We start from the raw sequence: 170,271 nt of genomic DNA on the forward strand, positions 1-170,271 counted from the left end.
GGAGCGAGCCATGAACAACCTGACTTCCCCGACGACCGTCCTGTCCGGCATCGTATTGGCGATGCTGGTGGCCTGTGCATCCGTCGACGTGTCGCCTCCAGCCAGCGTGGAGATGAGCGACAGCGCGCTGACCACCAACGTGCGGGCCGGCCTGGCCAGCCAGCCGGGCCTGAATCCCGCCGACATCATGGTGGAAGCGTATGACGGCGAAGTTCGCCTGTCCGGCTTTGCCGCCAGCGCCGACGAGGCCGAAAAGGCGGTGGCGGCGGCACGCAGCATCAGCGGCGTGAAAGTCGTCCGGAACGACCTGAAAGTAAAGTAAGGGCAAGCAGGGTCGAACAGGCAAGTCAGGGTGAAGTCACGGCGATGCCGGCACGACCGGAACGCTCCATCAACTTCGCTGGGCAATTTATGAAGGAGTGCATCATGAACATCAAACAGATCGCAATGCGCCTCACCGTCGCGGGCGCCGTACTGGGCCTGTCGGCATGCGCCAACATGTCGGCACAGGACCGCAACACCGCCATCGGCGCCGGCGTGGGTGCCGTGGCCGGCTCCGCCCTGTCCGGCGGCTCGGCGCTGGGCACCGTGGGCGGGGCTGCCGTCGGCGGCGTGATCGGCAACCAGGTCAGCAAGCCGACCCGCTGACCGCAGCGGTCCACCATGAAAAAACGGAGCCTCGGGCTCCGTTTTTCGTTGTGCTCCAGACGCCGCTTCAAACGATGCACCTCGGACGATGCGCTTCAGACGACGTGCTTCCGGCGATGTGCTTCCGGCGATGTGCTTCCGGCGATGTGCTTCCGGCGATGTGCTTCCGGCGATGCGCTTGATATGAATGCGCCGCCCATGGCTTGCGCTTACACGAAGACCTTGCCCATGCCGATCGCGCCGTTTTCCTTGACCAGTTCATAGCACCGGCAGGACACCGCTTCCAGCCCCGCCGAATCGAGGATCTCGATGTTGCCGCGGCTGTAGGTAATCAGCTTCTGGTTCTGCAGCGCGCTGGCCGCCTTCGTGACGCCGACGCGCCGCACGCCGAGCGCGTGGGCGAGGAACTCGTGCGTCAGATGGAATTTTTCGGACTGCAGGCGGTCGCGCGTGATCAGCAGCGAGCGCGCCAGCCGTGCCTCCAGCACATGGAAGCGGCTGCATACGGCGATCTGGATCGCCTGCGCCAGCAGCGTGTCGGTATAGCGGTGCAGCAGGTGCTGCAGCGATTCCATGCGCGCGAAGCCGTCACGGAAATCCTCGGCGCCCATGCGCAGCACAGTACCGGCGCGCTGCACCACGGCGCGTACCTGCGCCTGGCGGTGGCCGAGCGCGACGGAGGCGCCGAGCATGCCTTCGCGGCCTATCGAGCCCACTTCGAGCGTCATGCGCCCTTCCGCCACGGCCAGCAGCGAGACCAGTGCATCGACGGGAAAGTAAATGAAGGCGATCGGGTGGCCGGGTTCATATAACACCTCGCCCACTTCGGCTTGCACCGGCTCGCACAGGGCCTCGATCTGGACGAGGTCCTCTTCCGGGAGGCTGGCCAGCAAGCGATTACTCACTTGCGGCAACAGGGCCGGATTACTGTGCGCGGTGTCAAAATTCAGGTTCATATTGGTCTGATCGGTTGGCATGTGCACATCTTGTAACGAGGTTAACGTTTCCTTACCGAGGTGTATGTACGGTGACGCACGGAACACCCGCCGGTGCGGCAGGACAATCGTTTCATCGTGCCGGCAACGGCCCATACATACAACGAGGAGTCCAGATGAACCAGCCGAACAACCACCCAAGCACGCCACCCACAAAGCACAACGTACCCGCCATCTTCATCATCGCGGCCGTCATACTGATCCTGTTTTGCGGCGTCGGCATCGCTGCGCTGATGGGCTGGCTGCCCTCCGCAAAACACGCCGGCAGGCCGGGCGAACTGATGACGCCGCCGGCGGAGCAGCTGGCCACGGCGCCCGTGGCACCGGCCACTCCGGCAACGCAGTCGAGCCAGTACGCGGCCGGCGCCGGCACCATCAATGGCACGCCGACCCGCGACCTGACGACGTCCGGCGGTTCGGCAGCCGGCAGCACCGGCGGCTCGGCCGCCGTGAGCGCACCGGTGGTGCCGGCCCAGGAAGAACGCGTGCCGGCCCCGGTACGCGACAAGGCGCTGCAGCGTGAACGCGAACGCGAGCGCGCCGCCGACAAGGCCGCGGAATCGAAACGCGCGGCATCCGTATGCAACGAGTGCGGCATCGTCGAATCGGTCAAGGACGGGAAGACGCGCGGCGACGCCAGCGGCGTGGGCGCCGCCGGCGGCGCCGTGGTCGGCGGACTGCTGGGCCGCCAGGTCGGCGATGGCCGTGGCCGCGACCTTGCCACGATCGCCGGTGCCGTGGGTGGCGCCGTGGTCGGCAACCAGGTCGAGGGCAGCCTGAAGGGCAAGCGCAACTACGAAGTGGTGGTGCGCATGCACGATGGCGAACTGCGCACCTTCTATACCGACTCGCCGGTCTGGCGTGGCGGCGACCAGGTCAAGGTGGTCGAGGGCATTCTCCAGTCACGCTGAACCGTTGTGCTTGTGTCACAGCCCCGCCATCGTGCGGGGCTTTTTTTTGCTTTGTCTGGCAGCGAACAGAAGTTCCTGCTGAGAGAACCCGACAATAAAAGTGCACGCTAAATCACGCGCCTCAGGCGCACGGGGAGAACGGGATGAACAAGGCATTGTGGGGCTGGCTGATCGCCACGGGCTTGCTGCTGGCGCGGATCGCCTACCTGGAACTGCAGGAAGGAAGAATCGATGTGGTAGACGGCGCCGCCGAAGTGATGTCGCTGGTGTTGCTGACGGGCGGCCTGCTGGCCGGCCTGCTCGGCATTACAGGCATGCTGGGGATGCTGGGCTGGGTACCGCGGCCGGGAAAAAAATGAAGAAATGACAAACTTCGTACGGCACCGTACAGAAGCCGGCGGCGCTTCCTCGCATACTGAAATCCATGACGGCGCCAAGCCGGACATATTAAACCCGAGAAGAGAGGACGATCATGCTTTATACAATTGCCGTAGTACTTATCATCCTTTGGCTGCTGGGCCTGGTGACCTCCTACACCATCGGCGGCTTCATCCACATCCTGCTGGTTGTCGCCGTCATCATGATCCTGCTGCGCCTGATCAGCGGACGAGGCCTGTAGCGTTGACGGCACCGTGGCGGCGCTGCATGCATGCAGCGCCGCCCTGTTTTTTGCAGGGTCTACAATGCGAATACTAGGAGGAGAAAAATCATGAACATTCCATATGCAATGCGCAAGGCCGTTGTCGTTTCCGTGGCCGCAGCGATGACCCTCGGCGCCACGGGTTGCGCCAACATGGATACGACGCAGCGCGGCACCGCCACGGGTGCCGGCGTGGGCGCCGGACTGGGCGCCATCCTCGGTGCCACGACCGGTGGCGGCGGCGGCGGCCGCGCGGCCGGCGGCGCCGTACTGGGTGCGGCAGCCGGTGCCGTGGTGGGCAACATCTGGTCGAAACGGATGGAAAGCCAGAAGCAGGCCATGGAACAGGCAACCGCGGGTACCGGCGTGCAGGTCTCGCAGACCGCCGACAACCGGCTGCGGATGGAAATCCCGAGCGACATCTCGTTCGACACCAACCGTGCTGACATCAAGGACAATTTCCGCCCGATCCTGGACCGCTTCGCCACCACGCTGAAGGAAAATCCTGCCACCACGGTGACGATCATCGGCCACACGGACAGCACGGGTTCCGATTCGGTCAACCAGCCGCTGTCGGTGGAGCGCGCCTCGCACACGCGTGACTACCTGGCTTCGCGCGGCGTGTCGCCTGCCCGCGTGGTGGTCGAAGGCCGCGGCGCCCGCGAACCGATCGCGTCGAACGACGACAACAGCGGCCGCGCCCGCAACCGCCGCGTGGAGATCTACGTGGCCGAACCGGCACCGCGTTCCTGACCCGCGGAGGCCGACATGAAACCGTCACGCCTGCTCGCCATGGCCCTTGCCGCCGCCTGCGCGCAGGCGGCGCACGGCGCCGCGCTGAAACCGGGGCTGTGGGAAATGACCAGCAAGGTCGCCGCCGCCAGTCCCGAGACGATGCAGGCGCTGGCCCTGGCCCAGCAGCAGATGGCTTCGTTGCCGGCCGAGCAGCGCCGCGCCGTCGACCAGATGCTGGCCCGGCATGGCGTGACGATGCAGCTGGCCGACGGCGGCGGCGTTAAGGTGAACTTCTGCCTGTCGAAGGAACAGGCGGAAAACCCGCGCCTGCCGTCCGGCCAGCCGGGCCAGTGCACGACGACCCAGTCGCCGGTGCCCGGCGGCCTGAACATCGCATTCAAATGCAGCCGGCCGCCATCGTCCGGAAACGGCCAGGTGATCTTCGAAGGCGACAGCGGCTATTCGATGCGGATGAACGTGGACAGCACCATGCAGGGCCAGGCCCAGCAGATGACGGTGGAAAGCGCCGGACGCTGGGTGTCCGCCGATTGCGGCAGCACGCCGCCGGTGCAGTGACGCCGGGCTTGCAAAGCGCAGGTGGTGCCTGATTCAACCGTGGCCGCCACTGGTGCCTGACACTATTCCCGGACGCTTCATCCGGGAATGGTGTCAGGCACCGGTTTTAGTATCCGAAACCACGTAAACCAATCCCTGCCAAAGACCGGTGTCCGACACCCCGAGGGTGTCCGACACCAGTCCGCGGCACCGGTCCGCATCAGCCGTCATCCCCTGCCCTCAGAACGCGTGCCGCAAGCCCAGGTTGATGGCGCTGCGCCCCTTGCCCTGCTCGCTGAAGTTGCCGACCGTGTACGGCGCGTTGTTCTCGTCCTTGATCTTCGCGTAGGCGGCATAGAACGCCGTGCGCTTCGACATCATGTAGGTCACGCCGGCGGCGATCTGGTTGGCGTCCTGGTTGGCCAGCGTGCGGTCGTCCTTGCGGATATACGACACCATGAACGTGGCCGGGCCCGTCGAGTACGACACGCCGGCCAGCGCATCGTTGCTGCGCGTGGACGGCGATGCCAGCACCAGCGCACCATACGGATTGTCCTGGTCCCACGGCGAGCTGCCGACCCCCTTGTTGACGGCATAGGCAGCATAGACGGTGGCAGCCTTCGACACGTGCATGTTGGCCGCGATAAGCGAATTACGGGACGACAGGTCGACCGGCGTGGTGGCGCCGGCGCCTTGCAGGAAGTTGTTCTTGCGCTGGTGCGCGGCGCGCAGCGTGAACAGGCCGCCCTGGTAGCCGATCGTCGCGCCATACGCGCGATTGCGCGTGGTGCTGAACGCCGATTCGCCGAAGCTGTAGATCGCGCTGGCCGAAAAGCCGCGGAAGGTGTTCGAACGGTACTTGATGGCGTTGTCCGACCGCTTCGTGCCGTTGCCGATCAGGTTGGTCGCGGTGCCGGCGGTGCCGCCGTGGAACGGGTCGGCCACTTCGGACAGCGTTTCATAGCCGACATCGTATTGCCGCCCCACCGTCAGTGCGCCCCAGCGGTTCGCCAGGCCCACGTAGGCCTGGCTGCCGAACAGGCGGCCGCCCTGGTCCGACTGGCCGGTGTCGTTGCGCACGCCCGCTTCCAGCGTGAAAATGGCACGGGTATCGTTGCCGAGGTCTTCCTGGCCGGAGAAACCCAGGACGGAGCCGGTGGACACACCGGGCGAGATCTTCGTGCTGGGGCAGTCGCCGCTCGGGCAATCGTGCTCGGACACGGCACCGGCATCGAGCACGCCATACACGCGGATCGAGGAAGATTCCTGCGCCAGCGTCGCCATCGGGAACAGGCAGGCCAATGCAATCAACTTGGTGTTCATGATTCGTCTCTAGGTCAAGTCCAACGACCGATTGGCTCGGTCCCGCCACCTTGCGTGCTTTCCCGAGGTTTGTTACCTGGGGGTTGCTTACCTAAAGCTTCAAATCCAAAGCTTGAAACAAAATTGCTGGATACGAGGATAATGCCGGCCCGCATCGTCTCTCTGTGCGGAGACTCACAAACTAGGATGCATAGTTCAACCATATACCTGTGCGCGGTCAAAGGGAATCAAAAACTGCAGAGCGATGAAGTTTATGCACGGAAATGACTCATGCACGCGACGCCCGGAATACAGGCGCCAAAGCCTGGGTTCGCTAGCGTACAGACGCGGTACTGTCGAGCGGTATACTGCGGACTTTCTTCACGAAGTGCCCCATGCTTGCCATCCTCGACAGCATCGATGAACAGACGACGGGGGTGGCCGCACTGGTCGATCTCGTCGCCCAGCTACGCCCGCGCCGCCGCGGCAATTACATTCGCGCCGCCGCCAACGTCCGTACCCTCACCCAGCTGCTGCGTGGCAACCCGGAGCATGCACGCCAGTTGCGCGCCTACGTGCTGCGCCTGCTGCAGGCGCGCCGCCACGCCAGCCTGTACACGGAAGTGGGCGTGCTGTCGAACGACGGTTTTTTCACCGAACTGAAGCGCCGCATCGCCTACCGCATTCTGCCGCCCGCGCTGGGCGACGAATACCTCGCCGATTTGCTCGACCAGGTGTTCTACAAGCAAAGCGACTGGCAGTGGATCAGTGCGGTGCCGGCACTCGACTGGCTCGACCTGTTCGACACGATTTTCCACCGGCGCGACCGCACGGTGATGCTGCCGGGGATGCTCGAAGCGATCCGCACCCTCTCCTACCGCGTCGCGGCGGTGGGCCTGGAACCGAAGCTGACCAACTTCCATACCGAGATGGAGGAGTTCGAATCGCCGTTCCTCGTGCAGAACCGCGAGGTGCTGCATTACCTCGACGGCTATGCGCGCCTGATGGCGGGCGAGGACATCACGCTCGACGACCCGAAGCACCTGCTGGTGATGCTCGACCAGTGCGACAGCGTGATCGCCCGCATCCGCCGCAAGGCCCTGGCGCAGGGCACCACCATCGCCCTCACCTATCTGCTGGTCACGCTCACCCAGAGCATCGACCGCATGCGCAAGCTGCTGTTCCTGGTCGACGTATCGGGAGAACTGCGCGCCGCGCCATCGGTCAACCTCGTCACCAACACGGTCGGCACGCAGCCGCAGCGCGTCCCCGTCACCCGGCAGGCCCAGCGCCGCGCCGCCACGCTGGCGATGTCGCTGGAACTGATCGAGGCGCACAACAACAAGTACACGGTACGCGACCTGTTCCGCGACAACATCCACCTGCTGGCCCGCAACGTGACGGAGAACGCCAGCCGCACCGGCGAGCACTACATCGCCGAGAACCGGCGCGAGCTGGGCGGCATGTTCCTGTCCGCGGCCGGCGCCGGCTTGATCGTGGGCTTCATGGCCCTGTTCAAGATCCTGCTGGGCACGCTGCGCGCGGCGCCGCTGGTCGAAGCGTTCCTGTTCTCGATGAATTATTCGCTGGGCTTCGTGCTGATCCACCTGCTGCACTTCACCGTGGCGACGAAGCAGCCGGCGATGACGGCGTCGCACATCGCCGCCAGCCTGCAGAGCCGCGACGGGCGCCATATCGACCCGGACAGCCTGGCCGAACTGATCAACAAGGTATTCCGCACCCAGGTCACGGCCGTGCTCGGCAACATCGCCACCGCCCTGCCGACGGCCTGGCTAATTGCATGGGGATGGCTGCAGCTGACCGGCGAACACCTCGTCACGCAGGGCAAGGCGATGCACTTGTTGCACGACATCGATCCGATCCACACGCCGGCGCTGTTCTATGCGGCGATTGCCGGCGTGTGCCTGTTCCTGGCCGGCCTGATCTCGGGGTATTACGACAACCAGGCGCTGTACACGCGCTGGGGCCGCCGCATTGCCCAGCTGCGCGGCCTGAACGCCCTGCTCGGCGCGGAGCGGACCGTGCGCCTGGGCCGCTACCTGGAGAACAACCTGGGCAGCCTGATGGGTAATTTCTTCTTCGGCATCATGCTGGGCATGGCCAGCGCGCTGGGCTTGCTGCTGGGGCTGCCTATTGATATCCGCCACGTTACTTTCTCGTCGGCCAACTTTGCGACAGCATTGGTCGCGTTGGATCACAATGTGAGCTGGCAACTGGTGGTGACTTCCGTCACCGGTTTCCTGGCAATCGGGGCCGTGAACCTGCTGGTCAGTTTCGGCCTCGCGCTATGGGTGGCGCTGCGCGCGCGCCGCATTCCGTTCGAGCACGGCTTCCTGCTGCTGCGGGCGCTGGGCAGCCGGCTGCGCAAGTCGCCGGTGGACTTTTTCTTCGGGTCGGGGGACATGAAATGAAACATTGGAATCCACGCCGCGCCCTGGCGGTGGTCCTTGCCGGATGGTGCCTGGTGGCCTGCGCGTCGCTGCCGGCCGTCGATCCGGACAAGGCCAGGGAAGCGGCCGCGCCGGTACCGGTCGTCAAGTCGGTCAATGGCGAACTGTCGCCGGCCCGCGCCAAGGCGCTGCTGGCCAAGCGCTGGTCGAAGAACACGCTCGACCTGAAGGCCCAGGCCGCCCTCGAGGAAGCCGCCACCGGCGTGCCGCTCATTGCCGGCAACCAGGTCAAGCTGCTGTTCGACGGCCCTGTGACGATGGCCGAGATGATGAAGGCCATCGAGGGCGCGAAAAACCACGTCAACTTCGAGACCTACATCTTCGACCAGGACGAGATGGGCGACAAGTTCGCCGACCTGCTGATCGCCAAGCAGAAGGCTGGCGTGACGGTCAACATCATCTACGACAGCGTGGGCACGCTGATGGTGCCCCAGGCGTTCTTCGACCGCATGCGCACGGCCGGCATCCACCTGGTCGCCTACAACCCCGTGAACCCGGCCAAGGTCCGCGGCAACGGCTGGAAGGTGAACAACCGCGACCACCGCAAGATGCTGATCGTCGACGGCAAGATCGGTTTCACGGGCGGCATCAACATCAGCGACACCTATTCGAAGAGCTCGCCATTCCGCTCGAAGAGCAGGCCGCGCAGCGAGAAGGACGTGGGCTGGCGCGATACCCACGTGCGCATCGAGGGCCCCGCCGTGCAGGCGATGCAGTGGCTGTTCATCCAGCACTGGACCGGGCAGGACTCGGACGACCTGCGCGAAGCCGATTACTTCCCCACCCCCGTCATCGCCGGCGACAAGCTGATGCGCGTGCTGGGCAGCGAGCCGGGCGGGCAGTACGAGATCTACAAGGCGATGCTGCTGGCGATCCAGGAATCGAAGAAATCGATCCACATCACCTGCGCCTATTTCGTGCCCGACGAGCAGACGGTACAGGCGCTGATCGACGCCGCGAAACGCGGCGTGGAGGTGCGCATCGTGCTGCCCAGCGTATCGGACAGCGGCATGGTGTTCCACGCCGGCCGCGCGTTCTATGACCGGCTGCTGGAAGCCGGCGTGCAGATCTACGAACTGAAACTGGCGGTGCTGCACGCCAAGACCATGGTCATCGACGGCGTGTGGTCCACCGTGGGCTCGGCCAACATCGACCGCCGCAGCTTCCAGCACAACGCCGAAGTCAACGTGATCGTGCTGGGCGACGCCTTTGGCAAGGAAATGGAAAGCGCGTTCCGCGACGACGTGAAAAATTCGAAGGAAGTCACGCTGGCGGCCTGGCGCGACCGGCCGGTGGTGACGCGCGTGAAGGAATGGGCGTCGAAGGTGTGGGATTACTGGCTGTAGGCGGCGGCGGGAAGGGACTGGTGTCTGACATTTTTTCTGGGGCTTTTACCAGAAAATGTGTCAGACACCGGTTTTCTTCAGCCATTCGGCACATCAAGGAACAACCGGTGTCCGACACATTTTCCGGATGAAGCTCCCGGAAAAAATGTCCGACACCAGCCCCGCCCGTCTTCCCTCAACTGCTGGCGATCTGCGGCGCCACGGTTTCGGCGCTGGTGATCGCTTCGGGCATGTCCGGCGTGGTGCCCAGCGGCTGCCACAGGTTGCCGTCGCGGCGGAAGATTTCGATCGTGGCCACCTCGAACGCGGCCGATTCGTCCTTCCAGCCATAGCGCTCGACCTGGATCTCGTCGCCATCGATGCGCAGCACGTTGAACGAATTGGTTTCCCCCCTGCCGCGCGTCGACGTGGCCGTGCCGGCCTGCACGATCAGGGCGGCATAGCCGGCGATCTTGTAGCGGGTGGCGCTGTTGCCGGAATGGCTGGCGTGCAGGTGCCCGGCCAGCAGCAGGTCCACGCCGCATTTCGAGAACGCCTCCATCGCCATCGGCGCGCGGTCCACGAGATCGTCTTCTTCGAACGCCTCGGGCAGGTCGAAGGGGTGATGCGTGACGACGATGCGCGTCAGCTTCGGATCCACCTTCGCCATGCGGTCATGCAGCCGGTCGATCTGCTCGCGGTTGACGCGGCCATCCTTGATGGTCAGCGAGCGCGCGGTGTTCAGGCCCATCACGGCGATTTCCTCGTCGACATATTCGGGGGCCAGGTTTGCCGTGATGTAGCGCCGGTATTTCGTCAGCGGCGCCAGGAAGCGCGCCGCCACGTTGTACAGCGGGATGTCATGGTTGCCCGGCACGACGATCTGCGGTTGCGGCAGCGTGTCGAGCCAGGCCCGCGCCGCCTTGAACTGTTCGCTGCGGGCGCGCTGCGTGAGGTCGCCCGACACGACCACGACGTGCGGCTGTACCGCCTCGACCGTGGCGCGCAGTGGCGCGAGGAGCCGCTCGTCGACGCGGCCAAAGTGAATGTCGGACAGGTGCACGATGGTTCGCATGCTTTCTCCTGGTTAGCTTGGGACCATGACGGTCAGTGCGCCGGGGCGCGAACGGTAGTCGAGCGGCGGCACCATCAGCGTCACTTCGCCATCGGTGGCGACGCGCACCATCCTGCGCCGGGTGTCGATGGTGAGCTCGTCGGCCAGCAGCACGTCGAAATCGCGGGCCTCGGCCAGCCGCCCGACCAGCGCATGGCAGGCCAGCCGCGCCAGCCCGAACCGCGTGGGCCGCTGCGCCACGTACAGGCTGAGGTGCCCGCCATCGAGCCGCGTGCGTTCGCCGATACTGAGCCCCTGCATCGTATAGGCATTATTGCCGATGAAGACGAAAGGGGTGCGCCGCGCATGCTCTTCGCCGTGCACGTGCAGCCGCAAACTGAGAAACGGGTAGCGGTGCAATGCCGCCAGGCTGGCCCAGCAAAATGCCAGCCACTTGCCGCGGCCGAGGCGGCGCTGCTGCTTTTCGCGGTCGCGCACGATGTCCGGATACAGCCCCAGGCTGGAGTTGTTCAGGAAGATCCTGCCGTTGACCTCGCCGACGTCGACCGCCACCGGCCGGCCGTGGGCGACCGTGGCGATGGCGTCGTCCAGCGCCAGCGGAATGCCCAGGTCCTTGGCAAAATGATTCAGCGTACCCAGCGGCAGCACGCCGAAGCGTGCCGGGCTGCCGGCCAGCACCGAGGCCACGGCGTTCATCGTGCCGTCGCCGCCGCCGGCCACCACGAGGCCGATGCCGTCCTCTAGCGCCTCGCGGGCCACGCCGATCATTTCCTCGCCGTTGCCGGCCAGCGTCACGTCGGCGTCGACGCCCACGGCCGCGAACTTGTCGCGCAGCGCCGTCGCCTGGCCGCCATCATGCCCCTGCCCCGCCGCCGCATTGACGATCACCGCTGCCTGCGTCATTACTCGTCCCGGCGTGCCAGGCGGCGGCGGCGCAGCGTGGACACGGAGGCGATGCAGACTGCCAGCCAGCCTGCGCTGTAGGCCATCGCGGCCAGCACGTCGGACACGTAGTGCGCACCCAGGTAGACGCGGCTGAACGCCACCAGCAGCACCATCATGGCCGCCAGCACCATCGCCGTGCAGCGCCGCCGCCAGCTGGGCGACGTGGTGAAGACATAGCAGGCAATAAGGCCATAGAACAGCGTGGAGGCCGACGTGTGCCCGCTGGGGAAGCTGTAGGTGGAAAGTGTAAGCAGCGGTTCGTCGAACATCGGCCGCGGCCGCGCGTACACGTTCTTCAGCAGTACGTTGATCAGCATGCCGCAGGGGACCGTGATGGCGACCGACAGCAGCCAGTACTGCGCCTTCCTGCGCCAGAACCATACCGCCAGCAGGGTCGACGCGATCGACATGCCGACGATGCCATGCAGGTGCGTAATGCCCAGCATGAAGGTCGTCAGCGGCTCGAACGCATGGGTGTTGAACCACTGCGCCACGTGCACGTCGAAACGGGCGATGTCGTCCTGCTCGCCGACCTCCTCGGCAATGTCGCGGAATATCGCGACGGCTGCGACCAGCATCGCCAGCCCGGCCGTCATGTGCAGGCCGAACTCGCCGCCCGGCGTGATGCGGGCTTCCAGGAAGCGCAGCAATTTCGAATAGGCAATCCGGCTCATCGGTTTAGCGCATTTGCAATGGGTAGACAAAAAACCTGTTTTTTCATACAGCCCTGTGTTTTTGTACAGTAGTTATGTTAAGCTTCTATCCAGTAGGCAGCGCTCGGAAAGCACCAGGAAACAAGTCGGAACTTATTCCACGGGCATACGACTGACACTGCAACTCTTTGTTTATTTGATCCTTTTTCGATAAGGAACTGTCATGGCAACCATCGACTACGACCCTCGCCGTCTCCCTTCGCGTTTTGAATCGCGTTTCGGGCTCGAGTACGCTCCAACGTCCTTCCTGGTGCGCTTCGGCAAGCGCGAGATGCTGGTATGCCGCGACTTCCGCAAGCGCTTTTACGCGGTCAATCCGGTCATCGAATGCGATACCGGCGTACAGCCGGGCCATATCGAAATCCTGCTGTTCGGCCGCTGGCTGTTGATCTTGTCGAAAGCACAGTAATCGATCTGTGCAGTGTCGCACAATGGTCGCCACTGTGCGGCCGTAACCGGTCACGGCGGACGTGACCAGCGCGCTGGGGCATGGCGGTCCCTCTTCACCCGCCATGATCGAACATACCGCAGCGCGCGGCCGGCAGACGTGCCGGTGGCCACGTCCGGGCGTGACTTGAGATGGTGGGATGAGACGGGCAAGCCGGTGCAATGCTGGTGTCCGATACCTGCGTTGCACCTTGAAGGGTATGCACCTTCAAGCAACTGCACCTTCAAGCAACTGCACCTTCAAGCAACTGCATCTTAAGCAACTGCACCTTCAAGCAACTGCACCTTCAGCATTTTTCAGGCCTTGGCGGCTACGCCCAAGCTGTTTGTCGCAATCTTGCCGACATCGCGAGATGGCGCCGCTTCCGGCGGCACACTGGCGGCATTCGCTTCTTCCAGGCCGCCCTGGCATTCCGCCTCGTGCATCTCGCGCAGCAGCACCAGGGCGCGCATGTCGTGCATTTCCAGTGCGCGCTGCAGCGTGGTGGCAGTGATGCTGGCGTCGTCCACGACGTCCAGGAAGCTCTCCTGCATGCTGTCGAGGAGCCTGGAAGCAACCCCGATGCTGTCGAACATGCCACCGACATCCACGCACAGTTCGCGCAACAGCCGCAGGGTGCGCTTGGTGGATTCGAGGTCGTTGCGCATGCCGCCATCCATGTCGAGCAATTCGGTGCGCGCATTCTCATGCTGGGACAACTCGGTAATCGTTTCGAGCCATTGAGTGATACGCCCGGCAACGCGGGAGATGCGCACCGTTTTGCCACGCATCATCAGGCAGTATTGCAGGCATAGCAGCCACACTGGCACGCGTGCCAGGAACACGGGCAGGCCGGCGCTGCGCAGCCACGCTTCGGCGCGCTTGAACCGGCGCAGCATGCCGCCAATGCTGGCTAAAAGCGGATCCTGATGCATGGAAAGTCCCCTTGTTATACGGCAACACACGTTGCGTTGCCAATACTTCGCAGTATAGGCAGAGGACATCGGGGAATGCTCAGCAGGAGATTTGATGCACCTTAAAAGTCGCGCCAAAAAATGTGCTTGTTATCTTTTTCGCAATACGCTCACTGGAAAGCTCCCGGTGAGGTGCCGGCCGGTCCGAGTTCGCACGGCCGGCCGTCCTGCGCGGGCCGGACGCCGCTCACCCGTCCGGCCCGCGAAGACCATGGGTCAAGGCTTGCCGCCATCCTTGCCCAGCGTGCCCGCCACCGCATCGGACAGCTTGTCGCCATGCGGCCCTTTCGCCGCGTCTTCCATGCTGCCTACCTGGCGCGCCTGGTCGGACTGCAGGTCGAAACTGACTTCCTCGGCGACTTCGAAGCGTCCATCCGCTTCGTCGCCACCGGGCAGCAGGCCTTCCGAGCGCGCTCCGCCGGACTGCTCCGTTGCGCGCTGGGCATTGCCGGGCACGCCCTCCGAACTGGAACCCGTGCCGCTGCCCTGCTGCTGGTTACCCTGCTGCTGGTTACCCTGCTGCTGGTTACCCTGCTGCTGGTTACCCTCCTGCTGCTGGTCGCCCTGCTGCTCGCTGCCCTGCTGCTGATTGCCCTGCTGCTGGTTACCCTGCTGTTCGCTGCCCTGCTGTTGATTGCCCTGCTGCAGGTTCCCCATGTGCTGGTCCACGGCGCGGCTGTCCTGGTCGCGTACGGTGGCTGCCTGGCCGCGCGGTACCGGATCGGCGCCCATCGTGGGGCCGCCGACCGAATCGTCGAGGCCGCTGCCCATCGACTTGCCGGCGCCCGGTGGCGGCGGCAAGTTGTAATCGGCCCCATGCGGCACTGCGTCGCCCACGATTTTCTTCACATCCTCGGGCGGCACCGTATCCGGCAGGTGCGTATGGATCGGTGGCTGCTGGAGCCGGTCTTTGTCGTCGTTCTGCATGATGCCTCCTTGTTATCCGAAAGGTCATCTTAGCCCAACGCGTTTTTTCGCCGCACAGCATTGCCGCGCTCCAAAACGTGTGGGCGGTGGGGCGCGATCGGCGTTACAGTCGGCTCATGAGTTTGATTTCCGCGCTGCCTGCCGTGCCAGGGGCGATCGACCCTGTCACGGACTGGCCTTATCTCGAGATGCTGACCCGCTTCGCGCTGGCGCTGGCGCTCGGCCTGCTGATCGGACTCGAGCGCGAACGGCGCAAGAAGGAAGCGGGCCTGCGCACCTTCGGCTTCATCGCGGTACTGGGCGCCGTGGGCGCGTCGCTCGGCGACACTTACGCGTATATCGTGCTGATTCTCACCGGCCTGCTGACGATCTTCCTGAACCTGCAGGACATGCGCACCCACGAGGGCACTGAGCTGACGACGTCCGCCGCCATGCTGGTCACCTGCATCGCCGGCATCATGTGCGGCAAGGGCCACACGCTGACGCCCGCTGCGATCATGGTCTCGTCCACCGCGCTGCTGGCATGGAAGGACATCCTGCAAGGCTTCTCGATCGGCCTGACCGAGCGCGAACTGCGTTCCGCACTGCTGCTGGCGATCCTGGCGATCGTCATCTATCCGGCACTGCCTACCGGCAGCATCGGGCCCATGGGCCTGATCCAGCCGCGCGCCGCCTGGGCCACGGTGATCCTGATCGCCGGCATCGGCTTCGTCAATTACGTGCTGTGGAAAGCGTTCGGTGCGCGCGGCGTGACGATCGCCGGCTTCCTGGGCGGCCTGGTGAACAGCAGCGTGACCGTCAACGAACTGGCCTCGCGCGTTACCGGCAGCGCGGTGGGTGCCGTGGCGGCGGCCGCGTATCGCGGGATCCTGCTCGCCACCGTGGCGATGGTGATGCGCAACGCCGTGATCCTCGCGCTGCTGGCGCCGGCGGTAGCGGTAGCGGGCATCGGCGCCTTCGCCGCGATGCTGGCGGCCACGGCATTTTTCGTGTTCGTGCGGCGCCACCCGGCCGCACCGGAAATCAAGCCAGCCGAGGAAGCGCAGGAAAACCAGATCGTGCTGCCGTTCTCGCTGTGGAGCGCACTGAAGTACGGCCTGATCTTCCTGCTGCTGCACATCGTGGGCGTGCTGACGCAGAAGTACTTCGGCAACGTCGGCTTCTACGTCGTCAGCGCGCTTGGCGGTACCGTGTCCAGCGCCAGCGCGGTGGCGGCAGCGGCGAGCCTGGCCGCCGAAGGCAAGCTCGAACTGGACGTGGCCGCCACCGGCGCGATCCTCGCATCGCTGGCCAGCGTGGCGATCAACCTGCCTTTCGTGCTGCGGGTACCGAACCGCCGCTTCGTGGCGTCGATCGCCGTGGCGATGAGCGTCATCGCCGCGGTCGGGCTGGCCGGCCTGCTGCTTGGCGAGCCGCTGGCACGTTTCGTGACGGATCACTGGCCGCAACTGACGCAATTGCGGTCGGGGCCGCTGGGTCCGGCACCAGGCACCGCCAGCCTCTTGCAGCCATGATGCAACCCGCTTGAGTTTTTTCAATTCCGCCGTACTGCCGCGCCCATTGCGGGCCGCTCCATCCTAGACTGGAAGCCTTCTGCGCTATTTCCGGAGGCCGTCATGTCGAGAACATTCCTGTGTGCTTTATTGGCCGCCTGCGCGATGCCGGCCCATGGCGAAACGTGGCACTTCGCGTACCAGGGCTTTCATGATTCGATCGCCGGTGCATTCCTGCCCGATCGCAAGCTGACCGGCAGTTTTGTCGGGCAGGACGCCGATGGCGACGGTGCGCTGGTGCGCGCGGAAATCACGTCGCTGGTCGTGGAAGGCGTCGATTTCATCGCGTGCGAAAGCCACAGCAACGAGTACTACCACTGCAGCACGGAAGCCTTCGCGTACCAGGACGGCACGCTGTCCTTCGCCGTTGGCCAGCACGGCGGCGATCCCGAGGGATGGATCGGCGGCGGCCATTTCTACACGTCCGGCGAACGCGAGTGGCGCTACGCATACCGGCTCGATCATTACGAGGAATGGGAATATCACTGGACACCCCAGACAACCTTCGTCATCAGTTCCGCGCCCGAACCCGGGACCTGGGCGCTATTGCTGGCAGGGCTGCCACTGATACTGCATGCGGTCGGGCGCAAGCGGAAATCGCCGTGAATCGATTGTCGGGCCGCGCCGGAGGCGTGTAAGCTTCCAGCCGGAGGTGACCATGCAGAAGACCATGCAGAATGAACGCCGAACCCGGCCGAATGAACCGGTGGCCGAAGCCGTCGACGCCACCGTGGAACTGATGCCGAACATCAGCCGCTACCAGGCCGCGCTGGTCATGGCGCGCGACGGCGTGCCGAAACCGGTGATCCGGCGCGTGCTGGACGAACCTGCGCAGCGGCGGGCCAGGGACAGGCAGCACAAGCAGCAGGAATGCGATGGGCAGGACCAGCAGGGTGATCAGGCCGGCCAGGACAGGCAGCACGGAAAGGACGCGTAGATCCAGTAGCGGGCTTCCTTGCCGGCCCCTGTCGGGCCGGTCTTTGTAACGTCAGTTCCGATCGCCCAGCGCACGTTCCGCCGCGGCCAGTCCGTGCAGCGCCGTGGTATCGAACAGCGGCACCGCCGCGTCTTCCGCGCTGACCAGCAACGATATTTCCGTGCAACCCAGGATGATGGCTTGCGCCCCGCGCGCCGCCAGGCCCGCCATCACGCAGCGGTAGGCTTCGCGCGACGCGGGCTCGATGCGGCCCTGGCACAGTTCGTCGTAGATGATCCGGTGCACCAGCTCGCGTTCTTCCGCCGGCGGCACCAGCACCTCCAGGCCACGGCCGGCCAGCCGCTCCCGGTAGAACGGCTGTTCCATCGTGAAGCGCGTACCCAGCAGGCCGACGGTCCCGGCGCTGGCGCGCACGACCGCCTCCGCCGTGGGATCGGCAATGTGCAGCAGCGGGATCCCGACCGCGGCCGTGATCGCATCGCTCACGGTATGCATGGTGTTCGTGCACAGCACAAGGAAATCCGCCCCGGCGCGCTCGAGCGCAGTGGCGGCGTGCGCCAGCGCTGCCCCGGCCGCCACCCAGTCGCCGGCGTGCTGCAAGGTCGCGATCTCGTGGAAGTCCACGCTGTACAGCACGATCTTCGCCGAGTGCAGGCCACCGGCACGCTGCTGGACGGTTTCGTTGATCAGCCGGTAGTACGGTACCGTGGATTGCCAGCTCATTCCACCGATCAGGCCGATTGTTTTCACGTACGCTCCTCACAAAATGCCATCGTAAGGCAAGCGCGGGCGCAGGAGCAGTACAGCGCACGGCATTACTGTACCGGTGCGCGGGCCGGTACATGTTCGCCCGGATAAGGCCACGGATTGCCACCGCTACTTACATAAGCATATCCACAATCGGTACTTGGCTGTCCGTTACCCAGGCAATAAGATTGCAGTCTGCCAAGACCATGCAAGGATTCCGATGCTCCGCCCCGTTACCCCGAACCCGCCGCCGCGCCGCGGCGCCCTGCCCTGCGCCGTCATGCTGGCACTGCTGGCAATGTCGTCGCCGGCAGCGCACGCGCAAACAGAACCGGCCAGTGCCGGCGCGCCAGGCGCCAGCGCGGCCGCCATCGACCAGGTCACGATCGTCGGCTCGCGCGCCCGCAACCGTACGGTGTTCGACAGCGCCGTGCCGATCGACCGCTTTGGCACGCGCGAAGTGGAAAACGCGCTGTCCGGCGGCGACCTTGGCGCAGCCTTGCAGGACCTGGCGCCATCGATCAACTTCCCGCGTATCGAATCGAGCGGCGCCGCCGACTCCGTACGCGGCATCCAGCTGCGCGGCCTGGCGCCCGACCAGGTACTGGTACTGATCAACGGCAAGCGCCGCCATGCCGGCGCGGTGCTGGACACCGAGAGCAGCTTCGCCGGCATCGTGCCGGTCGACGTCAACGCCATTCCGCCCGGCGCGATCGATCACATCGAGATCCTGCGCGACGGCGCCGGTGCCCAGTACGGCAGCGATGCCGTGGCGGGCGTGATCAACATCGTGCTGAAGAAGGCGCGTACAGGCGGCTCCGCCTCCATCGGCTACGGTGCCAACCGCACCGACTTCAAGCCGACCGGCGACACCAAGACGGATGGCCACACGACCATCGTCAGCGCCGACTACGGCGTACCGGTCGGCGATGCGGGCTACTTCCGCTTCGGCGCCGAATACCGCGGCCGCAACCCGACCAACCGGGCCGGCCCCAGCGATGCCGGCTGGACCTCGTGGAACGCCACGCCGGCCGACCTGGCGCTCGACGGCCAGGTGGTTTTCAAGTCGGGCGATTCGGAACAGCGCAACCGCTACGCGTTCTACAACGCGCTGGTGCCGCTCGCGGACGGCATCGACGCCTACTCGTTCGCCACCATCAACCAGCGCAAATCCGACGGCAGCGCGTACTTCCGCTATCCGGGCGATCCTTCGAACGTGCCGGAGGTCTACCCGAACGGCTTCCGCCCGTCGACCAAGGGCGACATGACGGACGTGAGCGTGGTGGCCGGCCTGCGCGCCGCTGTCGGCGGCTGGAACTTGGACCTGAGCGCGCGCCACGGCGGCAACGAATTCGATTACGGGCTGGCCGATTCGGTCAATGCCTCGCTGGGCGCAGCCAGCCCGACGCGCTTCCACCTGGCCACGTTCGATTTCGACCAGGACGCCATCAACGCCGACCTCACGCGCCAGTTCGATCCCGGCATCGGCGCACCGGTCCATGTGGCGATCGGCGCCGAGTACATGCACGAGACCTATACCAGCTCGCCAGGCGATCCCGCGTCGTACGCCGCCGGTCCTGTCGCCGGCGCACCGCCGGGCGCCCAGGCCGGGCCGGGCCTGCGCCCCCAGGACACGTTCGACGGCAGCCGCTCGGTACGCTCGCTCTATGCCGACATCGAAAGCGATCTCACGGCGCGCCTGCTGGTCGGCGCCGCCGCCCGTTATTCGGATTACAGCGACTTCGGCAACGCACGTACCGGCAAGCTTTCCGCGCGCTACAAGGTCACGGACACTTTCCTGCTGCGCGGCTCGCTGTCGAACAGTTTCCGCGCGCCGGCGCTGGTGCAGACGGGCTTCCGCTTTTCCACCCTCAACTTCAACAGCGACGGCACCGCCTTGCAGACGGCCGCCCTGCTGCCGGCCAGCGACGCCCTGGCGCGCGCGTTCGGGGCCGAAAACCTGAAGCCGGAAAAGTCCACCAACCTGTCGCTGGGCGCGGCGTGGCGCCCGCAGCGCAACACCAGCATCACGGTCGATGCCTACCGCATCAAGCTGCGCGACCGCATCACCCGCACCAGCGACCTGCAAAGCGATGCCGCCACTGCCTGGCTCGCGGGAATCGGCCGCAGCGATATCCAGTCCGTGGCCTACCTGGCCAACCTGCTCGACACGGTTACGACCGGCCTCGACGTGGTGATCAACCACGACCTGCCGCTCGCCGGCGGCAAGCTGGACCTGAACGCCGCCCTGAACCTGAACAGGACGCGCATCGACAGCGTGCACCAGGCACCGGCCGCGCTGGCACGGATCGATCCCGGCCTGACGCTGCTGACCGAGAACAGCCTGTTCCGGATCCGCCACGCATCGCCGACATCGAAACTGGTGCTGGGCGCCGACTGGCAGGCCGCGCGCTGGGGCGTGCAGGCACGCGCCACCCGCTTCGGTTCGCTGAAGGATTTCTCGTACGACGACGAAGCGGAACTCATCGACGGCGTGCATGCGCAGCGCTTCGGCGCCGTGTGGGCCGTGGACGTGGAAGCGCAGTACCGGCTGACGAAGCAGCTGACGCTGGCCGCGGGTGCCGACAACCTGTTCGACCGCTACCCCCAGCGCGTGCGCGAAACGAACAACGCGACCTATGGCGGCGCCCTGCCCTATAACTTCATCAACCCGATCGGCCTGAACGGCGCCTATTTTTATGGCCGCGTGCGCTACACCTTTTAATGAGATCCCATGAAACTGCATAAACTGTTGACCGCCTTCTGCTTCAGCGCGCTGGTCGCTTCGTCGTCGTACGCCTTCGACCGGAACGCACTGGTGCTGATGACCGACTTCGGCACGTCCGACGGTGCCGTGTCCGCAATGCGTGGCGTGGCTTTCGGCGTCGATCCGGCGCTGAACGTGTCCGACCTGACGCACGACATTCCCGACTACGACATCTGGCTGGGCGCCTACCGCCTGTACCAGACCGCCAATTACTGGCCGAAAGGCACGGTGTTCGTCAACGTGGTCGATCCCGGCGTGGGCACGCAGCGCAAGTCGGTCGTCCTGAAGACCACCGCGGGCCGCTACTTCGTCGGCCCCGACAATGGCCTGTTCACGCTGATCGCCGAACGCGACGGCGTCGCCGAGCTGCGCGAGATCGACGAGAACGTCAACCGCCTGGCCGGTTCGGCCGAGTCGTACACCTTCCACGGCCGCGACGTGTATGCCTTCGTGGGTGCGCGGCTGGCATCGGGCGCCATCACGTTCGAACAGGTGGGCCCCGTGCTGCCGAGCGCATCGGTAGTGAAGCTGGCTTACCAGAAAGCCGTGCGCAATGGCGACGTCATCCGCGGCATCGTTCCCGTGCTCGACGTTAAGTACGGCAATGTGTGGACCAACATCCCCAAGGCGCTGTTCGAGGAACTGAAGATCGGCGTGCACGATCCGGTACAGGTGCGCTTCCTGCACAAGGGCAAGCAGGTGGCCAAGGTAGTGGCGCCGTTCGAGCACACCTTCGGCGGCGTAGCCAAGGGCAAGCCGCTGGTTTATCTGAACAGCCTGCTGGAAGTGGCCGTGGCGATCAGCCAGGGGAAGCTCGCGGATCAATACAAAATCGAATCGGGCGTTGATTGGGAAGTGGAAATTAGTAAGGCACCGGTGAAATAACGCGGGCTTGCACGGCGAATCAAAACACGCCACGCCTGCACTCGCCATGCAGGCGTTTTATCGAGCGAATATCATCACGCTAGTTAATATTATTATTTTGACATTAAAAATAGAGAATGCTAGCGTAGCTTTCCATTTTCCCTTACTGGAGAGTTATATGTCGCTAAAAGATCTTTCAGGAAAAATAAATACACGAAATTCAATATTTTGCATAGTCTTGGCAATGTTTGGCATTCACCAGAATGCCCTGGCGAATGCCACCGCCAACGCATCGGCTTCCAATTTCCGCTATACGCTGACGGACCTGACTCCCGATGACGGTATCGCGCCCAGCCTTTCCTGGATCGCTTCGCCGGATTATGGCTACGCACACCTTTACGGCATCTACAGGGGTTCGGTTTTATTTCCCACGCGACCGGAAGACGATGCGCCGGTAACGGGAGAGTGGGCGGATGGCGGGGATGCCATGTCAGCGCGAATCGAAGGTGCGACCCGGTTGGACCGTACCGCACTCAACGCCTCCGCGACGAGCGCCGGGAACCAGTACATTGGCTTTAATACAGAGGCCCTGGCCCAGTCTCAAATCGGTGCTTTCGTGCTTTCTCCCGGGTCGGCGGTGTCGTTCATGGTCGACTACGAGGTCAATGGGCTGATCACTGACAGCCTTCTCGACTACAGCTTCGCTGGAGCGGAAGCGCGCATGTTAGGGGAGCTTTACGATGCCGGCGGCATCGACGGGGGAATCGAGCAGGAAGAGGCCAACACATTCGCGCTCAATCTCACGACAGATGGCCAGGTACGAAGCGGCACGCTGTCCATCACGTTGTCCAACGCTGCCGATCTCTACAGCGAGGGAACGGTACGCTTCGATGCGAACGCCTACGCACAGGCGGTCATCAATCCTCCACCCATCCCTGAACCGTCCACTTACGGGATGTTCCTCGCCGGCCTGGCGTTGATTCCCGTGCTGCGCAGGCGGATGCGGTAACGGACAGGCGGGCTGCGTGGCAGCCGGTGCGGGAGATGCGACAGCCGCCGTGCGGTGCTGTATCATCCCCGCCCTGCTCAACGAAAGCCCCACATGCTCATCATCACCATCAAACAGGGTAAGGAAAAAGGCCTGCTGGCCGGCGACCCGTACATTTATGCGTCCGCCATCGACAAGGTGGACGGCAAGCCGCAGGAGCGCAACAAGCCGGGCGCCACGGCGATCGTGCAGTCGTCGTCGCGCCAGTTCCTGGCCCGCGCCGCGTACAACGCCAAATCGCAGATCGCCGCCCGCGTGTGGACCCTGCGCGAGGATGAACCCGTCGACCATGCCATGATGAAGCGGCGCGTGCAGGCCGCCGTGGCTCGCCGCGCCAACGCGCTGCGCACGGCCGATCCGCAGGCGCTGGTACAGCTGGTCGATGGCGAGAAAGATGGCCTGTCGGGCCTCGTGGTGCAAAGCTATGGCGGCACAGCCGGCTATCTGGTCTGCCAGTTCAACTCCGGCGGCGTCGAGCTGTGGAAGGTGGCAGTGGTGCAAGCGCTGCTGGCGGCCACCGGCTGCCCGAATGTCTATGAGCGCTGCGATATGCTGCTGCGCAAGGGTGAAGGCCTGCACGTTGCACCGCGCGCACTGGCAGGGGATGAGCCGCCGCAGCGATTGATGGTGCGCGATGGCGCGAAGCTGCTGCCGATGGACATACGGACGGGGTTTGTCTATCCAAGGTGAGACAGGACAGCGACTGGCGCATATAAAACAGTCGTATCGCTGGCTGCATTTTATGGTGAAAGAAAGTGCGAATGAAGTACCTGAAATGGCTTTGGATGCTGTTGCCGGCCGGCGCGTGTTCGCTGGCCATTGCCGCCGCTCCGGTCACGGAGCTGAAGCCCTACGAGCTGGCCGATTTCGTTCGCCGGCATGATCTGGTGGCGGTGCAGTTCACGTCGCCCGACAGGTACTGCACCTACTGCTACACCGCCGACGAGACCTTCGACCAGGCGGCAGCCGCCAGTACCGTTCCGGGCCTGACGTTCGCACGCGTGCAGTGGCCGGCATGGAGCGCCATTCCGGATTTCAAACCCCTGTTCGAGAACCTGTTCGGCCTGCCGGCGCAACTGGTGTTCAAGAACGGCAGCCTGCACGGCCGCGCCAACGGCCATCCCGTCACGGCCGAGCTGCTGCTCGCGCAGTTCGCGGACCTCATTCGCGGCCCGGCAACACCCCACCGCGCCGACATGGCCTACCTGCCCAAGCCATCGGCGCAGCCGCTGACGGATGACGAGCGGCGACTCGTGGACCTGGAGTTCCGGCGCGTCTACCTGGGCAAGGTGCTGGCCAACTGCAGCAATCGTTTTCCGGCCCAGGCTTCCGCCTATGCGGCCGCATTCGACGTCTGGCATGTCCGTCGCAAGCCGGAGCTGGAAAGAGCAAGGCTGCTCATCGCCCAGCACACCAGCCCCGCCGATACCGCCACGGTCAAGGCGCTGTTCGCCAGCGGGCACAAGGCGATGGGTGTCCTGCAGGTCGAGACACTGGGCGTGCCGGGCAATCGGGACCCGTTGCCGGAGGAATGTGCCAAGGTGATCGACGGGATCGTCGCCCTGCCCTGACATGTCCGCCCTCCCCGGCAGGCGTCAGGGATTTTTCTGGAACTCGATGCGGTTGTTCAGGTAGGCGCGTTTGCTGTAATGCCCGAACACGCGCACGCTTTCCTTGTGCTCGGCGCTCCCCTGCTCGCGCTTCATGCGGCGGACGAGGGCACGGTCTTCCAGCGGCGCCGAGGTTGGCGTAAAGATGTCGCGGCGCACGCTTTCCTTATTGTCCGCGCCACGCGACACGATGGCCAGGCTGCGGTTGGCGGGATCGAAATAAAACCGCAGCCAGTCGCTGTTCATGTCTTGCAGATACACGCTGCCATCGCGCTGCTGGGCGAAATAATGGTCGCCGCAGACCGACTTCGGATCGCGCTTCCACTCGCAGGCCAGCAGGATCAGCACGTGGCGGTCGTCCAGCTTCCTGATCGAGATGCGGGCTTTGGAGTAGCCCCAGTTGCTGGCCGGGACTGTGGTGGAGGATTGCAGTGTGTAGTCGCCTGTGAGGTCGTCGATTGAGTTGGCGGATGCGGGTGCGCAGAAAGCGAAGGCGGCAAGTGTGGCGGCGAGATGCGGGCGGAAGTATCTGGTCATGATCGGACAGCGAGAATTGTATTATCGTTATCATAATAAACCTGCGGAACGTTTCGATGTCGAATCCAGTCCATCAGCTCCTTGGTAATCCGTCATGACAGGCCTGGACACCACGCAAATCGGCAGCATCGAACTCTTCTGCAAAGCAGCGGAACTCGGCAGCTTTTCGGCGGCCGCCGAAGTCCTGGGATTGACGCCGGCGTCGGTGAGCCGGTCGATCAAGCGGCTCGAGGAACGGCTCGGCGTCCGGCTGTTCGCCAGGACGACCAGGAGCGTCCGGCTGACGGATGAAGGCGAGCTGTATTGGCACGAGTGCCGGGAAGCCCTGGAACAGATTGCCGAGGCGGAGAGAACGATTACCGGGCACCAGAAAGTGCCGGCCGGGCTATTGCGTATCAGCGTGGGAAACCTGTATGCCAACTACCGCCTGCTGCCGATGCTCCGCCGTTTTACCGACGCGTACCCACAGGTCGAACTCGAATTGAGCCTTTCCAACCGGGTCGCGGATATCGTCGAGGAAGGCATCGATCTCGCCGTCCGCATCGGCATGCCGCAGGACTCGCGGCTGGTCGCCCACAAACTGGAGGATGCCACGGTCGGCATTTTTGCAACCCCGGACTACCTCGCCCGGCGTGGCGTTCCGCAATGGCCCGACGACCTCTCCCGGCACGACTGCCTGCAGTTCATCCAGCCCACGACCGGCCGGCCGATGCCATGGCTGCTGAAGATGCCGGACGGTGAAGAGATCGATCATGTGTTCCGCAGCCGTTTCCGCGTGTTTGACGATGCGTTGGGCTGCGTCAGCTTAGGGCTCGGCGGCGGCGGCCTGTTCCAGACCTACCACTTCATTGCCGCGGCCGCGGTTGCCCGGGGCGAGCTTGTTGAGGTGCTGCGGGAATACGGCGGGAGGTCACGGCGATTTTCGGTGATTCATCCGCGGAACCGGCATATGTCGGCACGCGTCCGGGCGTTTGTCGAGTTTATGCTGGGAGAGCTTCGCTCGCCGGCATCGCCGCGCCGTTGACTGTACTGCCGGGTGCCTGTCGTGTTGCCGTCGTATCGTCTTGTTCATCGGTGTAACAAGCAATGTGACCCCGCGGCGATTTATTCATTTGCTGCTGGCACGTAGAGTTCGCTCATCGCCTGAACACATTTTTGAAAGGAATACGATGAGCGACATCCTGTGGCCGCAAGGCTTCGTGCCCGGTTTTACCGACAACTACTGCTCCAACGAGGTTATCGTCACCGGCCTGACGGTGGAAGATCTCTGGCCGTTGCTGAATACCCCTCACCTTTGGCCGACGTATTACAGCAACTCGGCTAACACGCGCTTTCATGACGGCAAAGGACCGGACCTGGAAAACGGTGTGCGCTTCTATTTCGAGACGTTTGGCTTTCCTGTCGAGGCAAAGGTTGTCGAGCATGTAGCACCAGTTCGCGGGCAGCCGGCTCGCATTGCGTGGCATGGGTGGGCGGGCAGTACTGCGGAGGACCGGCTGGATGTGCATCATGCCTGGCTGATCGAGGAACTGTCGGGTGGGCGGGTGCGCGTTCTTACTCAGGAGACCCAGGTGGGGAAGCCTGCTCGGGCGCTGGCAAAGGCAAAGCCGAATCCGATGATCAATGGGCACCAGGACTGGCTGGATGGGTTGGTGGGTGCTGCGCGTTGAGCAGCTACCGATACCTTGCCAACCAGCTTGCCAGCCCCTCTTGCTCGACCTCGCGGAAGAAATCCTCTGCCCAGGATGGCGCGGGAGAGCTTTGCTTGATCCAGCTGGCTGGAATCCCGCCATCTCGAGGCGGGGATGTCTCATCCTGTCTGTTATTTTCCGAAGGCCACCATGCCCCCGTCATTTTTTCCATCGAATCCATACGCAAGAAAGAAAAGCCACAAATATCCTGGTGTATCCATTGGTAGCGCGCATACCAATACTCGCCGATGCGCCGCCACCCAAAATAAACACCCACCAGCTTGCGGTTCCCACCAAAGCAGTATGGGGCTACAAGTTCGCCACGAATGTTGCGAGCATAAACGTTACTGCTGCTTTCGGAATTGTACCAATGCCCCACCAATGCGGAGTTCTCTGCCTGCGGTACTCCATTCGGCTCTCCGTCAACATTTTTCCATGCAACAAATTCAGCAATAATAGTTTTCAGTTGGGAAATTTCTGCCAGCATCGTCCCCAACGTTGAGGCAGTAGCATCCATCGATGTAACTTCCTGCTGTAACAGGGAACCACACGTGTCGAATACCGTTCGTTTAAGAGGAGCAACCAGAGTAGCGTCAAGTTGAAGCCGCCTATAGACGATCTTTTGCATATCGTGCACATCGAACGGCAGAGACTCATTTTGAGTGAGAATGACGGTCGGTTTTCCCAGCGCCATTGCGAAACCAAGTTCCCACATGACGTTTGGGCGCTCCTCGGTCAAATCGGCGATACAGATCGTTGCTGAGTGTAACTCGGTGATTAAACGGTCAGTTATCCGCCCTGCCGGTCGGCTTTCATCCAAGCGAAAACAGCGTCCTGCAAAAGCGCTGGTAGTCGACTCCACGGCTATCTTGATTGCAGCATAGACGTCATCAAACTCCGGGCTGAACGGCATGATCACAAAGCAGTTCATCGAATCCCTTTCAGGTAACGGGAGACATCTATAAAGAGGCGCGAGATGTGATGCAAGCGCCGCTGTAAGATTAATAAGCAGAAACGCTGGAGTCGCCAAGACGAGCTTCGAAGTACCATCAGGCTGGCTCGCCACTGCGGCAGGCAGCACAGTAGCGCTCGTCGTTTCGGGTCTGCCCATGGGTAGACCCGAACGATTTCAGTCCCTAGTTTGCATTATCTTAGCCAGGAGGTAAGCAGCCGTCTGCCAGTTTGTTCGAAAACGACATCAGCCCTACCTTAAGCGAGGCGCTTCGCGGCTTCGCCGCGGCGCTTTCCGGCGGACCTCCGCCGGAAAGCCGGCGTCAGCCGGCGCATTGAACGGTATGAACGAGCGCGCGCCTTCGGCGCGCGAGGCCGTTGAGCCAAAATTTCCGCCAGGTGGAAATTCTGCCTCAACGACAAATAGGCGATTCGGACAGGGCTGCGCTTGCAAGCGTGCGCCCTTCGAATCTCAACGGGGAGCACGCAGGTGCTCTCCTCGCTTGCACCGCGAAAATGCCCTCCTTGCTGATGTCTTTCGTTGGTCCCCAGGTGTACCGCTCAAGCAGAATCGGTACGATTGCCTGACATTGCCTTGCTTGATCAGCCATCGCTTGTCAGCCGGACCGGTAGTTGATTGATGCGCTTGCCGGTCAGTACTCTCAGGGCATTCGTCACTGCAGGCAGAACAGGTGGCAAAGCCGGTTCTCCCATCCCGCCGGGCGGAGCTTCGCTAGGGACGATATGGACATCAATGGCTGGCATCTCTTGCATACGCAGCACTTGATAGTCGTGAAAGTTCGACTGTTGTACGGCGCCGCCTTCGATCGTCACATCACCGTATAACAGCGCGCCAAGGCCAAATACGATAGAGCTTTCCGCTTGCGCCCGTATTTGTTGCGGGTTGATCGCCGTGCCGCAATCGATCGCGCAGGTAACACGGACAACGCGCACAGACCCGTCGACAATTTTGACTTCGGCGACCTCGGCTACGATACTGCCGAAAATTTCCACGATTGCGATTCCCCGCGCACTACCGCTGGGTGCAGGGCGATTCCACCCTGCGTGCTTGGCCGCCAAGTCGAGCACGGCTATGTGGCGGGGACGTGACGTCAACATGCTGCGCCGGAAGGTGTACGGATCACGCCCCGCGAGCAGAGCCAACTCATCGACCATGGATTCAACAGCGAAACAGTTTTGACTGCCGCCGGGCGTTCGCCAGAACCAGATAGGAATTCCCGGGTCGGTTTCGACCCACCGCACTTCCACATGTTCGATGTCATAGAAGGGGGCCAGCGTTTCGGTGGCGTAGTGATCGACGCCATTGGGCTTCTTCAGGGCACTGAAGCCTGTCCACTTGCTGATTGCCGCAACGGCTGTCTTGGCGGTGAACGAGGCAATACGCCCGTCATGGCCCAGCGTTGCCGAGATACGGATCCGGTTAAACGGGCGGTAGTAGCCAGCACGCATGTCATCTGCGCGGGTGTAAAGCATCTTGACCGGCTTGCCCGCAGCTTTCGCTATTTCAGCGGCGTGCCGCACAAAATCGTTTACCCCGCGACGTCCAAAGCTGCCACCGAGGAATGTCGTGTGAACACGTATCTGTTCCGGCTTCAGACCGGTCACACCAGCAGCGTAGCGCTGGGCAAGCGACTGTCCTTGTGTACCGGTCCATACGTCCGCTCCATCGGCGCGTATCTCGACCGTACAGTTCATCGGTTCCATGGGCGCCTGGACAAGATACGGCTGTTCAAAATCCATCGTCAGCGATGATTTTGTTTTTACCGTGGACATACCGCTTTCCTTGTCGACCAGTCCCGGATGGTCCAGGGCCGCGCGATATTGCTGCCGTAGTGCGTCCATCGACAGGTCGGCGAAGGGACTTTTGCTCCACCTGACAGACAGGGCTTCCCGTCCCTTCATTGCAGCCCAGGTAGTGTCTGCGACAACCGCGATACCTCCCGTGACCTGGAAGACTCCCCGGACACCAGCAATTGCAAGGGCAGGTTTAGGATCGAATTCGATCACGGTCGCGCCGAAAGCCGGCGGGAATGCCATGACTGCAAGCAGCATGCCCGGCAGCTGGACATCAATACCGAATTGCGCCTGTCCGGTGACCTTCGGCGGAGTATCTACCCGAAGAAGGGGACGTCCAATGACAGTGTATTCACTTGGCGATTTCAAAGGTGGGGCCTGGGGTAACTCGATGCCAGCGCATGCCTTCAGAAAATCTGCGAAACGTGCCTTGCGTCCGTCCGGACCGTGAATCCATCCTGCACGCGCGTGCAACTGGCTTTTATCGACGCGCCAGCTCCGCGCCGCCGCCTCGAGCAGGACGAATCGCGCCCCCGCGCCGGCGCGGCGCAGGCGGTCCCAGTTCATTCGGACCGATGTCGACCCACCGGTGGCCATCAGTGGTGTACCGGGGTTTGCGTGATCCAGGTGCACTGGCGCCTGCTCTACCACGATAGTGGACCAGTCCGCATCCAGCTCCTCCGCGACAATTTGTGCGTAAGCGGTGTGGACCCCTTGTCCCATTTCTGACTTTCCGCAGATCACCGTCACCGAGTTGTCTGGCGCTATTCGCACATAAGCGTTGGGGGAAAAGGCGGAATCCTCAGGTGTGGCGTGGGCTGTTCCATAATAGCCAACGCCGACAACGATGCTGCCGCCTACAGTGATGCTTAACTTCAGGAATTCCCGTCGAGAGGTGACCTGCCCATCGTTAGCCTTGTTCATTCGGCTTTCCCCGCTGCGAGCTTGATAGCCGTACGAATCCGGGCATAGGTCCCACAGCGGCAGATATTGCCATTCATGGCCTCAGTAATTTGCGCTTCGCTCGGCTTGCGCACACGTTGCAAAAGCGCAGTAGCGCTCATGATTTGGCCCGACTGACAATACCCGCACTGCGGCACGTCCACCTTTATCCAGGCGTCTTGAACAGACCGCCCCTCGGCTGTCGCGCCGATTCCTTCAATCGTCGTGACACTGCGATCAGCGACAGAACGTAAAGGCGTTACGCAAGCGCGTGTCGGTTCACCATCCACATGAACTGTGCACGCTCCGCAAAGCGCCATGCCACAGCCAAACTTCGTCCCGGTCAGATGAGCGATATCGCGCAACGCCCACAATAATGGCATTTCTCCGTCGGCATCAAAACGAGCGGCCTGACCGTTGAGCAGTACTTCAATCATGTTTGCTTCCCTTCGAATAAAAAAACGCCCGGTTGTCGTCTGTATGTCGTCGCTACCCTGGGCTCAGAAGCTGCCAATACTGAATGGCTGCGTATTACTGAACACTTACTGCGGCGACCTCTCGTATGCCTGTTATCGTGTAGCTGCCCTGGGTCCGCGGTAGCAGGAATGAGATTCCTGAAGATGGCGGTTTCCTGTTCCCCAGGTAATGGCGAGCTGGCGGTTCGCGAATCTCTTTCAGCAGGGCGCAGCTCAATGCCGGCCAAAGGATGCGTACATCAGATAGCTGCGCATTGTCACCACACCTGTACGCTGGCGCGTGCGTCCTGCAGCCCGTAGCGCGCGCCGGTCAAGCGTTCCGACTCCGTCCATAGCAGGGCCGCGGCATCCCGTTCGAGCGCCTGCGCAGGCAGCCTGGCGGGCCCCGGGTAGCCGCGCGATTCGCCCAGCTGGTTGGGACCGTAGTAGCCGCCACCCTCGGCCTCCGGCGCGGTGGCGGCAAACAGGGTCGGCAAGGCGCCCTGTGCGGCAGGCTGGAACAGGAACCACAGGAAGCGGCGCGCCAGGCCGGCGCCGCTGCGGGGCCCTGCGCCGTTCGGCAGCAGGTCGGTGCGCGCGATGCCGGGATGGGCGGCGATACTGCTGATGCCCCAGCCTTCGCTGTCGCTGCGGCGCTGCAGCTCGAGGGCGAACATCAGGCAGGCCAGCTTCGACTGGGCATAGGCGGCCATTGGCTGGTAGGCGTTCTCGGACTGCAGGTCCTGAAAATTCAACGCGCCGTTGCGCGCGGCAATGCTGGAGAGGCTGACCACACGCGCCTTGTCGCTCCGACGCAGCAGCGGCAGCAAGGCGGCCGTGAGCGCGAAATGCCCGAGGTGGTTCGTACCCAGCTGGAGCTCGAAGCCGTCCTGCGTGATCTGGCGCCGCGGAGGCGTCATCACGGCCGCGTTGTTGATTAGGACATCGATGCTGTCCGCCAGGCTGTACAGGCGATCGGCGAAGGCCTGGACGGAAACCAGGCTGGCCAGATCGAGCTCCTCGAAGCGCACGTTGGCATGGGGCAGGTCGTGGCGGATACGCTGAACCGCGGCACGGCCCCGCTCGGGGTTGCGCCCGGCAATGATCACCGAGGCACCCGCCGCGGCCAGCGCGTACGCGTCCTCGAAGCCGAGGCCGCCGGTGCCGGTGACCACTGCCGTGCGGCCCGGTTGCAGGGGAATATTGGAGCTGGTCCAGTTTGTCATATTGTGTGGCTTTCGAAAGTACAGAGCAAAAAAGGCGGTGGCTGGTTTCAGCCCTCGAAGATGGCCGACGCCAGCAGGCCATCGACGCCATACAGGGCGGCGAGTTCCAGCAGGCCCCGCGGCAGACCCAGGAACTCTGCTGTCCGGCCCTGCCCATGCGCCAGGCGGCACGCCTGCAACAGCAGGGCGACGGCGGAACTGTCGAAGCGGCGCACCCTGGACGCATCGAGGCGCAGGCTGCCCGGATTGGCGGCGAGGTGGCGCTGCACGTCCTGGGCCAGGGCGCCAAAGGTATCGAAGGTGACGGCGGCGGGCAGCCGCATTGCCGGGGCGCTCATTGCCTTCTACCGGGCTGGTTGCGCAGCACCAGGGCCGCCAGCAGGCCGTCAGGCCCGCCCTTGGCCAGCAGGGGCGCGAACTGCGAGCGGTAGCTCTGCACCAGCCACAGCCCGGCGATGCCGACATCGATGATCTTCCAGTCCGGCAAGCCGTTCGCGCGGCCGAGGCGGTAGTCCAGCCTGACCGGATCGCCGTTGCCCCGAACCTCGGTGTGCACGACCTGCTGCTCGCCATCGGCAGCCGGCACCGATTTCAGGATCGTGACGCTGTGCTCGCGTACCTGTGACAGGGCGCCGGCATAGACACGCATCAGCAGGGTCCTGAACTCCGCCTGCAGGCGGCTGCGCTGCTCCGGCGATGCGTCGCGCCAGCCCGGCCCTACCGCCGAGCGGGTAACGGCCTCGAAGTCGACGTAGGGCATCAGATTGTCTTCCACCAGCGCGAGGATCGCTTTCCGGTCGCCCTGGCGGATCGCGTTGTCGCTCCGGGCGGCCTCGATGACCTCGGACGATACCTGGCGCACCACCGCATCCGGCCCGCCCGGCGCCGCTGCTCCGTCGGCCGAGCCCATGGTGTGAAAGCCGATGACGGCGCTCAACAGCATCCTTGCCAGGTGTTTCAACATGATCGTCCTCCTGTGTGTGGTGTTTGCCCGCATCATTGCTGTCCGCCGATGCCGGCCGCATCGGCCGGCACTGCGCCGTCGTGTACCGAGTCGCGCCGCCGCGCCAGCCAGGCGTCGCGCAACAGGATGTACTTGTCGAGCGCGATCTCGTCCAGCAGGTCGCTTGCCTGGAGCAGGCCGGCGCGCTGGCTGACCGCTTCGACCGCGGTAAGCGCTGCGACGCCGGCGTCACCGGAGGCCAGCCGCGCCGGCGCCAGGGCACTGTCCAGCGGCAGCGCCACGCCGTCGCGCAGGGTCGATGGACCGACCAGGGGCACTACCAGGTACGGCCCCGGCGCCACGCCCCAGCGGCCCAGGGTCTGGCCAAAGTCTTCCGGGCGGCGCGGCAAGCCCATGCCCGTGGCCGGATCGCGCAGGCCGAGCACGCCGACGCTGGTGTTGACCAGCACCCGCGCTCCCGTCGCCAGGCCGTCCCGCCCCTTCCCCTGCAGGAAGTGGTTGACGCCAGACCAGAGGTCGCGGATGTTGCTCAGCACGTTCGCCACGCCGATGCGCGCCGGTTCCGGTACCACCCTGACCCAGGCGCTGGCCGCGGGCTCGAGCACCGCGGCGTCGACCCGCTCGTTGAAATTGAACATGCGGCGGTTGAACCCCTCCCAGGGGTCGGCAGCCGACTGCGCCGCCGGATTCGCCGTGGCGCAGCCGCTGGCCATGGCCGCGACCAGCAGGACATGTGCCGCGCGCGTCATATATCGTTTGCTCATTCGACTGCCTCCGCGCCGGCAGGCGCTGCTGCGCCGGCGGCCTGGCCCGACATGAACTGGCTGATCAGGTTTTCCAGCACCACCGCCGACTGGGTCTGGGCGATCGCGTCGCCGGCGGCCAGGTCGCGGTCCTCGCCGCCCGCTTCCAGGCCGACGAACTGGTCACCCAGCAGCCCGGCACTCAGGATCTTGGCCGCGGTATCCCTGGGAAAGCGGTAGTCCGCGCCGATGTCCAGCGTAACCAGTCCCTGGAAGCTGGCCGGGTCGAAGGCGATGGTCCTGACCCTCCCGACCGTGACGCCGGCGGCGCGCACTGGGGCACGCGGCTTGAGCCCGCCGATATTGTCGAAGCGTGCCGTCAATGCGTAGGTCTCGCCGCCGCGCAGGCTCCCCAGGTCGGCGGCGTGCACCGCCAGGACGCCCAGCGCCGTCATCCCCGACAGCACAAAGCCGCCGACGAGTATTTCGATTCGTTTTCCATTCATTTTTTTCTCCAAAATGGGCGCCGCTCAGGGCACCGAAAACATCAATGCGGTTAACACGAAGTCCACGCCGAGGATCCACAGCGAGGACAGCACCACTGTGCGGGTCGTCGCCAGCGCCACGCCCTCCGGCGTCGGAGCGCTCCCGGAGCCCTGGTACAGGGCCACCAGCGCACAGATCGCGCCAAACACCGCCGACTTCAGCGCGCCACTGCCGATATCGCGCAGCGGATCCACCCCTGCCTCCATGAGCGACCAGAAGCTGCCTGCGTCGATACCGAGCAGCGGCACCGCAACCAGGTAGGCACCCCAGACGCCGATCGCGGAAAACATGAAGGCCAGCAGGGGCATGGCGAACATGCCGCCGATCAGGCGCGGAGCCAGCAGGCGCCGTTTCGGATCGATCGCCATCAGTTCCATCGCGGCGAGCTGTTCGCCAGCCTTCATCAGGCCGATTTCGGCCGTCAGCGAGGTGCCCGCGCGGCCGGCGAACAGCAGGCCGCTGATCACCGGTCCCAGCTCGCGCACCAGCGCCAGGTTGACGACCAGGCCAAGGCTGTCCACGGCACCGAACGGCGCCAGTGCGTGGTACATCTGCAGCGCGAGCACGCAGCCGACCGCCAGGCCGGAGGCGGCGATGATGGTGATGGAACGGTTGCCGATGACGTGGACCTGCACCAGCACCAGGCGCGGCCGGGCCAGAGCCGCCGGCAGCACACGCAGCATCGCCACGCAGAACAGGGCGGCGTTGCCGCAGCGGCGCAGGCGCTCAAGCGCGCAGCTGCCCAGCCCCTGCAGCATTCCCTGGATGGCGGCCGTCATTCCGGCACCCCGAAGTCGGCCGCCAGCGTGGGCGCCGGGTAATGGAAGCGCAGCGGACCGTCGGCGCCGCCATGCAGAAACTGGCGGGTCTCCGGATCGGCGCTGGCAAGCAGTTCGTCCGGCGTGCCCTGGGCCAGCACGCGCCCCTGTGTGCCCAGCAGCACCACGTGGTCGCTGATGCCCAGGGATTCGGGGACGTCGTGGCTGACCAGCAGCGAGGTGGCGCCGGTCGCGTCGTTCAGGGTGCGGATCAGGCGCGCCGTCACCGCCATGCTGACGCCATCCAGCCCGGCGAACGGCTCGTCGTACATGATCAGTTCAGGATCGAGGGCGATCGCCCGCGCCAGCGCGACGCGGCGCGCCATGCCGCCCGATATCTCGCCGATGCGCAGGCCGGCGGCGCCGCGCAGGCCGACCGCATTGAGCTTCATGAGCACCAGGTCGCGTACCACGGCGGCCGGCAGGAGTGTATGTTCGCGGATGGGAAAGGCGACGTTCTCGAACACGTCCAGGTCGGTGAACAGCGCGCCGAACTGGAACAGCACGCCCATGCGCCGGCGCAGCCGCTGGAGCCGGGACGCATCGCGCGCGTCGACCGTCTCGCCGTCGACCAGCACGCGTCCGGAAAGCGGCGCATGGACGCCGCCGATCAGGCGCAGCAAAGTGGTCTTGCCGCAGCCCGATCCTCCCAGGATGGTGGTGACTTTACCGCGCGGGAAGCGCAGCGTGAGGTCGGCGAGGACGGGGCGCCCAGGCTGGTAGGCGAAGCCGACGCCGTCGAGTTCGACGAAGGCATCCCGCCGCGCTGACTGCGCGGTTAAGCGCCGCCTGCTTGCGGGATGAAGGATGTCCGGGTAAGCGAGACCAGGACTGGCGAGTGAGAAGGTTGGCATGCAGACATCATGCTGCCTCCTCCATTACTGGCGACTTACCGGCCACCGCGCTTTTCGGAAACCTGATCGTGAAGCGTGCGCCGGGCCAGGCGTTGCCGGCTTCGATAGTCCAGCCATGGGTTGCGACGATCTCGTGGCAGATGGCCAGCCCAAGGCCGGCGCCGTCGTCGCGCCGGTCGGCGCCGCGCCAGAAGCGCACGTACAGCTTGTCCAGATCCTGCTCCGCGATGCCTGGGCCATCATCCTGCACGTACAGGATGCCTTGTTCGATCGCGACCAGCACGGTGCCGGCGGCGCTGGCGTGCCGGATCGCATTCTCCACGAGGTTCTTCAGCAGGATGAAGACAGCGGAACGGTCGGCCAGCACGGGCTCCCCGTCCTGCTTGTGCGCCGACATGCGCAGGGTGACCCCGCGCCGGTCGGCCAGGCGGCCGAGGTAGGCGATCACTTCGGCCGCCACTGCCGGCAGGCTGGTCCGTTCGAACACGTAGTTGTGTGACTCGCTGACATCCGCCAGGTGCAGCAGCTGGTGGACCTGGCGCGCCATCATGTCGACGTCCGCCAGCAGCGCGGCGCGGTCGCTGGTGCCACCGAGTTCGATCTGGCCGCGGATCAGCGCCAACGGCGTCTTCAGTTCATGGGCAGCGCCGGCCAGGAATTCCTGCTGCACGCGGTAACCGTGCTCCAGCCTGTCGAGCGCTTTGTTGAAGGCTTCCACCAGCGGCGTCAGCTCGCTCGGCAGTCCGTGTGTGTCGAGACGGCTGGACAGGTTCGACGGTTCGATTTGCGCCGCCGCCCTCGAGGCCTGCTGCAATTGACGCAGCGAGCGGCGCAGGGTCAGGTGCACCACGCCGAACAGCACCAGCAGGGATACGCCGCTCACCCAGGCCACGGCTTTGTAGATCGGCCGGACGATGGAACGACGGAACAGCGTGTTGATCCGGTCGCTGCCGGCCACCTGGAGGTAGTAGTGTGCGCCCTTGCCGGGCAGCCGCTTGGTCAGCACGGTGAAGGGAACGCCGTCGATCGTCAGGTGGGCAATCGACGGCAGGTGTGCAAATTCCAGCCCCGGCGGCATCAGTACCTCCCGCGGCGCAGAGCCGAACAGCGGCTTGCCCCTCCCGTCGAGGACCGCATACTTGACATCGTTGGCAATGTGGGTATAGATCCAGGCCGCTTCGGCCTCGGGGTCGAGGCGCACCGGGTGCCCGGCCGCATCGTACTGGATGGATTCCTCGATCCAGCCTGCCTGCAGGGTCAGGCCCTTTTTGGCGGTCGTGTCGGGCGAATCCCAGTCGAACACATACAGGACCATGACCGTGGCCACGGCCAGGACCAGTCCCAGCCCCGCCACGTAGGCCAGCATCAGCTGCAGGCGAATGCTACCGGGTCTCGCCAAGGTCGCTAAGCGCATAGCCGAGGCCCCGCAGGTTGACGATCTGCACGGACGAACCTATCGCATACAGTTTCTTGCGTAGCCGGTGCATGGCCACGTCCATGGCGTTCGGTGTGACTGCCTCGCTCAGGCCCCAAGCCGCCGACTCGAGCGCGTTGCGACGCACCGTCTTGCCGCCGGCCTGTACCAGGCCGAGCATGATCTGCAGCTCGGCCGGCGCAAGGCTGGCCGATTCGCCGCCACAGTGCATCGTGGCGGCTTCCGGCACGATGCGCAGATCCACGTACGACGGCGTCAGGCTCTGCATGGCCGCGGGCCGGCGCATCAGCGCCCTCACCCGCGCCACCAGCTCTTCCATGGAAAACGGCTTGACCAGGTAGTCGTCGGCGCCCGACTCGAGGCCTTCGACGCGGTCATGCAGGGCATTGCGCGCGGTGAGCATGAGGCAGGGAACCAGGTGGCCGGCGTCGCGCAGGCGCCGCACCAGCGACAGCCCGTCACCATCGGGCAGGCCCCGGTCGACCACGATCAGGGCATAGGGCGTGTTCTTGAGCGCCAGCCAGGCCGAATCGATGCGGGCGAACAGGTCGGCTTCGATACCGGCGGCCGACAGCGCCTTGCCGACCATCAGCGACAGGCGTTCGTGGTCTTCTATGACGGCGATCCGGTTCATGCGGCCTCGCAAGCGGTATGTGGTGGATGGATGGCGGTCATGCTACACCACCTCAGGCGCTACCACTGAAAAGCGCGCCAGGATGGCGGCATGGCGGCGCTGCCATTCGGCCAGCCCAGGTGCTTCCTCCTCCAGTGCGTGCCTGACGAAGGCCAGCGACAGGTCACGGGCTGCCGCCTTGACCCGGCCGTTCAGCACCCGGCCGCCGGCGGCACCGCGGTCGGTGAACATGCTGTGCGAGCCGCCCTGGAACACGCTCAGCCACTTGCGCGCGCTGCCGGTGGCGTCGAACACGGCCACCCGGTCCTCGGCCGCACTGTAGTAGCCAGGGATGCGTATGACGTCATCGGTGCAGGTGATGTGCAGGCTGGGCACGGTGACTCCCTGCAGGATCCTGCGCAGCTCGCCTTCGCGATAGAACGGCGGCGCGGAAATGACGATCGCCGCGCGCACCCGCTCGTCGCGCAGGTCGAGGGGGCGGCCATGGCGCAGTACCTGCGCTCCGCTGGCCAGCAAGGTGGTGTTGGCCCCGTAGCTGTGCCCGGCCGCGACGATGCGGCCGGCGTCGATGCGCTTGCCCAGTTCGCCGCCCAGCAAAATGTCGAGCGCGAAGCGCAGGTCCTGCGTGCGCGCGATCGCTTCGCTCTCCCTGGCCGCAGCGCGCAGGCGTTCGACCACGTTGAAGACGTTGCCGCTCCAGAGCTGGCTGTCGCTGCCGACGTGTTGCATGTGCAGGCTGGCGATCCCGTTGCCGGCGAAATGCTGGCCGAGCCAGCTGTAACCGTGGCGCGAGCCGCCGATCCCGTGCGAGAACACCACCAGCGGCACCGGGCGCACGCCCTGCGGCAGGTAGAGCCGCACCGGTACGCCACGCCGGCGCGGCACGTCGATCCAGTCCATGTCGAGCGTCGTGAAGATCGCGCCTTGCGCGGGGCTGGCGATAGCGAGCGGCTGCACAGCGCCGGCGAGCACTGCCGCTCCTGCACAACGCAGGAGCTTTCGGCGGCCCAGGTCCGTACCTGACAACTTGGTCATACGAATCCGTGAAATAGAGAAACCGCCATAGTGCGGGGCGGAACATTACCGAATACTTACTGGGCTGGCATCGCAGCCGTGCTCTTGCGGGAAGGCCACATGCTCGCTGGTCTCGAGCTCCGCGGCTTCGCCGCGTCGCTTTGCGGCGGACCGCCGCCGGCAAGCCGGCATCAGCCGGCGCTTTGAACGGTATGAACGAGCGCGCGCCCGCGGCGCGCGAGGCCGTTGAGGCAGAATTTCCGCTGGGCGGGAATTCTGCCTCAACGACAAATGGGCGATTCGGATAGGGCTGCGCTTGCAAGCGTGCGCCCTTCGAATCTCACACGGAGAGCGCGCAGGCGCTCTCCTCGCTTGCGCCCCGAAAATGAAAAAACCGCCTTGCGGCGGTTCTTCATTTTTCTGGCGGAAGCGGTGAGATTCGAACTCACGAACGGCTCACACCGTCGGCAGTTTTCAAGACTGCTGCCTTCAACCACTCGGCCACGCTTCCTTCTGACTTGACGGCAACAAAGTACATGCCGAAGTGCCCCGCATTATACAGAAATCATTCCCCACCGCCAGAGCAAGCAGCCGAAACCACCCACCCCAGTTCAAGAAGAGACCGCGAAAACTCCGCCGGTGGCAAAGGCCGCGAGTACAGGAAGCCCTGCACCTCGTTGCATCCCGAGCACCGCAGGAACTCCAGCTGTTCCGCGGTCTCCACGCCCTCGGCAATCACGCGCAGCGACAGTTGCCGTGAAATGCTGATGATCGAACTGGCGATCGCGCAGTCGTTGGCGTCGGCGGGAATGCCGGTGGTGAACGAGCGGTCGATCTTCAGCGTGTCGATCGGGAAGCGCTTCAGGTACGAGAGGCTGGAGTAGCCGGTGCCGAAATCGTCCAGCGAGAGGGTGACGCCCAGCGCGGAGATGCGGTCCATGATGGCGATCACCCGGTCGATGTTGTGCATCAGAGTGCTCTCGGTGATTTCCAGCTCCAGCCATTCGGGCTCCAGGCCGTGGCGCTGCAGCGTTTCGTGCACCCGGTCCGGCAGGGTTGGCGTGAACTCGCGGGCCGAGACGTTGACGGCCAGCCGGATCGGCCGCATGCCGGCGCGCTTCCACGCCTGCGCCTGCGCGCACACGGCTTCCAGCACCCACTCGCCGACCTGCACCACCAGGCCGGTGGCTTCGGCCAGCGGGATGAAGTCGCCGGGCGGTATCATGCCGCGCTCGGGATGCAGCCAGCGCACCAGCGCTTCGGCGCCGATGATGCCGCCATCCTCCATCGAGAACTTGGGCTGGTAGTGCAGCAGCAGCTGGCCGCTGCCGAGGGCCTGCCGCAAGCCGGATTCGATGCGCATGCGTTCGTGCATGCCCTGGTTCATGTCGGAGCTGTAGAACGCCACGCCATCCACTTCGGCGCCCTGCTTGGCGCGGTACATGGCGATGTCGGCCTGGCGCAGCAGCGTTTCGGCGTCGAGGCCGTCCTGCGGGTAGACACTGATGCCGATCGCGGCGCCCACGCGCAGGTCGTGGCCGTCGATCAGGAACGGCTGCGACAGCGCGGCCAGCAGCTTTTGCGCCACCATGCCCGCTTCGTAATGCTGGGAGATCTCGAACAGGCCGACGGCGAATTCGTCGCCGTTCAGGCGCGCCACCACGTCCTGCTCGCGCAGCGTCATGCGGAAGCGTTGCGCCACTTCGCGCAGCAGCTGGTCGCCGGCCTGGCGGCCCAGCGCGTCGTTGATCAGCTTGAAGCGGTTCAGGTCGATGAACAGCACGCAGCCGTGCGACTTGGTGCGGTGCGCAACCGTGAGTGCCTGGTCCACCAGCTTGGTCAGCAGCGTGCGGTTCGGCAGGCCCGTCAGCGCATCGTAATAGGCCAGGTGGTGGATGCGTTCCTCGGCCTGCTTGCGCTCGGTGATATCGGTGATATAGGCGATCAGGCCGGTCGAGCGGTCGTCGGCGTCGAACAGCGGCGACAGCGACAGGCTGGCCCAGAACACTTCGCCGGATTTTTTCTTGCGCCGCACTTCCATCAGGCGCCCACCCTGCATCAGGAACGGGTCGTGGAACGTGGCGTCTTCGTCGTCGTACAGGAACAGGATGTTGCGGCCGACCGCTTCCACGGACGTGTAGCCGAACAGGCGCTCGGCGCCCTTGTTCCAGCTGGTGATGAAGCCGTGCTGGTCCATCGTGATGACCGATTCGTGGATCTGGTCGAGGATCTGCGCCTGGTGCTGCAGCATCGCTTCCATCTGCGCATAGGCGTGGGTGGAGCGCTGTGCCAGCGAGTGCACGTGCAGCACGCCGGCCGCCAGCCGGGCCAGGCTTTCCAGGCTGCGGCGCTCGGCCGCACCGCCAATGCCGCCGGCCACTTCGAAACGGCCCAGGTGGCAGCCGTCGTACGCGATCTCCTGCACCAGCGCATCCGGCGGCGGCGTGCTTGGGGGCGCGGTGTCGGCCGGCACGTAGCGGGCCCACGGGCTATGCGTCACGTCGCCGGCGATGCGCCCCAGTTCAGCGGCCAGCGCCGGGCCGCGCAGGCGCAGTACGGCGTCGCACAGCGCCGCGCTGCTGTCGAGGTGATCCGTGACGGGGAACGCGGGAGCCGGACGCAACGACATCAAATGGTCCTGCTCACCTGGATTGCCCAGTGCCAGCCGTGCAGCTGGCTGTGCCAGAACTGTTCGGGGGTCAGGCCCAGCGCCGAGATCGCGGCGGGGTCGGGTACCGGCTGTTCCACCAGCGCCAGCATGGCGCCGAAGAGTCCGGCGCGGTCGAGCAGCGCGCCGACGACGTCCAGGTCCAGCGTCAGGGCGGCAACGATTTCCGTCATCGGCATCGCCAGCAGTTCGTCGAGCAGCGCGAACACGCCCACCACGAACGCCATGTCTTGCCGGTCGCGGTCGCCGCCCAGCATCTTGCACAGTGCCTCCATCTGCGCCGCGCGGCGGGCGGCCTCGGGCAGCAGCAGGTTCGGCAGGCCGTCCTGCTGGGGACGGGCATACAGCAGCAGTTGCAGCCAGCGCTGCAGCTGGCGCCGGCCCAGCACGTTGATCGCCTGGGTGAAGTTGTGGATCGGGTTGGTGAAGCCGAACGCGGCCGAGTTGACCAGCTTGAGCAGGTGATACGACAGTGCCGGGTCCTGCTTCAGCACCGATTCCAGCTCGCGCGAGTCGGCATCCTGCGCCAGCAGGCCGAGCAGCGACAGCAGGCGCTTGCGCGAGGTGCCGTCGCCGCTGTCGGCCGTGCGGCGGCGTGCGTAGGGGCCGCTGAACCAGCCCATGCCGGCATCGCGGCAAGTGGCGAAACGGGCGGCGTCCTCGACGTCATGGGCCCAGTGCGGTCCCGGCAGGCTCAGCAAAGACAGCGTGGACGGCAGTCCTTTGCCGCCATGCGCAATGCCGCGGATGCCCGCCTGCGCGGCATGGAAGCCCGCCTCCCCTTCCACCAGCAGCCGGTAGCCCTGGTCGGCCAGCACGGTGCAATGCTTGCGCGCGGCCGCATCCTGCAGCGCGGCGGCGGGCACCTGCAGCAGGATGCGGTCGGCCGGCAGCAGCGCCGCCTGCGCCGCATCGAGGGACAGCGGGTTGGCCAGCGAAACGATGCAGTCGAGGGGCGCGAGGGCGGCTTGCGCGTCGGGCTGGCACAGCAGCGCCAGCAACGAGGCGCACGGCATGGCAGCATCATGCGGCTGGACGGCCAAGGCGGTCCACTGGTGTCGGCTGTCGGCTACGGCTTCCAGTCCCAGCACGGGGAACAGGTCGGATTGGAACATCGTCGTCTCGGTGCGGTTGGCGCTTTGTGATGCAAGCTAAACGGACAGCAAGCCCTTTGCGCGGGGCAAACCTACCAAATGTTGCGTTCTGAATATTTCAATAAAGCAAAAAGATGCATTCAGGAATATATCAGAAAACCACCAATCCACGTACCTGCACAACTGAGAGCAACAAAATGCCCAAGCACGTGTTCATTTCGAACAACAAAATTCAAGTTTCCCTTGTCTGGCGGCACTACAGGTCGCGGGCCCGCTGGACGGCAAACTTGATCAGCTCGGCCTGCCCTTCGATGCCCAGCTTGCGCTTGATGTTCAGGCGGTGCGTTTCCACGGTGCGCACGGAAAGGTCGAGCTCGCGGGCGATCTGCTTGTTCGATTCGCCGTTGGCGATGTGCCGCAGCACTTCCTGCTCGCGGCTCGTCAGCTCGTCCTGCGCGGGCGCGCGCACCAGCTGGCCGGCCAGCGCCGCGCTGTAATAGATCCCGCCGGACATCACGGTTTCGATCGCCACCACGATATCCTTGCCGGGCGCATCCTTCAACACGTAGCCGCGGGCGCCTGCCGCCATCGCCTGCGACACGTATTCCTGCTTGTCGTGCATCGACAGGACCAGCACGGCGATCTCCGGGAATTGCGCGCGAAAGGCGCCCGTTGCCTCGATGCCGTTGGTACCACGCATATTAATATCCATCAGCACGAGGCCGGGCGCATGCAGGCGCGCCGCCTCCAGCGCTTCGGCGGCGCTGCCCGCCTCGGCCACCACGTCGAATCCGGGCACGGCTTCGAGCCGGGCCCGCAAACCGTCCCGCACCAGCGGGTGGTCGTCCACCAGCAGTATCCTGATCGTCATCTTACGTTCCGTAATCAATGTGGGCCCGCACCGTGGTGCCGGACGGGGAAGAATCCAGCTCCAGCCGGCCGCCGATCGCCTCCATCCGCTCCATCATGTTGCGCAAGCCAATGCCACGCTGCGGGTGCCGGGCGATGTCGGCCGGGTCGAAACCCACGCCGTCATCGCCCACCGACAGCGTCACGCCGTGCGTGCTGCCGGTCAGCGCGACCGCGATGCGGCCCGCGTGCGCGTGGCGTTCGATGTTCGTCAGCGCTTCCTGGGCGATGCGGAACAGCACCGTGTTCGCCGTTTCCGGCAGCCGTTCCGTGCTGCCCTCGGCCGCGAACTGCACCGGCATGCCGCTGTTGTGCTGGAATTCCTCGGCCAGGTGGGCCAGCGCCGGGGCCAGCCCGATATCGTCCAGCACCGCCGGGCGCAGGTTGTGGGAAATGCGGCGCACTTCGCCCAGCACCTTGTTCAGCTGCCCGGCCGTGTGTTCGAACACGGCCAGCGCCTTCTCCGTTTGCGCCGGCTGGCCGGACAGCCGCTCGATGCCCGCCTCGATCTGCAGCTTGATCGAGACCAGCCACTGGCTGATGCCGTCGTGCAGGTCGCGCGACAGGCGCGCGCGCTCCTCTTCCTGCGATTCGACCACGCGCTGGGCCAGCGCCTTGAGCTTCGCGTCGGCCACGCGCGATTCGGAAACGTTCAGCGCCAGTCCGGAAAAGCCCACGGCCAGCGCCGACAGGATGGCGATGGCCGCGATCCACAGCATCGTGTTCTGGATATTGCCGCGCTGCTGCGTGTCGATCCTGGCCAGTGCGCGATCCACGTCGTCCAGGTAAAGGCCGGTGCCCATCATCCAGCCCCAACGCTCCATCGGGATCACGTAACCCAGTTTCGCCACCTCCTGCCGCGTCGAGGGCTTGACCCACTGGTAGCGTTCCAGTCCGCCGCCGGCGCCGGCCCGCGCCAGCAGGCGCTGGAGCGTGAGGTTGCCGGCGCTGTCGCGCATCGCGTACAGGTTGCGGCCAACCAGGTCCGGCTGGCGCGGGTGCATCAGGCTGTTGCCCTGCATGTCATAGACGAAGAAATAGCCGTCGTTGCCGAAGGAGAGCGAGGCCAGGATGCGCTTCGCCTCGTCCTGGGTGGCAGCGTCGGTGCGGCCGGATTCGTACAGGCGCTTTACGGAGTGCGCGGCCAGCGCCACGTAGTGCTTCAGCTCCGCCTCCTTGCTGGCCAGGTAGGCCTGTTCGATCGCCGCCTTCTGCTGCGTGGCCAACAAGGCCGATTGGTGCCACACTGCCAGCGCGATGGCGCACAGCGCCAGGATCAGCGGCGTGATCGCGAGGAAGATGACTTTTTGCCGGAGTTTCATGGCGCGATTGTACGTTGCGTGTGCGCGCCACCTTCTACGTAGTACTACGCAGTGGCGCTGCGTAGAAGTGCGCTTGTGGGAGATATGCAATTGATGAATACTTAATATATAACTGCGATAAGCTTAACGCGGAATCAACAGTGCGCCCCAGGCGCCAACTTGGAGGAAACATGAACCCCGTAATGAAGAAATTCGGCTGGGCAGCGCTATCGCTGGCCGGCGCGAGCGCGTTGGGCGTCGTCGCCCTGAAGCGCGGCGAACCGATCAGCGCTATCTGGATCGTCATCGCCGCCGTCTGTGTGTACCTGATCGCCTACCGCTTCTACAGCCTGTTCATCGCGCGCGACGTGATGCAGCTCGATGCGAAGCGCATGACCCCGGCCTACAAGCACAACGACGGCCTCGATTACGTCCCCACCAACAAGAACGTGCTGTTCGGGCACCACTTCGCCGCCATCGCCGGCGCCGGCCCGCTGGTCGGCCCGGTGCTGGCCGCGCAGATGGGCTACCTGCCCGGCATGCTGTGGATCCTGGCCGGTGTGGTATTCGCCGGCGCCGTGCAGGATTTCATGGTGCTGTTCCTGTCGATGCGCCGCGACGGCCGCTCGCTGGGTGACCTGATCAAGTCCGAGCTGGGGCCGATCCCCGGCAATATCGCGCTGCTGGGCACCTTCATGATCATGGTGATCATCCTGGCCGTGCTGGCGCTGATCGTCGTGAAGGCCCTGACCGGCTCGCCGTGGGGGTCGTTCACCGTGATGGCCACGATCCCGATCGCCATCTTCATGGGCGTCTATTCGCGCTACTTCCGCGTGGGGCGCATCGGAGAAGTGTCCATCATCGGCTTCGTGCTGCTGATGCTGGCCATCGTCGGCGGCCAGTACGTGCAGGAACACGAGGCGCTGGCGCCGATGTTCATGTTTACCGGCACCGAGCTGACGTGGATGCTGATCGGCTACGGCTTCATCGCCTCCGTGCTGCCCGTGTGGCTGCTGCTGGCGCCGCGCGACTACCTGTCGACGTTCCTGAAGATCGGCACCATCGTCGCACTGGCGCTGGGCATCATCATCGTGGCGCCCACGCTGCAGATGCCGTCGATCACGCGCTTCATCGACGGCACCGGCCCGGTCTGGTCCGGCAACCTGTTCCCGTTCCTGTTCATCACGATCGCCTGCGGCGCCGTGTCCGGCTTCCACGCGCTGATCTCTTCCGGCACCACGCCGAAGATGATCGAGAACGAAACGCACGCCCGCTTCATCGGCTACGGCGCGATGCTGATGGAATCGTTCGTCGCCATCATGGCGCTGATCGCCGCTTCCACCATCGAGCCGGGCATCTACTTCGCGATGAACAGCCCGGCCGCGCTGATCGGCACCACGCCGGAATCGGCCGCCGCGGCGATCTCGCAGTGGGGCTTCTACGTGACGCCGGAAATGCTGACGCAGATGGCCAAGGACGTGGGCGAGCACACCATCATCTCGCGCGCCGGCGGCGCACCGACGCTGGCGGTGGGCATGGCGCACATCCTCTCCAACGTGATCGGCGGCCAGGCCATGATGGCCTTCTGGTACCACTTCGCGATCCTGTTCGAGGCGCTGTTCATCCTGACCGCCGTCGACGCGGGCACGCGCGCCGGCCGCTTCATGCTCCAGGATCTGCTGGGCGCCTTCGCCCCGGCCATGAAAGAGACCGACAACCTGTTCGCCAGCCTGGTGGCGACCGCACTGTGCGTGGCGGCGTGGGGCTACTTCCTGTACCAGGGCGTGGTCGATCCGCTGGGCGGCATCAACACGCTGTGGCCGCTGTTCGGCATCGCCAACCAGATGCTGGCCGGTATCGCGCTGATCCTCGCCACCGTGGTGCTGTTCAAGATGAAGCGTGCCCGCTATGCATGGGTGACGATCGTGCCGACGATCTGGCTGCTGATCTGCACGCTGTATGCGGGCTGGCTGAAGGTGTTCGACGCGAATCCGAAGATCGGCTTCCTGTCCCATGCCGACAAGTACTCGGCGGCGCTGGACAAGGGTGAAGTACTGGCCCCGGCCAAGTCGCTCGACCAGATGAGCCAGGTGATCTTCAACGACTACATCAATGCCGGCCTGGCCGCCTTCTTCATGGTGGTGGTGCTGTCGGTGCTGGTGTTCGGCGTACGCATGGCGCTGCGTGCCAATGCCGCGGCCCATCCAAGCCACAAGGAAACGCCGCCACAGATGATGCCGGCGCAGTAAAGCGAGCGAGAACGCCATGTTCGATGAAATCGTCAAGGCCGGGCGCTACCTCGGCCAGAGCATGCGGCTGATGGTGGGCCTGCCGGAGTACGACACCTACGTGGCGCACTGCGAGGCCACGCACCCGGACCAGCCGGTCATGAGCTACGAGGAGTTCTTCAAGGAACGCCAGGAAGCCCGATACGGCGGTGCAGGCAAGCGGGGTGGCTGCTGCTGACGCGGCGCGCCAGCCCATGACGACGGACGGCCCGGTCGCGCAAGCGGCCGGGCCGTTTTTCCATCCGCGCCCGGAGCACGGGGCCGGCGTTCACGAACCGGAATACGAGGTATCGCGAGAAAAGACTTCATCGACCGGCGCCCTCTTGCTAAGGTCCTGTCACGAAAAACATGACGCCAGGGCGGCGCGGCCGAAGCCCCCATGGCAAACGGAGACAGGATGCGTGACACGCGACAACGAGCGGGTGCTGGCCGGCGGATCGCCCTGGCCGGTGCGGCGGCAGCACTTGTGACGGGCTGCGCCCACAGCCCTCCCCCCTCTGCCCAGCCCGAACTCGGCGTGCGCAGCAAGGGCATCGTCGACACCGGCGGCTTGCGTTTCCGGGATGCCAACGGCAACGGGCGGCTGGACCGCTACGAGGACTGGCGCCTGTCGCCGCAGGCGCGGACAGCCGCCCTGCTGGACAGGATGACCCTCGCCCAGAAGGCCGGCCTGATGCTGATCGATACCCTGAACGCCGGGTGTGCGGGGGATGCCGGCACCACGCAAGCGGCCCGGTTCGTCCACGAGGCACGCATGGTCCGCTTCATCCTGCGCAACATGGCGAGCGCCAGTCCGGACTCGTGTGACGTCAAGCCCGGGCGCAATGGCCATACGGTCACCCCTGCGCAACTGGCCGCCTTCCACAACGCCGTGCAGGCCATGGCCGAAGCGGAGCCGCTCGGCATTCCCGTGCTCTTCAAGGACAACCAGCGCAACCACTACAACAACGATCCGCGCTTCGGCATCTCGAGCGGCGCCGGCGCATTCACCGAGTTCCCGCGCGAAGCCGGCATCGCCGCCGCGGCACTGGGCAGCGGCAGCATGGCGCCCGTGGAGGCGTTGACCGCGGTGATGGGCGAGGAATACCGGTCCGTCGGGCTGCGCGGGGTGTACGCCTACATGGCCGACCTGGCGACGGAACCGCGCTGGTACCGCGTGTCCGAGACGTTCACGGAAAATGCCGATCTCAATGCCGGCATCATGCGCTCCCTGGTCATGGGCCTGCAAGGCGGGCCGCTGAATCCGCGCTCCGCGGTGGCGCTGACGATGAAGCATTTCCCGGGAGGCGGCCCGCAGGAGCAAGGCCTGGATCCACACTACACGTTCGGCAAACGGCAGGTCTACCCTGGCAATAATTTTGCCTACCACCTGAAGCCCTTCCAGGCCGCGATCGACGCCGGTGTCTCGTCCATCATGCCTTACTACGGCGTCCCCATCGGCGTTGTCCATGAAGGCGTCAGGTATGACGACACGGGCTTCGCCTTCAATCGCCAGATCGTGACCGACCTGCTGCGCGGGAAGCTCGGCTTCAAGGGCTACGTCAATTCCGATACCGGGATCGTCACCGACCGCGCCTGGGGGCTGGAAGACAGGACGGTGCCGGAACGCGTCGCTGCCGCCGTCAACGCCGGTGTCGATCTGCTGTCCGGCTTCAGCGATCCCGGCGTCATTACCGCGCTGGTTGCCGAGGGGCTGGTGTCGGCCGAACGTGTCGACGAGGCGGCCGGCAGGCTCCTACTCGAGCAATTCCAGCTCGGGTTGTTCGAAAACCCCTATGTGGATGTCTCGCGGGTCGCAACGGTCATCGGCAGCGAAGCCCATCGTGCCAAGGGCATGGAAGTACAGAAGCAGTCCATCGTCCTGCTCCAGAATGGCATGCAGACGCATGGCAGGCTGCTTCCGCTGGCGGCGGGCAAGCGGATCTATACGATGGGCATGGGCCGGGCCGACGTCGAAAAGTACGGTTACCAGGTGACCGATGGCAGCGGCACCGGGTCCGGCAAGCGCCCGGCCGCGGCGGGCCACGATGCCGCGATCATCCGGGTCCAGGTGACCAACCCGGCCAAAGTCACGCTCGGCTACCGCACGAAGGAGCTGGGCGCCGATCCGGCCAGGCCCAATCCGCGCACCGGGAAACCGTGGGGCGCGGAGGATTCCTGCAATCTGTTCCCGGCCAGGAATCCACGTTGTGCCGACGACCTGGGGCTGCTGTTCGGCGGTGCCTTCCCCTGGGAAGTGAACAATCTCTCGTTCACCACCATGGCGGCTTCGCAATCGTGGCAGGTGACGCCGGCACTGGCAGACATCCAGGCCGTCATGAACGAGATAGGGCCGGAACGCACGGTCCTCGTCATTTATTTCCGGCAGCCGTATGTCCTCGACGAAGCGAGCGGCCTGAGGTCGGCGGCAGCGATCCTGGGGACCTTCGGTGTGAGCGATACGGCGGTCATGGAAGTCGTCAGCGGAAAATTCAAACCGATCGGCAAGATGCCGTTTGCCCTGGCCGACAAGCTCGAGGCCATCGTCGACAAGCAATCCGACGTACCCGGATATGCGCCGGCCGATACGCTGTATCCCTACGGCTTCGGCATGACTTACTGAACGCAGGGGATTCCGGTGAATTAAACCAGCCGGTAGCTGCAGTGGTGACAATGTGAGAGATTTTCCACGGGCAGCTCTTCTATACTGGGGCTTTCCCTCCCCTGTCCCCATGCGCCTCTTCCTGCTTGCCCTGACCTTCTGCGCCGCGACCGCCGCGCAGGCCGCCGACACATTCGCCTTTCCGCTGCAGCCCGGCCCCCATGCCGTAGGCCTGCAGGTCAAGCAGCAGTACGACCGCTCCCGGGTGTACAAGACGCGCGTGTCGCTCGTCACCGGCAAGCCGGCCAGTGGCGAACGGGCGCGGCCGATGCAGATGCTGGTGTGGTATCCGGCCGCGCGCGGCGGCAAGCCGGTGACGTTCCGCGATTACTACGCCACCGGGGCCACCGAGGCGGACCTCACGCTCGATGCCGCCGAGGTCGGGCGCATCACGGACGCACAGCTTGCAGAACAGATCTCGGGCTGGCCCGCCGGCGCCGAGGCAGTGGCGCGCCCGATGTGGGCGGTGCGCGATGCGCCGGCAAAGCCGGGCAAGTTCCCTGTCGTGATCTATGCGCCGAGCTTCAGTGCCGGGGCGGCGGAAAACGCCGACCTGTGCGAATACCTCGCCAGCCACGGCTACATCGTGCTCGCCAGTGTCTCGCAGGGAGCGCACCAGCGGTCCATGACACTGGACGTGGAAGGCGTGGAAACGCAAGCCGCCGACATCGCCTGGCTGATCTCCCAGGCCGGCACCATGGCCAATGCCGACACCGACCGGCTGGCGGTGGCCGGCTTCAGCTGGGGCGGATTGGCCAACGTGGTGGCGGCCGCCAGGGACGATCGCATCAAGGCGCTCGTCAGCCTGGATGGCTCGGTGCGCTATTTCCCCGACATGGTCGACGGCGGCAAGGCCGCGATTCCTTACGTGACGCCGGCACGGGTGGCGGTGCCGATGCTGTACGTCGCCCAGCGCCCCGCAACGATCGAGGAGCTGAACCGGAACGAAAAGAGCACCGGCTTCAGCCTGCTGAACCGCATGACCTACGCCGATGTGTACGTGGTGACGATGCACCCCATGCAGCACCGGCATTTTTCCGCACAGGGCCTGCACCTGGCGCGCGACGGCGAATTCGACGGCGACTACACGCGCGACGACGTCACGGCGGCCTATGGCTGGATGGCGCGCTACGTGCATCGCTTCCTCGACGGCTACCTGAAGGACGACGCGGCGGCGCGCACCTTCATGGCCAACAAACCGGTGGCGAACGGCGTGCCACGGCACATGGTGTCGCTCGATGCCCGGCCCGGCAGCGGCGTGCCGCCCACGCTGGAAAATTTCGCCGCGCAACTGGCGGCGCGCGGCTTCGACAACGCGGCGGCGATCCACGACGAGCTGAAAGCGCAAGGCGCCACCTTCAAGCTCGAGCCGCATGACATCAACAGCTGGGGCTACGAGCTGCTGCGCGGCGGGATGGCGCGCGAATCGGTGGCGATCTTCCGCTTCGGCACGCAGCTGCATCCAAAGGACGCCAACCTGTACGACAGCCTCGGCGAAGCGCAGGCCAAGGCCGGCCAGCGCGAAGCGGCGATCGACAACTACCGGCGCTCGCTGGCGCTGAACCCGAAAAATGCCAACGCCGTCGAACGGCTGAAGGCGCTGGGGGCCCCCGCCGCGCCGTGAACCCTGTGGCAGCACCGGAATATTTTCCGAAAACCGGTGGCGTAGCAGGGGTTTCGAGGAGCATCGCTCCTCGCCTGCGCAGCGGAGATAGCCTGCAGGCTATCTCTCCTTCCAGGCCCCCCAAAAATCGAAGTGTTGCAAAAAAACCGGTGGCGTAGCAGGGGTTTCGAGGCGCCGCGCGCCTCGCCTGCGCAGCGGAGATAGCCTGCAGGCTATCTCTCCTTCCAGACACCGGTTTTTTTGCAACACGCTGCCAGCGGTGTCGCACGACATCCCCGTCCAATATTAACAACAGGAAATTTAACGCAGGGAAATTAGACAGACATCAAGGCGCCGCCTTTCCGTACGGATAAAGTTTTCCTGATGGAATCCTTGAGCGGCGGCGGACATGTTTAATTTCGAACGTTCGGGCTTGAGCAGGAAACTGACCCTCACCTCCGTGCTGTCTACCTGCAGCGCGCTGCTGCTGGTCTTTGCCGCGTTCGCCCTGACTTGTGTGATCAACCACACGGAAAACCAGACCAGGCAGGTCACCTCGCTGGCCGATGTCATCGCCATCAACAGCGTGGCGCCCTTGCTGTATGTCGACCGCGTGACGGCGGAACAGGCGCTCGGCGCGCTCGTGGTGCAGGACGAGATCACGCAGGCGGTGCTGTACGACCGCAACGGCAAGCCCTTTGCCAGGTTCCCGGCCGGCGGCACGGCACCCGTGCAGGGACTGGCGCCGGAGACGCTGGCGGCGCTGAAGAAGATGGAACTGGTGGAGCCGCCCACGCACCTTTTTTCGCGCGCGGCACTGGGCACGATAGGGGAATCGATACAAAGCACGATCAGGGACACGATCCGCGGCTCGATCCGGATCGTGCGCCCGGTACGCGTGGCAGGCCACCTGGTGGGCGCGGTCATGATCGAAGCCGGCGCCACGCGCATGTGGCTCGGCATGCTGGAAAGCATGGGCATCACGGCGGTGGCAACCGGCATCGCGCTCGCGATGGCGCTGGCGCTGGCGGCCCGCTTCAAGGGCAGCATCGCCGAGCCGATCGGCGAACTGATCGCAGCGGCGCAGCGCGTGTCGTCCACCCAGACCTACGCGCAGGTGCAGCACCAGCGCAGCGACGAGCTGGGCACGCTGATCGACAGCTTCAACGAAATGATGGCGCAGATCGAGTACCGCGACACCAAGCTGGCGCAGTACCGCGACCAGCTGGAACGCCAGGTCAGCGTGCGCACCGAGCAGCTGGAAAAGGCCAAGAACGCGGCGGAGGCGGCCAGCCGGGCCAAGAGCGCCTTCCTGGCCACCATGAGCCACGAGATCCGTACGCCGATGAACGGCGTGCTGGGCATGACGGAACTGCTGCTGGCCACCGGCCTCACCGAACAGCAGCGGCACTACACCAGCATGGTCCAGCGCTCCGGCGAACACCTGCTGGTGATCATCAACGACATACTCGATTTCTCGAAGGTGGAAGCGGGCAAGCTGACGGTCGAATACATCCACTTCAATTTCCGTGAGCTGCTGGACGACATCGACTACGTGTTCTCGCCGCAGGCGCAGGCCAAGGGCCTGGAGCTCGAACTGGCGATCGCACCCGATATCCCGGTGGCCGTCATCGGCGATCCGAACCGGCTGCGGCAGGTGATCGTCAACCTGCTCGGCAATGCGATCAAGTTCACCGACGCCGGCCGCATCACGGTGCGCATCGCCGTCATCGCCGAGGATGCCCAATCGGTCGGGCTGCGCGTGGAAGTGCACGATACCGGTGTGGGCGTGTCGCGCGATGCGCGCACGCGCATCTTCGATTCGTTTTCGCAGGCCGACGGTTCCACCACCCGCAAGCACGGCGGCACCGGCCTGGGGCTGGCGATTTCCAAGCAGCTGGTGGAACTGATGGGGGGCACGATCGGTGTCGACAACGCGCTGATCCGCGGTTCGATCTTCTGGTTCACCGTGCGCTTCGACAAGCGCCGCGTGGACGCCGACGAAGCGTCGTTCAACCAGAAGACGACGAAGGGCTTGCGCGCCCTGCTCGTCGATGCCGGCGTGGAGACGCGTGCCGCGCTGGAAGCCCTGCTGGCACGCTGGCACCTGAAATGCGACTGCGCCGACAGTGCCGGCGAAGCGCTGCGACTGCTGCGCGCGGCGGTCGACTGCGGCCAGCCGTACGACGTGGCGCTGCTGGACATGGAGCTGCCGGAGGCCGGCGGGCTCGTGCTGGCGGCGGACATCAAGGCCGATCCGGCACTGGCGGCGGTGCGGCTGCTGCTGCTGTCGACCGAGCGCAACGCCGCCGACACGGTGCAGCGGCGCGAAGCCGGCGTGGCCTTCCAGCTGATCAAACCGGCGCGCGAGAGCGACTTGTACGACTGCATCGTGACACCACTGCGCGCCAGCGAAGGCGTCCGCATGGCGTCGCCGCAGCAGGCGGACCGCCTGCCGCAGCCGCTACACCGGCCTGTGGTAACGCAGGCATGGGCCGGACAGGCCGGACAGGCAGGACTACCAGGACAGCTGGAACAGCGGCATCCGGCAGTGCAGGCCGCGCCGCAGCCCGGCGCACGGCGGCGCCACACGGTGCTGCTGGCCGAGGACAACCCCGTCAACGTGGAAGTGGCCTGTGCGATGCTGGAAGCCCTCGGCCTGGCAGTGCACCGCACCTGCAATGGCGAGGAGGCCCTGGCGGCCGTGAAGGCGCGCGACTTCGACCTGGTGCTGATGGATTGCCAGATGCCGGTGATGGACGGCATGGCGGCCACCGCCGAGATCCGCCGCCTCGAGCAGCAGCAGGGCCGCGCGCGCCGGCTGCCCATCATCGCGATCACCGCGAATGCGCTGCAGGGCGACCGTGAAACCTGCCTGGCGGCGGGCATGGACGATTACCTGTCGAAGCCGTTTTCGCAGGCCATGCTGCGCGATACGCTGGCGCGCTGGGTCGCGCTGCCGCGGGCGGCGCTGCTGCATCACGGCGACGCGCGCCGGCCGGTGCGCCGGGACGCGGCACCGTGTGTCGCCTCCTTCGCCTCCTTCCCCGCCTTCCCTCCCCCTGTGCCGGCGCCGGCGCCGAGGCCGGCGGAAGGCGCCATCAACCGTCATGCACTGGACGCGATTCGCACGCTCAGCGCGGACAAGGGCGAGATCCTGCTGCAGCGCGTGCTGCACGCGTTCATCGACGACACGCCCAGGCGTCTGGCGTCGCTGCGCGAAGCCATCGACACCGGCAATGCCGGGTCGGTTCGCAAGGTGGCCCACAGCCTGAAGTCCTCCAGCGCCAATGTCGGCGCCGACACGCTGGCCCAGCTGAGCAAGGACATGGAACAGCTGGGACGCAACGACATCAACAGCGGCGCCGCCGCCCTGCTCTCGACGATGGAGCGGGAATACGCGGCGGTGCGGGACACGCTTACTTCCATGTTCGTCAAGGAGACCTAGAATGGCAGCACCCTTCCCCCCTCAACGCGGTACCGTGCTGGTCGCCGACGATGACCCCGTCATGCGTCTCCTGATGCTGGAGATGCTGGCCCAGGTCGGGCTGGACACGATCGAGGCCGAAGACGGCGAGCAGGCGGTGGCCTGCTTCGACCGGCTCGCGCCCGACCTGGTACTGCTCGACGTGGAAATGCCGCGGATGGACGGCTTCGACGTGTGCCGCGCGATCCGGGCCCGCGAGCTGGGACGCGGCCATACCACCTCGGTGCCGATCGTGATGGTGACCGGCGACGACGACCTGAAAGCCGTGACCCAGGCTTACGAAGCCGGTGCCACCGACTTCGTGTCGAAGCCGATCAACTGGCCGATCCTGGGACACCGGGTGCTGTACGTGCTGCGCGCCAGCGACGCGATCGCCCGCCTGCGCATCGCCGATGCGCACAACCGCGCCGTGCTGGCGGCGATCCCGGATACGTTCTTCCGCATGAGCCCGGACGGCTACTATCTCGACTACGAACAGGGCCACGATCCGGGCGCCGCGTTCACCGAGCAGCAGTGCGTGGGCCGGCACGTGCGCGACGTGCTGCCGCGCGCCATCGCCGAGCGGCTGCTGGACCAGTTGAAGACGGTGCTCGACACCCACTCGATCCGCTCGGTCGACTACGCGCTGGAACGCGACGATACGGTGCACCACTTCGAGGCCCGCCTCGTCAGCACCGGTGCCGGCGAAGTCCTGGGGCTGGTGCGCGACATCAGCGAACGCAAGCGCACCGAGGAACAGATCCGCCGGCTGGCTTATTGCGACAGCCTGACCGGCATTCCGAACCGGCAGGCGTTCCTGGAAATGCTGGAGCGCGAACTGGAACGCTCGCGCCAGCACGGCCGCAAGTTCGCGATCCTGTTCATGGACCTGGATTCGTTCAAGCGCATCAACGACACGCTGGGCCACGACGTGGGCGACCTGCTGCTGAAGGTCGTGTCCGAGCGGCTGCACGAAACGATCCGCCCGGGCGACGTGGTGGCGCACCAGGGGCTCGGCGAGGCAGCGTCGCGCGGTATCCCGGAACGGCGCGGCAACAACCTGGCACGGCTGGGCGGGGACGAGTTCACGATCCTGATTCCCGACCTGGACCGCGTGGATGATGCGCTGAACGTGGCCCACCGCGTCAAGGATGCGATGCGGCGGCCGTTCCACCTGGACGGGCACGAGATCTTCGTCACGGCCAGCATCGGCATTTCTCTGTACCCGGAAGACGGCGACGATTCGACATCGTTGCTGAAATACGCCGACACGGCGATGTACCACGCGAAGAACTGCGGCAAGAACAACGCGAAGCTGTACAGCTCGGCGCTGACGACGCAGATGATGAGCCATGTGAAGCTGGAGATCGGACTGCGCCGCGCGCTGCAGAACAACGAGCTGTACCTGCAATACCAGCCGCAGATCGACGTGCGCAGTGCCCGGATGGTCGGTGTCGAGGCGCTGGTGCGCTGGCGCCATCCGGAACACGGCATCGTCGGGCCGAACGAGTTCATTCCGCTTGCCGAGGAAACCGGCCTGATCGTGCCGATCGGCGCCTGGGTGCTGCGCACCGCATGCGGCCAGGCGCGCGCGTGGCAGGAGCAGGCCGGCCGCCCGGTGCGGGTCGCCGTGAACCTGTCGGCACGCCAGTTCAAGGACGAGAACCTGGCGCAGACGGTGCTGTCGGTGCTGAACGACACGGGCCTCGACCCGTGCCTGCTGGAGCTGGAACTGACCGAAGGCACGCTGATGGACGATGCGGTGGCCACGCTGGCCACGCTGGAACAGCTGCGGGCCATCGGCGTGTACCTGTCGATCGACGATTTCGGCACCGGCTACTCGTCGATGAACTACCTGAAGCGCTTCGACGTGCGCGCGCTGAAGATCGACCGCAGCTTCATCAGCGGGCTACCGGAAGATTCCGAAAACGCTGCGATCACGCGCGCCATCATCGCCATGGCGCATGGGCTGAAGCTGGCCGTGGTGGCCGAAGGCGTGGAAACGGGCGAGCAGCTGCAGTTGCTGGAGCAGTACGGCTGCGACATGGCGCAGGGCTACCTGCTGGGGCGGCCGTCGTCGGGAGAAGCGATCGGCGAGATGCTGATGGGAGAAGCGTTGACTCGTTGAGCCGGGGTGCAGCCTGCGGCCGCCGGGTTCTGGTGTCGGACACCGGCTCCATGGTGTCGGACACCGGTGTTTGGTGAAAAAATGGGGACGGACCCTGTTTTTAAGGAAATTTCCTATAAAACAGGGTCCGTCCCCATTATTTAAGCAACTTTCCTAGGTGCTGCGCCGGTCCAGCATGGCGCGGGCGATCGTGCCGGCGTCCACGTATTCCAGTTCGCCGCCGACCGGCACGCCGCGGGCCAGGCGGCTGACCTGCAGGCCGCGCGCCTTCAGCATCTCGCTGATGTAGTGCGCGGTGGCTTCGCCCTCGTTCGTGAAGTTGGTGGCCAGCACGACTTCACCGACGACGCCGTCGGCGGCACGAGCCAGCAGCTTTTCCAGGTGGATGTCCTTCGGACCGATGCCGTCCAGCGGCGACAGCCGGCCCATCAGGACGAAGTACAGCCCCTTGTAGGTCAGCGTCTGCTCGATCATCGCCTGGTCGGCCGGCGTCTCGACGACGCACAGCAGGCGCCGGTCGCGCGCTTCGTCGGCGCACATGTCGCACACGTCGGCCTCGGTGAAGGTATTGCAGAGCGCGCAGTGATTGACCGATTCGACGGCCTGGTACAAGGCGCGCGACAGCATGGCCGCACCCTCGCGGTCGTGCTGCAGCAGGTGGAAGGCCATCCGCTGCGCCGACTTCGGCCCGACGCCGGGCAGCCGGCGCAGCGCCTCGGTAAGGTACTCCAGCGCTTTCGCCATTTACCGTTTCACCAAATGGATCGCCGGCTCAGGTGCCGGCTCAGTTGCCAGCTCAGTTGCCAACTCGATCGTCAGATTCGCCGCCATGCGTCAGGCCTGGTGCTCGGGCAGCAAGGCTTCCAGACCGTCCGCCGCCATTGTCGGCACGAATTCGGTGATCGCGTAGCTGGCCGCGCCAGCCTGCTTGAACGGGTCCAGTTCGATCACCGCTTCCACGTCCTCGCGGCTGTCGGCATCGGCGATGATGATGCCGCCGGTGCGCGGCACCATCCGGCCCGAAAGCACGAACATGCCGTTCGCATACTGTTCGCGCAGGAAGGCGCGGTGGGCGGCGAGGAGCGCGTCGATCTCCTCGTTGGGCTTCAGGTAGGTCAGCGTGACGATGAACATGGCGCGCCCCTTGCGACGGTCAGAACGGCATCTTGAAGCCGGCCGGCAGGTTCATGCCGGCGGTCAGGCCGCTCATCTTCTCGGCGGCGGTGGCTTCGGCCTTGCGCACGGCGTCGTTGAAGGCGGCGGCGACCAGGTCTTCCAGCATGTCCTTGTCGTCGGCCAGCAGCGACGGGTCGATCGACACGCGCTTGACGTCGTTCTTGCAGGTCATGACGACCTTGACCAGGCCGGCGCCGGACTGGCCTTCCACCTCGATGGAACCCAGCGATTCCTGCGCCTTCTTCATATTGTCCTGCATTGCCTGGGCTTGCTTCATCAGGCCAGCGAGCTGGTTCTTCATCATGATGTGTTTCTCCGTATAAGTTGAGGGATTGGGGGCGGCCTTCAGTGGGCCGGCGTGATGGGAGCCACGATCGAGCCGGGCACCACGAAGGCGCCGAATTCGCGCACCATCGCCTGCACGAACGGGTCGTTGTGCACCGTGTCCTCGGCCTGGCGCTGGCATGCTTCGCGGTGCGCCTGCTGCTCGGCGGCGGTGGTGAACCACACCGGGCCGAGTTCCGTCTCGACCCGCGCGGGGCGGTTGAACCGCTCGGCCAGCGCCGCCGTCAGTTTTTCCACGTTCGGCGGCGTGCGCCAGGTATCGATCGGGCAGCGCAGGTGGAACACGGCGGCGTTGCCGTCGATCTTGCATTCGATCAGTTCGGCCTGCGTGGCCAGTTGCTGGGCGACGCCCCGCAGCGGCAGGTGCGCGGCCAGCAGCGGCCAGTTGCCGTCCCAGTCCAGTTCGGGGACGGGCGTGACCACGTAAGCATAAGGCGCCTGGGCCGGCGCTGTCTGCCGCACGGGCGCGGCCGGAACTGCCGGTGCCGCCGGCGCTTCGCGGGCATCGGCCCGGTGCTGCGCGGGGGCTTCGGCGCGGACATCGGCCCGGTGCTGGGCCGGGGCTTCGGCGCGATTCTGCACGCGCTGTGCCGGCGCGGCCACCGCGCTGTCGTCCGAGAATTCGGTGACCCATGGCGGCAGGTCGTCATCTTCCTGGGACGCCGGGCGGGCTTGCGGCTGCACCGCGGGCGGCGCCTCGAGCACGGCGGCATCGCCCTGCGGCCGGGCGTCTTCCCATGGCAACGGCTTGGCCGGCGCGGCTGCCTGCGGTGCCGGCGCCGATGGTGCTGACAGCGCGGGATCTTCCGGGGCCGCCGTTCGCATCGGCGGACGTGCGCCGGTACGTGCCAGCGTGGCCGCGCGGGCCGCCTCGAGCGCCGCATTGATCGCGGCGCGCGCCGGGCTGACCGGCCCGGAAGGACGCGCCGCCGCCGCGGGCGCCGAGGAGGCCGGGGCCGGGGCCGGGGCCGGGGCCGGCGGCGAGAAAACGGCTGCGCGCGGCGCGGCAGGCGCCGCTGCGGCCGGGGCCGGCGCGGCGGCTGCATGGCTGACGGCTGCATGGCTGGCGGCTGCCTGGCCGACAGAGGCGCCGGCGGCACGGGGCGCAGCCGCCGCCTGGGGTGCTGCCGGTGCGGTTGCCGATACGCCTGCCGATGTTGCCGCTGCCGCCGCGGCACGTGCGGGCGAACCGCCCGCGGCCGGGCGCGATATTACCGGCGTGTTGGCGGGGGCACCGCCGGGCGCGGCCTCGGCGCCGCCGACGCCGGGGCGAAAGGCCAGCATCCGCAGCAGCGTCATCGAGAAGCCGGCATATTCGTCCGGTGCCAGGCCCAGTTCGTTACGGCCATGGACGGCGATCTGGTAATACAGTTGCACCTCTTCCGCGTCGAACGCGGCGGCGAGGCGGATGATGTCCGCGTACTCCGGCAAGTCTTCCGGCACGGCCGCCGGCACCGTCTGCGCCAGCGCGATCCGGTGCAGCAACGTACCCAGGTCCTGCAGCGCGCCGTTGTACGACAGGCTGCGGCTGGCCATCTCGTCGGCCACCGCCATCAGGTCGGAGCCATCGCGGTTCGCCAGCGCATCGAGCAGCCGCACCAGGTACGACTGGTCCAGCGCGCCCAGCATGCCCTGCACCGCTTCCAGCGTGACGGCGCCGGCGGCATAGGCGATCGCCTGGTCCGTCAGCGACAGCGCATCGCGCATCGATCCATGCGCGCCCTGCGCCAGCAGGCGCAAGGCCGGCTGCTCGAACGTCACGCCTTCCTGGCCCAGGATATTTTCCAGATGGCCGACGATGTGCCCGGGCGGCATCTGCTTCAGGTTGAACTGCAGGCAGCGCGACAGGACGGTGACGGGAATCTTTTGCGGGTCGGTCGTCGCCAGGATGAATTTCACGTGCTCGGGCGGCTCTTCCAGCGTCTTGAGCATCGCATTGAACGCGTGGTTGGTCAGCATGTGCACCTCGTCGATCATGTAGACCTTGAAGCGTGCATTGCTGGGCGCATAGATGGCCTGCTCGAGCAGTTGTGCCATCTCGTCCACGCCGCGGTTCGACGCGGCATCCATCTCTATATAGTCGACGAAGCGGCCGCCGTCGATGGCCCGGCATGCCTCGCATGCGCCGCACGGCGTGGCGGTGATGCCGCCATTGCCATCCGGACCGGTGCAGTTCAGCGATTTCGCCAGGATCCGCGACAGCGTGGTCTTGCCGACCCCGCGCGTGCCGGTAAACAGGTAGGCATGATGCAGGCGGCCCGTACCCAGCGCATGCGTCAGCGCACGGACGACGTGCTCCTGCCCAACGAGCGTTTCAAAGTTGCGGGGACGGTATTTGCGAGCGAGGACTTGATAGGACATGCCGGGATTTTACCGCAGACGAGCGGGCGTGAGGCCAACAATAGGGACGCCGGCGTGCCGGCCGGGCCATCGCGCCGCGAAAACAAAAGGAAAAACGCGGACGTAAAAAAAGCTGCCGAGGCAGCTTTTTTCGCAGTTTTCTTACATTGAAATCGGGAGGCGAGCCTGATCTGCGGCACTTGCGGTGAACGGCTTTGGCTGCTTCGTTCCCGACCTGACCAGGTAAACCATGCCGCAATGCGCAGGGGCCCGCCAGACCGTATTATAACCGGTCCTCGGCCGAACGGGAAATTACAGTCCCAGCTGCTGCCAGATATCGTCCACCTTGCGCTTGACTTCCGGTGTCATCTGGATTGTCGTGCCCCACTCGCGGGTCGTTTCGCCCGGCCATTTGTTCGTGGCATCGATGCCCATCTTGCTGCCCAGGCCGCTGATCGGCGAGGCGAAGTCGAGGTAATCGATCGGCGTATGGTCGACCAGCGTGGTATCGCGCGTCGGGTCGACGCGCGTCGTGATCGCCCAGATCACTTCCTTCCAGTCGCGGATATCGACATCCTCGTCGACGACGACGATGAACTTGGTATACATGAACTGCCGCAGGAAACTCCATACGCCGAACATCACGCGCTTGGCATGGCCGGCATACTGCTTGCGGATCTGCACCACGGCCATCCGGTAGCTGCAGCCTTCCGGCGGCAGGTAGAAGTCCGTGATCTCGGTGAACTGCTTCTGCAGCAGGGGCACGAACACCTCGTTCAGCGCCAGGCCCAGCACTGCCGGTTCGTCCGGCGGCTTGCCGGTGTACGTGGAGTGATAGATCGGGTCGCGGCGCATCGTGATGCGGTCGATCGTGAAGACCGGGAACCAGTCCTGTTCATTGTAATAGCCGGTATGGTCGCCATACGGCCCTTCCAGCGCGTGCTCGTAGCCGGACGGATGGTTTTCGTCCGGATAGATATGCCCTTCCAGCACGATTTCGGCCGATGCCGGCACGCGCAGTTCGCTGCCGATCGCCTTGACCAGTTCCGTGCGGCTGCCACGCAGCAGCCCGGCGAACTGGTACTCGGACAGCGTATCGGGCACCGGCGTGACCGCGCCGAGGATCGTGGCCGGATCGGCGCCGAGCGCTACCGCCACCGGATATGGCTGGCCGGGATGCCGGATGCAGTGCTCGCGGAAGTCCAGCGCGCCGCCCCGGTGCGCCAGCCAGCGCATGATCACCTTGTTACGGCCCAGGACCTGCTGGCGGTAGATGCCCAGGTTCTGGCGCTTCTTGTTCGGCCCTTTCGTGATGACGAGCCCCCACGTGATCAGCGGCGCCACGTCGCCCGGCCAGCAATGCTGGATCGGCAACCGGCCCAGGTCGACATCGTTGCCTTCCCAGACGATTTCCTGGCACGGTGCGCTGCGCTGTTCTTTCGGCGCCATGTCCCAGACGGCCTTGACCAGCGAACCCATGTCCATGATGTCCTTGAACCCCTTCGGCGGTTCCGGCTCTTTCAGGCGCGCCAGCACGTGGCCAATGCGGCGCAGTTCGCCGAGGCTCTCCGCACCCATGCCCAGCGCCACGCGGCGTGGCGTACCGAACAGGTTGGCCAGCACGGGCATATCAAAATTCGTAGGGTTTTGAAACAGCAAAGCGGGTCCGCCGGCACGCAAAGTGCGGTCGCAGACTTCCGTCATCTCCAAATGTGGCGAAACTGGCAATGAAATTGGCTTAAGTTCACCGATTTTTTGCAGTTGAGCAATAAAATCTCTCAGATCTGAATATTTCATACAAATTTTACGTTTTTTTCTCGTTCGACGGCCGGCGTCAAGTCGCCCGGACAAGTGGTTGATTCTATTAGCTATTGCTCACAGCTGCTCGACAATACCATACCTAAAAGTTATATAGAACGCGTTCGTTAGTATTGACTTGATATAAAACGGCTTCTACAATTCGACCTACTTGAAGAGGACATGGCAAAAATGCCAACTACGTGTCGCTCATTCATTCACGGAGTCGGGGCTCCACATGACATTTTAAGGAGTGTTTTTCTCGAGGCGTCTGCCTCAAAGGTTTTTAACCAGGGTTAGCCCAGGTTCAAACCGGGTTTACCCAAGTGACTCAACCATTGACTTGAGCACGGGATTCAAACCTCCCCCGAAAAAAGTTGTATTGCGACTGGCGCCTGACAATATCCGCTCAGAAACCAGCTCAGGCAAGCAATGAAGACGTTCCGGCTCGCGCGCCTCCACGGCGGCGACGGACGATAACACATCTGATGCACGGCAATTGCACAGCAACGGTGTCGCGTCACTACGCGCGGCGGGGGCATGCTTTTACGGACATTGCAGGGAGTTCTATGATCAATCGTTTCAATGGGCTGGCAACTGCCGGCCGCACGCTGGTCTCCGGACCGGCCGCGCGCTTCGCCGCGCAGCGCATCACCCTGCGCAGTGTCTTCACGACTGCGCAACACGCGTTCACGATCTTCGGCGTGACCGCCCTTGTCATCCTGGCAGTACTATGGGCCCGTCCGGACCTGGCGCACGCGCTGACGAAATCGCTGGCCCCGCAAGAGGCTGCCATGCCGGCCACCGTCGCAGCCGTTACCGCGCCGCCCCTGCATGAACTGATGGAAGCACCGGCGATCACCGCCGCGGCGGACAGCACGAGTGCCAGCGAAGCCGACGAAAAAGCGCTGCTGGGCACCCGCAAGCAACAGGAGCGGGTCACCGACTGGCTGTCCAAGCGCTACCGCGTGGCCAACGACGCAGCCAACATGCTCGTGTCGACGGCTTATATGACGGCACGCGAAATCAAGATCGACCCGCTGCTGATCCTGGCCGTGATGGCGATCGAATCCGGCCTGAATCCGTTTGCTGAAAGCCCGATGGGCGCGCAAGGGCTGATGCAGGTGATGTCGAAGGTTCACCACGACAAGTTCCAGGAGATGGGTGGCGTGCAGGCCGCGCTGAACCCGGTGGCCAACATCCGTGTCGGCTCGCTGATCCTGAAAGACTACGTCAAGCGCGGTGGCTCGGTCGAAGCTGGCCTGAAGTATTACGTCGGCGCGGCCGCCTTTGAAACGGACGATGGCTACGGTTCCCGTGTCCTGGCGGAATGGAAGCGCCTGAAGCAGGTTTCCGCCGGCAAGAAGGTGCCGACCTTCACGCGGCCACCCGCCCCCGCTCCGGCAACCGTCACCGCGAGCACGGAACCCAAGGCCGCGGAGCCCGCCACGCCGAAAACGGAAGCGGAGCAACTGGCCGGCCTGTGATCCGCCCCAGTCGTCGAACCCAAGCCACCGGACGGTGGCTTTTTTATTGCCTGGCAGAGACGCCGCAGGTTCCCGGAAAACCGGTGACAGGCTCCAGTTATCGGGAAATGTTTCCGGTCTGGCTCTCCGGCGCATGGATGACCAAGGCACCTTGGCGAAACGTTTCAAAAAAACCGGTGTCTGTCACCGGTTTTGAGGAAACGTTTCAAAAAAACCGGTGTCTGTCACCGGTTTTGAGGAAACGTTTCAGGGACACCGGAGCCTGTTACCGGTGTGTCCCCCTGCTCTGCCGCCGGTTCCGGGCAATAAAAAAGCTACCCGCAGGTAGCTTTTTTGTCGGAGCGCGGTGGATCAGCGCTTCTTGTCCGCTGCCACTTCGTCGACGCGCAGTTTCGGCGCGAGTTTATCCAGCACGCCGTTGACGTACTTGTGGCCGTCGATACCACCGAACGACTTGGTCAGCTCGACCGCTTCGTTGATGACGACACGGTACGGGATTTCCGGATGATTCTTCAGTTCGTACGCGCCCAGCAGCAGCACCGCGTGCTCGATCGGCGACAGTTCGCCGATGCCGCGGTCGACCAGCGGCGCGAACCCTTCGCGCAGCTCGACCGATTGCTCGATCGTGCCATACAGCAGCGCGGCGAAGAAATCGCCGTCGGCCTTGTCGAAGCCGTGGGCGGCGCGGATGTTGTTGACGACCGTCTTCGCCGGCTCATTGTTCAGCAGCCATTGATACAGTCCCTGCAGCGCGAACTCGCGCGCGCGGTGGCGCGGCGTGCGGTTCTTGCTGGGGTTGGCGTGCACAGCTTTATCGTTCATGGTTATTCCTTAGTATTTCTCTTGCAGCTCACTCGTCGTCGCCGGCGTCTTGCTGCAGCTCTTCCAGCGCGATCGCCAGATTCGCCATTTCGACGGCAACGCGGGCCGCATCGGCACCCTTGGAGGCCATGCGGACTTCGGCCTGCTCGTCGTTTTCGGTGGTCAGCACGGCATTGGCGATGGGGATGCCGAAATCGAGGCCGATGCGGGTGATGCCGGCGCCGGATTCGTTCGACACCAGCTCGAAGTGGTAGGTTTCGCCACGGATCACGGCGCCCAGCGCCACCAGCGCGTCGAACTGGCCCGATTCGGCCATCTTCTGCAGCACCAGCGGAATCTCCAGCGCACCCGGCACGGTCACGTGCAGCACGTCTTCATCGGCCACGCCGAGGTGCTTGAGCTCCGCCAGGCAGGCCGACAGCAGGCCATGGCACACGTCTTCGTTGAAGCGGGCCTGGACGATGCCGATACGCAGGCCTTCGCCGTTCAGATTGGTTTCGTAGGTTCCTACGGTCATGATGGGCCTCTTATATAGTGTGTGGAAGAATCAAGCTTCGGGTTTGGCCAGGTAGCCGGTCACTTCGAGGTCGAAGCCCGTCATCGACGGCATCTTGCGCGGGCTCGCCAGCAGTTTCATGCGGCGCACGCCGATCGCGCGCAGGATCTGGGCACCAATGCCGTAGGTGCGCAGATCCATGCTGGCGGCACGGCCCTGCGGCTTGGCATCCTTGTTCAGCGCGGCCAGCTGGCCGAACAGCTGCTCGGCCGTCTCGCCGCAGTTCAGCAGCACCATCACGCCCGATTTCGCCCCCTTGATGGCCTTCAGCGAAGCCGACACGTTCCACGAGTGGGTGGTCGCTTCCGTTTCCAGCAGGTCCAGGATCGACACCGGCTGGTGCACGCGCACCAGCGCTTCGTCGTCGGCCGCCACGTCGCCATGCACCAGCGCCAGGTGGGCGCAGCCGCTCGGCGTGTCGCGGAAGGCGATCATGCGGAAGTCGCCGTGCGACGTGCGCAGCTCGCGCTCGGCAACGCGTTCGACCATGCATTCCTTGGCGCTGCGGTAGTGGATCAGGTCGGCAATCGTGCCGATCTTGAGGCCGTGCTCCTTGCCGAACTCCAGCAGGTCCGGCAGGCGCGCCATCGTGCCGTCGTCCTTGACGATCTCGCAGATCACGGAAGCCGGCGTCAGGCCCGCCATCGCGGTCAGGTCGCAGCCTGCTTCGGTGTGTCCAGCGCGCATCAGCACGCCACCCTTGACGGCGCGCAGCGGGAAGATATGACCCGGCTGCACCAGGTCGGACGGCTGTGCGCCCTTGGCGACGGCTACCTGGATCGTGCGGGCGCGGTCGGCCGCCGAGATACCCGTGGTCACGCCTTCGGCGGCCTCGATCGACACGGTGAAGTTGGTGCCGAACGAAGTGCCGTTACGGGTCGCCATCAGCGGCAGCTCGAGGCGATCGACGATTTCTTCGGCCAGCGTCAGGCAAACCAGCCCGCGGGCATAACGGATCATGAAGTTGATGGCTTCCGGCGTGACGAAATCGGCCGCCAGCACCAGGTCGCCCTCGTTTTCGCGGTCCTCTTCATCGACCAGGATCACCATGCGCCCGGCGCGCAGCTCGGCGACGATTTCTTCAGTGCTGGAGATAGTCATGTAATAAATCCTTGGCGTGTTTCGCAACCCGCTATTTTAATGGATTTGGCGGGCTTTCACCCGACAATCCAGCGGGTCGCCGAATGCTGCGGATTTCCCACGGAACAAGCTGTCATGCTTATCTGAAAACCAACAAAACCATAGGCAACATCGACAGTACTGGCTATCATCGGGCCGGTAGCCCGTGCGGTGGAGCGTTTGTTGCTTCCTGTACATGCTGCCGAAGACAACAGTCGTGCGCCCACTGCCAGAGTGGCGGGGTAGCATGGAAACACAGGATCGACTTGTCGATAAGGCATTATGTCCACCATTCTGATCGTCGATGATCGCCCCACCAACCGCGACTACCTGCTGACACTGCTCGGTTTTACCCAGCATACCGTGTACGAAGCCATGGACGGCGCCCAAGCGCTGGAACTGTGCCACCTCTACCGCCCGGACCTGGTGATCACCGACATCCTGATGCCGACGATGGATGGCTACGAGTTCACCCAGCGCCTGCGCGCGGCGCCGGACCTGGATGGCACGCCGGTCATCTTTTTCTCCGCCACCTATTCGCTGCCGGAACTGCGAACCATGGGCGCGGCGTGCGGCGTACGCACCGTGCTGCACAAGCCCGCCGAGCCGCAGGCGATCCTGGACGCCGTGAACCTGGAGCTGGGACTGGACGAAGCGTACCTGAAGTTGCCCGGCGAAGTCGCCCGCGCGGCCACGCCGCCGGCCGCGGCGTATTTCAGTTCGCCACCGGCCGCACCCGCGGCGGCACCGCAAGACACGGTGCAGCGGATGGCGGCGCTGCACGATCTGTCGTTGCGCCTGAACGGCGAACGCGATGCCGGCGCGATGGCGCACCGCTTCTGCACGGCCGCCGGCGCGATCCTGCATGCCGACATCGTGGTCCTGTGCCTGCTGGACGCGCGTGAAAGCAGCGTCCAGCACGTGGAGGCGATCGGCATCGACGCGGCGCTGGTGCAGCCCGTGCTGGTTGAACGCGGCGCCTTCCCCGGCTCGATGATGGACGGCCACGACGTGCTGCGCCGCTGCCGCGCCGACGGCGACATGCCGGCGCTGCCGGGCGGCCATCCGGAAGTGGCCAACCTGCTGGGCCTTGCCGTGCGCGACCAGTTCCACCTGTACGGCTGGCTGTATGCGGCGAACCGCCGCGCCGCACCCTGCTTCGACGATGCCGACGAACAGTTCATCCGCATGCTGAGCGCGCAGCTGGCGGTCGCCTATGAAAACATGAACCTGTACGAAGTGGTGCAGCGTCACGCGGCGCAATTGCAGATGGAAGCTTCGGCGCGGCGCAGCGCGGACGCGGCGCTGCGCGCCAGCGAGGCGCGCTACCGCGCGATGACGCAGTCGGCGCCGGATGCGATCATCGGCACCGACCAGGACGAACGCGTGCTGCACTTCAACCGCGCCGCCGAGGCTATGTTCGGCTACAAGGAACAGGAAATGCTGGGCAAGCCGATCACGCTGCTGATCTCGGAGCGCTCGCTGCCCGAGCACCGCGAGCGCGTGCAGCGCTACCGCAAGAGCCGCGAGCGTTCGTACAGCACCCGCATCGTCGAGCTGACGCTCAAGCGCAAGGATGGCGAGGAATTCACCGCCGAACTGGCGCTGTCGGCGGTGAGCGTCGACGGCGAGGCGATCTTCACCAGCATCCTGCGCGACATCACCGCGCGCCGCGCGCTCGAGGAGCGCCTGCGCTTGTCGGCCCAGGTTTTCGACAGCACGCAGGACAGCATCACGATGACGGATGCCCAGGGCCGCATCATCGGCGTCAACCCCGCGTTCGAGCAGACCACCGGCTATACCGAGCGGGAGGTGATGGGCCAGAATCCGCGGCTGCTGCGCTCCGGCCGGCATGACAGCGCGTTCTATCGCGCCATGTGGCACAGCCTGGAAACCCAGAGCCAGTGGGCCGGCGAGATCTGGAACCGCCGCAAGAACGGCCAGGTCTATCCGGAACGGCTGCGCATCAATGCCGTGCGCGACCAGCGCGAACAGGTAGTGGCCTACGTGTCCGTATCGAGCGACATCAGCGCGCTGAAGGAAGCGCACACGCAGCTCGACTTCATCAGCAACCACGATCCGCTCACGCTGCTGCCGAACCGGAACCTGCTGAACGACCGCCTGCAGCTGGCGCTGACGGCGGCGCAGCACGGCGGCAACGAGGTGGCATTGCTGCTGTTCGACATCGACCGGCTGCAGCGCGTCAATGACGCCCTCGGCCATCCCGCCGGCGACGCGCTGCTGCAGGAAATCGCCCGGCGCGTGGCCGGCATCGTGCCGCCGGGCGATACGCTGGCGCACCTGGGCGCGGACGAATTCGCGCTGGTGCTGACGCGCTACCAGAACGTCGACGACATCATCGTCATCGTGCGCAAGCTGATGGAACAGGTGGCCCAGCCGGTGCAGCTGGCGGGCCAGGACCTGTACGTGACGGCATCGGTCGGCATCAGCGTCTACCCGCGCGACGGCGCCACGCCGGGCGCGCTGCTGACGGGCGCCGACGTCGCGCTGTCCCATGTCAAGGAGGCCGGCCGCAACAACTTCCACTTCTACACGGGCGAAATGAATGCCCACGCGCTGCGCTGGATGTCGCTCGAGGTGCACCTGCGCCACGCCGTCGAGCGCAACGAACTGCGCCTGTACTTCCAGCCGCAGGTATCGCTGGCGGACGGCCGCGTGACCGGCGTCGAGGCGCTGCTGCGCTGGCAAAGCGCGGAACTGGGCATGATCCCGCCCGGCGACTTCATCCCGCTGGCGGAGGACAGCGGCCTGATCCTCGACATCGGCACCTGGGTCATCGAGGAAGCCTGTCGGCAGATGAAGGCATGGCATGCGAAGGGCCTGCCGCCCATGACGGTGGCGGTCAACGTGTCGGCGCGCCAGTTCGCCACGGGCACCGTGCCGGCCGTGGTCCGCAAGGCGCTGAGAGATAACGGCGTGGCGCCCCGCTGGCTGGAAGTGGAGCTGACGGAAAGCGTGATGATGCACGACAGCGATCACACGCAGATGCAGCTGAACGAGCTGGCGGCGATGGGCGTCTCCATATCGCTCGACGATTTCGGCACCGGCTACTCGTCGCTGGGCTACCTGTCGCGCTTCCGGCTCGACAAGCTGAAGATCGACCAGACCTTCGTCAAGAACATCACGACCGATCCGCGCAGCGCCGCCATCGCACGCGCCACCACGGCGCTGGCGCATGGCCTGAACCTGATCGTCGTGGCCGAGGGGGTCGAGACGGAAGGCCAGCTGGCATTCCTGCGCGACATGGGCTGCGACAAGATCCAGGGCTATCTGTTCAGCCGCCCGCTGCCGGTGGACGAGCTGTCCGTGCTGCTGCTTGAACAGCGCATGCTGGCAGTCGTGGCGGTGCCGCCGTCGGTCACCCGCACGCTGCTGCTGGTCGACGACGAACCGGGCGTGCTGCACGCGCTGGAACGGGCATTCCGGCGCGAAGGCTACCAGGTGCTGCTGGCCAGCAGCGGACGCCAGGGGCTCGAGCTGCTGGCCAGCAACGACGTGCAGGTGGTGCTGTCGGACCAGCGCATGCCGCACATGGACGGCACGGAATTCCTGGCGCGGGCGCGCGAGCTGTATCCGCACACGGTGCGGATGATCCTGTCGGGCTACGCGGACCTGACCAGCATCCAGCAGGCCATCAACCGCGGCGCGATCTACAAATTCCTCAGCAAACCCTGGGACGACGGCGAGCTGCGCGCGGCGGTGCGCGAGGCGTTCGAACTGGCGCAGCCGCGGCGCCCGGCACTGATCGCCAGCGAGCGCTGACCGGACGCTCGCCCGCGCCGGCGGCGGCGCCACCGATAACCTGCGCGCGCGCTGCGATCACAATTGCAAAGGCTCCGCCACGGCATGCCCACGCGTCGGGGGTTTTCGGGTAAATTCCGCTGGATGAGCGTTTCCTTTCAACTTACCGGAATGTTATGACACCGCAAAACCTGTGGCCGCTGGGCGCCGAACTGGGCGAAGGCCCGGTCTGGATTCCCGAACAAAACCGCCTGTATTTCGTCAACCTGGTCGGCAACACGCTGCACGCGCTCGATGCCGACGGCAAGCGCCACGCCTGGCCACTGCCGGACTACGTGTGCTGGCTGATCCCCCGCAAGGATGGCGACGGTTACATGGCCGGCCTGCGCGACGGCATCGTGCGCCTGTGGCTGGAGCCCGAGCCGCGATTCGAGTACCTGCACCGGCTGCCGGACGCCGATACCGGCATCCGCCTGAACGATGCCAAGGCCGACGCCGCCGGCCGCATCTGGGCCGGGTCGATGAATGCGCGCGACGTGAGCCGCGCGGACGGCAAGCTGTTCCGGCTGGACCCGGACGGCAGCCTGCATGTGGCACTGCCCGAATACCACATCTGCAATGGCCCCACATTCAGCCTGGACGGGCGCACGATGTACCACAACGACAGCTTCCTGAACCGCACCTACGCATACCCGGTAAGAGCGGACGGCAGCCTGGGCACGCCGCACCTGTGGCGCCAGTTCGGCGACGGCGAAGGCTCGCCGGACGGCATGACGGTGGACAGCGAGGACTGCGTGTGGATCGCCCAGTGGGGCGGCGCGCGCGTATGCCGCTACAGCCCGGGCGGCGACCTGCTGGCGACGATCCCGATGCCGGTCACGCAGCCATCGTCCGTGGCATTCGGCGGTGCCGACCTGAAGACGCTGTACATCACCAGCGCGTGGCAGGGCTTCGATGCGGCGCAGCGCGGCGCCGATCCGCTGGCCGGAGCGCTGTTCTCGGTGCGGACCGAGGTTGCCGGCGTGCCGGCCGCTCGCTTCGGCTGAGCGAAGGGGGCCGGCACCTTCGGCCGGCCCCTCTCCCGCAAGCGGGACGCCGGACGCCGCCTGCTGGCATAAGATACGTGGGCTTCACCAACCAACCCTGTTGAGGAGATCACGATGAAGACGAACGGTTCGGCAGTCTGGTCCGGCGGCATCAAGGATGGCAAGGGCGCCATCAGCAGCCAGAGCGGCGCACTGAAGGAATATCCATACGGCTTCGCCAGCCGTTTCGAAGGCAAGCCCGGTACCAATCCGGAGGAACTGATCGGCGCCGCGCACGCCGGCTGCTTCACGATGGCGCTGTCGCTGATCCTTGGCGAGGCGGGCCTGACCGCCGAGAAGATGGAAACGAAAGCCGACGTCACGCTGGAAAAGCAGGAGGAAGGCTTTGCCATCACCGCCGTGCACCTGACGCTGCAGGCGAAGATACCCGGCGCCGACGAGGCGAAGTTCCAGGAGCTGGCCGCCAAGGCAAAAGCCGGCTGCCCGGTATCGAAATTGCTGAAGGCGGACATCACGCTGGACGCCACGCTGCTGTAACGCCGCAGTAACGCGCAGTTAGCCCGCGGTTAACCCTTCACCCGCAGTTGCTACTCTCCCGCCGGCGGCGCTCCGCCCTCGGCGGGCGCCAGCCTGGACAGCCGCTCCGAGCGCTCGACGCCGATATGCAAGCCGGCCGCACTTTCCGGCATGCCGGCCGCGCCAAGGGCGAAATGGGCCAGCTGCAGGCCCGATTCCACCGTTTCCGAGATCACCCCGGCGGCTCCCGCGTCCTTCAGCAGGCGGGCATGCTTTTCATCGCGCGCCCGTGCAAAGACCGGGATCGACGGGTACTGGCGCCGCAGGGCGTGCGTCGCCTGCAGGGCCGCCTTCGGATCGTCCATCGTCAGCACCACCCCGGCCGACCGGCCCACGCCGAGGCGCGCCATCATGTCCGGCATCGACGCGTCGCCCGAAAACACGTTCGACGCGCCTTCCCTGCCAGCCGCCGCGAGCTGGTGGTCGCGCTCCACCGCCACGTGCGCGATGCCCTGCCGCGCCAGCACGTCCGCCACCAGCCGCCCCACCCTGCCGTAGCCGCCGATGATGATGTGGCCCGCGCGGGGAGCGGCTTGCGTCCCCTCCGGGTCCGGTTCGGACGGGGCGGCGCCACCGGCGTGCCGCCCCATGCGCTTGATACGCTCCAAGCGCTCGCCCAGCGCGGCGGCGGCGGGCGCCACCAGCATGCTGGCCGTGACCAGCATCAGCATGAACTGGCCGGTCGCGCCGGCCAGCAACCCCGCGCCGACCGCGTAGCCGAGGATGATGAAGGCAAATTCGCCGCCCTGCCCCATCAGCAGGCCGGCGCGCACGGCCCGGCGCCAACCCAGCCGGCGCAGCACCAGCGCGACGACTCCGCCCTTGACCGCCAGCAGGCCGATCACCGATAGCGGCAGCAGCAGCGGATACTGCGCAACGATGCGCAGGTCCAGCTCCATGCCGACCGCCATGAAGAAAATGCCCATCAACAGGCCGCGGAACGGCTCGACGATGATCTCGACTTCGTACTGGAATTCGGTATCGGCCAGCAGCAGCCCGGCCAGCAGCGCACCCAGCGCCATCGACAGGCCGGCCGCCGCGGTGACCGCCGCCACGCCCAGCGTCAGCAGCAGGATCAGCGCCACGAAGACCTCGGGCTGGCGCTGCACGGCAAAGGCGGCGAACAGGGGGCGCGCCAGGCGCCGGCCAGCCACGTAGACCAGGGCGATCGTGGCCGCGGCCTTGGCCACCGCGAGCAGCAGGGCCCACCCCAGCGCGGCGCCGCTGTTGCCGGCCAGGCCTTCGACGAGGATCAGCACCGGCACCACGGCCAGGTCCTGCAGCATCAGGATGCCGAAGCAGGCCTGCCCCAGCGGCGTGCCCAGCGCGCCGCCGCGGCTCAGCAGCTGCATGACGACGGCCGTGGACGACATCGCCAGCGTGACGCCGATCGTCAGCGCCGGCGCGGCGGGGTTGCCGAAGGCGAAAGCGATCGCGCCGATCGCGGCCGCGGTTAGTACCAGTTGCAGCACGCCGCTGCCGAACACGTCGCGCCGCAGTGCCCAGATCCGGGCCGGCGACAGCTCCAGGCCGATCATGAACATCAGGAACAGGATGCCCAGCTCGCCGAACATCCTGACGTCTTCGACGTCGTGGAACGTGATGTCGGCCAGCCATGGCAGGTCGCCGGCCCAGGTGCCCAGGCCATGGGGGCCGAAGCACAGGCCCACCAGCAGGAAGCCCGGCATCTGGTTGATGCGCAGCCGCTGCAGCAAGGGGATGGCCAGTCCCGCCAGCAGCAGGAACAGCAGGGCTTCGCGAAGATCGGAGACGGTCATGGTGCGAGTGTATTTCAACCGGCGGCGGCGCGGCATACAATCGTGCCTTCGCCCGCCCGGGTAAAGAACAGAAAGGAAGCTTCATGCGACACGCCGGCCGCCTCGCCACCCTGACCGCCCTGCTGCTATGCAGTGCGATCGCCACCGCCGCTCCCGCCTGGGTCGCCAAAAGCGACGCCTATTCCCAGCCCGTGCTGCAGGACGCCGGCAAGTACCAGCCCGAGAACGCCTCGTCGCTGGGCAGCGAGGAGTTCGATACCGCGGTGGCCGACTTCAAGCCGCGCGACTACGAACGCGAACTGGCCGATACCGAGAAGCGCCTGGCATCGCTGCGGCGCCAGCGCGCGGCCGAACAGGACCCGAAGGTGCGCCAGGACCTGGATATCCTGATCGATTCGCGCGAAAAGAAAATCGCCACGATGAAGCTGGAACACCGCTACCTGCTGAACTACGTGAACGTGGCGGAACTGGTGTACGGCGGCCTGCAGGCACTGCTCGACCCGCGCAACAAGCCGGAGCGCCAGAAGGCCGCGCTGGTGCGCCTGAAGCGCTACGTCGGCGGTGAACAGGGTACCGCGCCACTGGCCACGCTGGTGCGCCAGCGCAGCGAGGAACGGCTCGCGAACCGGCAACTGATCGGCCCTTACGTGGCGGAGATCGAGGATGGCCTGGCCAACAACGCCACCTATCTCGCCGGCATCGCCGACCTGTTCAAGGAGGCCAAGCTGACCGGCTGGGAAGCCGATTTCGAGACGCTGAAAAAGCAGGTCAGCGCCTATGACGACTGGACCCGCAAGGCGATCATGCCGCGCGCCCGCAAGGAAGTGCGGCTCCCCGCCGCGCTGTACATCGACCAGCTCGTCAACGTCGGTGTCGACATCACGCCCGAACAGATGATCGAGCGCGCCAGCTTCGACTTCCAGGAAGTGCGCGACCAGATGCAGGTGGTCGCCGCTACGATCGCCGCGCAGCGCAAGCTGCCTTCCAGCGACTACCGCGACGTGATCCGCGAGCTGAAGAAAGCGTCGCTCCCGGCGGACGGACTGCTGCCTTACTACCGCAAGCGGGTGCAGGATATCGAGGACATCATCCGCAAGCACGATATCGTGACCCTGCCCCAGCGCGCGCCGAACATCCGCACCGCCACGGAAGCCGAGGCGGCTTCCATCCCGGCGCCGTTCATGAGCCCGCCCCGCCTGATCGGCAACACGGGCGAGTACGGCGAATTCGTCATTCCGCTGTCGAATCCGAAATCGAAGGGCAAGATGGACGACTTCGACTACGAGGCCATGGCGTGGACACTGTCCGCGCACGAGGCGCGCCCCGGCCACGAACTGCAGTTCGCGTCGATGGTGGAACAGGGCATGTCGATCGCGCGAGCCAACTTCGCCTTCAACAGCACCAACGTGGAGGGCTGGGGCCTGTACTCGGAAGCGCTGATGCTGCCTTACATGCCGCCGGAGGGCCAGCTGGTGTCGCTGAAGATGCGCATGCTGCGGATGGCGCGCGCGATGCTCGATCCGATGATCAACCTGGGGCGCATGACACCCGCCGAAGCAAAGGCCTTCCTGATGCGGGAGGTGGTGCTGTCCGAACCGTTCGCGCAGTCCGAGGTGGACCGCTACTCGTACCGCACGCCGGGCCAGGCCACTTCGTACTACTACGGCTACGTGAAGCTGCGCGCCTTGCGGACGCTGGCCGAGATCGAGCTGGGCGACAAGTTCCGGCAGAAGGAGTTCAACGACTTCGTGATCGCCCAGGGCATCCTGCCGCCGGACTTGCTGCAGGCGGCCGTGCTGCAGGAATTCATTGCGCCGCGGAAGGCGCGCTGACCGACACGGGCACTTGCACGGGCTTGGGCTGCGGCGCGCGGCCGCCGTGCCGGATCCCGGCCGCTTCCAGTTCCGCCAGCAGCGCCGGCGCATAGGCCGCGTTCAGGGCGGCCACCGGATACTGGTACAGGCCGCCGTGCTCCGGCGCCAGCGGCGCCGCCTTGGCCAGCACGGCTTCGGCGGCCGTCCACAGCCGCTGCACGTGGGCCATCATCTTCTTGCGCGCGACCAGCCGTTTCCACGCATCCGGATCGCTGGCGCGCAGCGCCTTCAGGTAGGCGCCCGTGTAGAGCATGAAATCGGCCATGCCGCCGATATTGCCGTTGATCGAATTGGCCTGCTCCGCCATTGCCCGATACAGGGGCGTGCCGGCCAGCGCCACCTCGAATTCGGCGCCGGCCACGTGGGCATTGAGTTCATCGATCAGCGGGAAGAAATCGCCGCGGTTGACATTGCGGTTGCCGAAGTAGACGGCGTAGCGGCCATTCGGCTGGGCCTTGATGTCCGCCGGGATTTCGCTGTCCGCCAGCACGAAGCCTGGTGCCTGGCCGCGCACGTAGTCGGTCACGTGGATCTCGCCGCGGAAGTGGAAGACCGCGCGGTTGCCATGGCACGCGGACAGCGCGAAATCAAGCATGTGGTTCGCTTCGTGGAACGCCGTCAGCAGGGACTGCAGGTCCATCGACGCGGCACTGCGGATCCACCACATCACCTGCGGCTGCGCCGCGTTGAACAGCGGCCGCACCGATGCGTATTCGGGCGCCGCCAGCAGCGCGGTCATCGCGGCGGTGTCGTTACCGGAGGCCCGCGCGGGATTGTCCTTGCAGATCTCGCGGCCCGGCATGGTCTGGCGGCCGGCAGGTTCGAACACGAGCGGCATGTTGCCGCTCGCCATGCTGCCCGGCGCCGCGCCGGCGCAGCATGCAGCGAACAGCAGGCCGGCCAGCGTCTTCATCGGCCGGTCAGCCTTGTACGTCTTTACCAACCGACAGCATGCGTTCGACATAGCGGGCGATCAGGTCGATTTCCAGGTTGACCTTGCCGCCCACCTTCAGGTGCTTCAGCGTGGTGACCTGGATCGTGTGCGGGATCAGGTTGATCGAGAAGCGGCAGCCATCGGCAACGTCTTCCACGCGGTTCACCGTCAGCGACACGCCGTTGACGACGATCGAGCCCTTGAACGCCAGGTACTTGCCCAGCGCGGCCGGCGCCTCGACGACCAGTTCCCACGATTCGCCCACCGGCTCGAACTTGCGCACGATGCCCAGGCCGTCGACGTGGCCGGACACCAGGTGGCCGCCCAGGCGCTCGTGCAGGGTCAGCGCCTTTTCCAGGTTGACTTCGCCCACGCTGTCCAGGCCCGCCGTGCAGTTCAGGCTTTCGCGCGACACGTCGACGGCGAAGCTGTCCGCCGTTTTCTCGACGACGGTCATGCAGGCGCCGTTGATGGCGATCGAGTCGCCCAGCGCCACGTCGGCCAGCGGCAGGCCGCCGGCATCGATCACGAGGCGCACGCCGGCATCATGGCCGCCGGGCAGCGGGGTTACGGTTGCGATATTGCCGACAGCGGCGACGATTCCGGTAAACATGGTGTGATTTCTCTTTCAGTGAATGTTCTTGTCGATGACGCTGGTCTTGTCGCCGACGTTGGCCTTGTCCATAAAGCGCGCCAGGATGCGCAGGTCGTCGCCCACCATCTTCGCCTCGTGGAATTTCAGCGGGTACTTGCCGGCCAGTTCAGTCAGCGCCGGCAGCGCGAACATGCCCTGCGCATCGCCCAGCAGCGTGGGCGCCAGGTAGAGCAGCAGTTCGTCGACGCAGCCTTCGCGCACCAGCGAGCCATTGAGCTTCGTGCCCGCCTCGACATGCAGCTCGTTGACCTGCCGCCGTGCCAGCTCGCGCATCAGCTCGGCCAGGTCGACCTTGCCGTGGGCGTTCGGCAGCGTGAGGATTTCAGCACCCGTGTCGCGCAGCCGCGCTTCGCGCTCGTGGTCCGTCACGGCCGCCACGATCCACGTGCCGCCGCCCTGCAGCACGCGGGCGCCCGGGTCGATCTCGAGCCGGCTGTCGACGACGATGCGGCGCGGCTGGCGCGGCGTTGCCACGGCACGCACGTTCAGTTGCGGATTGTCGGCCTTGACGGTGCCGATACCGGTCAGGATGGCGCAGGCGCGGGCGCGCCACGCGTGGCCGTCGCTGCGTGCCGCCGCGCCGGTGATCCACTGGCTCGTGCCATTGTGCAGCGCCGTCATGCCATCCAGGCTGGCGGCCGTTTTCATGCGCACCCACGGCAGCTGCCGCGTCATGCGCGAGAAAAAGCCGATGTTCAGTTCATGGGCTTCGTCGGCCAGCAGGCCGGACGATACCGCGATGCCGGCCTGCGCCAGCCGCGCCATGCCCTGCCCGGCCACCAGCGGATTCGGGTCTTCCATCGCCGCCACCACGCGGGCCAGGCCTGAGCGCACCAGCGCGTCGCAGCACGGCGGCGTACGGCCATAGTGGCTGCACGGTTCCAGCGTTACATAGGCGGTGGCGCCGCGCACGTCGAAGCCGCGGCGCTGGGCATCCTTCAGCGCCTGGATTTCCGCGTGATCCTGGCCTGCCGGCTGCGTGACGCCGGCGCCGATGACGATGCCGTCCTTGACGATGACGCAACCGATATGCGGGTTCGGCGACGTGCTGTACAGGCCCCGCTCGGCCCATTGCAGCGCCAGGCGCATGCCGGCCGCATCGTCGGCGATGCGCTGGCCGGCCGGGTCGTCCGTGATGGCGGGGTCCGCGTTGCGGGTGTCGTTGGTTTCCATGGTTCTCATTCGCCGGCCGCTTCGCTGGCGGATTCGTTCGCCATGCTGCAGCCGCTTTCCAGCCGGGGATCGCACAGCCGCGCGCGGCCCAGCATGTTGATCTTGATGTTGCGCTGCGTACTGCCGAGCTGCAGCGACAGCGTGCCCCAGTTGGCGGCCAGGCTGTTGCTGGCGCGGCATGTACGGCCCGCACTATTATAGGCGACATAGAAAGGCGGCGCAGCGTGCGTCAGGCGTGACCAGATACGCAGCCGATCCGGCGCCGGGCCGTGCCTGAACAGCACCGTTTCGCCCGGTCCGGGCCGCGCATCGCCATCGGTATCGGCAAATACGGCCCAGCCGTCGCGCCACGCGACGCCGGCCGGATCGACGGGCGCGACGACGACGTTCTCGCCGCGGCCGATCGCCTGGGAGCGCGCCAGGTGCAGTGCCGCCAGCAGGTCGGCGGACGCGGCGCGCACGGCGTGGCGTTCGAGCAGCGCGCGAAAGCCCGGCACGGCCGCACTCATCAGGATGGCGGCGACCGCCACGGCGACCATCGCTTCGACCAGCGTGAACGCCGCCGGGCGGACCGGCGGCGTCAGCGCCAGCAGCGCGTGGCCGGGCCGGTGGCCAGGTGCACGCCGGTGCTGGTGAGGATCAATCGTTCGCATGACGGGTCCCGATAGGTTCTGTCCACGCGCGCCGTGCCGGGCGTGGCGACGAGTTGCACGCAGTCGGCGATGTCTTCGCCATCGCAGGCCTTGCCTTCGATCTCGTAGGCGCTGGCGGCGGCGCTGCTGCCGGACCACCAGCGGAACTGCTGCGTCCCGGCCGTGCCGGCCGCGGCGCCGAACGCGACGTAGCGGTTGTGTTGCGTGAAGTAGCGCTCCTGCTGCTGCATCAAGGCCAGCAGCGCCACCTGACCTTCGATGCGCTTGGCGCGGATGACATGCTGCCGGTAGCCGGGATAGGCCATGGCGCCCAGCAAGCCGGCAATTGCCAGGACCACCATCAGTTCGATCAGCGTGAAACCTGTCGTCCCTTTTGTCCCTTTTGTCCCTTTTGTCCCTTTTGTCCCTTTTGTCCCTTTCCTGCCCGGCGCCCTTGCATGCCCCATCATGGCCGCCCTGCCTGCGTTGCGGCGCGGTGCAGCTGCCGCCAGTTCGCCACTTCCCGCCACGACAGGCGGCCCGCCGGCCAACTGGCGCTGCTGCTATCGGTCGCCAGGCCGCCTTCGGTGAAATGGACGATCGCCGTGTCGCGCGCCACGCTCACGCGGCCGGCCGGATCGCGTGTCGTCCGTGTGCGCGGGCCGGGCAAGATCAGCGGCGCGCCATGGATCGGGCCGGGCGACAGCAGGCCGGTGACGCCGCCTGCCTGCGCGTTGCCGCCGCCATCCACCGGAAAGCCGGCCAGCGCATCGAGCACATAGGTGCGGCTGGCGCTGTCGGCGCAAGGATCGCTGCCGGGCACCACGGTGCTGAAAACCAGCTTGCCGTCGGCGAGCGCGCCGGCGACGAGACTGCGTTCGCCGGACACGGCGCCGTCGGCGAAATCCAGGTACCAGCCCTTAGCCCGATCGCCGGCGCCGAACGCCGCGGGACGGCCGGTAACGACGAAGTCCGCGTCGCCGGCCGCGCCATCGACGCGGCGGTCGACCAGGTCGGCGCGGCCCAGCGGCGCGCCCGGCGCCGGCGCGGCCGGGTCGTCGTAGACCGCGTAATACGATTGCGGCACGAAGCGGGCCGGATCCCGCTCGGCCCTGCCATACAGGCTGCCGGTGCCGAACAGCAGCAGGTAGCCGCCGCCCTCGGCGTGCACGATCTTCGGCGGCTGGGTGATCGGCTGCCGCCGGCCCGTGGCATCGCGGGCAATGAAGACAGGCTGCATGGCCGGATTGCCGCGCCACGGGGCATTACGGGTGAAATCGAAGCGCCACAGCCTGCCCTGCAGGTCGCCGGCATATGCGTGGCGCAGCACGTGGCCCGCGCCCGTCACGAGCGCCGGCGCGCCCAGGCCGGCAGGCAGCGCCGCTTCCACTGCCGGCGTGTCGAGGCGGTAGTAATTGCTGTCCAGCCGCCAGCGCTCGGCAGGCAGCCTGTCCAGTGCGAGCAGGAACAGCGCGCCGTTTCCGTCCTGGCCATTCACACCGTTGCCGGTCACGGCGAAGTGGCGGTATTCGGGCGTGCCGTTGCGGGTGCGCAGTTTCAGCCGTGCCACCTGCGCCGGCTGCATCACGTGGCCGACGGCGGCATCGTCGCGCTCCGTGAATTCCCAGAGCGCGCCCAGGCCGGCATCGAACGCGGCCGGATCGGTGACATCCAGCGCGAACATGCCCCGGCCGCCGGCGCCGGGTGTGCCCAGCAGCACGCTGCGCCACGCGCCGCGGATCAAGGCCTCGCCGGCAGCCAGCGGACCGTCGACATAGGCGCGGTGCGTGTAGCCGGGATCCGGCAGCGCGTTCAGCACCGGCACCAGCAGCGCCGGCACGTAGGCGAACAGTTCGGCGCCCGTGCCCGCATCGAAAGCGTGCAGCATGCCATCGTTGGCGCCGAGGTAGACCGCCGGGGCGCGCCGCAGCGTGCGCGCCAGGAAAGCGGCATAGGCGGCATCGCCGAACAGGTTCAAGCCGGCCCCCAGGTACAGCGGCGTGCCGTGCACCGCGTCGCCCAGCAAGCCGGTGCGGCGGCGCAGCGTGCTGCCTTCCAGCGCCCGTTCGCCGCGCAGCCAGGCCACGCGATCGGGGCCGAAACCATCGGCGGCGGTACCACCGGGCGGCCGGTCGAGGGCGGCGCGCTGCGACAGCGCCAGCCGGGCCCATTCGAATGGCACCGTGGCGCCCGATTGCGCCCCGTCCGGGTGGCTGGTGAAAATATGGCGCGCGGCCGGCGGCGTGGCAGCCAGCACCGCCGCCGCATCCCACAGTGGAGCGAGCAGCCGGGGAACGCCGCCATCGCCAACGACGAGCGGCACGCGGGCCAGCGTGCCGCTGCCGGTCGACACGTCGTACGATACCTGGAACACGCTCGCGTCGGATGGCCCGGCCGGGTCCGGGGCCGGCAGTTGTGTCGCCGGAATGGCCAGCGCCTGCCCCTGGACGGTACGAGCGCCGCTGCACCCCAGCGCGGCCGCGCCGTCATCGAGCGCGACGGCCCGCGTATTCGTGGATCCCATCGGCAGGCATACCGCACAGAACAAGGCCAGGCATGCGGCGAGGCCCAGTGCCAGGTTCGGTGCGAGATGCGTTGAAATACAACCACGGCTGCGTTGATCGGCGGTGTTGCCCATCGCGTTCTCCGGTGAGTCTCACTGTGTCGGCACTCGGTTGCCGCCCTGTCGCCGCTCAGTCCCCAGGCCTGCGCCAGGCCGACTGCAGCACGACCTGCACGCCTTCCCGGTTGCCGAAGCCGATCGCCGTCACGCGGTAGTAATAGCGGGCCGCGGCCCCGGCTTCGTCGCCCGCGCGGTGATAAGGCCGCCGCTCGATGATGTAGCGGGGCCGCCGCATCGGCAGTGCGCCCTCGCCTGTCTGCATTGCCGCACCGGTGAAATGGCCCAGCGCCACGGTGGCACCATCGGCACCATGGGCACCATGGGCACCGTCGGCCGCCAGGTCGACGACCTGCCACGGCGGCGGATCGCCGGGTCCGGCCGGCCCGCACAGGCCGAGCGCAGCGCCGGTGCCGCAGCCCGGCGCGAAATCCCCCGGCGCCGCCAGCAGAGCCGCCCGGTCGGGGGCCGCCTCTTCGATATCGCGTTCCGCATCCATCAGCGCATCCTCCGCAGCTTGCAGCGCCACGTGCCGGTCCCGTTCGGCCCGTGCCGCCTTTTCTCCCATCAATGCCATGCCGGCCGCGGTTGCCGCCAGCATCAGCACGGCCACCAGCATCACCAGCGTGACCACCAGCGCGACGCCCCGTTGCGTGCGCCGCATCGTCAATCGGCCCGGTTGCGCAGCAGCACCGTCCCGTCGAACAGGCGCCGCACGCGCCAGCGCAACGGCGCGGGCAGCGCGGCTTCGTCGACCATGGTGCCCGGATCGTCTGGCTCGCCCGGGGTGCCGAACAGGTGGTAGCGCATCGGCAGCGAGCCGGTGCGTGACTGGGCGTCGCCGTGCAGCAGCAAGGCCACGCGTACCACGGCGATGCGTTTCCAGTGTGTCTTGCGGCGCAGGTCGTGCGCCTGTTCCGCCGGCGTCGCGCCGGCCAGCACCAGGGCGGCATCGAGGGCGCGGATGCCGCTGGCGTTCAGGTAGCGGTTCGGGATGCCATCGGGCGGCTGGTCGGTATCGAGTCCGTACAGCACCTGGAACGAATCGACGCCGCGCACCACGGCATCGGCATTCCAGTTACCCGACTGTGCCCGGTACTTGCAGCGCAATTCCGTTTCGCCATCGTCGGCGGTGCCGACATAAAAGATGCTCCAGCCGGCTTCACCGGCACCGATCGCGAAGCCGGCGCAATCCACCACGGAACCGTCGCCGCCGGCGCCGCCAAGTCCGCCGAAATGCACCGCAAGCACGTCGCTGCGCTGGACGGCACCGGCGCGCAGCGCACCATCGAGTCCGGCCGCCATCCGCGGCAGCGTGCGGTCATCCAGGCCGCCGATGCTTGCCGCGGCATCGGCCGGCGGCGCGCCCGCTTCGAGGTCGGTCCATGCCGCCTGGCGAATCGCCCGGCCGAGCAGCTCCACCGCGTAGCGGCCGCCATCGTCGAGCCGAGTGGCGGCCGCCTGATGGGTGAAATCGCGGTTCGCCAGCAGCAGCATCGCCGCTGCCGCGAGCGCGACGAACAGGCCGAGTGCCAGCGCCACCAGCATGTCGACCAGGCCAATGCCGGCATGCCGGCGCCGCGCCGTCATGGCTGGACTCCGGCCACCGCGATTGCCACGCCGGGCAGTGCGCCGCGCCGGCCCTCGCCTGCCGGCGTGCCGTCCGCCCGCTTGCCGCGCCAGCCGATCTTGACGACGACCGGATCATCCGCCCCGCCGCTGCATTCCCAGCGCAGGCGTCCGGCCGCATATGGTTGCGCGTCGCGGCAAATGCGTGCCCGCCCTGCGGGCAATGCGGCATGCACCTGGCGCACCAGTTCGTGGATGTCCAGCCGGGCGATGTCAGTAGCATTGCAGGACTCGGCCCGGCAGAGGTTGCCTGGGGCTTCCGGCATGGCGCCGGCGTGCGCGTCGTAGTCGACACCGAGATAGATGGCCGGCACCTGCCCGGCATTGGCGCGCATGCGGTCGGCCATTGCCACGGCGATCTGGAGCGATGCCGACAGCAGCGCCGACTCGTGCCGTGTACGCATCGCATGCAGCTGCATGGCAGCGCCGCCGGTCAGGCCCAATGCCAGCACCAGGACCGCGATCAGCACTTCCAGTAACGTAAATCCGGCAACATGGCGCATCGCGGCCTCCCGTCAGAATGCCGTCCAAGATAGACGGTAGCGGACTGGAGCGGTTGCGCCCTGTCAACGACGCGTCAACCGGCACGAAGGTTCTGGATGAAGTTTGCGCAGACGGCTTGCAATGGCTTGCAATCGTTTTCGCGAGTTGGGGGACGCGAGCGCCTTGGACTATCGGGGAAACAGGCTGTTGGGAAGGATATGGTGTGAAACGACCGGCTTATTCCTGCCGCTTGCGCTCCTGCCCGGCCTCTTCGATGGCATCCTGGAATTCCGCGAGATCCTCGAAATTCTTGTAGACGGAGGCAAAACGGATGTAGGCCACCTTGTCGAGCCGCTTCAGCTCGGCCATGACAAGCTCGCCGATGTAGTTCGAATCGACTTCGCGCTTGCCGCTGGTCAGCAGTTTTTCCGCGATGGCCTTGACCGCGTCGTCGACGGCGGCAGCGGCCACCGGCCGTTTGCGCAGCGCCAGCATCAGGCTGCCGCGCAATTTGGCTTCGGCGTATTCGGTACGGCTGCCGTTCTTCTTGACCACGAACGGCATCGAAAGTTCAATCCGCTCGTAGGTCGTGAAGCGCTTGTCGCACTTGCCGCAGCGCCGCCGGCGCTTGATCGCGTCCCCTTCCTCCGATACGCGGGTATCGAGGACGTGGATTTCGTCGTGCTGGCAGAACGGACATTTCATGGAGGGGCCGGAATGGAATCAAAAAAAGGCGCCGGACCTCACGGCCGGCGCCCCGATAGTAGCAATGCAACGATTACGCGTAAACGGGGTACTTGTCAGCCAGCACCTTGACGGCGGCTTTCACGCGCTCGATCGTGGCGGCGTCGTTCGGATTGTCCAGCACGTCGGCGATCAGGTTGCCCACTTCTTCCGCTTCCGCTTCCTTGAAGCCGCGCGTGGTCATCGCCGGGCTGCCCAGGCGGATGCCCGAGGTGACGAACGGCTTTTGCGGGTCGTTCGGAATGCCGTTCTTGTTGCAGGTGATGTGGGCCGAACCCAGGATCGCCTCGGCTTCCTTGCCGGTCAGGTTCTTGGCGCGCAGGTCGACCAGGAACACGTGCGACTCGGTACCGCCGGACACGATGCGCAGGCCGCGCTTGATCAGCGTTTTCGCCAGCACGTCGGCATTCTTCACGACCTGCTGCTGGTAAGCCTTGAATTCATCGGACTGCGCTTCCTTGAACGCCACGGCCTTGCCGGCGATGACGTGCATCAGCGGGCCGCCCTGGATGCCGGGGAAGATCGCCGAATTGATGATCTTCTCGTGCTCGGCCTTCATCAGGATGATGCCGCCGCGCGGGCCGCGCAGCGACTTGTGCGTGGTGGACGTGACGAAGTCGGCGTGCGGCACCGGGTTCGGGTACAGGCCGGCGGCGATCAGGCCGGCATAGTGGGCCATGTCCACCATGAAGTAGGCGCCGACGGCCTTGGCCACGGCGGCGAAGCGTTCCCAGTCGATCTTCTTCGAGAAGGCCGAGGCGCCGGCGATGATCAGCTTCGGCTTGTGCTCGTGGGCCAGCTTTTCCATGGCCGCGTAGTCGATGTCTTCCTCGGCGGTCAGGCCGTACGACACCACGTTGAACCACTTGCCGGACATGTTCAGGCCCATGCCGTGCGTCAGGTGGCCGCCTTCGGCCAGCGACATGCCCATGATCGTGTCGCCCGGCTTCAGCACGGCGAAGAACACGCCCTGGTTGGCTTGCGAGCCGGAGTTCGGCTGCACGTTGGCCGCTTCGGCGCCGAACAGCTGCTTGACGCGATCGATCGCCAGCTGTTCCACCACGTCGACGTATTCGCAGCCGCCGTAGTAGCGCTTGCCCGGGTAGCCTTCCGCGTACTTGTTCGTCAGTTGCGAGCCTTGCGCTTCCATCACCGCCGGCGACGTGTAGTTCTCCGACGCGATCAGTTCGATGTGGTCGTGCTGGCGCTTGTTCTCGTTCTGGATGGCGCCGAACAGTTCCGGGTCGATGGATGCGAGGTTGTGATCTTTTGCGAACATGAAATTACTCCGATTAGGACTGGCAGATAGGATCGAATGACGAAGGCCGGGCAGGTTGGAAACCTGTGCTCAAAGGCAGCCCGTCCGCACGCACATCCGCGCGATTCCATCGTGGCTGCCCAGGCGAACGGCGTTGTGACATCTCACGTTCCCCGGTGGATACCCACCTTTCGCGCGCAGTGCCAGTGGGCATCGCCGCTTTTCGCCAGTTACGTGAGACATAAATGGAGCCGAGATTGTATGTGATGTACTGTGCGAGAGCAAGGAAGCTGCCTGTTGCCGGCCTGCCATGTCGTTGGTAGCGCGACCACAAACCTGTCGTTTCCGCTACAATCGGGGGTTGACTGGCTCCACCGTACAACCAACCGCATTGCGAGGAAAGCTCATGATCGTCTTCATCACCGGCGCTACCGCCGGCTTCGGCGCCGCGATGGCGCGCATCTTCGCCACCAATGGCCACCGGGTGCTGATCTCCGGCCGCCGCGAGGACCGCCTCGCGGCATTGGCGGGCGAACTGGGCCCGAACGTGCGCGCCGTGCCGCTGGACGTGACCGACAAGGCGGCGATCCACGCGGCACTGGCGGCGCTGCCGGAAGGATGGCGCGATATCGACGTGCTGATCAACAACGCCGGCCTGGCGCTCGGCGTCCGCCCGGCGCACGAGGCGCAGCTGGAAGACTGGGAAACGATGATCGCAACCAACTGCACCGGCCTGGTGACGATGACCCGCGCCGTCCTGCCCGGCATGGTGGAGCGTAACAGCGGCCTGGTCATCAACATTGGCTCGGTGGCCGGGCGCTTCCCTTACCCCGGTGGCAACGTGTATGGCGCCACCAAGGCATTCGTCGACCAGTTCACGCTGAACCTGCGCTCCGACCTGGTGGGCACCGGCGTGCGTGCCACCAATATCGCGCCGGGCCTGTGCGGCGGCACGGAGTTTTCCAACGTACGCATGAAAGGCGACGACGCGGCGGCGGCAAAGGTGTACGAAGGGACCACGCCGCTGACGGCCGACGACATTGCCGCCACGGCCTACTGGATCGCCACGCTGCCGCCACACGTCAATATCAATATGATCGAACTGATGCCGACCTGCCAGGCTGCCGGACCGCTGGCGATCAAGCGCGCCGGTTAAGCGGTTCATCAGCCGCGACAAATTGCCCAGGCGAATCAATCGTAAGCGATTGTTACAAGTATTGGTCGATGGCAGCGAATTTGTTTAACTGACCGGCTTGACAATGTGTCAGCAAACTTTCGGCAACGTTACATGCCAAATGGCGTAGAATGTTGCCTAATAACACTTGTAGCAATCTCATCATGCCTTCAGAGTTCACCTGGAAAGTCCGTGTCTATTACGAGGATACGGACGCGGGCGGCATTGTTTATTACGCGAATTACCTGAAGTTTTTCGAACGCGCGCGCACCGAATGGTTGCGTGCGATCGGCGTTGGCCAGCAGGTCTTGCTCGATGAGCATGACGCGATGTTCGTGGTAAAGCACGTCAGCGCGGACTATCATGCGCCGGCCAAACTGGACGATGCCCTAGAATTAACACTAGTTATCGAGAAGCTTGGCCGTGCCTCTGTCGTATTCCGGCAGCAGGCATGGTGTGGCACGACCCTGCTCAATACGGCGCATGTCAAGATCGGCTGCGTCGATTCCGCGCTGCGCCCGCGCGCCGTGCCCGACGACGTTGCCGGTCGCATGCGCGCTTATGTCGCATGACGGTGGTTTCATGACAGTGGTTTCATGACGGCGGCTGCATAATGCCGGTTGCATGATGCCAGTCGCATGATGCCGGGCGCCTGATGCCGGTGGCCTGAAGCCGGTTGCGTAACGTGTCGGTTGCGCAACTTTGGCCAACGCCGCCAATGAGCGGATGCCGTCGCCAGTGTGACTTTTTGCCGTACTTACCATTCTAACTAATTCATAAATGAACGGTTCCCAAGATCTTTCCTTCATCGCCCTCATCTCCAACGCGCACCTGATCGTTCAGCTGATCATGGCGTTGCTGCTCGGCCTCTCGATCGTCAGCTGGACCTACATTTTCAAGAAATGGTTCGATGTGCGCGCCGCGCGCCGGCTGACGATCGATTTCGAAAAAACGTTCTGGGCCGGCGGCAATCTGCACCAGCTGTACCAGGCCGCCGGCAGCAACCGCGCCAACAACGGTGCGCTGTCGCGCATCTTCGAGGCGGGCATGGGCGAGTTCATCAAGGGCAAGCAGGCCGTGGCGGCCAACCGCGAAACGTTCGATGGCGGCGCACTGCTCGACGGCGCCCGCCGCGCCATGCGCGCGGCGTTCCAGCGCGAGATGGACGTGCTTGAATCGCACCTGGCGTTCCTGGCATCGGTCGGTTCCGTGTCGCCCTACATCGGCCTGCTCGGCACCGTGTGGGGCATCATGAATGCGTTCCGCGGCCTGGCCAACGTGCAGCAGGCCACGCTGTCGGCCGTGGCACCCGGCATCGCCGAGGCGCTGATCGCCACCGCGATCGGCCTGTTCGCCGCGATCCCGGCGGTGGTGGCCTACAACCGTTTTTCGCACGACATCGACCGCCTGGCGATCCGCTTCGAAAGCTTCGTCGAGGAATTCTCCAACATCCTGCAGCGCCAGTCGCGCTAACGGGAAAGGACCATCATGGCGTCTTCCTTCAACAGCGGCAGCATGCGCGGCGGCCGCGGCCGCAAGCTGAAATCCGAGATCAACGTGGTGCCGTACATCGACGTGATGCTCTGCCTGCTGATCATCTTCATGGTCATGCCGAGCTCGAACAACCCCAGCTCGATCGACCTGCCGCATGCGGAGAAGTCGGTGCGCCCGCCGGATGCCTACATCCAGGTCACCATCAAGCCCAATGGTGCGCTGTCGATCGGCATCGCGGGCAAGAATGCCGATGCGCCGGAGACGGCGCCGAACCGCGATGCACTGGTGCGCAAGCTGGCGGCGCTGCACGAGGATAATCCCGATTATCCGGTACTGATCGCGGGCGACAAGGAAAGCAAGTACGACGACGTGATCCAGCTGATTTCGGAAGCAAAGAAGATGGGCATCAACCGCGTCGGTCTGGCGACGAAGTAAGGCATGGCGACGAGTGAAGCAAACAGGGGTGGCCCGTACCGGGTGCCCCGGCACGACAGTGGCTGGCGCGCGTTCGGTCTCGCGCTGGCTACGCACGCGCTGCTGTTCCTGTTCCTGTGGGGTGGCATCAACTGGCAGAGTTCGGAGCCGGTCGCGGTGGAAGCGGAAGTGTGGGACCTGACGACCCAGCAGGCCGCCCCGCCGCCGCCGCCCGCCGAGGAACCGGAACCGGCGCCTGAACCGCAGCCCGAACCGGAGCCGGCGCCACCGCCGCCCACCCCGGTGGCGCCGCCGCCGCCGCGCGAAGTGACGCCACCGAAGCCCGATCCCGAGATCGCGCTGCGGAAGGAGCGCGAGAAGAAGAAGGAAGAGGAAAAGCGCGTCGCCGCCGAGAAGGCCGAGGAAAAGCGCAAGCAGAAGCTCGAAGAGGATCGCAAGCTCGCCGAGCAGAAGAAGAAAGAAGACGACAAGAAAAAGCGCGAGGAAGAGGAACGCCTGGCCGAGCAGAAGGAAGCGGCCGAGAAGAAGAAAAAGGAAGACGACGCCAAGAAGAAACAGCTGGCCGAGAAAAAGGCTGCGGAAAAGAAAGAGGCTGACCGCCTTGCCAAGATCCGCGCCGAGGAAATGCGCCGTATCACGGGTGCAGCCGGCGGCAGTTCGGGCACGGCCGAGAAATCGACCGCGCCGCGCATGGACAGTGGCTACGTGGCCGCGATCACGGCCAAGATCAAGGGCAACATCAGCTACGCGGGAAGCCAGGACGTTCCCGGCAATCCGCGGGCCGTTTTCAAGATTTCGCAATTGCCGACTGGGGAAATCATTTCGGTCCGAAAGATCAAGAGCAGCGGAATTCCCGCCTACGATGCCGCAGTGGAGAACGCGATTTCCAAGTCGTCGCCTCTGCCGAAAAAGAAAGACGGCACGGTGGAAAGGGATATCGACGCGACGTTTAATTTGAAAGACTTGCCTTGACCATGAAAAAACTAGACACCTTCCTCCTCACCGCTGGCATGCTGGCCAGCCTGACCGCCCAGGCGCAGTTGCGCGTGGAAATCTCCGGCGTCGGCAGCAACCAGATCCCCGTTGCCGTGGCCGCGTTCGTCGACGAAGGCCAGTCGCCGACGCAGATTTCCAAGGTCATCAAGACCGACCTCGAACGCAGCGGCGCCTTCAAGGTGATCGATGCCGGCACGATCGCCGACATCAACGCCGTCGACGCCGCCTCCTACAAGGCACGCGGCGCCGATGCGCTGGTGGTGGGTACCGTGCAGAAACAGCCGAACGGTACGTACGACGTGCGCTACAAGCTCATGTCGACGATCCAGAACACGAAGATCTCGCAACTGGACCAGCAGGCGCCGGCGCAGTTCACCCGCCTGTCGGCCCACAAGATCGCCGACGACGTCTATGAAAAGCTGACTGGCGTGCGCGGCATCTTCGCCACCCGCATCGCGTACGTGACGCAGCAGGGCAAGTCGTACCGCCTGGAAGTGGCCGATGCGGACGGCGAAAACGTGCAGCTGGCACTGTCGTCGAACGAGCCGATCATTTCGCCGTCGTGGTCGCCGGACGGCACCAAGGTGGCCTACGTGTCGTTCGAGCAGAAAAAGCCGGTGATCTACGTGCAGAACCTGATCACGCGCCAGCGCACCGTGATCGCCAACGAACGCGGCAGCAATTCGGCGCCTTCCTGGTCGCCGGACGGCAGCCGTATCGCCCTGGCCCTGTCGAAGACGGGCAACACGCAGGTGTACATCGCCAACAGCAGCGGCGGCGGCATCCGCCGCATTTCGAACAGCAGCGGCATCGATACCGAGCCGCAGTTCTCCGCCGACGGCCAGCAGATCTACTTCACCAGCGACCGCAGCGGCGGCCCGCAGATCTACCGGATGAGCGTGAACGGCGGCGATGCGCAGCGCGTGACCTTCAACGGCAACTACAACATCAGCCCGCGCATTTCCTCCGATGGAAAGACGCTGGCTTATATTTCCCGGCGCAACGGCAACTTCCAGCTCTATGTATTGGATCTGGCAAGCGGCCAGGAGCAACGTTTGTCGGATAACACCAACGACCAGGCCCCCAGCTTCGCTCCGAACGGCAAGTACATCCTGTACTCCACCGAATCGGGCGGGCGCAAGGCATTGGCGGTGGTGTCGGTGGACGGCCGGGTCAAGCAACGCCTGACCATTCAGGCCGGAGCAATCAAGGAGCCCACCTGGGGTCCTTTCATGAAGTAAAACAGGCAGTAAAGACCTTTCACAATGACCAGGAGAAATCAACATGCGTAACGTAAAAAGCATCGCCTTCATCATCAGCAGCGCGGCCCTGCTGGCAGCTTGCTCGAGCCCCGTCAAGGTTTCCGAGCCGGCACCGGTAGTGGAAAGCAAGCCGGCCGAAGCGCCAGCGGCAGCGCAGGACACCCGTGCCGTGGCACCGGTCGAAACCAAGTCGATCGACCCGCTGGACGATCCACAAGGCGTGCTGGCACAGCGCAGCGTGTACTTCGACTTCGACAGCTACGCAGTGCGTGAAGATGGCAAGGCCGTGGTCACGAACCACTCCGGCTACCTGACGAAGAACACCAACCGCAACATCCTGATCCAGGGCAACACCGACGAACGCGGCGGCGCCGAATACAACCTGGCCCTGGGCCAGAAGCGTGCCGAGGCCGTGAAGCGCTCGATGGTCGCGCTGGGCGTGGCCGATGGCCAGATCGAAGCCGTTTCGCTGGGCAAGGAAAAGCCGAAGGCAACCGGCAGCAACGAAGAAGCGTGGGCACAGAACCGCCGCGCCGACATCGTCTACAAGTAATTCCCGCAGCGCGGGTCCGCACACCCGTAACGGGGCAGCGCGCAGGGTTATACTGCGCCCTGCCCCGTTTTTTTCATTGAAAGCGTTTAGAACATGATCAAATTCGCCAAGACGGCCGTTGCGCTGGCCGTTGCCACGCTGTCCCTGCATGCCTCCGCCGGCGTCTTCGATGACGACGAAGCGCGCCGCGCGATCCTCGACCTGCGCGCCAAGCTGGAAGCGCTGACGAAGGACGTCAACAGCCGTTTCGACACCAAGGCGGACAAGACGTCGACGCTGGACCTGATCGCCCAGCACGACCAGACGATGCAGGAAATCGCCCGCCTGCGCGGCCAGGTCGAAGTGCTGCAGAACGAGATCGAAGTGGCGTCCAAGCGCCAGAAGGACCTGTATGCCGACATGGACAAGCGCCTGCGCGCGCTGGAGCCACGCGAGGTCGAGATCGACGGCCAGACGGCCTCGGTCGACCAGTCCGAGCAGAATGCCTACGACGCCGCCATGCAGCAGTTCAAGGAAGGCAATTACGAAGCCGCGACCACGTCGCTGCAGAACTTCGGCAAGCGCTATCCCGGCTCGGCGTATGCCGCCAACGTCCAGTACTGGCTCGGCAGCGCCCTGTACCTGCAGCGCGACTGCAAGGCCGCGATCACCGCACAGCAGGCCTTCGTGAAGAACTTCCCGGACAATCCGAAAGCGCCCGACGCCCTGCTGACCGTGGCCGCCTGCCAGACCGAGCTGAAGGCCGTCAACAACGCCAAGAAGACGCTGAACGAGCTGATCAAGGCTTATCCGAACACGGCCGCCGCCCGCACCGCCAAGGAACGCCTGGGCGGCAAGTAAGCACCAGGCTGGCCTGCCGTCCGGGACATACGTTCGCTGCATAATTCGATGCTCCTAAGCATTTGACAGGAACGGCCGGGCCATCCTATAATCCCGCTTCTTTCGGAGGGTCGTTAGCTCAGCTGGTAGAGCAGCGGACTTTTAATCCGTTGGTCGCAGGTTCGAATCCCGCACGGCCTACCACTCGAAAGAAGCAGGAAAGAAGCAGCAGCATCGTAGTTTGCAGGGGGTCGTTAGCTCAGCTGGTAGAGCAGCGGACTTTTAATCCGTTGGTCGCAGGTTCGAATCCCGCACGGCCTACCACTTGCAGATGCTGTTGAGCTTCGTTGCTCGATGTTGTTGATGTGTTGTACTGGTTTTACCTTGGGTCGTTAGCTCAGCTGGTAGAGCAGCGGACTTTTAATCCGTTGGTCGCAGGTTCGAATCCCGCACGGCCTACCAAGATTTCTCAGGAAGCCCACGCATTTCGGTGCGTGGGCTTTTTGTTTTTTTGGTCCTCTCTGATCTTCGGAAGACGTCCCCGCGAAACGCTTCCGGCCAGCACGTGGCGGCGCCACGGACGCCTAAGTCGTGAGAAGCTCGACAATTCTTACTGCACCTGCTTGTGATCATATTTCGGCGAGCCATGACAATTTATCTCTGAACCGAGCATATCGGTGTAAAGTAACTTTACTCAGCCCGCCAGGAGACGTTATGCATCACGCATTGAACGACAGCTTCCTCAGGTTAACGCAAAATCCGCTCGTGTTTGCCGACGGCTCGCCCAAGTTTGTTTGCCCGACGGCGGTCACTGGCGATCCTTATTTCACTTGGAGTAAAAACGCACTTGAAGAGGTCATTCCGCTTCTTGAAAAACTCTTCCCATACTACGAAATTGACTATGCGATTTGGGATACCGACCAACTCAATGCATGGATTTGTCCGCGTGCCGCGAACCAGTATGTCATTGCGGTGAGCAAGGGTGCCCTCATCGAATTCGTGAAGTCGGGCAACGTTTTTTTCCAACAGCTGTCTGCAGTTGGCATCACCGAAAAAGAGTCGGCACTATTCGGCATATTTGCGGGTCTTCCCTGCCCAAGTGGGGGTATTCTTGAAGGCCGTACTGCAGAAGTCTTTGCAGTCGGTGCTATTTCTGCAATCCTTGGACATGAGCTAGGCCATGCGCATGAGCGCCAGTTCGAAGTTGAGGAATCTCAAAACGAACCCGTCCTGGTGAATCATGGCGCTGAATTTGCCGCCGATTTCTGGGGCGTTCGCGTCGCGAATCGATTCCTCAGCGGCTTCTTTGATATCGCACGTGAAGGTGCAGAAGAAAGCCCCTATGTATTCGCCGCAGACTTGTTGCAAGCACAATTTGTCTTACAAGCCTTTTCTTGCCTGGATCGCGTAGACCTTCGATCACCCTGGGCACCGGTCGATCCAGAAGATATCGATGATACGCATCCAATCGATGCCGCCCGGCTGCATTTCGCAGCGAAAGGGCTGGCTGATTGCCTGATCGAAGATAATGGCCGACCGCAGGAGATTGCTGAGAGCATTTCCATCATGGCTCTTGAACGTGTGCTGCAGCTCCATCAACGCAAACTGCTGCTGGAAACGGCAAACACGAACGAACTGGCGCTCAAGACGCTGCTTGAAAGGTACGACGAAGCCGAGCAGTACCTTCCTCGCGTTCGTGAACGCTATGCTTTGTGGCTGAACGGATCAGGCGCCTTCGATTCTGCTGACAAGAAAGAGAAGCCGGAATAGCAACAAAGGCATGACCTTCCCTTGTTCCCCGTTGCAATTGGCAACTAAAAGAAGAATGTAGAAACGGCCAGCCGGCTTACCAGCTTTGCTGGTCGTATATCACGCATTCGCGATACATCATGAAGTTGCTCCGGGAATCGGCGGAAGCATCGCTGCAGGCGCTCTTGCCGGATTGGCCTGCGGTCCTGGTGCGCCTGTGTGTGTCACAATCGGTGCTTTTGTCGGAGGCGCCCTGGCTGCTTTCGGCGCTGGCTTCGTCTGGTGAGGCAGGCTCGTGAGATTAATTCCGCACGCTGGATTCGCATCACGGCTGGCGTCACCCAATTCGGAGTCAAAGCTTGCCTCCTCTGAATTGCTTATGGACGGAAAGCCCACCGGGCTGATCGTCACCGGAGCGGTGCTGGAAGCGGCCGTTGAATGGAAAGGCTGTCGCATCGCCTTTTTTACCGATGACATTCGGTTCGAAGACATGCTGCGCATCTATATGTTCAGCGCCGATATGATATTGGCCGATGCGGCCGTGCTGGGTGCGATGTATTCCACCGGGTCATTTTCCGACCTGAGCCTGCAGCCACCGAATGCACTGACGTTTCGCTTCTTTGGGGGCACAGTGTGGAGACTGGTCCTTTTCCCCGAGCAGAAATTTGCCGTTCCCTTTGTTTCCGATCCGCGTGGCGTGACGCGAGGATTCCGATTCTTCAGGCGTTTCCGCATCGAAGGCAAACCGCAGCCCGGGTAGGTACAGAAGATTGACGACGCCAACTTTCGAGTTGGCGTTGTTGTTCGTCATGGACGGGTGAATTGGCGATAAATGTCACCTCCTGCTCACCGCACATTCCGGCCATGCGTTGGCATCGCTGCTCCACTCCAGCCACCCGCCATCGAACACGGCAATATCGTCCCACCCCATCAGCCAGGCATAAAAGAACGCCATCGACGCGCGCCATCCGGTGCCGCAGTAGAACGCGATGCGCCGGTTGGCCGTGATGCCGCCAAGTTGCCACATCGCCGCGATCTCGCCGGCCGGCCGCATCGTGCCATCGGCGTGCTGGTAAGCACTCATGCTGTTGACGTCGCCATCGGCGCCCGCCCTGCCCCATAGCGCGCCGGGAATGTCGCCGCGCGCGGCGATATAGCTGTATCCCGACACTTTGCCGAGGAATTCCGCCTCGCTGCGGATACTGACCAGCGCCGCATCTGGCCGTGCCAGCAAGGTGCTCGCCTCGACCATGTCGACCAGGTATTCGGGGTGCGCCGGACATGACGCGCCGAAATCGGTCACCGGATCGACAGGCCGGCCTGGACCGCTTTCGCACGGATGCCCGCCCGACTGCCAGGCGGCGAATCCGCCATCGAGCAGCCGCACGTCGGCAACGCCGGCATACAGCAGCAGGTGCGCCACGCGCGCCGCGGCCAGGTTGTTGCGGCCGTAGAGGATCACGGTCGTATCGTGGCGGATGCCATGTGCGAGGAGCACGCACAGCAATGCGTCGTCCGGCACCTTGTTCCACAACGGCCCGCCTTCGACCGCACTGGTGTCGAGATAAGCCGCGCCGGGAATATGCGAGGCCGCGAACGGCTGCGATGCGCCACAGCCCGCTTCGAGCAGGCGCCAACGCCCGTCAGCCGCGTCAGCCGTGTCACCGGCGATCAACGCGGCAAGCCCGGCAGCGCTGACGAGCTGACGGCCGCGGACCAGGTCGATGCGCGGACCGTTGCCGCTGAAAGGGTGGACGCTGCTCAAGACGATTGCCGGTCGGGATCGCCGCATCTGCGGCACATGAAATAAGCCGGCAATTGTATATCGCCATGGCGGCTTACCGCAGAGCGCATTTGTTTATACGGTATGCCGGCCATGTCGGACAACAAAGATCTTTCCCGATATCCCGCCGGCGATGGGTTGACACGGTTTTCATGCTCTTTACAACGACCCGGAAAATTATGCTTGAGTTATGTAACAAGCCGGCAATAGTATGGTCGAGTTCAATTGTCTTATATATATCGGACGATAGAACGACCGCCGCCGCAGACGGCGGATGCAAGGGGATCCGAAAACAGAGGCAACACAGAGAGGCAGCACAACAAGACCACCGAGTAGAGCAAACCATGTCGCGAAAGGACATTGCATGAGAATCAAGCCGTCGACCCCGTCGTACCACGGCGGGTTGCAGCAGATGCGCACCGTGCCGGGCGTGAAATCCTCCCTGGCTCTCTGTATCGCCCTCGCCTTCACAGCCGCTGCGCCGATCGCGCAGGCTGCAAAGGCGTCCACTCCGGCAGTGTCCCTCCAGCGTGCAGCGCCGCATTGGCAGAGCGTCGCCACACCCGCCGCGTCCCTGACCGTCGGCGGCGCGACCAGGAAACCCGCGCTGAAGCTGAAGCGCTTCCACGCGGCGACGCTGGACAGCAACGGCATGAAGGGTCTGACGGCCGGCGCACCGCTCGAGCGCGGTCTCGGCGAAGTGCCCGATACGCTGACGATTTCGCTGCCGCATCCGGACGGCGGCTACCAGCGCTTCGCGCTGGTCGAATCGCCGATCATGGAGGCGGGCCTGGCGGCAAAACATCCCGACATCAAGACCTACCGCGGCAAGGGCATCGACGATCCGTCCGCCACGCTGCGGATGGATATCACCAAACTGGGCCTGCACGCCTCCGTGCGCTCGCCGAACGGCGGCTGGTACGTCGACCCGTACTACCACCTCGACGACAGCCTGTACGCCAGCTACCACGGCCGCGACCTGACCAACCAGCACGGTCCGCTGGTGGAAGCCGCGCTGGGCGAAGCACAGCTGACGCTGTCGCGCGGCTTCTACAAGGATGGCGACAGCCTGGAAGTGCGCGGCATGAACTTCGCGCCGGGCGCCAGCGTCAACGTGACCGTGCGCGCCGACGGCGACACGGCGGCGCTGCAGAGCGCCGTCGCCACGGCGGACAGCAACGGCGTCGTGTCGCTGACGCTGCAGGCACGCGGCACCGGTGCCTTCGAAGTCGTCGCCAGCGACGGCCGCGCCACCACCACCGCGTCGTACCACGTGGTGGACGCCGCCGCTGCCGCCAGCGCCACCGTAGGCAACCAGTTGCGTACCTATCGGCTGGCCCTGGTCACCGACCCCACGTATGCCAGCTACTTCGGCGGCTCCGCCAACGTGACGGCGGCCAAGGTCACGCTGATCAACCGCGTCACGCAGATCTACGAAGACGAGACCTCGATCCGCCTGGTGCTGATCGACGGCACGGATGCCCTGAACCTGGACACCGCCGCGCAGATGACCGGCGCCAACGGCCCGTGCGGCGGAGCCGCCTGCTATACGCCATCGCAAGCCGAAGGCTGCAGCAGCAGCACGCTGTCGCGCAACCGCATCGTCACCGGCCTGCTGGTCGGTGCCAGCAGTTTCGACATCGGCCACATCGGCTTCGGCCTGGATGGCGGCGGCATCGCCAGCCTGGGCGTGGTCGGCGGCAGCGCGAAGGCGCAGGGTTGCACCGGTGTTCCCACGCCGGTGGGCGACGTGTTCGCGGTCGACTATGTGGCCCATGAAATCGGCCACCAGTTCTCCGGCAACCACACGTTCAACGGCGTCAACCGCAGTTGCGCCGGCGGCAACCGCAATCCCGAAACCTCGGTGGAACCCGGCAGCGGCACGTCGATCATGGCCTACGCGGGCATTTGTGGCGTATCGGACAACGTCCAGCCGCACAGCGATCCGTATTGGTCGCAACGCAGCTTCGACGAGGTCGTCGCCTACACATCGGGGGCCGAAACCGCGATCAATGAAGTGCAGACGGCCGCGCTGCGCAACTTCACGACGAACGGCCAGCAGTTCCGGATCCGCTGGAACGGCAACCTGTCGGCACCGATCGTGCGCGGCACCAACTACACGGCAGCCGGCATCCGCACGGCGATCCAGGCCATCGCCGGCTGGCCGGCAGGCGCCACGGCCACCGCCAGCAGCGTGACCAACAATGGTTTCAACGTGACGTTCGGCGGCACGCTGGCCGGCACCAATGTGGCGCAGCTGGAACTGGCGAACTTCTCCAGCGGCGTGTCCGGATTCACCGGCGAAGTCGCGGTCGGCGGCCTGACCAGGCGCGGTGGCACCGTATCGTCGAGCGGCAACAGTGCGCCGCTGGTCACCGCGCCGGCCGGCTACACGATCCCGGTGCGTACACCGTTCGCGCTGACCGGCAGCGCCACCGATGCGGACGGCGACACGGTCACGTACCTGTGGGAACAGAACGACCGCGGCGGCTCCGACGGCACCGCCCTGGTGTCGAACGCGAAGACCGACGGCCCGCTGTTCAGCCAGTTCGGCAAGCGCGCCATCGTCACCAGCGCCGACACGATCAAGTACGAATCGCCCGGCGAAAACCACGTGACGACCGATCCGACCCGCGTATTCCCCGACATCGACCAGATCCTGGCGAACAATACCAATGCGGAAAGCGGCGCCTGCCCGACGCCGCCGGCCACGCCGACCGCCGCCAACATCGACTGCTACGCCGAGTTCCTGCCGACGGCGGACTACGTGGGCTATCGCGAAAACGCCACCCCGCCGGCGCTGAACTTCCGGCTGACCGCGCGCGACGGCCTGGGCGGCGTCAGCAGCGCCGACACGCGGCTGGTGCTCGCGCACGGTGCCGGCCCGTTCCTGGTGACCTCGCCCAACGCGGCAACCACGCTGCCGGCCGGTTCCACCCAAACCGTGACCTGGAACGTGGCCAACACCAACGCCGCACCGGTCGGCGTCGACGATGTGAAGATCTCGCTGTCGACGGATGGCGGCAAGACCTGGCCGCACACGCTGGCCGCCAGCACGCCGAACGACGGCAGCGCGTCGGTCACGCTGCCGGCCGTGGCCACCACGGCCGCACGCATCAAGGTCGAGGCGATCGGCAACGTGTTCTTCGACGTGTCGAACGTGAATTTCAAGATCGACCTGTCGGGCGACGTCAACGCCGACGGCGTCGTAGACTGTACGGACCTGGGTGTCATCCGCGCCGCGATCGGCACGCGCGCCGGCCAGGCCGGCTTCGATGCACGTGCCGACGTCGTCGCGGATGGCGTCATCAACGTGCGCGACGTGACTTACGTGGCCCGACTCGTGCCGCAGGGCACGTCCTGCAACTGACCGCTGTCCAGCTCGCCTGGTGCCGCACTCCGCACCATGCCGGCGCCGCCCGGCCGGGCCACCCCGGCCGGGCTCGCGATTGATCGTTAGTTGATCATCAAACGATGATCGAATGAGTATCGAACAAGCATCGAACGAACATCGAACGGAAAATCGATCGCATACCGGCGATCCGATACCGACTATTGCCCACCCGGCAGAAGGAGAAACAAGATGAGTGGATGGAAGAAATACCTGGGCGCTGCATTGCTGAGCGTGGCGAGCGTCCAGGCCTGTGCGGCAACGCTGACGCCCGTGGCGGCGGCGAACCCGGTAACCGTTGGCCAGACCTTCGAACTGGATGTGCAGCTGACCGATGTCACCGACCTGTTCAGCTACCAGTTCTCGCTGCAGTTCGACCCGACCGTGCTCCAGGTCATCGCTGCAGACCAGGGCGACTTCCTCGGTGCCACGTTCGGCAACGGCGGCCTTCCCGACAATACGGCCGGCACCGTTTCCTATGCGTTCGGCTCGCTGGTGGGCGCCGTTCCCGGCGTGTCGGGCAGCGGCAGCCTGGGCACGATCCTGTTCCAGGCCATCGGCACGGGCAACGCCAACATCTCGTTCTTCGACACGCTGCTGCTCGACAGCGGCCAGTTCGACATTACCACCACGCTTCAGGGTGGCACGATCCAGGTGCTGGCCGTGCCCGAACCGTCGACATACCTGATGCTGGGCGTCGGCCTGGTCGGCCTGGCTGCGCTGCGCAGGCGCCAGCCGGCACGCGCCTGATCCCATCGCGGGCCATCGCGGCCCGCGGTAGAGCCGGTCTGCGCTGCGCAGCCCGGCTTTTTTTCTGCAGGCCGGTCCACCGTACCGAATGCTGTGCACGCATCGACGGCTCCGCCGAAAGCGACTATGCTGGATTCGTCCGCCGCCATGGAGAAACCAGCATGGATGCCCTTCCCGCTCAGTTTCTGTCTCAGCTACTCCCCCAGTTTCTGGATTTCCTGTCCCATGGTCTGCTCGAATGGAACGGCTGGGCTATCGTTGCCTGGACCCTGGCAGTCACGCACGTCACGATCGCCGCCGTTACCATCTACCTGCACCGCTGCCAGGCGCACCGGGCGCTCACGCTGCATCCGATCGCCAGCCATGTCTTCCGCTTCTGGCTGTGGCTGACTACCGGCATGGTGACGCGCGAATGGGTGGCCGTGCACCGCAAGCACCATGCCCGCTGCGAAGCCGATGGCGACCCGCACAGCCCGGCGGTATTTGGCATCGGCACCGTACTGCTGCGGGGTTCGGAACTCTACCGGACCGAAGCGGCCAATCCCGTCACCGTGGTGCAATACGGCACCGGCACGCCGGACGACTGGGTTGAGCGGCACGTGTATTCGCGCTTCGTCTGGCAGGGGGTGGGCGTGATGCTGGTGCTCGACGTGGTGCTGTTCGGCGTCATCGGCCTGACCGTGTGGGCGGTACAGATGCTGTGGATTCCCGTTACGGCGGCCGGCGTCATCAATGGCCTGGGCCACTGGTGGGGCTACCGCAACTATGACGGCCCGCATGCCGCCACGAATATTGGACCGCTGGGCTTGCTGATCGGCGGCGAGGAACTGCACAACAACCACCATACTTACCCGACGTCCGCCCGCCTTTCCTCGCGCTGGTTCGAGTTCGACGTGGGCTGGCTGTACATCCGCCTGCTGCAGGCATGCGGGCTGGCCCGCGTGACGCGCGTGGCGCCACGGCCGCGCCGCGCCGCGCCCAAGCCGGAGGCGGACCTGCACACACTGCACGCGGTGATCGCCAACCGGCATGAAGTGATGGCCCGTTATGCCCGCATGCTGCGGCGCGCCTTCCGGCAGGATGCGAAACAGGTGCACGACGTCATGTTCGACAAGCCCTTCCTTGCCCAGGTCGACCGGCTGCTGCGCCGCGATCCCGGCCTTGTGACAGGCGAGCAGGCCGACGCGCTGGCGCTGTTCCTGCGCCACCGGGGCGCCCTGCTGACGATGCAGCAGTTGCGTGCCGACCTGGCCGACCTGTGGCAGCGCCAGCATGCGGCACCGGAGGAACTGCTGGCGCACCTGCGCCAGTGGTGCGAGCGCGCCGAGCTTTCCGGCATCGGCATGCTGCGCGACTTCGCGACGCGCCTGCGCAGCTACGCCTGACGGCAAGGCCGCCTTCCGGCACGGCCGGGCCGCCGGTTACAATCAGCGGCCCACGCTTCTTCCCGCACCGATGCCGAACACCCTCGCCGCCCCCTGCTTTGCCGAACTGCTGATCAAGAAAAGCCGCTTTATCGCCTGCGTGCAGCCGATGACCGACCGCGCCGCCGCGCAAGCCGTCGTGGCGCGCCTGAAGGCCGAGCATCCCGGTGCCGCCCACGTCTGCTGGGCATTGCTGGCCGGCGGCCAGTCGGCCGCGGTCGACGATGGCGAGCCCAGCGGCACAGCGGGGCGGCCGATGCTCGACGTGCTGCGCCACCAGGACCTGGAGGGCGTGCTGGCCACCGTGGTGCGCTACTTCGGCGGCGTCAAACTGGGCGCGGGCGGCCTCGTGCGTGCCTACACGGACGGCGTGGCGCAGGCGTTGCTGAAGGCCGAGCGCATCGCCATCGTCAAGTCGCGCGAGCTGCGCTGCGCGGTGCCGTATGCACTGGAAGGCATGCTGCGGCGCGAACTGGAGGCCGCCGGCGCGGCGCTGCTGGACGTATCACACGGCAATGACGTGGCCTTTCATTTCAGCCTGCCCGACGATGCCGCCGGGGCACTCGTGGCGCGCCTCAACGAGGCGGGCAACGGCCGGCTCAGCTGGCTGGACGACCCAACCCGGGATTCGTGACACCGGCCCACGTGGCACGGTGCCACAGCGCTTCCAGCGGCCCTTGCTTGTGGCGCTTCAGCCACCAGGCCGAGAACAGTCCCTGCAGCAGCGCCAGCACCGCGCCGATCAGCAGGCAGGCGGTGGCACCGGTGTACTGGTACAGGCCGAGGCCGAAGCTGTAATACAGCGCGGTGCCCACCACCGACTGGCTGACGTAACTGGTCAGGCTCATGCGGCCGAGCGGCGCGAACACGTTCAGTAGCCGTGCCAGCGTGCCGCGCTGGTACAGCAGCGTGAACCCCGCAACGATCACGCCCATCAGCGCGAAGTTCGACCAGGACTTGACGATCACCAGCAGCGGCCGCCGCAGCGCCTGCCCCGTCACGGCGGCATCGAGTCCCGCCGTCGCGGCGTACAGGACCGCGAAGCACACCACGGCCACCACCAGCAGCCTGCGCCACATCGCACGATTGGTGTCGGACAGCGCGAACATGCCGGCGCGGCCCGCCAGCATGCCGAGCATGAAGAGCGCCGGGATCTGGAAGAAGCGGCCATTCTCCCAGCTCCACAGCACGGCCGCCGTCTTGCCGGTGGTGACGTTGCCCAGGTACGTCTGCAGCATCGTGCCTCCCGTCATGTACTCGGTGGTGCGGGCAAAGTACGCCCACGATGCCGGGTCCGGCAGTTTTGCATCCGGCTGGGGCAGCGCCTGCAGGACATGGACCCACAAGTACGGTTGCAGCATCAGCAGCGCCGCGATCGCCAGCACGGCGCGGCTGCCCAGGCGCGCCACCGGCAGCAGCGTGAACGACATGACGGCGTAGAACGACAGGATGTCGCCCTGGTAGAACAGCGAATTGAGCATGCCGAAACCCAGCAGCAACAGCATGCGCCAGGCGAAGCGCGGCCGGAAGTCCTCGCCCGCCGCCGCCCGCCGGGCATCCTGCAGGTGGAAGGTGACGCCGAACAGCAGTGCGAAGATCAGGTAGGACTTGCCGGCAAACAGGAAGAACATGCCGTCCCAGATGTTCTGGTCCAGCGCCGCCAGCCAGGCCGGCTGCCCGGCCGGCTTGTGATAGAGGTCGAAATGCTCGAGGTTATGCAGCAGCATGATCGACACGATGGCGAAGCCGCGCAGGGCGTCGACGATATCCAGGCGGGAGGAAGTGGGCGGCATCGCGATCCTGTCGGAAATGAAGGTGCCGGCAATTGTGGATGAAAACGTTACCAATTACCAGCTTCGTCACTGCTTCCGACAACCGGTGACAGACACCGGTTTATTTGAAAGATTTCCCGGAAACTGGTGTCTGTCACCGGTTTTGGGGTCAGCGCCGCCGGTGATGCCGGCGCCGTGACGAGGTGTTCTGGTCCTGCAGCATCGAATCGACCCGTTCGGATGCCGCGCGCGACAGCTCCAGCGCCAGCTCGATGTCCGGGAAATAGTCCGGCAGGCGGTAGCCCAGCCAGGCATATGCGGAGTAGAGGCGGCAGGTATCCTCGACTTCCTGCAGCGTCATGTAATGCAGCTGGTGATCGTCCGCCTGCAGCCGCGTGATGCGCTTCTTCGACAGTGCCACGCACCAGTGCTCCCAAGCGCGCTGCAGCGCGAGTACCTTGGTCGACACGGGCACCAGCGACAATGCGAACTTGTCGGCCACCGACAGCGGCAGCGTGTCCAGCCATTGCGCGCGCTCCATCTGGTCTTCGGTGATGCGCGGGTAGAAGAACCCGTCCGGCACATCGATGTTGTGGATGAAGCGCTTCAGCAGCTTGGCCAGCGAGGTCTCCTGCGTGACGGCGGCGATGCGGTGCAGGTGTTCCAGCGTGGGCGCCACCGCGAAGCCGCTGGTATTGAGCGGCACCGGCTTTTCCTTCAGCAGCGAGCGCATCACTTCGTGACTGTCGGCGTCGTAGCCGGCCACCAGGCCTTCCTCGTGGATGCCGTAGCGCCCCGCCCGGCCGGCGATCTGGCGTGCCAGCGGCGCCGGGATTTCCTCTTCCTCGACGCCGTTGAACTTCACCGTGGACGTCATCACGATACGCTGGATCGGCATGTTCAGGCCCATCGCGATCGCATCGGTGCCGACCACGATGTCGGCTTCGCCGTCGCGGAAGCGCTGCGCCTGCGCACGCCGCACCTCGGGCGACAGGTTGCCGTACACGGTGGCCACCAAATGGCCCATCTCGGCCACCATGTCGCGCCACATCAGCACGTCGCGCCGCGAGAAGGCGATCAACGCATCGCCCGGCCGCAGGTTCTTCACCCTGCGCACCGGCCCGGGCTCCATCGACAGCGGCCCCTTGCGCTTCATGACGTGCACCTCGATCGGGCATTCGAGCCGTTCGGCCAGCGCCTCGACCGCGCGGCGCGCTTCCGGCGCGCCCACCAGGTACACGGTACGGGCCGGCGCGCCGCACACGGCGGCCGTCCAGGCGGCGCCACGGTCGCGGTCCGCCAGCATCTGGATTTCGTCGATCACCGCCACGTCGACCGGCGTGCGCGTATCGAGCATCTCGACCGTGCTGGCGACGTGGGTGGCATCCTCTGCGATCCTGCGCTCCTCGCCCGTGACCAGGCTGACCGCCAGCGGCTTGCCGTGGCGGCTTACCTCCAGCAGGCGTTCGTAGTTTTCCAGCGCCAGCAGCCGCAGCGGCGCCAGGTACACGCCGCTGGCGGCCTTGGCCAGCGCTTCCATCGCCTTGTGGGTCTTGCCGGAATTGGTGGGGCCCAGCAGCGCGACGAACTTGCGCGGCAGCCGCCGTGCCACCTCGAACGAAGCGGGATATTCGGCCAGGTTGATGCTCTGGCGGGTGCGCTCGGCATGCTGCTCCTCGCGCTGCCGCTCCACCGCGTGGCCCAGGCGCTGGCGGATACGGTCGAACACGACCGTGGCCGGTTCGGACGTCTGCACATCGGCCAGCGAATGCAGGAAATCCATCGGCGCCAGGCCGAATTCCTCGCATTCGCCGGCCAGTTCTTCGACAAAGGCCTCCACGCTGTCATGCAGTTCGCGCAGTGCCCGGTCGGTCGAGCGTTCGCGGATCAGCGCGGCACGCGCGTCGGCATCGAGCTTGCGCCATTTCGACGGCTTGGCCAGCACGCCCTGCGCCGGCACCAGCGCATACGGTACGCGCAAGTCGGCCGCATCGGCCGTGCCGTCGAAGCGCAGGAATACCCTGCCCTCCAGTTTCATCAGCGCGACGCCGCGCTCCGCCAGGCCGAGCTCGTTGCTCAGCCGATCGTCATCGAGTTCTTCCGTCATTGCAGCAATGATCCATATCGGGCCACGAGTATAGCTCGCAGCCCGGCCGGCCGTTGCACAGGTGGGAAATCAGGCGGCGGTCACTGCGGCGCGGGCCGTACTGTTGCGTTCCACCGCCAGCGACACCGCCAGCACGGCAATGCCGCCCAGCGGCAGCAGTGCGCCGACCAGCGACGTGGATGCCAGGCCATACCCGGCAGCGATCGTCACGCCGCCGGCCCAGGCGCCCAGCGCGTTGGCGATGTTGAACGCCGAGTGGTTCAGCGCCGCGGCGACGGTCTGCGCATCGCCGGCCACGTCCATCAGGCGCGTCTGCACGGCCGGCACCACGGCGATGCCGGTGCCGATCAGGAACAGGTTCAGGCCGGCCAGCCACAGGTTCGAACTGGTGTACGCGAACGCGGCCAGCACCAGCGCTTCCCAGACCAGCACGCCGAAGATCGTGGCCGTCTGGTTGCGGTCGGCGAACCAGCCGCCGACCAGGCTGCCGACCGTCATGCCCACCCCGATCAGACCCAGCAGCACGGAAATTTCCAGCGGCGACGCGTGCGTGAGTTGCTGCAAGGTCGGCGTCACGTAGGTGTACATGGCGAACATGCCGCCGAAGCCGATCGCCACCATCAGCAGGGTCAGCCAGACCTGCAGCCGGCGGAACACGCCCAGCTCGCCGCGAATGCTGGCGTTGCCGGCCGCGATGAACGGCAGGAAGACGAACACCATCGCCACGGTCAGCAGCGCCAGCGCACCGACGATCGCGAACGCCGAACGCCAGCCCATGACCTGCCCCAGCCACGTGGCGAGCGGCACGCCGAAGATGTTGGCCACCGTCAGGCCCAGCATCACACGCCCCACTGCCTGGGCGCGCTTGTCGGGCGTGACCAGCGCCGCCGCCACCAGCGCGGCCACGCCGAAATAGGCGCCATGCGGAATGCCGGCCACGAAGCGGGCCAGGATCAGCAGGCCCGGCGTGGGCGCCAGCGCGCCGAGGATATTGCCGACGGCGTACATCAGCATCAGGCACATCAGCATCATCCGGCGCGGCATGCGCGCCATGAAGATCGTGATCAGCGGCGCACCGACCACCACGCCCAGCGCATAGGCGCTGATCATGTGGCCCATGTCGGGCAGCGTGGTGCCGAGGTCCTGCGCGACCAGCGGCAGGATGCTCATCGAGGCGAATTCGCCGGTGCCGATGGCCAGGCCGCCGATGGCGAGCGCCAGCTCGGCCATGCCGGCGCCACGCGGGGCGACGATGGAAGGAATCTGTGAATCGGGAAGGGTTGCTTCTTGCATGGGGAACAGCCGGAAAAAACGAAGCCGGGCAGGATAGCACGGCGGGGATTTTCGTGCTCGGCGCCGCCCGAAAGGCAAATTCAATTGCGTTATTCAATCAACAATGCGAGGATTCTTTTCGCAACAGGCTGTTTTCATTGCGATCAGCGTCCCCGCCAGACGACTCTTCCTTGCGCAGCTATAATGGCGGCCACCGGCGGCAGGCACATCTTCAATCCGCGGGTAGATATCGCACGCCAATACATATTGCACACCAAGTACATATCGCACGCCAAGTACCAATCACTGATCAGCATGCATGGATAACAAAGACGACAAGCGCACGCAACTGATTCGCGCGATGCTGGCACGGCCCGGCGGCGCGGATGCGGCAGAGCGGCAACTGCTGCCCTGGCGCTCGCTGGCGTTGCACCTGAGCCCCCTGATCGGCGAGAGCGGCTTCAACGCACTCTACGCACGCACCGGGCGTCTGCTGGCACCACAGCATCGCTGGCTTACCAACGGTCCGTCGTCGCAGACACTGGACGCATTGTTCCGGACGCTGGCGGAAGACCTTGCCAGGGCAGAGCCGGCGCAGGCGGCGCAGGCGAACGAAGCCCTGTTGACCACGTTTACGCGCTTGCTTACCGAGCTGATCGGCGAAGGTTTGACAACCAGGCTGATCGATAGCGCGTGGAACGGCGTACAGGCACCAAACAATGCAGGGGAGCAGAAGTAAATGAGCGACAAAGTTAGTCTGGGATTGCTGGAGACCGGAGTACCGGGGCTGGACACCCTGCTCGGCGGCGGACTGGGCGAGTATTCGTTCAACCTGATCGCCGGGGCTCCCGGCAGCGGCAAGACGACGCTGGCACACCAGATGATGTTCGCGCTGGCCACGCCCGACCGGCGCGCGCTGTTCTTCACGGTGCTGGGCGAGCCGCCGCTGAAAATGCTGCGCTACCAGCAGCAATACGGTTTCTTCGAGCTCGACAAGGTAGGCAGCGCGATCCGCTACGTCAACCTGGCCGAGGACCTGCGCAGCGGCGATTTTTCCGGCGTGCTGGAACGCATCATGCGCGAGGTCGAGGCGTTCTCGCCCAGCCTGGTGTTCGTCGATTCGTTCCGTTCCGTCGCGCAAACGGCGCAGAACGGCAGCGAAGGCATCGCCGACCTGCAGCACTTCATCCAGGAACTGGGCACGCGGATGACCAGCTGGCAGGCCACCACGTTCCTGATCGGCGAGTACGTTCACGTGGAAGCCGAAGCCAATCCGATCATGACGGTGGCGGACGGCGTGCTGGCCCTGTCGCAATCCCAGCAGGACAACTCGACGGTGCGCAAGATCCGCATCGTCAAGATGCGCGGGCAGGCACACATGGCCGGCATGCACACCTTCCGCATCGGCGACGACGGCGTGCGCATTTTCCCGCGCATGCTGCCGTCGCTGGCGGCCGACCGCCTGCCCGGCGTGCCCGTGGACCGCGACCCGCGCCGCATTTCCAGCGGCGTGCCGTCGCTGGACGTCCTGCTGCACGGCGGCATCCCGCAAGGCCACTCGATCCTGGTCGCCGGTCCGTCGGGCTCGGGCAAGACGATCCTCGGCACGCAATTCCTCGCCGAGGGTGTGCGCCAGGGTGAGAAAGGCGTAGCCTGCTATTTCGAGAAAGGCACCTCGCGCCTGCGCAATGCGGCGCTGGCCGAGATGATCCAGGGTGGCCACGTGCGGATCGTCGAGAGCCGCGCGCTCGACCTGACCGCCGACGAGCTGTTGCAGGACCTGCTGATGGCCATCGACGAAACGGACGCGCGGCGCGTCGTCATCGATTCGCTGTCCGAGTTCCTCCTGTACCTGGCGCCGGAATTCCGGCGCGAATTCCGCGTGACCGTGTTCCGCATCCTGTCCCACCTGGCCAAGCGCGGCGTGACCGTGCTGGTCACGATGGGCCTCGAGGACCGCTTCACCGAGCTGCGCTTCTCCGATGCCGAGGTCTCGTTCCTGACCGACGGCATCATCGCCACCCGCTATGTCGAGATGGAGGGCGAGCTGACGAAAGTGATCTCGGTCGTCAAGCTGCGCGGCTGCTCGCACAGCAGCGCGCTGCGGGCTTTCCGCATCACCGACGCCGGCATCGAGATCGAGAGCACCAAGGTGCGCTTCGACGGCATGCTGTCCGGCCACCCTTCCGCGCACCGCGACGGAAGCTAGCATGATGGCGGACCTGGAGCAGCCGCAGGACAACGATTCGCAGCACGTGGCCGAGCTGCGGCTTGCGCTGCGCCAGGCCCGCTTTGAAAACAACCTGCTGCGCGAGGCCAACAGCCACCTGGTGCAGGCCACCGTCACCGCGCAGACGCTGCAGGACGAGGCGGAAGCGGCCAACCAGCGCCAGAACGAATTCCTGGCGATGCTGGCGCACGAACTGCGCAATCCCCTCGCGCCGATCAGCATGGCGGCGGCCATGCTGGAACGCATGCCGCACCTGTCGCCCGAACTCGTGGCGCTGCGCAGCGTGATCAGCCGCCAGACCGAACACATGGCCCGCCTGCTGGACGACCTGCTCGACGCGGCGCGCATCAGCAGCGGCCGCATCACGCTGGACGCGGCGCCCGTGGCGCTGGCGGACGTGATCGAACGCGCCGTCGAAACCGTGCAGCCGCGCGTTACCGAACGCGGCCAGCGCCTCGACGTGCGGGTGACGGCGCCGGAGCTGACGCTGAACGGCGACCGTGTCCGTCTCACGCAGGTATTTTCAAACCTGCTCGCCAATGCGTCGAAATACACCCAGGATGGCGGCCACCTGGTCCTGGAAGCCGGCGCCGGCCCGGCCGGCGTGCAGGTGACGGTGAGCGACAACGGCACCGGCATCGCCGCCGACGTGCTGCCCCATATCTTCGACCTGTTCACGCAAGGGCCCCGTTCGCTGGCCCGCTCCGAAGGCGGCCTGGGCGTGGGGCTGAACGTGGTGCGCAACCTGGTGCACATGCACGGCGGCACCGTCCAGGCCCATAGCGGCGGTCCCGGTTGCGGCAGCATCTTCACGGTGGAGATGCCGGCTGGCGGGCCGATGCCCGCGGCAGAACCTGCGTCGGCAACCGTTTCCCACGAGGCATGCCGCGTACTGCTGATCGAGGATAACGTGGACGTATGCGATACGCTGAAGGGCTTCCTGATGCTCGATGCGCACGATGTCACGGCGGCCTACGATGGCATCGCCGGCCTGGCGCTGGCACAGCAAGGCGGCTTCGACGTGCTGATCTGCGATATCGGCCTGCCCGGCCACGACGGCCTCGAAGTGATCCGCCGGCTGCGCGCGGGCGGCTCGCGCCTGTTTGCCATCGCCCTGTCGGGCTACAGCCAGGCGCAGGACCGGGAAGGCGCCCTGGCGGCCGGCTTCGATGCCTATCTCGTCAAGCCGGTACGGCCGGACAGCCTGCTGGCAATGATCGATTCCCAGGAATGCCGGGCGCGGCGCGCTACCGGCTGCTGAAGACCGGCCCGTGTCAACAATGACACGGCAGGCTGTTGCGGCCGGCCGTGTCGCGTAGATCAGGCCGGCATCAGTCCCTGATCAGGCCTTCTTCAGCGAGGCCGACACGGGCAGCTTGCGGATACGCTGGCCCGTGGCGGCGAAGATCGCGTTGCACAGCGCCGGCGCGATACCCGAAGTGCCCGGTTCGCCAATGCCGCCCGGTTCATCCTTGCTGGCGACGATGTGCACCTCCACCTTCGGCGCCTCGTTCATGCGCATCATCCGGTAGTCGCCGAAGTTGGTCTGCACCACCTTGCCGCCGTCCAGCGTGATCTCGCCCCACAGCGCGGCGGTCAGGCCGAAGACGATACCGCCTTCCATCTGCGCCACGATGCCGTCCGGGTTGACCGGCTGGCCGCAGTCGAGCGCGCAGACCACGCGGTGCACGGTCACGTCGCCTTCCGGGCCGACCGATACTTCGGCGATCTGCACCATGTAGCTGCCGAACGCGAACTGGGCGGACACGCCGCGGCCCACCTTGCGGCCGGCCACCGGCTTCATCGGCTTGCCCCAGCCGGCCTTCAGCGCCGCCAGGTTCAGTACGCCCAGCAGGCGTGGCGACTTGTCGAGCAGTGCGCGGCGGTACGCTACCGGGTCCTGCTTCGCGGCATGCGCCAGCTCGTCGATGAAGCTTTCCACCACGAACACGTTGTGCGTCGGGCCCACGCCGCGCCAGAAGGCGGTCGGCACCGGCGGTTCGTGGCGCAGGTACTCGACGCGCAGCGCGGGGATCGTGTACTGCAGGTCGGCCGCGCCCTCGACGGCGTCCGGATCGACGCCGTTCTTCACGGCCGGCGGCGCAAAGCGCGCCATGATCGAGGAGCCGGTTACACGGTGGAACCAGGCTTGCGGCCTGCCCTTGTCGTCCAGCCTGGCGGCAATGCGGTCCACGTAATAGGGACGGTACATGTCGTGCTGGATATCTTCCTCGCGGGTCCAGACGAACTTCACGGGACCCGGTTTGGCCTGCGCCTTGGCGAACGCCACCGCCTGCGTGACGTAATCGACTTCAAGGCGTCGGCCGAAACCGCCGCCCAGGTAGAAGTTGTGCACCTTGACCTTTTCCAGTGGCAGCCCGGTCAGCTTGGCGGCGGCGCCCTGCGCCAGGCTGGGCACCTGGGTACCGCAGTACAGGTCGCAGCCATCGGCGCGCAGGTCGACCGCGCAGTTCATCGGTTCCATCGTCGCGTGCGCCAGGAACGGCGCCTCGTAGACCGCTTCGATCTTGCGGCCCGCCTTGCCGTCCCCTTCCAGCTCCTTCAACGCGTTGCCTTCGTCGGCCGCCACGGCGCCGGCAGCCTTCGACTTTTCCATCATGTCGGCCACGATGGATGCCGTGCTCACGTTCGCGTTCGCGCCGAAATCCCATTGCGGCGCCAGCGCGGCCAGGCCCTGCTTCGCGGCCCACATATTGGTCGCCACCACGGCCACCGCACTGCCGATCTTCAGCACTTCGCGCACGCCGGGGATCGCCAGCGCCTTGGGGTCGTTCGATGCGATCAGCTTGCCGCCGATCACGGGACAGGCCGCCACGGCGGCAATGCCCATGTTCGGCAGCTTCACGTCGATGCCGAACTGCGCGCTGCCATCGACCTTCGGCGCCGAATCGAGCCGTGCATGATTCTTGCCGATCAGCGTGTACGAACCGGGATCCTTCAGTGCCACCGCTTTCGGCGCATCGAGCTTTGCCGCGGCATCGACCAGCTCGCCGTAGTGCAGCGTCTTGCCGGCGCCGTTCGTCACGGCGCCGTTCGCCACGCGCAGCGTACCGGGGTCCACGTTCCACGTCTGCGCGGCGGCCTGCACCAGCACGGCGCGGGCGGCTGCGCCGGCTTCGCGCAGCGGCTTCCATGCGCCGCGGATCGACGTCGATCCGCCCGTGACCTGGCCGCCCAGCAGCGGGTCGCTGTACAGGTTGTTGTCGGCCGGCGCATGTTCCAGCTTCACCTTCGCCAGGTCCACGCCGAGCTCCTCGGCGATCAGCATCGGGATCGACGTGTAGGTACCCTGCCCCATCTCGACCTTGTGCATGATCAGCGTGACGAGCCCCTCGCGGTCGATGCGGATGAACGCATTCGGCGCCAGCCCCGGCGCCACCTCAGAGACGGCCGTGGCGGCATGCCCCACGGCCTTTTCCGGCGGGGCTTCCTGGCGGTCGCTCTCCTTGCGGTTGCAGCCGGGCAGCACGAAGCCGACCAGCAGCCCGCCACCGGCGGCGGCGCCCACGCGCAGGAAGCGGCGGCGGCCGATGGCACTGCCGCTCAGTTTTTCGACCGGTCCAGCATCCGGTTTTTTTTCACGCATCGTACCCATCGCGTCCCCCTTCATTTGACTGCCGCCTTGACGACCACGGTACCTGCCGCGATCTTGATCGCGGTCCGGATGCGGCCATAGGTGCCGCAGCGGCAGATGTTGCCCGACATGGCGTTGTCGATGTCGGCATCGCTCGGCTTCGGCGTGGCCGCCAGCAGCGCCGTGGCAGCCATCACCTGGCCGGACTGGCAGTAGCCGCATTGCACCACATCGATCTTGCGCCAGGCGTCCTGCACCTTGGCGCCGACCGGGTCGTTGCCGATGGCCTCGATCGTGACGATCTTCTTGCCGGCGGCCGCCGAGACGGGGGTGACGCACGAGCGGATCGCCTGCCCGTCCAGGTGCACGGTGCAGGCGCCGCACAGCGCCACGCCGCAACCGAACTTGGTGCCGGTCAGGCCGGCCACGTCGCGCAAGGCCCACAGGATGGGCATATCGTCGGGCACGTCGAGCGCGGTATCGGTGCCGTTGATGTTCAGGGTGGGCATGCGGACTCCTTCATGTTGGAACAGAAAACAAGAGCAGGACTATAAGGCAACAAGCGCATCCTTGTCGCCCCGATGATAGACTCGCAAAGCAAGCCCGCCAATTAAACTTCAGTATGAGATGACCGACCGCCGCCGCTTCCTGATCAATGCACCGCTCGGCCTGCTGGCCGCCACCACCGCCACTACGGCCACCACGGCAGCCGCCGCGGCCGAACCGCCCGGCACCGCCGGCGCCCCGCCCACCTTCGCCGCGCTGCCGCCAGCCGGGCCGCAGGTGTCGCCCGCCACGTTCGCGGAAGCGGAAAAGCTGCTGCAGGTGACGATGACGCCGGCCCAGCGCCAGATGGCCGCGCAGGTCTGGCCCACCACGCTGGCCGGACTGGCGAAACGCCGCACCGGCCCGAACAAGGTGACTATCGACGACAGTGTGGTACCGATGTCGCGCTTCGACCCGCTGCTGCCGGGAATGAAGGCCGGCCCGGCGCGCGCCCGCTTCGTGCGCGGCTTTGCCGACCCCGGGGCGCTGCCCGCCAGCGATGCCGACATTGCCTACGCCAGCGTGGCGCAGCTGTCGCGCTGGATCGAAGCGCGCAAGCTCACCTCCGAGCGGCTCACGCAGATCTACCTGGCACGCTGCCGCCAGTTCGATCCGCGGCTGCGCGCCATCATCACGCTGCTGCCGGAGCAGGCGCTGGAACAGGCGCGCGCGGCCGACCGGGAAATCGCCGCCGGCCGCTACCGCGGACCGCTGCACGGCATTCCTTACGGCGTGAAGGACTTATTGGATACGGCCGGCATCGCCACGACCTGGGGTGCCGAACCGCTGAAGGAGCGCACGCCCGTTACCGACGCCACCGTTGTCACGCGCCTGCGCGAAGCGGGCGCCGTACTGCTGGCCAAGCTGTCGCTGGGCGCGCTGGCGATGAACGACATCTGGTTCGGCGGCCAGACGATGAATCCGTGGCTGCCCGAGGAAGGCGCATCGGGATCCAGCGCCGGCCCCGGCGCGGCGATGGCGGCGGCGCTGGTGGCATTCACGATCGGCAGCGAAACGGGCGGTTCGATCGTCAGCCCCAGCACGCGCTGTGGCGTGACCGGCCTGCGCCCGACATTCGGCCGCGTGCCGCGCACCGGCGCGATGACGCTGTGCTGGTCGCTCGACAAGCTGGGCCCGATGACGCGCTCGGTGGAGGATGCCATGCTGGTGCTCGATGCAATCGCCGGGCCGGACGCGGGCGACGTGGCCAGCGTGCAGGCGAAACTCGATTTCGATCCCGCCGTGCCGGTGCGTGGCCTGCGCGTCGGCTACCTGCCCGAGTGGATGAAGGAAGGCACGGATATCGACCGCGCCGCGCTGGACCTGGCCCGCAAGGCCGGCATGAAACCGGTGCCGGTGGCGCTGCCGGACTGGCCCTACGGGTCGCTGAACACCATCCTGTTCGCGGAAGCCGCCGCCGCATTCGAGGAATGGACGTTCTCCGGCAAGATGGAGCTGCTGTCGGAGCAAACCCCGGATGCCTGGCCGAACCTGCTGCGCGAGGCACGCTTCCTGTCCGCCGTCGATTTCGTGCAGGCCGACCGGATGCGCCGCATGGTCGCGCAGCACATGGCGACCGTCTTCAAGCAGATCGACGTGCTGCTGGTGCCGTCGCTGCGCGACGAGATGCTGGTGATTTCCAACCATACCGGCCACCCTTCGCTGACCTTGCGCACCGGTTTCGTGCAGGTCAGCGAGGCACGCAGCGACTGGGCACCCCACCCTTCTCGGCCGGTACCGAAGTTCTCGCCGCCACGGCGCGTGCCGCACGGCGTCACGCTGATCGGCGGCCTGTTCGACGAAGGCACGCTGGCGCGCGCCGGCATGGCCCTCGAGCGGCTGGCCGGCGTGGCCGGCGAGCGCCCGCCGGGCTTCTGATCTGGCACCGCCCCAGGCCCGTTTCGCGGCCTGGCGGTGCGCTTTCGTCGCACATGCCTCGCCCGGACAGACGGAGCGGGGCATGCTCTCCTCATCGACCACCCATCCAGTCCATGAGGAGCAGGCCATGCTGCAACAGATCGTTATCCACACCCCCTTCCACGTCTGGCTGCTGCTGGCGTTCCTGGTCTGGCGCGGCATCGCCGCCAGCCGCGACCGTGTCGTGCCGCTGCGCCAGGTGTTCGTGCTCCCGGCGATACTGCTGGCGCTGTCGGTGCACGACATGGCCGGCCGTTTCGCCTTCGCGGGCCTGCCCGCGGCGGGCTGGCTGGCCGGCACGCTGGCCGCGGCCATGCTGGCCTGGCACTGCACGGTGCCGATGCCTTTGCCTGTTCCCATGCAGCCTGAGCGCACGGCAGGCAGCTCGACCGCTACCGTCATGCTGCGCGGCAGCTGGCTGCCGCTGGTGCTGATGCTGGCCACGTTCGCGACGAAATACACGGTGGCGGTCGTCTGCATCATCAAGCCGGCGCTGCCTGATGCCCCCCTGTTTGCCACGGCCGTCTGCACCTTGTACGGCGTATTCAACGGGCTGTTCGCCGGCCGCGCGCTGCGCTGCCTGCCGTGGCCGGGCCGGCGGCACATCGGCGCGCTGTCGTAGGCCGCCGGGTACCTGTCCGCGCCGGATCACGGGCGTAAAAAAGCCGCCCGGCTTGCGCGGGGCGGCTTTGCGGGTCGGCAGCTCGTTACGACCAGGACAGGTCGAAATCCACCAGCGATGCATCGGCCACACCGGTTAGCGTGGCAATCTGTTTCAACTCCTTGGAGGACACCATCGCGTCCGCGCTGCTCGACGCGAACTTGAACACGGCGGTCGATACGCCGTTGTCGATCGCGAAGAATGCCACGTCGCCCTTGGCATACGCCTGTGCCGCGTTGCCGATCGCTGCCGCGGCGTTACCGCTGTCCAGCTTGTTCGCGTTGACGCCGAACACCACCAGGCCAGCCGCAGCGGAGAAACCACCGGTCTCCCCCCACTGCACGGTATCGCTGCCCGCCAGTCCCAGGCCGGACGTCCGGAACGCCAGCGTGTCCGCGTCCACATTGAAATCGGCCACCTTGTCGTGCGAGGCCAGGTCGAGCACGAACACGTCGTTGCCCAGGCCGCCCGTCAGCGCGTCGTCACCGGCCCCGCCGTCCAGCGTATCTTTGCCCGCACCGCCGGACAGCTGGTCCTTGCCGCGACCGCCGCTGAGCAGGTTGTCCATGTCGTTGCCGGTACCGTTGAACGACGAGGTGCCGGTATAGACGAGGTGTTCGACTTGCGCACCCAGTACGTACTTCGCCAGCGAGGCCAGCACCGTATCGGTCCCCTCGCCCGCCACCTCTGTCACGCCGTCGCCGGCCGCGTTGACAACGTAGACATCGTCGTCGGCGCCGCCGGTCATCGTGTCGTTGCCGGCACCGCCATCAAGGAAGTCGTTGCCGCTGCCGCCGTCGAGCCTGTCGTTACCGGCACCACCGAGCAGGCTGTCGTCGCCGTTGCCGCCGTTCAGCACGTCGTTTCCGGCCCCGCCATCGAGCGTGTCGTTACCGTCCAGGCCGGCCAGCGTGTTGGCGGCGGCGTTGCCCGTCAACTTGTTGGCTTCGCCATTGCCGGTGAGGTTCACTGCCACTTTCGACGTCGCGGTTGCGTGCTCGATGTTTTCCGCCAGCACCCAGGTGGTATTGGCCACCGCGATCGCGACCTGCACCGTGTCGTTACCGGCGCCGGCAGCTTCGATCACCACGTCGCCCTGGTTGTCGACGACGTAGGTATCGTTGCCGCCCTGGCCGGCCATGGTATCCGCGCCGATGCCGCCATTGATCGTTTCGCTGCCGGTGGTGCCCGTCAGGGCATCGTTCCACTTGGTCGGGGTGGTCGACACGGCCAGCGTACCGAATGCCGCGGTGCCGTCGGCAAACGTGAAGTTTTCCACGTTGCGCGCCACGACCGTCGTCGCGCCGTTGCGCAATTGCACTTCGCTATCGGCGCTGCGGGTGATCGCCCAGGCCGCGCGATTACCGGCCAGCACGGCCGTATCGTCGCCGGCGCCGCCGTCGAGCGTGTCTGCGCCCCCACCCGAATCCAGCACGTCGTTGCCGTCGCCACCGAGCAGGCTGTCGGCACCGGTACCGCCGGTCAGCGTATCGTTGCCGGCCAGGCCGGACAGCTTGCCGCCGCCGTTGCCGTTGACGATCTTGTTTGCCTCGGCGTTCCCCGTCAAAGTGGCCTTCGCGTTGCCGGTATAGACCAGGTTTTCCACGTTAGCGGCAAGCGTCAGCGTGGCGGCGCCGGACAGCACCGTATCGCGGCCATTGCCGGCCAGTTCGGTGACCTTGTCGCCGGTTACGTCGACGATGTAGGTGTCGTCGCCAGCGCCACCGTCGAGCTTGTCGGAACCGCGGCCGCCATCCAGCGTGTCGTTGCCGGCGCCGCCGGTCAGCGTGTTGGCGGCAGCGTTGCCGGTCAGCGCGTTGTCCAGGCCGTTGCCGCCCAGGTTGACCGCGGCCGTCGACGTGATCGTGGCATGCTCGACGTTCTCCCCAAGCACATAGGTGGCGTTGCGCGCAGTCATGGCCACCTGCACCGTGTCAGTGCCGCTACCGGCCGTTTCCACGATGATATCGCCGACGGCATCGACGACATACGTGTCGTCGCCAGCACCGCCAGCCAGCGTGTCGCTGCCGGCGCCGCCGGACAGCGTGTCGTTGCCGCTGCTGCCAGTTAGCGCGTTGTTGAGGGCATTGCCGACGCCCAGCCTGCCCGCCGTGCCGGTGATGACCAGGTTTTCGACATTGGCGACCAGCGTGAAGTCGACGCCGGCGCGCACCGTGTCGATGCCTTCATTGGCTTTCTCGACCACTACTACGCGACTGTCGGCCACGATATACGTGTCGTCGCCGGCGCCACCTTCCAAGGTATCGGCACCGCCGCCGCCGTCAATCGTGTCGTTGCCGGCGCCGGCGCTGAAGGCCTGGTTACTGTCATCGGCGCCCAGTGCGGCGAAGTACGCCGCGCTGTCGTTGCCGGCCGTGCCTTCGAGCGTGCCCAGGACCATCAGCGTGACGACCTTGCTGGCCGGGCTCTCCTGCCCCAGCGAGTCGACGGCAATGGCGCTGAAACGGTGTGCGCCGGCCTTCAGGTCGGCCAGCTGGACACTCCAGCTGCCGTCCGCGCTGGCGGTGACCTGCGCCACCTTGACGTCGCCATCGAACAGCGTGATCGTGGCGCCGGCGTCGCCGGTACCGGTCACCAGCAGGTTGCCGGTGGTGAACTTGCCTTCGTCGATCACCATCGCATCGGCGCCCCTCATCGGCGCGGCCATCATGACGGCGGCAGCGCCGGTATCGGCAGCCTGCACGGTGAACTGGGGTGCGGCCGGCGGCTCGCCGGTGCTGCTCGATGCGACGAATTCGGCGGCGCCGTCATAGTCGATCATCTGCTGCCAAACGCGGCTGGCCCCGTCGGGCGCGGTCGTGGTCCAGCTGACGATCACGTGGCCGTCGGCCGCCTCGGCCACGGCCGGCGCGGCGACCGTGCCCGTGATGGCGACCTGGTTCACCTGCCACGCGGCGCCGGCGGCGGTGCCGTCGGCCTGGTAGTGGCGGCCCATCACGGTGGTGACGCCGTCGGCCGCGACATTGCTCCACACGACGATGAAGCCGCCGTCGCGCAGGCCCGTTACGGCAGCCTCGTGCTGGAAGCCGCTGCTGGCGACCGGGATCGGCGTGCCGACCCGCGTGCCGGCGGCATTGAAGCGCTGCACCATCACGGCATCGTCGGCCGTGGCGGCATTGCCGTCATCCTGGATCCACGCCACCGCCGTGCCGGCCACGACGGTGCCGGCCTGGCCGTACAGCGTGGCGATGCCGACGCTGCCGACGACGCCCGTGGTGGCCAGTTTCACTTCGGCGCCCATGGCTTCGCCATCCCAGCGGAACTGCTGCACCAGCACGCCCTGGCTGGTGCCATTGTCGGATTGCCAGGCCACCATGTAGCCATTGTCCTGCTCCGCGATCGCGGCGCCGCCCTGCTCGCCGGCAGTCGTGGTATTGACGATGGCAGCGGCCTGCGCCGCGCCATCCCAGCCGAAGCGGGATACGTGCACGTCGGTATCCGCTTGCCACGACACGGCAAAGCCGCCGTCGATGGTGGCGGTGACGGACGGGGTCACCTGGTCGCCGGCACTGCCCAGCACCACTTCGGTGCCGTTCCTGCTGCCGTCGGCATTAAAGCGCTGCAACGCGATGTCCCATCCGCTGGCGGTGGCGCTCTGGAAAACGGCAACCCAGCCGCCATCGTACAACGCGGCAACCACGGGCGCGGCCTGGCTGCCGGCGGTGGCGGTATTAATCTGCGCGACAGCGCCACGCGGCATGCCGTCGGCATCGAACTGGCGGAAGAACACGCCGCTGCCGTCGGCGTCGCTGCCTTGCCAGGCGATGACATAGGAACCGTCGGCAAGGCCGGTGACGGATTGGGCCCGCGCATTCGCCGCCACCAGCGGGTCGATGCCGGTCAGGTCCAGCGTAGTGTCGGAAAACTGCAAGTAGCGGATGCCGACCAGCGTGTCGCTGCCGTCCTGGCTGGCGCGCAGGTCGCTAACGATGACCCGGCCATCGGCCTGCGTGACGACCCGGTAGTCGCTCTGCCGGCCGGTGAATACGGCCGTGTCCGCGCCGGTACCGCCCACCAGCGTATCGTTGCCGCCCGCGCCGCGCAGCACATCGCTGCCGGCGCCGCCGTCCAGTACGTTGTCGCCGTCGTCACCGCCCAACACGTCGGCGAACGCGCTGCCTTCGAGGTTTTCGATGCTGAGCAGGTGGTCGTAGCCATCGGTCGAGCTCGCGCCGCTCAGCAGACTGGCCGTCACGCCGGACGCCGAGTAAGCGTAGCTGGCCGTGTCGATGCCAAGGCCGCCGTCGAGCGTGTCGTTGCCGATTCCGCCGGTCAGGACCTCGGCGCCCGCGCTGCCCGTGATGCTGTCGTCGAAGCCGGAGCCCTGCACGCGCTCGATCGAAACAAGTGTGATGTTGCCGCCCAGAATGCCATCGGCACCGTGGGCCGGCGACTCCAGCAAGGCAGTGCCATTGCCCAGGTGGATGGTCAGCGCACTGGGCGCCCCGCTGAAATCGACGAGATCGCTACCGGCGCCACCGTCGAGCGTGTCGTTGCCTTCGGAGCCGAAGATCGTATCGTTGCCTTCGTAACCATACATGACGTCATGGCCGGTGTCCCCCAGCGGGCCGAAGCCGCCGACGAACACATCGCCGAGGTCGGTGCCTTGTTCGACATCATCCGCGAAACCGCCAAAAACGTAAGGAGCGCCAGTCTTGACCGTCATTTAATCCACCTTGAGAAAGAAATTTGCCACACGGCAATTTATCATGACTCACGGCGGATGCATCTATCCCGGCGAACGTATTGCGCTGAATCAGCAAAACATGTTGCTCTGTGGATACACTAAAATCGTTCCGTTGTAAAGGCGCTAAATACAATTTCTGAATTGCAATGGCGTTCCTGCAACAGCTCAGGTATCGACCTTGTGATCTTCGGCTTGCGCTTCCTGCATGGCTTGCGGCTCCATGTGTTCGGCGGCGATGTTCAGGCGGATGAAGCCACCCCAGGCCAGCAGCAGCGCGGCGGCGCACAGTCCGATCACGCCGGCGTGCGGCAGCAGTTCGGGATGGCCATGCAGGGACTGGAAGGCGGAGACCAGGCATTCGATCGACAGCGACACGACCACCACGACCAGGAAGCGCGACAGGAAACGCCGCACCCGGGTCGGCGTGCTGATGCTGGCTTCCCGCTGCACCTCTTCTTCCAGTACCGTCTGGCCCAGTTCGAACGACGCGACGGCGATCGTCAACAGGCCGATACATTCGAGGATGCGGATGAAACGTGGCGGCGTTTCGGCGTCGACGGCGGCCGTCAGCGCTTCCCAGATTTCCCATGCGGCCATGCCGACGAGAGCGACCCCGCATACGAGAAAAAACACCGAGACGGCGATATAACCGGCGCCGAACAATTTTTGCAGGACTTTCATGGAGCTCCAGGCATAACGATATGCGGCAATATTCGCACGAGCACGGCAGGGATGGTCGCACGCGAGGGGCGCTACAGCGGTAAAATTCGTCAAAGCAATAGCGATGCAATGGTTTCGCCGGCAAGTATCCACCGATGACCAAACTTTATTGCACCAGTTTTATTCCCGATTACTTCTTCCACCGGTCAGGATCACGATGACGCTCCCCGTTCTGCTCAATCTCGCCACCGCCCTGCTCCTGCTGGGGTTCCTGTACCACCAGCAGCGCCGGCATGCCACGTTTACAGTGCGGGTCTTCACGGCGCTCGGCCTCGGCGTGGTGTTCGGCGCGGCATTGCAGGCGCTGTACGGCGCCGACAGTGCCGCCATCAAGACCACCGGCGAATACCTGGACATCGTCGGCACCGGCTACGTGAAGCTGCTGCAGATGATCGTGATGCCGCTGATCATGGTGTCGATCGTCGCGGCGATCCTGAAGCTGCGCGATGCCAAGTCGCTGGGCAAGATCAGCGCGCTGACGATCGGTACGCTGATGGCGACCACCGCGGTGGCCGCGGCGATCGGCATCCTGATGGCCAAGCTGTTCGGGCTGTCGGCGGCGGGACTGACGTCCAGCGCCGCCGAAGTGGCGCGCGGCGCCTACCTCGAAGGCCGGCTGGCCGACGCCCAGGCCATCTCGCTGCCCAACATGATCCTGTCGTTCATTCCTGCCAACCCGTTCCTCGACATGACAGGCGGGCGCAAGACGTCGACGATTGCCGTCGTCATCTTTGCCGTGTTCGTCGGCATCGCGGCGATCGGCATTGCCGACAAGAAGCCGGAGCTGTTCGTGTCGTTCGACCATGCGGTGAAGGTGGCGCACGCGATCGTGATGCGCATCGTGACGCTGGTACTGCGGCTGACACCCTATGGCATCTTCGCGTTGATGGCCCAGGTGGTCGCCACGTCCAGCTATGCCGACATCCTCGACCTGATCGGCTTCGTGGCAGCTTCCTATTGCGCGCTGCTGCTGATGTTCGGCGTGCACCTGGCCATCGTCGCCGGCACCGGGCTGAACCCGCTGCGCTTCGCGAAGAAGATCCTGCCGGTGCTGACCTTCGCATTCACGTCGCGCAGCAGCGCGGGTGCGATACCGATGAACGTGCAGACGCAGGTGCAGCGGCTCGGCACACCGGAAGGCATCGCCAATTTCTCGGCATCGTTCGGCGCCACGATCGGCCAGAACGGTTGCGCCGGCATCTATCCGGCAATGCTGGCCGTGATGATCGCGCCGACCGTCGGCATCGACCCGTTCACCGTGTCGTTCCTGCTGCCGCTGCTGGCGGTGATCACGATCGGGTCGGTCGGCGTGGCCGGCGTCGGTGGCGGTGCCACATTCGCCGCGCTGATCGTGCTTTCCTCGATGAACCTGCCGGTGGCGCTGGCCGGGCTGCTGATCTCGATCGAGCCGCTGATCGACATGGGCCGCACCGCGCTGAACGTCTCCGGCGCGATCACGGCCGGCACGCTGACCTCGCGCGTGATGGGCGAAACGGATGTCGCCATCTTCGAGCGCGACGACGATGCGGAAGTGGATAGCGAATCGGAAATCACGCCCGCCTGAAGCGGCCCGGCCGCGCCGGCGCGCGCGGTTGTGCACCATCTCGCGCCACTGTTTTGCAGTTTCGTCTAGTATTCGCAAACCGAATTCTCGAGACGAGCGGCGATGGAACAAAAGTGGCCCCAACAGATCTGGATCGTGCGGCATGGACAAAGTGCCGGCAATGTCGCGCGCGATGCCGCGGAAGCTGCATCGCAGTTTCTGATCGACATCGCCGAACGGGACATGGACGTACCGCTGTCCGCGCTGGGCGAACAGCAGGCGGCCGCGCTGGGGCAATGGTTCGGCGCGCTGCCGCCGGAGCAGCGGCCGAACGTGGTGCTGTTCTCGCCTTACGTCCGGGCGCGCGAGACGGCGCTGGCAGTCGTCAACCGGCTGGACCGCAACGACCTGCTGACGGTGGCGACCGATGAACGGCTGCGTGAAAAGGAGTTCGGCATCGTCGACCGCCTGACGCCCCTCGGTATTGCCGACAAATTCCCCGAACTGCATGAACAGCGCCGGCACGTGGGCAAGTTCTATTTCCGGCCGCCGGGCGGCGAAAGCTGGTGCGACGTGATCCTGCGCCTGCGCAGCGTGCTCGATACCATCACCCGCGAATACCGCAACGAGCGCGTGCTGATCGTGGGCCACCAGGTGATCGTCAACTGCTTCCGCTACCTGCTCGAACGGATGGACGAAGACGCGATCCTCGCCATCGACCGGGCCGGCGACGTGCCGAACTGCAGCGTTACATCCTACCGTTTCGACCCGGCCGCCGGCAAGCGGGGCAAGCTGGTGCTCGACCTGGAAAACTTCGTTGCTCCGCTGACGGACACCGGCACGCCGGTGACCACCAGCAAGGACGAGCCGGCCGCGCCGAAATCATAAGGACAGGAATTTTCATGACAACCGAGATCACCGCCGCCACGTTACGGGAATGGGCGCTGCCCGAACCGTCGTTCGACGACGACAAGGAAGGCCGCGGCCACGTGCTGATCGTGGGGGGCTCGCGGGAGATGCCGGGGGCCGTGATACTGGCGGCGACCGCGGCGCTGCGCGCCGGAGCCGGCAAGCTGACGATGGCCACGGCCGCCACGGTGGCACCGCTGGTGGCGACCACGATCCCCGAGGCACGCGTGATCGGCCTGGCGGAAACGAACGGTGGCGGGTTCACCGTGGAAGCGGCACGCCGGCTTGGCGAGCAGTTTGGCCAATCCGGCGGCAAGATCAGTTCGCTGCTGGTGGGGCCGGGCATGCAGGACGATGCGGCCACGGCGGAACTGGTGCATGCGCTGCTGCCGCGCTTCGCCGGCACGCCGGTGATCCTGGATGCGGCCGCGATGGGTGCGGTGCGGGCGCAAGGCGCACCGCACCTGCTGGAAGAACCGAAGGACATGGAACATTTTCGCTTCCGCGAAGCTGTGCTGATGACGCCGCATGCCGGCGAACTGGCGCACCTGACGCGGCGCGACAAGGAACAGATCTGCGATGCCCCGCTGGAGGCAGCGCAGGAGGCCGCGAGGCGCTGGAACGCGATCGTGGCGCTGAAAGGCGCCACCACCGTGATCGCCACGCCGGACGGCCGCCAGTGGCAACACCAGGGCGGCAATGTCGGCCTGGCCATTTCCGGCTCGGGCGACACGCTGGCAGGCATCATCGCCGGCCTCGTGGCCCGCGGCGCCACGCTGGAACAGGCTGCCGCATGGGGGGTGGCGCTGCATGCCTCCGCCGGCGAACAGCTGTCGATCCGGTATGGCGTGCTGGGTTACCTGGCACGGGAAATATCGGCCGAGATACCGGCCCTGTTGCGTACGCTTGCCCCAGCCTGAGGGAAAAGCGGCACTTACTATCAGGCATGTCATTGAACAGCAACCATCCTGCGATCTTGCGACAACAAGTGACCGACCAGGGTTGCACCATTACCCCACTTTATGAGGAGTCGAAATGATCAAGCTGAGTAAATCGTCCGCACTGATCCTGGCCGCCGTGCTGGGCACCGCAGCACTGACCGGCTGCAAGAACCGCGATGCGGATACGCCAGCGGCCGACACCACGGCCCCGGCCGTGACGCCGGACACGAGCACCACGCCGGCCGCACCGGCCACGCCGCCAGCCAGCGGCACCAGCGGCGACGCCGGCACGACCGGCGGCGCAATGGGCACCACCACGCCACCGGCCGACGCGACGACCACGACGCCGCCGACCGATGGCGCCACGACCGCGCCGGGCACGACCGGCGGCACTTCGGGTACGACCGGCGGCACCTCGGGTACGTCCGGCACGGCCGGCGACACGGGCACTTCCGGCACCACGCCGAGCCGCTGATCGGGCATCCAGTAAAAAAGCCGGCACCTCTCGCGAGGTGCCGGCTTTTTTTCGTGCCACCGGGGCAGCACGTTCTGCGCTACCCGTGGCGGACGATCAGAACTTGTAGTTGTAGGCCACGCCCAGCAGGTTCATGTGCGTCTTCCAGGTGCCGCGGGTGGTTTCGCCGTTGCCCGTGCAGGTCAGCAGGCCCGGACGGCAATTGTTGGTGTAGTTGGCGTTCGCTTCCTTGAAGTCGAGGTAGGAGTACGCTACGTCGATCGAGGATTTGTCCGACAGTTTCCAGTTCGCGCCGAACGACAGCTGATTGCGGTCCGAATCCGGCAGCGCGGCATGGCGCAGGGTATCGTTGCGCACTGGCGCTTCGTCGTGGGCGATACCGGCGCGCAGCAGCACGCGGTCGTTCAGCTTGTAGTTCGCGCCAACGGCAACGCGCACGGTGTTCTTCCACTGCTGGCGGATCACCTCGTCGCCATTGTCGGTGCCGAGGAATTCGATGTTGATGTTTTCCATGCGCGAGTGGCGCGTCCAGGTCACGTCGAATACGCCGGCCCAGCGGTCGTCGAACTCGTGGTAACCGTTCACCGACACCGTTTCCGGCGTGCGCAGTTTTACGCGCGCGGCGGAATCCTCGTGGTGCGACCGCTCTTCGATGATCGCGTTCACGACGCGGTCGCTCGTCACGGTAGAGAAGTCCCAGTCGGCGCCGCCGCCCAGCTTGTGATCGATGTGCGAGCGGTACGCGATGCCGAAGCGGGTACCCGGTGCCGGCTGGTACAGGTAGCCGACATTGAAGCCATAACCCCAGTCCTTGCCCTCGACTTCGGCACGCCCATCGGTGATGCGCGCCAGCGCGGCAGGATTGCCGCCCATCGCCACGATCTGGCGGATCAGCGCGGCGCCCGTGCCGGCGGCCTGCGCCGCGGCCACGGAGCCGGGAACGTCGACCATCTGGCCCAGGGTGGCCTTCATGAACTCGGCCGTGATGCCGAAGCCGAACGAATGGCGTTCGTTGATCTTGAAGGCGACCGACGGATTCAGCGCGATCGCGGTCAGTTTCATGTCGGTCAGCGCGTAGCGGCCGGACCAGTCCCAGTCATACGACAGGTTGGCGCCGTACGGCACGAACATGCCGAAACCGGCGGTCCACTGGCTGTTCAGTTTCTGGCTGTAGTACAGCGATGGCGCCGCCACCGCCGTGGGCGCATATTCGTCCTGCAGGCGAGTGCCGCCGGTGCTGGTGCCGGTGAAGCGGGTCGAGCCGCTATCGGCATACGTGGAATGCGGGATCAGGCCGGTCACGCCGGTCATGAGCTGCCGGCCTTCCAGGCGCGACAGGCCGGCCGGGTTGGCGAAGATCGTGGAGGCGTCGGCCGCTTCGGCGCCGTTGGCCTCGGCCGTACCTTGCGACGATACGCTCTGCGAGCCGAAGCGGTAACCGGAGGCGCCGGCGGTCGCAGACACGGTCGCCATCGCGGCCATGATGATGAGGGTCAGGTATTTTTTGTTCACAGGTAGTCTCGCTGTCTATTCTTGCCATTCGAATAATTGCTCCCCTCTAACGGCTGGGGCTGCGGGGGCGAGCATACTACACCGCGGCAAATTTTGATACGAGCGTTCGTTTCCCGCACTGCAACATGTATCAAAACGACTTAAGTAACAATTTGGTTGATCGATCCGCTAGACAACGGACCATTTTTGGTTTTAATTTCGCCACCTTCTGTTTGGCCCGCTGCCTGCTCAGCTGGTCGCAAAACAACACCGGGGACAGTCCCTCCCAGCGGGACAGTCCCCGAATTTTTTACAACACTACCGATTCGTTCGGCGTGCTGTACCGCCACAAAAAAAGGGCCGCTCGCGGCGGCCCTAACGGAGAAAGACGGTAGCGATCAGGCGGCTTCAGCCATCGGCGGCGGCGTCTTCGTGCCGCGGCCGGTGATCTTGTGCACGCCCTTCATGATCAGGCGATAGACCAGGCGCACGAGGACCAGCGCCAGGATCGCTTCGATGAATGTCAGCACGCCGGCAACGGCCACGTTCCAGCGCTCGGTACGGCGGCCGAACTTGGCGAACATGCGATCCCGGGTGATCTCGATGCTGTCGTAGAACGTCGGCACCATCAGCAGCGTCAGCACGGTGGACGTGATGGTGCCGCCGATAATCGACACGGCCAGCGGACGGTAGAACTCGCCGCCCTCGCCGTGGCCGATGGCCACCGGCAGCATGCCGGCGATCAGCGCGAACGTCGTCATCAGGATCGGGCGCAGGCGCATGCGGCCCGCATACATCAGCGCATCCTCGCGGCCGTAGCCCTCTTCCTCACGCTTGCGCGCCGCGTCGAGCAGCAGGATCGCATTCTTTGCCACCAGCCCCATCAGCATGATCACGCCGATCAGGCTCATCAGGTTGATCGTGCCCTTCGTCAGCAGCAACGCGACGACCACGCCGATCAGCGACAGCGGCAGTGACAGCATCACCGCCACCGGCGCCGTGAACGAACCGAACTGGATCACCAGGATCAGGTACATCAGGCCGATACCGGCGACCAGCGCGATCCCCATCTGCGTGAACACTTCCTGCATGTCCTTGCCCGAACCGGCAACGGCCAGGCCGTACCCCGGCGGGAAGTCCATCGTGCGCGCCAGCTTCATCGCATCGGCCGTCACCTCGCCGGGCGAGCGGCCCTGCACATTGGCAGACACGGAAATCACCCGCTTGCCATCCTTGTGCTGGATCTTGGCCGGGCCCTTGCCCATCGTGACGGTGGCGATCTGGTCCAGCGGCACCATCAGGTTCGTGCCGGACACGGCGATCGGCAGCCGCTCGATGTTGAGCGCATTGGTACGGTCTTCCGGCGCCAGGCGCACGGCCACGTCGCGGGTTTCGCCCGTCGGGTCGACCCAGTCGCCCACTTCGATGCCGGCAAAGGCCACGCGCAGGGCCGAGGCGGCATCGCCGGCACCGATGCCCATCGAGTTCGCCAGGCCACGGTTCAGTTCGATCTGCAGCTCATCCTTCGGATCCTGCTCGGACAGGCTGACGTCGACCGCGCCCGGCACCTTCTTCAGCTCATCCATGAAGCGGCTGGTGATCTCCATCAGCTTGCGCGAATCCTCGCCCATGAATTCGATCTGCACCGGCTTGCGGGCGCCATTGTTCAGGTCCTCCAGCACCGTGTACTCGGCGCCGACCAGTTGCGCCAGCTTTTCACGCAACTCCGTTGCCACTTCGGTGGCGGAACGGTCGCGCTCCTTCTTCTTGCCGATGTCCACGTAGATGCGGCCGCCCGTCAGGTTCACGTAGGTGCTGGTGGCCTTGGTTTCCTTGATCGAATGCGCCATCTCGGCCGCCTTGACCATCTTCAGCTTCGAGTACTCCAGGCTCGACGACGACGGCGTACGCACGTCGATCATGATGGTGCCGAAGTCGGTGGTCGGCAGGAACGAGCCGCCGCCGAATTTCATCTGCAGCCCGATGGCGGCGACGAAGCTGGCCACGGCGATCACGGCCATCCAGCGCCGGTGATGCAGTGCCCACGCGATCACGTTGCCGTAGCGGTCGGCCTGGTGGTCGAACCAGTGGTTGAAGCGCTGCAGCACCTTCTCGATACCCTTGCGCGGCGCATCGTGGTGCCCGGGCGGATCGCCCCAGTAGGCCGACAGCATCGGATCCAGCGTAAACGAGATCAGCAGCGATACGGCGACGGACGCGGTGACGGTCAGCGCGAAGGGCCGGAACCATTCACCCGTGATGCCCGGCATGAATGCCACCGGAATGAACACGGCCATGATCGAGAACGTGGTGGCGGCCACCGCCAGCCCGATCTCGTTGGTGCCGTTGATGGCCGCGGTGCGGCGGTCGAAGCCCATCTGCATGTGGCGCACGATGTTTTCCCGCACCACGATGGCGTCGTCGATCAGCACGCCGATGGCCAGCGACAGGCCCAGCAGGGTCATGAAGTTCAGCGTGAAGCCGCACAGCCAGACGCCGATGAAGGCGGCGATCACCGAGGTGGGCAGCGACAGCGCCGTGATCAGCGTGGAACGCCATGAATTCAGGAAAGCGTAGACCACGAAGATGGTCAGCCCGGCGCCCAGCACCAGCGCCTCGATCACGTTGTTGAGGCTGCTCTGGGCATCCTCGCCGCCGTCGTTGGTGATTTCCAGCGTAGTGCCCTTGGGCAGCGTCGGTTCGATTTCCTTGACCATCGCATGGATCAGCTTGGAGACCGACACCGTGGAAGCGTCGCGCGAGCGGATGATCGAGATCCCCACGTTGGGCTGGTTCGAACGCATCGACAGGCCATTGACCTCGGCAAAGCCGTCCGCGATGGTTGCCACCTGGCCGAGCCGCACCACCTCGTCGCCATTGCGCTTGACCACCACCGACTGGAACTCTTCGGGGCGCTCGATGCGGCCCACCAGGCGGATGCTCTTTTCGTCCAGCGCGCCGCGCAGCTTGCCGACCGGCGCATTGGTGTTCTGCATGCGCAGCGCGTTGGTCACATCGGTGATCGACACATTGTATTCACGCAGCTTCTCGGCCTTCAGCAGCACCGACAGCTCGCGCCGCAGTGCGCCGTCCACGTTGACCGTGGCCACGCCATCGATGCCGCGGAACTTCTCGGCCAGCACGTCCTCGGCCAGGCGCGAGATCTCGGCATGGCTCTGCGCCGTGGACGACAGCGACAGCTGCATGATCGGCTGGGCCGACGTATCGATGCGCTGCAATACCGGCTCGCGCATCTCCAGCGGCAGCTTGTAGCGCACCGAGGCGATCGCGTTGCGGATATCGTCGGACGCTTCGATCAGGTTGCGTTCAAAGGTGAACTTGATCAGGATCGTTGCCGAGCCTTCGGCGGCGGTACCGTTGATTTCGGTGACACCGGTAATGCTCTGCAGCGATTTCTCGATGCGGTTCAGCACTTCCCGCTCGACCGTCTCGGGCGAAGCGCCGGGATAGGGAATGGCGACGACGATGAACGGAATCTCGACGTCCGGATCCTGGTTGACGCGCAACTTGCTCAGGGCCAGCAGGCCGACGCACATCAGCGTGACGATCAGCACGACCGTCGCGACGGGGCGCTTGATACTGAAATTGGAAAGGAACATGGTGACGTATCCTGGTCAGGCTCAGTTGCCTTTGTTGGCGGCATTGCCGCTGGCGGACGCAACGTTCTTCGCCGCGGTCAGCTGCACGGGCTGGCCGTCCTGCACGGTCGAGCCGGGTGCGCGCAGCACCGTGTCGCCGGCGGCCAGGCCTTTGGTGACCTGCCACTGGCCGGTGCGCTCGTCGCGCGAGCCGATCGCCAGGCTCACCTTGGCCAGCTTGTTGTCCTTCACCCGCCACACATAGCGGTCGTCGCCGGCCTGCACCATCGCCGACTCGGGCAGCATCAGCGCATCCGACGTTTCGCTCTCGACGCGGCCTTCCGCATACAGGCCGGCCACGCGCGGCTGCGACGTGCCGGCGAAGTCGACCAGCACTTCGACCTGGCGCGTGACAGCGTTTGCAGCCGGATCCACGCGCCGCACCTTGCCCTGGAAATTCTGGCCCGGATAGCCATTGACACGGAACAGCACCGGCTGGCCCACCTTGACGACGCCGATCTTGTCGGCCGACACCAGGCCTTCGAAGCGCATGCTGTTCGGGTCGATCACCTTGATCAATTCCTTGCCGATCTGGGCGGTGTCGCCGCTCGACACCTTGCGCTCGCTGACGATGCCGTCGAACGGCGCGCGCACCAGCGTGCGGTCCAGCTGCTGCCGGGCCTGCACGGCACGCGCCTTGGCGGCCGCCAGTTCGCTTTGCGCGGTATTCAGGCGCACTTCGGCATCTTCCAGCGCCTGCATTGACGTCATGCCCGACGCGCGCAGCGTCTTGTTCCGCTCCAGCATGCGCTGGGCCTGGTCGACGACCTGCTTCGCGTTGCGCACGCCTTCCTCGCTCGATGCCAGGCTGTCACGGATCGACGTATCGTCCAGGCGCACCAGCAGGTCGCCTTTCCTGACCGGTTCGCCGTTTTCCTTCAATACCTGGAGCACGATGGCCGAGATTTCGGCGCGCAGGTCGGCACGGCGTTCCGGCTGGATCGAGCCGGTGATCACCGGACCGGCGGCCAGTGCATTGCTGTGCACCGTCAGCAGATCTTCCGGTGCGATCAGAAGCCTGGTGGTCTTCTTATCCTCCCCTTTCGCGGCCGCATCGGGCGCACCGGGTGGTTTTCCGCAGGCGACGAGGCTCGTGGCGACGGCGAGAGCGATCAAGGTATTTCGCAACATGAAGATCTCCGAGAGTTTTGGACTGCTGAGCTATTGAGTCACGGCTGAACTGCGGGCTTGAACTGCGCGCTTGAACTGCGACCTATTAAACTGCTTATGTTTTTTGTATGACCGGGAGCGCCGAGTATGTCCAGAGCCGCAGGCAGTGTCAATTCACCCCGGGCCAGAGTGCGGGAAAATGTGGCTGGACTGCTGAAAATCATGGACAGACTGCAGAGACCTTGCCGGACGGCCGGACGACCGGCCAGCTGGACAATATTCGGCGGACGTCCGGCACTGTCCGCCGTGGCATTTTCTCCTGTGGCGGGCCGTGCCCGGACAACCCGCGCGCAGGCCGGAAAACGACAGAAGAACGGCAGAAGACCGGACGAAGAAACCGCCATCAGCCCGCTGCGCGGTGGACTGCTCGGCTCTGGCCGATCAGCCCTGCCGGAACAGCGCGAACACCAGGTGGCCGATGGCGATGCCGGTTGCCAGCCCGCCGCAGATTTCAATCACGGTGTGCCCCATCCGTTCCCGCAGCCACCGATGGGCTGGCTGGCCATCGGCCAGCCGGTTGATCGCCGCCGCCTGACGGCCGACGTGCTGGCGCAGGCTGTTGGCGTCGATGATCACGATGAAGCACAGTGTGACCGCCACGCCGAATGCGGGATGGCCGATACCCTCGCGCAGCGCGATCAGCGTCGCCATGCTGGACACCACGGCGCTGTGATTGCTGGGAAAACCGCCATTACCGACCAGATTGAACGCCCACTGACGGGCACGGATACTGTTGATCAGGAATTTGATCGGTCCGACGGTAATCCAGGTGAGCAGCGGTGTGACGAGATAGGCGATATCCATGAGTAACTTCCAAATTCCTTTTTGGCAATTCTTCATTATCGCAGAAGCCGGCTCCCCGAAGGAAGCAGCTCAAGTAAAATCGGCCGGCATGGTGTTTTATTTTCTTTTATAACTAATAACTAATTCACGAAGGATGGGGCATGAAGCATTTCAGGATTTCAATCATCGTCACCGTGGCGTTAATGATATTGGCCGGCTGGTGGGGTTACAGCCAGCGTGGCATCGCGGGTTTGTTCTCGGCGCTGTGGATCACCGGCGTGCTGGGGATCATGGAGGTGTCGCTGTCGTTCGATAACGCGGTGGTCAATGCATCCGTGCTGAAAGACTGGAACGCGTTCTGGCAAAAGCTGTTCCTGACCGTCGGGATCCTGATCGCCGTGTTCGGCATGCGGCTGGTCTTCCCGCTGGCGATCGTGGCCGTCGCCACCGGACTGGACCTGTTCCAGGTATGGACCATGGCGACCACGCAGCCGGCTGAGTATTCGCGCCACCTGATGAGCGTGCACGCCGAGGTGGCGGCATTCGGCGGCGCCTTCCTGCTGCTGGTGTTCCTGAACTTCATCTTCGACGAGGAAAAGGAAGTGCACTGGCTGGGCTGGATCGAGAAGGCCGCGGTGAAGATCGGCACGGGCAGCCTGTCGGTACTGCTGGCGCTGCTGGCCATCCTCGTCTGCGTCGAACTGGTGGAGGAAACGCATCGCTTTGCCGTGCTGTACGCGGGCATTACCGGGATCGCGATCTATCTCGGCGTCAGCTGGCTGTCGGGACTGCTGGAAGAAAAGGAGCACGACAGCGAAGGCAGCGGCGAACTCGGCAAGGCGGTGCAGCGCGGCAGCATCGGCGGCTTCCTGTACCTGGAAGTGCTGGATGCGTCGTTCAGCTTCGACGGCGTGATCGGCGCGTTCGCGATCACCAGCGACGTGGTCATCATCATGCTGGGCCTGGCGATCGGCGCCATGTACGTGCGTTCGCTGACGGTCTACCTGGTGCACAAGGGCACGCTGGACGAGTTCATCTACCTGGAACACGGCGCGCACTACGCCATCGGCATCCTGGCGGTCATCATGCTGGCCAGCGTGCGGTATCACGTACCGGAATGGTTTACCGGCCTGTCCGGGGTGGCATTCATCGTCGTGTCGCTGTACTCGTCGGTGAAGTACCGTAAACGGATGGCGATGCAGTAAGATCGCAGCATTTCAACTCTGACCAACCTGCCATGATCCGACGCACTCGACGCTCCCCCCTCCTGATCCTCATCGGCCTGCTCGTCGTGGCCGCCCTGCTGTTCTGGGTATGGGCCATGGCCGCGCTCAACTTCTCGTACTCCGAGGGCGAGCGCAACGGCTTCCTGCAGAAATTCTCGAAGGTGGGCTGGTTCTGCAAGACATGGGAAGGCGAAATGCTGCTGACCTCGATGCCCGGGGCGATCCCGGAGAAGTTCCTCTTCAGCGTGCGCGACGAGCAGGTGGCCCGCGACCTGTCGGCCGCAATGGGCAAGCGCGTGACGCTGACCTACGCCCAGCACAAGGCCGTGCCAACCAACTGCTTCGGCGAAACCGAGTACTACATCGAGAAAGTAGTGGTGCAGTAAGCCAGCGATAAAAAATAGGGACGGACCCTGTTTTTCAGGAAACAAAAGGGCTGCCAGGAATTCCGGCAGCCCTTTTTCTTGCTCAACACCGGTGACAGGCTCCAGTTCTTTTGAAATATTTCCAAAAAACCGGAGCCTGTCACCGGTTTTGCATGGGTGACAGGCCCAGTATTTCGCAAGTTCAGGCTTGCAGCTTGCGCTGGACGGCGCTCAGCGAACGCTGGGCGGCTTCGTAGCGGGCGGTTTCCTGCTCCAGCAGCGCCTGCTTTGCGGCGGCCAGCATGGCGGTCGTGTCGGCGGCCTTGCGCTGCATCTCGGCGTGGGCGCGCGCCGCGTCCAGCAGCGATTGCTGGTGTGCCACCTTGTCGCGGGCAGCGGCGGCGGCGGCCGATTCCAGCATTTCCCGTTCGCGCAGCATCGCGCTGGCGGCCAGTTCGGCATCGGCACGTTCGCGCGCGGTGGTGGCGATCGCGATTTCAGAGCCCATCCGGCTTTCGATCGCGCGTGCGGTTTCTTCCTCGGCCGCGGCGGCGGCGCACTGCTGCGCCGTGTGCTGTTCCAGCAGCGCCAGCGCGGCTTGTTCGCGGGCAATGAACGCCCGTTCGGCTTCGATCTGTGCCTGCACGGCCGCCGCCTTGGCCTGTTCGGTACGGGCACGCTCGCGATGCACTTCCGACAGTTCCGCGCCAAGCCGGGCCTGCGCCGCGGCGGCCTGGGCCGCCTCTTCCTTCTGCTGCACTTCCACTTCGCATTGTTCGGCCATCATCGCGAGCGCGGCGGACTCCTCGCGAATCGCCTCGGCGCGGCGCACGTCGGCGGCGGCATGGCGCGCAGCAGCTTCCGCCTGTTCGCGTTCGGCCGCGGCGCGTGCTTCGGCGGCGGCGGTGGCGCGTTCTTCCTCGGCCAGCCGGGTCTTCAGCGCGGCGATCGCGTCCTGCTCGGCAGCGGCCCGTGCGCGCTCGGCGGCCAGCAGGCGGCCAGCTTCGGCGGCCTTCTGGCGCGCCAGCTCATTGGCGGCATCGAGCGCAGCCGCGTGCTCGGCCAGCAAGGCCACTTCGTTGCTTTCGGCGTCGTTCTTGCCCCGCGCCAGCTCGGCGGCAGCGCGCGACAGTTCGGCCCGCTCATCGGCGAGCCGGGCGGCACGGGCCTGTTCCGCGGCTTCGGCGCGCGCAGCCTCGGCGGCAGCCTGTTCGGCCTGCTGGCGCAGCCTTGCCTGTTCCGTGGCGTGACGCTCGGCCTCGAGCTTGCCGCGTGCATCGAACTCGGCCTGCTGTTCCGCTTCCACGCGGCCCATTGCCACGGCGTGCAGTTCGCGGTCGGCCGCGATGCGGGCTTCGGTCGCGGCCATGATGCGGGCATCGGCATCGCGGCGGGCTTGCGCCGTGGTCGCCGCCATTGCTTCGAGGCGCTCGCGGTGCTGGGCGGCGTCGCGAATTTCCTTTTCGGTCTGCAGGCGCAGGTGCAGCGACATCGCGGCACTGCGGTCCGACTCGGCTTTCGCCAGTGCGATCGCCTCGCGCTCCTGCTCCAGGTGAGCCAGCGCGCGCGCCTCTTCGGCGGCGTGGACTTCGGCGGCGGCACGGGCAAACGCCGATTCCAGCGCGACCCCATCGGCACGCTCGCGCTGGCGGGTGGCTTCGAGCGCCCCGGCCTCGGCCTCGGCCAGTTGCTGCGCGGTCTGGCGTGCGGAATACGCCTGGCGCTCCCGTTCGCGCGCCAGCGTGGCCATGCGCGCATCGGCGGTGGCGATGCCGATCACTTCTTCTCTCGCGGCCTGCACGGCAGCCACCCGCTCGGCGGCCTGCAAGCGCGCCTGTTGCGTCTGCTTTTGCAATTCCTCGGCGGCCTGTTCCGCCTGTTCGGCCAGGTGCGCCTCCGCTTCCATCTGCTCGGCGGCGCGGCGGCGCGATTCCTCTTCGGCACGGGCACGCACTTCGGCGGCCTGGCGGATCTGGTTGTCGGCTTCGACGCGGGCGCGCAGCTCGGCGGTCTCCTGCTTGACCGCTTCCAGCTTCGCCACGCTGGCCTGTGCGGCGGCGCGCAGGCTTTCCAGCCTCTCGCGGTTGGCGGCAATCACATCCTCGGCGGCCTGGGCGTTTTGCAGCGCAACGGCGGCCGCGGCGGTGTCCATCGCGGCACGGTCTTCGGCCAGCGCGCGGGCGCGCGACTCGGCATGGGCGCGGCTCTCGGCGGCGCAGGCAGCCTTGGCTTCCGCTTCCACCCGGGCAATGGCTTGCTGGATGGCCCGCATCTCCGCGTCGGCACGGTCCGGCTTCACGTCACCGCTGGTCGGCTCGGCCAGGTCATGGTCGTGATCGGCGTCATGGTCGTGATCGGCGTCATGGTCGTGATCGGCGTCATTAGCGGAATAGGCGACGTGCAGGGGGTGGGCCAAATGTGCTTGCATGACAGTCTCGCTCGAGGGTTACGGGATTTCCGAGCTGCCATTATCCCGGCCGTTCGCGCGTGGCCAGCGCCCGATCAGAGCGGATTTTCCCCGTCAATTCGCCGCTTGCGGCGGTTCAGACCGGCCACAGCGGCGGCTCGTCCATCAGCGCCACCTGCTCGCGCAGTTCCAGGATCCGGTCTTGCCAGTAGCGCTGCGTGTTGAACCATGGGAAAGCGGCGGGGAATGCCGGGTCGTCCCAGCGGCGCGCCAGCCAGGCGGCGTAGTGCATCAGCCGCAGCGTGCGCAGCGCCTCCACCAGGTAAAGCTGGCGCGGGTCGAAATCCACGAAATCCTCGTAGCCGGCCAGGATGTCGGACAACTGCCGCACCATCTCGTGCCGCTCGCCGGACAGCATCATCCACAGATCCTGCACCGCCGGCCCCATGCGGGCATCGTCGAAATCGACGAAGTGCGGCCCGGCATCCGTCCATAGCACGTTGCCGCCATGGCAATCGCCGTGCAGGCGCAGCAGCGGTACCTCGCCGGCCCGCTCGTAGCAACGGTGGATGCCGTCCAGCGCCTGGCTGGCCACGCTGCGGTAAGCCTCGACCAGGTCGGGCGGCAGGAAGTCGTTGGCCAGCAGATAATCGCGCGAGTCGATGCCGAAGGTCTCGATGTCGAGTGCGGGCCGCTCGGCAAATGGCCGTAGGGCGCCGACGGCATGGATGCGGCCGATGAAGCGGCCGGTCCATTCCAGCACGCCGGGATCGGACAGCTCGGGCGCCCTGCCGCCATGCCGCTCGAATACCGCGAAGCGGAAGCCTGCGAATCCATGCAGCGTGCGCCCGTCGATCGCGAGCGGCGGCACGACGGGAATCTCCTGCGCGTGCAATTCAGCCAGGAAAGCGTGCTCCTCGCCGATCGCGGCGTCGCTCCAGCGGCCGGGTCGGTAGAATTTCACGACCACTGGCTTGCCGTCCTCGATCCCGGCCTGGTAGACGCGGTTTTCGTAGCTGTTCAGCGCCAGCAGCCGGCCGTCGCCGTACAGGCCGACGGCCGCCAGGGCATCGAGCACGCAATCGGGGCCCAGCGCGGAGAATGGATGAGTAGATGAATTAGCCATTCGCCATTGTACGGCGGCGGCCCTCGCCATGGCATGGCGACGCGCGTATACTGTCGGATTACTTTTGAAGAAAGCACTTCCATGCAACTCGACCAGCCACTCTCCGAAAAAGAACTCGACGACCTGGACCAGTTCCTGCTGGGCGAGCGCACCCCCGAGGATGCGATGACGCTCGACCACCTGCACGGCTACATGACCGCGATCGCGATCGGTCCGGAGACCATCATGCCGGCCGAGTGGATCCCGCGCATCTGGGGCGACGACGGCCAGCAGGTGCCGAAATACAAGAACGACAAGGAAGCGGACCGCATCTTCAACCTGATCATGCGCTTCTATAACGAAGTGACGATCACGTTCGAAGTGGCGCCGAAGGAGTTCGAGCCGCTGTTCGTCGAATACGAGGAAGACGGCAAGCCGCTGATGAATGCCGAGGCGTGGTGCTGGGGCTTCTGGGAGGGCATGGAATTGCGTCCCGGTTCGTGGGACGAGATCTGGGATTCCGAGATCGGTGCCCTGATGCGCCCGATTTACCTGCTGGGTGCCGACGAGATCGAGGAAGAGGAATTGCCGGAAGTGGAAGACCCGGTCAAGGCGCACAAGCTGGCGCTGGAGATCGAGGCAAACCTGCCGGCGATCCACAAGTTCTGGGTGCCGCGCCGCAAGGCCGCCGTCAGCACCGTCAAGCGCGAAGAGCCGAAAGTCGGCCGTAACGACGATTGCCCTTGCGGCAGCGGGAAGAAATACAAGAAGTGCTGCGGGGCCGGGACGGAAGCCTGATATCGCTGGACAGGCGCTGGGACAAGACCGGGCGCCCTCAGCCAGTCATCGCTTAACTCGTCATCGCTTAACTCGTCATCGCTTAACTCGTCGTCGCCCTCAGCCCGTCATCGCGCTCGGGCTGCGGCGCAGCATGAAGCGATGCTTGCCGTTAGCCTGCACGATGTATGGCTGGTTGAATACGCAGTGGATTTCATCGAACACCAGCGAGGCCGCGATGCGGTCGACGTACGGCCTGGCCATCGCCGCCTGCTCGGCAGCGCTGAGCGGTACCGTATGCAGGTTCAGCACCAACGTTTCATCGTCGTACACGATCTGGAAAGAGTGGATGCGGCGATCCTCGCGCAGCAGGAACATGAAGAACTGGTAATGCATCGCATTGCCGGCAGCGTCGATCAGGAAATCGTACTGCCGCCCCATTACTTCGTCGATCAGCGGGAAACCGCGGCCGCAACTGCATGTCCGGCCGGACATCTTGACGAGGTCGCCGGTGTCGTGCCGCGGCAGGTACATTGCCTGGTTGGACAGGTCGGTCGAGACCAGCCGCCCGTCATCGAGCACTTCGGCATGGCAGCGCGGCGTAAGCAGGTGATACCCTTGCCGGGCTTCGCATTCGAATGCGGAGACGCCGGCATCGTTGCAGCCGTACTGGCCGAAGCATGGCACCCCGAACGCCTGTTCGATGTCGTGCCGCATCTGCTCCGTCATGGTTTCGCCGGTGCAGACGATGCCGCGCATCGTTGTCTGGATACCGCCGCCCCGTTGCAGCACGTGGACCGCCAGGCGGTGGATCGCCGAGGCATAGCCATACAACAAACGGTAGCCGCGCTGCTGCAATGCCAGCGCATAATCGTCCATGCGCTCGCGCGACATGTCGAAGGCGGACATGACCTCGACCCGCATCAGCCGGTAGAAGGCGCTCTGTTGCCAGCCCTGGCGCGCCAGTGCCGATCCGGCCAGATAGACAACTTTCTCGCCCAGCCGGTATCCCGCTACTTCCCATGCGAGGAACAGGCCGGCCCACAGGTAGGACTGCGACTGCGCACCGGTGTAGTAGATGGTTGGCTCACCGGTGGAGCCACCGGTTTTCTTGCGCAGCACGCGCCCTTGGTAGTTCCGGTTGCGCAATGCCTCGTGATGGGTGTTGATGAAGTGCTTGTCGAGGATCGGCAAGTCCTCGAACCGCTCGCAATCGCGAAACAGCGGAATGTCGCGGCGCAGCTCGGCAAAATAATCGGCGAGGCGCGTTTCGTTGGAGGCCTGTAGCCGGCTGGCCGACCAATACTGCTGTTCGCGCAAGTCGTCCAACAGGTCCAGCGCGGCGGTGCCGCGCAGTGCATCGATCAGGCGATAGCGAAACGGTTGCTTCATCACGGCTCCATGTTATGGTAATTTTGACATGGTAGTACGGCGCAAGCCGGTTGTGGCTACGTTCTTTATTATTTTTGAGCTATCTCAACACGGCGGCGCGGCAGAAGTGCCACGCCGCATCAGCGTACGCATCGCGACTTGCGAATCGCTACCCACCTATCGCGACCCGCACACGACGACTTGCAGATTGCAACTTACGCGCCACTGTTTGCGCATCAAAGTTTGATGAAGTGCTCGCGGTAGTACTTCAATTCCTCGATCGACTCGAGGATGTCGGCCAGGGCGGTATGCTTCTGCGCCTTCTTGAAGCCGGAGACCACTTCCGGCTTCCAGCGCCGGCACAGTTCCTTCAGCGTCGACACGTCCACGTTCCGGTAATGGAAGAACGCCTCCAGCTTCGGCATGTAGCGCACCATGAAGCGGCGGTCCTGGCCGATGGTGTTGCCGCACATCGGCGATTTGCCGTTCGGCACCCACTGCTTCATGAATGCGATGTATTCCGCTTCGGCCTGTTCTTCGGAAACCGTCGACGCCTTGACGCGATCGATCAGCCCGGACCGGCCGTGCGTGCCCTTGTTCCAGGAATCCATCGCATCGAGCGTGGCGTCCGACTGGTGGATCGCCAGCACCGGCCCCTCGGCCAGCACGTTCAGGTGCATGTCGGTGACGACCATCGCCACTTCGATGATGCGGTCGGTATCGGGTTCCAGGCCCGTCATTTCCATGTCGACCCAGACCAGGTTCATTTCATTGGGGCGCTGCTGCGCGGTAGCGACCGGAGTGGTAACGGAGGTATCGTTCGCTTGTGACATAATTCTCTCTTGGCCAGACTAAATCGCCATTTTCTCACAGGCACAGAATGTATTCACACGCGTTTTCATTATTGTTCGTCGCCTTTCTGGTGCTCATGCTGGCCGTCCGCTTCTGGCTGGCATCGCGCCAGCTGCGGCACGTCCTGGCCAATCGTGGCGCCGTGCCCGCCGAATTCGCCGCCACGATCACGCTGGGCGCGCACCAGAAGGCGGCCGACTACACGGTCGCGCGCACCAAGTTCGGCATCGTGACCATGTTCGTCAATGCCGCGGTACTGGTGGGTTTCACGCTGCTGGGCGGCCTGCAATGGCTGTCGGTGCAGGTCTTCGGGCTGACCGGCGGCGGCATGGCCTACCAGATCGGCCTGCTGGTGGCGTTCGCCGCGATCTCCGGCCTGATCGATGTGCCGATCGACTGGTATCGCCAGTTCCGCCTCGAGGAGCGCTTCGGCTTCAACAAGATGACGCCCGGGCTGTTCTTCGCCGACATGGCGAAGGGCCTGCTGCTGGCCGTGGTGCTCGGCCTGCCACTGGCGTGGATCGTGCTCACGCTGATGTCCAGCGCCGGCGAACTGTGGTGGCTGTACGCCTGGCTCGTATGGAGCGGCTTCCAGTTGCTGATGATGGTGCTGTTCCCCACCGTAATCGCGCCGCTGTTCAACAAGTTCACGCCGCTGTCCGATGAAACGCTGAAATCGCGAATCGAGGGCCTGATGCAGCGCGTGGGATTCGCCTCGAAAGGCCTGTTCGTGATGGACGGGTCGAAGCGCAGCGCGCACGGCAACGCGTATTTTTCCGGCTTCGGCGCGGCCAAGCGCATCGTGTTCTTCGATACGCTGCTGGCACGCCTGGCGCCGCAGGAAATCGAGGCGGTGCTGGCGCACGAACTGGGGCACTTCAAGCTCAAGCACATCGTCAAGCGCATCGGACTGATGTTCGCGCTGTCGCTGGCCTTCCTGGCGCTGCTCGGCTGGCTGAAGAACCAGGTGTGGTTCTACACGGGCCTGGGCGTATCGCCGCTGATCGCGCCGGGCCAGGGCAACGACGCGCTGGCACTGATCCTGTTCATGCTGGCATTGCCCGTGTTCACGTTCCTGTTCGGGCCACTGGCCTCGCTCAGCTCGCGCAAGCATGAATTCGAGGCCGACGCGTTTGCCGCGCAGCATACCGACGCGCGCGACCTCGTCTCGGCGCTGGTCAAGATGTACGAGGACAACGCGTCGACCCTGACGCCAGATCCGCTGCACTCGGCCTTCTACGACTCTCATCCGCCAGCGTCGGTTCGCATCCAGCACCTGCATCGCCACCCGAACATGGCGCACGCATGATCACGCACGCCGACCAGTTGCGCACACTGCACTGCGCCCGTGCCAAGGACCCGCTGGACGCTGCCGAAGCGGCACGCCTGCTGTCACTGCTCGATGGCTGGGCCATCGATGCCGGCCGCCTGACACGGGCCTACGGCTTCAAGGATTACTACCAGACGATGGCGTTCGTGAATGCCATCGCCTACATCGCCCACTGCGAAGACCATCACCCGGAACTGGTGGTGGGTTACAAGAACTGCGTGGTGCGCTTCGATACACATTCGGTGAAAGGATTGTCCCTGAACGATTTCATTTGCGCCGCCAAGGCGGACGTGCTGGTACGGGTGGCGGGCTGCCCATGAAGAAGGAACAGCGCACCGGCCTCATCATCGCGGCCCATGGCCGCCACTACCTGGCCGAAGCGGACGGCACGCGGCTGCAATGCGTCACCCGCGGCAAGAAGACCAACGTGGCGGTCGGCGACATCGTCGACCTGACGCTGACTTCGCCCGACCAGGCCGTCATCGACAAGATCCAGGAGCGAAAGACGCTGCTGTACCGCTCCGACCAGTACAAATCGAAGCTGCTGGCGGCGAACGTGACGCAGCTGTTCATCGTGGTCGCCACCGAACCCGGTTATACCGACGACCTGGTGTCGCGCGCACTGGTCGCAGCCGAGGCGGCCGGCATCGCCGCCCGGCTGATCCTGAACAAGGTGGACGTCACCGAGAATCTCGACAAGACGCGCGCCCGCCTGGAGATGTACACGGCCATGGGCTACCCGGTCCACGAGGTATCGGCGAAAGGCCGGCCGCAGGAAACCATCGACGCACTGGCCCCGCTGCTGGGCGGCCAGTCGACGATCCTGATCGGCCAGTCCGGCATGGGCAAGTCTTCGCTGATCAACCTGCTGGTGCCGGGCGCCGACATCGCCACCCGCGAAATCTCGGCGGCGCTCGATACCGGCAAGCACACCACCACCTTTACCCGCCTGTATCACCTGGACAGCCATGCCACGGTGATCGATTCGCCGGGCTTCCAGGAATTCGGCCTGTATCACCTTTCCGAAGGCATGCTGGAACGGGCGTTCCGCGATTTCCAGCCTTACCTGGGCAGCTGCAAGTTCTACAACTGCCGCCACCTGATCGAACCGCAGTGCGGCGTGCTGGACGCCGTGCGGGCCGGCAAGATTGCCAAGATGCGGCACGAGCTGTACGGGCAGCTGCTGCACGAATCGGCGCAGACACTCTACTGACCATGGACCTGTTCGCCAGCGACGACGCGATAGCGCAGTGGGAGCTGGCCTTGCCCGGGCTGACCGGGTCGGCGCGCCTGCCGGTACTGGTGCCGCTGGCCTGGCATCTGCGCCAGCGCGACACCGGCCGCGCCGGCGCGCTGGCCGACGAAGCGGAAGCGCTGCTGCCGGAAGCCGATACCGCCGCGCGCGGCACGTTCGCCGCCAGGCTGCAGTTGCTGCGCGCCGAAATACGCTGGCTGGCAGGAGAACTCGATCGGGCGCGGTCGATGGCCGAGGCGGCCCGCGATGCATCCTGCGCCGCCGGCGACATGGCCGGCTGTGCCGACGCGCACTGGCTGTGCGCCTGGATCGCCGTCGACCGCGGCGATCACGCCTGCCGCGACCGCGAACTGGAGCGCTGCGCCGCCGCGGCGCAGGGCGCCGCCCATGTACCCGGCAATGCCGACCGGGTGGCGATCGCGGAAGCGGCCAGCGCCCGCTGGGCCGTGCTGCGCGACCTGGACTCGGCACGCGCGCGCTGGGGCGAGCACTTCGCGCCGGACGTGGCGCGGCCGCCGGCGCTGGAATGCTGGATCCACGACTTCCTCGGCATGGCCGCCAGCCAGTCCAGCGATTTCGCCGGCGCCGCGCACCATTACATGCGCACCTACGAAGCGGCGCTGGCGACGGGCCAGGTGCGCACGGCCATCATCGCCGCCACCAACATCGGCGAAAAATTTTCCAACCTGAACGACCACCACGCGGCACTCGAATGGATGCAGCGCGCGCTCGACACGGCGCGGCCGAAGGGATGGCCGCGCAGCACGGCGGCGGCGCTGCTGCACACCGGCGACACGCTGCGCCGGCTGGGCCGGCTCGATGCCGCCGGCGAACTGCTGCGTGAGGCACTGGACCTGCTGCAGCCCTATGCGAACAGCCGCCTGTATGCGATCGCGCTGCAATACACGGGCGACCTGTGCCTGGCACAACGCGACTACCAGGGCGCCCTGGCGGCGTTCGAACAATTGTCGCTGCGCGCCGATGCGCTGGAGCAGGCCGATTTCCGGATGGTCGCACGGCGTGGCTGTGCCCATGCCCTGTGCTTCCTCGACCGGCCCGCCGAAGCGCTGTCGCTGGCGCAGGAAGCGGTCGGCCTTGCCGCCGGCCACCACAACCTCTACAACCAGGTAGCCGGGCTGCGCGTGCTGGCGCTGATCCACGGCAGGCATGCCCTGCCCGGCCCCGGCGACATGCGCGAATCCAGCCCCGCACTGCATTACCTGCGGCAGGCGCTGCAGGTGGCCGCCACGATCGACGGCTACATCGTCCCGGGCGACCTGCACGATGCGCTGGCCGAGGAATACGCCCGCGTGGGCGATTACTGCGAGGCGTACATGACGGCACGCGCCGCCAGCGCCGCGCGCGAGAAGACCCACAGCCAGGAGGCGACGCGCCGCGCCATCGCGATGCAGCTGCACCGGCAAACCGAGAAGGCGCGTGCCGAGGAACGGCATCACCGCGCGCTGGCCGTGTCCGAGGCGGAGCGCGCCGAGTTGCAGCAGCAGACCAGCGCCATCCTGCACCGCCTGTCCGCGATCGGCCGTGAAATCACCATGCACCTGGATGCCGGCGGCATCTACGACGTGCTCAACCGCTACGTGCACACGCTGTTGCCCGCCTACGCATTCACGATCGTGCTGCGCACTGCCGATGACGGCGCGCTGGCGCTTGCGTTCGGCAGCGAGGCGGGTACCGCGCTGGCACCGTTCACCATCGCGCCGGACGACGGCACCGCGTGGCACCTGCGCTGCGTCAGCGAACGGCGCGAGATCGCGGTGGACGACCTGGCGCAGCACACCCCGGCCATGGATGCATGCGCGCAATGCGCCAGCGCACTGTTCGCCCCGCTGCTGCTCGGCGAGCGCGTGCTGGGCGCCATGAGCGTGCAGGCGCGGCAGCGCGCCGCGTACGGCGAACGGGAGCGGCTGATCTTCCGTACGCTGTGCGCCTACGGCGCCATCGCGCTCGACAACGCCCAGGCCTACCGCCACTTGCAGGAAGCGCAGTCGCAATTGGCGGCGCAGGAAAAGCTGGCCGCGCTGGGCGCGCTGATGGCCGGCGTGGCGCATGAACTGAACACACCGATCGGCAACAGCCTGCTGATCGCCAGCACGCTGGAGCAGCGCACGCTCGAACTGGAAAACGCATTGAACGGGCCGGGGCTGCGCCGTTCCGAACTGGCCGCCTACATCGACGACGCCCGCAAGGCATCGGAGCTGGTGATGCGCGGCCTGCACAGCGCCGCCGACCTCGTCGCCAGCTTCAAGCAGGTGGCGGTGGACCGCACCACCGAACAGCGCCGCCGCTTCCAGCTGCACCAGGTCACCCACGAGATCGTGGCCACGATGATGAACCGGATCCGCGCTTCCAGCCACCGGATCGGCTTCGAGGTGCCGGAAGGGATCGAGCTGGACAGCTACCCCGGCCCGTTCGGCCAGGTCATCACCAATTTCATCAATAACGCGCTGCTGCACGCGTTCGACGGCCGCACCGGCGGCACCATGCGGCTGACGGCCAGCGCCGGGCCGGACGGCAAGGTCGCCATCGTGTTCGAGGACGACGGCGCCGGCATCGCGCCGCAGCACCTGTCGCGCATTTTCGATCCGTTCTTCACCACCAGGCTGGGCCGGGGCGGCAGCGGCCTCGGGCTGTCGATCAGCTACAACATCGTGACCGGCCTGCTGGGCGGGCAGATCGCCGTGGCCAGCAGCGGCGCCGGCACCGTGTTTACGGTGGAGCTGCCGCTGCTGGCGCCGGACACCGATCCGGCGCGCCAGCCGCCGATCTATTAGTCACCAGCAAAACCCCTTATAATGATTTGCCAACTTGCCGCGAAGGCCCGGCCATCCGGCGAGCCGATTCAAGTGTGCAGCACCATCGCGCCGCCCTATCCGTTGTGAATATGTCTACAAAACCGATCAAGCATTATCTCCAGTTTTCCGACTTCACCCTCGCAGAATACGAATACGTGATCGAACGCGCGCACATCATCAAGCGCAAGTTCAAGAACTATGAGATTTACCACCCGCTGATCGACCGTACGCTGGTGATGGTATTCGAGAAGAATTCGACACGCACGCGCCTGTCGTTCGAGGCCGGCATGCACCAGCTGGGCGGCGCCGCGATCTACCTGAACACGCGCGATTCGCAGCTGGGCCGCGGCGAACCGGTGGAAGATGCGGGCCAGGTCATGTCCCGCATGTGCGACATCATCATGGTGCGCACGTTCGGCCAGGAGATCATCGAGCGATTCGCCGCCAATTCGCGCGTGCCGGTGATTAACGGCCTGACCAACGAACACCACCCGTGCCAGGTGTTTGCCGATATCTTTACCTTCTACGAGCACCGCGGCCCGATCGCGGGCAAGACGGTGGCCTGGGTGGGCGACGCCAACAACATGCTGTATTCGTGGCTGCAGGCGGCCGAGGTGTTCGGCTTCCACGTGAACGTGTCCACGCCGAAGGGCTATGACATGGACATGTCGCTGGTCTCCACCAACCGCTTCACGCTGTTCGACAATCCGTCGGACGCGTGCGCCGGCGCCCACCTGGTCAATACCGACGTATGGACCAGCATGGGCTACGAAGAAGAAAACGCCGCCCGCCTGAAAGCCTTCGACGGCTGGATCGTCGACGGTGCCAAGATGGCGCGCGCGGCCCCGGATGCGCTGTTCATGCACTGCCTGCCCGCGCACCGCGGCGAGGAAGTCGCGGCGGAAGTCATCGACGGACCGCAATCGGTGGTATGGGACGAAGCGGAAAACCGCCTGCACATCCAGAAGGCGCTGATCGAATACCTGCTGCTGGGCCGCCTCGACGCCGCCAGCCAGCCGGATTGAACGATCCAGCGGAGCCAGGGCCATGATCGACCACATTGGAATCATCGTCACCGATTTTGCCAACAGCCGCGCGTTCTACGAGAACGCGCTGGCACGAAGCGGTATGCCGCGGCCACGCTGAACCAGATTAGCCAGATTTAACCAGATTGATCAGATTGGAAATTTGAAATGAGCGACATTAAAAAAGTAGTCCTTGCCTACTCCGGCGGCCTGGACACCTCCGTCATCCTGAAGTGGCTGCAGGATAACTACCACTGCGAAATCGTCACCTTCACGGCCGACCTGGGCCAGGGCGAGGAGCTGGAACCGGCGCGCGCCAAGGCACTCAAGTTCGGCATCAAGCCGGAAAACATCTACATCGACGACGTGCGCGAAGAATTCGTGCGCGACTTCGTGTTCCCGATGTTCCGCGCCAACACCGTGTACGAAGGCGAGTATCTGCTGGGCACGTCGATCGCGCGCCCGCTGATCGCCAAGCGCCTGATCGAGATCGCCAATGAGACCAACGCCGACGCGATCTCGCACGGCGCCACCGGCAAGGGCAACGACCAGGTGCGTTTCGAGCTGGGCGCCTATGCGCTCAAGCCGGGCGTGAAAGTAATCGCGCCGTGGCGCGAATGGGACCTGCTGTCGCGCGAGAAGCTGCTGAAATACGCGGAAGATGCCGGCATCGCTGTCGACATGAAGCACAAGAATGGTGGTGCGCCCTACTCGATGGACGCTAACCTGCTGCACATCTCGTTCGAAGGCCGCCACCTGGAAAACCCGAGCGCCGAGGCCGAGGAATCGATGTGGCGCTGGACCGTGTCGCCCGAAGCGGCACCGGACCAGGCAGAGTACCTCGACATCGAATACGAAAAAGGCGACATCGTGGCCCTGAACGGCAAGCGCATGAGCGCCGCCGAAGTGCTGACCGAGCTGAACCGCGTGGGCGGCAAGCACGGCATCGGCCGCCTCGACCTGGTCGAGAACCGCTACGTCGGTATGAAGTCGCGCGGCTGCTATGAAACGCCGGGCGGCACGATCATGCTGAAGGCGCACCGTGCGATCGAATCGATCACGCTGGACCGCGAAGTGGCGCACCTGAAGGACGACCTGATGCCGCGCTACGCGTCGCTGATCTATAACGGCTACTGGTGGGCACCGGAGCGCGTGGCGCTGCAGACGCTGATCGACCACACGCAGCAGACCGTGAACGGCTGGGTTCGCGTCAAGCTGTACAAGGGCAACGTCATCGTTGTCGCCCGCGATTCGAAGACCGATTCGCTGTTCGACCAGACCATTGCCACGTTCGACGAAGACGGCGGCGCATACAACCAGGCCGATGCCGGCGGCTTCATCAAGCTCAATGCGCTGCGCATGCGCATCGCGGCCAACGCCCGCATCAAGCGCGGTCAATAAGCCAGGCTGGTAAAATATTCCGCTAGGGAAACGAGGGCTGCCCGGTGGCAGCCCTTTTCACATCCGTCGTGCTCGCCCCGTACGCGGAAAGTGATACATTGCCCACGACACGAACGCTTCGGAGGCGACAAGAACGATGATCCAGAACATGAGCATCAAGAACAAGCTGTACGCCGGATTCGGCGCCATTCTCGCGATCATCCTGATCTTGCTAACGATTGCCTACAACAACTTCGCAGAGCTGCGCAAAGCCAATGAATGGGACCGGCACACCATGCAGGTGGTCAACGCCATCGACAAGGTCAGCCTGGCCGTGCTGGAAGTCCAGGTCGAGGCGCGCGGCTATTACCTGACGGGTACACCGGCCCGGCTGGCCAAGGTGCGCGAAGGGATTACGCATTTGCCCGCGACCATCACCACGCTGCAGAAACTGGTGGTGGACAATCCGGCGCAGGCGAGCCGCGCGGCCCGGCTGGAAAGCCTGACGCTCAGCTGGGTGCGCGATGTGATCGAGCCCCAGACAGCGCAGCGCCAGCAGCTGGGCAATACACTGGGCGCGGCCGACACGATCGGCCGCCTGCCCCAGTTCCAGCAGGCCAGTCCGGCCGTTGCAGGCGTGCACGCCCTGCTGGACGAAGCGCGCAAGGAAGAGAATGCGTTGCTGGCGCAGCGCTCCGAGGCGGCCGCCGAGTTGCGCCGCGAAATGAACCTGGTACTGGTGGCGGGCGGCGCGGTGTCGGTCCTGCTGGGCATGGTCATCGTCTGGGCGCTGACACGGGCCATCATGGGCCCGTTGACCAACCTGACCAATGTGGTGGGCCGCATCGCCGGCGGCGACCAGGGCGCCCGCGTCGAGATCGTCACGCGCGACGAACTGGGCCAGGTGGGCCAGGAACTCAACCGCATGGCGCAATCGATCCAGGACAGCCAGCAGCGCGAACGCGCCACCACCGACGAACTGCGTGCCAAGGTCGATTCGCTGCTGGCCGTGGTATCGCGCGCGGCTTCCGGCGACCTGACCGGCAAGGTCGACGTCACGGGCAGCGACACCATTGGCCAGCTCGGCCATGGCCTGGCGCGCATGTTCGACAACCTGCGCCTGCTGCTCAACAACGTGCAGAAGGCCGGCATCCAGGTCACTACGTCGGCCACCGAAATCGCCGCTTCAGCCAAGCAGCAGGAAGCCACCGGCGTCGAGCAGGCGCAGACCAGCGTCGAGGTGCTGTCGACCACGAAGGAAATTTCGTCGAACACGTCGCAGCTGCTGAAGACGATGGAAGATGCCACCGCCGTGGCCGACTACACGACGACGGCCACCGCCGAGGCCCAGGAAAACCTGCGCCGCATGGATGCGACGATGCAGAACATGGTCTCGGCCACCGATTCGATCAATGCCAAGCTGGCTGCGCTGTCCGAGAAGGCATCGAACATCAACAGCGTGCTGACGACGATCACGAAGGTGGCGGACCAGACCAACATCCTGTCGCTGAACGCCGCGATCGAGGCCGAGAAGGCCGGCGAGGCAGGCCGCGGCTTCGCGGTGGTGGCCACCGAAATCCGCCGGCTGGCGGACCAGACCTCGGTATCCACCTGGGACATCGAGCAGATGCTCAAGGAGATGCAGTCCGCCGTGTCGGCCAGCGTGATGGGCATGGACAAGTTCTCCGAAGAGATCCGCCGCAACGTGGGCGAGGTGCGCGCCGTCACCGACCACCTGTCCGGCATGATGGACCAGGTGCGCAAGCTGGCCCCGCAGTTCGATGCCGTGCTGCAGGGCATGCAGGCGCAGGCCGTGGGCGCGCAGCAGATCTCCGAGACGATGATGCAGCTGAACGATGCCACGCAGCAGACCGTCGAGTCGCTGAAGGCCACCAGCGAAGCGGTGCACCAGTTGCAGTACGCGGCCAGCGACCTGCAGACCTCGGTGGCCACCTTCGCGGTCAACGTCTGATCCGGCCGGCCATATGAAGGTGCTGGTCTTCCACATCGGCGCTGACCGCTACGGGCTGCCGCTGACGGCAATCCGGCGCGTGCTGCCGCTGATGGCCCTGAAGGCCTTGCCCGGCGCACCGGCAGCGGTGGCCGGGCTGATGAACCTGCACGGCGCCGGCATTCCCGTCATCGATATCAGCATGCTGGCCAGCAATGCCGGCGCCGCACGCCGGATGGACACGCGCATCGTGCTGGTCGATTACACCGGGCCCGACGGCATGGCGCACGCGCTTGGCCTGGTGGCCGAACGCGTGCAGGGCGTGCAGGATGTCGACGACGCCGCGCTGGCTCCGGCCGGCGTGCTGGCCGCGCCCTTCCTCGATCGCGTGGCCGGCGACGGCAAAGGCATCGTGCAACTGGTGGAGCCGGATCGCATGCTGCCCGATGCATTGCGCGCCCTGCTGTTCCAGGGCGATCCGCGATGAACACGCTGCAACGGCTGCGCACCGCCACGGGAATGAACCTGAGCGTCGAGACCGTCGAGCGGGCGATACTCGGCCGGATGGCGGCCACCGGCGTTGCCGACCGCCAGCAGTACGACGCGTCGATCGACGAGACCGAACTGGCGGCGCTGGTGGAACTGGTGGTGGTGCCGGAATCGTGGCTGTTCCGCGATCCGCAGGCATTCGCCGTGGCCGCGGCCTATGCGCAGCGGCGCCTGGCGACCGGCGAACGGCAGTTGCTGCGCATGCTGTCGATCCCGTGTGCCGGCGGCGAAGAGCCGTACACGCTGGCGATGGCGCTCGCCGATGCCGGCGTGCCGCCGACCGCGTTCGCGATCGATGCCGTCGACCTGTCCACCGCGTGCATTGCCCGCGCCCAGGAAGGCCTGTACGGCCGCAATGCGTTCCGCGGCAAGGACCTGGCCTTTCGCGAGCGGCATTTCAGCCACGTGCAGGGCGACCTGTACCGGATCGAAGCCGGTTTGCGGCGGCGCATACGCTTCCGCCAGGGCAACCTGCTGACGACCGACCTGGCGCCGGCGCGCAGCTACGATGTGATTTTCTGCCGCAACCTGCTGATCTATTTCGATGCGCCGACCACCGCCGCGGCGATCGCGCGGCTGGCCGCGCTGCTGGCCGACGACGGCGTACTGCTGGCCGGCTACGCCGAGGTCCCCTCGTTCGTGCAGAACGGCTTTACGCCGCTGCCCTATCGCCAGGCCTTCGCGCTGCGAAAGGATGGCGCGCCGGAGGACGGTCCCTACGCCGGCTTGCCTTTGCCGGTGAACGAGAGTGCCGCCGAGCGGCGCGCGCGCCCGCAGCCGGCGAACCAGCCGCGCGACCGGCGGGCCATGCCGCGCCCACCCGCCGCGGTGACCGCGGCGCCGGTCCATGTCATTGCCCGGCGCGCATCTCTTCCACCGCAGCCGCCGCCACCACCTCCACCACCTCCAGGGCAACCACCAGCGCGACCGCCAGCGGTAGCGGCGTCGGCACAGGCCGGCACGCTGTCCGAAGCAAGCCGGCTTGCCGACCAGGGCCAGCCCCGCGAAGCGGAAGCGCTGTGCCGCGCGCTGGCGGCGCGCGAGCCGGACAATGCCGGCGCGTGGTTCCTGCTCGGCCTGCTCACCGAGGATGCCGCGCCGGCCGAGGCGCAAGCACACCTGCGGCGCTGCATCTACCTGGCACCGGACCACTACGACGCGCTGTGCCACCTGGCGCTGCTGGCGGAACGCCAGGGCGATGCGGCGGCACGCGATAACCTGCAGGAGCGCGCCGCGCGCGTGTGGCGGCGCAAGGCCGGCCAGGCAGGAGAGAAGGCAGAACCATGAACAGGACCATGAATACAGTCGCACCACAGGAACAGCGCCGGCGCAGCACGGACGGCGCCATCGACGACGCCTACCTGCACGCGTGGGCCGAACATTTCCGCGCCCCGCTCGCCGGCAGCGAGATCGCCGACGCCTCGGCCGTGGCATTCCGCATCGGCGCCGAATGGCTGGCGCTGCCGACCTCCATGCTGCTGCGCGTCGCGCCCCATGTGCTCCCGCACCGGGTACCGCACCGCGGCGCGCGCGGCCTGCGCGGCATCGTCAACGTTGGCGGGCAGCTGTACCCATGCATCGCACTGGCCGACCTGCTCGGCATCGACGCCGAGGGCGGCAGCGCGCGTACCGGCCGCCATACGTTCGCGCGGCTGCTGCTGGTGCAGTGGGAGACCCGCGCCTTCGCGCTGCCGGTGGCCGACCTGCACGGCATCGTGCGCTATGCCGAAAGCCGCGTGCAGCCGCCGGCGGCAACCATCAACAAAGGCGTGCAGCGCTACCTGTCCGGCGTGGTGGCCGAAGGCGACATGCGCGTCGGGCTGCTGGACGCGGCATTGCTGGGACCACAGCTGGCGAGGGCATTGCGATGAGCGAACCGCGCGCACCCGACGGCGACCTGTCGCAGTTTTCGATGCTGGAACTGTTCCGCATGGAGGCGGAGAGCCAGACGCAGTCACTGACGGACTGCCTGCTGTCGGTGGAACGCCATGCCGATCCGGCAGCCCTGGAGGCGATGATGCGGGCGGCCCATTCGATCAAGGGCGCCGCCGCCATCGTCGGGCTGGATGTGATCGTGCAGCTGTCGCACGGCATGGAGGATGCGTTCATCGCGGCCCAGCATGGCTTGCTGAAACTGAGCCCGAACCGCGTCGACGTGCTGCTGGCCGGCGTGGACCTGATCGTGCAATGCTCGCACCTGCAGGAAAGCGGCCTGCAAGAGTGGCTGGCCACGCAGGGCGACACGATCCGGCGCACGATGGATGCGATCCGCGGAATCGCCTTTCTGCCCGAGCCGGTGGCGGCGTCGCCCGCCCCGGCGCCCCTCCCGCCTGCAACGTTCACGCCTCCTGCAACGTTCACGCCTCCTGCAACCTTTGCGCCTCCTGCACCTGTTGCACCAGTTGCGCATGCCGCCGCGGTGCCGGAACCGGCGCCCGAACCGGCCGCTCCGGCCGACACACCGGCGCCGCGCGGGAAGCCGGTCGTGCAATCGGACCGGCTGCTGTCGCTGGCCGGCGAGGCGCGTATCGCCGCGCACCAGATGCAGCCGCTGATCCAGGCGATGCAGCGCCACAAGCGCCACCAGGCCGCGCTGTTCACCGCCCTGGACGAACTGCAGGAAGCGATCGGCCGCAGCGGCGACCCTGCGCTGCGCGAAAAGGTGGCGCAGGTCGTGCACCGCGGCCAGCCGCTGAAGCAGTTCATCCTGGCGCACCTGGTCGACATGGAGCAGTATGAACGCCGGCTGCTGAACGTGACCCAGGGCCTGGTCGACGAAGTGCTGGTACTGCGCATGCGGCCGTTCCGGGACGGGGTCCATCATTTCCCGCGCATGGTGCGCGACCTTTCCCGCAGCCTTGGCAAGGATGTCAGGCTGGAGATCCGCGGCGAGGACACGCTGGTCGACCGCGACATCCTGGCCCGCATCGAAAGCCCGCTGAACCACATGCTGCGCAATGCCGTGGACCACGGCATCGAAGCGCCAGACGCGCGCGCGCGGGCCGGCAAGGCGCCGCACGGCACCATCGTGCTCGAGGCGCGGCACCGGGCCGGCATGCTGAACATCGAAATCCGCGACGACGGCGGCGGTGTCGATCCGGAGCGCATCCGCGCCGCCGTGGTGGCGCGCCGCATGGCCGCGCAGGCGATGGCCGACACCATGTCGCATGCGGAGCTGATGCAGTTCCTGTTCCTGCCGGCGTTCAGCCTGAAGAACGAGGTGACGGAGATTTCCGGCCGCGGCGTGGGCCTCGATATCGTGCACGACACGATCCGCGATCAGAACGGCACCGTGCGGCTGGAATCGGTGCCGGGACATGGCTTCCATACCCACATCACCCTGCCGCTGACGCAGTCGATCGTGCGCTCGCTGGTGGTGGACATCGGCGGCGAGGCTTACGCGCTGCCGATCGTCAAGGTGGAGCGGGTGCTCCAGCTGCCGCGCGTGGCCGTCCACACGCTGGAAAGCAAGCAGTTCTTCGAATTCGAAGGCGAGAACGTGGGGCTGGTCTCGGCCGCGCAGGTGCTCGAACTGGGCGAGATGATGCCCCAGGAACTGCTTCCCGTCATCGTGGTGGGGACCGGCGCCCACCGCTACGGGCTGGTGGTCGACGCCATTCGCGGCGAGCATAGCCTGGCGGTGCACAGTATCGATCCCGTGTTCGGCAAGCTGCGCGACATCTCCGCCGCGGCCCTGTTGAACAATGGCGAACCGGTGCTGATCCTGGACGTTTCCGACCTGCTGATGTCGATCGATAAATTGCTGGCCGAAGGCGGCCTGCACCAACTGGCGCGCGGCGGCAACGCGGCAAGGCGTAGAATGAAACGCATTCTCGTCGTCGACGATTCGCTGACCGTTCGCGAAATGGAACGCAAGCTGTTGTCCGGCCGGGGCTTCGAAGTCGACATCGCGGTCGACGGCATGGATGGCTGGAACGCGGCACGCTCCGGCGACTATGACCTTGTCATCACGGACGTCGACATGCCGCGCATGGACGGCATCGAACTCGTCAACCTGATCAAGAAGGACCCGCATTTGCATACGCTGCCCGTGATGATCGTGTCATACAAGGACCGGCCCGAAGACCGCGCGCGCGGCCTCGCCGCCGGTGCCGACTACTACCTCACGAAAGGCAGTTTCCACGACGAGACCCTGCTGGACGCGGTAGCCGACCTGATCGGGGATGCGTTCCGATGAAAATCGGTATCGCCAACGATGTCGCGATGGCGGCGGAAGCGCTGCGCCGCGTGATTGCCGGCACCAAGCTGCACCAGGTGCTGTGGATCGCACGTACCGGCCTGGAGGCCGTGCGCATGTGCGCCGAAAACCGGCCGGACCTGGTGCTGATGGACCTGAACATGCCCGAACTCGATGGCGTGGAGGCGACGCGCCGCATCATGGCCGAATCGCCATGCGCGATCCTGGTCGTCACTGGCCGGCCGCAGGACAGCGTCAACCAGGTGTTCCGTGCGCTCGGCGCGGGCGCGCTGGACGTCACCGCGACACCGATCCTGATTCCAGGCCACGACCAGGGCGCGGCCCAGTTGCTGGCCAAGCTGCGCACGATGGAAAAGCTGATCCGGCACAGCGGCGGCCTGCAACCGCGTTCCGCCACGCCGGCCATCGAGCGGGCTGTGCCTGGACTACGCTCGCTGGTGGCGATCGGCGCCTCGACCGGCGGCCCGGTGGCGGTGGCGCGCATCCTGGCCGGCTGGCAGGCACCGCCCGAATGTGCGATCGTGGTCGTGCAGCACATCGACGAAAACTTCGCCGATCACTTCGCCAAATGGCTGGGCGACCAGCTGACAATGCCGGTCCGCCCCATCGAACACGGCGATCCATTGATGGGCGGCACGGTAATGATTGCTAAAAGTAACGACCATTTGATACTGGATGAAAATCACCAACTGGGTTACGATGCTGTGCCGAAAGATTATGCCTACCGGCCGTCGGTCGACGTCTTCTTCCGCTGCGTGGCGCGGCACTGGCGCGACGATGCGGTTGGCATCCTGCTGACCGGCATGGGCCGCGATGGCGGCGAAGGCTTGCTGGCCATGCGCCGGGCCGGCAAGACCACGGTCGCCCAGGACCAGGCCAGCAGTGCCGTGTACGGCATGCCACGCGCGGCCGCCGAACTCGATGCGGCGCAGCTGATCCTGCCGCTGGATAAAATAGGCCCGTTTTTACGTAATACCACTGGAGGCAAGTCCTAGGGAAGCAAACCCTGAACGCCGCCAGCGTTCAACCGTTGTATCAACCCTTAGGAACGCCCGATGTCCCAGGCCTTCACCGCTGGCGCGGAACCGGAATTTTCTCTCACCACCTTCAAGGTGCGCGTGCTGCTGGTCGACGACCAGTTGCTGGTCGTCGAAGCGGTGCGCCGCATGCTGTCCGACCAGCCCGACATCGAATTTCATTTCGTCACCAATCCGGCCGCCGCCATCGATTGCGCAGAGCGCCTGCAACCGACCGTGATCCTGCAGGACCTGGTCATGCCGGGCTGGGATGGTTTCGACCTGATCCGCCGTTACCGCGCCAGCGCGCAGCTCGAGCACGTGCCCGTGATCGTGCTGTCGGCGCGCGACGAAGCGGCCTCGAAGGCGCATGGCTTCGCCGTCGGTGCCAACGACTACCTGGTCAAGCTGCCCGACCGCCTGGAACTGCTGGCGCGCGTGCGCTATCACTCGGGCGCCTATATCAGCCGCCTGCAGCGCGACGAAGCGTTCCGTTTCCTGCGCGAGAGCCAGAAACACCTGGCCGAGGCCAACATCGAATTGCAGAAGCTGGCGGCGCTGGACAGTCTGACCGGCATCGCCAACCGCCGACGTTTCGATGAAACGCTGCATCACGAATGGCAGCGCGCCCAGCGCGAGCGCCGGCCGCTGTCGCTGCTGCTGTGCGATATCGATTGCTTCAAGCTGTATAACGACACGTTCGGCCACCTGGCCGGCGACCTGTGCCTGAAGAAGGCGGCGGCCGTGCTGACGGCTTGCCTGAAGCGCCCGGCCGACCTGGCGGCCCGCTACGGCGGCGAGGAATTCGCGCTGGTGCTGCCCGACACGGATGAAGCCGGCGCGCGCAGCGTGGCCGAATATTGCCTGCGCGCGCTGGCCGAACTGGGCATCGACAACCCCCAGGCGCCGCACCGCATCGTGACGATGTCGATCGGCATGGCCACCCTGATACCCGCCAGCGGCACGGCGCCAGCCGACCTGGTGGAGTACGCCGACCGCGCGCTGTATTCGGCCAAGGGCGACGGCCGCAACCGCGCCAGCGGCGCATTCTGACCGTTCCTCCTGGACGAATCTAGACGAACACAGGCTCCGGTTCGAGCCGCACCCCGTAGCGGTCCAGTACGTCGGCCTGGATGGCCTGCGCCAGGCGCTGCACGTCGGCCCCGCTGGCGCCGCCATTGTTGACGAGGACCAGCGCCTGCTTAGGATACACGCCGGCCGGGCCCAGGTTTCTTCCTTTCCAGCCGCACTGGTCGATCAGCCAGCCCGCGGCCAGCTTCACGCTACCGTCGTCCTGCCGGTGATGCACCAGCGCGGGGTGGCGCTCCAGCAAGGCGGCACACTGCTGCGCACTGACCACGGGATTCTTGAAGAAGCTGCCGGCGTTGCCGATCACGGCGGGATCCGGCAACTTGCGGCGCCGGATCGCGATGACGGCATCGGCCACCTGGCGGGGCGTCGGTTCGGCCACGCCCTCCCCGGTCCGCGCACTGGCCAGCGCATTGTCCAGCTCCGTGGCCAGTTCGGCATAGCGCAGGTTCGGCCGCCACTCGCGCGGCAGCGCGAACGTGACATCGACGATAATCAGGCCGCGGCCGGCCGCGTGCTTGAACAGGCTGTCGCGGTAGGCGAAGCGGCAAGCGGCGCCGTCCAGGTTTGCCAGCGTTCCGGTAGCGGGATCGAATGCCGTTAGGCTGTGGAAGACATCCCTGGTTTCCATGCCATAGGCGCCGATATTCTGGATCGGCGCGGCACCCACGGTGCCGGGAATCAGCGCCAGGTTTTCCAGGCCGCCGAGACCTTGCGCCAGCGTCCACTCCACGAAACCGTGCCAGTTCTCGCCCGCCTGTGCGCGCACCAGCACGTGTTCGCCACTGGCGCCGACAATCTCGCGCCCGCTGCTGGCCATGTGCAGCACCAGGCCGTCGAAGTCGCCCGTCAGCAGCAGGTTGCTGCCACCGCCCAGCACCAGGCGCGGCAATGCCGCCAGCCGCGGCTCGCCGAGCAGCGCCGCCAGCTGGTGCGCCGCCGTGATGCGAACGTAGTGCCGGGCGCGGGCGTCGATGCCGAAAGTGTTCAGGTCGCGCAGGGAAAAATCGTGCTGGAGGGTCGGTTCGGAAGGCATGGACGGCTGACTCGGTTTCTTGAATTTTGCTCGATTATAGAGGGGCGCGCGAAAAACGACCGACCGTTCGCAGCGCGCGTCCGTTAAAATGTCGCATCTTCGCGCGGCGTAGCCGCGAGCAACAAAAATTCGAAAGGAAACATCATGCCATCGTTTGACGTCGTCTCCGAAGCGGACATGATCGAGGTGCGCAACGCCGTCGACCAGTCCAACAAGGAAATCACCACCCGCTTCGACTTCAAGGGCAGCGACGCACGCGTTGAACAGAAAGAAAACGACCTGACCGCGTTCGCCGATTCCGATTTCCAGCTGAACCAGGTGAAGGATGTGCTGACCAACAAGCTGGCCAAGCGCAAGGTCGACGTGCGCTTCCTCGACGAAGGCAAGGTCGAGAAGATTGGCGGCGACAAGGTCAAGCAGGTCATCAAGGTCAAGAACGGCCTCGATTCCGACACGGCCAAGAAGATCACCAAGATCATCAAGGAAAGCAAGATGAAGGTACAGGCCAGCATCCAGGGCGAATCGGTGCGGGTCACCGGCGCGAAGCGCGACGACCTGCAGGCCGCGATGGCGCTGCTGCGCAAGGAAGTGGCCGATACGCCGCTCGAGTTCAACAACTTCCGCGATTGACCCGGCACCTGCCGGCAGTCCCAGAGGATAGCAATGAAACGTGTTGATGATTTCCGCCTGCGGTTCGGCGACAAAGAGTATGTACCCATCATGATCGGCGGCATGGGCGTGGACATTTCCACGGCCGCGCTGGCGCTGGAGGCTGCCCGGCTGGGCGGCATCGGTCATATTTCCGATGCGATGGTCGAAGACGTTTCCGACCGCCGCTTCGACACCAGCTTCGTCAAGGAAAAGACCAAGCTGTACAAGTTCAACATCAACAATATGGACAAGGCGGTGGTGCAGTTCGACCTGAACCGCCTGGCCGAAGCGCAGCGCCTGCACATCGGCAGGACCATGGAAGCAAAGAAGGGTCCCGGCCTGATCTTTGTGAACTGCATGGAAAAGCTGACGATGAACGGTCCGCGCGAAACGCTGCGCGTGCGCCTGAATGCGGCGCTGGATGCGGGCATCGACGGCATCACGCTGTCCGCCGGCCTGCACTTCAACTCGTTCGGCCTGATGGCGGACCACCCGCGCTTCCGCGACGCCAAGCTGGGCATCATCGTGTCGTCCGTGCGGGCGCTGCAGATCTTCCTGCGCAAGAACGCCAAGCTGGACCGCCTGCCCGATTTCGTCATCGTCGAAGGTCCGCTGGCCGGCGGCCACCTGGGCTTCGGCCTGGAAGACTGGCAGGACTACAACCTGCACACGATCACCGCCGAAGTCCTCGCCTACCTGAAAGGCGAAGCGCTGGATATCCCGGTGATCGCCGCCGGCGGCATCTTCACCGGCAGCGATGCCGTGTCGTTCCTGGAAATGGGCGCGGCCGGCGTGCAGGTGGCCACGCGCTTCACGATCACGAAGGAATGCGGCCTGCCGGACAAGGTGAAGCAGGAATACGCCAAGGCTTCCGAGGAAGACGTGATCGTCAACGGCGTCTCGCCGACCGGCTACCCGATGCGCATGCTGCGCAATACGCCGGCGATCGGCACCAACACGCGCCCCGGCTGCGAATCCTACGGCTACCTGCTGGACGCCAACGGCAACTGTTCGTACATCAACTCGTACAATCGCGAAGTGATGGCGAACGGCGGCAGCGACAAGGGCGTGAAGGTGATGGACAAGACCTGCCTGTGCACGCACATGCGCAACTTCAATTGCTGGACCTGCGGCCACTACACGTACCGGCTGAAGGACACCACGCACAAGCTGGCCAACGGCGACTACCAGCTGCTGACCGCGGAACACGTGTTCCGCGATTACCAGTTCAGTACCGACAACCGCATCGCGCTGCCGGAACGCGAGGAAGCGCAGGCAGCGGCGTAAGCTTCACCCGCCGCACGCTGCACGCTGCACGCTACAATTTGCAATCTATACCACGGCGCGACCCGCAAGGGCCGCGCCGTTTCAATTTTTACCTCCCGTAACAAGCTGGCGGACAAATCGCGACAGTTCGCGGAAAGTTTCGCGACACCCGCTCTCTAGAATGGGCTGTTCCATCACTCCAGGAACACACCATGCTTCGTTCACTCCCGCGCCGGCGCGCCATGTTGTCCACGCTTTCCGTGGCCCTGCTCGCGGCATGCGGCGGCGGCTCCTCCGATCCGGGACCGCGCCAGGGCGGCGAGCCGGCGCCACCGCCGCCTTCCCCCGCGCCGGTGCAGTACGCGCTCGCCGGCGAAGCCATCGTCAAGGTGCGCGCGGAGCGCGGCACGTGGGTGGCGCTGGCCGAAAGCCAGACAGTTGAAGCGCCGACCCGGCCGCAGCGTCGCCTGCTGTTCGCGCAAGCCGCCGGCACGCCATCCACCTACACGCCGCCACCAGGCTGGTCGCTGCTCGATTTCGCCCAGCACCCTTCGCTGGACGTATCGGCGATCCTCGGCACCGACCGCGAACTGCGTCTTCTGCGTTTCGACAGCCGCGGCACCCTGCTGCGCGAACAGCCATTCGTTGACGCCGCGGTCCCTCACGACCCGTTCATGGACGACCCGGTCCACGTGCGCGATGCGGAGTCGATGCTGCCTTACGGGACACGCGACGCGGCACGCCTCGCCGCGCTGGGCGAAGACGCCGTGCTCGCACTGCGCACCGGCAAGGATGCCGTGGTGGCCTATCGCTTCGGCCATGGCCCGGCCGGCTTCGCGCAGCGCTGGCGCACGCTGGTCGAGCCCGGCGTCGAGCTTGGCCTGAGCGCCATCATCAACGGCGGCTTCGATCCGTTCCAGTCGCTTTCCAATCCGGCCCACGTCCGGCTCGACGTCAGCCCGGCCGGGCGCATCGCCGTCGCGGTGCAGAGCGACAGGACCAACCTGATCGAAGGCCATGCCCGCCATTTCTACGAAGCGCTGCCGGCCGGCATGGCGTATGGCCTGTTCGTGACCGAGCTCGATGCCGCGGGCACGCGTATCGGTACGCGCGTGGTGCCGATGACGGTGCGTCCCGAAGTGCACGGCGTGCGGTGGATCGGCGGGACGATCGCGGTGACGGGACGGCAGCGCACGTCCACCCCGCCCGACAGCGCCGGCTGGGATGCCTACGTGGCGCTGCTCAAGCCCGGCCGGGAACCGCACGTACAACGGATCGACGTGGACCGCTGCGACATCGTCTTCGACCTGCTGCCCCTGGCGGATGGGCGCATGCTGGCAGCCGGCACCACCGGGTACACGCAGAATCCGGGCGGCGCCAGCATCTCGGAAACGTCGCAACCGCTGCTGGCCGTGCTCGATGCCGACGGCGTCGTGCGGCAGCGCCTGCCCTTCGTGGCGGGCGCACGCCAGAACCAGGTGCGCTCGCTGGCGGCGTGGAACGGTGGGTGGCTGGCCGCCGGGCTCGTCAACGGCCCAGGCACCCATTCGGGCGACCACGATCCGGCGCTGATTTTCGCCGATGGCTACGTGCGCGAAGGGAAGCTGTAGCGTGCCTGCCGCGCCTGCCCGGGCCTCCCTGCCGGCCGCTCAGCCCGGGATGGGTGCACCCGGGTAGAGCCGCGCAAGCACCTGCCGGGTGATCGCGGCCAGCAGTGCCGTGGTGGCGGCGATGTCCGGCTCCTCCTGCTCGCGCAGCGTGCGCCACAAGCCGTTGACGTCCGTCTCGCGCAGGGCAGCGGCCTGCTCCACCTCGTCCTGCCAGAAGGCCGGCGCTTCGCTTTCGACGAAGTTGCCGCGCCCGCGCCCGAAGTGCGCCACGGCCAGGTAGCGCAGGATGTCGGTGACCAGCAGCGTGCGCAGGAATTCGTCGGACAGCGTGATCGACGGCGTGTGGCGGTCGGTACCGGCATTGAAGCCCCACGCCGCGCCGGCGAACGTGAGCGCGCCGATCACGCCGCCCAGCAGCGCGCCCGTGCCCAGCGTGAGCCCGCCGGCGGCCAGGTCGGCGGAAAGGCCGGTCGCGGCGCCGGACACGATCGCGCCCAGCAGCGCGGCCTGCCCCTTCTCGACCGGTGCCTTGACGGTGAAGTTGTTGCTGACGCGGGCATTGATCGTGGTGGCCGCGCTGGCATCGAGCCGGTGCAGCGACAGCAGGCTGACGGTGGCCTGGCCGATGCCGAGGTTGAGGCGCGCGGCCAGCGTGTTCATCGCCCGCTCCTGCCGCTTGCGGTCGTCGCCCTTGCCAATGCCGACCAGCTTCAGCGCGGCGCCCAGCATGCCCTTGTCGACCGTCTCGACCACCTGGCGATCGCGTGCCGCATCGTGCAGCTGCTGCGCGATCACGGCCATCGACTGGTGGAAACGCTGCGCGTTCTGCGCTTCCCATGCGGCCAGCAGGCGGCCGTGCGCCGGCCGTTTGTCTTCCGGCACGAGCCGGCCCAAGGCTTCATAGAACACATGCTCGTGCACCCAGCAGCGGGCAAAGGCGTCGAGTGGCAGCACGTCGCGCACGGCGCCGTAGTGCCGCAGGTGCTCGCGCCAGCGGGCTTGCTCGGCCTGTTCCTCGGGTGCCGGCCGCGGCGGGCCCATCTGGTTGAGCAGCACCAGTACCGGCTTCTCGAGCCATTCGAGGATGCGCATTTCGGACGGCAGGTAGCCCGCATCCTCGGGCCGCTCGGCGGAATTGACCAGGTACAGCACGATGTCGGCATCGTCGCGCGCGGCGCGCAGCGCCTGCTGGCTGAGCCAGAACGGGCGGTCGCGGTAACGGTCGATCACTTCGCGCAGGAACCAGCCGATGGGATTGCCCGACATGGCCAGGCGTTTCATCAGCCGCACCGAATCGCCGAAGCCGGGCGTATCCCACAGCACCAGGCGGTCGCCCTCCTGGGTCGCCTGCAAGGTATGCGATTCGGCGAGTGCCGTCACGTGTGCCGCGTCGCGCACCTCGCCCACGTCCATGCCCAGCAGCGTGCGGGCCAGCGTGGTCTTGCCGTTGTTCGTGTGGGAGATCAGGGCCAACTGGATCGTTGTGCTCATGCCCCCTCCCCCTTGACCTGCGCCGGCGATGCCAGCAGGTTCACCACGGTGGGATCGGCGCCGTGGAACACGCAGAATTCGCGCCACAGTTCGATCCGGTCGCGTACGCGCTGCGGATCGGGCGTGCGCGTGCTGAATGCCGATTCGTCGAGCAATACCGGGATGCGCACGCCGAGCGACCGGGCCGCCTGGGTGATGAAGGCGCCGTGGTTTTCCTTCTCGGGCGTGGCGGCAAGGCTGAACAGCAGCGCCGTCGACGTCACACCGGGATCGCGGGGATCGACCGTGCCCAGCGCGGCCGCGGGATCGGCACTGTACGCAACCGCTGCGAGGAGACGCACGCGGGCGCGCTCGCCCAGCAGTTGCGCGGCCACCGCCTCCAGGCCGCGGGCACGCGCCTCATCGACCGTGAAGCTGTAGGGCAGCACGCGCAGCGTGCCTGCTTCGCCGCCGGCCGCGGTGTGCAACTGGCGGAAGTATGACTGGTCGAGATCGAGGGGGAAGCGCCGCTTCAGCACCGATGCCTTCACCGCCGCGAATGCGGTGAACACGAGGCGCGGCAGGACGACCAGCAGCAGCAGCGTGCCCGCATACAGGTGCACCCAGCGTGCGCCGCTGCTGGCCGCCGCCGGCGCACCGGCAGCATAGTGGAGCGCCTGCACGTCGGCCAGCGTGAAGCCCTGCAGCCCGAACACGGCGATCGCCGGCCAGAACAGGATCGCCAGCAATTCGTGGACCTGCTGGGCGCCGAGGAACGTGCTTTCCCAGCCGGCGCCATATTGCGACAGCATGCCGCGGGCGTACAGCGATGCCAGCGCGCCCACCGCGAACAGCGCGGCGGACAGATGGACCGTGCGCGACAGCCGCGCCCCGTTCAGCCGCGCGCTCAGCTGCGCCCAGTCGGCCATGAACGCGTACAGGCTGGACGACAGCGCATGCGGCATCTTGCGAGGCATGGCGCCCTTGCCCACGGCCAGGTGGCGGATCCAGGCTGCCCGCATGCGCGTGACGCCTGCTTTCGGTATGCACAGCCAGACCAGCATGGCCACGTAGACCAGCAGGTTCCAGGCGATGATCGCCAGCAGCGGCGCGGACAGCAGGTCGACACGGTGTGGATCGGTGATCCGGTCCAGGCCGGCGCCCAGCAAGAGGGCCAGCAGCGGCAGCAGCCAGGCGGTCGCGTGCAGGCCCGGCGCGCGCTTTGCGAACGCGGCAAAAGCGGGGTGCCGCTGCGACAATTTCTTGATGACCTGTTCGGAACGCTGCTGCAGGAAATGCTCGGAAGTCGCCTCGGCCCGGGTTTCCGATGCCTGCCACTGGGCCAGTTCGCGGGCAGTGCGGTTGGCGTAGCGGCGGTCGTCGTCGCTGAGGATTTCACGCTTCTGGTCGGTGGTCTCGATCGCGCGCACGAGAACCACACTGCGGGCCAGCTCTTCGTTCATGGACAATCCTTATTGTTGAATTTGGATTGTAACGCCCATGGCGCGCGGCAGCCGTTCGCTCAACGGCGTTTGCCGGAACGGCGAATTCCTGTTCGGCTGTGTGCACTGGGCATGCGGCTGTGTGCACTGGACGTACGGCTGCCCGGCCTTGGCACGCCTGCCGAGGCCGGGCTGGAGCAGGCCAAGCGGCCACGTGCCGGTACAAGCCCGGCTGGTGGGCATGTACCGATGCGTTCCGCGCGGCCGATCAGCGTTGCTGGATGTTGTCCGTGTGGCTGCTTCCGGCGTCGGACGGTTCTTCGCCTGGATTGCCCTGGCGCTGCTGGTTGTTCGCCGCGCCGGACTGGCGGTTGCCGGATGGCCCCGTCGGCGATTCCTGCGAGCCGGCATGCTGCTTCTGCTCGAGGCCGCCGTAGCCGGACTGCTGCGGCGCGGCCTCGCGGTCCTCGTCGGCACGGGCTTCGTTGCGGACGGCTTTCTGGCGGGCACTCCAGCCCGCTTGCTGGGCTCCTTCGCCGCCACGGCTGCTGCCGACGTTATCATCCAGCGTGCCCTGCAGCGAACCCCGGCTGCGCAGCGATGTGCCCTGCTCCTCTACCGATGCGGACTGCACGTTGGCACTGCCCTTCTGCACCGCACCCGGAGCCCGGGACTGCAGGCTTTCTTCGGCGACCGTATTCAGGTTGGTGGTGGTTTGCGAGCGGACGCGCTTGTCGTCCGCGCTGCCTTTCTTCGACATGATGTACTCCTCCTGTGACGACGCCGGCCGGGCGTCAACACGGGGATGATGCGCCCAGCGTCGACGTGGCTGTATCGGCGCGGGGACCGCCGGCATGTAGGAAGAGACTCACTCGCCGATGACATTCGCCGATGACATTCGCCGATGACATGCGCCGATGACATGCGCGCCCGTCCTGTCATCGCTTTCTGATTTTCAACAGATCGGCGCCGGCTTCGAGGATGTCGAACGGCGCTGCTGCCTGTGGCGCCATCATGCGATCGTCCGGCCCGGGCATGCCGGAGGAGGCGCGCCCGGACGGATCGAAGACCAGGGTTTCCCGCCCCTTCCGGCTGGGCGGGAACGGGAATGTGTCGCGCGGACGGTAGACCTGGATGTCGCCCTCGTCTTCTTCAAACGAGTGGGCCCAGGTCAGTGCCGCGCCCATCATGGGCGGTGATCGTTCCATGGCCGCTCCGTCAGGCGTGCATCGTCAGCGATTGCTGCAGCAGGTCCCTGGCAGTGGTGGCGATCACCGGCGGCTGCGGTGCCGGCGCCGGTGCCGGTGCCGCCAGTCCGCCCTGCTGCCGGGAGCCCGTGCGGAACGCCGAGATCACGCCGCCCATGAACTCGTAGCCGCTGATCGACGGCCCCCAGGCCGCGCCATCCCACCACTTGTGATACAGCGCGCTGTCCGTGCCGGTGACGAACACATCGAGCCGGTTCGGGCCCCACGCCGCCACGCGGGGTGTCGACGTGCAAATGCCGCCCATGTTCTCGTAGCCGGTGAGCGACGGCCCCCAGGCGGCCCCGTCCCACCATTTGTGGTACAGCGCGCTGTCGGTGCCGATCACGAACAGGTCGAGACGGTTCGCCCCCCAGGCCACGGCCTGCGGTGCGCCGACGCAGATGCCACCCAGCCTTTCGAAGCCATCGGCGGACGGTCCCCATGCGGATCCGTCCCACCACTTGTGATACAGCGCGCCATCGGTGCCGGTGACGAACACATCGAGCCGGTCTGGACCCCATGACACGGCGCGCGGGGCGGATGTGCAAATGCCGCCGAGCCGTTCATACCCGGTTAGCGATGGTCCCCAGCCGGCGCCGTCGAACCATTTGTGGTACAGCGCCCGGTCGGTGCCGATGACGAATACGTCCAGCCGGTTCGGGCCCCAGGACACGATTTCCGGCTGGCCGATGCAGGTTCCGCCCATGTCTTCATAGCCGGTGATGGACGGCCCCCAGGCAGCGCCGTCCCACCATTTATGGAACAGTGCCCGGTTGGTGCCCAGCACGAATACATCGAGCCGGTCCGGGCCCCAGGACACGATGCGCGGGTCGCCGGAACATACCCCGCCCATATATTCGTAGTCCGTGATGGACGGGCCCCAGGCAGCGCCATCGAACCACTTGTGATATAGCGCGCTGTCCGTGCCGGTGACGAACACGTCGAGGCGGTTCGGCCCCCACGCCACCGCCTGCGGCACGCTGGTGCAGACACCGCCCATGTGTTCATAGCCCGTCATCGACGGCCCCCAGGCGGAGCCGTCCCACCACTTGTGGTACAGCGCGCGGTCGGTGCCGAGCACGAAGGTGTCGAGCCGGTTCGCCCCCCACGCCACCACCGGCTCGGAGCTGGCGCGGCTGGCGGTGGCAGCGCTGCCGATGCTGGCCCGTACGCCATCCAGGCATGCCTGCATCCGGGCTACCTGGCCGGCGGAGAACATCACCATGGCGCGGTCGTCGACATAATCCATGTAGTTCATGAACATGTCGCCATCCGGACCGTTGTTGCACGAAACATGGGGGAACGTGGGAACCCCAGTATTGCCGCCCGCCTGGTTCGGCGTGTCGGCCACGTTGTCGGAGCCGGAGCAGCCGGTGCCGTCATCGCCCCAGATATGGAAAAGATCGAGCCAGTGGCCGATTTCATGGGTCGTGGTGCGGCCGAGGTTGAATGGTGCCGCCGCGGTACCGTTGGTGCCGAACGCGGATTGCAGGCAAACCACCCCATCGGTACCCGCGGGGCCGCCAGGGAATTGCGCATAACCCAGCAGGCCACCGGCCAACTGGCACACCCAGATGTTCAGGTAACGCTCCGCCGGCCATGCGTCCAGCCCGCCGCTGGCGTTCGACTTGACGGCATCGTTGTCGCTGAACCCCGCTACCGTGGTCTGCCGGCGCTGAATGCCCGAGGTTGGCGCGCCGTTCGGATCGACGGTGGCAAGGAAGAATTCGATGCGGGCATCGGCCGCCAGCGGCAGGAACGGTGCCGGCGTCGAGCTCACATCCGGGTTGGTGCGGCGGAAGTCGCGGTTCAGCACGTCGATCTGGCTGGCGATCTGCGCATCGGAGATGTTTTGCGCGGTGGTATTCCATACCACGTGGACCACCACGGGAATGCGCGTGACGCCGCTGCGTTGCGAGGTCGCGGCACCGGCTTCATAGCGCTGCGCATTGATTTCGATGCGGTCGCGTGCCCGGGCATAATCGGCATTGGTCGACAACAGGCGGCGATGCACGTCCATGGTCGCGCAGCGGCGCACTTGCGGCCGGTTACTGCCGCCGCCCGCCCCGCCGGCGCCACCGGTTCCACCGGATCCGCCGGAACCGCTGTTGCCGCCGGATCCACCCGCGGCTCCTCCCTGGCCGGCGCCGCCGCCGTTCATCGCTCCGCCAGGCATGCCGTCATTACGGCTGTCGGCCCGTTCGGCCATGCCACCGGCCGGCATGCCATCGAGGCTGCCCCGCTTCGATACGCCGGGCATGCCGCGATCGTCCGGATCGGCCAGTCCCTGGGGCGTTTCGCCAGCCATGTAAAAGTGCGCCAGGCCATTGCCTTCGACACCTTGCTCGCCCTTTGCAGCGTTCGGTTCGCTACAGTCGCAGTCGTCGGCCATCGTGTTGCCCGCCTTGCCGGTCATTGCATCGGCCATTGAGTCGGCCATCGGCGCAAGCGTGCCCTTCTGCTGTTTCGCTTTCATTTTATCGCCTCCCTAGTCATGAGTACCGCCGTCGTGCGCAATTCAGGGCGCCCATGCGCCCGCTTCCATTCCTTCATGGGTGGAATCTCTCATTTGATACTAGGTCAAATATTGCGGAGGGCAGCCGCTATCGTCGCCATCGGGGCACATTAATATTGATCCGTAGAGCGGATGGCGATAGCGAAAATGCAATGTGAAGTTGTCGAAGCGAAGCAGATGCGTACCGCTGATGTCATCGCTGGCGTCATCATTGAGGTGTATCGAAGTGGATGCGGATGCGAGGGGAACTTACACGAGTTGATGCTGGCCGGGTCACGCGACGCGGGTGTACTGCATTTCCATGTACTTCACATACTTGCCCTTCGGCCCCGGCGCCTACCATTCCATCGTATGATGGTCTTTGTCGACGATGATGAGCTTCATGGCATAGGGCACTGCCTTGCCTTCCATCGCGTCGGAAGTCATGCCGTTCAACGTCAGCACATTGCCGTCCAGCGTGCCCTGCGAAGTGTTCAGGCTGGAAGTCATCGTATCGATCCAGGTCCGGCATACTTGCTGGTCACATTGTCATAGCCCAGCATGCCCTTGCCGTCGAAGAACTCGCCAGCATAGGTACCGCGATAGGTTTCCTCCAGAAAGCGGTTGCCGAGAATACATTTGCGCTCGCTGGTGCCGCTGGCCGGCTCAGGCGAGAGTTCCTCGGCCGGCTCCTTCCACGGTTCCGCCTACATCCTCAGCGCGACGCTGAACTCGCCGGCAAGACCTCGAGCTTCCGATTAAAGGGCCCGGGCATGGTGGCATGCTTCATCCTGGCGATCACCTCTTGCTGAAATGCCGTTGGCGCGGGCCGCTCTGGCGTGTCCGCAGCTTCCGCCAGGTACGGCAGGTGCACGCTGGCCACGACCAACAGGCCTCGCAAAATACAGTGGCTCTTCATGGACTTCTCCTCTGCAACAGGGGTGATAGTCCATTGTCGGCGGCGGTGTACCGGACTTCAAGCGGCGCCGGTGCTTGTGCCGCCTGGCCGGCCGCCCGATTGCGCCGCCGCCGTCGGCACGGCGCAGCACGACAAGGGCGCTCAATGGACCAGCTCATCCGGCGCTGGAGCTGGCTGTTTGCTGCCGGCTTTCGGTGTTGCCCTGCGCTGCCAGAGCCAGACGACGAGCGCCCCCAGGATTGCGCCAATGCCGGCGACCGGCAGCGGGATCGGCAGGGACTCGGCTTCCGCCACGCTGGCGGGATCGCGCAGCGCTTCCGGGAAAGGTCGTTTCGGGACCGGCACTGTTTTCCAATTGGCCTGTTTTTCCGGCACGCGCGCGCGGAATCATTGAGTGAAAATACTGGCGCCGAGCCTGTTGCACGGCTCGATGGAACCTGCGGAATGCATACTAGGAAAATGGCGTCGACATCGCTCCTGAGCTGCTGCTCGTAACAGGTGAAGACGCGTTGCGTGCCAGTGGCGCCGACGATCCGCAGCAGATCCAGCCCCGCAGCCTCGAACGCGACGACCGGCAGGAGCCGGGTTTGCTCTTCATTCAGGTAATCATAGATGTTGCGGCCATTTCGCAAGCTGCCTTCGCTGGCAGCAGTGTAGGCATATGCGGCAATCGACTTCAGCGGTGCGGTCGCCCCGGTTTCGGAATGCCAACCGAGCGAATCGAACACGTCGATACTGACGCCGGCACAGTTCGCGCTCGCATGGCGGTAGTGAAAATCATGGCGGTAAAGCTGGTTCATCACGCGCTGTACGCCGCCCTGGAAGGCCGCCGCCGTGCGCTCGTTGTTCAGCACCGCGACCAGAATCCAGGACGGACGGTAATATTGCTGCGTAGCCTGACGTCAAAACCGGTGGCAGCCACATATTATTTTGAAATATTTCGATAAACCGGTGACAGACACCTGTTATTTTGAAATGTTTCCCGAAAACTGGTGTTTGGAAGAAGAGACGGGCTACAGGCCGTCTCCGCTGCGCAGGCAAGGAGTAATGCTCCCGAAGTCCCTGCTGCGCCACCGGTTTTCGAGCAACAAAGCTTGAGCTCCAAAGCAAAACCCCGCCAGCACACGCTAGCGGGGGTTTTCTATATAACAGCCTGGCGAGCGACGTCGGGCAGTGCCCGGCGGAGCACTAAAACCCGGGACCTGGAGTCAAGTCCGCAGCGTATTGCAAAGCATGAAGCACAAATGAAAAAAGCCCACCAGATCACTGGTGGGCTTCTCTCGGTATAACAGCCTGACGATAACCTACTTTCACACTGGTTGCAGCACTATCATCGGCGCAAAGTCGTTTCACGGTCCTGTTCGGGATGGGAAGGGGTG

Annotated in this window: 144 protein-coding genes, 4 tRNA genes, 1 rRNA gene, 1 other RNA gene, 1 pseudogene and 1 riboswitch; of the genes and pseudogenes, 77 read left to right on the forward strand and 74 right to left on the reverse strand. The window is 65.6% G+C overall.

Annotated elements, in window-relative coordinates; genetic code table 11:
• Positions 1–10: 10 nt before the first annotated feature.
• Together FHS02_RS24335 and FHS02_RS24340 are read left to right on the forward strand one after the other, a co-directional pair.
• Positions 11–322, forward strand: coding sequence for a BON domain-containing protein (locus FHS02_RS24335; RefSeq protein ID WP_137316843.1), 312 nt, complete (start codon positions 11–13; stop codon positions 320–322).
• A 101-nt stretch (positions 323–423) separates the two neighbouring features.
• Positions 424–648 carry a YMGG-like glycine zipper-containing protein gene (locus FHS02_RS24340; RefSeq protein ID WP_175425019.1) on the forward strand — a complete coding sequence of 75 codons (225 nt, stop codon included), beginning with the start codon at positions 424–426 and terminating at the stop codon, positions 646–648.
• A gap of 209 nt (positions 649–857) precedes the next feature.
• Here FHS02_RS24340 and FHS02_RS24345 read toward each other — a convergent pair whose 3' ends face one another.
• Positions 858–1,604: a Crp/Fnr family transcriptional regulator gene (locus FHS02_RS24345; RefSeq protein ID WP_137316841.1), complete on the reverse strand. Its 747-nt coding sequence runs from the start codon at positions 1,602–1,604 to the stop codon at positions 858–860.
• A 155-nt stretch (positions 1,605–1,759) separates the two neighbouring features.
• Between FHS02_RS24345 and FHS02_RS24350 the strand changes: the two genes are divergently transcribed.
• From FHS02_RS24350 to FHS02_RS24370, 5 genes are all read left to right on the forward strand, one after another.
• Positions 1,760–2,554 carry a glycine zipper 2TM domain-containing protein gene (locus FHS02_RS24350; protein ID WP_137316840.1) on the forward strand — a complete coding sequence of 265 codons (795 nt, stop codon included), beginning with the start codon at positions 1,760–1,762 and terminating at the stop codon, positions 2,552–2,554.
• Positions 2,555–2,697: 143 nt separating this feature from the next.
• Positions 2,698–2,913, forward strand: coding sequence for a hypothetical protein (locus FHS02_RS24355; RefSeq protein WP_137316839.1), 216 nt, complete (start codon positions 2,698–2,700; stop codon positions 2,911–2,913).
• A gap of 113 nt (positions 2,914–3,026) precedes the next feature.
• A complete protein-coding gene (locus FHS02_RS24360; RefSeq protein WP_121670992.1) occupies positions 3,027–3,173 on the forward strand; it encodes a lmo0937 family membrane protein in 147 nt (48 codons plus the stop codon).
• Positions 3,174–3,281: 108 nt separating this feature from the next.
• The gene (locus FHS02_RS24365) at positions 3,282–3,947 is read left to right on the forward strand and encodes a YiaD family glycine zipper/OmpA-like lipoprotein (protein ID WP_137317757.1); all 666 of its coding nucleotides are present in this window, start codon (positions 3,282–3,284) and stop codon (positions 3,945–3,947) included.
• Between the two features lie 15 nt (positions 3,948–3,962).
• Entirely contained in the window at positions 3,963–4,505 is a 543-nt protein-coding gene (locus FHS02_RS24370; protein WP_137316838.1) for a DUF3617 domain-containing protein, read from the forward strand.
• Positions 4,506–4,724: 219 nt separating this feature from the next.
• Here FHS02_RS24370 and FHS02_RS24375 read toward each other — a convergent pair whose 3' ends face one another.
• Positions 4,725–5,807 (reverse strand): porin, encoded by a 1,083-nt coding sequence (locus FHS02_RS24375; RefSeq protein ID WP_137316837.1) that lies wholly within the window; start codon positions 5,805–5,807, stop codon positions 4,725–4,727.
• Positions 5,808–6,181: 374 nt separating this feature from the next.
• Between FHS02_RS24375 and FHS02_RS24380 the strand changes: the two genes are divergently transcribed.
• A complete protein-coding gene (locus FHS02_RS24380; protein WP_137316836.1) occupies positions 6,182–8,218 on the forward strand; it encodes a site-specific recombinase in 2,037 nt (678 codons plus the stop codon).
• On the forward strand, positions 8,215–9,603 hold the full coding sequence (gene cls, locus FHS02_RS24385; protein WP_137316835.1) for a cardiolipin synthase: 1,389 nt from the start codon (positions 8,215–8,217) through the stop codon (positions 9,601–9,603). Before FHS02_RS24380 ends, cls begins: the two co-directional genes overlap by 4 nt.
• 175 nt (positions 9,604–9,778) lie before the next feature.
• Here cls and FHS02_RS24390 read toward each other — a convergent pair whose 3' ends face one another.
• From FHS02_RS24390 to FHS02_RS24400, 3 genes are read right to left on the reverse strand one after another with little or no spacing between them, the layout of a single operon-like run.
• Positions 9,779–10,657 (reverse strand): metallophosphoesterase family protein, encoded by an 879-nt coding sequence (locus FHS02_RS24390; RefSeq protein ID WP_137316834.1) that lies wholly within the window; start codon positions 10,655–10,657, stop codon positions 9,779–9,781.
• Between the two features lie 12 nt (positions 10,658–10,669).
• Complete coding sequence (locus FHS02_RS24395) at positions 10,670–11,560, reverse strand: diacylglycerol/lipid kinase family protein (protein ID WP_137316833.1); 891 nt, start codon at positions 11,558–11,560, stop codon at positions 10,670–10,672.
• Positions 11,560–12,276: a phosphatase PAP2 family protein gene (locus FHS02_RS24400; RefSeq protein ID WP_137316832.1), complete on the reverse strand. Its 717-nt coding sequence runs from the start codon at positions 12,274–12,276 to the stop codon at positions 11,560–11,562. Before FHS02_RS24400 ends, FHS02_RS24395 begins: the two co-directional genes overlap by 1 nt.
• Before the next feature lie 202 nt (positions 12,277–12,478).
• On the opposite strand from FHS02_RS24400, the gene FHS02_RS24405 reads away from it, so the two are divergent.
• Positions 12,479–12,724: a hypothetical protein gene (locus FHS02_RS24405; protein ID WP_137316831.1), complete on the forward strand. Its 246-nt coding sequence runs from the start codon at positions 12,479–12,481 to the stop codon at positions 12,722–12,724.
• A 335-nt stretch (positions 12,725–13,059) separates the two neighbouring features.
• Here the strand turns inward: FHS02_RS24405 and FHS02_RS24410 are convergent, their stop codons facing one another.
• Both FHS02_RS24410 and FHS02_RS31250 read right to left on the reverse strand, forming a co-directional pair.
• Positions 13,060–13,677: a hypothetical protein gene (locus FHS02_RS24410; protein ID WP_137316830.1), complete on the reverse strand. Its 618-nt coding sequence runs from the start codon at positions 13,675–13,677 to the stop codon at positions 13,060–13,062.
• Between the two features lie 255 nt (positions 13,678–13,932).
• Positions 13,933–14,643 (reverse strand): hypothetical protein, encoded by a 711-nt coding sequence (locus FHS02_RS31250; protein WP_137316829.1) that lies wholly within the window; start codon positions 14,641–14,643, stop codon positions 13,933–13,935.
• 116 nt (positions 14,644–14,759) lie between these two features.
• Here FHS02_RS31250 and FHS02_RS24420 point away from each other — a divergent pair, with 116 nt between their 5' ends.
• The 3 genes from FHS02_RS24420 to FHS02_RS24430 all read left to right on the forward strand — a co-directional run bounded on the left by FHS02_RS24420 (position 14,760) and on the right by FHS02_RS24430 (position 17,133).
• On the forward strand, positions 14,760–16,157 hold the full coding sequence (locus FHS02_RS24420) for an MgtC/SapB family protein (RefSeq protein ID WP_137316828.1): 1,398 nt from the start codon (positions 14,760–14,762) through the stop codon (positions 16,155–16,157).
• Positions 16,158–16,259: 102 nt separating this feature from the next.
• Complete coding sequence (locus tag FHS02_RS24425; RefSeq protein WP_137316827.1) at positions 16,260–16,802, forward strand: PEP-CTERM sorting domain-containing protein; 543 nt, start codon at positions 16,260–16,262, stop codon at positions 16,800–16,802.
• Positions 16,803–16,854: 52 nt separating this feature from the next.
• Positions 16,855–17,133: a hypothetical protein gene (locus tag FHS02_RS24430; protein WP_137316826.1), complete on the forward strand. Its 279-nt coding sequence runs from the start codon at positions 16,855–16,857 to the stop codon at positions 17,131–17,133.
• A 51-nt stretch (positions 17,134–17,184) separates the two neighbouring features.
• Here the strand turns inward: FHS02_RS24430 and FHS02_RS24435 are convergent, their stop codons facing one another.
• Positions 17,185–17,883: an aspartate/glutamate racemase family protein gene (locus tag FHS02_RS24435; protein WP_137316825.1), complete on the reverse strand. Its 699-nt coding sequence runs from the start codon at positions 17,881–17,883 to the stop codon at positions 17,185–17,187.
• Between the two features lie 217 nt (positions 17,884–18,100).
• On the opposite strand from FHS02_RS24435, the gene FHS02_RS24440 reads away from it, so the two are divergent.
• The 5 genes from FHS02_RS24440 (at position 18,101) to FHS02_RS24460 (ending at position 24,130) form a co-directional block, all read left to right on the forward strand.
• A complete protein-coding gene (locus FHS02_RS24440; RefSeq protein ID WP_137316824.1) occupies positions 18,101–20,605 on the forward strand; it encodes a TonB-dependent receptor plug domain-containing protein in 2,505 nt (834 codons plus the stop codon).
• 9 nt (positions 20,606–20,614) lie between these two features.
• Positions 20,615–21,532: an SAM hydrolase/SAM-dependent halogenase family protein gene (locus tag FHS02_RS24445; RefSeq protein ID WP_137316823.1), complete on the forward strand. Its 918-nt coding sequence runs from the start codon at positions 20,615–20,617 to the stop codon at positions 21,530–21,532.
• A 7-nt stretch (positions 21,533–21,539) separates the two neighbouring features.
• The gene (locus FHS02_RS24450) at positions 21,540–22,520 is read left to right on the forward strand and encodes a PEP-CTERM sorting domain-containing protein (protein WP_137316822.1); all 981 of its coding nucleotides are present in this window, start codon (positions 21,540–21,542) and stop codon (positions 22,518–22,520) included.
• A gap of 93 nt (positions 22,521–22,613) precedes the next feature.
• The gene (locus FHS02_RS24455) at positions 22,614–23,249 is read left to right on the forward strand and encodes a class I SAM-dependent rRNA methyltransferase (protein WP_137316821.1); all 636 of its coding nucleotides are present in this window, start codon (positions 22,614–22,616) and stop codon (positions 23,247–23,249) included.
• A 71-nt stretch (positions 23,250–23,320) separates the two neighbouring features.
• On the forward strand, positions 23,321–24,130 hold the full coding sequence (locus FHS02_RS24460; RefSeq protein ID WP_137316820.1) for a hypothetical protein: 810 nt from the start codon (positions 23,321–23,323) through the stop codon (positions 24,128–24,130).
• Between the two features lie 24 nt (positions 24,131–24,154).
• On the opposite strand, the gene FHS02_RS24465 is transcribed toward FHS02_RS24460, so the two are convergent.
• Entirely contained in the window at positions 24,155–24,706 is a 552-nt protein-coding gene (locus FHS02_RS24465) for a hypothetical protein (protein WP_137316819.1), read from the reverse strand.
• A gap of 94 nt (positions 24,707–24,800) precedes the next feature.
• Between FHS02_RS24465 and FHS02_RS24470 the strand changes: the two genes are divergently transcribed.
• Both FHS02_RS24470 and FHS02_RS24475 read left to right on the forward strand, forming a co-directional pair.
• On the forward strand, positions 24,801–25,730 hold the full coding sequence (locus tag FHS02_RS24470) for a LysR family transcriptional regulator (protein ID WP_137316818.1): 930 nt from the start codon (positions 24,801–24,803) through the stop codon (positions 25,728–25,730).
• A 145-nt stretch (positions 25,731–25,875) separates the two neighbouring features.
• On the forward strand, positions 25,876–26,376 hold the full coding sequence (locus FHS02_RS24475) for an SRPBCC family protein (protein ID WP_137316817.1): 501 nt from the start codon (positions 25,876–25,878) through the stop codon (positions 26,374–26,376).
• Positions 26,377–26,380: 4 nt separating this feature from the next.
• Here the strand turns inward: FHS02_RS24475 and FHS02_RS24480 are convergent, their stop codons facing one another.
• The 18 genes from FHS02_RS24480 to FHS02_RS24565 form a co-directional block, all read right to left on the reverse strand.
• Positions 26,381–27,508: a TIR domain-containing protein gene (locus FHS02_RS24480; protein ID WP_137316816.1), complete on the reverse strand. Its 1,128-nt coding sequence runs from the start codon at positions 27,506–27,508 to the stop codon at positions 26,381–26,383.
• Between the two features lie 443 nt (positions 27,509–27,951).
• The gene (locus FHS02_RS24485) at positions 27,952–30,087 is read right to left on the reverse strand and encodes a xanthine dehydrogenase family protein molybdopterin-binding subunit (protein ID WP_137316815.1); all 2,136 of its coding nucleotides are present in this window, start codon (positions 30,085–30,087) and stop codon (positions 27,952–27,954) included.
• The gene (locus FHS02_RS24490; protein WP_137316814.1) at positions 30,084–30,542 is read right to left on the reverse strand and encodes a (2Fe-2S)-binding protein; all 459 of its coding nucleotides are present in this window, start codon (positions 30,540–30,542) and stop codon (positions 30,084–30,086) included. Before FHS02_RS24490 ends, FHS02_RS24485 begins: the two co-directional genes overlap by 4 nt.
• A gap of 296 nt (positions 30,543–30,838) precedes the next feature.
• Entirely contained in the window at positions 30,839–31,786 is a 948-nt protein-coding gene (locus tag FHS02_RS24495) for an SDR family oxidoreductase (protein ID WP_137316813.1), read from the reverse strand.
• Between the two features lie 47 nt (positions 31,787–31,833).
• A complete protein-coding gene (locus FHS02_RS24500; RefSeq protein WP_229422416.1) occupies positions 31,834–32,124 on the reverse strand; it encodes an STAS domain-containing protein in 291 nt (96 codons plus the stop codon).
• The gene (locus tag FHS02_RS24505; RefSeq protein ID WP_229422415.1) at positions 32,121–32,750 is read right to left on the reverse strand and encodes an MlaC/ttg2D family ABC transporter substrate-binding protein; all 630 of its coding nucleotides are present in this window, start codon (positions 32,748–32,750) and stop codon (positions 32,121–32,123) included. The genes FHS02_RS24500 and FHS02_RS24505 overlap by 4 nt, the downstream gene beginning before the upstream one ends.
• Before the next feature lie 32 nt (positions 32,751–32,782).
• Positions 32,783–33,514 carry an MlaA family lipoprotein gene (locus FHS02_RS24510; RefSeq protein WP_229422414.1) on the reverse strand — a complete coding sequence of 244 codons (732 nt, stop codon included), beginning with the start codon at positions 33,512–33,514 and terminating at the stop codon, positions 32,783–32,785.
• Positions 33,511–33,999 carry an outer membrane lipid asymmetry maintenance protein MlaD gene (gene mlaD / locus FHS02_RS24515; protein WP_137316812.1) on the reverse strand — a complete coding sequence of 163 codons (489 nt, stop codon included), beginning with the start codon at positions 33,997–33,999 and terminating at the stop codon, positions 33,511–33,513. Before mlaD ends, FHS02_RS24510 begins: the two co-directional genes overlap by 4 nt.
• Positions 34,000–34,023: 24 nt before the next feature.
• Positions 34,024–34,818 (reverse strand): lipid asymmetry maintenance ABC transporter permease subunit MlaE, encoded by a 795-nt coding sequence (mlaE, locus tag FHS02_RS24520; protein WP_137316811.1) that lies wholly within the window; start codon positions 34,816–34,818, stop codon positions 34,024–34,026.
• Positions 34,815–35,711, reverse strand: coding sequence for an ABC transporter ATP-binding protein (locus FHS02_RS24525; RefSeq protein ID WP_137316810.1), 897 nt, complete (start codon positions 35,709–35,711; stop codon positions 34,815–34,817). The genes mlaE and FHS02_RS24525 overlap by 4 nt, the downstream gene beginning before the upstream one ends.
• 7 nt (positions 35,712–35,718) lie before the next feature.
• Positions 35,719–37,110, reverse strand: coding sequence for a sensor histidine kinase (locus tag FHS02_RS24530; RefSeq protein WP_175424936.1), 1,392 nt, complete (start codon positions 37,108–37,110; stop codon positions 35,719–35,721).
• Entirely contained in the window at positions 37,094–37,780 is a 687-nt protein-coding gene (locus tag FHS02_RS24535) for a response regulator transcription factor (RefSeq protein ID WP_137316808.1), read from the reverse strand. Before FHS02_RS24535 ends, FHS02_RS24530 begins: the two co-directional genes overlap by 17 nt.
• 42 nt (positions 37,781–37,822) lie before the next feature.
• Entirely contained in the window at positions 37,823–38,752 is a 930-nt protein-coding gene (locus tag FHS02_RS24540; protein WP_217496867.1) for an alpha/beta hydrolase family protein, read from the reverse strand.
• Between the two features lie 463 nt (positions 38,753–39,215).
• Positions 39,216–39,305, reverse strand: a tRNA-Ser gene (locus tag FHS02_RS24545).
• A 54-nt stretch (positions 39,306–39,359) separates the two neighbouring features.
• On the reverse strand, positions 39,360–41,423 hold the full coding sequence (locus FHS02_RS24550; protein WP_137316806.1) for a putative bifunctional diguanylate cyclase/phosphodiesterase: 2,064 nt from the start codon (positions 41,421–41,423) through the stop codon (positions 39,360–39,362).
• The gene (locus FHS02_RS24555) at positions 41,423–42,577 is read right to left on the reverse strand and encodes an HDOD domain-containing protein (protein WP_137316805.1); all 1,155 of its coding nucleotides are present in this window, start codon (positions 42,575–42,577) and stop codon (positions 41,423–41,425) included. The genes FHS02_RS24550 and FHS02_RS24555 overlap by 1 nt, the downstream gene beginning before the upstream one ends.
• 235 nt (positions 42,578–42,812) lie before the next feature.
• Positions 42,813–43,427, reverse strand: a complete 615-nt coding sequence (locus FHS02_RS24560; protein WP_137316804.1) for a response regulator — start codon at positions 43,425–43,427, stop codon at positions 42,813–42,815.
• A 1-nt stretch (position 43,428) separates the two neighbouring features.
• On the reverse strand, positions 43,429–44,787 hold the full coding sequence (locus FHS02_RS24565; RefSeq protein ID WP_137316803.1) for a cache domain-containing protein: 1,359 nt from the start codon (positions 44,785–44,787) through the stop codon (positions 43,429–43,431).
• Between the two features lie 170 nt (positions 44,788–44,957).
• Here FHS02_RS24565 and FHS02_RS24570 point away from each other — a divergent pair, with 170 nt between their 5' ends.
• From FHS02_RS24570 to FHS02_RS24595, 6 genes are all read left to right on the forward strand, one after another.
• Positions 44,958–47,015: a carbon starvation CstA family protein gene (locus FHS02_RS24570; RefSeq protein ID WP_137316802.1), complete on the forward strand. Its 2,058-nt coding sequence runs from the start codon at positions 44,958–44,960 to the stop codon at positions 47,013–47,015.
• A gap of 16 nt (positions 47,016–47,031) precedes the next feature.
• Entirely contained in the window at positions 47,032–47,232 is a 201-nt protein-coding gene (locus tag FHS02_RS24575; RefSeq protein WP_137316801.1) for a YbdD/YjiX family protein, read from the forward strand.
• Positions 47,233–47,451: 219 nt separating this feature from the next.
• Positions 47,452–49,656 carry a glycoside hydrolase family 3 protein gene (locus tag FHS02_RS24580; RefSeq protein ID WP_137316800.1) on the forward strand — a complete coding sequence of 735 codons (2,205 nt, stop codon included), beginning with the start codon at positions 47,452–47,454 and terminating at the stop codon, positions 49,654–49,656.
• A 109-nt stretch (positions 49,657–49,765) separates the two neighbouring features.
• Positions 49,766–51,319: a CocE/NonD family hydrolase gene (locus FHS02_RS24585; protein WP_137316799.1), complete on the forward strand. Its 1,554-nt coding sequence runs from the start codon at positions 49,766–49,768 to the stop codon at positions 51,317–51,319.
• Between the two features lie 388 nt (positions 51,320–51,707).
• Positions 51,708–54,746: a hybrid sensor histidine kinase/response regulator gene (locus FHS02_RS24590; protein WP_137316798.1), complete on the forward strand. Its 3,039-nt coding sequence runs from the start codon at positions 51,708–51,710 to the stop codon at positions 54,744–54,746.
• Between the two features lies 1 nt (position 54,747).
• The gene (locus FHS02_RS24595; RefSeq protein WP_137316797.1) at positions 54,748–56,892 is read left to right on the forward strand and encodes a putative bifunctional diguanylate cyclase/phosphodiesterase; all 2,145 of its coding nucleotides are present in this window, start codon (positions 54,748–54,750) and stop codon (positions 56,890–56,892) included.
• Positions 56,893–57,045: 153 nt separating this feature from the next.
• On the opposite strand, the gene recR is transcribed toward FHS02_RS24595, so the two are convergent.
• From recR to ubiD, 6 genes are all read right to left on the reverse strand, one after another.
• Positions 57,046–57,636 carry a recombination mediator RecR gene (recR, locus tag FHS02_RS24600; RefSeq protein ID WP_137316796.1) on the reverse strand — a complete coding sequence of 197 codons (591 nt, stop codon included), beginning with the start codon at positions 57,634–57,636 and terminating at the stop codon, positions 57,046–57,048.
• A 90-nt stretch (positions 57,637–57,726) separates the two neighbouring features.
• The gene (locus tag FHS02_RS24605; protein WP_137316795.1) at positions 57,727–58,026 is read right to left on the reverse strand and encodes a YciI family protein; all 300 of its coding nucleotides are present in this window, start codon (positions 58,024–58,026) and stop codon (positions 57,727–57,729) included.
• 19 nt (positions 58,027–58,045) lie between these two features.
• Positions 58,046–58,372, reverse strand: coding sequence for a YbaB/EbfC family nucleoid-associated protein (locus tag FHS02_RS24610; protein WP_137316794.1), 327 nt, complete (start codon positions 58,370–58,372; stop codon positions 58,046–58,048).
• Between the two features lie 41 nt (positions 58,373–58,413).
• The gene (gene dnaX / locus FHS02_RS24615) at positions 58,414–60,774 is read right to left on the reverse strand and encodes a DNA polymerase III subunit gamma/tau (RefSeq protein ID WP_137316793.1); all 2,361 of its coding nucleotides are present in this window, start codon (positions 60,772–60,774) and stop codon (positions 58,414–58,416) included.
• Positions 60,775–60,929: 155 nt separating this feature from the next.
• Positions 60,930–61,028: signal recognition particle sRNA small type (ffs, locus tag FHS02_RS24620), an RNA gene on the reverse strand.
• A 37-nt stretch (positions 61,029–61,065) separates the two neighbouring features.
• Positions 61,066–62,550, reverse strand: coding sequence for a 4-hydroxy-3-polyprenylbenzoate decarboxylase (gene ubiD, locus FHS02_RS24625; protein WP_137316792.1), 1,485 nt, complete (start codon positions 62,548–62,550; stop codon positions 61,066–61,068).
• 569 nt (positions 62,551–63,119) lie between these two features.
• Between ubiD and FHS02_RS24630 the strand changes: the two genes are divergently transcribed.
• Positions 63,120–64,037, forward strand: coding sequence for a transglycosylase SLT domain-containing protein (locus FHS02_RS24630; protein WP_137316791.1), 918 nt, complete (start codon positions 63,120–63,122; stop codon positions 64,035–64,037).
• A gap of 351 nt (positions 64,038–64,388) precedes the next feature.
• On the opposite strand, the gene nusB is transcribed toward FHS02_RS24630, so the two are convergent.
• Genes nusB through ribBA form a run of 3 tightly spaced genes read right to left on the reverse strand, consistent with a single transcriptional unit; the run spans position 64,389 to position 66,516 of the window.
• Positions 64,389–64,859 carry a transcription antitermination factor NusB gene (gene nusB, locus FHS02_RS24635; RefSeq protein WP_137316790.1) on the reverse strand — a complete coding sequence of 157 codons (471 nt, stop codon included), beginning with the start codon at positions 64,857–64,859 and terminating at the stop codon, positions 64,389–64,391.
• 28 nt (positions 64,860–64,887) lie between these two features.
• Positions 64,888–65,376 carry a 6,7-dimethyl-8-ribityllumazine synthase gene (ribH, locus tag FHS02_RS24640; RefSeq protein WP_137316789.1) on the reverse strand — a complete coding sequence of 163 codons (489 nt, stop codon included), beginning with the start codon at positions 65,374–65,376 and terminating at the stop codon, positions 64,888–64,890.
• A gap of 30 nt (positions 65,377–65,406) precedes the next feature.
• Positions 65,407–66,516 carry a bifunctional 3,4-dihydroxy-2-butanone-4-phosphate synthase/GTP cyclohydrolase II gene (gene ribBA, locus FHS02_RS24645; RefSeq protein ID WP_137316788.1) on the reverse strand — a complete coding sequence of 370 codons (1,110 nt, stop codon included), beginning with the start codon at positions 66,514–66,516 and terminating at the stop codon, positions 65,407–65,409.
• 300 nt (positions 66,517–66,816) lie between these two features.
• Between ribBA and FHS02_RS24650 the strand changes: the two genes are divergently transcribed.
• The 3 genes from FHS02_RS24650 (at position 66,817) to FHS02_RS24660 (ending at position 71,879) form a co-directional block, all read left to right on the forward strand.
• The gene (locus FHS02_RS24650) at positions 66,817–70,317 is read left to right on the forward strand and encodes an EAL domain-containing protein (RefSeq protein ID WP_137316787.1); all 3,501 of its coding nucleotides are present in this window, start codon (positions 66,817–66,819) and stop codon (positions 70,315–70,317) included.
• A 155-nt stretch (positions 70,318–70,472) separates the two neighbouring features.
• The gene (locus tag FHS02_RS24655) at positions 70,473–71,342 is read left to right on the forward strand and encodes an SMP-30/gluconolactonase/LRE family protein (protein ID WP_137316786.1); all 870 of its coding nucleotides are present in this window, start codon (positions 70,473–70,475) and stop codon (positions 71,340–71,342) included.
• A gap of 114 nt (positions 71,343–71,456) precedes the next feature.
• A complete protein-coding gene (locus tag FHS02_RS24660; RefSeq protein WP_137316785.1) occupies positions 71,457–71,879 on the forward strand; it encodes an OsmC family protein in 423 nt (140 codons plus the stop codon).
• A gap of 50 nt (positions 71,880–71,929) precedes the next feature.
• Here FHS02_RS24660 and FHS02_RS24665 read toward each other — a convergent pair whose 3' ends face one another.
• On the reverse strand, positions 71,930–73,696 hold the full coding sequence (locus tag FHS02_RS24665) for a cation:proton antiporter domain-containing protein (RefSeq protein ID WP_137316784.1): 1,767 nt from the start codon (positions 73,694–73,696) through the stop codon (positions 71,930–71,932).
• Between the two features lie 83 nt (positions 73,697–73,779).
• Between FHS02_RS24665 and FHS02_RS24670 the strand changes: the two genes are divergently transcribed.
• On the forward strand, positions 73,780–75,528 hold the full coding sequence (locus FHS02_RS24670) for a DUF885 domain-containing protein (RefSeq protein WP_137316783.1): 1,749 nt from the start codon (positions 73,780–73,782) through the stop codon (positions 75,526–75,528).
• Here the strand turns inward: FHS02_RS24670 and FHS02_RS24675 are convergent.
• The 11 genes from FHS02_RS24675 to glyA form a co-directional block, all read right to left on the reverse strand.
• Complete coding sequence (locus FHS02_RS24675) at positions 75,503–76,483, reverse strand: hypothetical protein (RefSeq protein WP_137316782.1); 981 nt, start codon at positions 76,481–76,483, stop codon at positions 75,503–75,505. The two genes, FHS02_RS24670 and FHS02_RS24675, sit on opposite strands and share 26 nt — an antisense overlap.
• 7 nt (positions 76,484–76,490) lie before the next feature.
• A complete protein-coding gene (locus FHS02_RS24680; RefSeq protein WP_137316781.1) occupies positions 76,491–77,117 on the reverse strand; it encodes a riboflavin synthase in 627 nt (208 codons plus the stop codon).
• Between the two features lie 15 nt (positions 77,118–77,132).
• A complete protein-coding gene (gene ribD / locus FHS02_RS24685) occupies positions 77,133–78,248 on the reverse strand; it encodes a bifunctional diaminohydroxyphosphoribosylaminopyrimidine deaminase/5-amino-6-(5-phosphoribosylamino)uracil reductase RibD (RefSeq protein WP_137317753.1) in 1,116 nt (371 codons plus the stop codon).
• A gap of 89 nt (positions 78,249–78,337) precedes the next feature.
• Positions 78,338–78,985, reverse strand: coding sequence for a GspH/FimT family protein (locus tag FHS02_RS24690; RefSeq protein ID WP_229422413.1), 648 nt, complete (start codon positions 78,983–78,985; stop codon positions 78,338–78,340).
• Positions 78,913–79,434 (reverse strand): type IV pilin protein, encoded by a 522-nt coding sequence (locus tag FHS02_RS24695; protein ID WP_308700801.1) that lies wholly within the window; start codon positions 79,432–79,434, stop codon positions 78,913–78,915. Before FHS02_RS24695 ends, FHS02_RS24690 begins: the two co-directional genes overlap by 73 nt.
• Positions 79,431–81,488 (reverse strand): pilus assembly protein, encoded by a 2,058-nt coding sequence (locus tag FHS02_RS24700; protein ID WP_175424935.1) that lies wholly within the window; start codon positions 81,486–81,488, stop codon positions 79,431–79,433. Before FHS02_RS24700 ends, FHS02_RS24695 begins: the two co-directional genes overlap by 4 nt.
• Positions 81,489–81,657: 169 nt before the next feature.
• The gene (locus tag FHS02_RS24705; protein ID WP_137316779.1) at positions 81,658–82,248 is read right to left on the reverse strand and encodes a pilus assembly PilX family protein; all 591 of its coding nucleotides are present in this window, start codon (positions 82,246–82,248) and stop codon (positions 81,658–81,660) included.
• Between the two features lie 2 nt (positions 82,249–82,250).
• Positions 82,251–83,174 (reverse strand): PilW family protein, encoded by a 924-nt coding sequence (locus FHS02_RS24710; RefSeq protein ID WP_137316778.1) that lies wholly within the window; start codon positions 83,172–83,174, stop codon positions 82,251–82,253.
• Positions 83,171–83,716, reverse strand: coding sequence for a type IV pilus modification protein PilV (gene pilV, locus FHS02_RS24715; protein WP_137316777.1), 546 nt, complete (start codon positions 83,714–83,716; stop codon positions 83,171–83,173). The genes FHS02_RS24710 and pilV overlap by 4 nt, the downstream gene beginning before the upstream one ends.
• 217 nt (positions 83,717–83,933) lie before the next feature.
• The gene (gene nrdR, locus FHS02_RS24720; RefSeq protein ID WP_137316776.1) at positions 83,934–84,401 is read right to left on the reverse strand and encodes a transcriptional regulator NrdR; all 468 of its coding nucleotides are present in this window, start codon (positions 84,399–84,401) and stop codon (positions 83,934–83,936) included.
• Positions 84,402–84,474: 73 nt separating this feature from the next.
• On the reverse strand, positions 84,475–85,719 hold the full coding sequence (gene glyA / locus FHS02_RS24725; RefSeq protein WP_137316775.1) for a serine hydroxymethyltransferase: 1,245 nt from the start codon (positions 85,717–85,719) through the stop codon (positions 84,475–84,477).
• A 110-nt stretch (positions 85,720–85,829) separates the two neighbouring features.
• Positions 85,830–85,942, reverse strand: a riboswitch (ZMP/ZTP riboswitch).
• 162 nt (positions 85,943–86,104) lie between these two features.
• On the opposite strand from glyA, the gene FHS02_RS24730 reads away from it, so the two are divergent.
• The 13 genes from FHS02_RS24730 to FHS02_RS24790 all read left to right on the forward strand — a co-directional run bounded on the left by FHS02_RS24730 (position 86,105) and on the right by FHS02_RS24790 (position 94,940).
• The gene (locus tag FHS02_RS24730; RefSeq protein ID WP_137316774.1) at positions 86,105–86,854 is read left to right on the forward strand and encodes an SDR family NAD(P)-dependent oxidoreductase; all 750 of its coding nucleotides are present in this window, start codon (positions 86,105–86,107) and stop codon (positions 86,852–86,854) included.
• A gap of 182 nt (positions 86,855–87,036) precedes the next feature.
• The gene (gene ybgC, locus FHS02_RS24735; protein WP_137316773.1) at positions 87,037–87,444 is read left to right on the forward strand and encodes a tol-pal system-associated acyl-CoA thioesterase; all 408 of its coding nucleotides are present in this window, start codon (positions 87,037–87,039) and stop codon (positions 87,442–87,444) included.
• Between the two features lie 208 nt (positions 87,445–87,652).
• Complete coding sequence (tolQ, locus tag FHS02_RS24740; protein ID WP_131147005.1) at positions 87,653–88,345, forward strand: protein TolQ; 693 nt, start codon at positions 87,653–87,655, stop codon at positions 88,343–88,345.
• Positions 88,346–88,360: 15 nt separating this feature from the next.
• The gene (locus FHS02_RS24745; protein ID WP_229422411.1) at positions 88,361–88,801 is read left to right on the forward strand and encodes an ExbD/TolR family protein; all 441 of its coding nucleotides are present in this window, start codon (positions 88,361–88,363) and stop codon (positions 88,799–88,801) included.
• 3 nt (positions 88,802–88,804) lie between these two features.
• Positions 88,805–89,773: a cell envelope integrity protein TolA gene (gene tolA / locus FHS02_RS24750; RefSeq protein WP_137316772.1), complete on the forward strand. Its 969-nt coding sequence runs from the start codon at positions 88,805–88,807 to the stop codon at positions 89,771–89,773.
• Positions 89,774–89,775: 2 nt separating this feature from the next.
• Positions 89,776–91,038, forward strand: coding sequence for a Tol-Pal system beta propeller repeat protein TolB (gene tolB / locus FHS02_RS24755; RefSeq protein ID WP_137316771.1), 1,263 nt, complete (start codon positions 89,776–89,778; stop codon positions 91,036–91,038).
• A 43-nt stretch (positions 91,039–91,081) separates the two neighbouring features.
• On the forward strand, positions 91,082–91,612 hold the full coding sequence (pal, locus tag FHS02_RS24760; RefSeq protein ID WP_137316770.1) for a peptidoglycan-associated lipoprotein Pal: 531 nt from the start codon (positions 91,082–91,084) through the stop codon (positions 91,610–91,612).
• Positions 91,613–91,705: 93 nt separating this feature from the next.
• The gene (gene ybgF, locus FHS02_RS24765) at positions 91,706–92,452 is read left to right on the forward strand and encodes a tol-pal system protein YbgF (protein WP_137316769.1); all 747 of its coding nucleotides are present in this window, start codon (positions 91,706–91,708) and stop codon (positions 92,450–92,452) included.
• 107 nt (positions 92,453–92,559) lie between these two features.
• Positions 92,560–92,635 (forward strand) — tRNA-Lys (locus tag FHS02_RS24770).
• Positions 92,636–92,679: 44 nt separating this feature from the next.
• Positions 92,680–92,755 (forward strand) — tRNA-Lys (locus FHS02_RS24775).
• A 62-nt stretch (positions 92,756–92,817) separates the two neighbouring features.
• A tRNA-Lys gene (locus FHS02_RS24780) sits at positions 92,818–92,893 on the forward strand.
• A 252-nt stretch (positions 92,894–93,145) separates the two neighbouring features.
• Positions 93,146–94,201 carry a M48 family metalloprotease gene (locus FHS02_RS24785; protein ID WP_137316768.1) on the forward strand — a complete coding sequence of 352 codons (1,056 nt, stop codon included), beginning with the start codon at positions 93,146–93,148 and terminating at the stop codon, positions 94,199–94,201.
• 358 nt (positions 94,202–94,559) lie between these two features.
• Positions 94,560–94,940 (forward strand): hypothetical protein, encoded by a 381-nt coding sequence (locus FHS02_RS24790; protein WP_137316766.1) that lies wholly within the window; start codon positions 94,560–94,562, stop codon positions 94,938–94,940.
• Between the two features lie 75 nt (positions 94,941–95,015).
• On the opposite strand, the gene FHS02_RS24795 is transcribed toward FHS02_RS24790, so the two are convergent.
• On the reverse strand, positions 95,016–95,945 hold the full coding sequence (locus tag FHS02_RS24795) for a sulfurtransferase (RefSeq protein WP_229422410.1): 930 nt from the start codon (positions 95,943–95,945) through the stop codon (positions 95,016–95,018).
• A gap of 382 nt (positions 95,946–96,327) precedes the next feature.
• On the opposite strand from FHS02_RS24795, the gene FHS02_RS24800 reads away from it, so the two are divergent.
• From FHS02_RS24800 to FHS02_RS24815, 4 genes are all read left to right on the forward strand, one after another.
• Entirely contained in the window at positions 96,328–99,333 is a 3,006-nt protein-coding gene (locus FHS02_RS24800) for a reprolysin-like metallopeptidase (protein WP_229422409.1), read from the forward strand.
• A 213-nt stretch (positions 99,334–99,546) separates the two neighbouring features.
• The gene (locus tag FHS02_RS24805) at positions 99,547–100,104 is read left to right on the forward strand and encodes a cohesin domain-containing protein (RefSeq protein WP_137316764.1); all 558 of its coding nucleotides are present in this window, start codon (positions 99,547–99,549) and stop codon (positions 100,102–100,104) included.
• Positions 100,105–100,265: 161 nt separating this feature from the next.
• Complete coding sequence (locus FHS02_RS24810; RefSeq protein WP_137316763.1) at positions 100,266–101,489, forward strand: DesA family fatty acid desaturase; 1,224 nt, start codon at positions 100,266–100,268, stop codon at positions 101,487–101,489.
• A gap of 70 nt (positions 101,490–101,559) precedes the next feature.
• A complete protein-coding gene (locus tag FHS02_RS24815; RefSeq protein WP_137316762.1) occupies positions 101,560–102,162 on the forward strand; it encodes an IMPACT family protein in 603 nt (200 codons plus the stop codon).
• Here the strand turns inward: FHS02_RS24815 and FHS02_RS24820 are convergent.
• The 3 genes from FHS02_RS24820 to FHS02_RS24830 form a co-directional block, all read right to left on the reverse strand.
• A complete protein-coding gene (locus FHS02_RS24820; RefSeq protein ID WP_137316761.1) occupies positions 102,128–103,321 on the reverse strand; it encodes a DUF418 domain-containing protein in 1,194 nt (397 codons plus the stop codon). The two genes, FHS02_RS24815 and FHS02_RS24820, sit on opposite strands and share 35 nt — an antisense overlap.
• Before the next feature lie 148 nt (positions 103,322–103,469).
• Positions 103,470–105,407: a helicase-related protein gene (locus FHS02_RS24825; RefSeq protein WP_137316760.1), complete on the reverse strand. Its 1,938-nt coding sequence runs from the start codon at positions 105,405–105,407 to the stop codon at positions 103,470–103,472.
• Positions 105,408–105,476: 69 nt separating this feature from the next.
• Positions 105,477–106,700: an MFS transporter gene (locus FHS02_RS24830; RefSeq protein WP_137316759.1), complete on the reverse strand. Its 1,224-nt coding sequence runs from the start codon at positions 106,698–106,700 to the stop codon at positions 105,477–105,479.
• A 298-nt stretch (positions 106,701–106,998) separates the two neighbouring features.
• Between FHS02_RS24830 and FHS02_RS24835 the strand changes: the two genes are divergently transcribed.
• The 3 genes from FHS02_RS24835 to FHS02_RS24845 are packed head-to-tail and all read left to right on the forward strand — an operon-like array spanning position 106,999 to position 110,170.
• Positions 106,999–107,418, forward strand: coding sequence for a hypothetical protein (locus FHS02_RS24835; RefSeq protein WP_137316758.1), 420 nt, complete (start codon positions 106,999–107,001; stop codon positions 107,416–107,418).
• Positions 107,419–108,888 (forward strand): ATPase domain-containing protein, encoded by a 1,470-nt coding sequence (locus FHS02_RS24840; protein ID WP_137316757.1) that lies wholly within the window; start codon positions 107,419–107,421, stop codon positions 108,886–108,888.
• 1 nt (position 108,889) lies between these two features.
• On the forward strand, positions 108,890–110,170 hold the full coding sequence (locus tag FHS02_RS24845) for a hybrid sensor histidine kinase/response regulator (RefSeq protein WP_137316756.1): 1,281 nt from the start codon (positions 108,890–108,892) through the stop codon (positions 110,168–110,170).
• 81 nt (positions 110,171–110,251) lie between these two features.
• On the opposite strand, the gene FHS02_RS24850 is transcribed toward FHS02_RS24845, so the two are convergent.
• Both FHS02_RS24850 and FHS02_RS24855 read right to left on the reverse strand, forming a co-directional pair.
• Positions 110,252–112,516: a xanthine dehydrogenase family protein molybdopterin-binding subunit gene (locus FHS02_RS24850; RefSeq protein WP_137316755.1), complete on the reverse strand. Its 2,265-nt coding sequence runs from the start codon at positions 112,514–112,516 to the stop codon at positions 110,252–110,254.
• Between the two features lie 20 nt (positions 112,517–112,536).
• A complete protein-coding gene (locus FHS02_RS24855) occupies positions 112,537–113,013 on the reverse strand; it encodes a (2Fe-2S)-binding protein (RefSeq protein WP_137316754.1) in 477 nt (158 codons plus the stop codon).
• Positions 113,014–113,131: 118 nt separating this feature from the next.
• Here FHS02_RS24855 and FHS02_RS24860 point away from each other — a divergent pair, with 118 nt between their 5' ends.
• Both FHS02_RS24860 and FHS02_RS24865 read left to right on the forward strand, forming a co-directional pair.
• Complete coding sequence (locus FHS02_RS24860) at positions 113,132–114,928, forward strand: amidase (protein ID WP_137316753.1); 1,797 nt, start codon at positions 113,132–113,134, stop codon at positions 114,926–114,928.
• A gap of 82 nt (positions 114,929–115,010) precedes the next feature.
• A complete protein-coding gene (locus FHS02_RS24865) occupies positions 115,011–115,589 on the forward strand; it encodes a DUF6622 family protein (protein WP_137316752.1) in 579 nt (192 codons plus the stop codon).
• An 85-nt stretch (positions 115,590–115,674) separates the two neighbouring features.
• Here the strand turns inward: FHS02_RS24865 and FHS02_RS31700 are convergent, their stop codons facing one another.
• Positions 115,675–120,315, reverse strand: a complete 4,641-nt coding sequence (locus FHS02_RS31700; RefSeq protein ID WP_137316751.1) for a beta strand repeat-containing protein — start codon at positions 120,313–120,315, stop codon at positions 115,675–115,677.
• A gap of 186 nt (positions 120,316–120,501) precedes the next feature.
• On the reverse strand, positions 120,502–121,017 hold the full coding sequence (locus FHS02_RS24910) for a hypothetical protein (protein ID WP_137316750.1): 516 nt from the start codon (positions 121,015–121,017) through the stop codon (positions 120,502–120,504).
• Between the two features lie 196 nt (positions 121,018–121,213).
• Here FHS02_RS24910 and FHS02_RS24915 point away from each other — a divergent pair, with 196 nt between their 5' ends.
• The 4 genes from FHS02_RS24915 to FHS02_RS24930 all read left to right on the forward strand — a co-directional run bounded on the left by FHS02_RS24915 (position 121,214) and on the right by FHS02_RS24930 (position 124,924).
• Positions 121,214–122,620 carry an L-cystine transporter gene (locus FHS02_RS24915; protein WP_137316749.1) on the forward strand — a complete coding sequence of 469 codons (1,407 nt, stop codon included), beginning with the start codon at positions 121,214–121,216 and terminating at the stop codon, positions 122,618–122,620.
• A gap of 102 nt (positions 122,621–122,722) precedes the next feature.
• Complete coding sequence (locus FHS02_RS24920; RefSeq protein ID WP_137316748.1) at positions 122,723–123,487, forward strand: histidine phosphatase family protein; 765 nt, start codon at positions 122,723–122,725, stop codon at positions 123,485–123,487.
• Between the two features lie 14 nt (positions 123,488–123,501).
• Positions 123,502–124,428 carry an NAD(P)H-hydrate dehydratase gene (locus tag FHS02_RS24925; protein WP_137316747.1) on the forward strand — a complete coding sequence of 309 codons (927 nt, stop codon included), beginning with the start codon at positions 123,502–123,504 and terminating at the stop codon, positions 124,426–124,428.
• A gap of 115 nt (positions 124,429–124,543) precedes the next feature.
• Positions 124,544–124,924, forward strand: a complete 381-nt coding sequence (locus FHS02_RS24930; protein ID WP_137316746.1) for a hypothetical protein — start codon at positions 124,544–124,546, stop codon at positions 124,922–124,924.
• Positions 124,925–125,020: 96 nt separating this feature from the next.
• Here the strand turns inward: FHS02_RS24930 and FHS02_RS24935 are convergent, their stop codons facing one another.
• From FHS02_RS24935 to FHS02_RS24950, 4 genes are all read right to left on the reverse strand, one after another.
• Positions 125,021–126,436 carry an OmpP1/FadL family transporter gene (locus FHS02_RS24935; RefSeq protein ID WP_137316745.1) on the reverse strand — a complete coding sequence of 472 codons (1,416 nt, stop codon included), beginning with the start codon at positions 126,434–126,436 and terminating at the stop codon, positions 125,021–125,023.
• Positions 126,437–126,813: 377 nt separating this feature from the next.
• Positions 126,814–130,035 (reverse strand): efflux RND transporter permease subunit, encoded by a 3,222-nt coding sequence (locus tag FHS02_RS24940; RefSeq protein ID WP_137316744.1) that lies wholly within the window; start codon positions 130,033–130,035, stop codon positions 126,814–126,816.
• A gap of 21 nt (positions 130,036–130,056) precedes the next feature.
• Positions 130,057–131,205 carry an efflux RND transporter periplasmic adaptor subunit gene (locus FHS02_RS24945; protein ID WP_137316743.1) on the reverse strand — a complete coding sequence of 383 codons (1,149 nt, stop codon included), beginning with the start codon at positions 131,203–131,205 and terminating at the stop codon, positions 130,057–130,059.
• 420 nt (positions 131,206–131,625) lie between these two features.
• Positions 131,626–132,048, reverse strand: a complete 423-nt coding sequence (locus FHS02_RS24950; RefSeq protein ID WP_137316742.1) for a divergent PAP2 family protein — start codon at positions 132,046–132,048, stop codon at positions 131,626–131,628.
• Positions 132,049–132,188: 140 nt separating this feature from the next.
• Here FHS02_RS24950 and FHS02_RS24955 point away from each other — a divergent pair, with 140 nt between their 5' ends.
• Both FHS02_RS24955 and FHS02_RS24960 read left to right on the forward strand, forming a co-directional pair.
• A complete protein-coding gene (locus tag FHS02_RS24955) occupies positions 132,189–133,232 on the forward strand; it encodes a DUF475 domain-containing protein (RefSeq protein ID WP_137316741.1) in 1,044 nt (347 codons plus the stop codon).
• Positions 133,233–133,264: 32 nt separating this feature from the next.
• Positions 133,265–133,639: a DUF8785 domain-containing protein gene (locus FHS02_RS24960; protein WP_137316740.1), complete on the forward strand. Its 375-nt coding sequence runs from the start codon at positions 133,265–133,267 to the stop codon at positions 133,637–133,639.
• Between the two features lie 181 nt (positions 133,640–133,820).
• Here the strand turns inward: FHS02_RS24960 and FHS02_RS24965 are convergent, their stop codons facing one another.
• Together FHS02_RS24965 and FHS02_RS24970 are read right to left on the reverse strand one after the other, a co-directional pair.
• A complete protein-coding gene (locus FHS02_RS24965) occupies positions 133,821–136,046 on the reverse strand; it encodes a coiled-coil domain-containing protein (RefSeq protein WP_137316739.1) in 2,226 nt (741 codons plus the stop codon).
• A gap of 115 nt (positions 136,047–136,161) precedes the next feature.
• Positions 136,162–137,151, reverse strand: coding sequence for a serine/threonine protein kinase (locus tag FHS02_RS24970; RefSeq protein WP_175424934.1), 990 nt, complete (start codon positions 137,149–137,151; stop codon positions 136,162–136,164).
• An 81-nt stretch (positions 137,152–137,232) separates the two neighbouring features.
• Between FHS02_RS24970 and FHS02_RS24975 the strand changes: the two genes are divergently transcribed.
• Positions 137,233–137,928, forward strand: coding sequence for a UPF0149 family protein (locus FHS02_RS24975; RefSeq protein WP_137316737.1), 696 nt, complete (start codon positions 137,233–137,235; stop codon positions 137,926–137,928).
• Positions 137,929–138,027: 99 nt separating this feature from the next.
• Here FHS02_RS24975 and FHS02_RS24980 read toward each other — a convergent pair whose 3' ends face one another.
• Positions 138,028–139,299, reverse strand: a complete 1,272-nt coding sequence (locus FHS02_RS24980) for a phenylacetate--CoA ligase family protein (RefSeq protein WP_137316736.1) — start codon at positions 139,297–139,299, stop codon at positions 138,028–138,030.
• Between the two features lie 215 nt (positions 139,300–139,514).
• Complete coding sequence (gene orn / locus FHS02_RS24985) at positions 139,515–140,111, reverse strand: oligoribonuclease (protein ID WP_137316735.1); 597 nt, start codon at positions 140,109–140,111, stop codon at positions 139,515–139,517.
• A 47-nt stretch (positions 140,112–140,158) separates the two neighbouring features.
• On the opposite strand from orn, the gene FHS02_RS24990 reads away from it, so the two are divergent.
• The 14 genes from FHS02_RS24990 (at position 140,159) to FHS02_RS25050 (ending at position 156,721) form a co-directional block, all read left to right on the forward strand.
• Complete coding sequence (locus tag FHS02_RS24990; protein ID WP_137316734.1) at positions 140,159–141,439, forward strand: M48 family metallopeptidase; 1,281 nt, start codon at positions 140,159–140,161, stop codon at positions 141,437–141,439.
• Positions 141,436–141,780, forward strand: a complete 345-nt coding sequence (locus FHS02_RS24995; RefSeq protein ID WP_137316733.1) for a 4a-hydroxytetrahydrobiopterin dehydratase — start codon at positions 141,436–141,438, stop codon at positions 141,778–141,780. Before FHS02_RS24990 ends, FHS02_RS24995 begins: the two co-directional genes overlap by 4 nt.
• Complete coding sequence (gene rsgA, locus FHS02_RS25000; protein ID WP_137316732.1) at positions 141,777–142,673, forward strand: ribosome small subunit-dependent GTPase A; 897 nt, start codon at positions 141,777–141,779, stop codon at positions 142,671–142,673. Before FHS02_RS24995 ends, rsgA begins: the two co-directional genes overlap by 4 nt.
• A gap of 2 nt (positions 142,674–142,675) precedes the next feature.
• Complete coding sequence (locus FHS02_RS25005) at positions 142,676–145,507, forward strand: ATP-binding protein (RefSeq protein WP_137316731.1); 2,832 nt, start codon at positions 142,676–142,678, stop codon at positions 145,505–145,507.
• A gap of 110 nt (positions 145,508–145,617) precedes the next feature.
• Positions 145,618–146,553, forward strand: a complete 936-nt coding sequence (argF, locus tag FHS02_RS25010; protein ID WP_137316730.1) for an ornithine carbamoyltransferase — start codon at positions 145,618–145,620, stop codon at positions 146,551–146,553.
• Positions 146,554–146,575: 22 nt separating this feature from the next.
• The gene (locus FHS02_RS32135; RefSeq protein ID WP_371861441.1) at positions 146,576–146,674 is read left to right on the forward strand and encodes a VOC family protein; all 99 of its coding nucleotides are present in this window, start codon (positions 146,576–146,578) and stop codon (positions 146,672–146,674) included.
• A gap of 47 nt (positions 146,675–146,721) precedes the next feature.
• A complete protein-coding gene (locus FHS02_RS25015; RefSeq protein ID WP_137316729.1) occupies positions 146,722–147,954 on the forward strand; it encodes an argininosuccinate synthase in 1,233 nt (410 codons plus the stop codon).
• A 136-nt stretch (positions 147,955–148,090) separates the two neighbouring features.
• Positions 148,091–149,905, forward strand: a complete 1,815-nt coding sequence (locus FHS02_RS25020; protein WP_137316728.1) for a HAMP domain-containing methyl-accepting chemotaxis protein — start codon at positions 148,091–148,093, stop codon at positions 149,903–149,905.
• 13 nt (positions 149,906–149,918) lie between these two features.
• The gene (locus FHS02_RS25025) at positions 149,919–150,371 is read left to right on the forward strand and encodes a chemotaxis protein CheW (protein ID WP_137316727.1); all 453 of its coding nucleotides are present in this window, start codon (positions 149,919–149,921) and stop codon (positions 150,369–150,371) included.
• On the forward strand, positions 150,368–151,720 hold the full coding sequence (locus FHS02_RS25030; protein ID WP_137316726.1) for a CheR family methyltransferase: 1,353 nt from the start codon (positions 150,368–150,370) through the stop codon (positions 151,718–151,720). The genes FHS02_RS25025 and FHS02_RS25030 overlap by 4 nt, the downstream gene beginning before the upstream one ends.
• Before the next feature lie 8 nt (positions 151,721–151,728).
• Complete coding sequence (locus tag FHS02_RS25035) at positions 151,729–152,304, forward strand: chemotaxis protein CheW (protein WP_137316725.1); 576 nt, start codon at positions 151,729–151,731, stop codon at positions 152,302–152,304.
• On the forward strand, positions 152,301–154,631 hold the full coding sequence (locus FHS02_RS25040) for a hybrid sensor histidine kinase/response regulator (protein WP_137316724.1): 2,331 nt from the start codon (positions 152,301–152,303) through the stop codon (positions 154,629–154,631). Before FHS02_RS25035 ends, FHS02_RS25040 begins: the two co-directional genes overlap by 4 nt.
• Positions 154,628–155,647 (forward strand): chemotaxis-specific protein-glutamate methyltransferase CheB, encoded by a 1,020-nt coding sequence (gene cheB / locus FHS02_RS25045; protein ID WP_137316723.1) that lies wholly within the window; start codon positions 154,628–154,630, stop codon positions 155,645–155,647. Before FHS02_RS25040 ends, cheB begins: the two co-directional genes overlap by 4 nt.
• A gap of 60 nt (positions 155,648–155,707) precedes the next feature.
• Positions 155,708–156,721 carry a diguanylate cyclase domain-containing protein gene (locus FHS02_RS25050; RefSeq protein WP_137316722.1) on the forward strand — a complete coding sequence of 338 codons (1,014 nt, stop codon included), beginning with the start codon at positions 155,708–155,710 and terminating at the stop codon, positions 156,719–156,721.
• Positions 156,722–156,740: 19 nt separating this feature from the next.
• On the opposite strand, the gene murB is transcribed toward FHS02_RS25050, so the two are convergent.
• The gene (gene murB / locus FHS02_RS25055; RefSeq protein WP_137316721.1) at positions 156,741–157,793 is read right to left on the reverse strand and encodes a UDP-N-acetylmuramate dehydrogenase; all 1,053 of its coding nucleotides are present in this window, start codon (positions 157,791–157,793) and stop codon (positions 156,741–156,743) included.
• 144 nt (positions 157,794–157,937) lie between these two features.
• Between murB and FHS02_RS25060 the strand changes: the two genes are divergently transcribed.
• The 3 genes from FHS02_RS25060 to FHS02_RS25070 all read left to right on the forward strand — a co-directional run bounded on the left by FHS02_RS25060 (position 157,938) and on the right by FHS02_RS25070 (position 161,320).
• On the forward strand, positions 157,938–158,423 hold the full coding sequence (locus FHS02_RS25060) for a YajQ family cyclic di-GMP-binding protein (RefSeq protein WP_137316720.1): 486 nt from the start codon (positions 157,938–157,940) through the stop codon (positions 158,421–158,423).
• 33 nt (positions 158,424–158,456) lie between these two features.
• The gene (locus tag FHS02_RS25065; protein ID WP_137316719.1) at positions 158,457–159,731 is read left to right on the forward strand and encodes a nitronate monooxygenase; all 1,275 of its coding nucleotides are present in this window, start codon (positions 158,457–158,459) and stop codon (positions 159,729–159,731) included.
• A gap of 191 nt (positions 159,732–159,922) precedes the next feature.
• Entirely contained in the window at positions 159,923–161,320 is a 1,398-nt protein-coding gene (locus tag FHS02_RS25070) for a hypothetical protein (protein WP_137316718.1), read from the forward strand.
• A gap of 39 nt (positions 161,321–161,359) precedes the next feature.
• On the opposite strand, the gene FHS02_RS25075 is transcribed toward FHS02_RS25070, so the two are convergent.
• From FHS02_RS25075 to rrf, 9 genes and pseudogenes are all read right to left on the reverse strand, one after another.
• Entirely contained in the window at positions 161,360–162,811 is a 1,452-nt protein-coding gene (locus FHS02_RS25075; RefSeq protein WP_137316717.1) for a DUF3482 domain-containing protein, read from the reverse strand.
• On the reverse strand, positions 162,808–164,253 hold the full coding sequence (locus tag FHS02_RS25080) for a DUF2868 domain-containing protein (RefSeq protein WP_137316716.1): 1,446 nt from the start codon (positions 164,251–164,253) through the stop codon (positions 162,808–162,810). Before FHS02_RS25080 ends, FHS02_RS25075 begins: the two co-directional genes overlap by 4 nt.
• A 247-nt stretch (positions 164,254–164,500) precedes the next feature.
• A complete protein-coding gene (locus FHS02_RS25085) occupies positions 164,501–164,992 on the reverse strand; it encodes a hypothetical protein (protein WP_137316715.1) in 492 nt (163 codons plus the stop codon).
• Between the two features lie 178 nt (positions 164,993–165,170).
• The gene (locus tag FHS02_RS25090) at positions 165,171–165,440 is read right to left on the reverse strand and encodes a hypothetical protein (protein ID WP_137316714.1); all 270 of its coding nucleotides are present in this window, start codon (positions 165,438–165,440) and stop codon (positions 165,171–165,173) included.
• Positions 165,441–165,450: 10 nt separating this feature from the next.
• A complete protein-coding gene (locus tag FHS02_RS25095) occupies positions 165,451–167,955 on the reverse strand; it encodes a DUF8189 domain-containing protein (protein ID WP_229422408.1) in 2,505 nt (834 codons plus the stop codon).
• Positions 167,956–168,330: 375 nt separating this feature from the next.
• Positions 168,331–168,608, reverse strand: a pseudogene (locus tag FHS02_RS32140) (DUF1579 family protein).
• Positions 168,609–168,688: 80 nt separating this feature from the next.
• Positions 168,689–168,892 (reverse strand): hypothetical protein, encoded by a 204-nt coding sequence (locus FHS02_RS25110; protein WP_137316712.1) that lies wholly within the window; start codon positions 168,890–168,892, stop codon positions 168,689–168,691.
• Entirely contained in the window at positions 168,889–169,746 is an 858-nt protein-coding gene (locus FHS02_RS25115; RefSeq protein ID WP_137316711.1) for a hypothetical protein, read from the reverse strand. The genes FHS02_RS25110 and FHS02_RS25115 overlap by 4 nt, the downstream gene beginning before the upstream one ends.
• A 437-nt stretch (positions 169,747–170,183) precedes the next feature.
• A 5S ribosomal RNA gene (gene rrf / locus FHS02_RS32195) occupies positions 170,184–170,271 on the reverse strand; the annotation flags it as partial.

The sequence above is a fragment of the Pseudoduganella umbonata genome, assembly GCF_014192225.1.
In the GTDB taxonomy this organism is placed as follows: Bacteria; Pseudomonadota; Gammaproteobacteria; order Burkholderiales; family Burkholderiaceae_D; genus Rugamonas; species Rugamonas umbonata.

Bases quoted from the DNA above. Each gene is read 5' to 3' on its own strand.
- FHS02_RS24335 (WP_137316843.1), top strand. From the start codon at position 11: ATGAACAACCTGACTTCCCCGACGACCGTCCTGTCCGGCATCGTATTG.
- FHS02_RS24345 (WP_137316841.1), bottom strand. From the start codon at position 1,604: ATGAACCTGAATTTTGACACCGCGCACAGTAATCCGGCCCTGTTGCCG.
- FHS02_RS24350 (WP_137316840.1), top strand. From the start codon at position 1,760: ATGAACCAGCCGAACAACCACCCAAGCACGCCACCCACAAAGCACAAC.
- FHS02_RS24355 (WP_137316839.1), top strand. From the start codon at position 2,698: ATGAACAAGGCATTGTGGGGCTGGCTGATCGCCACGGGCTTGCTGCTG.
- FHS02_RS24360 (WP_121670992.1), top strand. From the start codon at position 3,027: ATGCTTTATACAATTGCCGTAGTACTTATCATCCTTTGGCTGCTGGGC.
- FHS02_RS24365 (WP_137317757.1), top strand. From the start codon at position 3,282: ATGCGCAAGGCCGTTGTCGTTTCCGTGGCCGCAGCGATGACCCTCGGC.
- FHS02_RS24370 (WP_137316838.1), top strand. From the start codon at position 3,963: ATGAAACCGTCACGCCTGCTCGCCATGGCCCTTGCCGCCGCCTGCGCG.
- FHS02_RS24375 (WP_137316837.1), bottom strand. From the start codon at position 5,807: ATGAACACCAAGTTGATTGCATTGGCCTGCCTGTTCCCGATGGCGACG.
- FHS02_RS24380 (WP_137316836.1), top strand. From the start codon at position 6,182: ATGCTTGCCATCCTCGACAGCATCGATGAACAGACGACGGGGGTGGCC.
- cls (WP_137316835.1), top strand. From the start codon at position 8,215: ATGAAACATTGGAATCCACGCCGCGCCCTGGCGGTGGTCCTTGCCGGA.
- FHS02_RS24390 (WP_137316834.1), bottom strand. From the start codon at position 10,657: ATGCGAACCATCGTGCACCTGTCCGACATTCACTTTGGCCGCGTCGAC.
- FHS02_RS24395 (WP_137316833.1), bottom strand. From the start codon at position 11,560: ATGACGCAGGCAGCGGTGATCGTCAATGCGGCGGCGGGGCAGGGGCAT.
- FHS02_RS24400 (WP_137316832.1), bottom strand. From the start codon at position 12,276: ATGAGCCGGATTGCCTATTCGAAATTGCTGCGCTTCCTGGAAGCCCGC.
- FHS02_RS24405 (WP_137316831.1), top strand. From the start codon at position 12,479: ATGGCAACCATCGACTACGACCCTCGCCGTCTCCCTTCGCGTTTTGAA.
- FHS02_RS24410 (WP_137316830.1), bottom strand. From the start codon at position 13,677: ATGCATCAGGATCCGCTTTTAGCCAGCATTGGCGGCATGCTGCGCCGG.
- FHS02_RS31250 (WP_137316829.1), bottom strand. From the start codon at position 14,643: ATGCAGAACGACGACAAAGACCGGCTCCAGCAGCCACCGATCCATACG.
- FHS02_RS24420 (WP_137316828.1), top strand. From the start codon at position 14,760: ATGAGTTTGATTTCCGCGCTGCCTGCCGTGCCAGGGGCGATCGACCCT.
- FHS02_RS24425 (WP_137316827.1), top strand. From the start codon at position 16,260: ATGTCGAGAACATTCCTGTGTGCTTTATTGGCCGCCTGCGCGATGCCG.
- FHS02_RS24430 (WP_137316826.1), top strand. From the start codon at position 16,855: ATGCAGAAGACCATGCAGAATGAACGCCGAACCCGGCCGAATGAACCG.
- FHS02_RS24440 (WP_137316824.1), top strand. From the start codon at position 18,101: ATGCTCCGCCCCGTTACCCCGAACCCGCCGCCGCGCCGCGGCGCCCTG.
- FHS02_RS24445 (WP_137316823.1), top strand. From the start codon at position 20,615: ATGAAACTGCATAAACTGTTGACCGCCTTCTGCTTCAGCGCGCTGGTC.
- FHS02_RS24455 (WP_137316821.1), top strand. From the start codon at position 22,614: ATGCTCATCATCACCATCAAACAGGGTAAGGAAAAAGGCCTGCTGGCC.
- FHS02_RS24460 (WP_137316820.1), top strand. From the start codon at position 23,321: ATGAAGTACCTGAAATGGCTTTGGATGCTGTTGCCGGCCGGCGCGTGT.
- FHS02_RS24465 (WP_137316819.1), bottom strand. From the start codon at position 24,706: ATGACCAGATACTTCCGCCCGCATCTCGCCGCCACACTTGCCGCCTTC.
- FHS02_RS24470 (WP_137316818.1), top strand. From the start codon at position 24,801: ATGACAGGCCTGGACACCACGCAAATCGGCAGCATCGAACTCTTCTGC.
- FHS02_RS24475 (WP_137316817.1), top strand. From the start codon at position 25,876: ATGAGCGACATCCTGTGGCCGCAAGGCTTCGTGCCCGGTTTTACCGAC.
- FHS02_RS24480 (WP_137316816.1), bottom strand. From the start codon at position 27,508: ATGGGCAGACCCGAAACGACGAGCGCTACTGTGCTGCCTGCCGCAGTG.
- FHS02_RS24485 (WP_137316815.1), bottom strand. From the start codon at position 30,087: ATGAACAAGGCTAACGATGGGCAGGTCACCTCTCGACGGGAATTCCTG.
- FHS02_RS24490 (WP_137316814.1), bottom strand. From the start codon at position 30,542: ATGATTGAAGTACTGCTCAACGGTCAGGCCGCTCGTTTTGATGCCGAC.
- FHS02_RS24495 (WP_137316813.1), bottom strand. From the start codon at position 31,786: ATGACAAACTGGACCAGCTCCAATATTCCCCTGCAACCGGGCCGCACG.
- FHS02_RS24500 (WP_229422416.1), bottom strand. From the start codon at position 32,124: ATGAGCGCCCCGGCAATGCGGCTGCCCGCCGCCGTCACCTTCGATACC.
- FHS02_RS24505 (WP_229422415.1), bottom strand. From the start codon at position 32,750: ATGTTGAAACACCTGGCAAGGATGCTGTTGAGCGCCGTCATCGGCTTT.
- FHS02_RS24510 (WP_229422414.1), bottom strand. From the start codon at position 33,514: ATGAGCAAACGATATATGACGCGCGCGGCACATGTCCTGCTGGTCGCG.
- mlaD (WP_137316812.1), bottom strand. From the start codon at position 33,999: ATGAATGGAAAACGAATCGAAATACTCGTCGGCGGCTTTGTGCTGTCG.
- mlaE (WP_137316811.1), bottom strand. From the start codon at position 34,818: ATGACGGCCGCCATCCAGGGAATGCTGCAGGGGCTGGGCAGCTGCGCG.
- FHS02_RS24525 (WP_137316810.1), bottom strand. From the start codon at position 35,711: ATGCCAACCTTCTCACTCGCCAGTCCTGGTCTCGCTTACCCGGACATC.
- FHS02_RS24535 (WP_137316808.1), bottom strand. From the start codon at position 37,780: ATGAACCGGATCGCCGTCATAGAAGACCACGAACGCCTGTCGCTGATG.
- FHS02_RS24550 (WP_137316806.1), bottom strand. From the start codon at position 41,423: ATGTCGTTGCGTCCGGCTCCCGCGTTCCCCGTCACGGATCACCTCGAC.
- FHS02_RS24555 (WP_137316805.1), bottom strand. From the start codon at position 42,577: ATGTTCCAATCCGACCTGTTCCCCGTGCTGGGACTGGAAGCCGTAGCC.
- FHS02_RS24560 (WP_137316804.1), bottom strand. From the start codon at position 43,427: ATGACGATCAGGATACTGCTGGTGGACGACCACCCGCTGGTGCGGGAC.
- FHS02_RS24565 (WP_137316803.1), bottom strand. From the start codon at position 44,787: ATGAAACTCCGGCAAAAAGTCATCTTCCTCGCGATCACGCCGCTGATC.
- FHS02_RS24570 (WP_137316802.1), top strand. From the start codon at position 44,958: ATGAACCCCGTAATGAAGAAATTCGGCTGGGCAGCGCTATCGCTGGCC.
- FHS02_RS24575 (WP_137316801.1), top strand. From the start codon at position 47,032: ATGTTCGATGAAATCGTCAAGGCCGGGCGCTACCTCGGCCAGAGCATG.
- FHS02_RS24580 (WP_137316800.1), top strand. From the start codon at position 47,452: ATGCGTGACACGCGACAACGAGCGGGTGCTGGCCGGCGGATCGCCCTG.
- FHS02_RS24585 (WP_137316799.1), top strand. From the start codon at position 49,766: ATGCGCCTCTTCCTGCTTGCCCTGACCTTCTGCGCCGCGACCGCCGCG.
- FHS02_RS24590 (WP_137316798.1), top strand. From the start codon at position 51,708: ATGTTTAATTTCGAACGTTCGGGCTTGAGCAGGAAACTGACCCTCACC.
- FHS02_RS24595 (WP_137316797.1), top strand. From the start codon at position 54,748: ATGGCAGCACCCTTCCCCCCTCAACGCGGTACCGTGCTGGTCGCCGAC.
- recR (WP_137316796.1), bottom strand. From the start codon at position 57,636: ATGGCGAAAGCGCTGGAGTACCTTACCGAGGCGCTGCGCCGGCTGCCC.
- FHS02_RS24605 (WP_137316795.1), bottom strand. From the start codon at position 58,026: ATGTTCATCGTCACGCTGACCTACCTGAAGCCCAACGAGGAGATCGAC.
- FHS02_RS24610 (WP_137316794.1), bottom strand. From the start codon at position 58,372: ATGATGAAGAACCAGCTCGCTGGCCTGATGAAGCAAGCCCAGGCAATG.
- dnaX (WP_137316793.1), bottom strand. From the start codon at position 60,774: ATGTCCTATCAAGTCCTCGCTCGCAAATACCGTCCCCGCAACTTTGAA.
- ubiD (WP_137316792.1), bottom strand. From the start codon at position 62,550: ATGAAATATTCAGATCTGAGAGATTTTATTGCTCAACTGCAAAAAATC.
- FHS02_RS24630 (WP_137316791.1), top strand. From the start codon at position 63,120: ATGATCAATCGTTTCAATGGGCTGGCAACTGCCGGCCGCACGCTGGTC.
- nusB (WP_137316790.1), bottom strand. From the start codon at position 64,859: ATGAACGATAAAGCTGTGCACGCCAACCCCAGCAAGAACCGCACGCCG.
- ribH (WP_137316789.1), bottom strand. From the start codon at position 65,376: ATGACCGTAGGAACCTACGAAACCAATCTGAACGGCGAAGGCCTGCGT.
- ribBA (WP_137316788.1), bottom strand. From the start codon at position 66,516: ATGACTATCTCCAGCACTGAAGAAATCGTCGCCGAGCTGCGCGCCGGG.
- FHS02_RS24650 (WP_137316787.1), top strand. From the start codon at position 66,817: ATGTCCACCATTCTGATCGTCGATGATCGCCCCACCAACCGCGACTAC.
- FHS02_RS24655 (WP_137316786.1), top strand. From the start codon at position 70,473: ATGACACCGCAAAACCTGTGGCCGCTGGGCGCCGAACTGGGCGAAGGC.
- FHS02_RS24660 (WP_137316785.1), top strand. From the start codon at position 71,457: ATGAAGACGAACGGTTCGGCAGTCTGGTCCGGCGGCATCAAGGATGGC.
- FHS02_RS24665 (WP_137316784.1), bottom strand. From the start codon at position 73,696: ATGACCGTCTCCGATCTTCGCGAAGCCCTGCTGTTCCTGCTGCTGGCG.
- FHS02_RS24670 (WP_137316783.1), top strand. From the start codon at position 73,780: ATGCGACACGCCGGCCGCCTCGCCACCCTGACCGCCCTGCTGCTATGC.
- FHS02_RS24675 (WP_137316782.1), bottom strand. From the start codon at position 76,483: ATGAAGACGCTGGCCGGCCTGCTGTTCGCTGCATGCTGCGCCGGCGCG.
- FHS02_RS24680 (WP_137316781.1), bottom strand. From the start codon at position 77,117: ATGTTTACCGGAATCGTCGCCGCTGTCGGCAATATCGCAACCGTAACC.
- ribD (WP_137317753.1), bottom strand. From the start codon at position 78,248: ATGCGCCTGGCGCTGCAATGGGCCGAGCGGGGCCTGTACAGCACGTCG.
- FHS02_RS24690 (WP_229422413.1), bottom strand. From the start codon at position 78,985: ATGCGAACGATTGATCCTCACCAGCACCGGCGTGCACCTGGCCACCGG.
- FHS02_RS24695 (WP_308700801.1), bottom strand. From the start codon at position 79,434: ATGATGGGGCATGCAAGGGCGCCGGGCAGGAAAGGGACAAAAGGGACA.
- FHS02_RS24700 (WP_175424935.1), bottom strand. From the start codon at position 81,488: ATGGGATCCACGAATACGCGGGCCGTCGCGCTCGATGACGGCGCGGCC.
- FHS02_RS24705 (WP_137316779.1), bottom strand. From the start codon at position 82,248: ATGCGGCGCACGCAACGGGGCGTCGCGCTGGTGGTCACGCTGGTGATG.
- FHS02_RS24710 (WP_137316778.1), bottom strand. From the start codon at position 83,174: ATGACGGCGCGGCGCCGGCATGCCGGCATTGGCCTGGTCGACATGCTG.
- pilV (WP_137316777.1), bottom strand. From the start codon at position 83,716: ATGCGCCATGTTGCCGGATTTACGTTACTGGAAGTGCTGATCGCGGTC.
- nrdR (WP_137316776.1), bottom strand. From the start codon at position 84,401: ATGAAATGTCCGTTCTGCCAGCACGACGAAATCCACGTCCTCGATACC.
- glyA (WP_137316775.1), bottom strand. From the start codon at position 85,719: ATGTTCGCAAAAGATCACAACCTCGCATCCATCGACCCGGAACTGTTC.
- FHS02_RS24730 (WP_137316774.1), top strand. From the start codon at position 86,105: ATGATCGTCTTCATCACCGGCGCTACCGCCGGCTTCGGCGCCGCGATG.
- ybgC (WP_137316773.1), top strand. From the start codon at position 87,037: ATGCCTTCAGAGTTCACCTGGAAAGTCCGTGTCTATTACGAGGATACG.
- tolQ (WP_131147005.1), top strand. From the start codon at position 87,653: ATGAACGGTTCCCAAGATCTTTCCTTCATCGCCCTCATCTCCAACGCG.
- FHS02_RS24745 (WP_229422411.1), top strand. From the start codon at position 88,361: ATGGCGTCTTCCTTCAACAGCGGCAGCATGCGCGGCGGCCGCGGCCGC.
- tolA (WP_137316772.1), top strand. From the start codon at position 88,805: ATGGCGACGAGTGAAGCAAACAGGGGTGGCCCGTACCGGGTGCCCCGG.
- tolB (WP_137316771.1), top strand. From the start codon at position 89,776: ATGAAAAAACTAGACACCTTCCTCCTCACCGCTGGCATGCTGGCCAGC.
- pal (WP_137316770.1), top strand. From the start codon at position 91,082: ATGCGTAACGTAAAAAGCATCGCCTTCATCATCAGCAGCGCGGCCCTG.
- ybgF (WP_137316769.1), top strand. From the start codon at position 91,706: ATGATCAAATTCGCCAAGACGGCCGTTGCGCTGGCCGTTGCCACGCTG.
- FHS02_RS24785 (WP_137316768.1), top strand. From the start codon at position 93,146: ATGCATCACGCATTGAACGACAGCTTCCTCAGGTTAACGCAAAATCCG.
- FHS02_RS24790 (WP_137316766.1), top strand. From the start codon at position 94,560: ATGGACGGAAAGCCCACCGGGCTGATCGTCACCGGAGCGGTGCTGGAA.
- FHS02_RS24800 (WP_229422409.1), top strand. From the start codon at position 96,328: ATGAGAATCAAGCCGTCGACCCCGTCGTACCACGGCGGGTTGCAGCAG.
- FHS02_RS24805 (WP_137316764.1), top strand. From the start codon at position 99,547: ATGAGTGGATGGAAGAAATACCTGGGCGCTGCATTGCTGAGCGTGGCG.
- FHS02_RS24810 (WP_137316763.1), top strand. From the start codon at position 100,266: ATGGATGCCCTTCCCGCTCAGTTTCTGTCTCAGCTACTCCCCCAGTTT.
- FHS02_RS24815 (WP_137316762.1), top strand. From the start codon at position 101,560: ATGCCGAACACCCTCGCCGCCCCCTGCTTTGCCGAACTGCTGATCAAG.
- FHS02_RS24820 (WP_137316761.1), bottom strand. From the start codon at position 103,321: ATGCCGCCCACTTCCTCCCGCCTGGATATCGTCGACGCCCTGCGCGGC.
- FHS02_RS24825 (WP_137316760.1), bottom strand. From the start codon at position 105,407: ATGACGGAAGAACTCGATGACGATCGGCTGAGCAACGAGCTCGGCCTG.
- FHS02_RS24830 (WP_137316759.1), bottom strand. From the start codon at position 106,700: ATGCAAGAAGCAACCCTTCCCGATTCACAGATTCCTTCCATCGTCGCC.
- FHS02_RS24835 (WP_137316758.1), top strand. From the start codon at position 106,999: ATGGATAACAAAGACGACAAGCGCACGCAACTGATTCGCGCGATGCTG.
- FHS02_RS24840 (WP_137316757.1), top strand. From the start codon at position 107,419: ATGAGCGACAAAGTTAGTCTGGGATTGCTGGAGACCGGAGTACCGGGG.
- FHS02_RS24845 (WP_137316756.1), top strand. From the start codon at position 108,890: ATGATGGCGGACCTGGAGCAGCCGCAGGACAACGATTCGCAGCACGTG.
- FHS02_RS24850 (WP_137316755.1), bottom strand. From the start codon at position 112,516: ATGCGTGAAAAAAAACCGGATGCTGGACCGGTCGAAAAACTGAGCGGC.
- FHS02_RS24855 (WP_137316754.1), bottom strand. From the start codon at position 113,013: ATGCCCACCCTGAACATCAACGGCACCGATACCGCGCTCGACGTGCCC.
- FHS02_RS24860 (WP_137316753.1), top strand. From the start codon at position 113,132: ATGACCGACCGCCGCCGCTTCCTGATCAATGCACCGCTCGGCCTGCTG.
- FHS02_RS24865 (WP_137316752.1), top strand. From the start codon at position 115,011: ATGCTCTCCTCATCGACCACCCATCCAGTCCATGAGGAGCAGGCCATG.
- FHS02_RS31700 (WP_137316751.1), bottom strand. From the start codon at position 120,315: ATGACGGTCAAGACTGGCGCTCCTTACGTTTTTGGCGGTTTCGCGGAT.
- FHS02_RS24910 (WP_137316750.1), bottom strand. From the start codon at position 121,017: ATGAAAGTCCTGCAAAAATTGTTCGGCGCCGGTTATATCGCCGTCTCG.
- FHS02_RS24915 (WP_137316749.1), top strand. From the start codon at position 121,214: ATGACGCTCCCCGTTCTGCTCAATCTCGCCACCGCCCTGCTCCTGCTG.
- FHS02_RS24920 (WP_137316748.1), top strand. From the start codon at position 122,723: ATGGAACAAAAGTGGCCCCAACAGATCTGGATCGTGCGGCATGGACAA.
- FHS02_RS24925 (WP_137316747.1), top strand. From the start codon at position 123,502: ATGACAACCGAGATCACCGCCGCCACGTTACGGGAATGGGCGCTGCCC.
- FHS02_RS24930 (WP_137316746.1), top strand. From the start codon at position 124,544: ATGATCAAGCTGAGTAAATCGTCCGCACTGATCCTGGCCGCCGTGCTG.
- FHS02_RS24940 (WP_137316744.1), bottom strand. From the start codon at position 130,035: ATGTTCCTTTCCAATTTCAGTATCAAGCGCCCCGTCGCGACGGTCGTG.
- FHS02_RS24945 (WP_137316743.1), bottom strand. From the start codon at position 131,205: ATGTTGCGAAATACCTTGATCGCTCTCGCCGTCGCCACGAGCCTCGTC.
- FHS02_RS24950 (WP_137316742.1), bottom strand. From the start codon at position 132,048: ATGGATATCGCCTATCTCGTCACACCGCTGCTCACCTGGATTACCGTC.
- FHS02_RS24955 (WP_137316741.1), top strand. From the start codon at position 132,189: ATGAAGCATTTCAGGATTTCAATCATCGTCACCGTGGCGTTAATGATA.
- FHS02_RS24960 (WP_137316740.1), top strand. From the start codon at position 133,265: ATGATCCGACGCACTCGACGCTCCCCCCTCCTGATCCTCATCGGCCTG.
- FHS02_RS24965 (WP_137316739.1), bottom strand. From the start codon at position 136,046: ATGCAAGCACATTTGGCCCACCCCCTGCACGTCGCCTATTCCGCTAAT.
- FHS02_RS24970 (WP_175424934.1), bottom strand. From the start codon at position 137,151: ATGGCTAATTCATCTACTCATCCATTCTCCGCGCTGGGCCCCGATTGC.
- FHS02_RS24975 (WP_137316737.1), top strand. From the start codon at position 137,233: ATGCAACTCGACCAGCCACTCTCCGAAAAAGAACTCGACGACCTGGAC.
- FHS02_RS24980 (WP_137316736.1), bottom strand. From the start codon at position 139,299: ATGAAGCAACCGTTTCGCTATCGCCTGATCGATGCACTGCGCGGCACC.
- orn (WP_137316735.1), bottom strand. From the start codon at position 140,111: ATGTCACAAGCGAACGATACCTCCGTTACCACTCCGGTCGCTACCGCG.
- FHS02_RS24990 (WP_137316734.1), top strand. From the start codon at position 140,159: ATGTATTCACACGCGTTTTCATTATTGTTCGTCGCCTTTCTGGTGCTC.
- FHS02_RS24995 (WP_137316733.1), top strand. From the start codon at position 141,436: ATGATCACGCACGCCGACCAGTTGCGCACACTGCACTGCGCCCGTGCC.
- rsgA (WP_137316732.1), top strand. From the start codon at position 141,777: ATGAAGAAGGAACAGCGCACCGGCCTCATCATCGCGGCCCATGGCCGC.
- FHS02_RS25005 (WP_137316731.1), top strand. From the start codon at position 142,676: ATGGACCTGTTCGCCAGCGACGACGCGATAGCGCAGTGGGAGCTGGCC.
- argF (WP_137316730.1), top strand. From the start codon at position 145,618: ATGTCTACAAAACCGATCAAGCATTATCTCCAGTTTTCCGACTTCACC.
- FHS02_RS32135 (WP_371861441.1), top strand. From the start codon at position 146,576: ATGATCGACCACATTGGAATCATCGTCACCGATTTTGCCAACAGCCGC.
- FHS02_RS25015 (WP_137316729.1), top strand. From the start codon at position 146,722: ATGAGCGACATTAAAAAAGTAGTCCTTGCCTACTCCGGCGGCCTGGAC.
- FHS02_RS25020 (WP_137316728.1), top strand. From the start codon at position 148,091: ATGATCCAGAACATGAGCATCAAGAACAAGCTGTACGCCGGATTCGGC.
- FHS02_RS25025 (WP_137316727.1), top strand. From the start codon at position 149,919: ATGAAGGTGCTGGTCTTCCACATCGGCGCTGACCGCTACGGGCTGCCG.
- FHS02_RS25030 (WP_137316726.1), top strand. From the start codon at position 150,368: ATGAACACGCTGCAACGGCTGCGCACCGCCACGGGAATGAACCTGAGC.
- FHS02_RS25035 (WP_137316725.1), top strand. From the start codon at position 151,729: ATGAATACAGTCGCACCACAGGAACAGCGCCGGCGCAGCACGGACGGC.
- FHS02_RS25040 (WP_137316724.1), top strand. From the start codon at position 152,301: ATGAGCGAACCGCGCGCACCCGACGGCGACCTGTCGCAGTTTTCGATG.
- cheB (WP_137316723.1), top strand. From the start codon at position 154,628: ATGAAAATCGGTATCGCCAACGATGTCGCGATGGCGGCGGAAGCGCTG.
- FHS02_RS25050 (WP_137316722.1), top strand. From the start codon at position 155,708: ATGTCCCAGGCCTTCACCGCTGGCGCGGAACCGGAATTTTCTCTCACC.
- murB (WP_137316721.1), bottom strand. From the start codon at position 157,793: ATGCCTTCCGAACCGACCCTCCAGCACGATTTTTCCCTGCGCGACCTG.
- FHS02_RS25060 (WP_137316720.1), top strand. From the start codon at position 157,938: ATGCCATCGTTTGACGTCGTCTCCGAAGCGGACATGATCGAGGTGCGC.
- FHS02_RS25065 (WP_137316719.1), top strand. From the start codon at position 158,457: ATGAAACGTGTTGATGATTTCCGCCTGCGGTTCGGCGACAAAGAGTAT.
- FHS02_RS25070 (WP_137316718.1), top strand. From the start codon at position 159,923: ATGCTTCGTTCACTCCCGCGCCGGCGCGCCATGTTGTCCACGCTTTCC.
- FHS02_RS25075 (WP_137316717.1), bottom strand. From the start codon at position 162,811: ATGAGCACAACGATCCAGTTGGCCCTGATCTCCCACACGAACAACGGC.
- FHS02_RS25080 (WP_137316716.1), bottom strand. From the start codon at position 164,253: ATGAACGAAGAGCTGGCCCGCAGTGTGGTTCTCGTGCGCGCGATCGAG.
- FHS02_RS25085 (WP_137316715.1), bottom strand. From the start codon at position 164,992: ATGTCGAAGAAAGGCAGCGCGGACGACAAGCGCGTCCGCTCGCAAACC.
- FHS02_RS25090 (WP_137316714.1), bottom strand. From the start codon at position 165,440: ATGGAACGATCACCGCCCATGATGGGCGCGGCACTGACCTGGGCCCAC.
- FHS02_RS25095 (WP_229422408.1), bottom strand. From the start codon at position 167,955: ATGAAAGCGAAACAGCAGAAGGGCACGCTTGCGCCGATGGCCGACTCA.
- FHS02_RS25110 (WP_137316712.1), bottom strand. From the start codon at position 168,892: ATGAAGAGCCACTGTATTTTGCGAGGCCTGTTGGTCGTGGCCAGCGTG.